At 66.0% G+C, this 186,358-nt stretch carries 167 protein-coding genes, 2 tRNA genes and 1 pseudogene (1 of these 170 cut by a window edge); 74 read left to right on the forward strand and 96 right to left on the reverse strand.

Annotation, left to right across the window (positions count from 1 at the left end; genetic code table 11):
* The 3 genes from E8L99_RS22830 to E8L99_RS22840 form a co-directional block, all read right to left on the reverse strand.
* Positions 1–307 carry the start of a hypothetical protein gene (locus tag E8L99_RS22830; protein WP_137101718.1) on the reverse strand. Its footprint begins 398 nt before the window's first position, so the window shows 307 of its 705 coding nt (coding positions 1–307); the start codon lies at positions 305–307; its stop codon lies off the left edge, out of view.
* A 98-nt stretch (positions 308–405) separates the two neighbouring features.
* Positions 406–1,002: a protein-S-isoprenylcysteine O-methyltransferase gene (locus E8L99_RS22835; protein ID WP_137101719.1), complete on the reverse strand. Its 597-nt coding sequence runs from the start codon at positions 1,000–1,002 to the stop codon at positions 406–408.
* Entirely contained in the window at positions 999–2,231 is a 1,233-nt protein-coding gene (locus tag E8L99_RS22840; protein ID WP_137101720.1) for a lipase family protein, read from the reverse strand. The genes E8L99_RS22835 and E8L99_RS22840 overlap by 4 nt, the downstream gene beginning before the upstream one ends.
* 184 nt (positions 2,232–2,415) lie before the next feature.
* On the opposite strand from E8L99_RS22840, the gene E8L99_RS22845 reads away from it, so the two are divergent.
* From E8L99_RS22845 to eutC, 5 genes are all read left to right on the forward strand, one after another.
* Positions 2,416–3,366, forward strand: coding sequence for a tripartite tricarboxylate transporter substrate-binding protein (locus E8L99_RS22845; RefSeq protein WP_315862560.1), 951 nt, complete (start codon positions 2,416–2,418; stop codon positions 3,364–3,366).
* Positions 3,367–3,493: 127 nt separating this feature from the next.
* Positions 3,494–3,793: a hypothetical protein gene (locus tag E8L99_RS22850; protein WP_137101721.1), complete on the forward strand. Its 300-nt coding sequence runs from the start codon at positions 3,494–3,496 to the stop codon at positions 3,791–3,793.
* Between the two features lie 67 nt (positions 3,794–3,860).
* Positions 3,861–4,325 carry a nickel-responsive transcriptional regulator NikR gene (nikR, locus tag E8L99_RS22855; RefSeq protein ID WP_137101722.1) on the forward strand — a complete coding sequence of 155 codons (465 nt, stop codon included), beginning with the start codon at positions 3,861–3,863 and terminating at the stop codon, positions 4,323–4,325.
* Between the two features lie 24 nt (positions 4,326–4,349).
* Positions 4,350–5,732, forward strand: a complete 1,383-nt coding sequence (locus E8L99_RS22860) for an ethanolamine ammonia-lyase subunit EutB (protein ID WP_137101723.1) — start codon at positions 4,350–4,352, stop codon at positions 5,730–5,732.
* An 8-nt stretch (positions 5,733–5,740) separates the two neighbouring features.
* Positions 5,741–6,505 (forward strand): ethanolamine ammonia-lyase subunit EutC, encoded by a 765-nt coding sequence (gene eutC / locus E8L99_RS22865; RefSeq protein ID WP_391527504.1) that lies wholly within the window; start codon positions 5,741–5,743, stop codon positions 6,503–6,505.
* Positions 6,506–6,529: 24 nt separating this feature from the next.
* Here eutC and E8L99_RS22870 read toward each other — a convergent pair whose 3' ends face one another.
* Positions 6,530–7,888 (reverse strand): globin-coupled sensor protein, encoded by a 1,359-nt coding sequence (locus E8L99_RS22870; RefSeq protein ID WP_215907033.1) that lies wholly within the window; start codon positions 7,886–7,888, stop codon positions 6,530–6,532.
* Between the two features lie 346 nt (positions 7,889–8,234).
* Here E8L99_RS22870 and E8L99_RS22875 point away from each other — a divergent pair, with 346 nt between their 5' ends.
* Complete coding sequence (locus tag E8L99_RS22875) at positions 8,235–8,675, forward strand: thiol-disulfide oxidoreductase DCC family protein (protein ID WP_215907034.1); 441 nt, start codon at positions 8,235–8,237, stop codon at positions 8,673–8,675.
* A gap of 7 nt (positions 8,676–8,682) precedes the next feature.
* Here E8L99_RS22875 and E8L99_RS22880 read toward each other — a convergent pair whose 3' ends face one another.
* The 3 genes from E8L99_RS22880 to hemN all read right to left on the reverse strand — a co-directional run bounded on the left by E8L99_RS22880 (position 8,683) and on the right by hemN (position 11,109).
* Positions 8,683–8,874: a CsbD family protein gene (locus E8L99_RS22880; protein WP_137101726.1), complete on the reverse strand. Its 192-nt coding sequence runs from the start codon at positions 8,872–8,874 to the stop codon at positions 8,683–8,685.
* Positions 8,875–8,989: 115 nt separating this feature from the next.
* The gene (locus E8L99_RS22885; RefSeq protein ID WP_137101727.1) at positions 8,990–9,712 is read right to left on the reverse strand and encodes a sulfite exporter TauE/SafE family protein; all 723 of its coding nucleotides are present in this window, start codon (positions 9,710–9,712) and stop codon (positions 8,990–8,992) included.
* An 11-nt stretch (positions 9,713–9,723) separates the two neighbouring features.
* Positions 9,724–11,109: an oxygen-independent coproporphyrinogen III oxidase gene (gene hemN / locus E8L99_RS22890; RefSeq protein WP_252511197.1), complete on the reverse strand. Its 1,386-nt coding sequence runs from the start codon at positions 11,107–11,109 to the stop codon at positions 9,724–9,726.
* Positions 11,110–11,334: 225 nt separating this feature from the next.
* On the opposite strand from hemN, the gene ccoN reads away from it, so the two are divergent.
* The 8 genes from ccoN to ccoS all read left to right on the forward strand — a co-directional run bounded on the left by ccoN (position 11,335) and on the right by ccoS (position 19,445).
* Entirely contained in the window at positions 11,335–12,984 is a 1,650-nt protein-coding gene (gene ccoN / locus E8L99_RS22895) for a cytochrome-c oxidase, cbb3-type subunit I (RefSeq protein WP_137101728.1), read from the forward strand.
* Between the two features lie 10 nt (positions 12,985–12,994).
* A complete protein-coding gene (gene ccoO / locus E8L99_RS22900; protein ID WP_137101729.1) occupies positions 12,995–13,741 on the forward strand; it encodes a cytochrome-c oxidase, cbb3-type subunit II in 747 nt (248 codons plus the stop codon).
* A gap of 19 nt (positions 13,742–13,760) precedes the next feature.
* Positions 13,761–13,913 carry a cbb3-type cytochrome oxidase subunit 3 gene (locus tag E8L99_RS22905; RefSeq protein ID WP_137101730.1) on the forward strand — a complete coding sequence of 51 codons (153 nt, stop codon included), beginning with the start codon at positions 13,761–13,763 and terminating at the stop codon, positions 13,911–13,913.
* A 2-nt stretch (positions 13,914–13,915) separates the two neighbouring features.
* Positions 13,916–14,794 carry a cytochrome-c oxidase, cbb3-type subunit III gene (gene ccoP, locus E8L99_RS22910; RefSeq protein ID WP_137101731.1) on the forward strand — a complete coding sequence of 293 codons (879 nt, stop codon included), beginning with the start codon at positions 13,916–13,918 and terminating at the stop codon, positions 14,792–14,794.
* Positions 14,795–14,966: 172 nt separating this feature from the next.
* Positions 14,967–16,430, forward strand: a complete 1,464-nt coding sequence (ccoG, locus tag E8L99_RS22915; RefSeq protein ID WP_137101732.1) for a cytochrome c oxidase accessory protein CcoG — start codon at positions 14,967–14,969, stop codon at positions 16,428–16,430.
* A 16-nt stretch (positions 16,431–16,446) separates the two neighbouring features.
* Entirely contained in the window at positions 16,447–16,968 is a 522-nt protein-coding gene (locus tag E8L99_RS22920; RefSeq protein WP_168201808.1) for a FixH family protein, read from the forward strand.
* Complete coding sequence (locus tag E8L99_RS22925; protein WP_391527460.1) at positions 16,965–19,223, forward strand: heavy metal translocating P-type ATPase; 2,259 nt, start codon at positions 16,965–16,967, stop codon at positions 19,221–19,223. The genes E8L99_RS22920 and E8L99_RS22925 overlap by 4 nt, the downstream gene beginning before the upstream one ends.
* Positions 19,224–19,445, forward strand: a complete 222-nt coding sequence (gene ccoS, locus E8L99_RS22930) for a cbb3-type cytochrome oxidase assembly protein CcoS (RefSeq protein WP_137101734.1) — start codon at positions 19,224–19,226, stop codon at positions 19,443–19,445. It begins immediately after the preceding gene.
* On the opposite strand, the gene E8L99_RS22935 is transcribed toward ccoS, so the two are convergent.
* Positions 19,382–19,858, reverse strand: coding sequence for a hypothetical protein (locus E8L99_RS22935; protein ID WP_137101735.1), 477 nt, complete (start codon positions 19,856–19,858; stop codon positions 19,382–19,384). The two genes, ccoS and E8L99_RS22935, sit on opposite strands and share 64 nt — an antisense overlap.
* A 142-nt stretch (positions 19,859–20,000) precedes the next feature.
* Here E8L99_RS22935 and E8L99_RS22940 point away from each other — a divergent pair, with 142 nt between their 5' ends.
* The 5 genes from E8L99_RS22940 (at position 20,001) to E8L99_RS22960 (ending at position 25,142) form a co-directional block, all read left to right on the forward strand.
* Positions 20,001–20,729, forward strand: a complete 729-nt coding sequence (locus E8L99_RS22940) for a Crp/Fnr family transcriptional regulator (protein ID WP_137101736.1) — start codon at positions 20,001–20,003, stop codon at positions 20,727–20,729.
* Positions 20,730–21,230: 501 nt separating this feature from the next.
* Positions 21,231–21,992 (forward strand): SDR family NAD(P)-dependent oxidoreductase, encoded by a 762-nt coding sequence (locus E8L99_RS22945; RefSeq protein ID WP_137101737.1) that lies wholly within the window; start codon positions 21,231–21,233, stop codon positions 21,990–21,992.
* Positions 21,989–23,182, forward strand: a complete 1,194-nt coding sequence (locus tag E8L99_RS22950; protein ID WP_137101738.1) for an acyl-CoA dehydrogenase family protein — start codon at positions 21,989–21,991, stop codon at positions 23,180–23,182. Before E8L99_RS22945 ends, E8L99_RS22950 begins: the two co-directional genes overlap by 4 nt.
* A gap of 23 nt (positions 23,183–23,205) precedes the next feature.
* Positions 23,206–24,366, forward strand: a complete 1,161-nt coding sequence (locus E8L99_RS22955; protein ID WP_137101739.1) for an acetyl-CoA C-acetyltransferase — start codon at positions 23,206–23,208, stop codon at positions 24,364–24,366.
* Positions 24,367–24,434: 68 nt separating this feature from the next.
* Entirely contained in the window at positions 24,435–25,142 is a 708-nt protein-coding gene (locus E8L99_RS22960; RefSeq protein ID WP_168201809.1) for a transglutaminase-like domain-containing protein, read from the forward strand.
* 12 nt (positions 25,143–25,154) lie between these two features.
* On the opposite strand, the gene E8L99_RS22965 is transcribed toward E8L99_RS22960, so the two are convergent.
* The 5 genes from E8L99_RS22965 to E8L99_RS22985 all read right to left on the reverse strand — a co-directional run bounded on the left by E8L99_RS22965 (position 25,155) and on the right by E8L99_RS22985 (position 29,941).
* Positions 25,155–25,799, reverse strand: a complete 645-nt coding sequence (locus E8L99_RS22965) for a nitroreductase (protein WP_137102251.1) — start codon at positions 25,797–25,799, stop codon at positions 25,155–25,157.
* 190 nt (positions 25,800–25,989) lie between these two features.
* Positions 25,990–26,952 (reverse strand): Bug family tripartite tricarboxylate transporter substrate binding protein, encoded by a 963-nt coding sequence (locus tag E8L99_RS22970; RefSeq protein WP_137101741.1) that lies wholly within the window; start codon positions 26,950–26,952, stop codon positions 25,990–25,992.
* A gap of 82 nt (positions 26,953–27,034) precedes the next feature.
* Positions 27,035–28,090, reverse strand: a complete 1,056-nt coding sequence (locus E8L99_RS22975; protein ID WP_137101742.1) for an Ldh family oxidoreductase — start codon at positions 28,088–28,090, stop codon at positions 27,035–27,037.
* A gap of 2 nt (positions 28,091–28,092) precedes the next feature.
* Positions 28,093–28,974, reverse strand: a complete 882-nt coding sequence (locus E8L99_RS22980) for an alpha/beta hydrolase (RefSeq protein WP_137101743.1) — start codon at positions 28,972–28,974, stop codon at positions 28,093–28,095.
* A gap of 64 nt (positions 28,975–29,038) precedes the next feature.
* Positions 29,039–29,941, reverse strand: coding sequence for a VOC family protein (locus E8L99_RS22985; protein ID WP_137101744.1), 903 nt, complete (start codon positions 29,939–29,941; stop codon positions 29,039–29,041).
* 393 nt (positions 29,942–30,334) lie between these two features.
* Between E8L99_RS22985 and E8L99_RS22990 the strand changes: the two genes are divergently transcribed.
* Positions 30,335–31,072: a GntR family transcriptional regulator gene (locus E8L99_RS22990; RefSeq protein ID WP_137101745.1), complete on the forward strand. Its 738-nt coding sequence runs from the start codon at positions 30,335–30,337 to the stop codon at positions 31,070–31,072.
* A 98-nt stretch (positions 31,073–31,170) separates the two neighbouring features.
* Here E8L99_RS22990 and E8L99_RS22995 read toward each other — a convergent pair whose 3' ends face one another.
* From E8L99_RS22995 to E8L99_RS23005, 3 genes are read right to left on the reverse strand one after another with little or no spacing between them, the layout of a single operon-like run.
* Complete coding sequence (locus tag E8L99_RS22995) at positions 31,171–33,126, reverse strand: MacB family efflux pump subunit (RefSeq protein ID WP_137101746.1); 1,956 nt, start codon at positions 33,124–33,126, stop codon at positions 31,171–31,173.
* Positions 33,127–33,128: 2 nt separating this feature from the next.
* A complete protein-coding gene (locus E8L99_RS23000) occupies positions 33,129–34,337 on the reverse strand; it encodes an efflux RND transporter periplasmic adaptor subunit (RefSeq protein ID WP_137101747.1) in 1,209 nt (402 codons plus the stop codon).
* 33 nt (positions 34,338–34,370) lie between these two features.
* Positions 34,371–35,855, reverse strand: a complete 1,485-nt coding sequence (locus E8L99_RS23005; protein ID WP_252511199.1) for an efflux transporter outer membrane subunit — start codon at positions 35,853–35,855, stop codon at positions 34,371–34,373.
* A gap of 174 nt (positions 35,856–36,029) precedes the next feature.
* Between E8L99_RS23005 and E8L99_RS23010 the strand changes: the two genes are divergently transcribed.
* Entirely contained in the window at positions 36,030–36,680 is a 651-nt protein-coding gene (locus E8L99_RS23010) for a TetR/AcrR family transcriptional regulator (RefSeq protein WP_137101749.1), read from the forward strand.
* 56 nt (positions 36,681–36,736) lie between these two features.
* Here the strand turns inward: E8L99_RS23010 and E8L99_RS23015 are convergent.
* Positions 36,737–36,812 (reverse strand) — tRNA-Glu (locus tag E8L99_RS23015).
* Between the two features lie 97 nt (positions 36,813–36,909).
* The gene (locus E8L99_RS23020) at positions 36,910–37,251 is read right to left on the reverse strand and encodes a DUF6476 family protein (protein ID WP_137101750.1); all 342 of its coding nucleotides are present in this window, start codon (positions 37,249–37,251) and stop codon (positions 36,910–36,912) included.
* A gap of 45 nt (positions 37,252–37,296) precedes the next feature.
* Here E8L99_RS23020 and E8L99_RS23025 point away from each other — a divergent pair, with 45 nt between their 5' ends.
* Both E8L99_RS23025 and rpoH read left to right on the forward strand, forming a co-directional pair.
* Positions 37,297–38,274: an RluA family pseudouridine synthase gene (locus E8L99_RS23025; RefSeq protein ID WP_137102252.1), complete on the forward strand. Its 978-nt coding sequence runs from the start codon at positions 37,297–37,299 to the stop codon at positions 38,272–38,274.
* Between the two features lie 296 nt (positions 38,275–38,570).
* Positions 38,571–39,470 (forward strand): RNA polymerase sigma factor RpoH, encoded by a 900-nt coding sequence (gene rpoH, locus E8L99_RS23030; protein ID WP_137101751.1) that lies wholly within the window; start codon positions 38,571–38,573, stop codon positions 39,468–39,470.
* Between the two features lie 92 nt (positions 39,471–39,562).
* Here the strand turns inward: rpoH and E8L99_RS23035 are convergent, their stop codons facing one another.
* The 3 genes from E8L99_RS23035 to E8L99_RS23045 form a co-directional block, all read right to left on the reverse strand.
* On the reverse strand, positions 39,563–41,245 hold the full coding sequence (locus E8L99_RS23035) for a hypothetical protein (RefSeq protein WP_137101752.1): 1,683 nt from the start codon (positions 41,243–41,245) through the stop codon (positions 39,563–39,565).
* Positions 41,246–41,275: 30 nt separating this feature from the next.
* Positions 41,276–42,562, reverse strand: coding sequence for an adenylosuccinate synthase (locus E8L99_RS23040; protein WP_137101753.1), 1,287 nt, complete (start codon positions 42,560–42,562; stop codon positions 41,276–41,278).
* Between the two features lie 143 nt (positions 42,563–42,705).
* A complete protein-coding gene (locus tag E8L99_RS23045) occupies positions 42,706–44,400 on the reverse strand; it encodes a mucoidy inhibitor MuiA family protein (protein WP_137101754.1) in 1,695 nt (564 codons plus the stop codon).
* 176 nt (positions 44,401–44,576) lie between these two features.
* Here E8L99_RS23045 and E8L99_RS23050 point away from each other — a divergent pair, with 176 nt between their 5' ends.
* Positions 44,577–45,467: a DMT family transporter gene (locus tag E8L99_RS23050; protein WP_137101755.1), complete on the forward strand. Its 891-nt coding sequence runs from the start codon at positions 44,577–44,579 to the stop codon at positions 45,465–45,467.
* Positions 45,468–45,665: 198 nt separating this feature from the next.
* Here E8L99_RS23050 and E8L99_RS23055 read toward each other — a convergent pair whose 3' ends face one another.
* From E8L99_RS23055 to E8L99_RS23095, 9 genes are all read right to left on the reverse strand, one after another.
* Positions 45,666–46,253, reverse strand: coding sequence for a hypothetical protein (locus E8L99_RS23055; protein WP_137101756.1), 588 nt, complete (start codon positions 46,251–46,253; stop codon positions 45,666–45,668).
* 270 nt (positions 46,254–46,523) lie between these two features.
* Positions 46,524–48,113, reverse strand: a complete 1,590-nt coding sequence (gene serA, locus E8L99_RS23060; protein WP_137101757.1) for a phosphoglycerate dehydrogenase — start codon at positions 48,111–48,113, stop codon at positions 46,524–46,526.
* A 126-nt stretch (positions 48,114–48,239) separates the two neighbouring features.
* On the reverse strand, positions 48,240–49,415 hold the full coding sequence (locus tag E8L99_RS23065; protein ID WP_137101758.1) for a phosphoserine transaminase: 1,176 nt from the start codon (positions 49,413–49,415) through the stop codon (positions 48,240–48,242).
* A 314-nt stretch (positions 49,416–49,729) separates the two neighbouring features.
* Positions 49,730–50,557 (reverse strand): outer membrane protein, encoded by an 828-nt coding sequence (locus E8L99_RS23070; RefSeq protein WP_137101759.1) that lies wholly within the window; start codon positions 50,555–50,557, stop codon positions 49,730–49,732.
* A 198-nt stretch (positions 50,558–50,755) separates the two neighbouring features.
* A complete protein-coding gene (locus E8L99_RS23075) occupies positions 50,756–51,571 on the reverse strand; it encodes an outer membrane protein (protein WP_137101760.1) in 816 nt (271 codons plus the stop codon).
* A gap of 571 nt (positions 51,572–52,142) precedes the next feature.
* On the reverse strand, positions 52,143–53,489 hold the full coding sequence (gene glmM, locus E8L99_RS23080) for a phosphoglucosamine mutase (protein ID WP_137101761.1): 1,347 nt from the start codon (positions 53,487–53,489) through the stop codon (positions 52,143–52,145).
* 186 nt (positions 53,490–53,675) lie between these two features.
* A complete protein-coding gene (locus E8L99_RS23085; protein ID WP_252511200.1) occupies positions 53,676–54,074 on the reverse strand; it encodes a helix-turn-helix domain-containing protein in 399 nt (132 codons plus the stop codon).
* A gap of 124 nt (positions 54,075–54,198) precedes the next feature.
* Entirely contained in the window at positions 54,199–54,339 is a 141-nt protein-coding gene (locus E8L99_RS24020) for a hypothetical protein (protein WP_252511201.1), read from the reverse strand.
* A gap of 598 nt (positions 54,340–54,937) precedes the next feature.
* Positions 54,938–55,177 carry a DUF3297 family protein gene (locus E8L99_RS23095; protein WP_137101762.1) on the reverse strand — a complete coding sequence of 80 codons (240 nt, stop codon included), beginning with the start codon at positions 55,175–55,177 and terminating at the stop codon, positions 54,938–54,940.
* Between the two features lie 235 nt (positions 55,178–55,412).
* On the opposite strand from E8L99_RS23095, the gene E8L99_RS23100 reads away from it, so the two are divergent.
* Together E8L99_RS23100 and E8L99_RS23105 are read left to right on the forward strand one after the other, a co-directional pair.
* Positions 55,413–56,588 carry a GGDEF domain-containing protein gene (locus E8L99_RS23100; protein WP_168201810.1) on the forward strand — a complete coding sequence of 392 codons (1,176 nt, stop codon included), beginning with the start codon at positions 55,413–55,415 and terminating at the stop codon, positions 56,586–56,588.
* A gap of 88 nt (positions 56,589–56,676) precedes the next feature.
* The gene (locus E8L99_RS23105; RefSeq protein ID WP_137101764.1) at positions 56,677–57,207 is read left to right on the forward strand and encodes a hypothetical protein; all 531 of its coding nucleotides are present in this window, start codon (positions 56,677–56,679) and stop codon (positions 57,205–57,207) included.
* A 10-nt stretch (positions 57,208–57,217) separates the two neighbouring features.
* Here the strand turns inward: E8L99_RS23105 and E8L99_RS23110 are convergent, their stop codons facing one another.
* Entirely contained in the window at positions 57,218–58,222 is a 1,005-nt protein-coding gene (locus E8L99_RS23110; protein ID WP_137101765.1) for an aldo/keto reductase, read from the reverse strand.
* A 194-nt stretch (positions 58,223–58,416) separates the two neighbouring features.
* Here E8L99_RS23110 and E8L99_RS23115 point away from each other — a divergent pair, with 194 nt between their 5' ends.
* Together E8L99_RS23115 and E8L99_RS23120 are read left to right on the forward strand one after the other, a co-directional pair.
* Positions 58,417–59,535, forward strand: coding sequence for a mandelate racemase/muconate lactonizing enzyme family protein (locus E8L99_RS23115; RefSeq protein WP_137101766.1), 1,119 nt, complete (start codon positions 58,417–58,419; stop codon positions 59,533–59,535).
* Between the two features lie 151 nt (positions 59,536–59,686).
* Complete coding sequence (locus tag E8L99_RS23120; protein ID WP_391527461.1) at positions 59,687–62,587, forward strand: EAL domain-containing protein; 2,901 nt, start codon at positions 59,687–59,689, stop codon at positions 62,585–62,587.
* 640 nt (positions 62,588–63,227) lie between these two features.
* On the opposite strand, the gene ftsH is transcribed toward E8L99_RS23120, so the two are convergent.
* The 4 genes from ftsH to pal all read right to left on the reverse strand — a co-directional run bounded on the left by ftsH (position 63,228) and on the right by pal (position 68,008).
* Complete coding sequence (gene ftsH / locus E8L99_RS23125) at positions 63,228–65,147, reverse strand: ATP-dependent zinc metalloprotease FtsH (protein WP_137101767.1); 1,920 nt, start codon at positions 65,145–65,147, stop codon at positions 63,228–63,230.
* A gap of 155 nt (positions 65,148–65,302) precedes the next feature.
* Positions 65,303–66,373, reverse strand: coding sequence for a tRNA lysidine(34) synthetase TilS (tilS, locus tag E8L99_RS23130; RefSeq protein ID WP_168201811.1), 1,071 nt, complete (start codon positions 66,371–66,373; stop codon positions 65,303–65,305).
* The gene (gene ybgF / locus E8L99_RS23135; RefSeq protein WP_137101769.1) at positions 66,360–67,379 is read right to left on the reverse strand and encodes a tol-pal system protein YbgF; all 1,020 of its coding nucleotides are present in this window, start codon (positions 67,377–67,379) and stop codon (positions 66,360–66,362) included. Before ybgF ends, tilS begins: the two co-directional genes overlap by 14 nt.
* Positions 67,380–67,507: 128 nt before the next feature.
* Entirely contained in the window at positions 67,508–68,008 is a 501-nt protein-coding gene (pal, locus tag E8L99_RS23140; RefSeq protein ID WP_391527506.1) for a peptidoglycan-associated lipoprotein Pal, read from the reverse strand.
* A 686-nt stretch (positions 68,009–68,694) separates the two neighbouring features.
* On the opposite strand from pal, the gene E8L99_RS23145 reads away from it, so the two are divergent.
* Positions 68,695–69,516 carry an alpha/beta fold hydrolase gene (locus tag E8L99_RS23145; RefSeq protein ID WP_137101771.1) on the forward strand — a complete coding sequence of 274 codons (822 nt, stop codon included), beginning with the start codon at positions 68,695–68,697 and terminating at the stop codon, positions 69,514–69,516.
* Here the strand turns inward: E8L99_RS23145 and E8L99_RS23150 are convergent.
* Positions 69,506–70,885, reverse strand: coding sequence for an MATE family efflux transporter (locus tag E8L99_RS23150; RefSeq protein ID WP_137101772.1), 1,380 nt, complete (start codon positions 70,883–70,885; stop codon positions 69,506–69,508). The genes E8L99_RS23145 and E8L99_RS23150 overlap by 11 nt on opposite strands.
* Before the next feature lie 96 nt (positions 70,886–70,981).
* Positions 70,982–71,431, reverse strand: a complete 450-nt coding sequence (locus tag E8L99_RS23155) for a MarR family winged helix-turn-helix transcriptional regulator (protein WP_137101773.1) — start codon at positions 71,429–71,431, stop codon at positions 70,982–70,984.
* Positions 71,432–71,555: 124 nt separating this feature from the next.
* On the opposite strand from E8L99_RS23155, the gene E8L99_RS23160 reads away from it, so the two are divergent.
* Positions 71,556–72,992 carry a hypothetical protein gene (locus tag E8L99_RS23160; protein WP_137101774.1) on the forward strand — a complete coding sequence of 479 codons (1,437 nt, stop codon included), beginning with the start codon at positions 71,556–71,558 and terminating at the stop codon, positions 72,990–72,992.
* A gap of 4 nt (positions 72,993–72,996) precedes the next feature.
* Here the strand turns inward: E8L99_RS23160 and tolB are convergent, their stop codons facing one another.
* The 7 genes from tolB to ruvB all read right to left on the reverse strand — a co-directional run bounded on the left by tolB (position 72,997) and on the right by ruvB (position 79,544).
* A complete protein-coding gene (tolB, locus tag E8L99_RS23165) occupies positions 72,997–74,316 on the reverse strand; it encodes a Tol-Pal system beta propeller repeat protein TolB (protein WP_137101775.1) in 1,320 nt (439 codons plus the stop codon).
* A gap of 60 nt (positions 74,317–74,376) precedes the next feature.
* Positions 74,377–75,585, reverse strand: coding sequence for a cell envelope integrity protein TolA (gene tolA, locus E8L99_RS23170; RefSeq protein WP_137101776.1), 1,209 nt, complete (start codon positions 75,583–75,585; stop codon positions 74,377–74,379).
* Positions 75,586–75,601: 16 nt separating this feature from the next.
* Entirely contained in the window at positions 75,602–76,048 is a 447-nt protein-coding gene (tolR, locus tag E8L99_RS23175; RefSeq protein WP_137101777.1) for a protein TolR, read from the reverse strand.
* A 13-nt stretch (positions 76,049–76,061) separates the two neighbouring features.
* A complete protein-coding gene (tolQ, locus tag E8L99_RS23180) occupies positions 76,062–76,799 on the reverse strand; it encodes a protein TolQ (protein WP_137101778.1) in 738 nt (245 codons plus the stop codon).
* 531 nt (positions 76,800–77,330) lie between these two features.
* On the reverse strand, positions 77,331–78,056 hold the full coding sequence (locus E8L99_RS23185; protein WP_137101779.1) for a sulfite exporter TauE/SafE family protein: 726 nt from the start codon (positions 78,054–78,056) through the stop codon (positions 77,331–77,333).
* A complete protein-coding gene (gene ybgC / locus E8L99_RS23190; RefSeq protein WP_137101780.1) occupies positions 78,056–78,508 on the reverse strand; it encodes a tol-pal system-associated acyl-CoA thioesterase in 453 nt (150 codons plus the stop codon). Before ybgC ends, E8L99_RS23185 begins: the two co-directional genes overlap by 1 nt.
* Complete coding sequence (ruvB, locus tag E8L99_RS23195) at positions 78,501–79,544, reverse strand: Holliday junction branch migration DNA helicase RuvB (RefSeq protein WP_137101781.1); 1,044 nt, start codon at positions 79,542–79,544, stop codon at positions 78,501–78,503. The genes ybgC and ruvB overlap by 8 nt, the downstream gene beginning before the upstream one ends.
* On the opposite strand from ruvB, the gene E8L99_RS23200 reads away from it, so the two are divergent.
* Together E8L99_RS23200 and E8L99_RS23205 are read left to right on the forward strand one after the other, a co-directional pair.
* On the forward strand, positions 79,525–79,872 hold the full coding sequence (locus E8L99_RS23200) for a BrnT family toxin (protein WP_252511202.1): 348 nt from the start codon (positions 79,525–79,527) through the stop codon (positions 79,870–79,872). The two genes, ruvB and E8L99_RS23200, sit on opposite strands and share 20 nt — an antisense overlap.
* Positions 79,850–80,092, forward strand: coding sequence for a BrnA antitoxin family protein (locus E8L99_RS23205; protein ID WP_252511203.1), 243 nt, complete (start codon positions 79,850–79,852; stop codon positions 80,090–80,092). The genes E8L99_RS23200 and E8L99_RS23205 overlap by 23 nt, the downstream gene beginning before the upstream one ends.
* 3 nt (positions 80,093–80,095) lie before the next feature.
* Here the strand turns inward: E8L99_RS23205 and ruvA are convergent, their stop codons facing one another.
* The 7 genes from ruvA to E8L99_RS23240 all read right to left on the reverse strand — a co-directional run bounded on the left by ruvA (position 80,096) and on the right by E8L99_RS23240 (position 85,575).
* The gene (gene ruvA, locus E8L99_RS23210) at positions 80,096–80,713 is read right to left on the reverse strand and encodes a Holliday junction branch migration protein RuvA (RefSeq protein WP_137101783.1); all 618 of its coding nucleotides are present in this window, start codon (positions 80,711–80,713) and stop codon (positions 80,096–80,098) included.
* A gap of 202 nt (positions 80,714–80,915) precedes the next feature.
* Positions 80,916–81,632: a DNA-3-methyladenine glycosylase I gene (locus E8L99_RS23215; RefSeq protein WP_137101784.1), complete on the reverse strand. Its 717-nt coding sequence runs from the start codon at positions 81,630–81,632 to the stop codon at positions 80,916–80,918.
* A gap of 150 nt (positions 81,633–81,782) precedes the next feature.
* Positions 81,783–82,286, reverse strand: coding sequence for a crossover junction endodeoxyribonuclease RuvC (ruvC, locus tag E8L99_RS23220; protein ID WP_137101785.1), 504 nt, complete (start codon positions 82,284–82,286; stop codon positions 81,783–81,785).
* 71 nt (positions 82,287–82,357) lie between these two features.
* Positions 82,358–82,597 carry a cysteine rich repeat-containing protein gene (locus E8L99_RS23225; RefSeq protein ID WP_137101786.1) on the reverse strand — a complete coding sequence of 80 codons (240 nt, stop codon included), beginning with the start codon at positions 82,595–82,597 and terminating at the stop codon, positions 82,358–82,360.
* A gap of 12 nt (positions 82,598–82,609) precedes the next feature.
* Positions 82,610–83,584, reverse strand: coding sequence for a small ribosomal subunit Rsm22 family protein (locus E8L99_RS23230; protein ID WP_137101787.1), 975 nt, complete (start codon positions 83,582–83,584; stop codon positions 82,610–82,612).
* Positions 83,581–84,372: an SDR family NAD(P)-dependent oxidoreductase gene (locus tag E8L99_RS23235; RefSeq protein ID WP_137101788.1), complete on the reverse strand. Its 792-nt coding sequence runs from the start codon at positions 84,370–84,372 to the stop codon at positions 83,581–83,583. Before E8L99_RS23235 ends, E8L99_RS23230 begins: the two co-directional genes overlap by 4 nt.
* A gap of 204 nt (positions 84,373–84,576) precedes the next feature.
* Complete coding sequence (locus E8L99_RS23240; RefSeq protein WP_137101789.1) at positions 84,577–85,575, reverse strand: NAD(P)H-quinone oxidoreductase; 999 nt, start codon at positions 85,573–85,575, stop codon at positions 84,577–84,579.
* A gap of 95 nt (positions 85,576–85,670) precedes the next feature.
* On the opposite strand from E8L99_RS23240, the gene E8L99_RS23245 reads away from it, so the two are divergent.
* The 4 genes from E8L99_RS23245 (at position 85,671) to E8L99_RS23260 (ending at position 89,509) form a co-directional block, all read left to right on the forward strand.
* On the forward strand, positions 85,671–85,859 hold the full coding sequence (locus tag E8L99_RS23245; RefSeq protein WP_137101790.1) for a DUF1192 domain-containing protein: 189 nt from the start codon (positions 85,671–85,673) through the stop codon (positions 85,857–85,859).
* A gap of 797 nt (positions 85,860–86,656) precedes the next feature.
* Complete coding sequence (rcdA, locus tag E8L99_RS23250; protein WP_137101791.1) at positions 86,657–87,181, forward strand: protease adaptor protein RcdA; 525 nt, start codon at positions 86,657–86,659, stop codon at positions 87,179–87,181.
* 132 nt (positions 87,182–87,313) lie between these two features.
* Positions 87,314–88,060: a YebC/PmpR family DNA-binding transcriptional regulator gene (locus tag E8L99_RS23255; RefSeq protein ID WP_137101792.1), complete on the forward strand. Its 747-nt coding sequence runs from the start codon at positions 87,314–87,316 to the stop codon at positions 88,058–88,060.
* Positions 88,061–88,417: 357 nt separating this feature from the next.
* Complete coding sequence (locus E8L99_RS23260; RefSeq protein ID WP_137101793.1) at positions 88,418–89,509, forward strand: RICIN domain-containing protein; 1,092 nt, start codon at positions 88,418–88,420, stop codon at positions 89,507–89,509.
* Positions 89,510–89,563: 54 nt separating this feature from the next.
* Here E8L99_RS23260 and E8L99_RS23265 read toward each other — a convergent pair whose 3' ends face one another.
* Entirely contained in the window at positions 89,564–90,322 is a 759-nt protein-coding gene (locus tag E8L99_RS23265) for a sulfite exporter TauE/SafE family protein (RefSeq protein ID WP_168201813.1), read from the reverse strand.
* Positions 90,323–90,500: 178 nt separating this feature from the next.
* Between E8L99_RS23265 and E8L99_RS23270 the strand changes: the two genes are divergently transcribed.
* Positions 90,501–91,394, forward strand: a complete 894-nt coding sequence (locus E8L99_RS23270) for a DMT family transporter (protein WP_137101795.1) — start codon at positions 90,501–90,503, stop codon at positions 91,392–91,394.
* Here the strand turns inward: E8L99_RS23270 and E8L99_RS23275 are convergent.
* Positions 91,381–92,466, reverse strand: a complete 1,086-nt coding sequence (locus tag E8L99_RS23275; protein WP_137101796.1) for a 5-(carboxyamino)imidazole ribonucleotide synthase — start codon at positions 92,464–92,466, stop codon at positions 91,381–91,383. The two genes, E8L99_RS23270 and E8L99_RS23275, sit on opposite strands and share 14 nt — an antisense overlap.
* Positions 92,459–92,965 (reverse strand): 5-(carboxyamino)imidazole ribonucleotide mutase, encoded by a 507-nt coding sequence (purE, locus tag E8L99_RS23280; protein ID WP_137101797.1) that lies wholly within the window; start codon positions 92,963–92,965, stop codon positions 92,459–92,461. Before purE ends, E8L99_RS23275 begins: the two co-directional genes overlap by 8 nt.
* A gap of 165 nt (positions 92,966–93,130) precedes the next feature.
* Between purE and E8L99_RS23285 the strand changes: the two genes are divergently transcribed.
* Positions 93,131–93,793, forward strand: coding sequence for a GGDEF domain-containing protein (locus E8L99_RS23285; RefSeq protein ID WP_137101798.1), 663 nt, complete (start codon positions 93,131–93,133; stop codon positions 93,791–93,793).
* On the opposite strand, the gene E8L99_RS23290 is transcribed toward E8L99_RS23285, so the two are convergent.
* Positions 93,783–93,995, reverse strand: coding sequence for a YdcH family protein (locus E8L99_RS23290; RefSeq protein ID WP_137101799.1), 213 nt, complete (start codon positions 93,993–93,995; stop codon positions 93,783–93,785). The genes E8L99_RS23285 and E8L99_RS23290 overlap by 11 nt on opposite strands.
* Before the next feature lie 260 nt (positions 93,996–94,255).
* On the opposite strand from E8L99_RS23290, the gene E8L99_RS23295 reads away from it, so the two are divergent.
* Complete coding sequence (locus E8L99_RS23295) at positions 94,256–94,438, forward strand: YdcH family protein (protein WP_137101800.1); 183 nt, start codon at positions 94,256–94,258, stop codon at positions 94,436–94,438.
* A 116-nt stretch (positions 94,439–94,554) separates the two neighbouring features.
* Here E8L99_RS23295 and E8L99_RS23300 read toward each other — a convergent pair whose 3' ends face one another.
* Both E8L99_RS23300 and E8L99_RS23305 read right to left on the reverse strand, forming a co-directional pair.
* Positions 94,555–95,109 (reverse strand): cytochrome b, encoded by a 555-nt coding sequence (locus E8L99_RS23300; RefSeq protein WP_137101801.1) that lies wholly within the window; start codon positions 95,107–95,109, stop codon positions 94,555–94,557.
* Complete coding sequence (locus tag E8L99_RS23305; protein WP_252511204.1) at positions 95,102–95,935, reverse strand: RibD family protein; 834 nt, start codon at positions 95,933–95,935, stop codon at positions 95,102–95,104. Before E8L99_RS23305 ends, E8L99_RS23300 begins: the two co-directional genes overlap by 8 nt.
* A gap of 101 nt (positions 95,936–96,036) precedes the next feature.
* Between E8L99_RS23305 and ribA the strand changes: the two genes are divergently transcribed.
* A complete protein-coding gene (ribA, locus tag E8L99_RS23310) occupies positions 96,037–97,122 on the forward strand; it encodes a GTP cyclohydrolase II RibA (protein WP_252511205.1) in 1,086 nt (361 codons plus the stop codon).
* Positions 97,123–97,230: 108 nt separating this feature from the next.
* Here the strand turns inward: ribA and E8L99_RS23315 are convergent, their stop codons facing one another.
* Positions 97,231–98,385, reverse strand: a complete 1,155-nt coding sequence (locus tag E8L99_RS23315; RefSeq protein ID WP_137101803.1) for a citrate synthase — start codon at positions 98,383–98,385, stop codon at positions 97,231–97,233.
* A gap of 90 nt (positions 98,386–98,475) precedes the next feature.
* Between E8L99_RS23315 and E8L99_RS23320 the strand changes: the two genes are divergently transcribed.
* From E8L99_RS23320 to E8L99_RS23330, 3 genes are all read left to right on the forward strand, one after another.
* The gene (locus E8L99_RS23320; protein WP_137101804.1) at positions 98,476–99,558 is read left to right on the forward strand and encodes a citrate synthase/methylcitrate synthase; all 1,083 of its coding nucleotides are present in this window, start codon (positions 98,476–98,478) and stop codon (positions 99,556–99,558) included.
* Positions 99,559–99,641: 83 nt separating this feature from the next.
* Positions 99,642–100,307, forward strand: coding sequence for a PAQR family membrane homeostasis protein TrhA (gene trhA / locus E8L99_RS23325; protein ID WP_137101805.1), 666 nt, complete (start codon positions 99,642–99,644; stop codon positions 100,305–100,307).
* Between the two features lie 322 nt (positions 100,308–100,629).
* Positions 100,630–102,885: a YfhO family protein gene (locus E8L99_RS23330; protein ID WP_137101806.1), complete on the forward strand. Its 2,256-nt coding sequence runs from the start codon at positions 100,630–100,632 to the stop codon at positions 102,883–102,885.
* A gap of 183 nt (positions 102,886–103,068) precedes the next feature.
* Here the strand turns inward: E8L99_RS23330 and E8L99_RS23335 are convergent, their stop codons facing one another.
* The 6 genes from E8L99_RS23335 to E8L99_RS23360 all read right to left on the reverse strand — a co-directional run bounded on the left by E8L99_RS23335 (position 103,069) and on the right by E8L99_RS23360 (position 108,609).
* Complete coding sequence (locus E8L99_RS23335) at positions 103,069–103,836, reverse strand: LamB/YcsF family protein (RefSeq protein ID WP_137101807.1); 768 nt, start codon at positions 103,834–103,836, stop codon at positions 103,069–103,071.
* A gap of 80 nt (positions 103,837–103,916) precedes the next feature.
* Positions 103,917–104,939 (reverse strand): 5-oxoprolinase subunit C family protein, encoded by a 1,023-nt coding sequence (locus E8L99_RS23340; RefSeq protein ID WP_137101808.1) that lies wholly within the window; start codon positions 104,937–104,939, stop codon positions 103,917–103,919.
* Positions 104,936–105,661: a 5-oxoprolinase subunit PxpB gene (gene pxpB / locus E8L99_RS23345; protein ID WP_137101809.1), complete on the reverse strand. Its 726-nt coding sequence runs from the start codon at positions 105,659–105,661 to the stop codon at positions 104,936–104,938. The genes E8L99_RS23340 and pxpB overlap by 4 nt, the downstream gene beginning before the upstream one ends.
* Before the next feature lie 9 nt (positions 105,662–105,670).
* Entirely contained in the window at positions 105,671–106,975 is a 1,305-nt protein-coding gene (locus E8L99_RS23350; RefSeq protein WP_137101810.1) for a TRAP transporter large permease, read from the reverse strand.
* A 40-nt stretch (positions 106,976–107,015) separates the two neighbouring features.
* Complete coding sequence (locus tag E8L99_RS23355) at positions 107,016–107,600, reverse strand: TRAP transporter small permease subunit (protein WP_137101811.1); 585 nt, start codon at positions 107,598–107,600, stop codon at positions 107,016–107,018.
* 16 nt (positions 107,601–107,616) lie between these two features.
* Positions 107,617–108,609: a TRAP transporter substrate-binding protein gene (locus E8L99_RS23360; RefSeq protein ID WP_137101812.1), complete on the reverse strand. Its 993-nt coding sequence runs from the start codon at positions 108,607–108,609 to the stop codon at positions 107,617–107,619.
* Positions 108,610–108,933: 324 nt separating this feature from the next.
* Between E8L99_RS23360 and E8L99_RS23365 the strand changes: the two genes are divergently transcribed.
* From E8L99_RS23365 to E8L99_RS23375, 3 genes are read left to right on the forward strand one after another with little or no spacing between them, the layout of a single operon-like run.
* On the forward strand, positions 108,934–109,449 hold the full coding sequence (locus tag E8L99_RS23365; protein WP_137101813.1) for a winged helix DNA-binding protein: 516 nt from the start codon (positions 108,934–108,936) through the stop codon (positions 109,447–109,449).
* Between the two features lie 57 nt (positions 109,450–109,506).
* The gene (locus E8L99_RS23370; RefSeq protein ID WP_137101814.1) at positions 109,507–109,695 is read left to right on the forward strand and encodes a type II toxin-antitoxin system HicA family toxin; all 189 of its coding nucleotides are present in this window, start codon (positions 109,507–109,509) and stop codon (positions 109,693–109,695) included.
* 5 nt (positions 109,696–109,700) lie between these two features.
* On the forward strand, positions 109,701–110,093 hold the full coding sequence (locus E8L99_RS23375) for a type II toxin-antitoxin system HicB family antitoxin (protein WP_137101815.1): 393 nt from the start codon (positions 109,701–109,703) through the stop codon (positions 110,091–110,093).
* Between the two features lie 18 nt (positions 110,094–110,111).
* Here the strand turns inward: E8L99_RS23375 and E8L99_RS23380 are convergent, their stop codons facing one another.
* Both E8L99_RS23380 and E8L99_RS23385 read right to left on the reverse strand, forming a co-directional pair.
* Complete coding sequence (locus tag E8L99_RS23380; RefSeq protein ID WP_137101816.1) at positions 110,112–111,752, reverse strand: hydantoinase B/oxoprolinase family protein; 1,641 nt, start codon at positions 111,750–111,752, stop codon at positions 110,112–110,114.
* A 17-nt stretch (positions 111,753–111,769) separates the two neighbouring features.
* Positions 111,770–113,851, reverse strand: a complete 2,082-nt coding sequence (locus E8L99_RS23385; protein WP_137101817.1) for a hydantoinase/oxoprolinase family protein — start codon at positions 113,849–113,851, stop codon at positions 111,770–111,772.
* Positions 113,852–114,192: 341 nt separating this feature from the next.
* Here E8L99_RS23385 and E8L99_RS23390 point away from each other — a divergent pair, with 341 nt between their 5' ends.
* A complete protein-coding gene (locus tag E8L99_RS23390) occupies positions 114,193–115,860 on the forward strand; it encodes an omptin family outer membrane protease (protein WP_168201815.1) in 1,668 nt (555 codons plus the stop codon).
* Positions 115,861–115,923: 63 nt separating this feature from the next.
* Positions 115,924–116,688 carry a creatininase family protein gene (locus E8L99_RS23395; protein WP_137101819.1) on the forward strand — a complete coding sequence of 255 codons (765 nt, stop codon included), beginning with the start codon at positions 115,924–115,926 and terminating at the stop codon, positions 116,686–116,688.
* A 408-nt stretch (positions 116,689–117,096) separates the two neighbouring features.
* Here E8L99_RS23395 and E8L99_RS23400 read toward each other — a convergent pair whose 3' ends face one another.
* The 4 genes from E8L99_RS23400 to E8L99_RS23415 all read right to left on the reverse strand — a co-directional run bounded on the left by E8L99_RS23400 (position 117,097) and on the right by E8L99_RS23415 (position 122,420).
* A complete protein-coding gene (locus tag E8L99_RS23400; protein WP_137101820.1) occupies positions 117,097–118,044 on the reverse strand; it encodes an acetamidase/formamidase family protein in 948 nt (315 codons plus the stop codon).
* Positions 118,045–118,066: 22 nt separating this feature from the next.
* Positions 118,067–120,514 (reverse strand): TRAP transporter permease, encoded by a 2,448-nt coding sequence (locus E8L99_RS23405; protein ID WP_137101821.1) that lies wholly within the window; start codon positions 120,512–120,514, stop codon positions 118,067–118,069.
* 161 nt (positions 120,515–120,675) lie between these two features.
* Positions 120,676–121,644 (reverse strand): TAXI family TRAP transporter solute-binding subunit, encoded by a 969-nt coding sequence (locus E8L99_RS23410; RefSeq protein WP_137101822.1) that lies wholly within the window; start codon positions 121,642–121,644, stop codon positions 120,676–120,678.
* A gap of 86 nt (positions 121,645–121,730) precedes the next feature.
* A complete protein-coding gene (locus tag E8L99_RS23415; protein ID WP_137101823.1) occupies positions 121,731–122,420 on the reverse strand; it encodes a DUF1045 domain-containing protein in 690 nt (229 codons plus the stop codon).
* 207 nt (positions 122,421–122,627) lie between these two features.
* Here E8L99_RS23415 and E8L99_RS23420 point away from each other — a divergent pair, with 207 nt between their 5' ends.
* The 4 genes from E8L99_RS23420 to E8L99_RS23435 all read left to right on the forward strand — a co-directional run bounded on the left by E8L99_RS23420 (position 122,628) and on the right by E8L99_RS23435 (position 125,738).
* Positions 122,628–123,401, forward strand: a complete 774-nt coding sequence (locus tag E8L99_RS23420; RefSeq protein WP_137101824.1) for a gamma-glutamyl-gamma-aminobutyrate hydrolase family protein — start codon at positions 122,628–122,630, stop codon at positions 123,399–123,401.
* A 121-nt stretch (positions 123,402–123,522) separates the two neighbouring features.
* Positions 123,523–123,807, forward strand: coding sequence for a hypothetical protein (locus tag E8L99_RS23425; RefSeq protein ID WP_137101825.1), 285 nt, complete (start codon positions 123,523–123,525; stop codon positions 123,805–123,807).
* Positions 123,808–123,911: 104 nt separating this feature from the next.
* Complete coding sequence (mnmA, locus tag E8L99_RS23430) at positions 123,912–125,081, forward strand: tRNA 2-thiouridine(34) synthase MnmA (protein WP_137101826.1); 1,170 nt, start codon at positions 123,912–123,914, stop codon at positions 125,079–125,081.
* 27 nt (positions 125,082–125,108) lie between these two features.
* Positions 125,109–125,738, forward strand: coding sequence for a class I SAM-dependent methyltransferase (locus tag E8L99_RS23435; protein WP_137101827.1), 630 nt, complete (start codon positions 125,109–125,111; stop codon positions 125,736–125,738).
* A gap of 3 nt (positions 125,739–125,741) precedes the next feature.
* On the opposite strand, the gene E8L99_RS23440 is transcribed toward E8L99_RS23435, so the two are convergent.
* The gene (locus E8L99_RS23440; RefSeq protein ID WP_137101828.1) at positions 125,742–126,092 is read right to left on the reverse strand and encodes a hypothetical protein; all 351 of its coding nucleotides are present in this window, start codon (positions 126,090–126,092) and stop codon (positions 125,742–125,744) included.
* Positions 126,093–126,319: 227 nt separating this feature from the next.
* Between E8L99_RS23440 and E8L99_RS23445 the strand changes: the two genes are divergently transcribed.
* Both E8L99_RS23445 and E8L99_RS23450 read left to right on the forward strand, forming a co-directional pair.
* A tRNA-Met gene (locus tag E8L99_RS23445) sits at positions 126,320–126,396 on the forward strand.
* 398 nt (positions 126,397–126,794) lie between these two features.
* Entirely contained in the window at positions 126,795–129,071 is a 2,277-nt protein-coding gene (locus tag E8L99_RS23450) for a sensor histidine kinase (RefSeq protein WP_137101829.1), read from the forward strand.
* Between the two features lie 186 nt (positions 129,072–129,257).
* Here E8L99_RS23450 and E8L99_RS23455 read toward each other — a convergent pair whose 3' ends face one another.
* From E8L99_RS23455 to E8L99_RS23465, 3 genes are all read right to left on the reverse strand, one after another.
* Complete coding sequence (locus E8L99_RS23455) at positions 129,258–130,970, reverse strand: tetratricopeptide repeat protein (RefSeq protein WP_137101830.1); 1,713 nt, start codon at positions 130,968–130,970, stop codon at positions 129,258–129,260.
* A 273-nt stretch (positions 130,971–131,243) separates the two neighbouring features.
* A complete protein-coding gene (locus E8L99_RS23460; RefSeq protein WP_137101831.1) occupies positions 131,244–131,519 on the reverse strand; it encodes a hypothetical protein in 276 nt (91 codons plus the stop codon).
* Positions 131,520–131,531: 12 nt separating this feature from the next.
* Positions 131,532–132,857 (reverse strand): hypothetical protein, encoded by a 1,326-nt coding sequence (locus tag E8L99_RS23465; protein WP_137101832.1) that lies wholly within the window; start codon positions 132,855–132,857, stop codon positions 131,532–131,534.
* Positions 132,858–133,966: 1,109 nt separating this feature from the next.
* Between E8L99_RS23465 and E8L99_RS23470 the strand changes: the two genes are divergently transcribed.
* Positions 133,967–134,413 carry a MarR family winged helix-turn-helix transcriptional regulator gene (locus E8L99_RS23470; protein ID WP_137101833.1) on the forward strand — a complete coding sequence of 149 codons (447 nt, stop codon included), beginning with the start codon at positions 133,967–133,969 and terminating at the stop codon, positions 134,411–134,413.
* 10 nt (positions 134,414–134,423) lie between these two features.
* On the opposite strand, the gene E8L99_RS23475 is transcribed toward E8L99_RS23470, so the two are convergent.
* Both E8L99_RS23475 and E8L99_RS23480 read right to left on the reverse strand, forming a co-directional pair.
* On the reverse strand, positions 134,424–134,813 hold the full coding sequence (locus tag E8L99_RS23475) for a response regulator (RefSeq protein WP_137101834.1): 390 nt from the start codon (positions 134,811–134,813) through the stop codon (positions 134,424–134,426).
* Positions 134,797–137,166 carry an ATP-binding protein gene (locus E8L99_RS23480; RefSeq protein WP_137101835.1) on the reverse strand — a complete coding sequence of 790 codons (2,370 nt, stop codon included), beginning with the start codon at positions 137,164–137,166 and terminating at the stop codon, positions 134,797–134,799. Before E8L99_RS23480 ends, E8L99_RS23475 begins: the two co-directional genes overlap by 17 nt.
* Positions 137,167–137,498: 332 nt before the next feature.
* On the opposite strand from E8L99_RS23480, the gene E8L99_RS23485 reads away from it, so the two are divergent.
* The 4 genes from E8L99_RS23485 to E8L99_RS23500 all read left to right on the forward strand — a co-directional run bounded on the left by E8L99_RS23485 (position 137,499) and on the right by E8L99_RS23500 (position 142,497).
* Complete coding sequence (locus E8L99_RS23485; protein WP_137101836.1) at positions 137,499–137,855, forward strand: hypothetical protein; 357 nt, start codon at positions 137,499–137,501, stop codon at positions 137,853–137,855.
* 466 nt (positions 137,856–138,321) lie between these two features.
* Positions 138,322–138,705, forward strand: a complete 384-nt coding sequence (locus E8L99_RS23490; RefSeq protein WP_137101837.1) for a hypothetical protein — start codon at positions 138,322–138,324, stop codon at positions 138,703–138,705.
* A gap of 338 nt (positions 138,706–139,043) precedes the next feature.
* Positions 139,044–140,939, forward strand: a complete 1,896-nt coding sequence (locus E8L99_RS23495) for a hypothetical protein (protein ID WP_137101838.1) — start codon at positions 139,044–139,046, stop codon at positions 140,937–140,939.
* Positions 140,940–141,087: 148 nt separating this feature from the next.
* Positions 141,088–142,497 (forward strand): hypothetical protein, encoded by a 1,410-nt coding sequence (locus E8L99_RS23500; RefSeq protein WP_137101839.1) that lies wholly within the window; start codon positions 141,088–141,090, stop codon positions 142,495–142,497.
* Between the two features lie 357 nt (positions 142,498–142,854).
* On the opposite strand, the gene E8L99_RS23895 is transcribed toward E8L99_RS23500, so the two are convergent.
* The 10 genes from E8L99_RS23895 to E8L99_RS23545 all read right to left on the reverse strand — a co-directional run bounded on the left by E8L99_RS23895 (position 142,855) and on the right by E8L99_RS23545 (position 157,893).
* Positions 142,855–143,022, reverse strand: a complete 168-nt coding sequence (locus E8L99_RS23895) for a hypothetical protein (protein ID WP_168201816.1) — start codon at positions 143,020–143,022, stop codon at positions 142,855–142,857.
* A 104-nt stretch (positions 143,023–143,126) separates the two neighbouring features.
* Positions 143,127–144,605 (reverse strand): methyl-accepting chemotaxis protein, encoded by a 1,479-nt coding sequence (locus E8L99_RS23505; RefSeq protein ID WP_168201817.1) that lies wholly within the window; start codon positions 144,603–144,605, stop codon positions 143,127–143,129.
* On the reverse strand, positions 144,602–144,895 hold the full coding sequence (locus tag E8L99_RS23510) for a hypothetical protein (protein ID WP_137101840.1): 294 nt from the start codon (positions 144,893–144,895) through the stop codon (positions 144,602–144,604). The genes E8L99_RS23505 and E8L99_RS23510 overlap by 4 nt, the downstream gene beginning before the upstream one ends.
* A 297-nt stretch (positions 144,896–145,192) precedes the next feature.
* Complete coding sequence (locus tag E8L99_RS23515) at positions 145,193–146,878, reverse strand: methyl-accepting chemotaxis protein (RefSeq protein ID WP_137101841.1); 1,686 nt, start codon at positions 146,876–146,878, stop codon at positions 145,193–145,195.
* Positions 146,879–147,050: 172 nt separating this feature from the next.
* Positions 147,051–147,326 carry a hypothetical protein gene (locus E8L99_RS23520; protein WP_137101842.1) on the reverse strand — a complete coding sequence of 92 codons (276 nt, stop codon included), beginning with the start codon at positions 147,324–147,326 and terminating at the stop codon, positions 147,051–147,053.
* Between the two features lie 219 nt (positions 147,327–147,545).
* On the reverse strand, positions 147,546–148,682 hold the full coding sequence (locus E8L99_RS23525) for a PAS domain-containing protein (protein ID WP_137101843.1): 1,137 nt from the start codon (positions 148,680–148,682) through the stop codon (positions 147,546–147,548).
* Positions 148,683–148,730: 48 nt separating this feature from the next.
* Positions 148,731–151,826, reverse strand: a complete 3,096-nt coding sequence (locus E8L99_RS23530; RefSeq protein ID WP_137101844.1) for an efflux RND transporter permease subunit — start codon at positions 151,824–151,826, stop codon at positions 148,731–148,733.
* A 4-nt stretch (positions 151,827–151,830) separates the two neighbouring features.
* Positions 151,831–154,950 (reverse strand): efflux RND transporter permease subunit, encoded by a 3,120-nt coding sequence (locus E8L99_RS23535; RefSeq protein ID WP_137101845.1) that lies wholly within the window; start codon positions 154,948–154,950, stop codon positions 151,831–151,833.
* 13 nt (positions 154,951–154,963) lie between these two features.
* Positions 154,964–156,427, reverse strand: a complete 1,464-nt coding sequence (locus E8L99_RS23540) for an efflux RND transporter periplasmic adaptor subunit (RefSeq protein WP_252511206.1) — start codon at positions 156,425–156,427, stop codon at positions 154,964–154,966.
* A complete protein-coding gene (locus E8L99_RS23545; protein WP_168201818.1) occupies positions 156,424–157,893 on the reverse strand; it encodes an efflux transporter outer membrane subunit in 1,470 nt (489 codons plus the stop codon). The genes E8L99_RS23540 and E8L99_RS23545 overlap by 4 nt, the downstream gene beginning before the upstream one ends.
* A 586-nt stretch (positions 157,894–158,479) precedes the next feature.
* On the opposite strand from E8L99_RS23545, the gene E8L99_RS23550 reads away from it, so the two are divergent.
* From E8L99_RS23550 to E8L99_RS23585, 8 genes are all read left to right on the forward strand, one after another.
* Positions 158,480–159,961 carry a methyl-accepting chemotaxis protein gene (locus E8L99_RS23550; protein ID WP_137101847.1) on the forward strand — a complete coding sequence of 494 codons (1,482 nt, stop codon included), beginning with the start codon at positions 158,480–158,482 and terminating at the stop codon, positions 159,959–159,961.
* A gap of 539 nt (positions 159,962–160,500) precedes the next feature.
* Entirely contained in the window at positions 160,501–160,752 is a 252-nt protein-coding gene (locus E8L99_RS23555) for an acyl carrier protein (RefSeq protein WP_137101848.1), read from the forward strand.
* A 4-nt stretch (positions 160,753–160,756) separates the two neighbouring features.
* A complete protein-coding gene (locus E8L99_RS23560) occupies positions 160,757–161,950 on the forward strand; it encodes an acyl-CoA dehydrogenase family protein (RefSeq protein ID WP_137101849.1) in 1,194 nt (397 codons plus the stop codon).
* Between the two features lie 21 nt (positions 161,951–161,971).
* Positions 161,972–162,880 (forward strand): amino acid--[acyl-carrier-protein] ligase, encoded by a 909-nt coding sequence (locus E8L99_RS23565; protein ID WP_137102259.1) that lies wholly within the window; start codon positions 161,972–161,974, stop codon positions 162,878–162,880.
* 2 nt (positions 162,881–162,882) lie between these two features.
* Positions 162,883–163,899 (forward strand): DUF1839 family protein, encoded by a 1,017-nt coding sequence (locus tag E8L99_RS23570; RefSeq protein ID WP_137101850.1) that lies wholly within the window; start codon positions 162,883–162,885, stop codon positions 163,897–163,899.
* Between the two features lie 7 nt (positions 163,900–163,906).
* A complete protein-coding gene (locus tag E8L99_RS23575; RefSeq protein WP_137101851.1) occupies positions 163,907–166,342 on the forward strand; it encodes a glycoside hydrolase family 2 protein in 2,436 nt (811 codons plus the stop codon).
* Positions 166,339–168,078: an alpha/beta fold hydrolase gene (locus tag E8L99_RS23580; RefSeq protein WP_137101852.1), complete on the forward strand. Its 1,740-nt coding sequence runs from the start codon at positions 166,339–166,341 to the stop codon at positions 168,076–168,078. Before E8L99_RS23575 ends, E8L99_RS23580 begins: the two co-directional genes overlap by 4 nt.
* Before the next feature lie 81 nt (positions 168,079–168,159).
* A complete protein-coding gene (locus E8L99_RS23585; protein ID WP_137101853.1) occupies positions 168,160–169,602 on the forward strand; it encodes an undecaprenyl-phosphate glucose phosphotransferase in 1,443 nt (480 codons plus the stop codon).
* A 207-nt stretch (positions 169,603–169,809) separates the two neighbouring features.
* On the opposite strand, the gene E8L99_RS23590 is transcribed toward E8L99_RS23585, so the two are convergent.
* The 3 genes from E8L99_RS23590 to E8L99_RS23600 are packed head-to-tail and all read right to left on the reverse strand — an operon-like array spanning position 169,810 to position 173,233.
* Positions 169,810–170,907: a glycosyltransferase gene (locus E8L99_RS23590; protein WP_137101854.1), complete on the reverse strand. Its 1,098-nt coding sequence runs from the start codon at positions 170,905–170,907 to the stop codon at positions 169,810–169,812.
* Positions 170,907–172,214, reverse strand: coding sequence for an O-antigen ligase family protein (locus tag E8L99_RS23595; RefSeq protein WP_137101855.1), 1,308 nt, complete (start codon positions 172,212–172,214; stop codon positions 170,907–170,909). Before E8L99_RS23595 ends, E8L99_RS23590 begins: the two co-directional genes overlap by 1 nt.
* Positions 172,211–173,233, reverse strand: coding sequence for a glycosyltransferase family 2 protein (locus tag E8L99_RS23600; protein WP_252511207.1), 1,023 nt, complete (start codon positions 173,231–173,233; stop codon positions 172,211–172,213). Before E8L99_RS23600 ends, E8L99_RS23595 begins: the two co-directional genes overlap by 4 nt.
* 196 nt (positions 173,234–173,429) lie before the next feature.
* Here E8L99_RS23600 and E8L99_RS23605 point away from each other — a divergent pair, with 196 nt between their 5' ends.
* The 4 genes from E8L99_RS23605 (at position 173,430) to E8L99_RS23620 (ending at position 177,910) form a co-directional block, all read left to right on the forward strand.
* The gene (locus E8L99_RS23605; protein WP_137101856.1) at positions 173,430–174,215 is read left to right on the forward strand and encodes a polysaccharide deacetylase family protein; all 786 of its coding nucleotides are present in this window, start codon (positions 173,430–173,432) and stop codon (positions 174,213–174,215) included.
* A 132-nt stretch (positions 174,216–174,347) separates the two neighbouring features.
* Positions 174,348–175,856: a GumC family protein gene (locus E8L99_RS23610; RefSeq protein WP_137101857.1), complete on the forward strand. Its 1,509-nt coding sequence runs from the start codon at positions 174,348–174,350 to the stop codon at positions 175,854–175,856.
* A 65-nt stretch (positions 175,857–175,921) separates the two neighbouring features.
* Positions 175,922–176,644, forward strand: coding sequence for a WecB/TagA/CpsF family glycosyltransferase (locus tag E8L99_RS23615; RefSeq protein WP_252511208.1), 723 nt, complete (start codon positions 175,922–175,924; stop codon positions 176,642–176,644).
* 75 nt (positions 176,645–176,719) lie between these two features.
* The gene (locus E8L99_RS23620) at positions 176,720–177,910 is read left to right on the forward strand and encodes a hypothetical protein (protein ID WP_137101859.1); all 1,191 of its coding nucleotides are present in this window, start codon (positions 176,720–176,722) and stop codon (positions 177,908–177,910) included.
* Positions 177,911–177,963: 53 nt separating this feature from the next.
* Here the strand turns inward: E8L99_RS23620 and E8L99_RS23625 are convergent, their stop codons facing one another.
* Together E8L99_RS23625 and E8L99_RS23630 are read right to left on the reverse strand one after the other, a co-directional pair.
* A complete protein-coding gene (locus tag E8L99_RS23625) occupies positions 177,964–179,400 on the reverse strand; it encodes a lipopolysaccharide biosynthesis protein (protein ID WP_137101860.1) in 1,437 nt (478 codons plus the stop codon).
* Complete coding sequence (locus tag E8L99_RS23630; protein ID WP_137101861.1) at positions 179,400–180,503, reverse strand: endo-1,4-beta-xylanase; 1,104 nt, start codon at positions 180,501–180,503, stop codon at positions 179,400–179,402. The genes E8L99_RS23625 and E8L99_RS23630 overlap by 1 nt, the downstream gene beginning before the upstream one ends.
* A 160-nt stretch (positions 180,504–180,663) precedes the next feature.
* Here E8L99_RS23630 and E8L99_RS23635 point away from each other — a divergent pair, with 160 nt between their 5' ends.
* Positions 180,664–181,638, forward strand: coding sequence for a quinone oxidoreductase family protein (locus E8L99_RS23635; RefSeq protein ID WP_137101862.1), 975 nt, complete (start codon positions 180,664–180,666; stop codon positions 181,636–181,638).
* A 43-nt stretch (positions 181,639–181,681) separates the two neighbouring features.
* On the opposite strand, the gene E8L99_RS23640 is transcribed toward E8L99_RS23635, so the two are convergent.
* The 3 genes from E8L99_RS23640 to E8L99_RS24110 all read right to left on the reverse strand — a co-directional run bounded on the left by E8L99_RS23640 (position 181,682) and on the right by E8L99_RS24110 (position 184,333).
* A complete protein-coding gene (locus E8L99_RS23640) occupies positions 181,682–183,154 on the reverse strand; it encodes a TMEM43 family protein (RefSeq protein WP_137101863.1) in 1,473 nt (490 codons plus the stop codon).
* Between the two features lie 119 nt (positions 183,155–183,273).
* Entirely contained in the window at positions 183,274–183,996 is a 723-nt protein-coding gene (locus E8L99_RS23645; RefSeq protein ID WP_137101864.1) for a response regulator, read from the reverse strand.
* Positions 183,997–184,000: 4 nt separating this feature from the next.
* On the reverse strand, positions 184,001–184,333 hold the full coding sequence (locus E8L99_RS24110) for a MarR family winged helix-turn-helix transcriptional regulator (RefSeq protein WP_315862561.1): 333 nt from the start codon (positions 184,331–184,333) through the stop codon (positions 184,001–184,003).
* A gap of 12 nt (positions 184,334–184,345) precedes the next feature.
* On the opposite strand from E8L99_RS24110, the gene E8L99_RS24115 reads away from it, so the two are divergent.
* On the forward strand, positions 184,346–184,654 hold the full coding sequence (locus E8L99_RS24115; RefSeq protein ID WP_315862562.1) for a hypothetical protein: 309 nt from the start codon (positions 184,346–184,348) through the stop codon (positions 184,652–184,654).
* 100 nt (positions 184,655–184,754) lie between these two features.
* Complete coding sequence (locus E8L99_RS23655) at positions 184,755–185,645, forward strand: branched-chain amino acid aminotransferase (RefSeq protein WP_137101866.1); 891 nt, start codon at positions 184,755–184,757, stop codon at positions 185,643–185,645.
* 23 nt (positions 185,646–185,668) lie between these two features.
* Here the strand turns inward: E8L99_RS23655 and E8L99_RS23660 are convergent, their stop codons facing one another.
* Entirely contained in the window at positions 185,669–186,025 is a 357-nt protein-coding gene (locus tag E8L99_RS23660; protein WP_137101867.1) for a tRNA-binding protein, read from the reverse strand.
* A 12-nt stretch (positions 186,026–186,037) separates the two neighbouring features.
* Positions 186,038–186,358 (reverse strand): annotated as a pseudogene (locus E8L99_RS23665) (hypothetical protein); the annotation flags it as partial.

The raw sequence follows: 186,358 nt of genomic DNA on the forward strand, positions 1-186,358 counted from the left end.
TCCGCGCATGGTCATCGTAGGGATGAACACTGGTGTTGTAGCCGAGTGCATTCAGCTTGACGGAGAGGTGGTCGACGCCTTCGGAAACGGTCTGGGCAAGCCCGCGCAACAGATAGACATGCGTCCCCTCGGTCGATGGCGTACGTCGTCCTCGACCCAGATCGGCCGCATCGGTGCGCAACGTGAAATCGCGCGCCGGGCTGGCCTGCTGGCGATCCGCACCGATGACGCCCGCCGCCTGGCAACCGCCCAGCGCCAAGACCATGGCGATCACGCAGCCTCGGCCAAACATCATGCGCTTACTCACACTGAAGATCCGCAGTGACCCCGTTTGCCCCGATTGCCGCGCAACCAGACCTGGCCACCGGGAACATCGGTGTCATCAAAGACAGACGTGCTTGCCAGTCAATGAACGAAGGGGATGATTCGCTTCGTTCGGTCAGCATATTCGGCATAGTGTTGCCCGAAGGCCTCGTGCATCATTCGTTCCTCGCGGGCGATGCGGAAGCAGTAGAGCGTTCCGAAACCGATCAGCCCGGCCGGCCCGACGATCAGGTTCTGCAGCAAGAGAAGCTGGGCCAGCCCCCACAGAAAGAACGCCGAATACATCGGGTGCCGAACCAGCCGATAGACGCCATGCGTGACCAGAGTATGGCCTTCGCGCAACTCGAGCGTCTGCGACCAGTTGCGTCCCAGCTGCCTGTGGGTCGCCAGGAACAGGGCAAGCGCCGCGACAAAAATGAGGGCTCCGAGCCAGGCGGCAGCTGGAGAAAAATCAAAATCGGCAAAACGCAGGAAACCAAGGCGACGCGTCAGACAATAGGCGATCGGGATCATCCCAAGCCCGGCAAGCGAAATCAGCAACAGCACGCGCTCCTGCCGGTCGACCGAACTGACCTCGATCTTGTTCTTCCGCTTGTTCCGTATCTCGTGGGGAATGCGGATGGCGCCCCACGCCACCACACCTGCCAGGAAGATCATCTCAGCAAGAAATCTCGTCATGACGCAGCCAACCCGGGTCGTGTGGAGTCCAAGCGCGCCGTCGCCCCCGCCAGCGAGCCATCCGCTCCGAGCGCTCCAGGGAGCTTCTCGCCGTCATGGACAATTGCAGCGAAGGGAAACGGGCCGCAGCAGATCATGTGGAAGTCGTAGCGATAGCGCTGCTCGTTGCCCATCACGTACTGACGGTGCACCCGCAACAGATTGCCGCGGAAGCGGCCCCAGGTCTCCGCCGACAGCATGCGCGACAGGCGGATACGCTGGCCGATAGGCTTGGTCTTCGTCGACAGGCCAAGCGTCTCGACCGTGTTGCGCTTGTAGAACGAGATGAAATCGACGTGGCTGTCGAACTCGGCCCAGGTGATGTCCTCGGCGTCGGCAACATCCTTGACGGAAGCCCGCAACCAGCCTGCCGCCGGATGGAGGGCGATCTTCAGCGTCGACGAACCGACGCCGGCAAGCCCGAGCCGAATACCGTGGCGACCCAGGTCAGGGTTGAGCCGGAGCGCCCGTGCCAGACTGTCAATCATCCAGGCAGCGCCCAGACTATGTGCGACGATCACCACCTCATCGACGTCGCCTGCAGCCACCCCCTCGGCGATCTCACGGGCAAAGGCTTCGGCTCTCGTGGCGATCGACGGCCGGGCTTCGCGGATCATGTCCCGCGCGAATATCCAGTCGTTCAGCATGTAGTCGATGTGGAAGCGGCGCCCAGGATACGCCATCAGCCCCATAAACACGGCAACGGCAATCGCGGGTTCGACAATAAGGGGGAAAGGCAGCCGCAACCATGACCACAGCGAAGCCCCCAGAATGGCAACCAGCGAGAACAATGCCAACAGCAGCGCGGGATAACCGGCAAACAGTGAATAGCGCCAATAGGTCTTGATGTAGCGCCAGAACGTCCCTGTGAAGAGAATGTCTGCGGCTGCACGGCCATAGAGTCCGAGCCGTTTCCAGATCGGCTGCGCGACATCCTCGGCGATCACGTCATCCCAGCAAAGCAGCCGGACATCGGTGTCGGTCTGCCAGTCAGGCCCCGCGACCGCTACGTGCCACGACGCGACCGGTCGGCTGGCGTCCCGCGTCATCGGCGATACAGTCGCGGCCAGGGACCAGGTTTTCTCGAAGCGGCGGATCTCGCGGTCGAAACGATGATGATGGGCCGCTGCGTCGAGCGGCTCATAGCCCGTCAGGAGATAGACGCGACGCTTTCTGATCGGAATCGACATGGACCTCGTGAGGGTTACAGGGACGGCGGTGATGCCACGTCACAGCCAAATCCGCCAGTCGCAACTCGGTTCATCTTGAGGACAAGACGCCATGCTTTGAACGATCGGCCGATATCCTCTCCCCGGGCGTGTCGGCTAGTCTCCCCAGCGCAGCCGCCTAGGGCCGCACCTCTACGGGAGCACCATGATGATCCGCGCGGCTGCAGCACTCGTCGTAGCGTGCCTGTCCCCAGCGGCATTCGCAGAGGAGTCCTATCCCGCGCGGCCGGTGACCATGGTCGTGCCTTTTGCCGCCGGCGGCACCTCGGACGTCATCGCGCGGGTGGTCGCCGAAGAACTCAGCCGCAATCTCGGCCAACGAGTCGTCACCGAGAATGTCGCCGGCGCGGGCGGCACCCTGGCCCTCAGTCGCGTGGCGCGAGCCGCGCCCGACGGCTACACGATCGCCATCGGCAATACCGGGACCAACGCTGCCGCCTATTCCATCTACACGGACCTGCGCTACGCTCCCGAAGCTTTCATCGCCGTGGGGCTGGTCGCCAAGACCTCGCCGCTTCTCGCCATCAGGCGCAATCACGAGGCGACTACGCTGACCGAATTCGTCACCTATGCGAAGGCCAATCCGGGTCGCGTGACGCTCGGCCACGCAGGGGTCGGCTCTTCCAATTACCTGATCTGCCGGAGCTTCGTGCGCGCGGCCGGCATCGACGTGACACTCGTCAGCTATCGTGGGGCGGCACCGGCGCTCTATGACCTGCTCGCCGGCCAGATCGACGGCGTCTGCGACGCGGCTACTTCGCTTGCGCCCAATGTCCAGTCCGGTGCGGTCAGGGCGCTGGCCGTCGCTGCCACGACGCGGCTCGCCAACCTGCCCGATGTCCCGACATCGGCGGAGGCTGGATTGTCCGCCTTCCAGGCCCAGGGGTGGAATGGCATCTTCGTGCCGGCTGGAACGCCGGCGAATATCGTCGACCGGTTGAACCGGGCAACCCGCGCCGCAGTCGCGAGCGAAGCGCTGCAGAAGCGCTTCGGTGAACTGGCATCGAACGTCCCGGGACCAGACGAGCTGGCGCCCGAGGCCCTCGCCCGGCTGGTGCCCGCCGAGATCGCCAAGTACAGGGCATTGCTGGACTAAGCCTGTCGCCCGCTTCGCAATTCGACCTCCGGCATCTGGCCGCGGCCGACAATCTTGGGCATAGTGCATCGGGAAGGTCGATCGTCCAGACCGCCGGACACAAGGCGACAGGGTGGAGCGGCAGCTGATGAACATCAGCGAGGATGGATCAGGTTCGGGCGGACCGGGCAGCACGCCCAAAGGGCCCAGCTGGCGGCGCGCGCACCCCCGTGACTCCGATCCGGAATTCCGCCGTGGCTTCAATGCCTGGGATGAGCGCGTGCGCATGCGGCAGAACATTGCCGCGGCGATTGCCGTGGTTCTGTTGGGGGTCGCCACCTACGTGGTGTTCGAAAATCTCCGTGTCACCACCCGCACGCTGGTCTGCATCGAAGCCGGACATCGCAATTGCATCCCGCTCGACATCAAGCGATCTGGCGACCGCTGAAACGCAACATTCGCATCCGGTAGCCAGACTGCGCTAGGCTCGCCGTACGGCAGGCCTGGAGGCGGACGTGCAGCGCATCACCATCAGCATCGACGATGCCCTCCTGGAGACAGTCGACCGGCTTGGCCGCCAGCGCGGCTACCAGAGCCGTTCGGAAGCCATGCGCGACATCGTCCGCGAGGCGGCGGTCGCCGACGGATCGGTGATGGCGGGCGACGCGCCTTGCATGGCGACCCTCACCTTTGTCTTCGAACACGAGACCCGAGACCTAGCGCGCCGGCTGACCCTTGCCCAGCACGATCACCACGAGCTCTCGGTCTCGACATTGCATGTCCATGTCGATCATCGCGATTGCCTGGAGGTCATGGTGCTCAGGGGAACGGTCTATCAGGTGAAGGCATTCGCCGATGCGGTGATCACCCAGCGCGGCGTCCGCCACGGCAGCCTCCATCTCATTCCGATTGATTCGGGAGAGGGGCACGGCCACCCGCATTTGCATGGCCATGGCGCCCATCAGCATCATCAAGGGTAATACAGGCAGGCAGAGCATCGCATCATGGGCTATCGCATATCGGTTGGAACGCGGACCTACAGCTTTGCGGACCTCAGGGATCTGATGGCGAAGGCTACCCCGCTCAGATCAGGCGACGTGCTAGCCGGAATTGCCGCCTCGACGGCCGAGGAGAATGTCGCGGCGAAGATGGCTCTCGCCGATGTGCCGCTGAAGACGTTCCTTACCGAAGCGCTGGTGCCCTACGAAGCCGATGAAGTGACGCGCCTCATCATGGACAGCCACGACGGCGCGGCTTTCGACAGCATCTCTCACCTGACCGTCGGGGACTTTCGCAACTGGCTTCTGTCCGACCAGGCTGATGCCGCAACCCTTGCCAGCATAGCGCCGGGCGTCACGCCGGAAATGGCCGCGGCGGTCTCCAAGGTCATGCGCAATCAAGACCTGATTCTGGTTGCGCGAAAGTGCCGGGTCGTCACCAGCTTTCGCAACACGATCGGGCTGCCGGGGACGATGGCGGTGCGGCTGCAGCCGAACCACCCGACCGATGATGCCAAGGGCATCATGGCCTCGACCATCGACGGCCTGCTCTACGGCACGGGCGATGCGGTGATCGGCATCAATCCGGCATCCGACAGTCTGCCGGTAATCGGCGACCTGCTGAAACTGCTCGACGAGCTCATCCAGCGCTTCGCGATTCCAACGCAAGCTTGCGTCCTGACACATGTCACGAGCTCGATCGCACTGATCGAGCGAGGCGCGCCCGTCGATCTGGTGTTCCAGTCGGTTGCCGGCACCGAGGCAGCCAATGCCTCGTTCGGCGTCGATCTCAAGGTGCTGCGCGAGGGCATGGATGCCGGCCGCTCGCTGAAGCGCGGAACGGTGGGCGACAATGTCATGTATTTCGAGACTGGCCAGGGGTCGGCTCTCTCGGCCAATGCTCATCATGGTGTCGATCAGCAGACGCTGGAGGCACGCGCCTACGCGGTTGCTCGCGCCTTCGAGCCCCTGCTCGTCAACACTGTGGTCGGCTTCATCGGTCCGGAATATCTTCATGACGGCAAGCAGATCACCCGCGCCGGCCTCGAGGACCATTTCTGCGGCAAGCTCATGGGCCTGCCTCTCGGTTGCGACATTTGCTACACCAACCACGCTGAGGCCGACCAGGACGACATGGATGGACTCCTGACGCTGCTCGCAGCAGCCGGCGTGACCTACATCATGGGCGTACCCGGCGCCGACGACGTCATGCTGAACTACCAGTCGACCTCGTTTCATGATCAGCTCTATGTCCGCGACCTCCTCGGGCTGAAGCGCGCGCCGGAATTCGAAGCCTGGCTCTTCACCCAAGGGGTCACCAGTGCTGACGGCAGGTTGAAACCCCAGTCTGGCACCCACCCCTTGCTCACTGCGGGGTCAGGCTCGTGACCAGTCCGATCAGCACCGATAGCTGGCGCAATCTCGGCGTGGCGACCCCTGCCCGCATCGCGTTGGGCCGGGCAGGCCCCGCACTACCAACGGCAGCAGTTCTCGAATTTGCGATGGCTCATGCAAGAGCCCGGGATGCCGTCCACGCGGTGCTGGACAGGCCGCGCCTGGACGCCGACATCGATGCTCTCGGCCTGGCATGCCTTCATGTCTGTTCAGCGGCCGCGTCTCGAGATGCTTATCTCGTCCGCCCGGATCTCGGTCGCCGTCTGGCGCCCGGCTCCCACGAGCATCTGGTGGCAAGGTTGGAGGGACCGGTCGATATCGCGCTGATCGTTGCTGACGGCCTGTCGGCGCATGCGGTGCAGAGCCACGCCCCGTCCATGCTCGGTCATCTGCTCCCCGCCTTTGCCCGCGAAGGCTGGAGCCACTCAGCCCTCATCGTCGCCCATCAGGGGCGGGTGGCTCTCGGCGACGAGATCGGCGAACTTTGCAAGGCCCGCATCACGGTCATGATGATTGGCGAAAGGCCAGGCCTGTCATCGCCGGACAGCCTCGGCCTCTACCTGACCTTCTCACCGCGTATCGGCCGGCATGATGGCGAGCGCAACTGCATCTCCAATGTCAGAGGCGGCGGCCTCGGCTATGAGGTCGCCGCCTTCAAGGCGGTATGGTTGATCCGGGAGGCACTCAGCCGGCAATTGACCGGCGTCGCGCTCAAGGATGAGAGCGACGCCCTGCTGCCCAGCCGTCCTGCCGACGTTCTGCCGTGAGAATGTTCATACGGCAGTCCGCAGTTACGCGGCCTTGATCGTCTCGAAGAACCGGTCGATCTCCCGCCGCAGAAGCGCGGACTGCTTGGACAACTCGTCAGCCGAGGTCAGGACGGCGGTTGATGTCGAAGCCGTTTCAGATGCCGCCTGACTGACACCGGAGATGTTGCTGGAGACCTCCTGCGTGCCGTGCGCGGCCTCCTGAACGTTGCGCGCGATCTCCTGCACGGCAGAATCTTGCTGTTCGACGGCGAGCGCGACGGCCGATGCGATACGGCTGATTTCCTCGATCGTCGATGCGATCTCCGTGATCGCCCCAACAGATTTCTGCGTCACTGTCTGGATCGCAACCACTTGCTGGCTGATGTCGTCGGTGGCCTGAGCCGTCTGGCTGGCAAGGCTCTTCACTTCGGAGGCCACCACCGCGAAGCCGCGTCCTGCCTCCCCGGCACGGGCCGCCTCGATCGTCGCGTTGAGCGCGAGCAGATTGGTCTGCGAGGCAATATTGGCGATCAGATTGATGACATCGCCGATCTTCTGCGCGGTCTCGGCCAGGCCATTGATGACAAACCGCGACTCGTTGGCCTGGGTGACAGCCTGGTTGGCAATCCGAGTGGATTGCTGCACCTGACGCCCAATCTCCTGGACCGAACTGGCCAGTTCCTCGGTCGCAGCAGCTACCGTCTGCACGTTGGAGGCCGATTCCTCAGACGCCGCCGCGACTGCAGTCGACTGCCGCGTCGTCTCCTCGGCATTGGCCGCGAGGCTGCCGGCTGTCGATTGCAACGAGCTTGCGGCATTGCCGACTGTCGCCAAAGACGTCGACATCATTCCATTGAAGTCCGCGATGGCGCTGGTCAGCTTGTCCTGACGCCTCTGCCGGTCGGCCAGCATCTCTTCCTGATAGACGGAAATGGCGATGTCCATGTCGATCATGACGGCAGAATTGACTGCGACCAGCACGGCCGAAAGCTTCGCCGGCCGCCACTTGTAGGTGCTGACCGCGAGCATGCTCAGGTGTGCCAGCACGAAATTGTAACCGCCGATATACCAACGAGGCTCCAGCCCGATCTTGTTGTGGATTCGCCCGATGGTGCGCACGCTTTGCATGTAGGCGTCATCAAATTTGCCGCCGAACAATCGTGCCCAATGGCTCGACTGGGCCGTCTTCAGGCGGGGCACATCGCTGCCGAGCATCTTGGCCAGTTGCTGCTCTGCCATGACATGGCGATAGAACGCCTCAAGGACCTCAGGCAGGCGGGGTTCGACAACCTTCCAGAACTCACGCAGATGCTCGCTCGTCGCGGCATCGATCCGCATGAATCGCATACGCGTCGTACGGTCGCCTTCACCGGTCTGGGCCTGCAAATGGTTGACTGTCACGGTCCCCTCCTCATCCGCTTAGGGATGTCGCTTGAGTGCTCAACCTCGGGGGCGGGCTGACGCTCTGGCAGCGTGGCTCATTGATTGAGGCCACACGTGTATTCACGCACCAAGGCTGATTCAGTTCGGTTAATTTTACGCTAACGATACAACTAATGGTTTATCTCTATATGACATTGCAAACCTGCAAAATGAGAGACTCGGTTGAGGACACGCTGCGCCGTGACCACCAGCGCAACCGCAAACAGCCAAGCTTCCGGTCAAAACCGGGCTGCACTATCCTGTGCGCATGACAAGGTCGCCCACGCCTCAACCACCTGTTGCAGATCGAGATGTCGATGCCCTCATGGTGTTTGACGGACTATGCGGCTTCTGCTCGGACTCGGTGCGGATGGTGTTGAAGATGGACGCCCGGGGCATCGTGTCCTTCACGCCGATCCAGTCGCCTTACGGGCGCCTTCTGTGCACACGCTACGGCCTCGACCCAGACGATCCCTCGACCTTCCTGTTCATCGATCGGGGCCGCCTGCATGTTGAAAGCAATGCGATCCTCGCACTGATGGCACGTATGCAGCGGCCTTGGAGATGGCTCGCCTATCTGTCAGTCGTTCCGCGATCCTGGCGCGATGCCGCCTACCGCACGATCGCGCGCAACCGCTATCGGCTGCGTGGCCGACTCGCCGCCTGCATGGTCCCCGATGCGGCTCTCCGTGCCAGGTTCATCGAGGCCATTCCGCCCGATCAAACGAAAAGGGCGGCCGCAGGGCCGCCCTCCTGTTCGATGTGATCGGCCCTCAGGCCTTGTCGACGACATCCTTGACCTTGTCCTTGGCCTTGCCGATCGCCTGTTGGGCCTCACCCTTCTTTTCCTGGGCGAGACCACGGACCTGCATCTCGGTATTGCCGATGGCCTTGCCGGCCGCCTGACGCACGTTACCGGCGGCCTCGTTGGCGATGCCCTTGGCCTTGTCGCTCATGCTACCCATGGCAGTGATCCTTCTCTCGAAGCTGCGGAATTGTTCAGCGAGAGACAAACGCGGGATCTCGAAAATGGTTTCACGATAATCGAAGCCACGACGCAGTCGCACCACGGCCGCGCGCTTAAAAGCGTGGCAGGCAGAGCATGGAATTGGAGCCGGTCAGGAACACCGAGGCGACCCCGAAGCCTGCGATCAGAAGCCCGATGACCACCATCGTCGAGGGGTTCTGCGCAAGGCCTCGGATCGAGACAAGCCCGAGCGCCGTCCCGATCACCGCAGGCAGAGTGCCCAGGCCAAAGCCCAGCATCAGGCTCATGCCGCCGGCTCCGGTACCTGTCAGCATCGCCGTCAGGAGTGCGCCATAGACCATCGCGCAGGGAAGAAAGCCCCAGAGCACGCCGGTGCCAACGGCAGCGGCGGTGCCGAACCCGGCATGGCGGCCCGACAGGGTCATGATCGTCGTGCCGATTGGTCCTGCGAGCCTGCTGAATACCATCGGGGCCGGTAGCAGTCCGGCGGTCGACAAACCGACCCAGATCAGCGTTGCCGCACTCGCCAGGTGGATCATCCGGAAGGCCGCTGCCTGATCAAATGCGGCCGCAAAGCCGGACCCGAACAGGCCAAGCACGCCACCAGCCGCGCAATAGGCGAGAATGCGGCCAGCCTGAGTGAGCAGCAGCGTTCTGGTCCGCTGCCGCGCGCTGCCGTCGGGATGGGCGGTGAACATCACGGCGGATGCGATGCAACCGCACATTCCGGCGCAGTGCAGGCTTGATGCAAAGCCCATCAGCATGCCGGCCACGACCAGCATTGGGGGCAAGAGGCCCGCTCCGATAATGTCCATGACGAGAGGCCTCAGACTGCTGCAGAGTGCCGGCCGGCCTTGGCGAGATGGGCGTCAAAGATCGACGCGACCACGCGCACGAACGGCTGGCCCGGCTCGAGCACCCTGATCTTGCGACCATCGCGGGAAACCAGACCCTCCCGCTCGAGCGGCTGCAGCCTTTCGAGATCATCATCGAACAGCGCCGGCGCGAAGCCGAACTGGTCAGCCGTTGCCGCGAGATCGGTCCCGAAGCCGCACATCAACTGCTCGATGACCGCCGCCCGCATGCGATCTTCCTGCGAAAGGGCGAGACCGCGCACTGTTGCCGGCAGACCCTGATCGATCGCCCGCTGATAGCCGGCAATATCGGGGGCGTTCTGCACATAGCCCTGAGGCAGCTTGCCGATCGCCGAGGCACCGAGCCCAATCAGGGCGTCGGCATCATCCACGCTGTAGCCTTGGAAGTTGCGCTTGAGGTGACCACCTTCGGCCGCCGACACCAGCGTATCGTCAGGCAAGGCGAAATGATCGAGCCCGATGGCCCGGTATCCCATCGCAACCAACGCCTGGCGTGCGGCCGAGGCCTGGCCGAACCGGCCGTTAGGATCGGCCAGAGCTTTGTCATCGATCAGCCGCTGGTGTGTCTTGAACCATGGCACGTGGGCATAGCCGAAGAGGGCGATCCGGTCAGGCCCAAGCTTTGTCGCCCGCACGATCGTGTCGAGAAGGTCTGCTTCGGACTGATGCGGCAGGCCATACATGAGGTCGAAGCTGATGGCATCGATGCCGGCGGACCGCAGATGATCGACAGCCGCAGCAACCGTCTCGTAAGGCTGGATCCGGCCGATCGCCGTCTGCACATGCGGATTGAGATCCTGCACGCCGAGGCTCGCCCGGTTGACGCCGATGCGGGCAAGGTCGCGCCCAAGCTCGCGCGTCACCTGCCGCGGATCGAGCTCGATCGCATGTTCCGCGCCTTCCGCCAGTCCGAAGCGCAACGCAATCCGTTCAACGACTGCGGCCAGGCCTTCCGACCGCAGCATTGTCGGTGTTCCACCGCCCCAGTGCAGATGGCGCACGCGTCGCGCCGTGGTCAGGCCGGCGATCAGATCGATCTCCGCGATCAGGCGGTCGCGATAGGCGTCGACGGGCTCATGCTTGCGCACCACCTTCGTGTGGCAACCGCAATAGGCGCACATCGCGGCGCAGAAGGGCACATGCAGGTAAAGTGAGAGTGTCGTGCACGGCGACAGTTGCGAGAGCCAGTTTCGGTAGGTCGCCGGATCGACGGCCGGGCCAAAATGCGGCGCCGTGGGATAAGAGGTGTAGCGAGGCACCATCTGCTCGGCGAGTTCGATACGAGCTGACGTCAGATCAGAAGGCGGAAGCTGGATGGTGTGGGTCAGTCGGGTCATGGGGGCGGACCGTTCGATGGGCGGCGAGGGTTCGCCACGTTGTCCACAAGGACACTCTCTCCGGCAGAACTCCGCGTTGATCAGGATCAAGTCAGCCCAGTCACCGACCACCAAATCGCGCCGGGTTGATTGAGATCAATGTGGCGAAATTCGGTCGTGCCAATGGTCCGGGATGATGCAGTCGGATTCCCGTCTGCGTCCCGAAACAGACGCGCGAGACCCGCGATGACACCTGCATCAGCCCAAAAATCACTCACCTTCACGGAGATCGGTTCCGCCCTTGCGTTCGCCGCGACAGCGCTCTTGTGCATCGTCGTCGCGGCGGGATCGGTCGATAGCGGTTACACCTTCCACGTGACGCTCGGAGCGATCGCCTCGATCGCTGCCGTCATCGCAATCTTCAACCGCTACATGGCGCGTCCTGCATCGATACCGCAGGAGATCGACGGCAAGCCCAACTACAATATGGAGCCGGTCAAGTTCGCCGTTGTGGCGGCCGTCTTCTGGGGCATCGCTGGCTTTACGGTCGGTCTTGTGATCGCAAGCCAACTTGCCTGGCCGGTGCTCAACCTCGATCTTCCCTGGACCAATTTCGGTCGTCTGCGTCCGTTGCACACCTCGGCAGTGATCTTCGCCTTCGGTGGCAACGTGTTGCTCGCGACCTCGTTCTACGTGGTCCAGAAGACCAGCCGAGCGCGCCTCGCAGGCGTGATCGCGCCGTGGTTCGTCATCCTCGGCTACAACTTCTTCATCCTCATCGCCGGCACCGGCTATCTGCTCGGTATCACGCAGGGCAAGGAATACGCCGAGCCCGAGTGGTATGCCGATCTCTTCCTGACCATCGTCTGGGTCACCTATCTCCTGGTGTTCCTGGCAACGCTCTGGAAGCGCAAGGAACCCCACATCTTCGTGGCGAACTGGTTCTACCTGGCCTTCATCGTGACGATCGCCGTGCTCCATCTCGGCAACAATGCCGCGATCCCGGTCTCGATCTACTCGCCGAAGAGCTACATCGTCTGGTCGGGCGTCCAGGACGCCATGTTCCAGTGGTGGTACGGCCATAACGCGGTCGGCTTCTTCCTGACCGCCGGCTTCCTCGCCATCATGTATTATTTCGTTCCGAAGCGCGCCGAGCGGCCGATCTATTCCTACCGGCTGTCGATCGTCCACTTCTGGGCCCTGATCTTCCTCTACATCTGGGCCGGCCCGCACCATCTGCACTACACCGCCCTGCCCGACTGGGCGCAGACGCTGGGCATGACCTTCTCCATCATGCTGTGGATGCCCTCGTGGGGCGGCATGATCAACGGCCTCATGACGCTCTCGGGCGCCTGGGACAAGCTCCGGACCGACCCCGTGCTCCGCCTCATGGTCGTGTCGCTTGCCTTCTACGGCATGTCGACCTTCGAGGGGCCGCTCATGTCGATCAAGGCGGTCAACTCGCTCTCGCACTACACGGACTGGACCATTGGCCACGTGCATTCCGGCGCGCTCGGCTGGGTCGCCTATGTCTCGTTCGGCGCGATCTACTGCCTCGTGCCGTGGCTGTGGAAGAAGAAGGAGCTCTACTCGCTCCGCCTGGTCGACTGGCACTTCTGGGTCTCGACCATCGGCATCGTCTTCTACATCTCGGCGATGTGGGTTGCCGGCATCATGCAGGGCCTGATGTGGCGCGCCTACACCGCGCTCGGCTTCCTCGAATATTCGTTCATCGAGACGGTCGACGCGATGCATCCATACTACGTGATCCGTGCTCTCGGCGGCGCCCTGTTCGTCGTCGGCTCGCTGATCATGGCCTACAACCTGATCATGACGGTGCGCCAGGGCGAGGCTGCTGAAGCCGAACCCATGCCCGCCCTCGTTCCGGCCGAGTGAGGAGGGAACTATGTCGCTCTGGAACAAACACGCCATCTTCGAGAAGAACTCGATCGTCCTTGTCCTCGGGATCATCGTGGTCGTCGCCATCGGCGGCCTGGTCGAGATCGCTCCCCTCTTCTATCTGAGGAGCACCATCGAGCGGGTCGAGGGCGTTCGCCCCTACACCCCGCTCGAACTGGCCGGCCGGGCGATCTACGTCCGCGAGGGCTGCTACAACTGCCACAGCCAGATGATCCGTCCGCTGCGCGACGAAGTGGAGCGCTACGGCCATTACTCGCTCGCGGCCGAGAGCATGTACGACAAGCCCTTCCAGTGGGGCTCCAAGCGCACAGGTCCGGACCTGGCGCGCGTCGGCGGCAAGTACTCCGACGAGTGGCATGTGGCGCATCTGTCGAACCCGCGTTCGATCGTGCCGCAGTCGATCATGCCGGGCTATCCCTTCCTGGCGACCGCTGAGGTGCGCCCCGAAACGGTCGCGGGCCATCTGCCCACGAACCGCGTCGGCGGCGTGCCCTACAGCGCCGACCAGATTGCCAAGGCGCTCGAGGACATGCGGACCCAGGTCAATCCTGAAAGCCCGAATGTCCAGGCCTTCCAGGCCCGCTATCCCGGCGCGACCGTCCGCAATTTCAGCGGCGGGACCAGTGCCGCGGCGGGCACGGTGAGCGAGATGGATGCCCTCGTGGCCTATCTCCAGGTGCTCGGGACGATGGTCGACTTCAAGACCTACGACGCCCGCGCCAACATCCGCTGAGTCAGGGGAGCAAAGCACGATGAGCACCTACACAAGCCTTGCGACCTTCGCCCAGACCATCGGACTTCTCTATTTCGTCGCGATGTTCCTCGGCATTGCCGCCTACGCGTTCTGGCCTCGCAACAAGACCCGTTTCGAGGACGCCGCCCACATCCCGCTGAGGGAGGAATGATCATGGCCGACCACAAACCCGAAATCGACGTCGCCACAGGCCGCTCGACCACCGGCCATGAATGGGACGGCATCAAGGAACTGAACTCGCCGCTGCCGAAATGGTGGGTCTACCTGTTCTACGCGACCATCGTCTGGTCGATCGGCTACTGGGTCGTGTACCCGGCCTGGCCGATGATCGCGAGCCACACCCGCGGCGTCATCGGCTATTCGTCCCGCATGGACGTCGCCGCCGATCTCGACGCGTTGCGGGCCCGCCGCACCCAGCGCGGTGCTGCCTTGGCGACCGCCCCGTTGGCCGACATCCAGCGCGATACCAACCTGCTCACCCTGGCTCTCGCCCAGGGCAAGGCCGCCTTCGGAGACAATTGCGCACCCTGCCATGGCCTCTCGGCCACCGGCTCGCGCGGCTATCCGAACCTCCGCGACGACGCATGGCTCTGGGGCGGCAAACTGGAGGACATCCACCAGACCATCCGCCACGGCATCCGCAATGCCGACGATCAGTCCCGTCAGGGGCCGATGCCGCCCTTCGGGGGCGCCGCCGGCATGCTGAAGCCGGCCGAGATCGTCCAGGTGGCGAACTTCGTCCGCACGCTCTCGGGCCAGGCGCCCCGCGCCGGTATCGATGTGGCCAAGGGCAAGGAGCTGTTCGCGGCCAATTGCACGGCCTGTCACGGAGATGAAGGCCGCGGAAACCGCGATCTCGGCGCGCCGAACCTGACCGGTCAGGTCTGGCTCTACGGCTCCGACGAGAAGACGATCATCGAGACCATCACCAATGGTCGCGGCGGTGTCATGCCGGGATGGGCCGGTCGCCTTGACGAGACGACAGTCAAGGCTCTGGCGATCTACGTTCACGCGCTCGGCGGCGGACAATAACGCAAGTCTCATCCGGGCAAGGAAGACTGGCGCGTACCGTGGCAGCGGTGCGCGCCTTTCTTTTTGGCCTGGCTGGGCAGCAGCCGTGGATTGAGACAGGTCAAGGCTGATGCCTCCTGGATGGCCGATGGTCCGACCCTGATCCTCCGCCATTTCCTCTAGGATTCCCCCGATGCGGGACGCTCCGAACCAATCGGCACCCTTCTCCGATCCGACCGAGGACGAGCCGCTCTACGAGAGCCGCCGCCAGATCTACCAGCAGAGCGTCTCCGGGCGACTCCGGACGATCAAATGGGCCGTCCTGTTCGTCTGCCTCGGCATCTACTATTTCCTGCCGTTCCTGCGTTGGTATCGCGGCCCCAACCTCCCGGACCAGGCGGTACTGGTCGATATCGCGCACAACCGCTTCTATTTCTTCTTCATCGAGATCTGGCCGCAGGAAATCTATTTCTTCACCGGCCTTCTGGTGCTCGCCGCCCTCATCCTGTTCCTGATGAACGCAGTCGCCGGCCGCGTCTGGTGCGGCTATCTGTGCCCGCAGACGGTCTGGACCGACCTGTTCATGACGGTGGAACGCTGGATCGAGGGTGAAAGGCGCGAACGCATCATCGCCGACAGCAAGCCGATGACGGCTGCCCTGTTCGCCCGCAAGACGCTGAAGCACTTCGTGTGGTTGATGATCGCCTGGTGGACTGGCGGCGCCTGGGTTCTCTACTTCGCCGACGCTCCGACCCTCGTGCGGGATCTCGCGACGCTACAGGCGCCCATGGTCGCCTATGTCTGGATCGGCATCCTCACCTTCACCACCTATGCCCTCGCCGGCCTGATGCGCGAGCAGGTCTGCCTCTACATGTGTCCCTGGCCGCGTATCCAGGCGGCACTGACGGACGAATATGCCCTGAACGTCACCTATCGCTATGATCGCGGCGAGCCCCGGATGTCAGTGAAGGCCGCCGCCAAGGCGCGCGAGTCGGCTGAGCCGGCAGGTGACTGCGTGGATTGCAAGCAATGCGTCGTCGTCTGCCCGACAGGCGTTGACATTCGCGACGGCTCGCAGCTCGGCTGCATCCAGTGCGGCCTTTGCATCGACGCGTGCAATTCCGTCATGTCCAAGGTCAATCGCCCGCTCGGCCTGATCGCCTATGACAACGAGGTCAACATTCACCGGCGTGCCGCCGGCGAGGAAGAGACCTATCCCGTGATCCGGCCTCGCACGCTGGTCTATGTCGGCCTGATCGCCGTCATCGGTGCCGTCATGCTCTACGGCCTGCTGACGCGAACCTTCACTGACCTCTCCGTTCTGCATGACCGCAATCCGCTCTTCGTGACGCTGTCAGACGGCTCCATCCGCAACAGCTATACCGTCCGCGTTTTGAACAAGCGGGCGCAGAACCGTCTCTTCGTGCTGGCCGTCGACGGGCCACCGCTGGCGACCGCCACGGCCGTCGGCGTCGCGCTCACCTCAGGCGACTGGCCAGTGATCGACATCGGTCCGGATGCGAGCCGTGAAGTGATCGTACACGTCACGGCGCCCCACGGCGCGCAGCTCCCGGCTTCCGGGCCTGTCACCTTCCGACTGACCGAGCTCGGTACCGGCGAACGGGTGAATGTCCGCGACCACTTCATTGCTCGATAGAACCAAGAGAAAAGCCATGGCCATCGCCTCCCCCGAGACGCCGCGTGAAGCCCGCCAGCCCCGCCCTCTGACAGGCCGCATGGTCTTCGCCATGTTCGTCGCCTTCTTCGGCGTCATCATTGCGGTCAATGGCACGATGATGACGCTTGCGATCGAGACCTTGCCCGGCACTGTCACCGACAGCTCCTACCGCTCCAGCCAGCGTTTCAACCAAAGCCTCGCAGAGGCTCGCGAGCGCGAAGCTCGCCGCTGGGCGGTCGACGCCAATGTCGCTCGTGATGGCTCTGGCACCGCTGCGGTGACGATCTCGCTCAGGGATGCCGAGGGCGCCCCCGTTGACCGGATCTCGGTTTCGGCCCGCCTGCTGCACCCGGTGACCCGCAGCAATGACCGCACATTCGATGTCGCGCGCACAGGCCCTGGCACCTATGTCGGCACGGCGGATCAGGCTCAGGCGGGAGCGCAGGATCTGGTCATTGAGGTCAAGCGCGAAGGCGAGACGATGTATCGTTCACGCAATCGAGTGCTCCTTCCATGACCATCGGCGTCACGATGGACCAAGTCGAAGCAAGTGCCCCCTCCCCGCCGACGCTTGCCGCCGTCGCGCCCGCCTCAGACCTGAGCATCTTCGTGCAGCCGCTTGGCGACGGCATCTCGCGCCTCGATCTCGCTGTCGACGGCATCACCTGCGCCGCCTGCATGCCGATCATCGAGACCGGGCTTGCCCGCGAAGCGGGCATCGTACAATCCCGAGTCAATCTGTCGAACCGCCGCCTCACCGTGGAATGGCGTGATGCGGAAACCAACCCGCAGCGGATCATCGACCGGCTCGCCAGGCTCGGCTTCCGCGCCTTCCCTTTCGACGCAGGTTCGGTCGAAACCGTCGAGGCGGGAGAGGCGCGCTTCATCCTCAAGTGCCTCGGCGTTGCCGGCTTCGCGATGATGAACATCATGCTGCTGTCGGTCTCGGTCTGGTCGGGCAACGTGACGGACATCACGCAGGAACAACGCGACTTCTTTCACTGGCTGTCGGCGCTCATAGCGGTGCCGGCCGTCGCCTATGCGGGCAGGCCGTTCTTCCGGTCGGCGCGCAGCGCCCTCGCGGCGCGCCAGCTCAACATGGATGTCCCGATCTCGCTCGGCGTGCTGCTGGCCGTCGGCATGTCGCTGGTCGAGACCGCGCAGCACGGCACCCACGCATACTTCGACAGCGCCGTCATGCTGCTCTTCTTCCTCTTGACCGGTCGCTACCTGGAGCAGCTGATGCGCCGCAAGACGCGCGCCGTTGCTGCCAATATCGCCGCACTGAAAGCCCATAGCGCGCTGAAGATCCTGGCCGATGGCACGCTTCGCCAGGTTCCCATCGCCGCGATCGTGGCCGGCGACCTTGTCCTGGTGCGCCCCGGGGAACGCGTCTCGGTCGACGGCGTCGTGACCGATGGCCATTCCGAGATCGATCAGAGCCTGATCACCGGCGAAACCGCGCCATTGCTGGCAGGGCCTGGCGATTCGGTCTTCGCCGGAACCCTCAACAGTTCGGGCACCCTGCGCGTCCGTGTGTCGGCCGCAGCGCGTGGCACGCTCCTGGACGAAGTGACCAACCTGCTCGACATCGCAGTCGAGTCGCGATCGGCCTATCGCCGCCTCGCCGACCGGGCCGCCCAGCTCTATTCGCCTGTCGTCCATGTCACGGCGCTTGCCACCTTCCTCGGCTGGCTGACCATCGGGCTCGCCTGGCAGCCGGCGCTGATCATTGCGATCACCGTGCTGATCATCACCTGCCCCTGCGCCCTCGGGCTCGCGATTCCCGCGGTGCAGGTCGTTGCTTCAGGGGCCCTGTTCAAGGCCAATGTCCTGCTCCAGTCCAGCGATGCCCTCGAGCGGCTGGCCGAGGTCGACACCATCATTTTCGACAAGACCGGCACGCTGACTCTGCCGGAGCCCGCCTTGCTTGGCGCAGCCCAGCTTGCGCCGGATATCCTGGAGCTGTCCGGCAGGCTGGCACTCGGCTCGCATCATCCCCTGGCAAAGGCGCTTGCGCTTGCGTCGAAGGCCGAGCTGCCCTTGGACGGCCTGATCGAAGAGCCGGGGCGTGGCGTCCGTGCCCTCATCGACGGCATTGAGGCCCGTCTCGGCAGTGCGACGTTCTGCGACACCGAGGCTGAGGCGGCAGACCTCGCCCGGCAATTCCCCGACGCATCGACCATCTCGTTCGCACATGGCGAACGCCGCCACGTCTTCGGATTGCGCCAATCGCTAAGGCCGGATGCTGTCGAGACAGTCGCAGCGCTCCGCAGGGCTGGCTTCGCCATCGAAATCCTGTCCGGCGATCGCAACGATGCCGTTGCGCCGATTGCCGAAATCCTCGGGATCGAACGCTCTGCCGGAGGGTTGAAGCCGGCGGAGAAGATCGCGCGGATCGAGACACTGAAAGCCCAGGGCCGAAAAGTCCTGATGGTCGGCGACGGGTTGAACGATGCGCCAGCCCTGGCGGGTGCCCACGTTTCCATCTCGCCGATCACGGCTGTTCATCTGGCCCAGGCCGCAGCCGACGCCGTCTTCCTCGGCGACCGGCTGGCCCCTGTCGCGGAGGCTCTGGCCATTGCGCGCAAGGCACGCCGCCTCATGGTCGGGAACCTCTGGCTTGCCGTTGCCTACAACGCGATCGCCGTACCGATTGCCATCCTCGGCTTCGTCACTCCTCTGATCGCCGCGCTCGCCATGTCCGGTTCGTCGGTCATTGTCACCGCCAACGCGCTTCGGGCGCGGCAAGCTGCACTGGAGGAGGTGTGAATGGACGTCCTGATCTTTCTCGTCCCGCTCGCTCTCGGCCTTGGGGGCCTCGGGCTCGCCGGCTTCCTGTGGTCCCTCAACAGCAATCAGTACGATGATCTGGAGGGCGCAGCCTGGCGCGCCATCATGGACGACGACACGATCCCGCCCTCGGCCCGTCAGGAGGCGCAGGTCAGCGGTTCGACCGCTTTGACAAAGCCGAGTGATTCCGGCCTGAAGTGATGGGATGCCAGGTCGTGATCGACCTGCGCCCATGAGGCGATGCGACGATCGGATATCCGGGCTCCGGTATCTTCGACAAGAATATGGCCGCAGCCCTCGCGGCGGGCGAGGTTGTCGACGTAATCCAGCAACACGTCGTGCGCGGTGCTCGCCGGCAGCTCCGCTTTCGAAAGATAGGATATCTCAAGCCTGCGGCCCGACCGCGGATCGGGAGCGATCCGGTAGAGGCATGCGGCGTGGGAATAGCCGCGCTGGTCGCTGACGACGATGCAGCCGGCGATCTTCCGCCTGCCGACGCCCAGCCGCACGAGATGGTCACGCCAGGCCGAGACCTCGATCTCGGGGTAGCAGAGGCGAACCAGCCCAAAGACGGCCATGGCTTCGTTCGCGTCGATGATGCGGGCGGTAAACATCGGGGATGCGGCTTCGCCATAATGCAAGGGTCAACTAAAGGATGGGATCGACCTCGCATGCCGTCCTTGTCATAGATCAAGCGGGTGGCCTTGCGCTGCCACTAGTATATTTCCAACCTCGTTCCCCAGCAGGGTCACTGCCATGACCGACATCGCCCTGGCGTCACCGCATTGCGCCCATCACGGCACCGGCAGCTATTGCGAAACGTGCAAAGTTCGCTCGCTGGCTGTCTGCGCGGCTCTGGACGAAGGCGAATTGAGCGAACTCGACGCGATCGTCCATCACGTCGACATCGCCGGAAAATCCACCTTCATCCATCAGGGCGACGAGGCTGAGTCCGTCTTCTCGGTGACCGAGGGTGTCGTCAGGCTCTACAAATTGCTGTCTGACGGGCGCCGTCAGATTATCGGGTTCGCCATGCCTGGCGACTTTCTGGGGCTGGCCTTGCAGAACCGCTATGGCTTCTCCGCCGATGCGGTCGACAATGTCGTGCTGTGCCGGTTTGATCGGCGCGACTTTGACCGATTGGTCAGCGCAAAGCCGCATTTCCTCAAGCGGCTGCACGAATTCGCCACCCATGAACTGGTCATCGCGCAGGAGCAGATGACGCTGATCGGTCGCCGCTCGGCCGAAGAACGGGTAGCAGCGTTCCTGGTCGCCATGCGCGAGCGCTGGACAAGGATTCGCGGCCCGTCAGTGACAATCCAGCTGCCCATGCAGCGCATCGATATGGCCGACTATCTTGGCCTCACAATCGAGACCGTGAGCCGGACACTGACCAAGCTCGCCCGTGACCGGGTGATCCTGATCGTGCCCGACGCCGTCCGCATTCTCGACGAAGCCCGCCTTCTCGGCATCGCCCGGGCCTGATCTCACCTGCCATCATTGGTAGTCTGGAGCCGCCTCCCGGCGCCCGGACACCTGTCCTGTTTTGCAGGCGGAAAGCCCGTAAAGCAGCCTTAGACGCGACCAGTTGATTGGGATCAATGCGGCAAGGAGGGCCTCGGGCGAAGGTCATCTGGTCATCGCATCGGGCTCCAACGATTCGGGGGAACGGTGGTGCCCGGGTTCCGGACAACTGCCGCAAGGCAGCGGTCCGGGACCGCGATGACCCTTCTTCCCCACGTCCGCAGGCACAGCCCGCGTTTCTCCATCAATCCCGGAAACAGCACATTGCCTGCAGCGGCATGCCGCCCCAAGGCGCAGCTGAACGCTTTCAAGTGATCGGCACTCATCGGCCTCCTCCCCATCGGCCAAGTGTCGGATTGACGGGCTCCAAGGCGATCACTACCCCTAAGTCGTTGTTTTTCAGTGGCGTTTCAGCGCCGCGGATCGGTTGCCTCCAACCACGCCGACAAGGGAAATCCGAGCATGAACGCCCATGGACTTGCCGCAATCGTGACCGGAGGCGCCTCCGGTCTTGGTGGCGCCACCGCATCCCGGCTGGCCAAGGCCGGCGCGAAGGTCACGATCTTTGACCTCAACGAGGCCCTGGGCGTCGAGAAGGCCAAGGAGATCGGCGGCCATTTCGTGAAGGTCAACGTGACCGACGAGGCCGCCGTCGATGCAGCCCTCGCCGAGGCCGAGGGCCTGCACGGCAAGGCCCGCATCTGCGTCAACTGCGCCGGCATCGGCCCGCCCGCCAAGGTGATCGCCCGCGACGGCTCGGCTCTCCCGCTGGCAGACTTCAACAAGATCATCCAGGTCAACCTGATCGGCACGTTCAACGTGCTGTCCAAGTTTGCTGCCCGCCTTCACACCGCCGACCCGATCGGCGAGGAGCGCGGCGTGATCGTCAACACGGCCTCGGTGGCCGCCTTCGACGGCCAGATCGGGCAGCCAGCCTACGCAGCTTCGAAGGGCGGCATCGTCGGCATGACCCTGCCGATCGCCCGCGAACTCGCCCGCTACGGCATCCGGGTGGTCACCATCGCGCCCGGCCTGTTCCTCACGCCCCTGATGGGATCACTGCCCAAGGAAGCCCAGGATTCGCTCGGCGCTCAGGTGCCCTTCCCGTCCCGCCTCGGCCACCCAGACGAATATGCCCACATGGTCGAAGCCATCGTCACCAATCCGATGCTCAACGGCGAAACCATCCGCCTTGATGGCGCAATCCGCATGACACCGAAATGAGGGCTTCGCATCACGAGCCAGCAGGTCCCTCAGAACGCGCGAAGGACATTGCTGCGAGGGTCGAAGCCTTTGTGCGCGACGTCATCGTGCCTTACGAGCGCGACCCGCGCTGCGGTTCCCATGGACCGTCCGAGGACCTCGTCCATGAAATGCGCGCCAAGGCGCGCGCGGCCGGCGTACTGACGCCGCATATCCTCGCCGGTGGCGATCATCTCACCCAGGTCGAGACGGCTTATGTGCTCCGCCATAGCGGTCTGTCGCCGCTCGGCCCGGTCGCGGTCAACACCGCCGCGCCTGACGAAGGCAACATGTACCTCCTCGGCAAGGTCGGCAGCGATGCCCAGAAGGAGCGCTTCCTGAAGCAATTGGTCGAGGGGCGCGCGCGCTCGGCGTTCTTTATGACCGAACCGGCGACCGATGGCGGCGCAGGGTCCGATCCCTCCATGATGAAGACGGTCTGCCGGCTCGACGGCAACCATTGGGTGATCAACGGCAAGAAGACCTTCATTACCGGCGCCGAAGGCGCCAAGGTCGGCATCGTCATGGCGAAGTCCGATGACGGCGCCTGCATGTTCCTCGTCGATCTGCCCGATCCGGCAATCCGCATCGACCGTGTCCTGAACACGATCGACAGTTCGATGCCCGGCGGCCACGCCGAAATCACCATCGACAACCTGCGCGTCCCCGCCGACCAGATGCTGGGCAACAGCGGCGAGGGCTTCAAATATGCCCAGATCCGACTGTCGCCCGCTCGTCTCTCGCATTGCATGCGCTGGCTTGGCGCCTGCACGCGGGCCAACGAGATCGCCACCGACTATGCCTGCCGCCGCGAGGCCTTCGGCCGGCTGCTGGTCGACCATGAGGGCGTCGGCTTCATGCTGGCCGAAAACCTGATCGACCTGAAACAGGCCGAACTGATGATCGACTGGTGCGCCAGCATCCTCGATTCCGGTTCGCTCGGCACTGCCGAGAGCTCCATGGCCAAGGTCGCCGTTTCGGAAGCGCTGATGCGCATTGCCGACCGCTGCGTCCAGGTGATGGGCGGCATGGGTGTCTCGGGCGACACGATCGTCGAACAAGTGTTCCGCGAAGTGCGGGCCTTCCGCATCTATGACGGCCCGACCGAAGTGCACAAATGGTCACTGGCCAAGAAGATCAAACGCGACTGGAAGAACGCAAGACCGGTCTGAACGGTCGAACAGGGAGAGTTCCGATGGCTGAAGCCTATATCGTCGATGCTGTCAGGACGGCTGGTGGCCGCCGTGGCGGCAAGCTTGCCGGCTGGCACCCGGCCAATCTCGGCGCCGAGGTGCTGAACGGCCTTCTCGACCGCACCGGCATCGATCCCGCAGCCATCGAGGACGTGATCGTCGGCTGCGTCACCCAGGGTGGCGAGCAGGCCTTCCATGTCGGTCGCAATATCGTGCTCGCATCGAAGCTGCCGCAGAGCGTGCCGGCCGTCACCATCGACCGCCAGTGCGGCTCCTCGCAGCAAGCGATCCAGTTTGCCGCTCAGGCCGTGATGTCCGGCACCCAGGACATCGTCATTGCCGCCGGCATCGAGAGCATGACCCGCGTGCCGATGGGCACCAATGTTTCGCTCTATGCCAAGGCCGGCATCGGCGAGGGCCCCTTCTCCCAGCGCATTCAGCAGCGCTTCGGCGTCCAGGGCTTCAGCCAGTTTACCGGCGCCGAGATGATCGCGAAGAAATACGGTTTCACCCGCGACGAGCTTGACGCCTTCGCACTGGAAAGCCACCGCCGCGCGGCCGCCGCAACCCACGCCAAGGCCTTCGCCAACGAGATTGTCGGCGTGGATGTCGACGGCCACATGCACCTCAGTGACGAGGGCATCCGCTATGACGCCACGATGGAGAGCATCGGCTCGGTCAAGACCCTGGTCGAGGGTGGCGTGATCACCGCTGCCAATGCCAGCCAGATCTGCGACGGCGCATCCGGCGTGCTGATCGCCAATGAGAAGGCCGTGCGCGAACACGGACTGAAGCCGCTCGCCCGCATCCACAACCTGACAGTGACCGCCGGCGATCCCGTGATCATGCTGGAAGAACCGCTGCCGGCCACCGACCGGGCGCTGAAGCGCGCCGGCATGAGCATCAACGACATCGATCTCTTCGAGGTGAACGAGGCCTTCGCGCCCGTGCCGCTCGCCTGGCTCCGCCATACCGGCGCCGACCCAGCGCGCCTCAACGTCAATGGTGGTGCGATCGCACTCGGCCATCCGCTGGGCGCGAGCGGCGCCAAACTGATGGCGACCCTCGTCCATGCCCTGCGGGCGCGCGGCAAGCGCTATGGCCTGCAGACCATGTGCGAAGGCGGCGGCATCGCCAATGTGACGATCGTCGAGGCGCTCTGACGTCTCCCATGCCAGGGCGGCGCAGTCTCGCGCCGCCGGTCACCATCGCCCAGGCGAGGAACCCGGACATGCTCCACATCCCCGCGGGCGAAGACCTCGGCATGTCACCGGACTACCTCTCGCCCGGGCGCTTCATCGATTCCGATCATCCGAGCATTCGCGCCTTCGCGGTGGAGGCCATCGGCCAGGCGACCACCGACCGCGACAAGGCCGTCGCGCTGTTCTATCGCGTCCGCGACGGCTGGCGGTATGACCCCTTCGACCTGAAGCTGACCCACGCACACCACACCGCGAGCCAGGTGCTGCAGGCCAACCACGGCTATTGCATCACCAAGGCCGTGCTGCTGGCTGCCCTCGCCCGCGCGGTTGGCATTCCCTCGGCCATCGGCCTCGCCGATGTCACCAACCACCTGTCCTCGGAAAAGCTCACCCGGCAGATGGGCGGCAGCAACCTGTTCGTCGATCATGGCTTTGCGCTGATGCGCATCGACGGCCAATGGGTGAAGGCGGCACCTGCCTTCAACATCGAACTGTGCAACCGCTTCGGCGTCGCACCGACCGAATTCGATGGCACAAGCGACGCCATCCTGCAGGAATTCGACGCTGGCGGCCGCAAGCACATGGAATATGTCCGCCATCACGGATCGTGGGCCGACCTGCCCTTCGACAAGATCGAACGCGACTTCCACGCCGCCTATCCGGACAGCCCGCTGATCGCCGACGCCTATTCGGCGGCCGAAACCCGCGCGGGTGCCGGCGACCCGTTCAACGGCTGAGCCACACGATCGTCAGTCCACGAAGTGGACGACCTCGTCCAGGCTCGCCCGCGCTGTCCGATAGCCGTTGACGGGCGCAGCCTCGTCGGCGAGGCCAAAAGCAATGCCGCAGACCACCCTGCGGTCATCGGCGATGCCGAAATGGGCGCGGATTGCATCCGAATAGACCGCGAGCGCAGCCTGCGCGATCGTCGCCACGCCCAGCGCACGGGCGGCCGTCATGAAATTCGAGACATAGGCGCCGCAATCGACGGCACCATAGGGACCCAGAGGCTCGTCGGCGGTGATGATCGCCGCATGCGGCGCGTCGAACAGCTCGTAATTGCGCAGACTCTGGCGCGCATAGGCCGCCTTGTCGCCGCGTACCACGCCGACTGCATCATAGAGCTGGAAACCGCAGGCCCGGCGCCGCTCCAGCGCGGCACCTCGATATTCCCGCGGGAACGGAAAGTCGCTAGCCGGCGGATCAGACCGCGAGGCCTTCTCAACCATCATCGCCCTGAAGCGCTCGACAGCTGGCCCACTGGCGATCACCACCTGCCAGGGCTGGGTGTTGTTCCAGGAGGCGGTCTTCTGCGCCACGCGCAGGATCGTCTCGATGGTCGGACGTGGCAGCGGCTCGGGCAGGAAGGCGCGGCAGCTGTGCCGCGCGGTCATGAGCCGATCAAGGACATCCAGATCTGTCTCGCGTGTCGAGGGCTGGTCCATGCTCTGATGATCTCGATTGATATGGCCCAACGCGTCGGGCCGACGGGCGCGAAGCCTCGCGGCCTATGCCCGTCTTGGCAATATCCCTCATTCGGCATCTAGCCAGCCACCGTCCGGAACGGCGAGCGGCAAGAGACGACTATTGCGCGACCATTCCCGCCTTGGCAGCAACGTCCTTCCAGAGTGCAATCTGTGCAGTGACCTTCCGCGTCATTTCCTCGGGCGTGCTGGCGCTCGGATAGCCGCCGAGCGAGGCAAGTCGCGCACGGACTTCCGTTGAATCAACAGCCTGCCGGATGGCCGCATTCAGACGGTCGAGCACCGGGCGCGGAATGTTCTGGGGGGCGGCGAAGCCGATCCAGGCCATCATTTCAAGGCCCGGCGAAACGCTCTCCGACAGTGTTGGTACGGCAGGGGTCGTTGCCCAACGGCGGGGCCCGGTCACGGCCAAGGCCCGCAGCTTGCCATCCTCGATGGACGACAGGACGGCGGCTCCAGGCGCGATGATGAAGTCGACGCTGCTGCCGAGCACTCCGGTGATCGCCCCTGAATCGCCGCGGTAGGGAACATGGACGAACTTCACGCCAAGCGTGCTCGACATCAATTCAAGGCCCATGTGGTGGCCGGTCCCCACACCGGCCGTTCCTGCGGTCAAGGTCCCCGGCTTGGCGCGCGCCTCCGCGACGAGATCCTGAATGGTCCGGAACCGGGAGGCTTCATTGACGACGATGAAGAAGGGGAAGTCCGTCACCATCGACAGGAACTGGAAGTCAGCCACCGGGTCGAAGTTCTGCGCCCGGATCAGGGCCGGCGAAATGGCGTGGGCTGTGGTCAGCAGGACGATCGTGTATCCGTCCGCGTCCGCCCGCGCGGTCGCCTGCGAGGCGATATTGCCGCCAGCGCCGGGACGCGGCTCGACGATGAGGCTCTGCCCCAGGATCTTCCGCATCTCCTCGGCCATGATCCGCGCGACGATGTCGGCATTGCCTCCCGCGGCAAAGCCGTGGAGCACCCGGATCGGGCGATTGGGAAAGTCATTGGCCGCAACGGGCGAGGCCAGCGCGCAGAGACCCGCCAGCAGGGCCACCAGGATCTTCGACATTGTTTCCTCCGAGGTCTGTTCTTGTTGTTCGTGGCATTCGCGACCTGCGTTGGGCAGATCGGGGCAAGAGACTGACGCTCGCTCAAGCCAGTTCGGCAGGCACTGCGGCTCCCAATGTGTTGGCAAGCGTCACGAGACGCGACGCAGTTCCGGCGGCCAAAGGAATGCCGGCGGCAAGGCGCCTGCGGCGCTCGCCATCACCGCGCTCACCGGGCAGCAGGACGGCTTCCGTCCCGGCCGCCGCCGGCAACGCCTTGATGGCGGCCGTGAGTTCGCTCACGCCCTTGGCAAACTGAGCCTCGGCTCCGAAGGCCGTCGGATCGAGCGCGACGACCACGCCATTCCCGCCGGGCTCCTTCGCTCCATTCAACGCAGCCGCGATCAAGGGATTGCCGACGAGAACGCTGGAGAGAACCTCGATCATCAGGGACAGGCCGGTCCCTTTCGGTCCGGCCATTGGCAGGACCGCTTTCACCTGCGCGGGATCGGTCGTTTCTCGTCCCTCGGCATCCACGGCCCAGCCGAGTGGGATCATTCGGCCAGCATCCTTGGCAGCCGTGATCTTGCCGGCGGCAACAGCCGCGGTCGACATGTCGAAGACGAGCGGATGGCTGGGATCGGCCGTTGGTGTTGCGATCGCCAGCGGATTGGTGGAGACGCCCTCGGCCTGAGACCCATGGTAGATCATCAACGGCTTCGACGCCGTCATCACCATGGCGACAAGGCCGCCGAGCGCGATCTTTTCTGCATAGAATCCGATCGCGCCGGCATGTGTGATGCGCTTGACGACGCACCAGCCGACACCATGATCACGGGCCTGCCCCATGGCCGCTTCTGTCGCGACATTCATCGCCACCGCGCCAGGGGCCTGGTCGGCATCCAGAACCGAGACGGCTCCGCGCCCGGCGACCTGCCGGACCTGCGCCTTCGGGTTGATCAGACCAAGCCCGACCATCTCGACATAGCGTGGAATGCGCAACACGCCGTGGGACTCCACGCCTCGCAGATTGGCCCAGACCAGCATGGCTGCTGTCTCGGCCGCATGATCCGGCGCAAAACCGCCAGCCGCCAGAAGATCGGCGGCGAACCGCTCCAGCGCATCAGCTGCAATTCGGCGCTGTCCACCGGGCGCTGCCATCATCAGGCTCCCAGCGGGCTCGGCAGATATTTATCGAGCCAGCCCTTGAGGATGGACTTGGTGCGCGGCGCATCCTGCGGCGACAGCGGGAAATGCGACGTACCGGTCACGAGCAACAATTCAGCCGGCTGGCCGGCCTTCTCGTACATGCGGATCGACTGCTCGGTCGGCGTGATCGTGTCGTTCGCGGTGTGGAAGAACAGGATGGGCCGGGGCGAGATGTCTGCGACAACGTCGTCGGCGCGGAAGTTGTACATGCTCCACGCGGTCTCGACCGGAATTTCCATGATCGCTTTGGGCGACAGATTCTTCCGCAGATGTTCGGGGATCGGGACCGCGTCGAAGCGCGAGATCCACATGCTCTGGCCGGTCTCGCGCTTGTGGCGCCGGCCCTGCTCCAGCAGGCCGGTGAATTTCGCCCAGGCCTCGGGCGTCGGGTGCTGGCCGCGGAACTTGCGCTCGCCGTCGCCCCAGCCGCAGGACGAGATGACACAGGCAAAGCGGCTGTCGATACCGGCGGCGTAGACGGCCACTGCAGCACCGAAACTGTGCCCCAGCACACCGATCCGTGCGGGATCAACCTCCTCGCGCGCCTGCAGAAAGGTCAGCGCGTTCTTGGCATCGGCGACCTGATCGAAACATCTGACCTGAGCGCGCTCGCCCTCGCTTTCGCCGCAGCAGCGGAAATCGAAACGCAGCGCGACATAGCCCATCTCTTCGAGCATACGCGCCTGGATCTCGGCATGGGATTCGTCCTTCGAACCGACGAAACCGTGCAGGACGATGAAGGCCGGCAGCCGCTGTCCGGCCTTGCGGCCTTCCGGAACGTGAAGCACGGCGGACAGCTTCAGGCCATCCGAGTGGAACGTGAGCTTTTCTTCCATGGCGAAATCCTCAGATGGGGCCTCATGGGCGCCCGGGAACTGGCGTGACCGTTTGGCGGCCGGCTCAGGCAACCGCTGCGAAGGGGAAATAGAACTCGCGCCATTCGGGCGGCGCGGGCGTTCCCCAGACATTCATGACGCGCACATTGCCGGGGCGGGCGAGATTGGTGATGACATTCGGCTCGAAATTGGCGTCATCGGCGACCAGCGCCATACCACTGGAACATTCCATCATCGCGCCGGCCGGATCGACGTAATAGGAATAGAGATTGTCGCCCGGACGATGGCGGCCGGGCCCCCAGAGCAGCTGCTTGTCGAAACGATCGAGCGTGTCACCAAGCCGGATGAACTGGCTGGTGTCCAGGAACTCGAAAGACACGTGGTGGAGGCCGACCTTGCCCTTCACCAGGCCAAGGATGTGGTGCTGGCGGTTGCCGCCGTACATCCAGCTGAGGCTGTCATTGGCCATCCGCTCGGACAGGCGAAGCCCGCCGATCGCTTCAAGCTGGGCGCGGGTTGCATTCGGGTCGGGCGTCAACAGGTTGATGTGATCCATCCGGTTCGCACCGACGCCATAGGTCGCATTGCGCCGCGAATAGATGCTGTCCCGGATCGGTGTGTGGATCTCGAAACGGAGCCCCTCCGGCGTGATGAAGGTGAAGCCGGCCGCCATGCAGTCGAGGCTAGGCTCACGGCTCACGACCTTGCAATTGACCGATGCAACGCGCGCCTCCGCGGCGCGGACATCGTCGGTGGTCAAGGCCTCCAGGCCGATCGTGTGGGCAGAGTTCTCGTCGGCATGGACGAGGACAAGTTCGGCGGCTCGTCCATTGGAGCTCAGCCAGGTCTGCCCGCTCCCCTCACGCGTCACCCGCAGGCCGAGGATCTGGGTCGCCTCGGTGACCACCGCATCGGCGACATTGGTATTGATCTTCATGTGCCCGATCGCATGAACCAGATGGGTCATGGCAGCGTCTCCCCCATATTTGTTGGCTGAGTCCTAGCTCACGCCCCGCCGCCAATCAATCCATTTTCGACTGAAGCATCGATTTTCGAAAATACGGACAATGGTGGCGGGCGATGGAAGCTCCGCCTCAATCTCCCCAGGCGAACGCCTTACCAGCGTACAACTCCTGACCTTTCACAGTCTGCAGGCACGAGTGGCTCGCATCCAAGGATTTTCGAAATTAGATCGGAATTGCGCTGCAGGTGCGAAGCTGCGATACAGGAGCCGGGCATTGTCGGCAATGCCCGCCGGAGCTTGGGGAACGGGGGACCGTTGGCGTGTCCTCCGCAACCTTCAATCCGAACTGGCAGTTCTGCCAGTGTGTGGATGCCGCAGGGCCGACGGAGCCTCTCGATGGCCGCCAAGACGGAACCGAAAGCAACTGAGGAAACGCGGGCGGGCGATGTGCTGCACCGCATGCGGCTCGACATCATCAGCTGCACCCTGAAGCCCGGGACCCGGCTGCGCTTCGAGGCCTTGAAGGAGCTCTATGCCGTCAGCTTCTCGACCCTGCGTGAGGCCCTGTCGCGGCTGGTGGCTGAAGGACTGGTGCTGAGCGAAGGGCAGCGAGGCTTCATGGTCGCGCCGCTCTATCTATCCGATCTGGAGGATCTGACCAATGTGCGGGTGCTCGTCGATCAGGAATGCATAAGCCGCTCGATCATTCATGGCGATGACGATTGGGAAGCCGAGATCATGGCGGCCTTCCACCGCATGGACCGCCTGAAGGAGCGGCTGGGCGACCACTATTTCCTGTCCGACGAATGGTCGGTTTTGCATGGCGGCTTTCATCGATCCCTGGTCAACGCCTGCCAGTCGCCGACCCTGCTCGATTTCCGGGACAAGCTGTTCCAGCGCGCGAACCGATATCAACGCATGTCGTGCCAGTTCCGGACGAAATGGCGGCCGAAGGACGTCGAACACCGCACGCTCATGGAAGCCATCATTGCCCGCGATGCGGTTGGCGCCCGGAGCCTGATCGAGCGCCATATGCGCGAGACGACCGAGAACGTCATTCAATATGCCGGCCAGTTCCTCAGTCCCGAACCGGTCGGGACATGGAAGGGCGGCCAGACTCTGGCAGCGGAATAGGCGCTCCAGACCGGGGCGTGACGGGTCAAGGGCTTCGCCTTGCCTTGGTCAGTTTCAGACCGAAAGGCACAAAGCGAGTGGGGCTCAACCGGGCTCTGTCACCGCGCCAGCGCGTCCACCGGATCTAGCTTTGCCGCGGATCGCGCCGGCAGGAAGCCGAAGGCAAGGCCAATCAGGCTCGAGAAGCCGAAGGCGAGCGCGACCAGGACAGGCGAGTAGATCAGGGAAAAGCCCGAGACCAGGGCATTGAACACAAGCCCGAAGCCTAGCGCCGCAGCGATTCCGAGAATGCCGCCGATCAGGGTGATCAGTACGGCCTCGATGAGAAACTGCTCAAGGATGTCGCCGGAACGCCCGCCGACAGCAAGCCGGACACCGATCTCGCGGGTTCGTTCAACCACCGAAACCAGCATGATATTCATCACGCCGATGCCGCCCACGATGAGGGAGATGACCGCGATGGCCGCGACGAGCAGGGTCAAGAGCTCGGTCGTCGATGTGATGGTTCGGCGAATGTCGTCGGTGTTCAGGATGAAGAAGTCCCGGCGCCCGTGCCGCTGATCGAGGATGCGGGTCGCGGAGACCAGCGCTTCGCTGGACGGCGTGGCGTCACCAACGCGCAGGAGGATGCTGCGCAACGACGAGTCGCCGAGGAAACGCGCCTGCACCGTGGTGTAGGGGAGATAGACCGTCAGGTTCTGGCTGGCGCCGAAGCCGCTTTGCTGCGCCCCCGTGACGCCGACAATGCGGCAGGGCACCTTGCCGATCAGGATGATGGTGCCGATCGGACGCTCCGTCCTGAGCGGGAACAGCGTCCGGAATGTGTTGTCGTCGATGACGACTTCCTGAGCGATCGAGCGCACGCTTTCGGCATCGAAGAAGCGTCCTTGCCGAATCTGCGTCCCCTTGACCGCGAAATAACGATCTCCCACGCCATTGACCATGACACTCGCCTCTGTCGAGCCCAGGCGGACAGTCGAGGATGTGGACACGGTTGGCGTGACATCGCCGGCGAACCGCTCCATCTGGAGCGCGCGAACATCATCCAGCACCAGCGTTTTGATCTTGCCGGACCGAACATCGCCGAAATCTGTCCCGGGGAAGATTTCCAGCGTGCTGGTGCCAAGGCTGCTGATATTGGCAAGCACGCTCCGGCTCGTGCCTTGCCCAAGCGCCACGACGCTGAGCACCGACGCGATGCCGATGATGATGCCGAGCATGGTCAGGAAACTGCGCATCCGGTGCGCGTTCATCGCGATCAGAGCCATCCGGGCGGCTTCCCGCAAGCCGCCCAGCCGACCGGCTAGGCCCCGACGGCCCGCCCCCGTCTCGTTGCGGCCGTTGACTGAGGGGGCGGCAGTTTCCGCACCCTGTCGGACGTCGCTCACAATGTCGCCGTCGCTGATTTCGATCACCCGACGGGCATGGGCCGCAACGCCAGCATCATGGGTGACGATGATCACCGTGTGCCCTTCGGCATTCAGCTCCTTCAGGATGTCCAGCACCTCGCTGCTGGTCTGCTTGTCGAGAGCCCCGGTCGGCTCGTCCGCCAGGATGACATCCGCACCGTTCATCAGCGAGCGCGCGATGGAGACACGCTGCTGCTGGCCGCCGGAGAGCTGGTTCGGTCGATGCATGAGCCGCGCGCCCATGCCCAGCCGCGACAGGAGGTCGGTTGCGCGCCGGTGTCTGGCGGCAGGTCCGCGGCCGCTGTAGATCGCAGGGATCTCGACATTGTCCAGCGCGGTCAGCTCTTCGAGCAGGTGGTATCGCTGGAAAATGAAGCCGAAATGGTCGCGGCGCAGATCGGCCCGCTCGTCAGGCGACATGTCGGCAGCGCTCCGCCCGGCCACGCTGTATTCGCCGCTGGTGGGCCGGTCGAGACACCCCAGAATGTTCATCAATGTCGACTTGCCCGAGCCGGACGCGCCGATGATCGCGACCATTTCGCCCGCCTCGATCGTCAGATTGATGTCCTTGAGCGCTGCGAACGTGTCCTCGCCGGTACGGAACTCGCGACGGATGTGCTTCAGAACGAGCAGGGGCTGGCCCACGATCACATGCCTCCCGGCGGAGGGGGAAGTCCGATACGGTTAGATGCCGCCCCAGTTCCAGCCCGGCGCCCGGTCACCACGCGCTCGCCTTCTGAGATGCCTGTCAGGATCTGAGCGGTGACCTTGTTGTCGATCCCGACTTTGACCCGACGTATCTCGACGCTGTTGGCTGCGCCGACCACCTGGACCTCGGCCATGCCGTCCGCCGTGCGTGCGGCGATCGCCGCAGACGGGATCGTGACGACGCCCTTCGCCTCGCGAAGCACAACAACGACCTGCGCCGTCATGTAGGTGCGCAAAACCCCATCATCATTTGGCACACGGAACTGGCCGTAATAGTAGATCGCCGAGGATGAACTGGACGTGCTGGAACTCGTGCTGGTCGATGTGGTGAAGCTGCTGTCGGTCTTCACCGATTCCGGAGCGGGATCGATCGTCTCGATACGCCCATCGAAGCGGCGTCCGGTATCGCCAAGGATGGTGAAATAGACCGGCATTCCCGGCTGCACCCTGACCACGTCGGCCTCGGAGATTTCAGCACGGACCTGCACGACCGACAGGTCGCCAAGCACGATCAGCGTCGGCGCTGACTGCACGGCGTTCACCGTCTGGCCCTCCTGCGTGACGATGGCGAGCACGGTTCCGTCGATGGGGGCGGTGATCCGCGTATATCCGAGGTTGACCCTCGCGGTATCGACATTGGCCTCTGCCTGGACGACCTGCGCATCCAGATTGGCGATCTGCGCCTTGAGCGTCTTCACCGAGGATTCCGCCGCTTCGAAATCGGCCCGTGACGTGGCGGTCTGGCTGAGCATGGCGCGCTGGCGTGCCAGGGTGAGCTCTGCATAGCTGAGGCTGACCGCCTTTTCCTCCCGTTGCGCCCGCACGCTCTGGAGCGAGGCCTCGGAGCTGCGCAGACTGTTCTGCTGCGAGGTGGAATCGATTTCGGCCACCAGGTCGCCCCGGGCGATCCGCTGGCCCGCGGTAACCGCCACCCGTGTGATCCGCCCGGAGACCTGGGCGCCGACGGCAACAAGCCGCACCGGCCTCACCGTGCCGCTGGCCAGCACGGTCTGTTCGACGTCGCCGATGATCGCTGCGGCGGTCACAAGCGTATCAGGCGCTGGATTGGCGTACCGGTGATATCCATAATAGCCGGCCCCGAGCAGGACGACGGCAAACACCAGCACGAGCACGCGTTTCACAACCATGATCTCCGCAGGGGACAAGGGGTCGAAGGTGGTTCAGGGTTGCGTGGCAAGCCGCGGCCCGGCGTCCTGGTCGACGATGGCGGGCCGGTCGGGATCGACCGGGCCGGACCAGCCGCCGCCAAGTGCCTTGCCCAGCGCCACGAACCGCGATGCCGCCACCACCCGGCTTTGCAGCAGATTGTCCTCGGCCTCGTAGAGAGACCGTTCGGCGTCGAGCACGTCGAGGAAGCTCGATGTGCCACCGCTGTAGCGCACGCGGGCGAGCCGCGCCGCTTCGCGGTAATTGCGCGTCGCGGTGCCGAGGCTTTGCATGCGCACGCGCTCCTGAGCGAGGCCGACCAGTGCGTTCTCGACATCTTCCAGCGCGGTCAGAACGGCGCTGTGGAAGGCCGAATAGGACTGATCGCGCAGGGCCTGCTGGACCTCGACCGCCGCACGCCGCCGCCCTGCGTCGAACACTGGAACCGACACGCTCGGGCCCAGCGACCAGATGAGCGAGGAAGCATTGCCGAGATCGCCGACGCGCACGCCGCTGGTGGCAAGATTGCCGGTGAACGACACCGACGGGTAGAGAGCTGCCTCCGCCTGGCCAATGCGGGCCGTGGCTTGCGCAAGCTGGCGCTCGGCCTTGCGCACATCCGGCCGGTTGCTGAGAACATCGGCCGGCAGACCGGCGGGCAGCGACCGGCGTGGCGCGGGAATGGCACTGCCGCGGCGCAGTTGGCCAGCCACTGCGCCCGGCGCCCGGCCGAGCAACACGCCGAGACGATGCGCGCTCTCGGTGAACGAGGTTTCGAGGGTCGGTACATTGGCCTCGGTGCTGGCAGCCAGCGCCACCGCCTTGGCAAGATCGACCGGCGATGACGCGCCGGCCTGAACCTTCGCACGGGTCAGTTCGGCGGTGGCCCGTTGGCTCGCGGCAGTGCGCCGCGCGAGCGAAGCGCGCGCCAGGTAGCCGCGCGCCTCGACGTAATTGCGGGCAACGTCGCCGACCAGCGTCAGCAATGTCGACCGCAGGTCCTCGTCCGCGGCTTCCCGGCCCCGGTCCGCCGCTTCCAGGCTGCGCCGGTTGGCACCGAACAGATCGAGCTCCCAACTGGTGTCAAGTCCAGCCTGATAAAGGTTGCTGGAGGTGTTCAGGCCGGTCCCCGACGCGCTGGTCCGGCTGTGAGTGGCGGATGCGGCTCCATCGACCGAGGGGGCGAGGGCAGCGGCTGTCTGGCGCCGCGTTGCACGGGCTTCGCGCACACGGGCCTTGGCCTGTTCCACATCCAGATTGCCGCGCACCGCATCGGCGATCAGCTGGTCCAGCACCGGATCGCCGAACCGCTTCCACCAACCGTCGATGGCCGCGGCACTGTTGGGTTGCGCGCGAGCCGCATGCTCGTAGCGGGCCGGCAGCGCGAGCGGCGGCGTGCGGTAGTCAGGCCCGACGGCGCATCCACCAAGCGTCAGCCCGGCAAGGGTCACAAGCACGCGGATCGACCACGGGCCGACGACGGCACCGGCGTCGCGCACTGCACTGGCAGGCGTGTTGCGTCCAGGGCTGAGCGGACCTCTGTGGGGGAACGGTGGGTTTCGCTGCAGAAACATTCTGAAACATTCGTAAACTCGATAGTTTCTTTAATCACGCAGCTCATATAGAGTCAATCTCGCGGGATCTTCTCCGTCGATCACATTCCGGTCAGTGCCATGGACGATAGCTTGGTTGCCCCTCCCCGACGCGGTCGCCCCAAGGCGTTGAGCGACGCCCATCAGCGCGACCGCGTGCTGACCGCCCTCCACCAGGTGCTGGCCGAGAAGGGCTATGCCGGCACAACGATGGACCTGGTCGCGACGACGGCTGGATTGTCCAAGAAGACGCTCTATGCCCTGTTCGACAGCAAGGAGCAGGTCTTCGGCGCACTCGTCGACCAGCACCGCACGAGCATTCTCGATCTGCCCCGCGCCGTCTCCGACCAGCCGCTTGCAGATGAGCTCGCCGCGATCTTTCGCCTGGATCTGGATCCCGCGCGGGCAAAGGCGCGGCATGCGATCCTCGAGGTGATGATCGCCGAGGCGCGGCGTCATCCGGAGCTTCGCGGGGTGCTCGACATCCACGGCCCCTTCGCGGCAGAGGCGCTTCTCAGCCAATGGCTGTCGCGCGAATGCCAACGCGGCCGCCTCGTCCTGGCGGATCCCGCCGACGCAGCGGCGATCCTGATGGGCATGATGTTTTCGGTGCTGGTGCCCAAGCCCTTCGAGACGGACATGCAGGCCTCGGAAGCCCTGCCCGCCCGGCGCGGACGGCTGGCGATCGACATTTTCCTGAACGGTACGGAGCGGCCTGCATCACGCCATTGACTGTCAGGCCGACAAAAGGCCTCGAGACAAGAACAATCAGCGATTTCAGGAAATTTTGGCGCTCCCTACCGGACTCGAACCGGTGTTTTCGCCGTGAGAGGGCGACGTCCTGGGCCGCTAGACGAAGGGAGCGCGGCCGCCTGTTACGGCGGAGCGCGCTTCATAAGCGCAAAGGCCCCGGCGGGTCAAGGATGCAGCCCGCCGTTCCGGCAACAATTGTCGGGGCGCGTCAGCGCCGCGGGACAGCAGGCCCACCCAGCACCAGCCGATGGGTTTCGCGCAACGTCTTCAGGTCATAGACGGTGACCGTGGTGACGCCGTTGTTCTCACTGGTGACCGTCAGCCTGTCGCCGGCAGCACTCGCCCCGATAACCCGACCGGCGGGGGGTTCCAATTGGCCAGTCACGGCCGGTCCCTGCATCGTGAACAGGCGGAACACGATGACGCCGATGACCGTCGCAACGCCCACCAGCATGATTCCAGCCGAAACTGCGGAGAACCTGCGCGCCTTGGCTACCACCTCCTGTGTCGCGGGGTCGTTGACATCGGCATCATTGGGCGTGTTGGTCATGGCATGGAATCGACAAGCGGGAGGAAGCTGGTGACGGGCGAGCAGATGACGGTCGTCGCGGGTGCGGACGATGCGCGCGAGCGGCTGGACAGGCTGCTGGCGCGCCATGTGCCGCAACTGTCCCGATCGCGGCTCAAGGCCCTGATCGAGAGCGGCAACGTCACTTTGGCCGGCCGGACCATGACGGATGCGAACCACAGGGTCAATCAAGGCGAGGAAATCGCCCTGACCCTGCCGGAGCCGGAGGATCCCCTGCCCCAGGGTGAGGCCATCCCCCTGACGGTTGTCTATGAGGACGAGGACCTGATCGTCATCGACAAGCCAGCCGGCCTGGTCGTCCATCCCGCCGCCGGCCATTGGACCGGCACATTGGTCAATGCGCTGATTGCCCATTGCGGCGACAGCCTCTCCGGCATCGGCGGCGTCAAGCGGCCAGGCATCGTCCACCGCCTCGACAAGGATACAACCGGCCTGATGGTGGTCGCCAAAACCGACCGGGCCCATGTGCTCCTGTCCCGGCAGTTCGCCGATCATGGTCGCACCGGCCCGCTTGAACGCGCCTATGTCGCCTTCGTCTGGGGCGAGCCGGCCCGCCCTTCTTTCACCATCAACCAGCCGCTCGACCGCGATCCCAAGGCGCGCGAGCGCATCGCCGTGCGCAAGGGCGGCCGTGAGGCGATCACCCACGTGACGACGGAGGCCCATTTTGGCGGCCTCGTCACCAAGGTGCGCTGCCGCCTCGAAACCGGCCGCACCCACCAGATCAGAGTCCATCTCGCCCATCTCGGCCATCCCCTGCTCGGCGACGAGACCTATGGCAAGGGCTTCAAGACCAAGACCGTCAAGCTGCCCGGGGATGCTCGCATCGCGCTGGAGACCCTGGGTCGACAGGCGCTGCACGCGGCGGTGCTCGGCTTCCAGCATCCGACGACCGGCAAGGACATGCATTTCGAGAGCGCCCTGCCCGCCGACCTGCAGCGGCTCGACGAAGCACTGCGGGATGCCCAGCAAGCGGCAATGTAACGGTCAGAGAGACCGTTTCGTAAGCTTCACGGGGATGTGCAGCGACGTGACAATCCGGTGAAGCAAAACGCGCATATAAGGAGATAGTTCCGGCGTGAATGACCAAGATTTAAGGTCAGAAGCGCATTGAAATGCGGTGAAAAGGGTGTTTCGCCACCCTTCCGCCACGGTTTGGCGTACATATATAGGGATATCGCGGCTGGCGATTGCAGCCGCGAAACAGCGGGATGCCCGGGCTTAAGGGCGGGCATTCCGGCGCTCGCCGGATGGTCCGGGGGCAGAAGAAGGAGGGCCTCATGGCTCGTGCCGCATCTCTACCTATCCTCTCCGCTGAAGCGGGTCTGTCGCGCTATCTCGACGAGATCCGCAAGTTCCCGATGCTGGAACCGCAGCAGGAATACATGCTCGCCAAGCGCTGGCGCGAGCACGGCGACGGCAAGGCCGCGCATCAGCTTGTCACCTCGCATCTGCGTCTCGTTGCCAAGATCGCCATGGGCTATCGCGGTTACGGTCTGCCGATCGGCGAAGTCGTGTCCGAAGGCAATGTCGGCCTGATGCAGGCCGTGAAGCGGTTCGAGCCCGACAAGGGCTTCCGTCTGGCCACCTACGCCATGTGGTGGATCAAGGCGTCGATTCAAGAGTACATCCTGCGCTCCTGGTCGCTCGTGAAAATGGGCACCACGGCCAATCAGAAGAAGCTGTTCTTCAATCTCCGCAAGGCCAAGAGTTCAATCTCGGCCCTTGAGGACGGCGACCTCCGGCCGGATCAGGTCAAGATTATCGCAACCAAGCTCGGCGTTCATGAGAAGGACGTCGTTGACATGAACCGGCGCCTGTCCGGCGATGCGTCGCTCAATGCGCCGCTGCGCGAGGATGGCGACGGCGAGTGGCAGGATTGGCTGGCTGACGATTCCGACAGCCAGGAGAGCGTCCTGGTGCAGTCGGAGGAGACCGACAACCGGCGTCAGGCACTGACCCGCGCTTTGACCGTGCTCAATGAGCGCGAGCGGATCATCTTCGAGGAACGCCGTCTGAAGGACGATCCGATCACGCTGGAGGAACTGGCCGAACGCTTCGGTGTGTCGCGCGAGCGCGTCCGCCAGATCGAGGTTCGCGCCTTCGAGAAGGTCCAGGACGCGGTGGTCAAGTCGATCCGCGAGATCGAGAAGCCGCCGGCTCAGCTCACCGTCCAGTAAGCCTGGAACACGGCCTTACGAACGACGAAGGGAGGCCTCTGGCCTCCCTTTCTGTTTGCGCTTTACGGGTGCCCGTATCAGCTGATATCGGCTCACTGGCCCCAGGCGGTCAGCGCTTCCTCGAAGGCGCGGTCACCCGCAACGCCCTTTTCCACCGTCAGGATCGCCCGCCGACCGCTGTCGTAGCGCACCGGAATGTCGAAGAACGGCCGGGTCTTCAGCGCAGTGATGTTGTTGTTCCGGTCCATGTCGAACGCTGACAGGCCGATGAAGAAGAACCCGTTGGTGACGCGCACCGCCTGACCGACCAGCGGCACGCCGCGAGCCTGCTCAGATACCTTCATCAGGATACCCGGCACTTCGGCCACGCCGCCGAACTCGAAGTCGCGGGGCAGCGCGAACAGCACCTCGATCGTGTGGCTCGCGGGAAGCGTCGTGTCGAGATTGCGCCGGATGGTGATGGTCACCGCCATACGTCGCTCGGGGATCGAGACCTCTCCGACCAGCGCCAGATCTGGCGGTTGACCCTGGCCGACGCTCACCGTCTGGGTGCGCCAGACGACCGACCCTTGCATCAGCGAGCCCGCCTGGTTGCCCGGCGTCTCCTCGAACAGGGCCGCGCGCTGGGCAACCGCCAGCGATCCGCCGGTCGGCGGCGCAGCAGGTGCGACAGGTGCCGCTGGAGCAGGTACGGCCGGAACAGGCGCCGGAGTTGGGGCAGGCTGCGCCACCTGCGGCGCAGGCGCAGGGACTGGCGCAGGGGCAGGCGCTGGCGTCGGATCGGCAGCAGGCTGCGCCGCCTGCGCGCTGGGCGCCGGATCGGGCACGCTCTGCGGAATGACCGGAACCGGCACTGGCGCCGGGTCGACCGGCACGATCTGGCGGGGAGCAGGCGCAACAGGCGCCGGGGCAGCCGGAGGAACAGGCGCGGGTGCCGACGCAACAGGCGCCGGTGCGGGAGCAACAGGTGCGGGGGCCGGCGCAACAGGTGCGGGCGCAGCATCGCCGCCAACCCGATCGGTGAGCTTCGGCCGGTCTGGATCAGCCGGTGGCACCGGCGCCGGGGCAGGCGCAGGTGTCGGCGGCACAACAGCCGGCCGCTGCGCGGTCAGCTGCGGCGGCAGGCGCTCGGGATGATAGGTCGCGACATACCAGCCGACGGCACCGGCGCCGCCAAGCAACACCAAAAGGGCGACCAGCGCGATCAGCCCGCCGCGACCCTTGCGTGCCTTCGGTTCGCCGTCCGGGGCCAGAACCGACACGCGCGGGCGAATGGGACCGGGTCCTGCCCCGCCGATCGGGCTGAAGATCGGCTCCGACCCGCCGGGACGACCGCTGTCGCCCATGCGCGGCTCGACGCGATCGGCGCTCTCGTGCGTCGGCGTCAGCTGATCCTGCGCCGCGCGTTTGGCGGACGCAGCCGCATCACCCAGCGTCTCGGCATCATGGGCAGCCTCGCTGACCTGGCGGGCACCACCGATCGAAATCGCTTCCGATCGCGGCGGCGTATGGCCAGGAACCTGCAGATTGACCAGTTCGCGCTCGAGCATGGCATCGAGGCTCTCGACGACATTTTCCGCCTCGATCTTGCGGACCGCATCCTCGAGCGCCAGGCGTTCGCGGGTGATGTGCTCCTCCGGGAGCGGCGGGTCCATATTGCGAAGCTGACCGATCAACGCGACGCGCGCACGCTCGTAAAGCGCTCGGCGCGCCTCGCCAGTGTTCTCCGTCAATGCCGCAACAGCACGGGAGATCAGGGGCGTGTAATCGGTCATCGATGCTTGAGCTCTCGGCTCCCTACTCTGTCACTCGAAAGGATTGCGGACCAGAATCGTATCGTCCCGCTCCGGGCTCGTCGATAGTAGCGCGACCGGGCAGCCGATCAATTCCTCAATCCGGCGGACATATTTGATCGCCTGGGCCGGCAGGTCGCTCCACGAGCGAGCGCCCATTGTGGTCGAATCCCAGCCCTCGATCGTCTCGTAGATCGGCGTGATCCGCTGCTGCGCGTCCTGGTTCGCCGGGAAGATCTCGATCCGCTTGCCGTCGAGCTCATAGCCGACACAGACCTTGATCTCCTTGAACACGTCGAGAATATCGAGCTTGGTCAGGGCGATGCCGTCGATGCCGTTGGTCTTCACCGCCTGGCGCACCAGCACGGCGTCGAACCAGCCGCAGCGCCTGCGACGGCCGGTGACGGTGCCGAACTCGCGGCCGCGATCACCCATGATCTGGCCGTTCTCGTCTTCCAGTTCGGTCGGGAACGGGCCGCCGCCCACCCGCGTCGTATAGGCCTTGGTGATGCCCAGCACGTAATTGATCGCGCCCGGCCCCATGCCCGAGCCGATCGCCGCCTGGCCCGACACGGTGTTGGACGAGGTGACAAAGGGATAGGTGCCGTGATCGATGTCGAGCAGCGTGCCCTGGGCGCCCTCGAACAGGATCCGCTTGCCGGCGCGCTTGGCGTCGTCGAGCAGGTCGAACACCGTCGTCACATAGGGCAGCACCTTGGGCGCCACGCCGGCGAGCTCGTCATAGATCGTCTGAGCGCTGATCTCGTCGAGCCTGAGGCCGCGGCGCAGCGCGTTGTGGTGAGCGAGCAACCGCTCGATCTTCGGCATCAGCGTGCCAAGATCGGTCAGATCGGTCATGCGGATGGCGCGGCGGCCAACCTTGTCCTCATAGGCAGGGCCGATGCCGCGACCGGTCGTGCCGATCTTGGTGCCCGCATTGGCCGATTCCCGGCTCTGGTCGAGCTCGCGATGCAGCGACAGGATAAGGCACGCATTGTCCGCGATGCGCAGCAGCTCCGGCGTCACCGCCACGCCCTGGGCGACGATCCGCTCGATCTCGGCGATCAGCGCATGGGGGTCGATCACCACGCCATTGCCGATCACCGACAGCTTGCCGCGCACGATCCCCGAGGGCAGCAGCGACAGTTTGTAGGTAACCCCGTCGATCACCAGCGTATGGCCGGCATTGTGCCCGCCCTGGAAGCGCACCACCGCGTCGGCCTGGTTCGACAGCCAGTCGACGATCTTGCCCTTGCCCTCGTCTCCCCACTGGGAGCCGACCACCACCACGTTTGCCATGGCCTTCGATCCTGACCTGTTCGTGGCAAGGAAAACCCCGACCGCGCGATCACCGCTTTCGGCCGGGGTCCTTGCAGTCTGCGGATAAAGGATCGCAGGCGGAGTGGCAAGAGCGAGCCCTGCCACACCAGTGGATCAGCTCCTCAGGAACGGCCGATCGGGCCGAGGATCTTCTCGGCCGGCCAGCGCAGCCGCCAGCCGTGGCGGATCTCGCTGGTGGCGCCAGGCGCGAGATCGAAGGCCCATTCCACGATGCCGCGCCGGCCGCGCACATCGCGGGTGGTCGGCTGGGTCAGGTTGGGCAGGGTCTCCACCTTGAGTTCCTGGTTCTCGGTCACCGGCACGCGGTCCTCGATGACGATTCGCCTCGGCGTCGAAGCACCATTGTGCACGCTGATTCGGAACTCGCGCTGGTCGACCCTTGACGAGCCCATCAGGCCAGCCGAGCCCTCCGTCTGACGGAACACACGATGCTCCACCTTGATCATGTCATCCGGTCCGAAGCCCAGCGTCAACGGTTCCTCGCGCGTTGCCGCCTTCAGCTGAGAGCGGCCCGCGAAGACGCCGTCGCGGTAGAGCGAGACCCGGCCGGGCATCAGCGGCACGTCATCGGCATGTTTGAACTGCGCCTCCAGGAAGGCGGTGGGATCGACACTCGGCACGGCGCGCGAGACCAGCTGCGGTTCGATCGCCATGGAACCGATGCGCAGGGCCCGCTCGGTTTCGCCGGAGGCAACCGTCGAGCGACCTGGAATGTGAAACACAGCCTGGAAGCCGCCGGCCTCGACGACCGCCTCGGCCTCGGTCACCGGCGCGGCCTGGGCGCGGCTCTCGTTCTGTTCGACCCGGCCCGCGATCGGCGCGGCCGGTGCCGGGACAGCCAATGACCGCGACGCTCCACCACTCACGCTGTCCTCCATCCGGTAGCGTGGCTCCTGCAAGCGCAGCACCATTGGCTGCAGTTGCGGCGCGGCGCCGCCGCGCGACACCCGCGCGGTCGAGACACCGAGCGTGACATTCTCCCATGCTTCGCCGGTCTCCTGGCGGATCTCGGCGCGGCGGACCAGTTCGAGCGCGGGCTTCGTGCCCGTGGTGGTGAGACGTGCGTCATAGACCGGCAGCCAGCGGGCATTGCGCACCGCATAGGTGACCGTGAGCTCGCCCTTGTAGGCAGCGCGTGCATCGATCGAGATGCGCGCCTCGAGCCGGCGAGGCGGCTGGGCCCGAAGCCCTGCATCCAGCACGGCGATCTCGCGATCGATCGCGCGCTGGCGCAAGGCGGCCGCGCGAATGGCAGTGTCGGCGGCATTGGTCTCCTCGACCACGGCTGCGAGCGCGAGGCGGGCTTCGGCGACGTTCAGGCCGCGCTCGCCGCCGGACAGGACACTGGACGAGACGAGGGCTTCCGCCGCGCGCTTTCGCAGACGTTCGGCGGCGATGCGGTCGTCCAGGCTCTGGCGCTCGTCGCGGAGCGCCTCCAGCTTCTGGACCCGCTCTGGGTCGGGGCGCTCGAAGGCACGCGGCTGGCGGGCATCGACCGAGCCGACGATCAGCGCCCCATCGCCGGCTCCCGCGATCCTGAGCGAGCCGGGATCGGCGGTCAGCGGGAGGTCGCCCAGCACCACGACATGCTCGCCGGCCGGAACATCGACCGCGAAACGACGGGTGACGCTGGCGCCGTCAGGAAACACGGTGACCTGATCGATCCGCGACGGCAGATCGAATTCCGCCGCGAAGGCGGGGCTCGTCATCAAGGCGAGCGCGGAGACCAGGGCAAGCCGTCGGCCAAGGCGACGGCGCGGCAAGAGGCGATGCTGAGCAGAGGCAGGGGAGATCATCGTCACGCTCCTGTGGATCAAGCCTCACACTTGCGTGAGGGAATGTGACCCCGCCACGGCGCCCTGACCGGGGAATGTGACCCACCGGCGGCGGAAGCATGGCGCTCCTGCTTGCACCCCCTGCCCCAATCGCCATCGCCTGCCTATAGTGCGCGCCCCTCCGAGGATTGCCTCCCATGCGCCGGCTCTACGACAATCCCTACCTCGTCCTTGCCGCCACCACGATGATCTGGGCGGGCAATGCGGTGGCAAGCCGGCTCGCCATCGGCCACATCTCGCCCATGCTGCTGGTGCAACTGCGCTGGGTTGGCACGCTGGCGATCATGGTGGTCGTGGCGGGTCACGCCTTCCGCGAGGAATGGCCGGCCATCCGCGCCAACATCCTCTGGCTGGTGATCATGGGGGTCATAGGCTTCACCGGCTTCAACGCGCTGTTCTACCTCTCCGCCAAATACACCACCGCCGTGAACATCGGCATCATCCAGGGCTCGATCCCGGTCATGGTTCTGATCGGCGCCTTCTTCGCCTATCGGACCGCTATCACCGGCCTGCAGGCGATCGGCATCGTGGTGACGCTCATCGGCATCGTGGTGCTGGCGACCCAGGGCCATCTCGAACTGCTGCTGCAGATGACCTTCAATTTCGGCGACCTGCTCATGCTGGCCGCCTGCCTCGGCTATGCGATCTACACGGTGGCTTTGCGAAACCGGCCGAAGATCTCGGCTCAGCCGTTCTTTCTCGGATTGTCGCTGGTCGCGCTGGCAAGCTCCCTGCCGCTCGCAAGCGCCGAATACGCCGCCGGACAGACGATCTGGCCCGACTGGCAGGCCCTGCTGATCATTGCCTATGTCGCGGTGTTCCCGGGCTTCGTCGCGCAATTGCTGTTCATGCGCGGCGTCGAGCTGATCGGGCCGGGCCGGGCCGGGCTCTGGGTCAATCTCGTGCCTGTCTGGACGGCCGTGCTGGGGCCCCTGATCCTCGGCGAGGTCTTCGCCTGGTATCACGCCCTCGCGCTGGTGCTGGTGCTCGGCGGTATTGCGGTGGCCGAGAGCGGCAAGCGGGCGTGACGGGGGCCTGACGGCACAGCTTACTCTCTGGCGGGCCCGATCGACCGGGCCGGTCCTCATCCCCTCCCACCGTCTTCGGGGGGGTAGGGGGGGTGTCAGGATAGAGCGCAAAGCCCCCAACCCAACCCTCCCCCCCACTTACGTGGCGGGAGGGGGCTATGGCCGCACCATAATGAAGGGATCGGGATGGCCTCCCAGTCAGCCCCTGCGGCCGCCAAGCCGTTCGATCAGCGACAGGATCAGCGCCATTCCGAGCCCGAACATCGCGCCGATCAACGCCGTGCGGCCGATCGCGCCGGCCGATCCTGCGCCAAACAGCGGCTGTCCGCGGATCAGCGGCAGCACCACCCAATTGACCATGGCCGGTCCCATGATGCCGAAGACCATGCCGAACAACACTTCCGGTCCGATCAGGATGAGCAGCGCCGCCAGCACCAGGCCGAAGGGCAGCGCCACTGCGACAGCCTTCAGGTCGCCGACAGCGCCCTGCAGCGCGCCCCACAGGATCAGGCCTGCGAACAGACCGAACACCATGCCGAACAACGAGCCCCGCGTGCCCCAGCCCTGACGGTCCCACAGAAGCACGAAGAGCATGCCCCACAATCCGCCCCAGAAGCACTGGTTGGCGATCTGCGGGATCCCCAGCGGCCCGACGGCGCCCATCTGGTAGATATTGCCGTTGATCAGCCCGAGCTGCGTCAGCCCATAGATGGTCGGCTGATGGAAGATCAGGACCGACAGCGCTCCCGCGATGAAGCCGAGCAGCAAGCGAACGATGACGAACATGGCGGGAGACCTTTGACGAGCCGGGAGGCCATCCTAAGCACGAGGGCGCCCGCGCCTGCAATGGCGCGGAACGCCGGATGCTGCTGGATCAGAAGCCGGTCCGCAGCCCGGCATCCTTCAGGTGGTCATGGCCGGGCCTGTCCCGGCCATCCACGACTTGAGTTCCGCTAGCCGGATAGTTGAAGTCGTGGATGCCCGGCACAAGGCCGGGCATGACGATCGGAGAGACAGTGTCGGTGCAGCCACCCCTCAGGCAGCCCCAGCGACGCCTCAGAAAGCCAGACGCCGTGCCCGCTTCACCTGTGCGATCTCGTGGATCTTGGCCAGCAGCTCATCCGAGACCCGCTCGTCCACAGCGACGAAGCAGATCGCGTCGCCGCCCGGCTTGTCGCGGCCGAGGTTGAAGGTCGCGATATTGACATTCGCCTCGCCGAGCAGCGAGCCGAACCGGCCGATGAAGCCCGGCTTGTCGTCGTTGCGGACATAGAGCATGTGGTCGGCGAACTCGGCATCCATGGCAATGCCGCGGATCTCGACGATGCGCGGCTTGCCATCGGCGAGCACCGTGCCGGCGGCGTGGCGCGGCATGTCCTCGGCTTCCACCGTGATCATGATGCGGCTTTCCAGATTGCCGCCCGGCGCCTCGCGCTTCACCTCGTCGACGACAATGCCCTTCTCGTTGGCGATGCCGACGGCATTGACCATGTTGATGTCCGACAGGAACGGCCGGAGCACGCCGGTGACGGCGGCAGCGGTGAGCGGGCGGACATTGAGATCGGCGACCTTGCCCTCGAACTCGATGCGAATGCCCTTGATCGGGGCTTCCGTCAGCTGGCCGAGGAACGAGCCGAGGCGCTCGGCAAGCGCCACGAAGGGCCGGAGCTTCGGGGCCTCTTCCGCCGAGATCGACGGGAAGTTCACCGCATTGGTGATGGCGCCCGACAGGAGATAGTCCGACATCTGCTCGGCCACCTGCAGGGCGACATTCTCCTGCGCTTCGGTGGTGGCTGCGCCGAGATGCGGCGTGCAGACGACGTTCGGATGACCGAACAGCGGGTTCTTGGTCGCCGGCTCCTCGGAGAACACGTCGAAGGCCGCGCCCGCAACCTGGCCGGAATCGAGCGCCTCGCGCAGCGCCACCTCGTCGACCAGTCCGCCGCGGGCGCAGTTGATGATGCGCACGCCCTTCTTGGTCTTGGCGATGGCCTCGCGGGACAGCACGTTTTTGGTCTGCGCGGTCATCGGCACATGCAGGGTGATGAAGTCGGCGCGGCGCAGCAGTTCGTCGAGCTCGACCTTCTCAACCCCGATCGACACGGCCCGCTCGGGCGACAGATAGGGATCGAAGGCCACGACCTTCATCTTCAGACCCAGCGCGCGGTCGGCAACGATCGAGCCGATATTGCCGCAGCCGATGACGCCGAGCGTCTTCGAGGTCAGCTCGACGCCCATATACTTGTTCTTCTCCCACAGGCCCGCCTGGGTGGTGCGGTCGGCATCGGGGATCTGGCGGGCGACCGAGAACATCATCGCGATCGCATGTTCGGCGGTGGTGATCGAGTTGCCGAACGGGGTGTTCATCACGATCACGCCCTTGGAGGTGGCGTTCGGAATGTCGACATTGTCGACGCCGATGCCGGCGCGGCCGATCACCTTGAGCCTGGTGGCATTTGCGAGGATCGCCGGCGTCACCTTGGTCGCCGAGCGGATGGCAAGGCCGTCATAGTCGCCGATGATGGCGGCGAGCTTGTCCTTGTCCTTGCCGAGGGCCGGCTGGAAATCGACGTCGATGCCGCGATCCTTGAAGATCTGGACGGCAGCGGGCGAGAGGGCGTCGGAGATGAGAACGCGAGGGGCCATGGGATAGCTCCGCAGGAACCCGCTCCCCTGTCGGGAGAGGGCGGCGCCGCAAGGCACCGGGAAAAGGGATGATGTGGGATGCTGGAAAGAAGCCCCCTCCCGTCGGGAGAGGGCTTGGGGCGGGCGTTACGCCGCCTTCTTCAGCTTGGCCTTCTCGGTCGCGAAGGCATAGGCGATCCAGGGCATCAGCGCCTTCAGATCACGCGCCTGCACGGTCGCGCCGCACCAGATGCGCAGGCCGGGAGGGGCATCGCGATAGTGGCCGAGATCGAGGCCTGCGCCCTCCTTCTCCAGCGTCGCGACGATGCCCTTGGCAAAGGCCGCCTGGGCGTCGGCCGGCAGTGCCGTCACGGCCGGGTCGGTGAACTTCAGGCACACCGAGGTGTTGGAGCGGGTCTTCGGCTTGACCGCCAGGAAGTCGATCCAGTCATTCTCTTTCACGAACTTGGCGATGACGCGGGTATTGGCATCCGCGCGCTTCACCAGCCCGTCGAGGCCGCCGACCTTCTGCGCCCACTTCAGCGCGTCGATATAGTCTTCGACGCACAACATGGACGGGGTGTTGATCGTCTCGCCCTCGAAGATGCCTTCGATCAGCTTGCCGCCCTTGGTCATGCGGAAGATCTTCGGCAGCGGCCAGGACGGCTTGTAGGTCTCCAGCCGTTCCACGGCGCGGGGGGAGAGGATCAGCATGCCGTGGGCCGCCTCGCCGCCGAGCACCTTCTGCCAGGAGAAGGTGACGACATCGAGCTTCGGCCAGTCCAGCCGCTGGGCAAACGCCGCGGATGTCGCGTCGCAGATCGTCAGACCCTCGCGGTCATCCGCGATCCAGCTCGCATCCGGCACGCGCACGCCAGACGTCGTGCCGTTCCAGGTGAACACCACATCGCGGGTCTTGGTGTCGATCTTCTTGAGGTTCGGCAGTTCGCCATAGGGCGCAGTGATGGTGCGCACATCGGTCAGCTTCAGCTGCTTCACCACGTCGGTGACCCAGCCCTCGCCGAAGCTCTCCCACGAGACCATGTCGACGCCGCGGGCGCCGAGCATCGACCACATGGCCATCTCGACCGCGCCGGTGTCGGAGGCCGGCACGATACCGATCCGGTAGCCGGCCGGCACCTGCAGCACCTCGCGGGTGAGGTCGATGGCAAGCTTCAGCTTCGCCTTGCCGATCTTGGCACGGTGAGACCGCCCGAGGGGCGCGTCAGCCAGAGCTTTGAGAGACCAGCCGGGGCGCTTGGCGCAGGGGCCGGACGAAAAGGTATTGGCGCGCGGGCGCGCAGTCGGGGCGGTTGTCGCCATTTGGATCTCCATCCTCACAGATGGGCGTACCCCGTTGGGGGGGTATGTCCCGCGGAGGGAGATATGCTTGGGCCCGAGTCCCGTCAAGGCGGCGAGGGTTTGTCCCTATGGGAAACGGCGCGGCGGCACGGCCAATCCCCGGCGCTGTCTCTCCGAACCTCATCCTGAGGTGCGAGCGACAGCGAGCCTCGAAGGAGCTCTTCTGAGGCGGCGGATGGGGGTCCTTCGAGGCACCCATCGCTGATGCTCCGGGTGCACCTCAGGATGAGGAATGGCAGGCTTTGCGTTCAGGCCTCGATGGCCTTCGTCCCGGCCTACTGCCCGAGCCCATCGCCGAACATGTAACGCAGGCCGAGCCGAACCTCATGGGCTGCCACCGTCGTGCGATAGGCACCACCGGCGGTGTCGGTGAAGCGCAGCGCGCCCATGTGCAGATAGCGATAGCCGAGGTCGAGCTTGGTCTGCGGCGTGACGTCGATGGTGAAGCCGGCCATGCCGGCCCAGGCGAGTGTCCATTTCGTCGTGCCGGCAAGCGTCGGGATCACGGTCGTCTCACCGAGCTGGGCGGCGGCAGCAACCGGCGTCGACGAATAGGAGCCGGCGGTCAGCCGCGCGACACCGATGCCGGCGCCGAGATAGGGCGTCACCGGCCCGAACGTGCCGAGATCGACATAGGCATTGACGAGGGCCGCCTGCGAGGCGACGCCGAAGCGTTCGGTGCGCACCGGCGACGGCAGCGGTCCGGCATAGGCCCAATTGCCTTCGGGCGGCGCCATGCCGCTGACACTGGCCGCCGAACGGATCTCGAGCGTCGTGTCGAGGCGGAACCAGCGATACTTGAAACCCAGGCCAAGCCCGCCACCGAAGGCGGTTCCACCCCGGGTGTCGCGAAGGCTGACCCACTGTCCCGGCGCGAAGTTGACCTGATCGAAGTAGCGCGCCGAGGGCCTGCGATAGAGGCTGGTGGTGAAGTCGCCGCGCACATACCAGCCGGACGAGAAGTCCTCGGCGAGCACGGGCGGCGCCAACGGGGCGGTCGGCGCCCGCACCACGATGTCTGCCGCGAGCGCGGCTGCCGGTGCCATCAGGCAGGCTGTCATTGCCGCAGCCGAGATCCGGCGAACCATCCTCAGGCGTGCCATCTGCCGATACCCTTTTACGCGTCATGCCATTGGGGCGGCGAACCGCACCCCTGTTCGCGAGGAGTGTGCCGCGCGCCGGTTAAGACCGGCTTAAGGTTAAGAATTAACTGTTTCGGGACCGGTCCTGCCCTTCAAACGGCAACGGCGCGGGCCTTGCGAGCCCGCGCCGTGACGTCAGCCGTGAAGGCGAAACTTGGCTCAGTAGCGAGCGACGACCGGCGTCGCGGCGACCGGCGGGGTCGAGAGATTGTAGCGCAGGCCGAGGCGGATATCGTGGGCGACCACGTCCTTGATCTCGTAGTTCTGCACGGCCGTGGTGCAGGTCGGGCACGGCGCGCCAGAGCGGAACGTGCCGAGGTTCAGGTAGCGGTAGCCGAGCTCGACCTTGGTCGAGGCTGAAACGTCCCAGGCCATGCCGGCCATGAGAGCCCAGGCGAAGTTGCCGGTGGAACCGCCATTGATCACGCCGGACGAGGCGCCGACGCCGACGACCACCCCGGTATCGAAGGTCGCGCCCATGCGGTTGTAGGCATAGCCGACACCGGCGCCGACATAGGGCGTGATGCCCCACCATTTGCCGAGATCGACATAGCCGTTCACCATGCCGACCAGCGACGACATGTTGCCGTTCAGCACGTTCTCGTAGGACTGGGCACCCACCAGGATGTCGCGGCCGGTGAAGCGGCCGCCCGAGCGGTATTCCAACGTCATGTCGGCGCGGAACCACGAGTTGAACGCGTAGCCGATGCCGGCGCCGAGGAACATGGTCGACGACAGCGAGTGCTGGTAGGTGGCGTTGGTGATGCCGAGCGGCGGGTTCGGATTGTACTGCCAGCGCTTGGCGGTCTGGGTGCCGAGGCCGATATCGCCGCGCAGGTACCAGCCGCCCTCGTCGACGGGAGCTTCGACGACCGGACCGCGGATCACGGGCGAGCCCATGTCGGCGGCATCCGCCGCCTGGGTGAAGGCGATCGCGGCGAAGCCGGCGAGCGCGAGAAGGGAAAGACGACGCATGGCGGTGTTCCTGACCTGAGCGGCCAGGTTCCATGGGGACAGGAACCAGCCGACGAGCCCAACCGTCGCAGCAAGTCCTTAAATCCGGCTTAACCCTAAGGATTAAGGTTATCGGCAGGTGAACGGCGGTCTGGCCTGTGGCTTTTGGGTCATGCCTTGCGCTTGGCCATGCACCCCACCCCAACCCTCCCCTCACGAGGGAAGGGGGAAGAGTGCGCCTGGCCTGACGGCCGCGCCGAGAGTTGGAACAGGCACCAGCGAGAGCGGAGATACCCCCGCCCCTCATCGAGGGGAGGGTTGGGGTGGGGTGATTGAAAGAGAGTTTCGGCCGGGGCTCTCCTCACCTCTCCCCGCAGGCGGGGAGAGGTCGACCGAGGCAACGCCGAGGTCGGGTGAGGGGCAGGTCAGGCCGGGAAGAGCAATCGCTCGAGAGAGACCATGGCATCGCCCCGCAGAACGATCTCGGAACGAGCCCCTCACCCGGCAGCAAGCGCTGCCGACCTCTCCCCGCAAGCGGGGAGAGGTGAGGAGAGCCAGCTACCAGGGCTCGCTGACCGCGCCCCCCTGCCCCTTACGCCGCGGCCTTGGTCACCGCATCGACGATCTGGTCGACCACAGTCTCTACCAGGTCTCGGTCGTCGCCTTCCGCCATCACGCGGATCACCGGCTCGGTGCCGGAGGGGCGGATGACCAGGCGGCCGTGATGGCCAAGCTTCTCCTTGGCGTCGTCGATCGCCGTCACCACGCCGGCATTCTCGAGCGGCTTGCCGCCCTTGAAGCGGACGTTCTTGAGGATCTGCGGCAGCGGCTCGAACCGGTGGCAGACCTCCGAGACCGGCTTGCCGCTCTTGATCACCACGGCCAGCACCTGCAAGGCCGCCACCAGCCCGTCGCCGGTGGTCGAATAGTCGGACAGGATGATGTGGCCGGACTGTTCGCCGCCGACATTGAAGCCATGCTCGCGCATGTGCTCCAGCACATAGCGGTCGCCGACCGGCGTGCGCGCCATGCCAAGGCCTAGGCCGCCGAGGAACCGCTCCAGGCCGAGATTGCTCATGACGGTGGCAACGATGCCCGGCGCCGACAGCCGCCCGTCATCGAGCCAGGACTGGGCGACGACTGCCATCAGTTGGTCGCCATCGACGACCTGGCCCTTCTCGTCGACGATCAGCACGCGGTCGGCATCGCCATCCAGCGCAATGCCGATATCGGCGCGCATCTCGCGCACCTTCTCCACCAGCGCCTGCGGATGGGTCGAGCCGCACTCGTCGTTGATGTTGAAGCCATCGGGCTTGTCGCCCATCGTGATGACCTCGGCGCCGAGCTCCCAGAGCGCGGCGGGCGCCACCTTGTAGCCGGCGCCATTAGCGCAATCGACCACGATGCGCAGGCCGCCGAGTTCCAGATGGCGCGGCAGGGTGCGCTTGGCGAATTCGATATAGCGGGCCGGCGCGTCATCGATGCGCTTGGCGCGGCCGAGTGCGCGCGATCCGGCCAGATGCTTGGTCAGATCCTGGTCGAGCAGCTTCTCGATATCGTGCTCCACCTCGTCGGACAGCTTGTAGCCGTCGGGCGCGAACAGCTTGATGCCGTTGTCGGGGAAGGCATTGTGGGAGGCCGAGATCATCACGCCGAGATCGGCGCGCATCGAGCGCGTCAGCATGGCGACCGACGGCGTCGGCAGCGGGCCGACCAGCAGCACGTCCATGCCGACCGAGGTGAAGCCGGCGACCATCGCATATTCGATCATGTAGCCGGACAGCCGCGTGTCCTTGCCGATCAGCACGCGGTGGCGGTGGTCACCGCGCTGGAAGGCGATGCCGGCGGCCTGGCCGACCTTCATCGCGAATTCGGGCGTCAGCGGCGTGGAATTGGCGCGGCCGCGAATGCCATCCGTGCCGAAATATTTGCGGGCCATGGCCTGCCTTTTCTTGTTCAGGGCCGCGTGTCCGGCGGCTTCGTCGAATCAAGGGCAATGATGCCTCTGGACGCGGCTTATACGCTCCTTTCGGCCATTCTGTCGCCTTGGGCGGCTTCAACATTGGTGAGCGTGTGTGACAGGCGGGGGGCGGCTTTCTTCGGGAAGGTCGATAGAAGCCGCGCATCATGCCGCGGGCGTGATCCAATCCACGGGGACGTCGAGAGCCTTGGCGAGCGCTGCCAGAGTCTCGTCTGTGCCACGGCGCGTCTTGTTCTCGAGGGCCGAGAGATAGGGCTGCTCAATGCCTGCGGCTTTCGCGAGCTCCACCTGTGTCAGCCCACGCCATTTGCGGATCGCGGTCAGAACACCCTTCCCCTTGAGAATGAGCGCGGAGACCTCGGCGGGGAGAACCATCCGCCCCTGGGCTGCAAACGCCGCCTTGCGGGCATCATAGACCGCGATGTCGTCGGCCATCTCCTCCGCCTCTGATGCCAGAGCCGCCAGGCGGTCGAACTCCGCACGAGACATGATCACCATCTCCTCGCCGCCAGGGGTCATGAAGGTGTGGATCGCCGGGCTCATGACATTCATCTCCTCAATTCCGCTGATAGGTCGTGGACGACCGGCGGCCGATATAGAAGGCAAGGACGGTCGCTCCGTCCTCGTCGAAGATCACCCGGTATTCCCCCACGCGGAGCCGGAAACCCTAGCGCCCGACGAGAGCTATGACATGGCCAGTCCCCTCGATGGCATAGCGCGACATCGCCATGTCGATCGCGATCTGGGCCGACGCCGGGAGGCCGTCGAAATCCTTGGCAGCGGCGGGAGAAAGGATGATCGTCTTCATGCGCCACATGCGTGTTCATATATCACAGCGATCAGCAATATCGCAATATTTTCGGTGATATTTGGGGCTGCTCGGCAGGTCTGTTCGCCCTCCCCCTACCCCCCAACGCCTTCATCCCCGCGCCTCCCGGCCGGGGTTTGCCCATCAAGGCCGCCTCGCGAAGGCGGCGCGGACCGGTCCGGCTCCGGCCGCGTCTGGCGGCAGGAACCGGTTTTTGAAACTGAGCCATTCACGTCCGTTGCCGGACCGGCCCGCGCGCGGCGTTTGAGGTCTGCTCCGCCTGCACCCCTGGAGGACTGCGCTTTCTATCCTCCACTACAGCGGCGCCCGCTCGGGACGCCGGGATGAGACGGCTTGAACCGCCGAACCAGGGATTGCGTTAGATCCCGAAGCCCGGCCACCGCTCCCCGGCCGGGCGCACGGACGCCCCGTGCGCTCCCTTCTCCGGCAGGAGACGGGAGAGATCATCGCACGGGTTCGGCGGATGGGCGGTCGGCTGATCGAACAATCGGCGGGGTTGCAGGCAAAACGCGAGACAGATCAGCGGTTTATCCCGTAGCCGGCGCCATGCCCCGGCCGCACTTGTCCCCGTCGGGCGTCAGGAATTCCGGAAATAGCGCTCGACCTGGCCGTTCAGCTTGAGCGTCAGGGGATTGCCCTTGCGGTCCTTGGCGACGCCAGCCGCAACCCGCACCCAGCCCTCGCTGACGCAATATTCCTCGACATTGGTCTTTTCCACGCCCTTGAAGCGGATTCCGACGTCCCGCGACAGCGCCGCCTCGTCATAGAACGGGCTGGACGGATCGGTGGACAGGCGGTCGGGAGGCGTGTCGGACATGGCGAAAACTCATCATCGCAAGAGATCGATGCGCTCCATACCCCCGCGCCACGCCGAAGGAAAGCCAGCGATTGCGGGGCAGCGTTCGAGCAATGCTCGCCTTATGACGCCAAGCCCTTCGATCTTAACCTCTGGTGAGGATGTTTCGGACAATTCTAGCGCGCCCACGGACGACCGGCCACAACGCAGTGGTCCTGAGTCGGCAGGGTCCGCCTGGGAAAGGGCCGCCTCGACAATGCCGTCGCTGCACGCACCGACACTGCTGCTCACCCTTGTGATGGTGGCGCTTGCGACCGGCGTGCTGCATCTGTTGTCGTCGCGCCAGAACCGTTCCGAGGTCTCGCTCGTCTATTGGGGCCTGTCCAACCTGATGGCCGCCCTGGCGCTGGGCCTGCTCGGCACGCGGCAGGTCTGGAACGACCGGCTCAGCATCGATGTCGCCAATGCGGCCCTCTACTTCAGCTTCATGCTGAGCTTTGCCGGCATGCGCCGCTTCTGCGGCAAGCCGGTCTGGTGGCCCCTGCTGCTCATCCCCTCGCTGGTCTGGCTGGCCTTGTGCCAGGGACCGGTCTTCTACGCCTCGATCGAGGCGCGCATGGCGGTCAATTCCACGTTCAGCGGCGCGATCTGGATGGCGACCGCCTACACGCTGTGGAGCTACCGCACCGAGCCGCTCGCATCGCGGGCGCCGACCTATTTCTGGATGGCGATTCACGCCGGCATCTTCATTCTGCGCGTGCCGCTGCTGCTCTATCTTGGCGTGCCCAAGGGCGTCGACCTGTTCACCAGCCCGCTCATGTCGCTGACCCTCATCGAGGGTCTGATCCACGTCACCATCATCTCGTTCCTGCAGATGTCGCTGACCAAGGACCGCGCGGAAAACCGCTACCGCCTGGCCGCCGAGACCGACATGCTGACCGGGCTCGCCAATCGCCGCGCCTTCTTCGACCAGGCAGAGGTGAAGCTCGCGGAAGCGCGCCGCACGCTCCGCCCGGCCTCCGTCCTGCTGATCGACGTCGACCGGTTCAAGGCAATCAACGACACCCATGGCCATGCCGGCGGCGACGCCGTCCTGGTGGCGCTCGCCCAGGCGATCTCCCAGCACCTGCGGCCGAACGAGGTGTTCGGACGCCTCGGCGGCGAGGAATTCGGCTGCCTCCTGCCGGAAACGCCGCTCGCCACCGCTTCCATCATTGCCGAGGGCCTGCGCGCCCGCATTGCCGGCCTCGAGATCCGCAACGGCGACGATGTGATCCGCGTCTCGGTCAGCATCGGCGTCTCGGCCACCACCAGCACGCCCGGCGGCCTCGACAGGCTGCTCGCCGAGGCCGATGCCGGCCTCTATCAGGCCAAGCGCGACGGACGCGACCGCGTGGTGACGGCGCCGGTGCAGTTGCTCAAGGCGGGTTGAGGGCTTGTCCGGGGCTTGACCCGGCAGCGCCGATCGCGGCGAACTCACGGCATGGCCTGTTCCGGCCGCCTGCCCCGCGGAGACCGCCATGCGCGCCAGAATGCCGGCCCACCTCCTCGCGCTTGCCGGCCTCTGGCTGATCGCGGCAAGCCCCGCGGCGCTCGCGCAAGCCAAGGGCAAGACCGGCGCCGAGACGCCGCCCCCGGCCGCCCCCTCCGCCACAAATGCCTCCATCACCGGCTCGTGGGTCGGCACCTATGTCTGCCTGCAGGGCCGCACCGGCCTGACGCTGACCATCGACGAGGCAAACCCCGACCGCGCGCGGGCGACCTTCCATTTCTATGCCGATGCCAGCAATCCAGCCGTCCCCTCCGGCTGTTTCAGCCAGACCGGCCGCTATGATCCGCAGACACGCCGCCTGACGCTCGCCGGCGGGCGCTGGATCGTCCGCCCGCGCAATTACGAGACCGTGGGGCTCACCGGCACGATGGACGCCACCGGCCAGGTTCTGTCGGGCAGGGTGACCCAGGCCGAGGGCTGCACGACGTTCCGGCTGGAGCGGAGACCGCATCCGGACAGCGCGCCAGCGGCGTGCGGGGTGAGTGCGGCTCTCCGCTAGAGCCTCATCCCTACCGCGCCACACGCCCCTCGATCGGGTACGCCGGATCGCTATAGCCCGGCGTCGACGGATGGCCCGTTGCCACCAGTTTATCCACCAGCGCCTCGTCGGCCTTGGTGAAGGCATATCCCGGCGCGCCGAGATAATCCTCGAACTGCGCCATGGTGCGCGGGCCGGCGATCGCCGCGGTCACCAGCTTGTTGTTCAGCACCCAGGCGGTGGCGAATTGGCCCGGCGTGATGCCGCGCTTCTCGGCATGGGCTTTCAGCTTCTGCGCGATGACGAGGGATTCCTTGCGCCATTCCGTCTGCATCATGCGCGTGTCGGCGCGGGCCGCGCGGGTGCCTTCCGGCGGCGGGGACTTCGGGTCGTACTTGCCCGACAGGATGCCGCGCGCCAGCGGCGAATAGGGCACCACGCCGAGGCCGTAGAAATCGCAGGCCGGCAGAACCTCCACCTCGGGCATGCGGTTCATGGCGTTGTAATAGGGCTGGCAGACCACCGGGCGGTCGATGCCGAGCCGGTCGGCGATGGCGCAGACTTCGGCGATGCGCCAGGCGCGGAAATTCGACACGCCCCAATGGCGGATCTTGCCTTGCCGGATGAGGTCGCCGAGCGCCGAGACGGTCTCGGCGAGCGATGTCGAATGGTCCTCCTTGTGGAGGTAATAGATGTCGATCACATCGGTGCCGAGGCGCTTCAGGCTGGCCTCCACCGCGCGGAACATGTAGCCGCGGCCAAGGCCGCGATCATTCGGGCCGGGGCCGGTGGGATTGCAGAGCTTGGTGGCGAGGATCCATTGCGAGCGGTCGGCCTTGATGGCGCGGCCCGTGATCTCCTCCGAGCGGCCCTCGGTATAGACATCCGCCGTGTCGATGAAATTGACGCCGGCATCCTTGGCCCGGCCGATGATCTTGACCGCGTCCTTCTCATTGGTCGGCCCGCCGAACATCATGGTGCCGAGGCAGATGGGCGAGACCTTCAGGCTCGAGCGGCCGAGATTGCGGGGCTGCATGGGACGTCTCCGGGGCGTGTCTTGGAGAGCCTGTCTTTGGGGCAGGCGAACGGGCGCGTAGAGAAGCCGACGGCGCGCCGTCCCGCAAGCGGCGATTGGGCATGGCCGCACCTGGGAGGCCGGATGGCCGCCTTGCCGCCTTGGGGCCTCCCGCGCCACAGTGCCCGCCCCGTCACCGGCAGCAGCAAGCCCCCATGGCCATCATTTCAGTCGAACCGTTCATCCTTCATGTGCCGGTGACCGGCTCCAGCATTTCCGATTCCACCCACACCCTGTCGCATTGGGGCGTGGTGGGCGCGCGGGTGCACACCGATGACGGCCTCGTCGGCACCGGCTTCACCGGCACCCATGCCGACCTCATGGGGGACCGGCTGATCACCCAGTGCATTGCCACGTCCTATGCGCCGCTGCTGATCGGCGAGGACGAGGCCGACATCACCCGGCTCTGGCAGAAGCTGGCGCGCCACCCGCCGGTGCAGTGGATCGGCCGGGCCGGCATCAGCCATATCGCGCTTGGTGCGCTCGACATCGCGCTGTGGGACATCAAGGCCAAGCGCGCGGGCCAACCCTTATGGAAGCTGCTCGGCGGCTCCACCTCGGACAGGCTGATGGCCTACAACACCGATATCGGCTGGCTGTCGATCCCCGACGACGAGCTGATCGCGGGCTCGCGCCGCGCCGTCGAGGAGGAAGGGTTCCGCGGCATCAAGGTGAAGGTCGGATCGGCCGACATGGCGCGCGACCTGAAGCGGCTTGCCGCCGTCCGCAAGGCGATCGGTCCCGGCCTGATGCTGGCCATCGACGGCAATGGCCGCTGGGACCTGCCGACCTGCATTCGCTTCTGCCGCGAGGCCGACGGGCTCGACATCTTCTGGTTCGAGGAGCCGCTCTGGTACGACGACATTGCAGGCCATGCGGCTCTCGCCCGGGCAAGCCGCATCCCCGTCGCGCTCGGCGAACAGCTCTACACGGCGGAGGCCTTTTCCGAGTTCATCGGCCGCGGCGCGGTGCATTACGTCCAGCCCGACGTCACGCGCCTTGCCGGCATCACCGAATATATCCGCGTCGCCGAGATCGCCCACGGCGCGCGACTGCCGGTGGTCGCCCATGCCGGCGACATGAGCCAGGTGCATGTCCACCTCGCCCACTGGCATCCGGCAAGCGCGATGCTGGAATATATCCCCTGGATCAAGGACTGTTTCGAGGAGCCGATCCGCGTGGTCGACGGCAATTTCGTCCGGCCCTCGCAACCGGGCGCCGGCACCAGCGTGATGCCCGAAAAGTTCGCCCAGTTCTCGAAAACACTGGGATAGACGGGGCTGCGACGCCGCCCGCCTTGCCACACCGCGTGAAGCGCGGCTAAGTCAGCCTGTAGATCAAGACTCAGGCCGGTGCCGCAATGGCGCCACAAGCGAGGCCCATGGCGTGACGCCTGTTCCATCCAAGCTGCGGACACGGCCTCACGTGCGGACCCCGCTCATCCCCCTGCGCTTCCTCATCCTGTGCTGCGTTGTCCTCGGCTCATTGGCCGGAGCGGCTATCCGGCCGGCCTTTGCGCTCGATCCGGTGGCGGTGACGCCGACCACGCCCGCGGTCAATCTCGGTCGCGCGGTGGAATTCGTCCAAGGCACGGGCGATGGTGGCGTGTCGGTGCCGACAGCCCCCGGCGCCGATGGCATCGTGCGCCGCATGGAAGTGCGCCACACGCGGCCGAATTCGAGCCCGGTCTGGGCGGTCTTCGCGCTCTCCAACGCCACCGACGAGCAGATCGACCGGCTGATCGTCGTGCCGCATTACCGGCTGATCCGCTCAGGCCTGATCTGGCCCGATCTTGGCTCCCAGCGCATCGTGGCGCTGACCCCCAGCCAGGGCTTCCGGCCCGAGCGCCAGTCGGCGGTCGACCAGGACGTGTTCCTGGTGACGCTCGATCCCGGCACCACCATCACCTTCGTCGCGGAACTGCGCGATCCGCGCCTGCCGCAGATCACGCTCTGGCAGCCCGACGCCTTCAAGGACCGCGAAAACTCGTTCACGCTCTATCGCGGCATCGTGCTGGGCATTGCCGGCCTGCTCGCGCTGTTCCTCACCATCCTGTTCGTGGTCAAGGGCTCGCTGATGTTCCCGGCGGCCGCCCTGCTCGCCTGGGCGGTGCTCGGCACGCTGGCGCTCGATTTCGGCTTCTGGACCCGGATCATGGTGCTGCCGCCGGAGGCGGTCAGATTCTGGCGCGCGACAGCGGAAGCGGTGCTCTCCGCCACGCTCATGATCTTCCTCTTCGCCTATCTCGACCTCAACCGCTGGCACGTGCGCTACACCGTGCTGATGGCGGTCTGGCTCGCCTTTGCCGGCGGTCTGGTGACGGTCGCCTGGTTCGATCCCTCGATCGCCGCCGGCATTGCCCGCATCGCCATCGGCATCGTCACCATCCTCGGCACCGTGATCCTCGTCTATCTCGCCTTCCTGCGCTACGACCGCGCCATCAACCTCGTGCCCACCTGGATCCTGTTCATGATCTGGGGCGGCGCGGCGCTGCTCATGGTCACCGGCCGGCTCAACAACGAGATCGCCTCGCCGGCGCTGCTTGGCGCGCTCGTCCTGCTGGTCATGCTGATCGGCTTCACGGTGATGCAGCACGCCTTTGCCGGCGGCGGCGTCGCCAAGGGCCTGGTCTCCGACACCGAGCGTAAGGCGCTGGCCCTGACCGGGGCCGGCGACATCATCTTCGACTGGGACGTGACCACCAACCGCATCTGGGTGAGCCCGGAGGCGGAGCAGCATCTGGGTCTGAAGCGCGGCGCGCTGGAAGGCGCCGCCACCCGGTTCATCGAGGCGCTGCACCCGAGCGACCGCGACCGCATCCGTTCCACCCTCGATACGGTGGTGGAACATCGCCGCGGCCGGCTGGTGGAAGAGTTCCGCATGCGCGCCGCCGACGGCCATTTCCTCTGGTTCGCGCTGCGCGCCCGGCCCGTGGTCGGCACCGATGGCGAGGTGGTCCGCCTCGTCGGCACGCTGGCCGACGTCACCGAATACAAGATCGCGGAAGAGCGCCTGCTGCACGACGCCGTGCACGACAATCTCACCGGCCTGCCGAACCGCGAGCTGTTCCTTGACCGCCTGGATGCCGCTCTGATGCAGGCGCGCACCGACGAGGCGCGCCGGCCGACCGTGCTGGTCTTCGACATCGACCGGTTCAAGCAGGTCAACGATTCCGTCGGCATCTCGGTCGGCGATTCCATCCTGCTCACCGTGTCGCGCAGGCTTGCCCGCCTCTTGAAACCGCAGGACACGCTCGCCCGGCTCAACGGCGACCAGTTCGGCATCATCCTGGTGTCGGAGCGCGCGCTCGACCGGATCACCGCCTTTGCCGAGACGATCCGCAAGACCCTGCGCGCGCCGATCACCTTCGGCGACCGCGAGATCTTCCTCACGGGATCGCTCGGCATCGCGCTTGGCGACGGCAGCCAGCAGAAGCGCGAAGACCTTCTGAAGGATGCCGAACTCGCCGCCTACTACGCCAAGCGCCTGGGCGGCGATCGCATCGAGGTGTTCAAACAGGCGCTGCGCGCTCAGAAGACCGATCGCCTCGCCATGGAGAGCGATCTGCGCCGTGCGCTCGAGCGCTCCGAGATCGCGCTGGTCTACCAGCCGGTGGTCCGGCTTGCCGACCGGACGCTCGCCGGGTTCGAGGCGCTGGTGCGCTGGGACCATCCCCGCCTCGGCCGCCTGCCGCCGGCCGAATTCATCGCCATTGCGGAGGAGACCGGCCTCATCGTCGAGCTCGGCCTGTTCGTGCTCGATCGCGCGGCACGCCAGCTCTACCAGTGGCAGCAGCTGATGCCGCTCGATCCGCCGCTGTTCACCGCGGTCAATGTCTCCTCGCGCCAGCTGCTGCGCCACGATCTCCTGCAGGACATCAAGGGCGTGCTGGCCCGCGCGCCGGTCGCCCGCGGCTCGCTCAAGATCGAACTCACCGAGAGCCTGGTGATGGAGAACCCGGAATATGCCGCGCAGATGCTCACCCGCATCCGCGAGCTCGGCGCCGGCCTGTCGCTGGACGATTTCGGCACGGGCTATTCCTCCCTCGCCTATCTTCAGCGCTTCCCCTTCGACACGATCAAGATCGACAAGAGCTTCGTGCGGGCGGATTCGCGCGGCATCAGGCCGGTCATGCTGCGCTCCATCATCGCGCTCGGCCATGATCTCGGCATGGACGTGGTGGCCGAGGGCGCCGAGATCGACGCCGATGCAGTGGAGCTCTACCAGCTCGGCTGCGACTTCGCGCAGGGCTATGCCTTCGGCGAGCCGATGACGCCGGAACAGGCGACCCGGCTGTTGAAGGACGCGACCGCCCAGGCGGCTTGAGGGCGGCTCTGCTGCCGGGTGTGGTGGGGGCGCTGGGGCAGCTCCATTCCGTCACCCCCGGCGAGCCGTGAAACGGCGAGGGAAGGGGGTCCAGAGATGTCTCCAGCCATCCGCAGCGTGGCCCCTGGATCCCCCTCCCTCGCTTCGCTCGCCGGGGATGACGGTTGGGACTGACGGGCCAGCCGATGTCTTGATGCTGAGCCTGTCCCCTCCCCTTGCAAAGGGGAGGGTTGGGGTGGGGTTGTGGCGCCAGCTCTCGAGTGAGGTCCCAGCGCCATCTCTCCGGGTGAACTTGCAGCGCCAGCCCTCCCGTCCTCATCCTGAGGTGCGAGGCGAAGCCGAGCCTCGAAGGATCTCTTTCTCTCTGCCCGCGGACACACGTCCTTCGAGGCTCGGTCGCGGGCTCCCTCGCACCTCAGGATGAGGTACGGCCAATCAGTGCAGCGGGGCCAACGGCGCGGATCGGATCAGCCGGACCCATGGCCCAAGGCCCAGGCGCGCCCTCTCCCCTCCCCTTGCAAAGGGGAGGATTGGGGTGGGGTTGTGGCAGCAGCTCTCAGGCTGGGCTGGGTTCCCCCCGCCCCAAAGAGAAAGGGGCCCGAAGGCCCCTTTCCATTTTCCCATTCGAGCAGGCCGAACCTCACGCCTGAGGCTGCGGCTCCAGCCCGTCATCATTGGCCGGACGGCGGCCCTTGCCGGCGGTCGGCACGGCCGATCCGCGGCCCTGGCCCCGGTCGGTCTCGGCCTCGCGCGCCGGCGGCTTGCCGATCAGCAGGTCCTTGATCTCGTCGCCGGTCAGCGTCTCGTATTCGAGCAGCGCCTCGGCCACCGTGATGAAGGCATCGTGGTTCTCGGTCAGGATCTGCTTGGCGGTGACATAGCCCTCATTGACCAGGCGCTGCACTTCGCTGTCGATCTTCTGAGCCGTGGACTCCGAGATGTTCTGCTGCTTGCCCATCGACATGCCCAGGAACACCTCTTCCTGGTTGTCGCCATAGGCCACCATGCCGAGCTCCTCGGAGAAGCCCATGCGGGTCACCATGGCGCGCGCCATCTTGGTTGCCTGGTCAATGTCGCCGACGGCGCCGGAGGTGACGTTCTCCTTGCCGAAGGTCAGCTCCTCGGCCACGCGCCCGCCCATGGCGACCGCGAGATGCGAGGTATATTCCTTGTACTTCATCGAGTAGCGGTCGCCCTCGGGCAGGAACTTGACCATGCCGAGCGCGCGGCCGCGCGGGATGATGGTTGCCTTGTGCACCGGCAGGCCGGCGGGCACCTTCAGGCCGACGATCGCGTGACCGGCCTCGTGATAGGCGGTCAGCTTCTTCTCTTCCTCCGACATCGCCATCGACCGGCGCTCAGCGCCCATCATGACCTTGTCCTTGGCGTCCTCGAGGTCGGCCATGGTCACCATGCGCTTGCTGCGCCGGGCGGCCAGCAGGGCACCCTCGTTGATCAGGTTCATCAGGTCCGCACCCGAGAAGCCGGGCGTGCCGCGGGCGATGATCTTGAGGTCGACATCGGGAGCCAGCGGCACCTTGCGGGCATGAACCTTGAGGATCTTCTCGCGGCCGTTGACGTCCGGGTTCGGCACGACGATCTGGCGATCGAAGCGGCCGGGACGCAGCAGGGCGGGATCCAGCACATCGGGGCGGTTGGTCGCCGCGATGATGATGATGCCCTCGTTCGGCTCGAAGCCGTCCATCTCGACCAGAAGCTGGTTCAGCGTCTGCTCGCGCTCGTCATTGCCGCCGCCGAGGCCAGCGCCGCGATGGCGGCCGACAGCGTCGATTTCGTCGATGAAGATGATGCAGGGCGCGTTCTTCTTGGCCTGCTCGAACATGTCACGCACGCGGCTCGCGCCGACGCCGACGAACATTTCGACGAAGTCCGAACCGGAAATGGTGAAGAACGGCACATTGGCCTCGCCCGCCACCGCCTTGGCGGTCAGCGTCTTACCCGTGCCGGGCGGACCGACCAGCAGGCAGCCGCGCGGGATGCGGCCGCCGAGCCGCTGGAACTTCTGCGGATCGCGCAGGAACTCCACGATCTCCTGCAGGTCCTGCTTGGCCTCGTCGATGCCGGCAACGTCCTCGAAGGTGACGCGGCCATGGGCCTCTGTCAGCAGCTTCGCCTTGGACTTGCCGAAGCCCATGGCCTTGCCGCCCGCGCCCTGGATCTGGCGCGACATGAAGATCCACAGGCCGATCAAGAGGATGACCGGGAACCACTGGGCGAGGAGCGCCACGAACCACGGAACCTGCTCGCCGGGCGGGCGGGCCTGGACCTGCACGCCCTTGTCGAACAGCTTCTGCGTCAGGCCGGGGAACGGCGGCGCATAGGTCTGGAAGGTCCGGCCATCAGTGAAGTGGCCATTGACCTCGGGGCCCTGGATCGTGACGTCGCGCACGCGGCCCGCATCAACCTCGGTGAGGAATTGCGAGAACGGCATGTCCGAAGCCCCTTGCCGCGTCTGCGGGCTCTGGAACAGCGTGAACAGCGCCAGCAGAAGCAGGACGATGATCACCCAGAGGGCGAGATTCCGGAAATTGGAGTTCATCGCGGTCTTTCTCCGGGGTCATGTCGCGCGGGCAACGCCGAAGTGGCGCGCCTCGTCCGTGCGGAAAACGGCAGGACCCGTATCTATGCGTAATGTAGGTTCGCTGTCCGACCTTGCCAAGGAGCGCGGCCTGCGAGATTGCGCTTCTCTTCGCGCTAACTGCCCGATGCGTCAATCGATCCTTGTGGCGGTGCGGCAATGCCGCCAGCGCGGCGCGGCGGTTCACGCGCGATGATCACCCGTCCCTCGGGTGTCACGCTGATCAAGGCGCCTCTGAGCGTCTCCCGATGGGCCATATGGCCGTCGATGGCCATCAGAATGGTGCCGGACAGCATTTCGATCGCGTCCAGCCGCTCGGCAATGGCGGGGTCGCCGGCTTCGGCCAGGGCGATCGACAGCAGCATCTGGATGGTCGCCAGCGGCTGATCGCGCCATTTGGTCGCATCGAAGACCTGCGCTCCCGGCACGATCGAGGCCATCCGGCTCGCCTCGGCAAGCGCCGAGGCCCCGTGGCGCAGCGCCTCGTCGACCATCCGCATGCGCCCGGCGAGGATCGCGAGGCGCTCGGCATCGAGCCCCTCGCCTTCCAGAGCTGCGAGCAGTTTCCGCATGCGCACCCGCGCAAACCGGTCGTCGGCATTGGAGGGATCGAGCACCGGCGTCAGGCCCTGGGCCTCGGCGGTGGCGGCCAGCCGCTCGCCGCGCTCCCACAGGAACGGCCGGACGATGACCACGCCGTCGCGCGGGCTTTCCGCCGCCATCGCCTTCAGCCCGAGCGGACCGGAGCCGCGGGTCAGCCGCATCATCACGGTCTCGGCCTGATCGGTGATCGTGTGGGCGGTCATCACGAGGCGGGCGCCGACGGTGCGGGCATGGTCGGCAAGCAGACTGTAGCGGGCGGCACGCGCCGCCTCTTGCAGGCCGGCCGATGGCTTGTCGCCGGTCCAGGCCAGCGTCGCAGCCTCTAGACCAAGCGCGGTGGCGGACTGCATCACGGCGGCGCATTCATCGGCGGACGCAGCGCGCAGCCCATGGTCGACGCTTGCGACATGAAGGACGGGTCCGGAGCCGAGAGCGGCGCGCCAGCGGGCGGCGGCGGCCATCATGCCCATCGAGTCAGGCCCGCCGGACACGGCGAGGACGAGGGCGGGCTCGGCGGAGAAGCGATCGAAAAGGTCGGAAAGCTCGGAATCGGCGAAAGGCGCGACCGGCTCAGCAGCTGGCACGGCGCTGCTCGTTGGCCACAGCCTGCTTGGTCTGCTGGCCGGCATTGGGAAATTTGCGGTTGAACTCGGCATAGGCGGCGCAGGCGGCCTCGCGCTCGCCGAGCGCGTTCAGCGACTGGCCGAGCCGGAGCAGGCTGGAGGGCGCGCGGGCGGAGCGCGGATAATCGGTCGAGACTTTCAGGAACTGCTCGGCGGCTTCGCGATACTGGCGGCGCAGATACATGGTCTCGCCGAGCTGATGGGTGGCGTCGCCCACCAGCCGGTCCCGCGGATGGGCCGCCAGGAATCCGCGCAGCGCGATTTCCGCCTGCTCGTATTCGCGCCGGTTCACCATGGCGGTCGCCTGATCATATTCCTGGCGCGGCGATGACGCGATGATCGGCTGCGTGCCGCTCGGTCCAAGCGTCGGCGGCTGAGCACCGCCACCGGCAGGTCCCCGCGGCTCGAGCGAGGGATCGGCGGCCACCTGGCCGGACAATTGGCCAAGATCGAGCGGCTGGGCAGCGCCCCCCGCTCCGCCCGGCTGGGCGCCACCGGCAACCCGCGGCGGGGCCGCATTGGCGCCGGGAATGCCGCCGAGATCGCGCGGCTGACCGGGCGCTGCCGGCTGGGCCGAGGGATCGAAGGCGTCGGAACGCCGGCCAGGCTGCTGCTGGGCGGGTGCGCCGCCCGGCTGGGCCGGACGGGCCTGGCCCGGACGGGCAGCCCCGCCGCGCTGGCTCTCAAGCTCGTTCAGCCGGAATTCGAGATCGGCCTGTGTGCGCCGCTGCTGGTCCTCCAGCTGGCGGATGCGGAACTGCGATTGCTCCAGCATGCCGTTCATCGACCGGATCTGCGCTTCCAGCCGCTGGATGCGATCGATCAGGTCGGCACCTGACTGCGCCTTCGCCGGCAGGCCCGCCGCCGCGAGCACGACGCCCGCCAGCACGATCGCCGCCGTCAGTTCGAACCGGATCCAGGCCTTCAATGCCCGACCGAACGTCATTGCCGCCCCCTTGTTGGTCATCTCAACTATCAAGCGTGGAGTTGGGCCAGATTTTGGCCGGCTTCAAGCAAAATACAGCACCGCCAAGCAAAAACGGCGCCCGGTTGACCGGGCGCCGCCTGATACGGGGCTATGCGGCCCGATCTCGATCAGGAGCCGGCGCCGCCCGACAGGACGGTGACCGCGCGGCGGTTCTGCGACCAGCACGAGATATTGTCGCAAACCGCCACCGGGCGCTCCTTGCCGTAGGAGATGGTGCGGATGCGCGCCGTCGACAGGCCGCGAGCGGCGAGATAGTCGCGCACCGTCTGGGCGCGGCGGGCGCCAAGCGCGATGTTGTATTCGCGGGTGCCGCGCTCGTCGGCATGACCTTCGACCGTGAACGAATAGCGGTTGTACTGCTGCAGCCAGGTCGCCTGCTTGTCGAGGGTCGCGCGCGCCGTGCCGGTGAGCTCCGACGAGTCGCTTTCGAAGAACACGCGGTCGCCGACATTGACGACGAAGTCCTGCGGGCTGCCGGGCGTTGCCGCCCCTGCGCCACCGGCGCCGCCGCCGGCAGTGTTGGCGGGATTTTGAGCACAGGCGCCGAGCGCCAGGCCCACCAGCATAAGGGCGGCAAACTTCATGTTGCGCCCAAGAGCCATGGACATCATTGGGGGTCTCCTTGACCAGAAACGTAGGCGTTCCTTTACCAGTCTGGGGGTTAAGCGAACCTTCCCTTCGGTCTTCGGCTTGTCCGCAACTTGGCGACGAAGCCTTGACACCTGGGGCAGTTCTCTTCAGCCAAACGACTGATAAAGCGGGACAATTCACAAACGGTCGGGCCGTGAGGCGCAAAATCCTCACCGCCCGACCATTCGTCGGGATGGTCAACTGCCGGTTAACAGGAGCCCCATCCCCATCGGTGCGGCCGTCTTGATGACCGTTTCGACCCCTACGGCATCGCGGCGGAGCGTGACCAGAAAGTGGCAGCCGGGTGGCCGCGCAATGAACATGCCCTGCCTGGTCAACCCTTTAGCTACCTGTTGCCGATGGGCAACAGTGCCGGCCCGCCGCTGCAAGGCCAGGGGCGGCTAGAGCGTTCTATTGGGAGCAGATGGCGGAGACTTCGACCCTGTCACCCCACCCCGACCCTCCCCTCAATGAGGGGAGGGAGTTGGATCGCGCCCAGAGGATAGAGCCCGCCCTGAGCGATGGCGCGGCGCTTCCCCCTCCCCTCGGCGAGGGGAGGGTCGGGGTGGGGTGAACCGCGCCATCCCGTCGGAACGCTGACTGTCGGACCGGCCGCCTCTCGTGTAACGTCAGCCCGTCGACGCACCGCCTGCCCCTTGTGCTCATGCCGCATCTGACGCTCACCAACGGCCGCAAGCTCTTCTACGCCGAGGCAGGCGCCGGCGATCCGCTGATTCTCGTGCACGGCTCGCCCGGCGAGCACCGCATGTGGGGCAAGGTGGTGGAGCATCTCAGCCCCCGCTTCCGTCTGCTCATGCCGGACCTGCCGGGCCATGCCTCTTCCGATCCCATGCCTGCCGGCGAGGATATCTCGACGCCAGCGACAGCCGAGGCTCTGGCCGAACTGGTCGATTTCGCCGGACAGCCGGTCTGGATGGCCGCCCATTCCTATGGCGGCAACATCACGCTCCACGCCGCCGTCCGGCGGCCGGGCCAGGTGCGCGGGCTCGCCCTGTTCGAGCCGGTCTTCTTCCAGGCCCTGAAGCTGGCCGGCGAGCAGGAGACCTATGAATCGGCAAGGCGCTTCTTCACCCTCTATGCCGACCGCGTGCTGGCCGGCCGGATCGAGGCTGTCGCCGACCTGATCGACTACTGGTTCGGCCCGGGCGGCTTTGCCCGCCTGCCGCAGGAGGTGAAGGACTATGTCCAGGCCGCCGCCCCCGGCGACACCCGCGACATTACGGCAGCCTTTTCCGATCCGATGACGAAAGAGGATCTGGCCGGCCTCGCCATCCCCGTGCTGATCGCGACCGGGGCTGCCAGCCCGCCGGTCGCCCCCGCCATCGCCAAGGCGCTGTCGCGGCTGCTGACCGATGTGCGCTCCTCTACGGTCGGCAGCGCGACCCACGGCCTGCTGGCAAGCCACCCGGTGGTGGTCGCCAAGCTGATCCAGATGGTGGCGAAACCGAAGGCGCCTAGCCCCTGACGCCGCCCCAGCGCGTTCGGGCGATCGCGTAGGCGGTCGCCAGCCCGTAGACCACCATCGACACACCGACGAGCGCGAACATCATCCATTGCGGCTGATCGGTCGCGACCAGCCACCAGCCGCCAAGCGCCACCGTGATCAGGCGCGCCGAACCGGCGAGCACCGGGCCCAGCACCCGTCCCGCACCCTGCGCCGCGAAATAGAGGCAGAGACCGAGCCCGTAGAAGCCGAAGGCCGGGCCGGCCCAGACGAGATAGCTGCGCGCCGATTCAATCACCGCGAGATCCGTCGTGAAGAGCCTTGCCCAGGCGGTCGGCATCAGCCAGCCGGCAAGGCCGATCGTGCCGGTGATCAGGAAGGCCATGAGCCCGCCAGTCCAGGCGGCGCGGCGTGCGCGATCCGCCTGACCCGCGCCGATCGCGGTGCCGACCATCGGCACCAGCGACACGCCGACCGCGAAGGTGAAGGGGATGAGCAGGAATTCGAGCCTTGAGCCGATGCCATAGCCGGCAAGCGCCGCCTCGCCGAAGCGCGCGACGAGGCGCGTCAGCACCAGCACGGTGAGCACCGACTGGAACGACGACAGACAGGCGAGCGCGCCGACCCGCAGGATGTCCATGAAATGGTCGGGCCGGAACCGCACGCCGGAGAAGGACAGCGCGATGCGGCTCTTGCCCGACATCAGATAGACGAAGAACCAGGCGGCGCCGGCGCCATAGGCGAGGACCTGCCCGAGCCCCAAGCCCAGCATGCCGAGACGCGGGAACGGCCCGAGCCCAAGCGACAGCGTGCCGCCGAGCACAACCTGCAAGGCGGCTACCGCCACCAGTGTGGTCGAGGGCAGCCGCATGTTGCCGGAGCCGCGCACGACGGAAGCGAGCAGGTTGCACAGCCAGACCGCGACAATGCCGGCAAACAGCGTGTTGGAGAGCAGCAGCGCCTGTTCGAGCGCCGCGCCCGCCCCGCCGAGCGCCACATAGATCTGTCGGCCGAACAGCAGGAACAAAGCCGACAGGCTGAGACCCGCGCCAACTGCGATCAGCACGGTGTGGACCGCCAGCGACCGCGCCCGCGCCTCGTCGCCAGCGCCGAGCGCCCGCGAAATCGCCGACGACACGCCGCCGCCCATGGCGCCGGCCGACATCATCTGCTGCAGCATCACCATCGGAAAGACCAGCGCCATGCCGGCGAGCGCCGGAATGCCGAGCAGGCCGACATAGACCGTCTCGGCCACCGCCACTGCGGCGGTCGCCACCATGGCCATCATGTTGGGAATGCTCAGCCGGATGATGGTCGGCAGGATCGGCCCGGCCAGCAGCGGATGGACCGGCTTGCCGGCAAAGGCGGGGGAGGCATTGGCTGCGGTCATGGCGTCATCCGGTGGGCGCGGCAGGCGGGAAAACGGCAGTGGGGTTCGGCTGCATATGCAGATAAGCGGAGGTGTCGGGGATGACCGGGGCGGCCATCAGGCGCTCAGGCGCGCAAGCGCCGTGTCGAGCGCGTCGGTGAGATCGGCGAGATGGACCGGCCCCAGCGCCGCGGCCACCTGGGCCTGCGCGCGCTCCCAGCCGGGCCGGGCCGCCCGCAGCGCCTGCCGGCCCTCCTCCGTCAGCGTCAGCCGGCGGGCGCGGCGATCGTTCGGATCGGGCGCCTGGGCGACCAGCCCGCGCCGCTCCAGCGGCTTCAGGCCGCGCGTCAGCGAGGTCGGGTCCATGACCATCCGCTCGGCGAGCTGGCCGATCGACACGCCGTCGAGACTGCGCAGCTGGGCGAGAATGCCGAACTGCGTGACGGTCAGGCCATAGGGCTCGATATGCTGGTCATAGATCTGCGACACCCGCCGCGCCGCCTTGCGGACGCGTGCGCAGGTGCAGGCGGACGGCGAGGCGATGAGGGGAAGCGCTGGATCGGGCATGGATGCAGATTGGCTGCATATGCAGCCTTCTGCAAGGAATGCCCCCTGCCCGCTGCTTGCATGGGTACCCGCTCAGCCGTAACCTCCAGTTCGGGCGACGGATCAATCGACAGGGCACACGACCATGCGTCTTGCCTTCCGCCTTCTGACCACGGTTCTGCTGTTCTGGCTCGCCACGGGCGCGGCGCGGGCGGCCGCGCCGGTTTGCCGCCACACGCCGGACATCGTCGCCACCGCCGAATTCCTGCTGGTCGATCCGAGGAGCGAGCAGCGCTTCTGGCGCGATCACTTCGGCAGCGACGCCGCTTTCCTGATGATCCGCCACGGCGATCTCTCTCCCGAACGTGGCAGACGGCTGATCGACGAGCTTGGCCGCCGCGCCAAGCCGCCGCAGCGCATCGAGGACTTGCGGCTGGCCTTCATGGACCCGGCCGAGCGGCTGGCCACACTGGGCGCAGGGCCGCCCAATGCGCCGGCGCCACCGGGCGGCCTGTCCGCCGCGCGCGCCTTCATCGTCGATGGCCAGGAAGACCAGCTGTTCCGCGAGCTGGCCCGCCGCGCGGCCCTGCCCGAGGTGACCGCCAATCTCGTCACCAGCTTCCAGGTGATGCTGGCCCGCGCCCTCGGCGATCTCGACGACGCCACCCGCACCCGCGCCGCCGGCAAGGCGGAAGCCCATGGCCTGTGGGCGCTCGCCCTCGATCTTGTGGCCCTCAACAGCGATCCCGGCGACTGGCTCGGCCTCCTCCGGCGCTCGCCGCTGAATCCGGCGACACCGGATCAGCTCGTCCAGCACTTCACGCCGCTCTGGCGCGGCCATGTCACGCTCCGCCCGAGGCCCTATTCGCTCGACAGCCTGCCGCCGGAGCTGCGCGCCGCAGCCAAGGTGCTCCAGGCGCGGCGGTCGCCGCAGACGGGCAGCATCGATGCGGTGACCGAGCTGGCGCGCGTGGCCCCGCGCACCCAGACCCTGCTGACCCTGCTGAACCAGACCGGCGAAGCCCGTCTGGGCTCCGAGGTGGCAGCGCCGTTGCTGGCAGCGATCCGCGCCGGGCGCATCGATCCGGCCGAAGACGACGACAAGCTGCGCGCGATGCTTTTCACCGGCGTGGCGCAGGTGCTGGGGCTCGCCACGGCGCGCGGCCAACTGGCCACGTTCAGGGGCTCGCCCGACGGCGACCCGAACGAAACCGCGCTGCTGGCTCTGGAGCGGGCGGTCGCGCGGGAAATGCTCGCAGGCTTCGTGCGCGGCGAGCAGCCGGCACCTCCCCGCCATCAGCTCCTGTCACCGGGCTTCGACTGGGATGGCTGGCTGGCCACGGCCACGGCGATCCGCGCCGGCCAGGCACCGGCCGAGAGCAATCGCGCCATCGCGGTCGAACTGCTGCAGGCAGCCGGCCGGCCTGCCGAAGCGCTCGGCGTGCTGCGCGCCATGGGACCGACCGACGAGGCGCGCCGACATGCTCATGTGATGTTGCTCGCGCTCGACCAGCGCTGCGCGAAGTTGCTCTCGCCGCCGCTGCCGCTCGGCCAGGTGATCTATCGGTTCGAGCCGCGCTGACGCCTCAGCCCAGCTTCGGGCCCCAGGCCGGATCCGACGCAAACGACGGCGTCGGCACGACGTTCTCGGCACGCGCGAAGATGTCGGACTGGTAGATCTTCGGGCCGCCGCCCTGGTCGCGGAAGAACATCACGAACAGGCCGTTCGGCGCAAAGGTCGGGCCCTCGTTGTGGAAGCCGGTGGTGAGGATGCGCTCGCCCGAACCATCCGGCTTGACCACGCCGATCGAGAAGCCCTCCGAGCTCTGCCGGGTGAAGGCGATGAGATCGCCGCGCGGCGACCAGACCGGCGTCGAATAACGGCCCTGGCCGAAGGAGATGCGGTTGGCGCCACCACCGCCCGCCCCCATCACATAGAGCTGCTGGGTGCCGCCGCGATCGCTCTCGAACACCATCTGCCGGCCGTCCGGCGAATAGGACGGGCCGGTATCGATGGCCGTGCCGTCGGTCAGCCGCACCGCGCTCTTGGAGCGCAGGTCCAGCGAATAGATCGACGACGAGGCGCCCTGCTGCAGCGACAGCACGATGCGCTGGCCATCCGGCGAGAAGCGCGGCGAGAAGGTCATGCCGGGGAAATTGCCGACCTGCTCGCGCTGGCCGGTCTCGATGTTCAACAGGAACACCCGGGGCTCACCGCCATTATAGGCCATGTAGGTGATGTCCTGGGACGACGGCGAGAAGCGCGGCGTCAGCACCAGGTCGCCGCCGCGGGTGAGGTAGCGCACATTGGCGCCGTCCTGATCCATGATGGCGAGACGCTTCTGCCGGCGATCCTTCGGGCCGGTCTCGTCGATGAACACCACGCGGGTGTCGAAATGGCCCTTCTCGCCGGTCACCCGCTCGAAGATCTGGTCCGACACGAGATGGCCGATGCGCCGCCAATTGGCTTCCTGGGTGGCAAATTGCTGGCCATGCAGCTGGGTGCCCTGGGCTACGTCCCACAGGCGGAACTCGACGCGCGAACGGCCATCGGCGCCACGCCCGGCACGGCCCGTGACGACGCCGGCGGCACCCGCCCGCTGGAACCGCGCGAAGGCCGGCGGCTGATCGGCATCCACCGGCTGGTCGCCATAGGACTGGCGATCGACGATGCGGAAGAAGCCCGAGCGGCGCAGATTGTTCTCGATCACGCCGGTGATGTTGCGGCCCATATCGCCCTCGCCGCCCAGATTGGGAATGGCGATGGGGAAGGGCTGCACCTGGCCGCGCCGGATATCGATCACCGGCGGCGAGCTCTGGGCGCGCGAGTAAGGCGCGAAAAGCGGAGTGCTGGCGATCGTGGCGCCAGCGGCGAGGACAGTGCGGCGGTTGAACATCTGGGTCATCATCGGTCTCGGCGGCTCGGACGGGGTCGCGCACTCATGTCTCAGAGGCATGACGACGTCTCAGCGCATCTCCTTCGGATCGAAATTCAGGACAACATCGCGCCACGTATCGTAGCGCTCGCGCGGCAGGCGCACGCCGCCTTCGGCCGAGCAGCGCATGACGGCGCGCACGGCGGAATTGGCCAGCACCTGGAAATTGCTGTCGCCGCGGGGGTTCTGCACCTCGGGGCGGGCGGACACGGTGCCATCGGGATTGAACGAAATGCGCAGGCGCACCGCCGGGCTGTCGCCCTCGCGCGCCGCGATCGGGATCTCCCAGCACCGTTCCACCCAGGCGCGGATGGCGTCGCTCTCGCGGCCTGAAATGCGCGCGGCGGCGCCGGTCGCCGTGCCGAGCGAGGCGGTGCGCATCGGCGCGGAGGCGCCCGTTGCTTCCGTCCGGCTCGCCTGGCGGCGGTCATTGGCCTGGGTCTGGCTGGTGTTCAGCCGGGCAGCGATGGAATTCGGATCGAAGGCGCGCGCATTGGCGCGCTCCTGGCGCTGCCGCTCGGCGCGTTCGGCGGTCTCGCGCTGTTCGCGCTCACGGCGTTCGCGGGCCTCGCGGACCTGACGCTCACGCTGCTCGCGTTCCTGCTTCTCGCGGGCTTCGCGCTGCTCGCGCTCCCGCTGTTCGGCCTGGCGCTGCTGCTCCTGGCGGCGTTGCTCGTCACGACGGCGCTGCTCGGCCTGGCGCTGCTCAGCCTGGCGCTGCTGCTCTTCCTCGCGCTTCTTCTGCGCCTGGATCTCCGCCTCACGGGCGGCCAGATCCTCGCGCACCTCCTGCGCCGACGGGGTCGGACGGGGCTGCGGCTGGGGCGGGGTCGGCGGCGGCGGCTGGACGGCTGCGACCTGGGCCGGGCGCGGGGCTGGCGGCGGCGGTTCGGCAGCCTCCGGCGCCGGCTGGGGCACCGGCGGACGCGGGGTCGGCGGCGGCGGCAATTGCACGTTCTGCACGCGCTCGCGGGCAACCGGCGTATTCGGATCGTCGGGCGTCGGGCGCTCGTCGGGGGTCTGGCGGTCGACCACGCGCTGCGGCGTCGGCGTCTGCTGGCCCCGGCGTTCGCCGCGGGTCGACTGGGCCGGCTCGTCGGACACGATCTCCACCGGCACGCTCTCGCCCTCCTCGGGCTTGGGCGTCGATGTCAAAAAGCCGAACAGGGCCGCGGCGACGAGCATCAGATGCGCGCCGACCGAGATCCCGTAACCGACCTTTTGCGGATGGAGAGCCACTGCCTCAGCCTGCCTTTCAGCGCGCGGCGCGTTCGGTCGCGACCAGCGCGACCTTGGTGAAGCCGCCGCCCTTCAGCTGCGACAGCACGTCCATGATGGCCTGGTAATTGGCGGCGGCATCGCCACGCACGAAGATGCGTTCCTCTGCGCCGTTCTGCGCGGTGGCGCGCACGCGCTCGACCAGCTGGGCTGAATCGACCTTGTCCTCACCGACATAGATCTCGCCGTTCTGCCTGACGGAGACCGTGATCGGCGGCTTGTCCTGCTGGGCCGCACGGGCGGACGCCTGCGGCAGGTCGATCGGCACCGACACGGTCATCAGCGGTGCTGCCACCATGAAGATGATCATCAGCACCAGCATCACGTCGACCATCGGCGTGATGTTGATCTCGTTCATGACGAAGGCGCGCCTGCGCCTGCGGCCTGAGCCGCGGCCACCGCCGCCTGCGAGTTGTGCTCCCATGACCGGTCCGTCCTCAGGCTGCGCGCTGGTCGTAGGAAGCCGGCCCGCCCTGCTGGTCGATCTGACGCGACAGGATGGCGGCGAATTCGTCGGCAAAGCCCTCGAGGCGGTTGGCGATCTTGTTCACCTCGCCGGCGAGCTTGTTGTAGGCGATGGTGGCGGGGATCGCGGCAACCAGGCCGATGGCGGTGGCAAACAGCGCTTCCGCGATGCCCGGCGCGACAACGGCCAGCGACGTGTTCTTGGAAATGGCGATCGCCTGGAAGGCGGTCATGATGCCCCAGACCGTGCCGAACAGGCCGATGAACGGGCCGGCGGAGGCAACGGTCGCCAGCACCATCAGGCGGGCTTCGAGGCGTTCCACCTCGCGCTGGATGGTGACATTCATCACCCGGTCGATGCGCTGCTGCAGGCCGGCGAACGAGCGCGCCGCCGTCTCATGGCTGCGCTTCCATTCGCGCATGGCGGCAACGAACAGGGCGGCCATGGCGGTCGTCGGCCGCTGGGCCAGCGTCCGGTAGAGTTCTTCCAGGCTCTGGCCCGACCAGAAGACCTGCTCGAAGCGGTCCATCTGGTTGCGCGTGCGCCGGTACATGATGATCTTTTCGACGATGATCGCCCAGACCCAGATCGACGAGGCGATCAGGCCGAGCATCACGGCTTTCACCACCCAATGCGCCTGCATGAACAGGTTCCAGAGCGAGGCGTCGTGGGCGGCGAGGGCTGTCTGCGCTGCATCAGCGGGGTTCATGAGCGGCGATCCTTGTTCGGCACGGGTCCGGCTTCGAGGTCGCAGAACAATTCCCGCCACGGCTGAAGACCCACGGACGGCAGGCGCGATCCCTGATCTTTTGCGCCCAATCGTCCCCTGAAGGGTCGAAATGCCCGTTGAATGTGTCTTGACCGTGGCGCGGAACGTGCATCCGCGTGGTGTCCTACCAAGCCATCATTGAGGTTAATGACGGGTTAGGACTGCACTGCAACATAAAAATGCGTGAGATGCAGGGTTGGCATGGCCGGCGGGTGGGGAATTGCCGACACGCCGCTGCCGGTCCCCTCGCGGAGTTTACCCGCAACCACACTGACGTCACCCCCGGCGAGATGCCGAAGGCGTCGAGGGAAGGGGGTCCAGGGGGCGCTCGTCACACTCTCGCAACCCCGTGGATGGAACGGACCTGGTGGCCCCTGGATCCCCTTCCCTCGCTTCGCTCGCCGGGGATGACGGATGTGCGGGCGGAGCAGTCGAGCGGAGCAGCGGATACTTCCCTAACCTGACCGCCTCTCACCCCCGGATCAGCAGCATCAGCGCGCCGAGCGTCGCGATCGTCAGCATGCCCCAGCGCATGCGCTGCCGGTCGATATGGCGCACGATCAGCGGCGCCAGCCAGTAGCCGATAAGCAGTCCCGGCATCAGCACCCCTGCCCGCGCCACATCGATCCAGCCGAACCGCCCGGCCACCACATGCATGGCGATCATGATCGCATAGGCAATGATCCAGTAGAGCGCGAGGGTTGCGCGGATCTTGGCGGGGTCCTCGCCGGCATAGACGATCCCGATTAGCGGCCCGTGGATGCCCGACATGCCGCCCATCACGCCGGACACGATGCTGGCGCCGGCAATGTCGCGCGGCTGGACCTTCAGCCTGAGGCCCGACAGGGCAAGCCCGACCGCGATCAGGATCATCGCGCCGAACACGCGCGGCAGGTGAACGGGATCGATCCAGACCAGCGCGACGACACCGACCGCCGTGCCGAGCACCAGCCCGAAGGCGCCCCAGCCGATCTCGACCCGGGAGATCAGATGGCCGTTGCCATGGATCATCAGCGGCATGAGCACGAAGGCGCAGCAGACCGCCGGCCCCGGCACCAGCGTCGGCGAGACCAGGGCGAGCAGCGGTATCATCACCAGCGACAGGCCGAGGCCGAGCCCCATCTGCACGAGGGTGGCGAGCGTCATGATGGCGGTGATGGCGGCAAGCTCGCCCGGGCCGAAGCCGAGAAGGGTCATCAGGCAGACGGCGTCATGACGCGGCGGAGCGAGTCCGGAATGCGCATGGGACGGGCACCGGCCACAAAGGCGACGCGCACCTTGGCTTCCACCAGCACTTCGTCGCCGCGCTTCACCTTCTGTTCGAGGTTGAGGGTGGCGCCCTTCACCTCCAGCGTGCGGGTCTCGATAGTCAGAATATCGTCGATCCGGGCGGGGCGCAGGAACTCGATCCCCATCGAGCGCACGACGAAGGCGAAACCGGCCCCGGCCTCTTCCTTCGCCTTGTCGAACAGGTCGCCCTGGGCAACGCCCAATAGGCGCAGGAAATCGGTGCGCCCGCGCTCCATGAAGCGCAGATAGCTCGCGTGATAGACGACGCCGGAAAAGTCCGTGTCCTCGTAATAGACGCGGACGGTCAGATGATGCGTCTCGGCCTCGATATGGCCGGCGAGCGGACGGGGCTCACTCATCCTCGTCGCCCTTGAACAGATGGAATTGCGCGCCCTCGCGGCTGGGTTCGGCGAGGCCCAGATGCTTGAACGCATTGGAGGTCAGAAGCCGCCCGCGCGGCGTGCGCTGCAGAAGGCCCTGCTGGATCAGATAGGGCTCGATGATCTCCTCGATGGCATCGCGCGGCTCCGACAGCGCCGCCGCCATGGTCTCGATGCCGACCGGGCCGCCGCCATAGTTCAGCGCGATGGCCTTCAGATAGCGCCGGTCCATGGCGTCGAGGCCGGCCTCGTCCACCTCCAGCCGGGTCAGCGCCTCGTCGGCGATCTGGCGGGTGATCGTGTCGCTATCCCGATAGACCGCGAAATCGCGGACACGGCGGAGCAGACGGCCGGCAATGCGCGGTGTGCCGCGCGCGCGCCGGGCAATCTCGTTCGCACCATCCGGCGCCATGCCGATGCCGATGACGCGGGCGCCGCGGGTGACGATATATTCGAGCTCGGCGACCGTATAGAATTGCAGGCGGATCGGGATGCCGAACCGGTCGCGCAGCGGCGTGGTGAGCAGGCCCGCACGGGTGGTTGCGCCAACCAGCGTGAACTTGGCGAGATCGATCTTCACCGAGCGCGCCGCCGGTCCCTCGCCAATGATCAGGTCGAGCTGGAAATCCTCCATGGCGGGATAGAGGATTTCCTCCACCGCCGGATTGAGCCGGTGGATCTCGTCGATGAACAGCACATCGCGGTCTTCGAGATTGGTCAGCTGCGCGGCGAGATCGCCGGCCTTGGCGATGACCGGGCCCGAGGTCGAGCGGAAATTGACGCCGAGCTCCTTGGCGAGGATCTGCGCCAGCGTCGTCTTGCCAAGGCCGGGCGGGCCGACGAACAGCACATGGTCCAGCGCCTCGCCGCGGGTCTTGGCAGCCGAGATGAACACTTCGAGATTGGAGCGCGCCTGCGCCTGGCCGATGAATTCGGTCAGCCGCTGCGGACGCAGATGGGTATCCACGTCATCGTCGCGGCGGTCGGGATTGAGGATGCGGCGGGGCTCGGTCATCAATGATTCGCTTGAACGCTCAAATTATTGTATATACGTTTATCCGTCGGTGGACATCTCATACGACGAGAACAAGCGCCAGCGAACCCTCGACGAGCGGGGACTCGATTTCGCGGATGCTATTCTGGTTTTCGATGATGTCCATTTCGATGTCCCCGACGAGCGCATGGACTATGGCGAGCCGAGGATAGCGACTTTCGGAACCCTGCGCGGCCGGATGGTCACGCTGGTCTGGACACCCCGCGGCGCAACCCGCCGCATCATCTCAATGAGACATGCCAATGACCGGGAAAGAGCCCGTTTCGGTGAGCACCTGGGTCGACCCTGACGACGCCCCGGAATGGACCGACGAGATGTTCGAGGCGGCCGATCTCTATCACGGCGAGACGCTGATCCGCCGTGGCCGGCCGAAGAAGCCCAAGCCCAAGGTGCCGGTATCGATCCGCCTGTCGCCGGAGGTGTTGGACGCCTTCAAGGCCGATGGAGCGGGATGGCAGACCCGCATCGACGAGGCGCTGAAGGACTGGCTGGCCAAGAAAGTGGCGTGAGCGTCAGGAGCTCAGTTCCTTCAACCCCAGCCGGATCAGCTGCTGGGTATTGGCCCCCTCGCCGGCCTTCTGCGCCGCGGCATGCACGGCGGCGGCGGCCTGCGGCTGGCCATAGCCGAGATTGGTGAGCGCCGAGATCGCATCCTGGATCGGGCCCGGCGCGCGCTTCTCGTCGACATCGCCGGCAAGCTTCGACAGCATCGGATCGATGTCGGTGAAGCCCGGCGCCTTGTCCTTCAGTTCGGTGACGATGCGCTCGGCAACCTTCGGCCCGACGCCATTGGCGCGTCCGATCGCCGCCTTGTCGCGCAGCGCAATGGCATTGGCGAGGTCGGACGCCTTCAGCGCCGAGAGCACGGACAGCGCCACCTTCGCGCCCACCCCCTGCACGCCGAGCAGCAGGCGGAACCATTCGCGCTCCAGGTCATTGGCGAAGCCGAAGAGCCGGATCATGTCCTCGCGCACCATGGTCTCGATGGAGAGCACAGCCGCCTCGCCCGCCGCCGGCAGCGCCTGCAAGGTGCGCGACGAGCAATGGACGACATAGCCGACGCCATGCACGTCGACGATGACCCAGTCCGGGCCGTAGCTGTCGATCACACCCTTGAGCTTGCCGATCATGCCAAGACCCTATCCCCTCGATGCCGAAAGCCCGCTCTTGCCTCATCCTGAGGTGCGAGGGAGCCTATGCGACCGAGCCTCGAAGGATCGCGCGGGTCAGCGAACGATCCTTCGAGGCTCGGCGTTCCGCCTCGCACCTCAGGATGAGGAACGGAGGGGACCGGCCATCAGATGATCATAGGAGATTCGCGGTCCCTGAGCCTCACTCCTCGCCCATGGCGGCGAGGAGCCGCTCCGGCTCATAGTTCTCACCCACCGACATCGCCAGGATCCGCGAGATATGGACGCGCGGCAGGCCGGTCTCGGCGGCATAGGCGTTGACCGCGCCTTGCACCTTCGCGAGGTCGCCCTTCGAGGTCGGATCGGCCGCGACATCGAGGCCGGCATCGCGCAGCGCCGCGACCATGTCGCCCGAGGTGACGAAGCCGTCGAAGCCAACGAAGCGCAGGAAATATTGGCCTGTCTTGCCGCCGAGCCGCGAGCCCCGCTTGCCCATGAGCGTGGTGAGCCCGATCTGGTCGTCGACGGGCCAGCGGCTGAGGAATTGCCCGAAGGAGCCGTGTTCGGCGGCGATGTCGGCGACGAAGGCCGCGTTCTCGCGCACCGACTTGATCTTCTGCGGATTGCGCACGATGCGGCTGTCGCGCGACAGGTCGTGCCAGAACTCGTCCGGCTGGAACAGCAGCGGCTTCGGCTCGAAACCGAGAAAGGCCTCCTCGAAACCCGGCCATTTCGCGTCGATCACCCGCCAGACGAAGCCTGCCGAGAACACGCGCCTGGCCATCTCGGCGAGGAAGCGCGAATCCGGAATGTCGGCGAGCGCGGCCTGCGGCCGGATCTCGGGCAAGAGCGTGGCGAGCACGGCCTCGCCGCCTTTGCGCTTGGCAGCGCGTGCGCGAATGGTGGCGAAGGGTGTCATGGGTCCCTCTCGTTACACGTCAGACCGCGTTCAAGCGTCATGGCAGGCCTCGTGCCTGCCATCCACGTCTTGGCGTCGGAAAAGGTCAAGGCGTGGATGCCCGGCACATGGCCGGGCATGACGATCTGACAGGAGCAACCGGGCCGAGCCTCACGCCTTCGGAATCCGCGCCCCCGGTCCCCGGTGATGGGCATGGGTCACCGCGATCGCCAGCGCGTCGGTCGCGTCTTCGGTCTTGGGATCGGCCTTGGGCAGCAGGATGCCGATCATCATGGCGATCTGGTTCTTGTCGGCATGGCCCGCGCCGACGATCGATTTCTTGACCTTGTTCGGCTCGTATTCGCCGACCGGCAGGCCGGCCAGCGCCGGCACGACCATGGCGATGCCGCGCGCCTGGCCGAGCTTCAGCGTCGAGATCGGGTCCTTGTTGACGAAGGTGAACTCCACCGCCGCCTCATCCGGCGACCAGGTGCGGATCACGTCCTCGATGCCGCGATGGAGCGTCGCGAGCCGCACCGCAAGCTCCGCCTTGTCGGCCGAGGTGATCGTGCCGCAGGCGACGAAGGCCAGCCGGTTGCCGGTGACGTCGATGACGCCCCAGCCGGTGCGGCGCAGCCCCGGATCGAGGCCCAGAATGCGAATCGTCTCGGACATGGGGGCAGTTGTAGCGCAGTCGGCGAGTGTTCGGCTCGCGCCGGTCTCTGCCGACAGCCCATCGCAGCCAGTCAGCGAAACCCCGCCTCGCGGATCGTCGTGACGCATCCGGAGGCCAGCCGGTTCTGGTTGGCGCGCAGGCAGGCGTTGACGCGGGTCGAATCGCGCCCGGCATCCGGGCAATGGCGGTCGAGATCGGGCTTGCAGGCGCGATAGATCTGCACCTTCTGGCTGAACGAGAGATTGGGCTCCTGGGCGAGCGCCGCGGGCGCGATCAGAGCGAGGCCGGCGATCAGAATGAGACGGGTCATGTCGGGGGCTCCTCAGGTCTCGGTCGGGAAAGCGTCGCCCCAGCCGGTATGGCGGGTCAGTCGCGAGAGGGATTTGTCGCGCACCGGCACGCTGCGATCAACCAGGCCGTCGACCGTGCAGAGCCGGAAGGTGGTTTCCGGCTTGCTGGCTTTCGGCGGGCGCAGCACGCGAGCCTCGGCAGGATGGATCGCGATGCCGGGGCCTGCCACCGCGACATAGGCATAGCGCTCGTCCTCAAAGGGTACGTCGGCGCCCTTGGCAGCCTTGTGCGCCTTCAGCCGCGGCAGGCGGGCGGAGAAATGGCACCAGTCGGGGGCGGCGAGCGGGCACGAGCCGTCATGGGGGCAAGGCGCGATGATGCGCGCTCCGGCCGTGATCAACGCCGCGCGGGCTGACGCGACCACCGCAAAGCCCTGAGGCGTGCCAGGCTCGACGATCACGGTGAGCCCGGTGGACGCCCGGTAGAGCCGGAGCGCTGCGGCTCCCACCTCGGCCGCGGGCAGTTCGTTCAGCGCATAGCCGGCGACGACGAGATCGGCGCTGCCCGCCTCGCCAAGCGAGCGGTCGAGGGATGCCTTGGTGAACCGCGCCTGCGCCAGCACCGGCGCCTGCCCTGCGAGGGTCCGGGCAAGGCCGATCATGCCGTCATGGGCATCGACCAGCGTCGCGGCTTCGATCCCGTCGAACGTGTCGAGCGCCGCCCAGCTCGCCGTGCCGGGTCCGCAGCCGGCATCGATCAGGCTCGCCGGCGCGAACGCTGTGCGCTCCGCCACCTCGTCGAGCACGGCACGGATCGCGGCATAGGTCGCGGGCATGCGCGCCACCGCATAGGCGGCGAGGTCGACGGGTTGGGCCAGCCTGGTGCCACGGCCCGACCGGTAATCGGCTGAGAGCTTCGTCGCGGCCTCGGCCAGCGCCCGGCCGGGATGGCCGGCGGCCAGCGCCTCGATGGCGGATCGGAGCGCTGCCGGCAGCTCGCCGCTCAATCGGCCACCGGGACCGTGTAATTGAGGCCGAGACGGCCACCATCGGCATAGATGGTCTGGCCCGTCACATAGCTCGCCGCGTCGGAGGCGAGGAACACGGCGACCTTGGCGATCTCGTCCGGCTCGCCGAGGCGGCGCAGCGGCGTGCGCGAGAACAGGCGGTGGCGGGCGGTCTTGTCGGTGTTGACGCTTGCCAGCATTTCGGTGGCGATCGAGCCGGGGCCGATGGCATTGACTCGGATGCCCCATTCGGAGAGGCCGAGCGCCATCACATTGGTCAACTGGCTGACGCCACCCTTCGACACGCAATAGGGGATCTGGTTGACGATCGCGAGGCGCGCGTTGACCGAGCTCATGTTGACGATGGCGCCTGGCGTCTTGCCGGCCTTGACCTGCTCGACCATGACCTTGGCGACCGCCTGGCCGACCAGGAACGAGCCCTTCAGGTTGACCCGCAGCACCTTGTCGAAATCGGCCTCGGCGAGATCGAGGAATTCGGCCGAATGCACGATGCCGGCATTGTTGATGAGAATGTCGATCTCGCCGGTGAAGGCCTTTTTCGCACCCTCGACCAGCTTTGCGACCGAGGCGGCATCGCCGACATCGGCGGCGATGAACACGGCCTTGCCGGATTTCGCCAGTTCGGCGGCGGTCGCCTTGCCGGCGTCCTCCATGATGTCGGAGATGACCACGCTCGCGCCCTCGGCGACGAAGCGCTCGGCAATCGCCTTGCCGATGCCGCGCGCGGCGCCCGTGATGATCGCAACCTTGCCGTCGAGCGTGCCCATGTCGGTCCCCGTGCCTGATGATGGTGGGTTCTAGACCAGAATCGATGGGAGCGGGAAGGGCGGGTGCGGATGAGCAGCGATCCTTCGAGGCTCGGGCTTTCAGCCCTCGCACCTCAGGATGAGGTAAGGAGAGATCGTGCCTATCCGTTCCTCATCCTGAGGTGCGAGCGTGAGCGAGCCTCGAAGGACCTCTTCCCTATCCCCTCACACCGTCAGCACGATCTTGCCGATATGCGCATTGGTCTCCATCCGCGCATGGGCCTTGGAGGCCTCGGCCAGCGGATAGGTCGAATCCATCACCACCTTGACCTGGCCAGCCTCCAGCAGCGGCCAGACCTTGGCCTTGAGAGCCTCGGCCAGCGCCGCCTTGAAGGCGAGATCGCGGATGCGCAGGGTCGAGCCGGTGAAGGTGATGCGCTTCAGCATGAGCCAGCGCAGGTCCACCTTCACCTCCGAACCATGCAGGAAGGCGATCTGGACGATGCGGCCATCGGCGGCCACGCAGGCGAGGTTCTTCTGGACATAGTCGCCGCCGACCATGTCGAGGATGAGGTCGACGCCCTTCTTGCCCGTCGCATCCGCCACCGCCTGCACATAGTCGGTCGTACGGTAGTTGATCGCGATATCGGCGCCCAGCGCCTTGGCCGCCGCGCATTTCTCATCCGAACCGGCGGTGGTCAGCACGGTCGCGCCGAAGGCCTTGGCAAGCTGGATGGCGGTGACGCCGATGCCCGATGTGCCGCCATGGATCAGGATGGTCTCGCCGGCCTTCAGGCCGCCGCGGTCGAACACATTGGACCACACCGTGAAGAAGGTCTCCGGCACGCCGGCGGCCTCCGCCATGGAGAGGCCCTTCGGCACGGGCAGCGCATTGGTCTCGTCGACCACGGCATATTCGGCATAGCCGCCGCCGGCCACCAGCGCGCAGACCTTGTCGCCAATGGCGAAGCGCGATGCGCCAGCGCCGAGCGCCACCACTTCGCCGGAAAATTCGAGGCCCGGAATGTCGGACGCGCCCTTCGGCGGCGGATAGCCGCCGGCGCGCTGCAGAACGTCGGGCCGGTTGACCCCGGCCGCGGCGATCCTCACCAGGATCTCGCCTTTGCCCGGCTGGGGCATGGGCCGCGTCTCGGGAACAAGCGCCTCGGGGCCGCCGGGAACCGGAATGGCGATGGCGGTCATGGTGGGGGGAAGCGCGGTCATGGCAATGGTCCGGGTTTCGGGCGTCGGGGGCTTCGGTGTAACCTCGGCGCGGAGGCGGCGCCAGTCCGCCGGATGCGCCAGAGGAGTGATGCGCCATGGATGAGGACCTGCGGCCGCGCCCGAAACCGCCCGCCCATGTGATCGGCCAGGATCTGGCGGCGCTGTCGATCCACGAGTTGAAGGAGCGGGTCGAGGTGCTGAAGGACGAGATCGTCCGGCTCGAGGCGGCGGTGCAGTCGAAATCGGCGAGCAAGAACGCGGCCGACAGCGTGTTCAAGTTCTGAAGGGGCGTTCCAGTGTAGCAGGCCCGCCAACAGGGCCGAAATCGTCCTTGCTGGGCGCGCTCCAGCTCCCCTCCCCCCGCTTGCGGCGGGGAAGGGCATGGGGGTGGGGGGAAGAGTGCGCTGTTTCCGGGGAAGCCCCCCACCCTAACCCTCCCCGCCACTTCGTGGGGGGAGGGTATTGAGTGCGCTTTCGGAACCCCGGTGCAGAAGTGTGAACCACTTTCCAACACACCGGCCGCTGCTCACTGCAACTCCATGTGCCCCTCACCTGCCGTAACGTTAGAATCACGTCATCGCGCTGCGCCAGCCGTGGTTAACGCAGAGTTAACCTTTCCAGATTATCACTGGATACGTTCGGCTTTGCCGGACGCGAGTGGGTCCTGTCCACTTGTTTGACGCCTCCCTGTTAAATCGACTTCAGGGCCGCCTTCGGGCGGCCCTTTTTTCTTGGGGACAAGGGTCGCTCCGAGGCGATGGGAGGCACCCAGGAGGCGACGCCCCGCCTGTCCCTCCCCGGCACCGGGCATTCACCGATCATTAACCCTCAAGGGGTTTCCACAGGGGGTGTCCCGATTTGCAGGTCCCGTCCCGGCGCGATGTCGCTTATGACGGCTGACCCTTCGATTTCCCTCGTCGACCCCGTCCGGACAGCCCAACTGTGCCAGAACGGCACGGAAACGGCTTGGCACCCGGCTTGCTGGTTCAAGGCCAGGCCCTGCGTTTACCTTCGCTTAAGCATTGTCTTTACAGCGAGGGCCAACGTCGGCAGTGATTTGATCCTCAGGAGTTTCCGCGTCATGTCGAACGAACCCGTGCTGTCCGCCGCCGCCCCCACCTTCGCCTTCGGTGCTAGGCTTGCGGCATCGCCGGCCTTCAAGGAGCTGTTCCGCGATGGCATGGGACTGGTGGAAGAGACCGCGGCCTATCTCGACGGCGCAGGCCGCGAGGAGAGCAAGGGGCTGGAGCGCGGCGCGGCGCTGGCCTATGCCACCGAGAGCATGCGTCTGACCACCCGCCTGATGCAGCTGGCCTCCTGGCTCCTCCTGCAGCGCGCCGTCAACGAGGGCGAGCTGACCCAGGAACAGGCCGCCCAGGAAAAGTCGAAGGTCCGGCTGTCGTCGGTCGGCGCACCGACGCCCAGCGCAACGCTCGTCGAACTGCCGCAGTCGCTGCAGGATCTGGTCGCCAAGGCGATGCGGCTGCAGGAGCGCGTGGTTCACATGGACCGCCTGCTGTTCGGCTCGCTGGAAGCCCCGCTCGAGCAGGCAAGCCCCCTCGCCGGCCAGATGGACCGCCTGGCGGCCGCCTTCGGACGCCGCTGAACGGCCTCCCTTTATTTCAGGCGAGCCCCCGCCTATAAGACCGCCGACTTGCAAGCCGGTCTCGCGCGGCGCTTGATCCCAAGCGCTGCCAAGGCGGCTGTTGAACGCCAAGAGGCGCGACGAGGGGCGGACATGGCCGGACATTCACAGTTCAAGAACATCATGCATCGCAAGGGCCGCCAGGATGCGGTCCGCTCGAAGCTGTTTGGCAAGCTGTCGCGGGAAATCACCGTCGCGGCCAAGATGGGCCAGCCGGATCCGGCCTTCAATCCGCGCCTGCGTGCCGCCATTCTCGCCGCCCGCGCCGAGAACATGACCAAGGACACGATCGAGCGCGCCATCAAGAAGGCGGCCGGTGGTGATGCCGAAAACTACGAAGAGATCCGCTACGAGGGCTATGGTCCGGGCGGCGTTGCCGTCATCGTCGAGGCGCTGACCGACAACCGCAACCGCACCGCCTCCGAAGTCCGCTCCTATTTCACCAAGTCCGGCGGCAATCTCGGCGAAACCGGCTCGGTCGCCTTCATGTTCGACCGCGTCGGCGTGGTGGAATTCGATGCCGGAAAGGCCTCGGCCGATGCCATGCTGGATGCGGCCATCGAGGCCGGCGCCGATGATGTCCAGTCGTCCGAGAGCGGCCACGAGGTGACCATGTCGGTGGAAGCGCTGGCGGAGGTCTCCAAGGCGCTCGAAGCCAAGTTCGGCGAGCCGCGCAAGTCGGCGCTGACATGGAAGCCGCAGAACGCCATCGCGGTCGACGACGAGACCGGCGAGAAGCTCATGCGCCTGATGGACAATCTCCACGACAATGACGACGTGCAGAATGTCTTCTCCAATTTCGAGCTGTCGGACGCCCTCGTCGCCAAGATGAGCGCCTGATCCAGGCTGACAATTCAGGACTGCGGACGGCCGATCACTGGACCCGTCGCTGCGCCAGCGCGCGCGGGGCAGTCGGCCTGCGCGTGCCGCACGAGGGCATTCGGACTTTCCCCAAGTGTTGCCGTCACACCGTCGAACGCCCGGTCCGCCGGAAAGCACCTTCCGCGTGCAACGCGCGAGCTTTGCCGACTATAGATTGCCTTTCCAGTGCCACGGTTACGCAATCATCCGGCTGACTCGCCGCCAGTAACGCGATATCCCGTCTTTTGTTTCATGCGCCGTTCATCGCGGTGCTGGAATAGTTAACAGGACCTGAGCGCCCACGGGAAACATGGTGGGCCGGGTGGAGGGGTTTCTATGTTGAAGACGGTTGCATCGGCGACAATCGCCGTTCTGGCATTGACGGGCGCAGCGCTCGCACAATCGGCACCCGGCAATGCCGTGGTCTTTGCCGTCTTCGAGAATCCGGAACCGCAGCACGGCTGCATCGTCTCCGAGCGCGACCGCGACGGCGGTTATGACAAGCTGGTCATCGGCCGCTGCGACAGCCCGGCCGCATTGTTCGTCTTCGACGAGCGCGCGAAGCGCATCCGGCCGGCCAATCGTCCCAGTCTCTGCATGGGCGACACGACCGGTGCGGGCGACGCGCCTTTCGATGCCATCGCGCGGGATTGCGCTCCCAATGGCCTCGGCCAGTTCTACACCTACAACCGCGGCTCGAAGCGCATCGTCGCCCTGACCGAGGACAACCGCGAAGAGCGCGACGGCTTCTGCCTCTACGTGGGCCCGCAGCGCAACCGCCGCGAGCCGATCTATGCCGAGCCGTGCAACAGCCGCCGGCTGCGGACCGCGCAGATCAACTTCTTCATCACGCCGGCCAACGCCATCGCGCGTGGGCCCTCCGCCATGCCGGCGCCGTCGATGCCTTCGCCGGCTATGGGCGCGCCGGGCATGCCGAGGTCGGGCATGGGCGCTCCGGGTATGGGCGCGCCTGGCGGCGCCATGCCAGCGCAGGGGCCGGCCGGGCTCATGCGCTCGCCATGGGGCCGGTCTGGCTCCTGGACGATCGATTCCTCCCGCACCCAGTCGGGCTTCAGCGCCTGCCGCGCGGTTGGCATGAGCAATAGCGGCGAGATCCGCGTCGGCCTCAACGCCCAGCTCGACATGACCATGTCGGTGCCCGCCGACGCCGCCATGGCGCCTCCCGGCACCCGCGCCAGCGTGACGCTGCGCGCCGGCAGCGACCGCGAGAGCGTGCCCGGATCGGTCAATGCCGAGGGACGCCTCGGCTTCACCGTCCCGCCGCCGGTCGCCCGCACCATGGTCGAGCGCCCCTTGCGCGAGATGTTCGTCGAAGCGCCCGATGGCATGTCGTCGGTGCCGATGGCCGGCTTCCGCGCGCTCTGGGACGAGCTGAACGCCTGCGTCAGTGCCCAGGGACAGCGCTGACCTCTGAACGAACCTGCGAGAGGCCGGGCGGGCAACCGTCCGGCCTCTTCGCGTCTAGCGCAGGAGCCTGTCGAACAAGGGCAGGCTCGTGACGGCCGCCGTCGCGATCACGCCGAAGGCGAAGGGCCGGAAGAGCCGGGGATCGGCCCGGCCGAACAGCATCGAGCCCAGCCCGATGCCGATCGCATAGGGGCCGACGGTGAAGGCGGAGAGGCGGAAGACCTCGGCGGTAAACAGGCCGTTCGCCCAGATCAGTGTCCCGGAAATCACCGATGCCGGGATGAAGAAGGCGACCGTTGAGCCGCGCACCGCCTCGTTGCGCGAGGGACCGGCGAGCCAGAACAGCGACAGGATCATGCCGCCGAGGCTTGCGACCCCCGATATCAGGCCCGAGGTCAGTCCGGTGGCGATCGTCACGGGCAGGTTGGGCGAGGCCTCGATCCGCTTGATCGACAGGAGCAGGGTGAGCACGGTCGCGATCGACAGCGAGGTCACCCAGCGGATCGGCGTCGGATCGGCGGTAACGAGGATGTACATGCCGATCGGCAGGCCGACGACATAGCCGATGAACAGCGGTCCGATCTCGCCCCAGCGGGCATAGCGCCAGGACGAGCGCACCATGCCGAGCTGAAGCGCGAAATCGACCAGCCACATGATGCCGATGGCGGTGGTCGGCCCGAGATAGGCGCCGGCCACCGGCATGAAGATCATGGCCGAGCCGAAGCCCGTATAGCCGCGCACCACGCCGGCCATCAGGGCTGCGACGAGAAGCGGAACGGGCGGGGGTGCCCCGAGGCTGGCAAGAAATTCCATGGTTCTTCGCCAATAGAGACAAATGTTCCGGCGAGAAAGGTGTGGCTTGCGAGGGCTGGTCTGCTCTCGCACTGCGGGATGAAGAGGGCTTTGCGGCTGGCAGCACTGCCCTGCACGCCCTCGACCTTGACCGCGTCCGCCACGCCCTGCGAAAGCTTGAGGCTCGCAAGGAAACGCCATGTTCGCTCTGCCAGGCCTGTGGGCCATCTTCACCGTGGTCGCGGCCGCCGCCCAGACCGCCCGCAACGCCATGCAGCGCAACCTGATCGCCACGCTCGGCACGATCGGCGCCACCCATGTGCGCTTCCTCTACGGCTTTCCCTTCGCGCTGATCTTCCTCGGCATCGTCAATGCGGCGGTGCCCGGCGCGGCGCCGAAGATCCACGGCAGCTTTCTCCTCTGGACTACCTTCGGCGCCATCGCCCAGATCGGCGCAACCGCCCTGATGCTGGCGGCGATGAAGGAGCGCTCCTTCGTCGTCACCACCGCCTATATGAAGACCGAGCCGGTGCTGGTGGCGCTCGTCGGCGTCTTCGTGCTGGGCGACCATCTTGCCGCCACCGCCTGGGTGGCGATCATCATCGCCACCGCCGGCATCGTGCTGATGTCGTGGAAGCCGGGCGCCGAAATGGCGGTCAGGCCGGCGATCCTCGGCATTGCCTCGGCAGCCCTGTTCGGGCTGGCCGCGGTGGGTTTTCGCGGCGCGATCCGCTCGCTCGAGGCCGAGAGCTTCATCACGGCGGCCACCACCACGCTCGCCTGGGGCCTCGGCATCCAGACGCTGATCCTGACCACCTATCTCCTGGTCACCGACCGCGCCGGGCTGATGGCGATCTTCCGCGCCTGGCGACCGTCCATCGGCGCGGGGTTCCTGGGGGCCTTCGCCTCGCAGTTCTGGTTCCTCGCCTTCGCGCTGGAAACGGTCGCCAAGGTGCGCACGCTGGCGCTCATCGAGGTTCTGTTCGCAGGCCTCGTCTCGGGCGCCATCATCAAGCAGGCGACGAGCCCGCGCGACGCCGCCGGTATCGTGCTGATCGTCATCGGCGTCGGCGTTCTGGTCAGCCTGGGCTGAGCGGCAACAGCCGCGTCACATGGCCCATCTTGCGGCCCTCGCGCTGGTCGCGCTTGCCGTAGAGATGCAGCACCGCGCCCTCTTCCGCCGCGATGTCGCTCCAGGCTTCCACGTCCGCGCCGATCAGGTTCTGCATGACGGCGTCCGAATGGCGCTTCGTCGAGCCGAGCGGCAGGCCGGCGACCGCGCGCATGTGGTTCTCGAACTGCGAGCAATGGCAGGCGGCTTCCGTCCAATGGCCGGAATTGTGCACGCGCGGCGCCATCTCGTTGACCATCAGCCGGCCATCGGCGGTGACGAACAGCTCCACCGCAAGAACGCCGACATAGTCGAGCTTCTCGGCCAGCGTCTCGCCCATGCGGGCGGCTTCGGCGGCAAGCTCGGGCGTGATCCGGGCCGGCACGGTGGATGTGCGCAGGATGCCGCCGGAATGGACGTTCTCGACTGGATCGTAATGGCGGATCTCGCCATCGGCGCCGCGCACCACGATGACCGAGATTTCGCGCACGAAGGGCACGAAGGCCTCGAGGATCGCCGGCTGGCGGCCGATGGATGAGAAGGCCGAGGCGGCATCGTCGCCCTCGCGGATCACCGCCTGGCCCTTGCCGTCATAGCCGAAGCGGCGGGTCTTCAGCACGGCCGGGCGGCCGAGCCGCGCCAGCGCGCGCTCCAGCCCGTCCAGATCGTCGACGGGCGCGAAATCCGGCACGGAAAGCCCGCAATCCCGGGCGAAGGTCTTCTCGATCACCCGGTCCTGCGACACGGCCAGCGCCCGCGGACCCGGCCTGACGATCAGCCGGCTCGACAGGAAGCGCGCCGCCTTGTCGGGCACGTTCTCGAATTCATAGGTGACGATGTCGACATCCTCGGCGAAGCGCGCCAGCGCCACTTCGTCGGAATAGTCCGCCTGGGTCACCCGGCGCACCACGTCGAAGGCCGGGCTTTCCGGCTCCGGCGCGAGGACCTGGCAGCGCAGGCCAAGCCGCGCCCCCGCCATGGCCAGCATGCGGCCCAATTGGCCGCCACCGAGAATGCCGACGATCGGCTGAGGACCCGCCGAACGCTCAGACATCGCTGGGACGCTCGGCGATCGCCGCGGTCTGCTTGGCACGGTAGGCGTCGAGACGGGTGGCCAGCGCCTCGTCGGTCAGCGCCAGGACGGCGGCGGCCAGCAGGCCGGCATTGATCGCGCCGGGCTTGCCGATGGCCAGCGTACCGACCGGAATGCCGCCGGGCATCTGGACAATGGAATGCAGGCTGTCGACGCCGGACAGCGCCTTGCTCTCCACCGGCACGCCGAACACAGGCAGCGGTGTCAGCGCGGCGGTCATGCCCGGCAGGTGGGCAGCGCCGCCGGCACCCGCGATGATGATCTTGAAGCCGCGCGCCTTGGCCGATTTGGCGAAGTCCCAGAGGCGGTCGGGGGTGCGATGGGCCGAGACGATCAACGCCTCGTGGCCAATTCCCAGCGCCTCCAGCGTCTCCGCTGCATGGCGCATGGTGGCCCAGTCGGACTGGGACCCCATGATGATGGCGACCGGTACGGTTCCGCCCGCTGCACGATCCGGCATGCGACGCCCCCTCAAGGCCGCTCGACGTGAGAGCGGCGGCGCGAAAGAAGCGGCGGACAATACGCAGCCGCCCCCCTTGCGGCAAGGCCGGGCGGAGCGAACTTTCGTTTACCTGGACTTAACCATAACCAGTGAAGGCTATCGGGTCAGGAGCTGTCCCCCGCAATGACCAAATCCGCGGAAATCCTTCCCTTCGCACCGGCCGCCGCCCGCTCGCGCCGCGCCCGTGCGGCGAGCAGTGCGGCGTTGAACCAGGACGCCATGCAGCGCCAACTCGTCAGCGAGATCGAACGGCTGAGCCGCGAGCTCGAGGATTCCCGGCTGATCATGCGCGAGATGGAAGCGCGCGCCGAAACCGATGCCCTCTGCGACGTGCTGAATCGCCGCGGCTTCGAGCGCGAATTGACCCGCGCTCTGAAGCATGTCGAGCGCTATGGCGGCACGATCGGCCTGGCCATGATCGACCTCGACAATTTCAAGCCGGTCAATGACATCCACGGCCATGCAGCCGGCGATGCCGTGCTGCGCATGGTCTCAGCCACCCTGATCTCGGAAGTCCGTGCCTCCGACCGCGTCGCGCGGCTTGGCGGCGACGAGTTCGCCGTCATCCTCTGGAACATCGACAAAACCCATGCATCCGCAAAGGCTTGGGCGCTGGAAGCGGCGATCGCCGCGGCATCGGTGGAGGCCAGCGGCGAACACCTGTCGATCGGTGCGTCCTGCGGCATCGCGATCGCGCAGAAGGGCGAGAGCGTGGATGCTGTGATCGCCCAGGCCGACGCCGCCATGTATGCGCGCAAGCTGGAGCGGCGCGCCGTCAGGCGATGATGTCGGGGGTCATCAGATCCTCGAGATAGGAAATGCGGTCGCGCAGCGCGAGCTTGCGCTTCTTCAGCCGCTGCAGCTGCAGGCGATCGGCCACAACGAGGTTGGCGAGCGCCTCGATCGCCGTGTCGAGGTCGCGATGCTCCTGCCTCAACCGTTCCAGTTCGAGCGAGAAGTCCCGCTCTTCGTCCTCGGTCAAGGGCATCTGCACACCAGGCTCATCGGAATCGGCGCCGCCGCATTTCGCACAAGTGAGACTATCGCCCCGGCCACCGCCGAGGGCAAGAACCAAGCCTCGATGTCGCAGATCGGACAGCCCGAATTTCACCCATTCCGGCTGTGACTCGTAACACTCCGTGACTTTACTTCCGCAGGGACGGGCGCACACTCATCAATGTCCGAAGCGTTCGGGCCTAGTCCGAACGGTGATCGGCGCGTCCCATTCTCGTGAACGAGGAGCAATGGATGAGCATGCAATCCCACCTGATGGAACTGGAACGGCGTCACCAGGCGCTGGACCGACAACTGGCCGATGTTGTTCAGCGGCCGTCGTCCGATGATCGCGAAATCTCCGAACTGAAGCGACGGAAACTGGTCCTGAAGGATGAAATCACGCGGCTGAAGTCTGCCGCACCGAGTGTGCACTGAAGGATGAGCCACCGGATCATGGTCGCGCACGGCGCGGCCGAGCTGCCTTAGCGAACCGCCGGAGACCCAGAAGGTCTCCGGCGGTTTCGTTTTATCCGGGGTCTGACCTCAAACGATCAGGACAACCACATCCGGCGGAACACGCCGTCGCGCTTGATCACGAGATGCATCATCGCGCCGCCGATATGGGCGAAGACCAGAAGCGTCATCAGGCCGGCCATGCCGAAATGCACCTTGTAGATCGCACTGCAGGTGGCCTCGGCGCCCGAGAAGGGCAATGTGACCGGCACGGTCCAGAACAGTTTCACCGGCCCGTAGCACATCGAGGTCGCGAGCCAGCCGGCGAACGGAACCGCGAAAATGAGGATGTAGAGCAGGTGGTGGACCGACGAGGAGGCGATCCGCTCGATCGTCGTCAAGGTTGGGACCGGCGCCGGCACGCCCTTGATCAGGCGCACGACCACCCGCAGCGCCGCCAGCAGGAAGATGATGATGCCGAAGGACTTGTGCCATTCGTAGAGGCTGTCCTTCAGCGCCGGATTGGCGGCCGGATTGGGCGGATAGGGTATGTTGGTCATGTAGATGCCAACCGGCACCATGGCGATGATCAGAAGCGCCATGACCCAGTGGATGATGCGATGCGGCGTCGAATAGACGGTCGGGTCAGACATGCTCGCTCTCTCCGCTCACGGCCAGCCGGAGATCGCAGTCGAACAGCACGTCGCCATCGGCGAGCAGATGAACCCGCGTCACCGGACGCAGCGCATCGTCGACGACGGCGATCGGCGGCAGTTCGATGCCCGGTACGCCCGAACCGATGATCATCGGCGCAACCAGAACATGCAAGCGGTCGACGGCGCCATGCTGGAGAAAGATCGAGATCGTCCGGGCGCCGCCCTCGATCAGCAGGCGCCGGTAGCCGGCGGCAAACAGCGTCTCGACGATGGAACGCGGGCAGAGGCCGCCATCGGCGGCGGTTGCGACCAGGATTTCCTGCACGCCCGGCGGCACCGGCCGGCTCGTCGCGCGCAGCACGATCCGCGCGACCCCGTCATCGACCAGGCATTTCGCGTCCTGGGGCAGCCGGCCATTGGCATCGATGATCACGCGCGCGGGACTGCGACCTTTCACTCGGCGAACCGTCAATTGCGGATCGTCGGCAACCACCGTCCCCACCCCCACCACGACCGCGTCGACATGGGCGCGCAGCCGATGCAGGTGCTCCAGCGCGGCGAAACGGTTGATGTAGCGGGAATGGCCGCTGAGCGTCGCGATCCGGCCGTCCAGGGATTGGCCAAGCTGGGCCACCACGAATGGCCGGTCGGTTGGCGCCGCTGCGATCGCCGCGAAGGCTGCCTCGCAAGGCTGATCCGATCCCCCCTCGCTTCCGTAACTGTCGCTGTGTAACATCGGCGTCAGGTCCGTTCCGGCAGCAGGATGTGGCACGGGAGCCCCCAGGATCGGATCTTGAGCGCCGTTGGCGCGCTTGATCGTCATGCGGAAGCTCCTATCTGTGGCTGTCCCCGGTGAATGCCGGACCCAGGCGTGAAAGCACTTCTATGGCGGATGTCACCGGGTTTCCAGAGTTTCAGTCCGGCATGAGCCTGACCAGCGTCGAACGTGCGGTCTCCGAGTTCCGCGCAGCCCGCCCGGTTCTCGTCCTGTGCCGCGACACCGCGGTGCTGGTCGCCGGCGTCGAAGGGCTCGAAGCGCCGCTCGCGGCTGCTCTCTCTCATGCCGCGATCGCCACGCCAAGGCTGGTCCTGCCGGCCGCGCGCCTGCGCCGGCTTGGCCTGGAGCGCACCACACCAGGCAGCGTTGCCTTGCCGACCATCGACCTCAAGCGGATCGAGCAGCTCGCCCTGCAGATCGAGGCCAAGGTCGATGCGCCCGTCGCGCCCGTCGTCCCGCTCGACGAGACGGCGCTCGAACTCGCCCGCATCGCACTGACCGTGCCGGCCGTGCTGGTGGTGCCGGTCAATCCGGCCGACCCGGCGCTTGGCTTCATCGAGCGGGTGCAGGCGGTTGATGTCGCGTCTTTCCGCAGCCAGGCGGCGAAGCACCTGCGCATTGTCGGCCGTGCCCCGGTGCCGCTGGAAGGCGCGCCGGAGACCGAGTTCGTCGTGTTTCGCGGCGGCGAGGGTCTGCGCGACCAGGTGGCGATCATGATCGGCAAACCCGACGTGAGCGCGCCGGTTCCCGTCCGCCTCCATTCGGCCTGCCTGACGGGAGACCTGTTCGGCTCGCTGAAATGTGATTGCGGCGACCAGCTGCGCGACACGGTCGAGTGGATGGCCAAGAACGGCGGCGGAATCCTGCTCTATCTCGACCAGGAAGGCCGCGGCAACGGCATCGCCAACAAGATGCGCGCCTACAAGCTGCAGTCTCAAGGCTGGGACACCTATGACGCCGACGAGGTGCTCGGCTTCGATCTCGACCAGCGCCGCTTCGACTTCGCCGCCGAGATGCTGAAGCAGCTCGGCATCACCAATGTCGACATCATGACCAACAATCCGGTCAAGATCGCCGCCATGCGCGAGGCCGGACTGCATGTCGTCTCCGAGCGCCGCGTCATCGGCCGCCCGACCCGCGAGAATGTCCGCTATCTCGCCTCCAAGCGCGAGCGCGCCGGCCATTTCATCGATACCGACGCGCTGGTCGCGAGGTTGACCGCCGGCGAGTGATGGGCGGTCGCAGCCAGCGCGATCCTCACCTCTCCCCCTCGGGGAGAGGTGAACCATGGACCCGGCCATCCCTCCGAGCCATTTGGCTGATGGGCCTCCTCGGCTCAGTCACGCCTCCACCGGCGGCCCGACATAGTGCCCGCGTGGGCGGATCAGCGAGCCCTGCGCGCCCTGTTCCATGGCATGGGCAAGCCAGCCGACCACCCGCCCCATCGAGAACAGCTGGAACGCCGTGCCGCCCGGCAGGCCGAACCGCTCGGCCAGCGCCACCAGCGCGAAATCGACATTGGGCGCGATCCCCGTGGCCGCCACCACGGCGGCCATGAGGTCGCGGTGGATATCCGGCAGGCCGAACCGTTCGATCAGGGCTGCCGCCCGCGGGTCGCCGTCCGGATAGAGCGGATGGCCGAAACCCGGCACGCGCCGGCCGGTTGTGAGATAGGGCTCGATCACCCGCGCCACCGAGAGGCGGCGGGCATCTTCCGCCAGTGCTTCGACATTCGCCGTGGCATAGCCGTGGAGCGGCCCCTGCAGGGTCGAGAAACCGGCCAGCACGCAGGCCGCCAGCGGCGCACCGGTGGAGGCCGCCACCCTAGTGGCGAAGGCCGAGGCATTGAGCTCGTGCTCGGCCTGCAGCACCAGCGCCCAGCGCACGAAGTCCGCGGCATCGCCCGAAAGCGACCAGGCCTCAGCCACCCGCTGGTGCAACGCGACGCCTGAGGTCGACGGCACCTGATAGGCCGCCGCAAGCCGCGCAACCAGCGCGGCCCCTTCCGCCCTCAAAACCTCGGGCCTCCGGCCAAGGCTCGGCGGTGCTTCGGCAGCGGCCAGCGCCAGCGTCGAGAAGGCGCGCACCTGCACCGACCGGCTGTCGGCGGCGGCAAGGCCCGCATCGGCCAGGAAGACGACCGGCCCGGGCGCTTCCCAGAGCAGCGCCGCCACCTCCTCCAGACTGGCCGAGGCGGCAAGCGTCACCGCATCCCGGCCGCGATAGAACAGGCGGCCATGGGCCACCGTCGAAATGCCGGTCTCGATGATCGGTTCGCCCCAGGCAATGGCGCTGGCGGCGATCGCCTGGGGGCGCTTTCCGCGCGCCCGCCGCCCGACCAGGCCTGCAATGTCGTCGGCGGAATATTGGCTCCGGCGCGGATCGGCCTCGTCGGGCCGCGTGCCCACCCGGCCCCGGCTGACATAGGCGTAGAGCGTCTGCGGCCTGACCTTCAGCCGGTGCAAAGCCTCTTCCCGCGTGATCCAGCCGGCCATGGGGCTCTCTTATATTGATTCAGTTGATCAAGATTGATTCATCGTGAGCCGCAGTCATATCAGAAGGCGGAACACGAAGGGAGACCCGCCATGAGCAATGGACTGGACGATGTGATCGCCGCCGAAACCGTGCTGTCGGACGTCAACGGCCTGGAGGGCCGCCTGACCATCCGCGGGCATTCGGTGGCGGAGCTTGCCGGGCGCACCCGCTTCGAGGATCTGGTGGCGCTGCTGTTCGACGGCTTCTTCGAGAATGCGCCGGATGCGGCGGCGGTCGCGAAGGGCCTCGCCCAGGCGCGCGCCGAGATCTTCCAGCGGCTGGTGGCAGCGGGCCTCGATGCCGAGGGCTCGATCTATGACGCCATGCGCGCCGGCACCGCCCGCATCGCCGATGGCGACGACCTCGCGACCGCCTATCGCCTGCTGGCAGCCCCCGCCGTGCTGACGCCGGCGCTGATCCGGGTGAAGCGCGGGCTTGAACCCGTGGCGCCCCTGCCCGGCCTCGGCCATGCCGCCGATATCATCCGCATGCTGCAGGGCGCGGAGAAGGCCGACCTCGCGGCGGCCCTCGACACCTATCTGGTGACGGTCTCCGACCACGGCCTCAACGCCTCGACCTTCGCCACCCGGGTCGTCGCCTCGACGCGCGCGGGCCTCATGTCGGCGGTGCTGGCCGGGCTCGGCGCGCTCAAAGGTCCGCTCCATGGCGGTGCGCCCGGCCCGGTCATCGAGATGCTCGACGCAATCGGCGAGGTTGCCCAGGCCCGCCCCTGGCTGTCGGGGGCGGTGAAGCGCGGCGACCGGCTGATGGGCTTCGGCCACCGCATCTACAAGGTGCGCGATCCCCGCGCCGACGCGCTGAAGGCCGCCGTCCGCAAGCTCGCCGCCAAGGGCACCGGCGATGGCCGCATCGCCTTCGCCGAAGCGGTCGAACAGGCAGCGCTCGACGTGCTGCGCACCGAGAAGCCCGGCCGCTCGCTCGACACCAATGTCGAATTCTACACGGCCCTGCTGCTGGAGGCGCTGGGCTTCCCGCCCGAGGCCTTCACCTGCGTCTTCGCCATGGGCCGCACCGCCGGCTGGATCGCGCACGCCCGCGAACAGCTCGCCTCCGGCCGGCTGATCCGGCCGCAATCGGTCTATGTCGGTCCGAAGCCGGAGCTCGCCGCCTGACCCTTGACGTAAGGTCTGCGCTGGTCATGCTTGATCCATCATTTGCCGTCACACTGGCGCGGGAATGAGGGAGCAGGATCTCCATGACGACGCATGACGGCCGGCCGCATGGTATGAACTGGCGCTATGATCGCGCCGAACTGATTGCCGACGGCACTGTGCACATCCTCGGCGCCGTGGCGGCTGTTGCCGCCGCCACCGCCATGATCGTGATCGCGACCATTCGCGCCGAGGCCAGCATCATCGCCTCGGTGGCGATCTATGCGGCGTCCCTGGTGCTCGGTATCGGCATTTCCGCCGCCTACAACATGTGGCCGGTGTCGCGCACCAAGTGGCTGCTCCGGCGCTTCGACCATGCGGCGATCTATTTCCTGATCGCCGGCACCTATACGCCGTTCATGATCCATGCCGGCTCGACGCTGACCTACATGGTTCTCGGCTTTGTCTGGACCGTCGCCATTGTCGGCGCGGCTGTGAAGCTGCTGGCACCCGGCCGCTATGACGGTCTCGCCGTCGGCCTCTATCTGGGTCTCAGCTGGAGCGGCATCCTGGTCGCCCACGAGGTGTTCCACGTCATCTCGCTCTCCTCCGCCATCATGCTGGTGGTCGGCGGGCTGATCTATTCCGGCGGTGTCGTGTTCCATCTCTGGCAGAGCCTGAGGTTCCAGAACGCCATCTGGCACGCCTTCGTGCTGGTGGCGGCTGGCTTCCAGTATGGCGCCGTGTTCGGTGGAGTGGTTCTGGCGTGAGGCCGAGTAGCGGCCGGTCTTGTCTCTGTTCAAGCATCGGCCCCTCCTTTCCTCATCCTGAGGTGCGAGATCGCGCAGCGAGCGAGCCTCGAAGGACCAATCTCCGCCAGCGGTCACGTTAAAAGGGTCCTTCGAGGCTCGGCTCCGCCTCGCTCCTCAGGATGAGGTACGGAGAGGGAGCCCCCGTCCGGTCAGGGCGCCCGTCCCCTTCCCATCTCCACCAATCCTCCGTTCATTCCCGGCACAAACTCCGATCTTTTTCATTCATTCTGCCGCAACGCCGAACCGGCTATGGTGACCGCCTTCGGCAACCCGGCGCGCCATGTCAGCATCCCCTCCCCGTTCGTTTCCGCTCACTGTCACGCTCGGCCTCTTCGCCGTCGCCTGGTTCGTGCTGGCCGGCCCCTGGCTGATCGGCAGCGTCACCATCCCCTGGGATGCCAAGGCGCATTGGTACCCACATCTGGGCTTTGCCGCCCGCGCCATCCATTCCGCCGCCGGTTTCGCCTGGACGCCGAACATCTTTGCAGGATCGCCGGAAATTGCCGATCCGCAATCCGTCCTGTTCTCGCTGCCGCTGCTGGCGCTGGCGCTGTTCAACGGCCAGCCATCGCTCACCGCCATGGACTGGGCGACCTATCTCATGCTGTTCGCCGGCGGCGCCGGCTGCATCCTGATCTTCCGTGATCGCGGCTGGCACTGGGGGGGCGGACTGGTCGCGGCCATTGCCTTTGCCTTCGGGGCCTCCGCCGCCTGGCGCGTGCAGCATCTGAGCCAGGTCTTCTCGCTCTGCTGGTTCCCCATCGTCTGGTGGCTGCTCACCCGCGCGCTGGACCGCTCGTCGCTTCGCTATGGCCTGGCCGCAGGCCTGGCCGCAGGCCTCATGATGCTGGGACGCGACCAGGTGGCGCTGATCCTCGCCTATATCCTGGCTGGCGCCGTGCTGAACCACTGGCTCACCGCCGAGGATCGTGGGCTCGCCTTCCGCCGGAGCCTCAAGCCGCTGATCGCGGCAGCCCTGGTCGGCGCGGTCATCGTGACGCTGCCCGTCGTCATGTCGGCGCTGTGGGGCGCGCAGTCGAACCGCATCGTCATCGACATGGAGGGCGCGGGCCGCGGCTCGCTGCACCCGGCCCATCTCCTCACCTGGGTGATCGGCAACATCTATGGCGCCGCCGGCCCCCTCGCCAACCATTGGGGGCCGCCGAGCCCGACCTGGGGCGATACCGGCCTGTTCCTCGCCCGCAACATGGGCGTGCTCTATTCCGGCGCGATCCCGCTGTTCCTGGTGCTCGCGGCGCTCCGCTCAGGCGCAGCCTTCGATCGCGAGATCCGCTTCGTCACGATCGCGCTGGCGGCAGCCCTCGTCTTCACGCTCGGCCGCTACACACCGGCGCTGCATCTCTTCTGGTACCTGCCGGGCATCGACCTGTTCCGCCGCCCGGCCGATGGCACCTTCATCATCGGCGGGCTGTTCGCCCTTCTTGCCGGCTATGCCGCCCACCGGCTGATCACCCGCACCCTCGATACCGACTGGATCGTCGAGACCGGTCTCGTCTTCCTGATGGTGATCATTGCGATCATGCTGATCATGATCAAGGAAGCGCCGATCTCGGCCTGGACAGCGGTGATCACTGGCGTGGTCACGCTGGTCCTGTCGCTGGGCCTCCTGTCGACCGCGCGGCACATCAAGTCGGTACTGCTGTCGTTGGCGCTGGCGGCGGTCCTCGTCCAGGACCTCGCCTTCACCAATGGGCCGAGCGAATCCACCGCTCTGCCCCTCGCGAGCTATGAGGTGCTGACGCCCCAGAGCCGCAACGCGACGCTCGCCGCGATCCGCCCGCGCATTGTCCAGAACGAAACACGCCGCGACCGGGTCGAACTCCTCGGCCTCGGCTACCAATGGCAGAACGCCGCCATGGTCCACGGCCTCGACGACGTGCTGGGCTTCAATCCCGTCCGCTCGGGCGCCTATGCTAATCTGGTCGGCGCCGAGGACATCGCGGCCCTGCCGGGCCAGCGGCGCTTTCCGCCGGGCTTCCCGTCCTACCGCTCGGTGCTGGCCGACATTCTCGGCCTGCGCTTCGTGGTGACCGGGGTGCCCGTGGCCGAGATCGACAAGGCGCTGCCGCCCGGCGCGCTGACTCTCGTGCAGCAGACCGACGAGGCCTTCATCTACGAGAATGTCAGGGCTATGCCGCGCGTCTGGATCGCCCGCGTCGCCGAGCAGACACCGCCGAATCTCGCGACCTCAGGCTACCGGCTCGATCTCGACCCCGCGACCGTCGTGCAGCTGGAAGGTGCCTTGCCGCCGCCGCGCGAGACGGGCGGCACCGCGCGGATCGTCAGCTATGGCAATACGGCCGTGGAGATCGAAACCGAGACCGTCTCGGGCGGCGTTCTGGTTCTCGCCGATGCCTGGCATCCCTGGTGGCGCGCCAGCGTCAATAACGCAGAGACACCGATCCGCCGCGCCTATGGCCTGGTCCGCGCCGTGGAAGTGCCGGCCGGCAAGGCGAGTGTGAGGTTCACATTCGAGCCGGTGCGCGGAGCGCTTGCGCAGGTTCTGGGGCGCTGAGGATTAGGTCTGTGGGCGAGGAGAAGAGGTCCTTCGAGGCTCGCTAACGCTCGCACCTCAGGATGAGGAAAGGAAAGATCCCGCTCGCGCACTCGCGTCGTCGGGCTCGCTCTCTCCACCCTCATCCTGAGGTGCGAGCGAAGCGAGCCTCGAAGGATCCCTTTCCCTCCTGAAGAGGCAGGCTCACGCCACCTTGAACGGCTTCACCGTCACGCCGGCCTTTTCCAGCGTGTCGCGCACCGTGCGCGCCATGGCCACCGCTGCCGGGTTATCCCCATGCACGCAGATCGTGTCGATCTTCACCTTGATGATCTTGCCGGAGGTGGAAACGATCGCACCATCCTCCACCATGCGCAGCACGCGCTCAGCCGCCATCGGAGCGTCATGGATGACCGCGCCGGGCTTGGAGCGCGAGGTCAGCTGGCCATTGTCCTCATAGGTGCGGTCGGCGAAGACTTCCAGGGCCTGCGGCAGGCCGAGCTTCTCGGCGGCTCGCTCGGTGGCGAGCCCCGGCATGGTCACATAGACCAGCGCCGGGTCGATCGCCTTGATCGCGCGGCCAACCGCCAGCGCCATCTCGTCGTCGTCATTGCACATGTTGCCGAGCGCGCCATGGGTCTTCACATGGGTGACCTTGTGGCCGGCCAGCGCTGCGCAGGCCTGCATGGCGCCGATCTGATAGGCCATCTGCTTTTCCAGATCGCTCATGCTGTCGCCGCGGATCACCCGGCGGCCGAAGCCCCAGAGATCGCCAAAGCCCGGATGGGCGCCGATCGACACGCCCTTGGCCTTCGCGATCTCGGCGGTGCGGTGCATGATGATGGGATCGCCGGCATGCCAGCCGCAGGCGATGTTGGCCGAGGACACGATGTCGAGCATCGCGGCATCGTCGCCCATCTTCCAGGGCCCGAAACCCTCGCCCATGTCGGAATTCAGATCGACCGATGCCATGGCATGCCTCCCCTCAAAAGCATTTTCAAGCGAAGTGGATACCGGTTCGCGTGAAGAAAATGCGTCACAACAACGAGACTCTACAGGATTGCCTCTTCAGCCTGGGCGCTGACCCAGCCATCGACCAGATTGAGCGACAGGAGCCGCCCGGAATCGAGGCCGCCGCCGACGGGCTGGAGGCCGGCCTTGACGGCCTGGAGCATGGCAGCCTGCTCGCGCGCGGCCTGGATCGCCTCGTCGCGGCCAACCACCATGAAGCGCACCTCGCTGCCCGGCCGCTGCTGAACGAAGCGCGGCAGGTCGGCCGAGATCAGGGTGGCAATCTTCGGATAGCCGCCGGTCGTGCCGCAATCGGCGAGCAGCACGATCGGCTCGCCCGAACCCGGCACCTGGATCGCGCCGGTCGGAATGCCGTCGGAGACGATGTTGAAGCCCTTGGCGTGTTCGACGGCAGGGCCGCTCAGCCGGTAGCCCATGCGGTCGGCCTGGGCGGAGATCGTGTAGGCCTGACTGGTCAGCGTGGCGATGCCGGCCTCGGTGAAGTAATCGTCCTGCGGCCCCAGAACGACACGATAGGCGCCGGCATGGACCTTGGGCGCAACGGTCGCCATGAGATCCGGGCCGACCGGCCCGCCGAGCACATGCAGCGTCTGCCCCGCCTTGACCGGCCCGCGCTCGACGCCGCCGAGGCCTGCGCGCAGATGGAACGACTGGCTGCCGAGATCGGGCTTCAGGTCGAAGCCGCCGGCCACCGCCAGCACCATGAACGTGCCGAGCCGCGCGGGCGCAATCGATATGACCTGGCCGGCCTTGACGGTGACGGAGGTCAGCGGCGCCACCGGCTCGCCATCGATCTTCATCTCCGCCATGGCGCCGGCCAGCGCCACCCGGATATCGCCGCCCTCGACCTCGAACTGGCCGCCGAACACCGCGAACTCGATGGCCCCCGTGCCCGGTTCATTGCCCACCAGCATGTTGGCCACCGCCAGCGCGACGCGGTCCATGGCACCGGCGGGACCGACGCCATAGCGGCGGTAGCCGAACCGGCCACCGTCCTGGATGGAAGTTCCGGCGCCGCAATCCCTGACTGTCAGCGCGGTCATGGCGAGATGATCTCCGCCACCGGTTCGCCGGCCGCGGCTTGCGCGTCCAATGCATCCCAGCGCGAGGCGTCGATCGGCTGGAACACCACCTCCTCGCCGGCGCCAACCAGAAAGACCGGGTCGCGGTCGGGCATGAAATTGCGCACCGGTGTGCGGCCGAGCAGATGCCAGCCCGACGGCGCCTCCACGGACGCAAACAGCGCCTGGATGCCGCCGATCGACACCGAACCTGCCGGTGTCTTCAGCCGCGGATCGACCCGGCGCGGCAAGGCGATCGTTTGATCGGCATTGGAGAGATAGGCAAAGCCCGGCAGGAAGCCGAGCATGGCGACCGGGTAGATCCGCTCGGAATGGCGGCGGATCACCTCGTTGGGGGTCAGACCGTGCTTGGCCGCGACATCCTCGAGATCGATGCCGAACTCGCCGCCATAGACCACCGGAATGCGCCAGCGTTTGCGCTTGGCCGAGGCCTGTTCAAGCCCCGCCAGCACCTGCAGCACCCGCGCCTCGAACCCCGCCATGTCGATGGTGAGCGGATCGACCTGCACCATCACCGAGCGATAGGTCGGCAAGGTTTCCACGACGCCTGGAATGGCGGCATCCGCCAGCGCCTGATCGAAGGCGAGGCAGAGCGCGTTCACCTCGTCGTCGATCTCGGTGCCGAATTCCACCGTGACGGCGGTGTCGCCGCACGGCAGGAATTTGGGGCGGATGGTGGGCATGGACCGTCCTTAGCCGGCAAGCAGGTTTGGCATGAACATCACGATGCCCGGGAACAGGACCAGCGCCATGGTGAACAGGATCATGATGATCAGATAGGGCATCGTCACCTTGGCGAGATAGGAGAGACTGTCCCCGGTAATGCCCTGGATGACGAACAGGTTGAACCCGACCGGCGGCGTGATCTGCGCCATTTCCACCACCAGCACGATGAACACGCCGAACCAGATCGGGTCGAACCCCGCCTGCTTGATGATCGGCAGTGCGATCGGCAGCGTCATGACGATCATCGAGAAGCCGTCGAGGAAGCAGCCGAGGATCAGGTAGAACACGATAAGGGCGATCATCAGCTGGAACGGCGACAGGCCGAGGCTCTGGACGAAAGCCGCCGCCTTGGCGGGAATGCCGAGGAAGGCTGCCGCCGAGCCGAGGATCGAGGCACCGAGCAGGATCATCGCGATCATCGAGCAGGTCACGACCGAACCGATGGCGATCTCGCGTGCCGCAGCCCGGTCAAGTGACCCCTGGACAAAGGCGACGATGGCGGCGCCCAGCACACCGACGGCGGCGGCTTCCGACGGCGTCGCGATGCCGCCATACATGGAGCCGAGCACGCAGGCGATGAGGAAGATGGCCGGTGCCAGGTCCTTCAGCGCCGCGAACCGCTCGCCCCACGACACCTTGCTCAGCTCGCGCTCCGAGGCGGGCACCAGGTCCTTGCGGATCGTGGTGTGGATCATCACCCAGGCCATGAAGCAGCCGGCGAGCAGGAAGCCCGGAATGAAGCCGGCGGTGAACAGCTTGAGGATGGAGACATCCGCCAGCACGCCGTAGATGATCATGATGTTGGAGGGCGGGATGAGGAAGCCGAGCGTTCCGGCGCCGGCCAGCGAGCCGATGGCGATGTCGCGCGAGTAGCCGCGCTTCAGCAATTCCGAGAGCGAGATCCGGCCGACCACCTGGGTGGTGGCGGCCGACGAGCCGGAAATCGCCGCGAAGATCGTGCAACCCACCACATTGACGTGGAGCAGACGGCCAGGCAGCAGGCCGGCCCAGGGCGCCAGCCCCTTGAACAGCGACTTCGACAGATGGGTGCGGAACAGGAGCTCGCCCATCAGGATGAACAGCGGCAGCGACAGCAGTTCCTGGGTGGTCAGGATGTTCCAGGAATATTGCGGAATGAGCCGGTGCAGCGGGATATCGCGAAACAGGAACAGCAGAACCGTGCCGGTAACGCCAAGGGTGAGGCCGATCCACAGGCCGCCGGCGAGCAGCCCGAACAGGATCGCGAACATGACTAGGACTTCGACGGCCATCGAGGCCTCCGCAAACAGGAGATAAAGGACTGGATGGCTGCTATTCGACCGGGTTTGACGCCCGCATGGTCGGATCTTCCAGCGGCAGGTCGTAAACGGCGCGGATCGCCCGGCCGAGGAACTGCAGCGACAGCAGGGCCATGCCGAAGGTGACGACCACCATGGGCGGCCAGACTGCGGTACCCGAGGAAATCGAGACCTGCCCCCGCGAGTAGGACGCCCAGGTGAACATCGTCATGGCGACCGAGAGGTAGCCCATGGCGAGGAAGGCCAGCGTGGACGAGAAGACCTCGACCACGCGCTTGAACAGCGGGCCGAAATTGTTGAGCAGCAGCGTCACGCGGATATGGCCGCCACCGCGCAGCGTCATGGCGGCGCCGAAGGTGAAGGCGGCCGCCATGAGATAGGACGAATATTCCCAGGCATTGGGCACCGTGCCGGGCCCGATGCCGAGGAAATTCGAGGCTGCCCGAGCAATGATTTCGGACAGCATGAGCAGGGTCAGCGCCAGCAGACAGCCGGCGCCGATCCAGCCGTCCAGACGGCCGAGGCCGTCGATGGCCTGGAGGAAAGGCCGGATACCCGCCGGCGCCCCGGCATTGAGATCAAGATGCGGGGACGCCATCGGTTTCAGTTCCTTCTCAGGCGCGCTTGACTTCGGCGAGGTAGGCGTCGATCGCCGGCTTGGCCGCCGGGACGCGCTTGACGAAATCCTGCACCGCAGAAGCCGTCTTCTGGCGCATGTCGGCCATCATCGGCGCCGGAATGTCGACCACTTCCATGCCACCCTGCTTCAGGCGCGCAAGGCTGTCGGCATCGGCCTTGATCGAGGAAGCCCAGAACTCCGGCTCCAGCTTCTTGGCAACGCCTTCGATGGCGGTGCGCTGGGCAGGCGTCAGCTTGTTCCAGGTGTCGAGGTTCACATTGACCATCTGGCACGACCAGACGTGATTGGTCGGGTAGATGAACTTCAGGAACTCCCAGAACTTGCCGTCGACGCCAGAGACGGCCGAGGTCGACACGCCCTGCACCGCGCCAGAGGCGAGCGCCGGGATGGTTTCACCCCAGGGAATGACCACGCCGGTCAGGCCGAGCGCATTGACCATGTCCTGTGCGCCGCGATCCGGGCAGCGGACCTTCACGCCGGCAAGGCCGGCAAGCGTGTCAGCCTTCTTGTTGAGGTGGAGGTACTGCGTCGGCCAGGGAACCATGTAGAGGTTCTTCTGGTTGTTGCGCATGACCGTCGCCTCGAAGACCGGGCGGATATACTTGTGATAGATGCGGAGCTCGTCGATCGAGCCAACGAGGAACGGAACGCCCTCGGCGCCCAGCACCGGCTCGTCGCCGATCTGCTGGATGTTCAGAACGTCAGCGATCGGCACGAGGCCGTCACGCACGGCGCGCAGGTGCTCCGGGCCCTTGAAGCCGAGCTGGCCGCCGCCCTTGACCGTGATGTTCACCGCGCCGTTCGTGGCGGCCTTGACCTCGGCTGCGAAGCGATTGGCGTTGACCGTGTGGAAATTGGCGTCCGGCCAGACGGTGGAAAGGTCCCAGCTGACGGCCTGGGCGCGGGCGAGAGACGGCGCGGCGAGCGTTGCGGCACCGGCCAAGAGAATCTGACGGCGATCGATCATCTGTGTGGACTCCTGTTCCCTGAACTCTGGAATTCCCGCCGTTTGCCGGCGTTGAGGCTTGCGCCCTTGGGGCGTGATTGGACTGCCCTTTCCCGCCAATGACAAGACCCTCGGTTGCATTGCGGTGCACGACGGCACGCAGGCTTTCGCGGGGCTTGGCGCTCGGGGTGGACGATCATGTCGGCGGACTTGGAGATTATCGGAGAGATTCCTCTTGTCAACATAACGTCAACAAAATGTCGCTGTTTTGTCGACTTGATTTCACGAACAAGTCGAGGCTGAATGTTCGGCCCGCCTCCGCCGCACTCTTCTCCGGAGACCGCCATGACGCCGCGTCCCCTCGGGCCTATCGTTTCGTCCGCCCATCTGGCTGCCGGAGAGATGCCGGCCCTGTCCGAGTTCGAGTTCGGCATGATGATGGTGAGCCACGCCTTCCACCGCTGGACGGTGCGCTGCGCGGCGGCGGCCGGCGCGCCCGGTCTCTCCGCGCTGGAGAACATGATCCTGCACACGGTCTATCATCGCGGCCGGCCGAAGCGGCTGGCCGACATCGCGCTGGTGCTCAATGTGGAAGACACCCACCTCGTCACCTATGCGGTGAAGAAGCTGGAAGCTGCCGGCTTGGTGAAGGGCGAGAAGATCGGCAAGGAAAAGGCGGTCTCGATCACCAAGAAAGGCGCCGATATCTGCGCCCGCTACCACGAGATCCGCGAGGCCCTGCTGATCCAGGCGGTGAAGGCCTTCGGCACCGAGCCCGGCGTCCTGTCGAAGATCGCTACCGAGATGCGGGCGCTGTCCGGGCTTTATGATCAGGCGGCGCGGTCGGCGGCGAGCTTGTGATCCCCAAGTGTGTATTCATACACTTGTAGGCTGACGCTATCGTGTGTATAAATGTGCATGCGCAGTCGCGAGGTGATCGCCCGGCTGGAGGTTGATGGCTGGGTCAAAGTCGCCCAGGCTGGCAGCCATGTTCAGTTCAAGCATCCCGCGCGACCGGGCCGTGTGACGGTCCCCCACCCGAAGACCGATCTCCCGCTCGGCACGCTGCGCAGCATCGAGAAGCAGTCGGGACTGAAGCTGAGATAATGGCCATGCGCAATTATGTCGCCCTGATCCACAAGGACCCGGAGAGCGATTTCGGCGTCTCGTTTCCCGATTTTCCGGGCTGCGTCTCGGCCGGCGCCACCCTCGACGAGGCTCGCGACGGCGCGGCCGAAGCGCTGGCGCTCCACATCGACGGCATGATCGCGGATGGTGACGCCATTCCGCTGCCGTCCTCGCTCGACGTCATCATGGCCGATCCGGAAAACCGCGACGGCGTCGCGATTCTCGTGGCTGCCCCGGCGCGCGCGACGCGCAGCGTGCGCTTCAACGTCACCATGCCGGAAGACGTGCTGGGCGACATCGACCGCTATGCCGAGGCCAATGGCTTCACGCGTTCAGGCTTCCTCGCGGCAGCGGCCAAGAAGGTGATGGCCGCCTGAGGCGAACCCCAGGCCCCCTCACCCGCCGTAAGCCTTGGCGCCCTTCTTCGACACCAACCCCTCGGCCAGATCCTTCTCGATCAGCGCCTTGTCGCGGGTCTTCGGGTCGCCGATGCCGCCGCCGCCGGGGGTCATCACGATCAGCCGGTCATCGGGCGGAATGAGCTGGAAGCCCTTGCCCTTCAGCACCTGGCCGGACTTCAGCGACACCGCGCCTGCCCCGCCATTGTGACCGCCGTCGCGACCCCGCGGCGGATGGTCGATGCGGTCATAGGCGGCGAGCAGATCGAACGGCTTGCCGATGCGGCTGCCCACCTCGATCACCTGACCGAGGCCACCGCGCGTCTTGCCGGCCCCGCCGGAATCCTCGCGGAATTCCTTGCGCCAGAAGATCAGCGGCGTGATCGATTCCGCGATCTCTACCGGCGTGCCCTTGACGCCTGAGGGATAGGCGGTGGCCGAGAGGCCATCCTTCATCGGGCGCGCGCCGGTGCCGCCGTTCGAAGTGACCGCCATCATGAACCCGTAATTGCCCAGGCCCGCCTCGTCGGTCTCGCCGCGCACGTTCAGGTTCCACAGGCATGAGGTGCCCTCGGCCGGAACGCGCTCGGGGATCGCCTGGCGCAGCGCGCCGAACACCACGTCCGGCAGCATCTGCCCGATGATGTGGCGCGACGCCACGGGCTTGGGTTTAAGCGCATTGACGATCGTGTTCTCCGGCGCCGACACCGTCAGCGGCCCGAGCGACCCGGCATTGTTCGGAATGTCCTTACCGACCACGCAGGCCAGACCGAACACCGTATAGGCGGTCGTATAGGCCAGCGGCACGTTGATGCCGCGCTTCGAGGCCGGTCCCGTGCCGGAATAATCGACGTGGATGCCCTTCTTGGAGACATCCACCGTGCAGGTCAGCGTGACGGGCTCGTCATAGCCGTCCACCGTCATGCTGTTCGACCAGCGGCCCTGGGGCAGCCGGGCGATCTCGGCCATCACCGCCTCACGCGAGCGGGTGAGGATGTGCTTCGACAGGACATCGAGATTGTCGAGATTGAACTCGGTCATCATCTCGGACAGGCGCTCGCAGCCGACATCGTTACAGGCGGCGAGTGAATAGACGTCGCCCTCGGTGTCGATCGGCAGGCGCGTGTTCGCCCGGATCATCGCCATCAGCGTGTGGTTGAGCTTGCCGCGGTCCGCGAGCTGGAGCAGCGGGATATAGAGCCCTTCCATGAACACGTCGGTACCATCCGGCCCGAAGCCGATGCCGCCGATATCCATGAGATGGCTGGTGCAGGAGAACAGGCCGACAAGCTTGCCCTTGTGGAAAGCCGGCGTGGTCAGGACGAAATCGTTGAGATGGCCCGTGCCCATCCACGGGTCGTTGGTGATGTAGATGTCACCCTTCTTCATCGTCTCCACCGGGAACTCCCGGATGAAGTGCTTGACGCTCTCGGCCATGGAATTGACGTGGCCGGGCGTGCCGGTCACGGCCTGGGCCAGCATGTTGCCCTCCCGGTCGAACACGCCGGCGGAGAGATCGCCCGCCTCGCGGACGATCGGCGAGAAGGCGGTGCGCAGCAGCACCTGCGCCTGCTCTTCCACCACCGCGATCAGGCGGTTCCACATGACCTGAAGGTCGATATCGCTGAGCTTTGCCATATTGTCGCTCCTTCTGGTCACTTCTTGGCGGTCAGGACCAGGCCGAAGCCTGCATCGACATGGGCATCGAACGTGCCGGTCACGAAGGTCGAGGTGCCGGCCTCCACGATGATCGCGGGACCGGAGACCACGGCGCCCGGGGTCATCTCGGTGCGGTCATACATCGGCACCTTCACAACCTTGCCCGCCTTGGCGTCGAAGACCGGCCGCATCTCGATCGGCTTCGGACCCGCCTTGCGGCGCGGCGTCTTCAGAACCGGCGGCCTGGCCGTGTCGGTGGTCACCAGCAGAGCCCAGGACAGGACCTCGATCGCGGCGCCGGGAATGTGGCGGGCGAACAGCTGGCGATAGCCCGTCTCGAACCGGTCGCGCATCTGCGCCACGTCCTTGGCGGTCAGCGCGCGGTTTGGCAGCGACACCGCGATCTCGTGGCCCTGGCCGGAATAGCGCATGAAGGCGGTGCGCGTTTCGGTCAGCTTGCGGTTGCCCGCGGCCGCCTTGGCGAGACCCGTCGCCTCCCCGCTCATGCCCGACAGCAGACGGTTGGCTTCGGCGAGCTCAAACTTGTCGAGCCGCATGTATTTCGAGTGGACCAGTTCATAGGCCGCCGGCGCGCGCAGGAAGCCGATGGCCGAGCCGACGCCCGCATCGGCGGGGATCAGCAGACGCTTGATGCCGAGCTTCTCGGCAAGGCGCGCGGCGTGAAGCGGCGCAGCGCCACCGAAGGCCACCATCGTGTGCTCCGACACGATCACGCCGCGCTCCACCGAATGGACGCGGGCCGCATTGGCCATGTTCTCGTCGACGATCTCGGCGACGCCATGGGCCGCCATGTCGGTCTTGAGCGACAGGGGCTTGCCGACCGCGGCGTCGAGCGCCGTGCCGGCCTTGGCCGGATAGAGCGTGATCGCGCCACCGGCGAAACGGGCCGGATCGATCTTGCCCAGCGCCACATCGGCATCGGTGACGGTCGGGTTCGCGCCGCCACGGCCATAGCAGGCCGGCCCCGGCACGGAGGCGGCCGAATCCGGGCCGACCGTGATGCGCTTCAGGGCATCGACCCGGGCGATCGAGCCACCGCCGGCGCCGATCTCGACCATCTCGATGACCGGGATGCGGACCGGCAGGCCCGAGCCCTTCATGAAGCGCGACTGGCGGTCCACCTCAAAGGTGCGCGCCTTGTAGGGCGTCGCGTCGTGGATGAGGCAGATCTTGGCGGTCGTGCCGCCCATGTCGAAGGAGAGCACCTTCTTCTCGTCGCGCTCGGCGGCGACATAGGCGGCGAGGATCGCGCCGCCGGCCGGACCGGACTCGACGAGACGGATCGGGAAGCGCGCGGCGGTCTCGAGCGTGGCCAGCGACCCGCCGGACGTCATCAGATGGATCGGCTTGGTATAGCCCTCGGCCGCGAAGCGCTCTTTCAGGCGGCCGAGATAACCCGCCATCAGCGGCTGGACATAGGCATTGGCGATGGCCGTGGAGGTGCGCTCATATTCGCGCATTTCCGGGCAGACTTCGCTGGACAGCGTGATGCTGACGCCCGGCAGTTCCTCGGCCAGAACCTCGCCGGCACGGCGCTCGTGCACGCCATTGGCATAGGAATGGATGAAGGCAACGGCGACCGCCTCGACGCGCTCCTTCTTCAGAACCTTCGCGATGGCGCGCAGCGCCGCCTCGTCGAGCGGCACCCAGACCTTGCCCATCACGTCGATGCGCTCCGGCACGGTGTAGCGGAGCTGGCGCGGCACCAGCTGGCGCGGCTTGTCGATGAACACGTCGTACTGGTCGTAGCGGCCCTCGTCGGCGATCTCGATCACATCGCGGAAGCCGTCGGTGGCGATCAGGGCGGTCTTGGCGCCCTTGCGCTCGATCACCGCATTGGTGGCAAGCGTCGTGCCATGGACGAACACGTCGAGATCGGCGAAGGCGAGGCCCGCCTCGCCCAGCACCTGCCGCGTCCCGTCCACCACCGCCTCTTCCGGGGCGGATGGCGTGGTCAGCACCTTGGTGGTGAAGCGCTGCTCGCCGCGTTCGACCACGATGTCGGTGAAGGTTCCGCCAATATCGGTGGCAAGGCGGATCGTCTCGGACTTCTTCATGCGCGACACTCGTTCGGACCGGGGCTCGGGCGACTGTGTCACGCACCGGGCACCGAGGCCACAGCACAGCAGACATTCGCGCGAGACCGCCAGCGAAATGGCTGAAATCGGCTTGGTCGCGACCATCGCGTGGCCCAAAATTCATGTCAACAATTCATCGACGTTTTGTCGTCGTTTTGTAATTTCGCATTACGGGACGGCGCGCGGCGCATAGGTCACAGGCGCCTGCATGGCAGCAGATCTGGCTATCCACAGGATTCTCTGGAGGGCTGAATTGTGATGCCGGACAGCCCGTGAAATCACTGCCGCGCCGGCCGGGAAATCGGCCGTGGAGCATGAACATGGCATTGACGTTACGTAAGAAATCCAGCGCGCGGCACAGCGCATTGGCCCTCGCGACCCTGGCCGGCGGCCTGGTTCTCGCCCATCCCGCCACAGCCCAGCAGACCAATCGCGAATGGCGCGGCACCCTCGACGGGCTGACCGTCGATCTCTCCACCGGCCTGCTCAACGGTCACGGCCGGGAATATGTCCTCAACCCGGACGGCTCGTCCGTCAGCATGCTGCGCTGGAACATGCGCAATGTCCTGATGTTCAACGCGGCCATTGCCTATCGTCCAGCGGACTGGCTGAAGCTCGAGATGCGCGGCTCGACCAACTTCACCGGCATGTCGCATATGGACGATTACGACTGGAACATTCCGGGCTGCCCGGCCTCGCCCACCGGCACCTATTGCGAATCGAACCACCCCGACACGGTCCTGCGCAACGCCATCCTGTTCGACAGTTTTGCCGCCGCGCGCTTCCTGACCCTCGGCCCGGTGCAGCTGAGCGCGGTCGCCGGCTACAAGTTCGACTTCTATCGCTGGCAGGGCTCGGGCGGCACGTCCAACTATGCCCCCTTCCCGCCCGGCAGCGGCATTTCCTATGACCAGACCTGGCGCGCGCCCTATCTCGGCCTCGCGATGGAGGCAGAGCATGGCCCCTGGTCGCTCCGTGGCCGCCTGATCGGCTCGGTCTGGGCGCTCGGCACCGGCCGCGACCTCCATCACCTCAGGTCGACCCTGTTCACCGACCGCCTCGGTCCCGGCCAGATGATGGCCGCCGAGATCGGGCTCGGCTACCAGATCCGCCCCGGCATGACGCTCACCGCCGACTACCGCTACCAGGCCTGGCGGATCGCCCAGGGGCCAGCCGACTCGCAGGCCCTCGGCGGCGCGCTGACCAGCTTCCCGGGCAAGGGCGGCGGCGGCAGCAACACCTCGCACATGGTGTCGCTCGGCCTGCGCATCCGTCCGGGCGAAGCCGTCCGAATGGCGCAGGGCGCGCCGACCGCACCGGTGTCGCTGGCTGGCTTCCATGCCGGCGTCGATATCGGAGCCGCCTGGCAGAATGCCGGCTGGACGACCAATTCCATGGGCGGCACGCCGGGACGGCTGGTCCCCGAAACCGCCGCAGCCCGGCTTGGTTCGGGCGCTCCGCGCGTCGGCTTCTTCGCAGGCTACGGCCGCCAGGTCGGCGCCTGGATCGTCGGCGCGGAAGCCGATATCGGCCTGGCCAATGCCAACCGGACGATCGTCGGCGTGCCGGGAGCCCTCGATGCAACCGCCATCGTCTCGGCAACCGACGGCGTCCGCATGACCAGGCTCTGGGACGCCAGCCTGCGCGCTCGGTTCGGCTACGAGGTGAAGCCCGGCCTTGCGCTCTACGCCACGGGCGGCCTCGCCATGGCGGCCAGCCAGCTGCGCGTCGGCTGCAACAATGGCGCAAGCTGCGTCGGCGGCACCAGCCTCGACCAGAGCGTGACGTCGACCCGCCTCGGCTGGACCCTCGGCGCGGGCGCCGAGGCGGCTCTCGCCGGTCCCTGGTTCGCACGGGCGGAATATCGCTATTCGGCCTATGCTGCGGTGAACCCGACCTTCTTCGCCACCGTCCCGGCCGACACGATCAGGTCGACCGTGTCACTGAATGACCATCGCGCCAGCGTGGCGCTCGGCTATCGTTACTGACCATCGCGCCGCCGGTTGCCGTTTCGGTGCCGGCGGCGCCTCGACCGCCTGAGGGAGGACAGCATGCCCACCATTGTCGAATGGTCGAAGCTCACCGCGCCCGAACTCAACGCGCTGGCCGGCGCCGATGCGACGGTCGTCCTGCCGGTCGCCTCGACTGAGCAGCACGGCCCCCATCTCGGCACTGGCGTCGACGCGATCCTCTGCGGCACGGTGTGCCGGCTCGCCGCCGAGAAGGCGTCAGCCCAGCGCGCCGTCGTCGTGGCGCCGACGCTCTGGGTCGGCATGGCCGAGCACCACATGGAGCATGGCGGCACCTTCACGCTGGATATCCCGACCTATCGGGCGGTGCTGCTGTGCCTCATCCAGTCGGTGAAGCGCCACGGCTTCACCCGCGTGCTGATCGTCAACGGCCATGGCGGCAACATGACCGCGCTCAACGCCTTCCTGCCGGATCTCTCCCGCGAGACCGGGCTGGCGGTGGCAGCCACGACCTATTTCGAGCTCGCCCAGCCGGCGTTTGCGCCGCTGCTGGAAGACCAGACCGGCGTGCTGCATGCCTGCGAGGCTGAGACCTCGATGATGATGGTGGCCGCCCCCGACGCGGTGCGCGCGGACAAGTTCGCCGAGGCCTATGGCCCGCAATTTTCCGATCCCCGCGCCGTGCTGGCGCCACCCGTGCAGCGCTTCCGCTCGTTCAAGGGCCTGACGCCCTCGGGGGTGCTCGGCGATGCAAGGCGGGCGACCAGGGCCAAGGGCGAGGCGCTTCAGGCCGCGGCGGTGGATGCGTTGGCCGAGGTTCTGGTGGCCGGCACGCCCTGGGGGTGAGCGACGCAACGAGCAGGGAACAACGCCCCCTCCCAATCAGCTCATCCGTCACCCCCGGCGAGCCCGCAGGGCGAGGGAAGGGGGCCCAGGAATCACCGAATCGCGCAAGAAGGATTCAAGTCTGGATCCCCTTCCCTCGCTTCGCTCGCCGGGGATGACGAGTGAGTATAGCCAACCAGAACGCGCTGCTCCGGTCAGCTATATGGGTCCTTCGAGGCTCGGCCAAAGCTTCGAGAGAACGCGAGATGCGTTCGCATCTCACTATGGCCTCGCACCTCAGGATGAGGGTGCAGAGAGCTGAGCCCAGGTTTCAACCGACCAGCGAGAGGGACCTATCCCTACCTCATCCTGAGGTGCGAGCGGAGCGAGCCTCGAAGGACCTTGTTCTAGGCGAAGGCCCCCCTCCCCTCAGCGGATCTTCTTCAGCCACTTCTTGTCGAGCACGACGTGAATGCCCTTGTTGCCGTTGACCACCTGGGTCACGCGCAGGTCGGCCACCAGCGACATCAGCGCATAGGCCTCGTCCCGGTCGAGGCCGGATTTCTCGACAACGAGATCGATCATCGAGCGCAGCGCGATCTGCACGGCGGCATCGAGATCGGGATCGAAGGCCATGGTGATGACCTCCGTCGGCGTTTCCGCCATCGGCCAGACGAGGCTCATGTCGTCGCGCACGGTGAGCTTGAACGTGCCGATCAGCCCGGTCTCGATCGCCGTGATGCAGACCTCGCCGTCGCCCTGCGCGCCATGGGCGTCACCCACCGAGAAATTGGCGCCGTCGACAAAGACCGGCAGATAAAGCGTCGTGCCGGCCACGAGCTCCTTGTTGTCGAGATTGCCGCCATTGCGGCGCGGCGGCAGCGTGTTGACCCGGCCCCATTCCTTCGGCGGCGCCACCGCCATCACGCCGAAGAACGGCCGGTCGAGCGGGATCTCGTGGCCCCAGGGCATGGTGGCGATCTTGCTTGCCCGGTCGATGCGCGAATGGAACAGGCGGAGTGCCTTCACATCATCCGGCAGCGCGCCGGCAAGCGGCCTGACAAGCGTGTAGCCCCAGTCATAGTGCAGATCGATCGCCTCGATATCGACCTGCAGCACGCTGCCCGCTTTCGCGCCTTCGACCGCCACCGGCCCGGTGCAGATATGGCCCGGCAGGGTCGGCCCGCCGAACTTCGCATGGATCGCCGGAAGCGCCGGCGGAATGCCCCAGCTTGCATCGGGCAATTGGTCTGGGGCCGCGGAGACCGTCGAAATGGTCACCCGTTCGCCGGACTTCACCGTCAGGCGGGGCGCAAGGGTCGCGTCGAAATAGCCCCAATGGGCATTGTCGGCGGAGGCGTCGAGGCGATGGGTCATGATCTCAAGGGTCCCAGATCGGTCAGGCGGGTGTCGGGGCTTCGGTCCGCTTCACCCGGAGCCAATGCAAGATCAGGCCCAGACCGAGGAAGACGAGACCTGCCGCGTCGGCATAGGTGTTGGTGGCGAGCAGCAGGCCGCCACCGATGAAGCAGAGCACGCGCTCGACCCAATTGGCCTGGGCCAGCGCATAGCCGGTGAACATGACGCAGAGCCCGACCAGCGCGAGACAGCCGGTGACGGTCGCCCAGATCACCGAGGCCCAGGCGAGCACGGTGGTTGGCGCGCCATAGGTGATGGCGCCGGCCGCATTGACGCCATTCGGTACCAGCATGAGCAGTTCCGCGCCCTGCGGCGTCAGGCAGAACATGAACGGCACGATGAAGGCCGGCAGCGTGTATTTCCACGCCTGCATCGTCGTCTTGAACGGATCGCCGCCGGTGATGGCGGAGGCCGCGAAGGGCGCGAGCGCTGTCGGCGGCGACACGTCGGCGAGCACCGCATAGTAGAACATGAACATGTGGGCGGCTGGCGGCGGCACACCGACCTTGACCAGTGCCGGCACCAGCATGACCGCGGCAATGATGTAGCTCGCGGTCACCGGCACAGAGAGGCCGAGGACCCACATCGCCAGCGCCGCCATCAGGAGGATCAGGAACACGTTGGATCCGCCGGCCGAGATGATGATGCCGGAAATGGTCAGGCCAAGTCCGGTGAGATTGACCACCGACACGATGACGCCGGCACAGGCGCAGGTCGCCACGATGCCGAGCGTCGAGCGCGTGCCGTCCATCAGGGCGTCGACCATGCCGGTGCCGCCAGCCGGCGCCGCCTGCCCCGCACGATTGGCCAGAATGCTCTGGATGCCCGACACGATCACAGCAGCCGTCATGCCCCAGAAGCACGCCACAGAGACGCGGCTGTCGAACAGCTCATGCAGGCCGAATGCACGCGGTATGTCGCTCATGCCGAAGAGCCAGGCAGCGACCGCCGCCACGCAACCCACGGCAAAGCCGGGGCGGGTGACCAGCTGATTGTCCCGATTGGCCATGGACAGCACGAAGGCCACCACGATCGACCAGTAGACCGCCATGAACGACGAGAAGCCGAGCACGAGGAACACGGCGATCGCGCCAAGCGAGAGGAAATGATAGCCGCCGGCCTTGGTCAGTGCCCACAGCGAGGCGTCGGACGTGCGCACAGACTTGACGTTCATCCGGCGGGAATCCGCTTCCGTCATCAGCCAGCAGGAGACGTAATAGAGGATGGTCGGGATCGTCGCGTAGACCAGGATCTGCAGGTAATCGACGTCCAGAAACTCCGCGATGATGAAGGCAGCAGCACCAAGCGTCGGCGGTGACAGCGTTGCCCCGATACCGGCCGCCGACAGCATGCCGCCGGCCACTTCCGGCGAATAGCCAGAGCGCTTGAGCATCGGCCAGGCGAGCGAGGAGACCGTCACCGTCGTGGCCACGCCTGATCCGGAGACCGTGCCAAGCAGAAAACCGGACGCCACCACCGCACGGCCGGGCGCCGAGGGCGAGGCATTCTTGCCGAACAGCGCGAAGGCCCAGTCGATGAAGAACTTGCCGGCGCCGCCGCGATCGAGCACCGCGCCATAGATCGTGAACAGGATGATGAAGGTGGCAGCCACATCCAGCGGCGTCGTGAAGACGCCTTCGAGTGTCAGCAGGTTCTGGCCGATGATGCGGTTCGGCGTGAAGCCGCGATGTTCGAAGACATCCGGGATGAGCCAGCCGGACCCGGCATAGCAATAGATCAGGAAGACCGCCGCAATGGCCGGCAGCACCCAGCCGACGGTGCGCCTGGTCGCCTCCATTACCAGCACGATCAGCACAAGGCCGAGCACCAGTTCCTCTGGCGAGGGCCGCATCGCGCGGTTTTTGTAGAGCTCGATATTGGTCGAGATGTAGAAGGCGACATAGAGGCCGACCGCCGCGAAGATCCAGTCGGCCGGCTGGTAGCGCGCGAGCGTCTTGTTGCTGATCAGGAAGGGATAGGCAGCGAAACAGGCGACCACCACCAGCCCCAGCACATAGGCGCCGGTCGACCGGCCATAGATGGCGAATTGCGGGTTCGGGTGGTGCAGCAGGTAGAGGATCAGCGCGATCGACAGGCCGGCGAACAGGAGTTCGTCGAAACGCGGGCGCCGCGCCTCGGGGCGCCCGTCCTTGGCCGTCCTGGTCAGGGGGAAAAGGATGAACACCAGCGCCAGGCACACCGCCAGGAAGGTCGACCGGTAGACCGTGGTGTTGATGGCGAACTGCGTCCAGTAGAGCGCATAGGCGCCGACGAACAGCGACACCGCACCGGTGAGCCAGCCGAGCCAGCCGGTGACGCGCCTGGCCGGACCGCCTTCGGAATCGGCCGACAGCGCCTCGATCTCCTCGGCCGTCAGTTGGCGTTCCGCCGTCTGGGCCTGACTGCCTGCCGTTGCCTGCGCTGCCATGGACGTCCCCTCGAAACCCTGCAGGACGGGCCCATCTGACGGAGCCTCTTGTCCCTTTCACCCCGCGCCGGCCGTGACCTGCCGCGGGCAAACAAACAGCCGGCACGGTCCCCCGCGCCGGCTGGTCCTGAATAGCAGCCCGGCCGCGCCGGACCAGTCCGTTACATTGCGACGCCGCGCGCCTTGTAGAAGGCCTCCGCCGCCGGATGGAAGGCGACGGCGGTCTTGGTGGCGGCGCTCTGCAGGTTGAGCTTGCGCGCCTCCGGATGGATCGCCTGCATGTCGGTCAGGTTGTTGAAGATGCCTTCCAGCATCATCGTCACCAGTGCGGCCGGCGCCTTGCCGTCGACGACCATCACATTGGCAACGCCCACGCCCGAAACAGGCTGGGTCTGGCCGGCATAGGAATTCGGCGGCATCACCGAGGAGCGGTAGAGACCCGGATATTTCCGGTCGAGGGCGACCAGTTCCTTGTCCGAATTGAGCAGCTTCATCGGCGTGCGGCCGCCCTGGGCGAGGTCGCGCACCGCCGCGGTCGGCACGCCACCGCCCCAGAAGAAGCCGGCGATCTTGCCGTCGGCGAGCGCATTGGCGCATTCGGCAACGCCCAGATTGTCGCGCGTGATATCGGTCTTCGGATTGAGGCCGGCGGCCTCCAGCATGCGGTCAGCCCAGCCCTCGGTGGAGGATCCGGCCGAGCCGACGCCGATGCGCTTGCCCTTCATGTCGGCGATCGAATTGAGCGACGGCTGGCCGACCACGTGCATGACGTTGTCATAGAGCACGGCCACGACCTTCACGTCGCGCTTGCCGCCTTGGGTGTAGGCCGCAACGCCGTTCAGCGCATCGACCACCGAATCGAGCGTGGAGAAGCCGAGATCGGCATCGCCCGAGGTGACGAGGTTGATGTTGTCGACCGAACCGCCGGTGACCTGAGCGGTGACCTGGGTGTTCGGCAGCTTCTCGGTGAGCACGCGGGCAAGACCGCCGCCATAGACGAAATAGACGCCGCCGGTGCCGCCGGTGGCAACCGTGAGACGGCGACGTGACTGGGCGAGAGCCGGGCTGCCAAGGGTGGCGAGGCCGGCGCCAGCGATGAGCGCGGTGCGGCGGGTGATGAAACCGGACATGAACTGTTCCTCCTGAGAAAACCACGCCGGCTTCACACCGGGCTTTTCCCGACTATAGCCGAGTTATCGCCGCCGATAAGGGGGCATCACCCCTCGAACGGAAAACGCGCCAGGATCGTGAATTGCCGGTCGCGCGCCTCCTGCCGGAACAGCACCAGCGCATCGACGCGAAACGGCGCGGCGATCGGGCGGTAGCGCGCGGCGAGTGCCGCGGCGACGGGCGCGCGCCGCTCTTCCGGCAGCGAGCCGGTCAGCGTCATGTGGTAGCGGAAATCGTCGAACACATAGGGATAGCCCCATTGATCGAGTTGGGCGATCTGCCGCTCGGTGAGCGGGCTCTTCAGCCGCCGCGCCCGGTCGGCCTCCGAGGTCGGCGCACGGAACCCGTCGAAGACCCGAACGCAATCATCAGCCAAAGCGTGGAGATCATCCGACCGTTCGGCCGGCACCAGCGCGACGAAGGACTTCAGCGACACGACCTCGAGCGCCTTGACCGTGAAGGCCGGCCGGCGCTCGGCAAACAGCATGGCGGCTTCCATCAGATCCGCCTCGCCGAAGCCATCTGCCAGCGCGAAGGGCGCCTTCAGCGTGCCGTGAAAGCCATAGCGACGGGGATCATCCGTGAGCGCCGCCCAGTCTGGCGCGTCGAAGGGGGCACCCGATGGAAAGGCCAGGGCCCGCGCAGTGGCGGCGTCATAGCCGATCGTGTCGCTGCCGAAGCTCCAGAGCGGATCGTCGGGCGGCGGGGCGGCATAGAGGGCGTAGCGAACGGTCATGGCGCATGGCCTTAGCCGATCGACGATGACATCGCCAAGTCGGGGGTCAAGTCGAGGCCAAGTCGCGCCCGGCTTCCACGCCCTACACCCGGCTCTTGCAGGGACAGTCATGCCGAATTGCGCCATTGCATTGCGACGCAACACGATCAGAATGCTACAAAATGACCGGCGGAGAGAATATCCGCCCCTTCGATGTGGAGTGATGCAATGGCAAGGCCCGTTGTCGGCGTGATCGGCAATGCGCACATGGTCGAGAACCGCTTCTCGGCCCAGCTGGTCGGCGAGCGCAACATGCGCGCTGTTGCCGATGTCGCAGGCGCCCTGCCGCTGATGTTCGCCGGCTCGCCCGAGATCACCGATGTGGGCGCCCTGCTCGATGTCGTCGACGGCATCCTGCTCACCGGCGCCCGCGCCAATGTCCACCCTTCCCGCTTCAACACCGAGCCGCACCCGGCCCACGAACCCTATGATCCCGAGCGCGACTGCGTGGCGCTGGCGCTCTGCGAGGCTTGCGTCGAGCGCGGCATTCCGATCTTCGGCATCTGCCGCGGCTTCCAGGAGATGAACGTCGCATTCGGCGGCTCGCTCCACCCGGAGATCCGCGAGCTTCCCGGCCGGATGAACCACCGCATGCCGCGCCTGCCGACCGGCGAGATCCATCCCGATCCCCAGGTGGTCTTCGCCGACCGCCACGATGTCAGCCTGGTGCCGAATGGCACTTTTGCCCGCCTGTTCGGCCGCGACACGATCCGCGTCAATTCGCTACACGGCCAGGGCATCCTGGAGCCGGGCAGCCGCGTCGTCATCGAGGGCATTGCCGAGGACGGCACGGCGGAGGCGATCCGCATCGCGGAGGCCCCCTCCTTCGCGCTCGGCGTCCAGTGGCACGCGGAATATGACCCGCACTGCAATCCGGTGAACCGCGCCCTGTTCGAGGCCTTCGGCCAGGCGCTGAAGACAAGGGCGAAGGTGGCGGCTTAGAGGGCATACCAATCGCCGGGCGCGCGGCCGGACGCACGCTGGCCCGACCTGTCGCAATGCCCCCGACCGCGCCCAGCCGATAAGTCCTTTGCATGGGTGAGACTCAGATCGAGGCCATCAGATGAACCAGGACAGCACCGGCCCAGCCAAGGGCCGACGCATGAGCGGCAGGCTGAAGCTGATCCTGGCCGTGCCGGTCGCCGCCGCCGGCTACTTCATCGGCACATCGCTCTTTGCCCACCCGGCTCTCGGCGATGGCACCCGCTGGCTCATCGGTGCCGCCACGGCCGGTATCCTGCTGCTTGGCCTGTTTGGCCGCATCCAGGGCAATGGCGATGCTGATGGACCGGTCGACGGCGGAGGCGGCGACGGCGGAGGCGATGGCGGCGGAGGCGGCGGCGACTGATGCGCCACACGCGAAATGGTGCCGGCTTCGCCTGACCCTTTCGCCCTTTGCGGCCCGCCCGCTTGGCCCTATATAGCGTTGCACCCTGAGGGACCCCGCCGCCGATGCTGAACAGCCTCGACATCGCCAAGCCGCCGCACGCGACACGCGTGGTGGTTGCCATGTCGGGTGGCGTGGATTCCTCCGTCGTCGCAGCGCTGATGGCGGAAGAGGGCTATGACGTCATCGGCGTGACGCTGCAGCTCTACGACCATGGCGCGGCAATCCACCGCAAGGGCGCCTGCTGCGCCGGCCAGGACATCAACGACGCGCGCCGCGTCGCCGAGCGGCTGGGCATTCCCCATTACGTGCTCGACTACGAGGAGCGGTTCAAGGCCGCCGTCATCGACCGCTTCGCCCAGTCCTATGCCGATGGCGAGACGCCGATCCCCTGCGTCGACTGCAACCGCCATGTGAAATTCGCCGATCTCCTGCAGACCGCGCGCGACCTCGGCGCTGATGTTCTGGCCACCGGCCATTATGTCGCGAGCGGCGCGCTCGCCGACGGCCGCCGCGCGATGTACCGCCCGGTCGATGCCGACCGCGACCAGAGCTATTTCCTGTTCGCCACCACGCCCGACCAGCTCGACCTGCTGCGCTTTCCGCTCGGCCGCATGACCAAGCCGGAAGTGCGCGAGCATGCCCGCCGCTTCGATCTCTCGGTCGCCGACAAGGCCGACAGCCAGGACATCTGCTTCGTGCCCTCGGGCAAGTACACGGCCATCGTCGAGAAGCTGAAGCCGGAAGCCGCAGAGTCGGGCGACATCGTCCATGTCGACGGCCGCGTGCTTGGCCGCCATGACGGCATCATGCGCTTCACCATCGGCCAGCGCCGCGGCATCGGCGTTGCCGCCCGCGAGCCGCTCTATGTCGTCGGCCTCGACGCCGCCACCCGCCAGGTGGTGGTCGGCCCGAAGGAGGCGCTCGCCACCCGTGCCATCGGCCTGCGCGATCTCAACTGGCTCGGCGACCGGCCGCTCCAGCCCGGCGAGACGCTCGACTGTTTCGCCAAGGTGCGCTCCACCCGCCCGCCCAAGGCGGCGATCCTGCGCGCCACCGCGGACGGCGCCGAGATCGAGCTGCTCGACGGCGAGGACGGCGTTGCGCCCGGCCAGGCCTGCGTGCTCTATGACGCTGCGGAAGGGTCGTCGCGCGTCCTTGGCGGCGGCTTCATCCGCCGCCTTCCCGACACCACCCGGCTTGCCCCCGCAAGCGCCCTCCACGCCGCGTTCTGACGCGCGCCGTTCAGCGGATCTTGGTCAATGGCAGCAGCCGAGCTTGATACCCAGTCGATCCAGAAGGCCTATGCCCGCTGGGCGCCGATCTATGACGCGCTCTTCGGGTCGATCACCACCACCGGCCGGCGCGCGGCAGCGGCTGCCGCCACCAAGGTCGGCGGGCGCGTGCTGGAAGTCGGCGTCGGCACCGGCATCGCGCTGCCCGATTATGGCCAGAACTGCCGGGTGATCGGTCTCGATCTCTCCTTCGACATGCTGAAAATCGCCCGCAAACGCGTCGACGATGGTCTGCCCCATGTCGAGGGCATCCTGCAGATGGATGCCGGCCGCCTCGCCTTCCCCGATGCCGCCTTCGACTGCGTGGTGGCCATGTACCTCATCACCGTCGTGCCCGACCCGGAAGGCGTGATGCGCGAGCTCAACCGCGTCTGCAAGCCGGGCGGCGAAGTGATCCTGGTCAACCATTTCGCCGCCGAGAGCGGCATCCGCGCCTGGGTTGAGAAGGCTGCCGCCCCCTTCGGCGACAAGCTCGGCTGGCACCCGGACTTCCCGTTCTCCCGCGTCATGGGCGAGGCCGACCTCACCATGGTGGAGAAGCGACCGGCCGGCTTCGGCGGGCTGTTCACGCTGGTGCGGTTCAAGAAGGCCGGCTGAACTCTATCGGCGCTGCGGGCGCCGCTGCAGCCACAGGAGATAGGCGACCACATCCTGCTTCTCGTTTTCGAACAGCCGGAAGGTTGTCATCGGGAAATGGTCCTCGTGCAGGAAGCGGGAGAAATAGGCCTCGTCCCGCCCCGGCAGCCGCACGATCGTCTCATAGGCCGGCGCCATGCCCTGGCGCGGGGGCTGCCCGGCCCTGAGATGGCAGAGACGGCACCATTCATCGACCACGCGGCGGCCGCGCAGGGCTGACGAGCCCGCCTCCTGGGCGCCGGCCTCCGTCCAGGGCAACAGGGCCAGCAACATCAGAAGCGGCATCGCCGCCCATCCCGCCCGCATGCGTGTCATGGCCCGTTCCCGATTGATCAGGCCCTGAACCTAGACGGGACAGCCGCGCGGCGGCTTGCGCCCGGTCAAAATGAGGACGCCCCGCGCGACGGAAAGCCTCACGCCCGCGACGGGAGCTGCGGTCGCTTGCCGGATAGACACCATCAGCGCAGTCTTTGCCTTGACACTGCTTCCGCTCAAACCTTATATCCGCGCTCTCCGAACCGGTCCGCCGGACGGACCCCTGTGGCGGGGTAGCTCAGTTGGTGAGAGCGCAGGATTCATAACCCTGAGGTCGGCAGTTCAATTCTGCCTCCCGCTACCATTCTTTTGGCTAGCTCTTTTTCCATCAAAGCCGAGATGTGGCTCTTGATTTCGATAAGGGGCGGCTTGTGCGGCAAGCCCGACCTTGAGACCACGCGAGAGATCAACTCGCGCAGTGCAACTCCTCCTCCTTGTTCGGTAAACTGCAGGTCCCTCAGATCAACGGCCAGATGCTCGCACGATTGAGGGCGAGCAAGAGCTGGAGCACCGACAACGACGGCATTTGATGCATTCAGCTCGGCGCGAATTCTGTCTCTGGCGTCCTGGAGCTCATCGGCCGTCGACTTGATCGATTGACGCAGTGCCTGGCCCTCAGCGGGTCGGTTGCCTCATTCCAGAGTTGGCTCACAGAGCAGTTTTCTGATTTGATCACGCCGACCCAAGCTCGATGGCTACCTGATGAAGATCGATTTCTGGAAACGGCGACTGGCTATCGCACTTGCCAGCCTCCTGGGATTGGCAGCGACTTTGGTCGCAGATCCCGCACGCGCCCGGTCCAGCGCCTTCGTCGGTCCAAATGCAGACTTCGCGATCGATATCGCGGGCCAATGGACGATCGAGGACATGGCCGGACCGGAAGGAGCCACTCGCTTCATCCGTGCCGACGGTGTGAGAGCCGCAAACTATGGTGCAGCGCATGGCCCGCAGGCCGCGATGTGGTTGCGCGTGGTGGTGCCGACCGACCTCACCACAGCGGGCGGTGTCGTCGTTCTGACTGTCCGGGAATCGCGAATTCGCACATTGGAGGTCTATCGGCACCAGGCCGGCGGTTTCGACACGCAAACCTGGCGCCTGGGAGTACCCTTGGACACGGCCCGGCTTGCCACTCGCTACCCTTCGATCGCCTTGCCAGAAAGCGCGAAGGGCGAAACCATTTTCATTCGCTTCCATACGCCATCATCGATGCGGGCATCAGTATGGCTGCAGAATGAGACCAGCTATTTGAAGACATATGTCTTCGAAATGATGTTTTTCGGCGTTCTATTCGGCGTCCTGCTTGCCCTGCTCATCTATTTTACGTCCGCAGCAGTTGCAAGCAGAGACCCGACGACAGGCGCCCTGGCCTTTCTTGTATTGTGTTTCGGATGCCACATCATCGGCGACCAGGCATTTTTCGAAACATTCATCGTGCCAGGAGCCGTAAATGCTTCGAGGATATTGTCAATCACTGCGACTGCATTCATCTATGCGATTTCTCTCTACTATGCACTGCAGTCGCTGCGCGCGCGAGAGAACTTCCCGACATTTGGACGTGCCTTACACTATTGCGTCTGGTTCTTGGCCGCATTTGCTATTGCCGTCGCTGTTGAAACGACAGCTGGCGGGGTCATGCTTCGTCGGCTCAGCCCAATCGTCGGGCTTTTCACCATCAGCACGGTCCTTGGGTTGGTGCTTGCCACCGCAACAAGACAGCCTCGGCGTGCAATCGACTACATCTTGTGTTGGGGACCGGCCATGGCGACAGGTGTTGCCCGACTGATCCCTGACGTCGTGCCCCATGACGGATTCAATCCAGTCCTCATCAATCTTCTCTACCCGGCCTTTGCGTTGTCTCTGCTGCTTGCCGGCATTTCGGCCGCAGGCGACATCAGACGCCGAGAACGCGCGCTCACCTCGGCAGCAGCCGAGAACGCCGAGCGCTTGAGGGCCTTTGCCGAAAGCGCCTCCGACAGCTTCTGGGAAACGAACGGTGCGGGTCAGATCGTCTTCGCGTCTGGACCTGCCTCGTCCATAGCCGGCCTGGCGGTCGGAAAATCGGTTCATTCGGTGCTCGAGGCAGATCCCGGTGTCCACCTGAAGCCCGGGCAGGCCGTGTCGAGGGCACCTTTGCAGCGCGACGATGGCCATTCTGGCCATCGACACCTCCGCCTCTCGGCAGTGCCCATCGCGGGCGGCGGATGGCGCGGGATCGTCTCTGACGTCACGGATGAAGTAGCGGAAGCCGAGCGCAGCAGCCGGCAAAGCCGAATGGCGGCCATTGGCCAGATGGCCGGCGGCGTTGCCCATGAGATCAACAATCTCCTTCATCCGGTCATCAATCTAACCCGTCGCACGAGCGAGTCCTTTGGAGAAGATGACGAGCGGCGACGCTGGCTGGATGTTGTGCGGACCTCCGGAATGCGCGCCGCCGAAATCGTGGCCGCTCTCCTCACCTCGGTGCGTCCGATCCCCGACGACGGCCGCCGCGCGCCACTCGGCGATGCGCTCAAAGAGATCGCGGAGGAAGTGCGCGCGCTGGTTCCAGGCTCCACTCGCCTGGAGACGCGCTTCGAGCTGCAGGGAGGCCCGGTCGTTCCTGTAACCGAGGTTTTTCAGGTTGTGGCCAATCTGGTGATCAACGCGGTCCATGCCACCCGCGGCGGATCGGTTGTCCTGACCTATGGCCCAGCTGGAAACATCGCCGGCGAGTGTCTTGAACTGACCGTGGAAGATGACGGCATAGGGATGGACCAGACAACATTGCGCCGAGCGTCGGAGCCCTTCTTTTCAACAAAGCCCCAGGGAGAAGGCACCGGCCTGGGGCTCTCCATTGTCCAAGGCATTGCCTCCCAATGGGGAGGTGAACTCAAGATCACGTCCGCTTTGGGAAAGGGGACCCGGGTCACGATTTCCCTGCCGCTCTCATTGCACAACGCGCCTGGCGAGCAAGTCACGAGACAGAGGTCCGTCGGGTGATGCGGATCGAGAAGGGCGCGCAACGCGCCCCATGACCCCTTGGGCAGACCGCCCGGCCGGCACTGGCCGACAGGTGCGACCAGGATTGCTGGCACAGGCAGCGAACTCAGTCAGCCCGACCAGTGCCAGAGATCGGCGCAGCCATCTCTGCACCTGACCACACGTGCCGGTTCTCGGCTGCTCCGCCTACCAGGGCAATGTGATCGGTGCGGCGCAGCAGGCGCGCGGCGCGCTGTTCGGCGAAAAATTGGCCAGGATGAAGCCGATCGAAGTGCCTGCGGAGCTGAAGGCTTCCTCGCTTACGGTGAATGCCAGTTCGTACCGGCGCCCCTCGCCAAAGTACTCCGCGACCACCATCCGCAGCCGGGGCCGATTGCCCATCGGAGATGTCATGGTGGCCACATAGAGATGGACCGGCCCTGCCGGGAGCACAACGAGGGACCTTTGCTCCAGGCTGAAGTCGCGAAATGCGGACCGATCGGCTGTTGCGACCTGGGCTGCCGGGCTTCGAGCGGCGGATTGGGCGCTGGCACCGGGGGCCGATGGCGCGACCTTGAGCGACACCTGGAACAGCGCACCGGGATGATCGAGAAAGAGCTCTGACCCGGCATCCGCCGTCTGATTGAATTCAGCCGGGTATGAGACGGTGAAGGGCTTGTCGCGCATCAGTCCACGGACCGTCTCAATCCCAGTCGATGGCGCATGGGAGGGGGTTGAGGGAGCGCTCCCCTGAGCCAACTGCCTGAGATTGGGCTGGCCCGATTGGACCGGAGCTGACGCCGCCAATTGGGCGCGCGCCTTGTCTCGGCCTTCCGCTGCCGCCCGGTTGTCAGGCTCGACCGCTAGAGCCGCCTCGAAATCCTCGGCAGCCCGGCGGTGATCATTGCGCTCAGCGCGCAGACGGGCCCGCTCGACGAGGGCCTCGGCAAAGCGCGGCTCTGCCTGCATGGTTCGGTCCAGCTCGGCCAAGGCGCGATCCCCATCGCGTTGGCGCAGAAAGACGCGCGCCCGCTCAAGGCGCGCCCAGATGTTGTTGTCGATCGCAAGGGCCCGGTCGAGGGCGGAATGGGCATCCGCAAAGCGCTCGAGTTGGCTCAGAACACGCCCACGATTGACGTGTGCGACGGAGTAGCCAGGTTCGCGCGCGATCGCGCGGTCATAATCCTCCAGGGCGGCACGCAGGTTGCCTGAACGCTCCTGGGCGTGGCCCCGGTTGTTGACTGCAATCGCATAATTGTTGGCCTCGTCGGGGTGGACGAGAACGGCGTTGCAACCAGCGATCTGGCGCTGGGCATCACCGTCGTCAGCGCAATCTTCACGCAACTGCGCATAGCTTCTCTGAGGCACGGCCGCTGCCTGCACGGCGCCCTGGATCACCCGTTGCCCACGCGCGAGGAGGGCTGGCCCGTTGTTCAAGGGCGCGAGCAAGACGAGCGTACGGGTGCGCTGTTCGTCTTGAACGGCATAGAGAACCACCTGGACCGCCTGAACTTGCCCACCGTCGCAACGCAGATCAAAGGCTCCGCGCTTGCCGTCTGGCGAAGCTCCCATGGCAATGGGGCGATGGTTGCAGAACCGGTCCGGCCGGGTCAGCCCACGCATGAACTCGGTGGCGGTTCGGTCCGGCGACAGCGGTGGTGTCTGATCTATCCAGATCAGCCGGAAAGCCGGCAGGGCCGATTCCTGTGTACGGGCCAGGAGAAGACCGGCGGCTCCACCGGGGGCAAGGGTGACCCCTTCAAGTCCGGCGCCCAGGGCCCTTTGGGTGAAGTCGATCAGCGGACAATTGGACGTATCAGTGCAGCCTGGCAAAGGCTCCCCGGGACGGCTGGGCGCTTGCGCAGAGACAACAGCCGGAATCGCGATGGCCAATATCGTCGTGAGAACGCGGGCAATCATGGATGCCTCTCCTGGACGTGACCCAATGATGCGCAATGGGCGCCTAAACCCGGAGACGTATCGGCCGTCTTGAGCCGCCGCGCATCCATCGCAGCCCCCCGTCCAGACTGCGAAAAGGCATCGACCCACGCCGACCGACGAGCTGCGCCGTCACGATAAGCGCCAACTCCAGAGGCGCCGGGTTCGGCCTGCCAATGTTGTCAGAGAGCCCGGGGCATGGTTGCGCAATGCCCCCGCTCCGCTTCAACAGCGGCGGAGCGGCCGCGGCAGGCGTCAGGGGTGAACGACGTCGATCTCGTAGAACGCGCGAAGATTGCGCAGCGTCGGATCGCGGCTCGACTGATCCTGGCTCGGGAGAACCGGCAGAATGAAGTAGGACAGTCGGGACTGACCGCGAACATTTGCGATGGTGCGGGCCGCAATTGCGAGGGCTGGGTTGACACAGGTTCCCTCTCGCGTCCGACCCTCGGGGCACACGGTCTGCGCCGAAGCGGCGGTTGGAACGGCAAGCAGCGCGGACACGATGGCAATCTTTGCAAGGCGGTTCATGGCTCTACTCGCTTAGAAGGTGATGTTGCCGCCAAGCGACAGCGTCCAGCCTGTGAAGGAAAGGGCGGGAATGGAAGTGCCCGGAATGATGCCACCGAAGTCGATATCGGGCCTGCTGGCCTGATTGACCCAGAAATGTTCGGCGCGAACGGTGATCGCCGAGTTCGGCGCAACCTGATAGCGGGCAGATCCTCCGAGCGCCAATTTGGTCTTCGCAGGAATGAACTGGAAGGCGGTCGGCACATAAGCGTTGGAGTCACGGTGGAACCAGCTGCCGAACATCCCCAATGTCCATTGCGGAGTGATCCGCCACGCATGGTCAAGGCGAAGGCGCAAGGCATTGCTGTTGGAGTTGAAAGCCTCGCGCTGGAACTGATTGACGGCAAGGATGAAATTCGCATTCGAGCGCGTGTGATTGAATGCGGTGGTGAACGTCGTCACGTGCTCCGGGTTCCACGTGTAGGCCGCGGTACCGGTCAGAGCGAAGGCGTCACCCTGAATGACAGCCAAGCCGCCGTCGATCCGCGTGGCGCTCGTATAGGTGTAGGTCACGGCCGCACGAAGCAGCAGGGCCCCCATGATATGGGCCAGCTGGGCGGTACCCGACGTCGATGCGCCCGGTTCAATGCGGGTGTCGAGCCCACCGAAAATGTCAGTGGGATCGCGGGTAAAGGCGCCGCGGTGCGTGTGGCTGACGCTCACGGTTGCCAATGAATTCTGGCCGATCGGTATGTTACCGCCCAGAGTGGCTCCCAAATTGAAGCCCTCACCAAATGTGGGAACTTCGACCAGATCCGGGTCGGACCGGGCGAAGGCCTGGGTACCGGCGAGGTTGGCCCTTCCGGTCGGCAGATTGGCGTTGAGCGCGAGGAAGGGCTGGAAGCCCGGCGTTCCAAGCCAGGTCGCAGTCGCCGAGACGACCGTATCTGTCATCGTCGAGACATGGCCGACCAGACCACCGCCTGCATTCTGGCGGGCGTCGACGTAGCCGGTTCGGGCGAGCAATTCCAGCTTCACGTCCGAACCGACCAGGCCGGTCGCGGCGAAAGCAAGCGGCACATAGAATTGCGAGCCGCGGGCCGGAGTTCCCAAAGCAAAATTGTTGGGAAAGCCGCGCGGACCGCTCCAGCTCGTGTAGCGGGCTTCACTGTCGAAGACCAACGTCCAGCCAGACGAAACCGTGACCGACGATGCCGGCGGGATGGCCACATCAGCAGCTGCCGCCGGCGTGGCCAAGGCGACCAGGCTCGCAATAACTGCACCCAAGGTCCCCGCCAAGACCGGGAATGCCGCCGGTCGGGCGGTCCGATTCACGTTCACACTTGTATTCTTGAGCATTGGTGTCACTTCGGCGGCGGTGCTGACTTGAGATGGCGGATGGTGCTGCGGTGGAATGAGCGCCTTTGCTGCGGCTTCAGCGCCTCAGAGGGCCACGTGCCCCCAAGCCATTGTCCGATATCAACCCGCCGCCCCTGTCCGAAATCAGAGCGTTCCGGTTGTTGCTCATCAGGGCATTCGGTGGCGGGGTGATCGTGCGCGGAGGGGGGCTTCCAATGGATGTTCTGACCGGCTGCAACGTCGTGCGCGCCGTCTGCGGCGCGACATAACCAGGCGCTCCGGGCATGCGGCGCGGATTGTTGTCCCAAGGGGCACAGCCTGAAACAAACATGTTCACGTAGCCACCGCACCCTGCGGCGAAGCTCTTCTCGGCCGACAATGTCAGCGTCGCCGCCAACAATGCGCACAATGATACTGCACGATGCATGATGTTGCCCCCACCGATCGATGTCGCCAGAAGTGCGGATGCCGCCGGCGCAATCGCGGCGGCACCCACCTCGGACGCGTATTCGCGCGTGCCTTAGCGACGATTGCCAGAGAACCCAGCACTGTCGTTGCCGATCAGGCCAGGATTGCGATTTCCAGGGCTCAGCAATCCTGGATTGCGGTTCCCGGGGCTCAACAGGGTTGAGCCATCATTACCAATCAACCGCGAAGGCGGCTGAACGATTCGTGTCGGCGGCTGAACGATTCGTGTCGGCGGCTGAACGATTCGTGTCGGCGGCAAACCGACGGGAGGGGATGGACGCGGAGCAACGTAACCCGGCGCACCAGGCATCCGGCGGGGATTGTTATCCCAAGGAGCACAGCCGGAGACCCAGACGTTCACGTAGCCGCCGCAGCCCGCAGCCTGGGCAGGTGACGATACGAAAAGGGCACTTCCTGCCGTAAGGGCAGTAACAAAGAATGAAACGCTGGCTGCTGCTCGCATCGTGACTCTCCAGACATGAACAAAACTGAACAATTTCTAAAATTGCTCAGTGAGCATGTCAAGTGTCGTTTACCTCCTGCGGCGGCCTCTCAGTGACAGAGGAGGCTGTCTTGTGCATTGTCGCAAACTGAGAGAAGCCGCATGATTCGGCGGTGGGATATCGCGAACTTCAAACACCATGGCGCCAAAATCGATCAGAACTGACGTATTAGCGCGTCTCTTCGAGCAATCGACCCGTGCGCTGCACTCGTCCGGCCATAGCCACGGCCTGTTCCCCGCTCAATGGACCGCGCTGCGCTATTTCTCGACAGCCGATCGCCCACAATGCACGGCGATGAGCCTTGCTCGCTTTCAGGGAATGGCGTTCGGCCCAGTGTCCCGTACTGTCCGGACGCTCATCTCCAAGGGCTTGCTGCGCAAGGCCGGCTCCGCCGGAAAGGGACGAGCCGAACTTCTCGAGGTCTCGGACGAAGGTCGGTTGATTCTGGAGCAGGATCCGCTGGTGAGCGTGGTCGATGCACTGGCGATGTCGGATGACGCCGAGCGTGAAGCCCTTGCAAAGGCTCTGGAGCGCGTCTTGATGGCCCTTCAGTCGAAAGTCGGGCCAGATCTCGAAGCGGAATGACGCGTCCGAGCTAATGCGGTTGCTTGGCTACAATTGCGTCGATCGTCTGGATGAGAAGGTCTTCGTCGAAGGGTTTCACGAAGACACGCTCGGCGCCCCAAACCTCGGCGAGGGAGCCTGCGGTTTCTATCGTTAGGCGCGGACCACCTCCTGTCATGGCCAGGATGGGGAGATCGCGATTGCTTTCTCGTATCATTTTGATCAGCTTGAGACCGTCGATGTCTGCCATCCAGATGTCAGTCACGGCGACAGCGAACCTCTTGTGGGCAAGCGCCGCAAGCGCATCGCTTCCCGAGCCTACACATGTCGGCGCATAGCCCGCGGCGGAAAGCGCCTCGAACAGTGATGCACGCACCGCTTCAACATCATCGACGACCAGAATCTCAGCCTTGATTGACATGGGCGGTTTCCGTGTTGCGCAGAGTGACACTGGGAATGACGACGGTTATGCGGGTTCCGACACCAGGTTCCGACTGGATATCGATTGCCGCGTTCCAGGATCGGGCAATGCCGTAGACAATAGGCAGGCCAAGTCCGGTGCCTTGGCCCGGCTTCTTGGTGGTAAAGAACGGTTCCATCGCGCGAAGGCGCGTATTCTCGTCCATGCCCTCACCATCATCCTCGACCGAGAGTGTGAACCCTACGGCAGCCGAGCCGGTAAACCGAACATCGATCCGACCACCACCTCGAGTAGCATAAATTGAATTTGCGACAAGATTGGCCAAAACTTGGAATGCCTCGTTGGCATCGACCAAAGGGCCAGGTTCCGCATAATTTTCGAAGCTGAGAATAACCTGCTCCGGAAGCATGGTGCGCAGATTGCGAATAGCGGCCGACAAGGCCTTGTCCAAATGCGCCCTGGAATCGCCAGGCGTGGGTCTCACGCTTGTGAGCAACCCGGCCACGATCGCCGTTGCCCGAGCTCCCGAATCCGAGACGATATCCAGCAGCCGCCTTCGTTCATCATTCACCGGGATTGCCCGCGCAACGCGCCGCGAGAGGTTGACGATGGGGTGAAGCAGATTGTTGATCTCGTGAGCGACGCCGCCCGCCAATTGGCCGATAGCCGCCATCTTGCGTTGCTGAGCCACTCGCTCTTCGGCCGCGACTTCCTCAGTCATGTCCGAAACGATACCGCAAAGACCAAGTGAACCGGCCACCGGTCGAGCGCGAAAGCGGATCAAACGATAGTCCAGACGGCCTGGATCAAGGCGCAGGGTCGTAGAGGCGCGAAACTCGGCCCGATTGGAGAGGCTGGCAGCCAGCGCAGCTCTCGCGTCGGAATCGCCCCCTGATTGCTCATGGGCAAGAAGATCGCCAAGCCGAACGCCGGGGACCAGACCGATTCTTGTGCAGGTCGGGCCGGAGGCGAAGGTGACGACGCCAGACGCATCGCATTCCCAAAAGCTGTCAGATGCACTTTCGGCAAAAGTCCGCAACCGATTGGCGCCATCCTCGGCAGCACGGCGCGCCGCACGTTCGCGGCTCTGAAGGTCAATTGCATTGGCAATTCCCGACAACAGCAGAGAAGTGCAGGACGCAAAGTAGGTAATATTGATGGCGGTAGGATCCGCTCCAATGGAGGGGATGATATCGTGAAGCATCCTGAGCACTGCGCCCATAAACGTCGGACTCCAGCAAATCAGAAAGACCAATGCACGGCGAGGCTCCCTTGGAACCGCAGTGGCGACGAGGAAGAAGTAGCAAACGATGGCGCACATTCCGATTGGCGCCACAAACTGACGGAAAGACTGAGCCTCGACGACAACCGAAATCATCGCGGCAATCGACGTCAGGAACATTGCCCCGGCGGCCCATCCCACCAGTCGAGCGACGCGCGGATAGTGTCGGCTTGTCCGTAGAAAGAGAGGCGCATAGACCAGCATCGTACCGAAGATCAGGAACGTTCCGCCCAGAGACATCAGGCGCGCCGCCACGAGAGCTCCGGGCGCGATGATCGAGCCGACAAATGCCTGGTCGCCCAGGACGTAGCAGAGGTAGCTCAGAACCAGCGTGGCCAGAACGGCGGACACAGGATCTCGGGCAGCCAACGCCGCTGAAGCCAGATATATGGTCAAGCCCGCCAGCATGCCGAAAGCGATCCCGAACAGCAGGTTCTCAAAGGCGTAGCTGCTCAGGAAATCGAAATCGCTATGCAGCCACAACGATGCCCGCATCGATGAGGGGGTCTGAAAACGCACATAAATGGTTTTCCCGGCGATCTCTTTGCCCGGGACGATGATCACGGGATAGCGCGTAGCGAGATCCGTGGTTGGCGATCCCGCTCCAATGCGCCACTCCAGAGAGTGCCATCCCTCGCCCGTCGGGATATAGACAGTCATCGTCCGGGCGCGCGGTTCGCGCAACGCCAAGGCCTGGTCACCAGTCCGGTCGTTGACGATGGATGGCACGACCAGCCGGAGCCAAACAGCCGCAGACCCGGTTGGAGACGGACCGTAATTTGCCGCGTTTCTGCCATCGGCCCTGACGAACGCATCTGCATCGCGAGACGCCTCGCCAATGGTCATCTGCCCTGTTGGGTCAATCAGATGATCTGCCAGCGGCCCCACAAATCGCCGGTATTCGGACCCATTGGCCTGTGTGGCGAACGCCATTGCGACAAGTGCGAACAGGAGCGCCGCAAAACCATCGCAAACAGATCGACGCCAGGCCGGACGCCGGGCTCTCCTGCGGCCGCGCTGGCCAGATAATCCAGGCAAACGGCCTGCCCAGCCTTCAATCGACAGAACCATCTCCTCTCGCCGCGAACGCAGTCATCGAGAGTGAAGCACCAAACATGGGAATCACCAAGTGAATTGCTCACTGGTCCCTTTATGGTGCGACGTCCTGAGAAGTGGTGCCACCGTTCTGGTTGTGGTCCGTCCTGAGTTCGCCCCATCGGCTTGGATGGCCCTCTCACGCGGCTGAGCAGCGGAGGCAGAATCCCCCTGCAAGGTGCGGAGCGCCTGATGCCGGAGCGGATGAGACCCGAAGACCAGCCTGCGAAGTTGCAGTCGCCCGCGTTCTTTCCCTTGCGTTAGTCATTCTTATATGGCTCACTGAGCATTATAAGAAGGAGATTCCCATGAGAGCTGCAGTTGTGATTGCCGGACTTTGCGCAGGGTTGGCCGTTTCGATGACCGCCTCGCCTGCGAGCGCAGCGGGTTGCGGAGGCTATGTGAACGTCTGGGTTTCCGGCTGCGCGCCTTGGGACAACAATCCCCGCCGTATGCCGGGCGCTCCAGGCTACGCGCCTCCCCGCGCAACGCCTCCCCGCATAGCAACTCCGGTTTTTGCACCGCCGCAGCAGCGCATCGTCCAGCCAGGGGTCGGCAACAGGTTCATTTCGGACCAGGGCGGCGGCCTGATCAGCAACAACCGCGGTGGGCTCATCAGCAACAACCGCGGCGGCGTGGTCTCCAACGGCGGCCCCTGGCGCTGAAAAGACTGAAAGGTAAGACCATGAAACTGATAGCGGCCTCGGCCCTCCTTGGTATCGTCATGCTTTCCGCAACTGCATCCCGGCCTGCTGAGGCGGCGGGTTGCGGCGGTTATGTCAATGTTTGGGTTTCCGGTTGTGCGCCCTGGGACAACAATCCCCGCCGCATGCCGGGCGCTCCAGGCTACGCCGCGCCGCGCACATCGGCTCCAACGTTTGCCCCGCAGCAACCTCGCATCGTTGTTCAGCCGACGACAGGCAACAGGTTCATCAGCACAAACGGGGGCAATCTGATCAGCAACAATCGCGGCAGAATCGTCTCCGACCACGGCGGTGGAATGGTTTCGAACGCCTCGGGCACCTTGCGCCGATGATGGAGCCTCATCGGGGCCTGGCACTGACCATGCTGGGCCTCGGCATCCTGGTCTGCGTTCCATCTCCCGCACGGGCCGAGACACCCGCGGCGTGCATGCGCTCACTCGACAGAACATTCGAGCAGCTGGACCGATTCAACGCCAATACCAACGCCTTGACTCTCCGCTTCACGCCAGCCACGGCCGAGCAGCTCAGAGCCATGTCGGAATCGGAAAGACGCACCTACTTCAACAATTTCAGAGCGTTGTGCCGATCGGGGAGATCGGCCATTCCAATCTTGAACCGCATTGCGGCACGGGTGCGCTCCCCGGCTTGCAGAGCTGGCTTGACGGCTGAAGCTGCGGCGGCAGGTCAAACCTACGAAGTTCAGCTTGCTTCGATAGCCGAAGCCGAGCAGCGGTTCCGGGAACGCATCGCCAGGCTCGACGCATCTTGTCGGGACGCAATGGCTGCAATTCGCAGAATCACGCGCCTCTGAAGAGTGAATCACGCTGTCGGGACGACGTCACCAGGCATTTGTTGGCGATTTTTGAGTTTTGCCAACGCAGCTAGATGCTTACGGCACCGGGAACATACGCAAGTAGAACGCGTCCTTAGTTCTAGAACTCGAACTGATCTGCCACTGAAGTGTCATCCAGAGGCGGTTAGCGCCTCGGCCGTTGCGTCTCAGCAAGGTCGTATCGGCCCATCGGAGCGCTCGCCTCCGGGAATTGGAATCATGCCCAGAGGCGGCCGGGAATCCCACGAGCCTGTTGATCGGCTTTTGCTCTGGTCCAGACCGTTTCGAAGCATCCGTCGACCTTCCATCACGTTAGCTTGCGTGAATTCGCGCTCGGAGAGTTAGGCATGCGACTGCCCCCGTTCGTTCTCGCCCTCTTGGTCGCGGCCGCCCCGGCTTTCGCGCAGGTGCCCTCCTTCGACCCGCCGACGCTGCCGCAAAACTGCGCGTCGGGTACCGAACCCTGTCCGATGCTCGACTTCACGCGCCAGGCGCTTGCGCCGGCCCTTGACGGTGTCGTCCTGTCGATCGTGCGCGGGCAGCCGGCGCTGTTCAGCGCAACGAGCCGGGATCCTGCCTTGCCGTCATTCGTGCTCACCTGGTTTGAGGAACCGAGGCCCATGCCAGCCTCGCAGATCGTCGAAGGCTTCCTGCAGGCGATCCGGCGGCCCGGCGAGACCTGCGCTCACCGGCCGCACGGCCAGCCGACGGCAGTGGGGCTGATGTTCGTCCTGAGCTGCCGGGTCACGGCGACAGGCGTGGGCCGGCAGCTGTTCTTCTTCATCGCAAGCGGACGTCAGAGAGCCGGCGGGTTCGCGATCATGGGATCGGTCGACCAAAGCAAGGCCCTGATCGCCCGCGGCGAGCGGATGGCCCAGGCGCTGACCCAGGTCGCGCTCCGGGTTCAGGGCGGCGGCGGGCAGCCGGTTCAGCCACAGGTCGCACCACCAGTACCGCAGGCTCAGGCCGCCCCGCCGGCAACCGTTGTGCCGCCACGGCCGCAGCAGGCGCAGGCGCCCTCTTTCGACCCACCGCCGCTGCCGCCACTCTGCACGGCCGGCACCGAGCCCTGCCCTTTGCTCGACTTCACGCGCCGGGCGCTGGCGCCCGCCCTGAATGGCGTGACTCTCGTCATCGTCCCCGGACAGGTCGCGCTGTTCGATGCGACGACCACCGATCCGGCCCTGCCGGACTTCAGTCTGGTCTGGTTCGAGCAATCTCCGCCGATCGCGCCCAACCTGGTGCTTACCCAGACAACCAACGCCATCCGTCAGCCTGGCGAGTTCTGCGTGGACCGGCCTCACGGCCAGCCGAACGCGATCGGACAGATGTTCGTCATGAGCTGCGCGACCGTCACGTCCGGCGCGGGAAGCCAGTTGTTCTTCTTCATCGCGGGCGGCCAGCAGCGAACCGGCGGATTTACGTTGCTTGGGACACTCGCCAACGGCCCGGCTCTGATTGCTCGCGGCGAGCGGATGGTCCAGGCGCTGACCCAGGTCGCGCTTCAGGGTCAGGGCGGCGGCGGGCAGCCGGTTCAGCCCCAGGTCACCCCGCCAAGGCCACAGCAGACGCAGGCCGGCGGGCAGGTCCCGAATACCGGACGCTTCACGGGCCAGCCGGCGGCTGCCCCGATCGCTCAGGCAACGCCTCAGACTCCGCCCAATGCGCGGCCCGCGGCGCCAGCCGCATCCGCCAGCCCGCCCCCCGAGGTGCGGATCCAGACTGTGCGCGGGTTGATGCGCGACAAGCCCTTCAGCCTTTCCTATCCGGACGAGTTCCAGCAGAAGGGTTCCGGATCTGAGCTGTTTCTCGACCATTCGAGGGCGCTGTTTCAGGTTTCGCTGAAGATCGCGCCGGCCGCTGCCGGCGCCAGCGCTCAGGCAGCGGCGCGCGGTCCCGCCGCCCAGGTCGCAGCAGCCGACAGGGCGGCCTTTGCCGATTTCAGCCTTGAACACCGCTCCCTGGTGATACTGCCGGCAGGCCCGACGCACATCTATGTCGCGACGATGACATCGCCGATGGGCGACCGGCCGCGGCTGCGCATGGTGGTCGCCGAACTGTTCAGCGAGGGCCGACGCTATGAACTGGCCTTCACCACGGGCGAGGATGTCTTTGCGACAGCGGGCAACGCGATCGGCTTCATGCTGGCCAATTTCGCCCCGACCAATGCGCCTCGCACCTGTTGCGCCGAGCCTGTGTCGCTGCCGTGGTAGCGGCCAGGGGGACCATCTGTCCGCCGCTGGACCGGAGCTTTCGCCGACGGCACCTAAAGGCCCGGCCTTCACGCCTGGATGCTGTCATCCAGAGCCCTTAGGGCTCGTACCCAAATCATGGTCGATGCTTGAAGCGGCAGGAGAATCCATGCGCAAACTCTTCTTTTGGCTGGCAATGTTCATCCTGGCAGGCCCCGCCGCCGCACAAGGATCCGGCAAGCTGACGCCATTGCCCGGTGGCCCCGCCTTGCTTGATTGGGTGCGCAGCACCCTGGCCGAGGCGCTCGACGGCGTGACCCAGATCGAGCCGGGGCGCAGTCCTAGCGTGTTCATCGCCCGTACCGGAAGCCCCGACCTGCCGGTGTTCAATATCAGCGTGGTGGAGCAGATGCCGTCGGAGGCACCTGAAACCATGACGAAGGGATTCATCAGCTCCTTCCGCGCCTCCTGCGGCCCGCTCCGCTTGCGCGGCCACTTGTCTGAGAATGAGCTCTACTTCGAACACCTCTCCATCGAGTGCCCGGGCATCACCGCGTCCGGACTGTACCTCTGGATCTTGGCCTACAAGGATAGCGATCGGACACAGCTGATAGCGCTCAGTGGCAGTCTCGCCGCGACCGCGGCAATCAACGCCCGTGGCGAGAAGTTGGCGGCAGCACTCGGTCTCCGGATTTATCCCACCTCTCGCAGCCTGACCGAAGCCGTGGCGGTAGCCCAGGCCTTCTTTGGCACTCCCGACGACTATGAGCTGTCCGCTTTCACTTCGCTCGGAGGTGGGCGAGGCCGTCTCCGGGTCAAAGAAATGATCCTGACTGGCAAACCCGGCGCCTGGGAAGTGAATGCGCCGTCCTGCTCTGCCATCCGCGTGCGAGAAATCGAGGATGGTCCTCCGACCAGCGTGAGTTCGGACAGCACGATCGACCTACAGCGACTTGCCGCTCTGGTGAAGCGGCAAGGTCCCGATCTGATCACTAGCGCGGGAGCCTATGGGACGCGCACTATCCTCGCCTCGTCACCCAGACCGGTGACCAGTCCCCTTGCTCTCGAAAGCGGCAGCCTGTCTCCTGCTTCAGCCAACTATGCACAACTGGATTCGCTCCTTGTCGCATGGGAGCGCTTCTGCGCGTCGGCAACTCCGGTTAAGGCTGAAGCAACGCAAGCGCCGGCCGGCTCATCGACGGCCACGGCCTCCGCAGCCTCCATGTCTCAGCCCGCGCCGGCAGCACCCGCGCCGTCGCAGGTTGCGCAGGCGGCGCCCGGTCAGCCCGGTGCCGCACCCCAGCGTGCCTGCGACCGGGAGGGATCGCGCACCAACATCGCGCGTGGCCGCACATCCGGCGTCATCGACGAGCCGTCTAGCGACGCACGCGGCCCGTTCTTGAGTGTCGATGCCGCATGGTGGCGGTCGGTGTCCCAGTCGTTCCGCCAGGACATGGCCGATATCGTCCACTGCGCCTCAGGACGCTGGGGCACGCCGCTCGCACTGCGCATTCTCGACCGGACGACCCGCGCCGAGATCGGCATCTTCGCCGCCGGCAATTACAGAGCAGCGCCTTGATGCAATCTGGATGGCATTGGGACCACCAAAGGCTCACACCCTACTGATGCAGGAACGCCCATAATGGCCGAAGGCACCAAGCGCTTGATCATCATGCCAACAATTGGAGAGCGATTGCAGATATTACCGAAGCCGCCTCAGGTTCTCAAAATTCGTTGGAATATCAAATTCTTGCAGTAGGCCATCAAAGGAGGAACATCCTCCCGCTACCATTCTAACCTCCAACTTTTGGCCTACGAGGGCCTCACAGTCTGGTTGGGATATCAAACTCAATTAGTTGGCGGTTTGCGCAACAACGCCCTCCCGCTACCATTTCAAATACCACAATCCGCATGCGCCGAACGTGGGCGCAGGTTCTCAGCCGTCGTTTGCGGCGTTGAGCTTCTTCGGATCGATCGCGGGCTCCGGGGGAACGGCGCGCCCGTTGCCGGTCGCCATCTCCTTCTTTTCCCGCTCGGTCGGGCGGACCGGCGGCACGGCGCCGTCATCGCGCGGCACGGGCGCAGTCTGGTCGGGATCATCCATGGCGCGGGGTCCTCGTGGGATTCACGTGGACCATGCGGCGCACAGCCAGAAGTTCCGGGCGCGACCCGCATGGTCGCGCCCCGATGTGACGGGCGACATGGCCCTCAGGCGGCGACCTTGCCGAGGAAGGCCTCGATCTCGCCGCCAAGCTCGGCGGCAGATGCCTCCACACGCACAGCCGTATCAGTCATTGCGGTGGCGGAGCGCTCATTCACAGACATGGTGACGGAGATGTCGCGCACGGAGGCCTCGATCCCTTCGGCAAGGCTTGCCGCCTGATCGATGCTGCGGGTGATCTCGGCCGTTGCCGCGTTCTGCTCCTCGATGGCCGCAGCCAGCGCCGCGGTGTTCTGATCGATCTCGCCCATCCGGCGCGCAATGCCGGCAATGGCGCCAACCGCATTCTGGGTCAGGCCCTGAACCGAACTGATCTGGTCACTGATCTCCTCCGTCGCCTTGGAGGTCTGGACGGCAAGCGACTTCACCTCCGACGCAACCACCGCGAAGCCGCGGCCAGCCTCGCCGGCGCGTGCCGCCTCGATGGTCGCATTGAGGGCGAGCAGATTGGTCTGCTCGGCAATGGTCTGGATGAGGGCGACGACGGCGCCGATCTTCTCGGCGGCGGCTGCGAGATCCGCGATATTGCCGTTGGTCGTCTCGGCATCCTGCGCCGCGGTCCGCACGATCGCTGCGGTCTCGCCGACCTTGGTGGCAAATTCCGAGATCGAACCCGACAACTGACCCGTGGCGGCAGCGACCGCGCTGATATTGCTCACCGCGAGACGCGAAGCTTCCGCCGCCTCCTCGGTCGTGCGCACGGTGCCGGCGGTCGAGGCCCGCACCGAACTGGAGGTGCCGCCGAGTTCCGCCATGCTGGAGCGTACGCCCGACAGGAGACCGGCGACACGGCCCTTGAAGCCGGCAATGGCGGTCTCGACGTCCTTCTGGCGACGCGCCTGGTCCTCGGCTGCCCGGCGCTCCTTGTCGGCGCCGGCTGCGATCTCGACCTGGGCGAGGCCAGCGGTCGCGACTGCCTCGTCCGACACCCCGAATGCCGTGGCAAGGCTGTGGCAGAGCCAGGACAGAGCCGCGGCCTGGGCGACAAGGATCACCGCATGAATCACGACGCGGCCGAAGTCGCCGCCATCGGGGAAGACCGCGATGGGGTAGAGCATGTTGAGGCCGAGATGATGGACCGCGACGACTGCCGTATAGGCCACCACCGCCCTCCAGCAGCACCACAGCGCCAGGACCGCGAGGCCCGCGAAGAAGGCCATGTGCATGTCCATCTGGTAGCTGGACCGCTCCAGCGCGAGAACGAGGACAGCCACAAGGCCCGCACCCGTCACCGCGGAGGCGAGGCGCGCGCCAAGGTCGATGCGTCCCTTGCCGAGAGCCAGAAGTCCAAGCCCGGCGCCGCCGATCGCCAGCGCGCTCACCAGCAGCGGGGAACCAGCGCTCCTGAGATTGACGACGGCGATGATCACCAGCGCCAGCCCTGCGATCACCAGCCGCATCACCTTGGAAACGGTGCCGCGCAGCACATCGAGCGTCGAATGCGGGGACATGGAGAGACTGGTCATCGGCGCAACTCCGCGGCGAACGAGAAGAGAGGAGACAGGCAGGCCGTCAAGGTGGCGGCATCAAGGACGAGGAGCGCACCTTCGCCATAGAGCCGCGTCACGAAATCAGGTTCGGTCGACCGGGCGACCACGATGCGGTGGGTACGGCCAGGAGCGATCAGGTCGCCCTGGGCACGGGCCGCGATGGTGGCGGCGCCACCGCGATCGGCCGACCAGGCGATGACGGCGACGGGCTGCCCCGACCGCGGCGCCAGCACGGCGGCAGCCGGCGCGACCAGACCAAAGGTCATCGCGAGCACGACAAGGGCACGATGCCTAATGGACGTTGCGGGCCTGTGGTTCGCGGTCATGCGATCAGTAGCCAGCCAAATGGAAAACAATTGGTGAATGACTCTACGGCACTTGGCGCAAAGGAATGCTCGTTCCCGACGATGATGCGAGGCCATGACCGACCGGAGAGCCCTCGGCTTGATTCATGACGTAAGACAATCCGCCATCATCTGCGGTTTCCTTTGCGGTATCGACAGCCGACGCAAAAAGGCCGCCCTGCGGCGGCCTCCTTGCGGCATTGGAATGGAGGGGCTGCGTCAGGCGGCCCGCACCGTCGCCAGGAAGGCATCGACCTGCGACTTGAGCAGGCTGCCCTGCGAGGAGAGTTCCTGCGCCGCCGACAGCACCTGCGCCGAAGCCGAGCCGGTATCGACGGCGCCGCGGTTGACCTCCGTGATGCTGGACGCGACCTCCGCCGTGCCCTTGGCGGCCTCCTGGACATTGCGGGCGATCTCCTGGGTCGCAGCGCCCTGCTCCTCGACCGCCGCCGCGATTGCGGTGGCGATATCCGACACTTCCACGATGGTCTGGCCGATCGCCTTGATCGAACCGGCTGCCTCGCGCGTCGCGGCCTGCATCGAGTTGATCTGCGCGGTGATAGCTTCTGTCGCCTTGGCGGTCTGGCCGGCGAGCTGCTTGACCTCCGATGCCACCACAGCGAAGCCCTTGCCGGCTTCGCCTGCGCGCGCCGCCTCGATCGTGGCGTTGAGCGCCAAAAGGTTGGTCTGCTCGGCAACGGCGGTGATCAGCTTGACCACCTCGCCAATGCGGCCGGCGGCATCCAGCAGCGCGGTCACCTGCACATCGGTTTCCCGGGCCTGGCGCACGGCGTCCTGGGCCTTGTGGCTGGAGGCCTGCACCTGACGGCCGATCTCGTCGACCGAGGAGGTCATCTCGTCGGTAGCGGCAGCAACCGACTGGACATTGCTGGAGGCCTCTTCCGAGGCTGACGCCACGAAGCCCGCCATCTGCTGGGTGTTGTCGGCCGTGTGGGTCAGCGTGTTGGCGGCGGCCTCCAGTTCGGTGGATGCCGAGGTCACGGTGCTGATCACTTCGCCCACAGAGCGTTCGAACTCGGCCACGGCAGAGGCCACCACATTGGCCCGACGCTCCTTGGTCGCGCGCTCCCGATCCTGTTCGGCGGCGTTGCGGCGGTTCTCAGCGAGGTTTTCCTTGAAGGTTTCCAGCGCACCGGCCAGCTTGCCGATCTCGTCGGCCTGGCCGAGTGAGGGCACCGCGACATCGGTGTCGCCACCGGCGACCTTCAGCATGGCCGAGGTCATCGCGTTCAAGGGCCGGGTGACGAACGAGAGGACGATGTAGGCAACCAGGCCGATGCTGAGCACAGCAAAAACGAGGGCGATCAGCATGCTCAACCTGGCCTGGGCATAGGACTCGGCGGCCGCCCGGCGGCCATCCGCCATGCGGGCCTCGTTGCGCTGCTCATAGGAGCGAAAGACCGCCCTGACCTGCTCGATCGCCGGCGCGACCGTGTAGGCCAGCTTGCCGGATGTATCGTAATCACCGCTCCGGGCGATCGTCTTGATCTTCTGATGTTCGGCCTCATAGACCGCCACCAGCTGCCGGATCTTGTCCATCTCGGCGCGGCCTGTCTCTCCCAAGGCCGCCCGCTGCAGCTGGTCGACCCGGTTCATCAGCCGGCGGTGCTCGTCGACGGCACCCTTCTCGAAGGCTTCGCGGTCAGACAGCGGCATCTCGATCGGCAGGAATTCGACATTGCGCGCATAGGCCATGAGATTGGCCGTGGCCCGGCCGGCACTGAACACCCGGACGTTCGCCTCTTCGATCTTGATGATCGCGTTGTTCATGGCGTTGAATTCGTAGAGAGCGAGACCGCCGACCGTCAGCATGGTCATGACCAGCAGGCCGATGGCCGAGAAGATCTTGGGGGCAATGGCGAGGTTACGAAACGAGCGGATCATGCCAGCCTTCTTGCGAGTTGCGGAACGATGTGAAGGGCAACCGCAGGCGGGGTCATGCGGCTTTGATTTGTGATAATTGTACGTGAATTTTACGTATTTTTGCCTGATGAGGCCGAGACGAGCGCCAAGGCTCGAATTGGATCTCGCCCTGCTGCGTGAAGAATCTGCGTGATCAGGCGAGCTCTGTCAGGGGCGCGTCGTCCTCGACCGGCGGCAGATCCTTCTGAACCTCACGCAGGAACTTGATGTTGGCCTCGAACAGCCGGATCGTGGCGGTGCCGACATCGATCATCATGGCGTTGCGCACGGCGGGATCGAAGCCGCAAGCATGGAGGCGCGCCTGCTGCGCCTGGATGTCCGACAGGAGCCGGGTGAAGCCGTTGAGGATGGCGTGCGTGCCATCTTCCTCCGGGGCTTTGATGACAGCCGGAAACGAAATCACGTTCATCGAGGCCCCCTGGCAGATGTGAGCAGGGGGGAACCACTGGCTCCGTCACGCCCTACTGACGCTGGGGAATGTGACGGTTTACCAGAAAGATTTCGTCAATCAAAAATTCATCTGTGTCACAGGGAAGACAGGCACAGCGCGGGCAAATTTCGCGCGCCGAGAAGGCTATTGAAGATCACAATCACAAAATTTGCGCGATCCGGCGGGCCGGCGAGGATCTCAAGCGCGGAATTTGCGCGCCTTCTTGGTCACGGCAACACTGGCGTCCGGCATTGCCACGAAGGCAGCCCCACCTGATTCAACCGCCGTCCTGACGGATGTCCAGGCCGCATCGCTCGAATCCAGCTGACGGGCTTCCTCCATCCGCCTCACCACCGCCGGTGTGACGCCGGCGCGGGAAGCCAGTTCGCGAACCGACCAATTGAGCAGGCCGCGCGCGGCCCTCAGGTGGTCGCCTCCGATCAACGTGGCAGAACTGGCTGCGCTGACCGGCCCATCAAGCTGGTCGTCGAGTTCGTGGACATCGACGCAGGCGCCGACCCAGCGCTTCACACTGCCATCCGCGTTCAGCACCGGGGCGCCACGCGCGATAAACCAGCGGTACTCGCCGGACCGCAAGAGCAGCCGGTGGCGGACCACATAGGCCTCGCGCCGGTCCTGCGCGAGACGCCAGACTTTTGCAGTGCCGGGCCTGTCGTCAGGATGGATCGCATTGAGCCAGCCATCGGCCGCGCTTTCATGGAGCTGTTGCCCCGTGAGTTCAGACCAGAGCGGCAGGTCTGCCTTGGGCTCACCGTCAGAAATGCTCCAGAACACACAGTGGATCGCATGAGCCAGTTCCGTCTGGTGGCGGATGGCCTCGCCCGCCCGCTCCTGCGCGAGACGCGCCGCAGAAATGTCGAAGACCATATGCACGAGATCCAGCGGCTGGCCGGCATCGTCGTGTTTCAACTCGTAGGTGATGCGGACCCAGCGCAGCAGGCCGTCAGGCCGGATGATCCGGAACTCGCCATGCACGGCCAACTGGCCGGACGGCCCGACGGGGGCCAACTGGGTGCGGAACTGCCCGCGATCGCCCGGGTGAACGAGCGGCTCGATATCCTCAATGCTGCGCAAACCGGCCCCGTCGCGCAGCACGAGCAGGTCCAGAAGCCCCCGCGAGCAGGCAATCGAACCGTTGCGCAGGTCTTCCCAGGCGACGCCGAAACGCCCGACGCGCTCGATCACGCCGAGCAGGCCAAGGTGGATCATCACCTCAACTTCGGAAGGGATTGCGGCAAGCACGGCACGACTCACAAAAATGTTATCTGACCCTACGTCATAATGACAAACGATTGCAATTTCTCCCGCGCCCACGCGTGTAACAGGTTGTATTCAGTTCACCGAGCCTGGGAATCCGCAGCCTCATTCGGCCGGCGCGACCAAGGCTCCGGCCTTGCGCCGGGCGAAGCGCCGGCTGACCCGCTCGAGCAGAAGATAGAGCGCCGGTGTCGTGTAGAGGGTGAGCACCTGCGACACGACGAGGCCGCCGATGATGGTGATGCCGAGCGGTTGGCGCAGTGCCGCGCCCGGTCCCGAGCCGAAGGCCAGCGGCACGGCCCCGAGCATGGCGGCGAGCGTCGTCATCAGGATCGGCCGGAAGCGCTCGCGGCAGGCCTCCACGATCGCCTCGCGCGGATCCAGGCCACGGTCGCGCATCGCCTCGATGGCGAAATCGACCAGCATGATGCCGTTCTTCTTCACGATACCGATCAGCAGGATCATGCCGATCATCGCGATCATCGACAGTTCCATGCCAGCGCCCCACAGCGCCAGCAGGGCGCCAAGCCCTGCCGAGGGCAGCGTCGACAGGATGGTCAGCGGGTGGATCAGGCTCTCGTAGAGCACGCCCAGCACGATGTAGATCACCAGGAGCGCCGTGATGATCAGCAACCCCTGCCCGCCCGAATTGTCGGAGAAATCCTTGGCGTCGCCGGCAAAGCCGGTGCGCAGCGTGCGTGGCGCGCGCAGGTTGTCGATGGCGATGCGGATGGCCCGCGAGGTCTCGTCGATGCTGGCGCCGTCTTCCAGGTTGTAGGTGATCGTCACCGCGGGAAAGGGTCCCTGGTGATTCACCACCAATGGTTGCACGCGCGTCTGCGAGCTGACGACGGCCGAGATCGGGATCTGCGCGCCATTGGCGCCGGGCACATAGAGCCGCCCGATGTCGCTGGGCGAGCGGGCGAAGCGCGGCTCGACCTCCAGGATCACCTTGTACTGGTTGCGCGGGCCGTAGATCGTCGAGATCTGGCGCTGTGAAAAGGCGCTGGCGAGCGCGGCGTCGATGGCGGTGATGGACACGCCGAGCCGCCGGGCCGCCACCCGGTCGATGGTGAGGTTGGCCTGCAGGCCACCGCGCTCCTGGTCGGTGGTCACGTCGATGACGCCGGGCACCGCCCTCACCGCTTCCACCATGGGCTGCACCCAGGCCTGCAATTCCTCGTAATCGGCATTCCACAGCGTGAACTGGTACTGCGACTTGCCCTGCCGGCCGCCGACGCGCAGGTCCTGGGCCGGCACCATGAACACCCGCATGCCCGGAATATTGGACAATTGGCGTCGCAACCGCCCGATCACCTGGAACGAGGTCATCTGCCGCTCGGCAAAGGGTTTGAGCGAGATGAACAGTCGGCCATTGTTGACCGAGCCCCAGCCGGAGCCGCCAACCGAGGACGACGCGCCGGCAACCGCCGGATCCGCCGCAATGATCGCATTCACCCGCGTCTGCAATTCCACCATGGCGGGAAACGAGATGTCCGGCGCGGCTTCCGTCCAGGCCACGACCAGGCCGGTATCGTCCTGCGGGAAATAGCCCTTGGGCAGTTTCTGGAACAGGAACACCGTGCCGGCGACCGTCAGGACAAGGACGAGACTGGTCAGCCCCGGGCGGTTGAGGGCGGGCTTCAGCGAGCGCAGATAGGCGCGCATCAGGCCGTCGAGCACCGCGTCGATGGCGCGGCCGATGAAGGTCGGGCCCTTCGCCGGCCGAGCCCGCATGCGCGCCATGATCGCCGGTGTCACGGTGAGCGACACCAGCGCCGAAAAGGCGATGGCGAAGACCATGGTCCAGGCGAATTCGGCAAAGAACCGGCCGATCACGCCGGGCATGAACAGAAGCGGGATGAAGGCCGCCACCAGCGAGATGGAGATCGACATGACCGTGAAGCCGATCTGCTTGGCACCCGCCAGCGCCGCGGCCTCCGGCGGCATGCCCATCGCCACGTGGCGGTCGACGTTCTCGATCATCACGATGGCGTCGTCGACCACGAAGCCGACCGCCACGATGATCGCCATCAACGACAGGATATCGATGGAGAATTTCGCCATCCACATCAGCACGAAGGCGCCGGCCAGCGACAAGGGCACGGTGACGCCGGCCGCGATCGTCGCGCCGACGCGCCGCATGAAGACCAGCACCACCACCATGACCAGCACGATGGAGATCAGCAGCGTGCGGTAGAGCTCCTCGACACTGGCGCGGATCGTGGTGGAGCGGTCGTTGAGGATCGACACCGCGATGCCCGCCGGCATCCAGCGTTCCAGCTGCGGCAGCAACGCCTTCACCCGGTCGACCGTCTCGATCACATTGGCATTGGCCTGTTTGGTGATCAGGATCTGCACCGAGGGCTTGCTGTTGTACCAGCCGGCGGCGCGGCTGTTGCGCGTCGAATTGCGCACATCGGCAATGGCGCCGAGCCGGATCACGTCGCCATTGGACGCGCGCAGCACCAGCGCGCGGTAATCCTCGACGCGGGTCAGCTGGTCGTTGACCGCCAGCGTATTGGACGTCCGCTCGCCCTCCAGCGCGCCGACCGGAGCCAGCGTGTTGGCATTGACCACCGCGGTGCGCACCGCATCGATGCCGAGGCCGACCGAGGCCAGCAGGCCGGGATCGACGCGGATGCGGATCGCCGGCTGTTCGGCGCCGGTGACGGTCGCCTCGGCGACGCCATCGATCTGCGAGATCCGCTGGGCGAGCACGCTGTCGGCGACGTCATAGAGCGCGCTGGTGGTCAGCGTTTCCGAGGTCAGCGCCAGGATCAGGATCGGCGCCGCCGAGGGATTGAACTTGCGGAAGGTCGGCAGCGTCGGCAGGTCGGAGGGCATGTCGCTCGCCGCAGCGTTCAGCGCCGCCTGCACGTCGCGCGCCGCGCTGTCGATGTTCCGCGTGAGATCGAACTGCACGATGATCGAGGTCGAGCCGAGTGAACTCGACGAGGTGATCTCGGTGACGCCGGCGATTTCGCCGAGCCGCCGCTCCAGCGGCGCGGCCACGGTCGCCGCCATGATCGCCGGATCGGCGCCGGGCCTGGAGGCCGAGACCCGGATGGTCGGCATGTCGACCGTCGGCAGGCTGGATACCGGCAGGAAGACATAGGCGACGAAGCCCGCCATCAGGAGGCCGAGCGCCAGCAGGCTGGTCGCGACGGGCCTCAGGATGAACGGGGTCGAGAAGCTCATCGCCTCATTCCCCCGGCTTCGGCACAGCCGCCACCGGACCATGTCCGGTCTTGCGGCGCAGCCACAGGCGCAGGCGCTCCAGCTCCAGATAGACCACCGGCGTGGTGTAGAGCGTGAGCAACTGGCTGAGCAGCAGGCCGCCGATGATGGTGACGCCCAGCGGAATGCGCAGCTCCGATCCCGTGCCATGGTGCAGCGCCAGCGGCAGCGCGCCGAACAGGGCGGCGAGCGTCGTCATCATGATCGGGCGGAAGCGCAGCACGCAGGCCTCGATGATCGCCGCCTTGGGGTCGAGCCCGCGCTCGCGCTCGGCATCGAGCGCGAAGTCGATCATCATGATCGCGTTCTTCTTCACGATGCCCATCAGCAGCACGATGCCGATGAGGGCCACCAGCGACAGGTCCTGCCCGGTCAGCTTGAGCGCCAGCAGCGCGCCGATGCCGGCTGACGGCAATGTCGATAGAATGGTGATCGGGTGGATGTAGCTCTCGTAGAGCACGCCCAGCACGATATAGATCACCACCACGGCGGCGAGGATCAGCCAGGGCTGACCGGCGAGCGAGCGGGCGAATTCCTGCGCCTCGCCGGCGAAGGCGCCCGACACCGAATCCGGCACGCCCAGTTCGGTCCGGATCATGGAAATCGCCGCGACCGCATCGCCGAGCGACGTACCGCTGGCCAGATCGAAGCTCAGCGTGACGGACGGGAACTGCTCCTGGTTCTGCAGGATCAGCGGCGCCGTGCCGCGTTCGACACGGGCAACCGACATGAGCGGGATCGGCTGGGTCACCGATGTCGCCGGATTGACCGCCGGGACATAGAGCTTCGACAGCGAGGCCGGATCCATCGCCTGGCGCGGCTCGGCCTCCAGGATCACGCGATACTGGTTGGTCTGGGCATAGATGGTCGAAATCTGCCGCTGGCCATAGGCATCATAGAGCGTGTCGTCGATCGCCTGGATCGACACGCCGAGCCGTGAGGCCGCCTCGCGGTCGATGCGGATATTGACCCGGCCGCCACCCTCCTGGATTTCCGCGGAGACATTGCGGAAGCCGGGCTCGGTCTCCACCCGCTCGGCAAGCCTGGTCGCCCACAGCACCACATCCGGCCGCGAGGCGCCGACCAGCGTGTATTGGAAAGCCGCCCGGCTCTGGGTCGTGCCGATCTGGATGTCGGAGACCGCACGGACAATCACCACGAGACCCGTGAGCTTGTCGACGGCGATCGCCTGCAGCCGCTCGGCGATTTCGCCCGCCGTCTCGGCGCGGTCGTCGCGCGGGCGGAGCACGATCTGCATCCGCGCCATGTTGGTGGTGGGATTGGAGGCGGCAGCGCCCGCGACCGACACCACGCCGGCGACCTGCGGATCGGCGCGGAACAGGCTCGAGGCCTCCTCTTGCAGACGCCTCAGCTCTGGGAACGAGGTGGTCGGTCCGGCCTGGAGGGTCGCGGTCAGCACCCCGGTATCCTGCGGCGGCAGGAAGCCCTTGGGCATGACGACATAGAACCAGATGGTGATCGCAAGCGTCGCCAGCGTCACCATGAGCGTCATGACCGGCCATTCCACCACCCGGGCGACCGAGCGGCCATAGGCGAGCACCAGCCGCTCGCTCCAGGTCACCTTGCGCTCGCCCTTGGGCTCGGGCGCGGCCTTCAGGAGCCTCGAACACATCATCGGGCTGAGCGTCAGCGACACCACCGCCGAGGCAATCACCGCAATCGTCAGGGTCAGCGCGAATTCGCGGAACATCCGTCCGACCAGGCCGCTCATGAACAGGAGCGGGATGAACACCGCCACCAGCGACACCGTTAGCGAGACGATGGTGAAGCCGATCTCCTTGGAGCCCTTCAGCGCCGCCTCGAAGGGACCCTCGCCCTTCTCCATGCGCCGCACGATGTTCTCGATGATGACGATGGCATCGTCGACCACGAAGCCTGTGCCGATGGTCAGCGCCATCAGCGACAGGTTGTCGAGCGAGAAGCCCGCCAGATACATCACCGCGAAGGTGACGATGAGCGAGAGCGGCAGCGCGACGCCCGCGACAATGGTCGCCCGCCAGGATCTCAGGAACACCAGCACCACCAGCACGACGAGACCGACGCTGAGGGCGAGCGTGAACTGCACGTCGCGGATAGACGCCTTGATCGTGCCGGTTCGGTCGGTGACGACGGTCAGCACCGCGCCGCTCGGCAGGGCGCGTTCCAGCCGCGGCAGTTCCGCCATGATCCGTTCGACGGTCTTCACGACATTGGCGCCGGGCTGCCGCTGGATATCCATGACGATGGCGGGCCGGCCCTGGTACCAGGCGCCGACGCGCGCATTCTCAAGCCCGTCGACCACATTGGCGACATCCGCCAGCAGGACCGGAGCGTTGTTGCGATAGGAGATGATGACCGTCTTGTAGGCCTCCGCCGCGGTCACCTGGTCGTTGGCAGCAATTGTGAAGGACTGGCGCGCACCATCGAGCGAGCCTTTGGGTCCCGCCACATTGGCTGCGACGATCGCCGCGCGCACATCTTCCAGGCTGATGCGATAGGCGGCGAGCCGGTCGAGATCGACCTGGATGCGCACGGCGGGCTTCAGATTGCCGGCGACCGACACGCGGCCGACGCCGGAAATCTCGGCCAGCCGCTGCGCCAGCAGCGTATCGGCAATATCGGCCAGACGTTCCAGCGGCACGGTCGGCGAGGTGATGGCCAGCGTGATGATCGGCGCATCCGCCGGGTTCACCTTGGCATAGGTCGGGGGATAGGGCAGGCCGCGCGGCAGCGCCGAACCCGCCGCATTGATCGCCGATTGCACGTCCTGGGCGGCCGCGTCGATGTCACGGTCGAGATCGAACTGCAGCGTCACCTGCGACAGGCCGAGCGAGCTCGACGAGGTCATCATGGCCAGCGCCGGGATCAGGCCGAGCTGGCGCTCCAGCGGTGCGGTCACCAGCGCCGCGATCGTGTCAGGGCTGGCGCCGGGCAGCTGGGTCGTCACCTGGATGGTCGGGAACTCGACCTGCGGCAGCGACGAGACCGGCAGCCGGAGATAGCCGAGGACGCCCGCCAGCACCAAAGCCAGGGCCAGCAGCGAGGTCGCGATCGGCCGGTGGATGAAGGGCGCCGAGACGTTCATGACCGGCCCCGGCTCACGGCGAGGCGGCGGGCGGTGAACCACCCGCCGGCGGCGTGCCAGGCGGTGCGCCGCCACGCGGGCCCCTGCCCTCGCCACCCGGACGTCCTTCGCCTGGGCCGCCTCCACCCGCTCCACGCCGGCCTTCGCCGGGGGGACGCTGGCGGGGCGCGCCGGCTGCCGGAGCATCAGTCGCGGTTCCTGGCTGGGCTTCGGCTGGCGCATCGCCGAGCGCGGTCGCCGCACCCGGCGGCCGGCCCCGTGGCGGGGCCGAGGCAGGATCGGCGACGCGCACCCGCGCGCCATCGGACAATCGGGCAAAACCGGTGGTGACCACGCGGTCCGCCGGACCGACGCCGGTGATGACGGCCAGGCCTTCGGCTTCGCGGGCGATCTGGATCGGACGGACGCCGACCGTTGTCTCGTCCTTCAGCACATAGAGGAACGGCCCCTGCGGCCCGCGCTGCACCGCCTCGCCCGGCACCGTGGTGACACCGGCAAGCGTGTCCACCTCCAGCTTGATCGAGACATATTGGCCCGGCCACAGATGGGCGGGATCGTTGCGGAACGACGCCTTGAGCTTCACCGTGCCGGTGGTCTGGTCGATCTGGTTGTCGATCACGTCGAGAACGCCGGTGTCCTGCACCTGGCCGTTTTCCGTGCTGATGATCTCGACCTTGGGCTTGCCTCGCGCCATCGCCGCGATGACCGCGCGCAATTGCTGCTGCGGCACGCTGAAGGCCACCGCGATCGGGTCGACCTGCGCCACCACGACAAGTCCGGTGGTCGAGCTCGACTGGATGACATTGCCCTCGTCCACCAGACGCAGGCCGGTGCGGCCGTCGATCGGCGAGACGATGGTGGTATAGGCGAGGACCGCCCGGGCATTGTCGATCGCCGCCTGGTCGAGCGCGACCTGCGCCTCGTACTGCGCGACCAGCGCGCGCTGGGTATCGGCCTGCTGCTTGGAGCCGGAATTGTCGTTGGCGAGGCGGATATAGCGGGCAAGATCGAGCCGGGCATTGGCCAGCACCGCCTCGTCCTGCGCCTTCTTCGCCACCACCTGGTCGAGTTGGGCCTGGTAGACGGTCGGATCGATCCGGCCGAGCACGTCGCCGGCCTTGACCATCTGCCCTTCGCGGAAATTGACCGAGATGAGCCGGCCATCGGCCTGCGGGCGGACTGTCACGGTGCGCAAGGCGGTGACTGTTCCAACGGCATCGATATAGACCGGCACGTCGACCACGCGCGGCGCCTGGACGATGACCGAGGGCGGGGGATCGCCCATGCCGCCGCCACGCCGTCCGCCGGGGCCGCCGCGGGGCGGTCCGCCAGTGCCACCCGGACCAGCCTGCTGCTGGCCACCGATGAACGGCACGTCATAGCCAAAGGGCAGTTTGCCGGTCTGCGAATAGGTATAGCCGCTCCAGCCAGCGCCGCCGGCGATCAGCAGAAGGACGAAGGCGGTCGAGCGCTTCATGGCGTCGGTCTCAGGGCGGGCTCTCCGGCAGGAGTCACTTCGGTAAGTGGCGTCTCCGGCGTCCATCCGCCACCAAGGGCCTGGAACAGCGCGACGGAGGCCTGGGCGCGCGCATAGCGTGCCTGGACCAGCGCATCTTCGGAATTGAACAATGTCGTCTGTGTGTTCAACAGGGTCACGATATCGACAACGCCTTCCCTGAGGCGGCCGTCGACGATCGAGAAGGCGCGCCTGGCGGCCATGGTTGCCTGTGTCTGGAAGCGCACCTGCTCGGAGGTCCGGCGCGTCGCCTCCAGCGCGTTGGAGACGTCCGACAGCGCCGTCAGCACAGCCTTGCGATAGACCTGAAGCGCCTCGTCAAACAGGCCGCGCTGCAGCTCGAGATTGCCGCGCAGCGTGCCGGGATCAAAGATCGGTTGCGTCAGGCTCCCCGCCAGCGAATAGAGCGCCGAGTCCGGCCTGAACAGGATCGCCAGCGCGTTGCTCTGGAAACCGCCCTGTCCGGTGAGGCTGATCGAGGGATAGAAGGCCGCCCTCGCCGCAACGATGTTGGCATCCAGCGCGGCCAGCCGGATCTCGGCTTCCTTCACGTCGGGCCGGCGCAGCAGCAGGTCGGACGGCAGGCCCGGCCGGATCACCGGCAGGGCGAGGGCCGCGATCGAGCCGCCGCCGGCGGCGAAATCCTGCGGCACGGTGCCGGTCAGCACGGCCAGCGCATTGCGCGCCGAGGTGATCTGCGTGCGCAGGCCGGGGATGGCCGCGCGCAGACCGGCGGCCAGCGCCTCCTGCTGGGCGACCTCGAGATCGGATGTGGTGCCGGCCGCCGTGCGGGCGCGGATCGCCCTCAGCACACGCTCGGCGGTGGCAGCGCTGCGCTCGGCGATGGCGACCCGGTCCTGCGCCGTGATCAACTGGAAATAGGTCGTGGCGACCGTCGCGCTGGCGATCAGCGCCACATAATCCTTGTCGACGCGGGTCGCCTGAGCGGTCGCCTGCACGCCCTCCAGCAGAGCGCGGTTCCGCCCGAACAGGTCGAGCACATAGGTGGTCGACAGGGTCGTGGAGAACGAGCTCGATTCCGAGCCGGAAAAGCCCGAGCGCGACCGGCTGCCGCTGGCGCCGCCGTTCAGGGTCGGCAGGAGGGCCGCCCGCGAGGTCAGGATCTGCGCCTCGGCCTGACGGATGCGGGCCACCGCCGCGGCGATATCGAGATTGTCGGCGAGCGCCTTTTCCACCAGCCGCGACAGTTCCGGCCGGCGATAGGCGCGCCACCAATGCGGGCCGATATTGGAGGGTGCGGGAGCCGCCTCCAGATAGCGCGGCGGCATGGCAAAGCCGAGTTCGCGGCTTGGCTGGCTGCCGGTGCAAGCCGACAGGACCAGACAGCCCAAGCCGACAAGCGCCGCGCGCCGGCTGGCGGTCCTCGCGGCGCCGCGCCTGGCGCGGTCATGTCTGAAATCCGGCATCATCTGCGTTCTGGAGTCACACCAAGCCCGGAGCAAGGCGGTGTCCCCTGCGTCCCGATGTCAGTGCATCATATAAAGGGTCGGTCACGCTATGCCGACAGGACAGGTGGTCTAGGCCGCGGATTTAATCAAATCATCTGTTGATCAGTCCCATGGCAGGCGGCCCGGCGCCGCGGAATAACATCTGGGCCCTGTAAGATCGGATAGGACCGCCGCCCGGTCTGGGGCGTCCCGGCTCGGCACATATCGCGTCGGGAAAATGCAACCTATGGGCGATCCATTTGTATAGATCATTCAAACATTGAATGACGCTGACTGATGGCGATTTTTCTATTAGATAATATTGGTTAATATTTCGATTGTATCAATTTTTGTATGAGACGATTTTGAATATCGAAACAATAATACTTAAATAACGCGAATGAAGAAGCATGATTTATGTGAATTAAGGACGTTAAGTCATAGATAACACATCGCCGCCTATAACATTCCCTAGCGTTAGGCGCCGTCACGCGGGATGGCCCCGTCGTTTCAGATCCCCTGCCCCGCTTCGCATCTGTGCCGCCGCCCCCGAAGGAGCACCCGCATGTTCGCATTCCAGTCCAAGGCGACGCTCGAAACGGAGGCCAAGCTGGCGGCCCTGGATCGGGTCCAGGCGGTCATCGAGTTCAAGCTGGACGGCACGATCCTTACGGCCAACCAGAACTTCCTGTCGACGCTGGGCTACGAACTGGCGGAGATCGTGGGCAAGCACCATTCCCTGTTCGTCGAGTCCGGTCACAAGGACAGCGCCGAGTATCGCGCCCTGTGGACGGGGCTCCGGGCTGGCGAGTTCAAGGCCGGCCAGTTCCTGCGCATCGGCAAGGGCGGCAAGGAGGTCTGGATCGAGGCCTCCTACAACCCGATCCTCGGACCTGACGGCAAGCCGGTGAAGGTCGTCAAATTCGCCACCGACATCACCGCGCGCAAGCAGGTGGAGATGGATCAGGCCGGCCAGATCGCCGCGATCAACACGTCGCAGGCGGTGATTGCCTTCAATCTCGACGGCACGATCCTCGATGCCAACGCCAATTTCCTGGCCGCTCTCGGCTATCGCCTTGACGAGATCAAGGGCCAGCATCACCGCATGTTCGTCGATCCGGCCTATCGCGCCAGCAGCGACTATGCCGATTTCTGGGCGCGCCTGCGCCGCGGTGAATACCAGGCCGCCAAGTACAAGCGGTTCGGCAAGGGCGGCAAGGAGATCTGGATCGAGGCCTCCTACAATCCGATTCTCGACGCCAAGGGCCGCCCCTACAAGATCGTGAAGTTCGCCACCGACATCACCGCGCAGGAGCGTCTGCTCAGCAATCTGCGCGAGATGATCGACCGGAATTTCGGCGAGATCGACCAGGCGGTCCAGCGCTCCGCCAGCCAGTCCGGCGAGGCGGCGAGCCGCGCCCAGGCTACCAACGACAGCGTCCAGGCCATGGCTGCCGCCTCGGAGGAACTCGCGGCCTCGGTCGGCGACATCTCGCAGAGCATGGCCGCCTCGCGCAATGCGACGGACGAGGCCTTCGACCAGGTCAATGCCGCCAGCGGCTTCACCTCGCGGCTCTCCAACGCAGCCACCGCCATGGGCGGCATTGTCGGCCTGATCAACACCATTGCCGGCCAGATCAACCTGCTGGCTCTCAATGCGACCATCGAATCCGCGCGTGCCGGCGAGGCCGGCCGCGGCTTCGCGGTGGTGGCCCAGGAGGTCAAGAACCTGGCCAACCAGGCGGCCAAGGCCACCGAGCAGATTGGCCAGGAGATCAATGGCGTTCAGTCGATCTCGGGCGATGTCGTGCGCGCCCTCGATTCCATCCGCCACTCGGTCGAGACCGTGCGCGACAATGTCATTGCCAGCGCCGCGGCGGTCGAGGAGCAGAGCGCGGTCACACAGAACATGTCCGCCACCATGCAGGACGCCGCCAGTTCGGTGGCGACCATTTCCGAGAACATGACCGGCATTTCGGCAGCGGTGACCCAGGTCAATCAGGCGGTCTCGACAACCCGCGAGGCCGCGCGCGTTCTGGTGCGCTGATCTTCATCCTTCATTAACCATGAAAGCCAAGCCGCCACATCGGCTTGCCCGGCCTTTTGCCTGTCCCGTTCGGGGCCGTGGGACAGTCCCGCTTGTCCCATCCTCGGACACGATGCGGCCAGGCCGGCTCCCGTAAACCAATCGTTTACTACTTGCAGGACTGCAGCCCGCATCGCGAACTTGTCCGTTTTTCGCGAAAATTGTCCATTTCTCGCCATTTGGCGGCAGAAAACGTACAATTTTTCGAAGATTTCCGCTGGTACCCCGTGACCTGCGCTGGCCGGCGAAGACATGAATGCCCGGCGTCTCAACAAACTGGCAAGCAGCCTGCATCCATATCGGCAAGTCCAATGGAGACACGCCTGTCGTTTCGCCACGGGACTGTTTCAGTGAAGCAATGTGAGCCAGCAAAAGGTCGCATCGTGCCGCTGGGGCAACTCAAGTAACCATTGCGTCAACAGATCGTTGCCGAACTGGTTCAAACACAGGTACGTCTTCCCCCGGGAACGGGGGATGAGCTCGAAAGGGAGCCGTCCGCCATGAAGGCCAAGATTCGCGAGATCGTCGCCAAGACGGTCGAACTGCCAGGCGGCATCGACCGTCTGACCGATACGTCCGATCTCTACGAGGCGGGCATGACCTCCTTCGGTTCGGTCCAGCTCATGCTGGCGCTGGAAGAGGCTTTCGACGTCGAGTTTCCCGAGCGGATGCTCAACCGTAAACTGTTCTCCTCGCTCGCGACCATCTCGGCCGCCCTTGAGGAACTGGCTCCTGCCGGCGCCGAGGGCTGATCCGATGCTTGACACCAGCCGCACCTCCACCGGCCCGGCCGCCACCTCATTCGCCATGCGGATGAACGCGGTCGCGGCTGTCGCCGAGAAGCATGCCGACAGCGTCGACAAGGCCGGGCGCTTCCCCGCCGAGGCGATGGCAGCGCTCCGCGAGGCGCGGCTGCTGGGCATCATGATCCCCCGCGAGCATGGCGGCGAAGGCGCAACCTTCGGCGAGATCGCCGAGCTCTGCACCCAGCTCGGCCGCGCCTGCTCGTCCGCCGGCATGGTCTTCGCCATGCATCAGATCAAGGTCTCGAGCCTCGTCCATCATGGCGAGGACAGCGCCTGGCACGTCTCCTTCATGCGCCGCGTCGCAGAACAGCAGCTGCTGCTGGGCTCCGCCACCACCGAAGGCGGCATTGGCGGCGACCTCCGCAATTCCATCTGCTCGATCGTTCCCGACGGCGACCATGTCACGCTGGAGAAGGACGCGACCGTCATCTCCTATGGCCTCGACGCCGACGCGATCCTGGCAACCGCCCGCCGCGCACCGGATGCCGCCTCGTCCGACCAGGTGATGGTCGTCATCGAGAAGGGCCAGGCCGGCCTCGACCAGACCTCGGTCTGGGACACGCTTGGCATGCGCGGCACCTGCTCGCACGGCTTCAAGCTGAAGGCCCGCGTGCCCGCTGAACAGGTCTTCCCCCGTCCCTTCGCCGAGATCGCCGCGCAGTCCATGCTGGCAAGCTCGCATCTGTTCTGGGCGGGTCTGTGGTTCGGCATTGCCGGCGGTGCACTCGCCAAGGCCCAGGCCTCGGTCAAGGCTGCTGCACGCCGCACGCCGAACGCCCTGCCGCCTGGCGCGACCCGCCTTGCCGCGGCAGCCGCCGAACTCTCCGCGCTCAAGGCGCTCGTCCGTGACGGCATCGCCCGCTTCGAGGCGGCCCGCCACCACGAGGAAGACCTCAACACGATGGGCTTCGCCGTCGCCATGAACGCGGTGAAGGTGCAGGCCTCTCAGAAGGCCGTCGCCATCGTCCAGGAAGCGCTGACCATTACCGGCATCCTTGGCTTCAAGAATGACACGCCCTTCTCGGTCGGACGCCAGCTGCGCGACATCCTGTCGGCGCCGCTGATGATCGCCAATGACCGCGTGATCGCAAACACCTCGACCATGCTGCTGATGTCGCGGCTCGATACCGACCTGGAGGGTTGACCCATGCTGGACAAGACCGCCGTGCCTTCGACCACCACCTTCCTCGACGAACTGTTCGACAAGGGCCTTCTCATCGATACCGGCGTTGATGGCCTCTACGGCCGCTCAGGCCTGTTCGAGGAGATCGGCGACCGCTTCCAGGCGCTGGTCACCCGTTACGGTGCCGAAGACGAGCCGGAAGTCGTGCGCTTTCCCCCGGCCATGAGCCGCCAGGTCTTCGAGAAATCCGGCTACATGAAGAGCTTCCCCCAGCTCGCCGGCACCGTGCACTGCTTCTGCGGCAGCCCGGCAGACCATGTCAGCCTCCTGCAGACCATCGAAGCCAAGGGTGACTGGACCGAGGGCCAGAAGGCGAGCGAGATCGTGCTCACGCCGGCCGCCTGCTATCCGCTCTATCCGACCGCTGCCAAGCGCGGCCAGCTGCCGGCCGACGGCCTGCTCTTCGACCTCATGTCCTATTGCTTCCGCCACGAGCCCTCCAAGGACCCGGCGCGCCAGCAGATGTTCCGCATGCGCGAATTCGTCCGCATGGGCACCCCCGACCAGGTCACCGAGTTCCGCGCCAAGTGGCTGGAGCGCGGCCAGGCACTGATCGGCGAGCTCGGCCTGCCCTTGAAGCTCGACGTCGCCAACGACCCGTTCTTCGGCCGCACCGGCAAGATGCTGGCGGTCAACCAGCGCGACCAGCGTCTGAAGTTCGAGCTCCTGATCGCGATCGAGAGCGAAGAGAACCCGACGGCCTGCCTGTCGTTCAACTATCACCAGGACCATTTCGGCAAGACCTTCGAGCTGGAAAGCTCGGACGGCGAAGTGGCTCACACCGCCTGCGTCGGCTTCGGCCACGAGCGGGTGATCCTGGCCCTGTTGAAGCATCACGGCACCGACGTGAAGACCTGGCCGCAATCGGTGCGCAAGGCGCTGTGGGGCTGATCATGACGGCGGTGTTCCCCGGCCTCGCGGAGGCGACCTATCCGCGCCACCAGCTGCACGGCACCGAGCGTGCCTGGCCGGAGACCAACTGCCACACCGATCTCTTCATCGAGATCCTGTCGACGCTCGGCCGCGAACCCGCGGCCGGTCTCGGCATGACGGTCGCCCAGGATTTCGAGGGCGACCAGTTCACCTTCTTCAAGATGTCGGCGGCCGATCTTGAGACCTTGTTCGGCATCGAGGTGCTGGAACTGTCGATCTACCGGCCGCTGGTCGACCATATCGAGGAACAGGTGGCCCGCGGGCGGCTTGTCCTCGTCGAGGTCGATGCGCACTTCCTCGCCGACACGGCAGGCGTGACCTACAAGACCGGCCATTCCAAGACGACGATCGGCATCAACCGCTTCGAGAGAGACGGTGCGAAACTCGGCTATTTCCACAATGCCGGCTATTTCGACGCCGAGGGCGCCGATGTCGAGGCCATGCTCGGTTTCGGTTCGGTGCCGACGCCGGTGCTCCCGCCCTATGTCGAGTTCATCAAGGTGGTTAGCCCCGGCCTCACCGGCCAGGCGCTGACCGACGCGGTCGTCGCGCGCCTCAAGGGCCATCTCGCCCGGCGGCCCGACGCCAATCCGGTGGATGCCTATCGCGCCGCGATCCAGCGCCATCTCGACTGGCTCGGCAGCGAGCCCCCGGCCTCGTTCCACCCCTATGCCTTCAACACCGCTCGTCAGTTCGGTGCCAATATCGCGCTGCTCGGCGATCATCTCGCCTGGATCGCCGGTCGCACCAGCTTGCCGCTCGACCGGGCGATCGCGCTCTGTGCCGAGATGACGGCCTCGGCCAAGACCTTCCAGTTCCTGCTGGCCCGCGCGCTCGCCCGCAAGCGCTTCGACGCGCTGGATGCCTCGCTCGATTCCATGGCGCGTGCCTATGACGAGGCCATGGCGTCGATCGCTTCTGCCCTCGGAATGGCCCGTGCCGAACCGGCGGTGCCTCTCCTCCGCCAGGCATCCTGAGATCGCGATGGCTGAGGTTCGGGCAATCGGCGGCGAGCCGGCGACGGTGCTCGACAGCGGCTGGATGGCCGCCCTCGGCCCGCCCGGCATCGTCCCCTCGCCCGCAGCAGCAGCCGGCCTCGACTGGCGCGCAGCCCCCGTGCCCGGCACGGCGGCCGAGGTCTTCCCCGAAGCTGTGGACCTCCTCGAAACCTCCGATATCTGGTATCGTTGCGCGGTCGAGGCGACCGGCCCACAGACGCTCATTCTGGAGGGTCTCGCGACGCTGGCCGAGGTTTGTGTCGACGGCGAGAGCGTGCTGTCGTCCCGGTCGATGTTCCTCAGCCATCAGGTGGATTTCGAGGCCCGGGGACAGACGGAGATCTCTCTCCTGTTCCGGGAAACCTCCGGCTTTCTGGAGCACGCCAAGGGTCCCCGCGCCCGCTGGCGGCCCATGATGATCACGCCGGGAACGCTCCGTTTCCTGCGCCGGACGCCGCTTGGCAGCATGCCGGGATGGGCGCCGACCACGCCGATCGTCGGTCCGTGGAAGCCGGTCACGCTCGTCGCGCGTTCGGCCCCGTTCCGGGTCCGGAACCTGCGCCTGATCCCCCGGCTGGACGGCACGACCGGTCGTCTCGACGTGGCGCTCACGCTCGATCAAGCCTTTGATGGGACAGCAACAATCAGCTGTGCAGGCATGAGCACGCCGCTGGTCGCGACCGGACCTGCGACGCTTGCGGCGACACTCGCCATCGAGAGCGTCTCCGCCTGGTGGCCGCACACTCATGGCGAGCCGGTCCTGCACGGCGTCACCGTTCGTCTGGGGACCCACGAGATCGATTGCGGCCGCGTCGGCTTCCGCTCGATTGCGATCGACCGGGGCGATGACGGCAAGGGTTTCGCCTTGAAGATCAATGGCCTGCCGGTCTTCTGTCGGGGCGCATCCTGGATGCCGCCGAAGCCGACGGCGCCCGGCTCGGCCGATCCCCGCCCCTTGCTTGAGCTCGCTCGCGACGCCGGCATGAACATGCTCCGCCTGTCGGGCACCATGACGCCGGAGTCCCAAGCCTTCCACGATGCCTGCGACGAGATGGGCATCCTCGTCTGGCACGACCTGCCCTTCGCCAATTTCGACTATCCCTTTGCCGATCCTGCCTTTTCGGCGCTGTGCGAGCGGGAAGTCCGCGGCCTGCTCAACCGCCTCCAGGCCTCGCCTTCGCTCGCCGTGGTCTGCGGCGGCAGCGAGATTGCCCAGCAGGCGACCATGCTCGGCCTGACGCCGGCCCAGGCCGCCATGCCGTTCTTCGACGAGACGGTCCCCGCGTTGGTTGCGGATCTCGCGCCGCAGGCTGTCCACGTGGTACACTCTCCGTCTGGCGGCCCTCTGCCCTTCCTGACCAACGAGGGCGTCACACATTATTTCGGCGTCGGCGCCTATCGCCGCCCGATCGAGGATGCCCGCCGCTCCGACGTGCGGTTCGCTTCCGAATGCCTCGCCTTCGCCAATCCGCCGTCCCCGGCAAGGCTGCGCGCGGCAAGGACCGCTGACCCCACTTGTCCCCGTTGGAAGGCCAGCATCCCGCGCGACCTCGGCGCCGACTGGGACTTCGAGGACGTGCGCGACCACTATGTCGGGACGCTCTACGGCGCCGATCCCGAGGCGCTGCGCGCGAGCGATCCGGACCGCTATCTGGCGCTCGGCCGCGCCGCTGCCAGCGAGCTCATGGAAGCCGTCCTTGCCGAATGGCGGCGCGCCGGCTCGCGCTGCGGCGGCGGGTTGGTCTGGTTTCTCAACGACATGGCCGAAGGCGCCGGCTGGGGTGTCATCGATGACCGGGGCCAGCCCAAGGCGCCGTGGTTTGCGCTGCGCCGCGCCTTCCAGCCGGTCCATCTCGGCCTGACCGACGAGGGACTGAACGGTCTCGGCATCCACATCACCAACGAGACCAGCTCGGCGCTTACCCTCAAGCTCACACTGGCGAGCTACGGGGACAGTCCGCACCCCCTGGCGAAGGCCGAGGCCGACATCGCCGTGGCCCCAAGGTCGTCGCAAAGCCTGTCCAGCGCCGCGCTGATCGGCCGGTTCTTCGACATCACCCACGCCTACCGCTTCGGCGCGCGCGCCCATGAGGCGACGCTGGCGCGCCTGATCGATCCCGAAACCGGTGCGATCGTCGCCGAGGCGAGCCATGTCCTGGCAGGCTGCGCCGCAAGGCCTGCCACTGGCTCGCTCAGTGTCGAGGTCGCAGGAACCGTCGAGACCCCGGCGCTCCGCATTGCCGCCGAGCGGTTCGCCCGTTTCGTCACCATCGACGACCTGACCCTGCAGCCCTCGGACCAGGGCTTCTGCCTGGCCCCCGGCGAGACCCGCCTGATCTCCCTTGTCGGCGCTCCGGGGCTTGCGCCGAGCGGCGCCGTCGAGGCGCTGAACGCCGCGCCCGTCCGCTATGGTGCCGCATGACCCCGATCATCTTCGACGGCATCCTGGGAAAGATCGACAATCCGCCCGAGGGCATCCCGCCATCCGGTCTCGGCGTGGTCATCGTGCCCCCCCACGGCATCGAGGCGCTGGCCTCAACCAAAAGCCTTCGCCTGCTCGCTGAAACCCTCAACCGGGTCGGCCATGCGACCTTGCGCTACGATCTGCCGGGCACCGGGGACTCGCTCGGCAGCGATCTCGATCCGGGACGGGTCGCCGCCTGGCTTGCCTCCATTCCCCAGGCTGCCAGCCAATTGCAGCAGGCAACCGGCGTCAGTGGCATCGTCGTCGCCGGTCTGAGGTTCGGCGCGCTGCTGGCAGCGAGTGCCGCAAGCGAGGTTGCGGATCTGGCAGGCCTTGTCCTGATCGATCCGATCACCCGTGGCCGCATCTACACGCGCGAACTCGCCATGACGGCGCGGGCGGTGGCGGAAGGCGCCAGGCTCGACCCGGATGCGACCTCCACCGAAGCCGGCCTGCTGATCGGCGGCTTGCTGACCACGCGCGAAACCCTTGACGATCTCAAGGCGCTCGACCTGTCGAAACTGACCATTCCCGCCCCCGCCCTGATCCTGCACCGCCCCGGCGCGCAGGATGCGGCAAGCCTGGCCGCGACCGGGATCGACGCCGAGCCGGTCGATGGATTGGATGCGATCGGCCTCAGCCCGACCATGGCGGTCACTCCGCATGCGGCCTTCGGGCGCGCCACCACCTGGCTCGCGAGGCTCCCCAGTCGCCCGCTCCGGCCAGCCGCCGCCCCTGCCCCGGCCGTTCTCGAAGGCACTGGCTTCGTCGAGGAGCCGATCACCTTCGGCCCCGCGGGCCAATTGTTCGGCGTGCTCTGCCGGCCTTCCTCGCTTGCCACAGGCGAGGTCCTGCTGATCCTCAATGCCGGCCGCAACCCGCATATCGGCTGGGCCCGCTCCACCGTCGCCATGGCCCGCAGGCTGGCCGCCGAAGGCACGGCCTCCTTCCGCTTCGACCTCCGCGGCATCGGCGACAGCCCGGATCGTCCCGGCGCGGAAGACGATCTCGAGGACCTGCTCTATGTTCCCGATCATGCCGGTGAGGTGGCTGCAGCCATCGACGCCATGGCAGAGCGCGGCTTTGGCCAACCGGCCATTCTCGGCGCCTGCAGTGGCGCCTATCTCGCCTTTCGGACCGCCGCGAACGACCCGCGCATCGCCGGCCTCGTCATTGTCAACATCCAGCGCTTCGTCTGGCGCTCCGGCGAGACGGTCGCCGAGGCGATCGCGTCGAGCTATGCCGCCGCCTCGAGCTATGTCGCGAAGGTCTGGGAGCCGCGCGCCTGGCTCCGGCTATTCACCGGTCAGCGCAACCCCTTGCCGATCGCGGCCGAATTCGCACGGCGAGCCTGGGCGCGGCTCGGCCGGATTCGTCCATCCGCCGAGACGCGCGAGGCCCGCGCCCTGATGGCCAAGGTCGTGGCGCGCGGCATTCCCGTCGACATGGTCTTCAGCGAGGACGATGCCGGTCTGTCGGAACTCGCCCGCCATTTCGGCGCGCGCGGACGTGCCCTCGGCGGAGCGCGCGCCGTCCGGCTGCACTTCATCCCGAATGCGGACCACGACCTCACGCCCGCTGAGGCGCGCGAGGCCCTGTTCAGCGTGACGAGCGAAGCCGCGCAGCAATTGAAGGCCATCGGCGACGGAGGAACCAATCCCCCTCGGCACGGCATTCGCATTGGTGAAGCTTAGAATGAACCCGTGTCCCGTTTCGAGACGACCCACAGGGATCGTCCGCGATGCTGGACGCAGAACTGAGCTGAGAGCTTCGCCATGACCCTGAAGGATCTTGACCTTCCGATCGGCGCCATAGAGCGGCGCAGCCGTGGCGGTTATGCTTGGATGCGGCTCGCGCTGAAGGCCGTAACCGCCACACTCGACTGGGTGGTGGTGGCCGCGGGTTCCTATGCCGTCTCGGCGATCTACAACCGCCTCTCGGCAGGCGACTGGTGGTCCTCTTCGGCGCAGACCAATCTGGCCCTGCTGCTCGCCAGCCTGTTCGTCCTGCTCAATGCGGTGCGCGGCCAGTATCAGGTCGGCAACTATATCGGCGTGCGCGGCAAGATCGGCCCTACGCTGACCTTGTGGACGGCAACCTTCATCACCTTGATCGCCTTCGCCTTCGCCACCAAGACGACCGATGTCTTCTCCCGCTTCGGCGTCATGGCGAGCTTCGTCATCGGTCTCCCCCTGGTGTTGCTGACGCGCGCGGCCGCCAGCCGCCTGCTGACGGTCGGCTCCAAGATCGGCATCATTCCGGCCCGCCGCGTGATGCTGGTCGGCCGCGAGGCCGATGTGACCGCCTTCGCCATGCGCTATCAGCCCTGGAATGCCGGCATGCACATCGCCGGAACTGGCCTCCTCTCGGAGACCGATCGTCATCCCAGCCGTACCGACATCGCCCGCATCGTCACCCAGGCGCGTGACATGCAGCTCGACGACGTCCTGATCATCGTGCCGTGGTCCGAGACCACAACCATCGATCTGCTGATCGACGGCTTCATGCGGGCACCTGTCACCATCCATCTCGGTCCGGAGCGCATCTTCGACCGCTTCGACGAGATCCGCATCGCCAAGGCCGGTGGCATTGCCAGCCTGCAGCTCGGCCGCCCGCCGCTGACCGCCGGCGAGATCATGCTGAAGCGCATGATGGACCTTGTTCTCGCATCCTTCGGCCTGTTCGTGCTGACCCCGGTGCTGCTGATGGTGGCGCTTGCGGTCAAGCTCGACAGCCCCGGCCCCGTCCTGTTTCGCCAGCGCCGCCACGGCTTCAACCAGCGCGCGTTCTGGATCGTCAAGTTCCGCACCATGACCGTGCAGGACGACGGCGACGTGATCCGCCAGGCCACCAAGAACGACCAGCGCATCACCCGCGTTGGCCGCATCCTGCGCCGCCTCAACATCGACGAGCTGCCGCAGCTGATCAACGTGCTTGCAGGGCAGATGTCGCTTGTCGGCCCGCGTCCCCACGCGCTGGCCCATGACCGGGAGTTCGACGACCGGATCGCCCTCTATGCGCGCCGCCACAACGTGAAGCCCGGCATTACCGGCTGGGCCCAGGTGCACGGCCTGCGCGGCGAGACCGACACCGAGGACAAGATGAAGGCCCGCGTCGAGCACGACCTCTACTACATCGACAACTGGTCGCTGCTGCTCGACATCGAGATCATCTTCCGTACGATCTTCTCGCGGAAGGCCTATGCCAACGCCGTGTGAGGCCCCTGAGCCTTTCCGTCGCAAAACGAGATATGCCCGACCACCCGGCCGCATCACAGCGCCGCGGTGGTCGGATCGCTTTGAGGGCGGCCAATGGTCTGGCCGGTCGGCGAGCATGCGTGGGCAGCAGACAGCCAGGAACCGCAGCAGAATGGACGTATGGATGGTGGGACAGGCTGGACTTAGCCGTGACGGCCAAGGCCGCCTCTAGGACTTGGCGGGCCTTGCGAGAACCGCATCGACCGAGGCCAGCACGTCGTTCCAGGCGGCTGTGATATCCACACCCGAAGCGACAGCGGGAGCGGGAGCGGCCGCGGCGGCCATGATCGCGTCCGTCAGTGCATCCGCATCGGCATCGGTTGGAACCAGCCTGAGCCGGCCCTCATCGATCAGGCGGCGATAGGTCGGGTGATGAGCAAAGGCGTCGGCCTCGGCGGGGGCATTGACGACCACCGGCCGTCCCGACATGGCGCAGGCGAGCACGCTGCCTCGCCGTGCGGTCAGTCCTTCGGCAAAGGCATAGACGAAGACGTCGACTTCCTCGAACAGCCGGAAGATCTCGGCATCGGTCTCGACATAGCCGGTGACCAGCACGTCGTCCTCAAGGCCGAGCGCGGCAACGCGGGCGCGGAAATCCTCCTCAACCTGGTCGATGCCCTTCACGAACGAGCCAATGAAGGCAACGAAGACCGGCTGCCCCCTGGCCTTCAGGCGGGCGGCGACCTCCAGCACGATGGCCGACTGCTTCTTCGGATAGATCGAGCCGAAATGGCCGAGCACCAGCCGGCCCTTGGCCCGTTCACCGGCAAGCCGTGAGGCAAGCGCAGTGGGCGGCAGCAAGGCCGGACGCACGAGATTGGGCGGGATTGGCACGATACCGCGCCGGCACGTCGCGAGCCTCGCGACCGGGCTTCCGGCAAACTGCCGCGCCACTTCCGGCGAAGAGAACAGGATCTCGGTCGCCAGCGGCACCAGCGGTGCATAGGTCGCCCGCCGTTTCCAGTCGAGATCGGCCCATTCGTGCAGCACAAGCACGACAGCGCGGCCGGCAAGGCGCGCGGTCGCGGCAGCGGCGACCGGCTCGGCGAGCCGCTTCTTCCAGGCCACCACCGGCAGGTTGATGACCAGGACATCCCGGTCGTTCAGGGCTGTGCCCAGCGCCGGCAGGTTCCAGCCGAGCACGTGGGTCATGGCGCGATCGCCGGCGGTCTCGGCAAGCCTGCGTGCGAAAGCCTCCACGCCACAGAGGGCGCGGGCATCGGACACGAGCACCGTCAGTCGCGACGGCGGGGACGTTGGCAGCATCAGGCTCGCACTCCGGGGAATCGGGCGACATAGCGCAGGCCGAACACCGCGAACAGGAACGTGATCCAGATGGAATCGACACGCGTGAACAGGAAGCTCTCCATCACCGATAGGTAGATGCCGAACAGCCAGATCTGGAGCAGCATCATGGTGAGGGCGGGATCGGCCCCTTGCGAGCCCGCGCGAGTGAAATCGCGGAACGGCTGGACCACCATGACCAGCACGACCAGGATCAATCCGGGAATTCCGAGATTGAGGGCTGCCTCGATATAGCCGTTGTGAGCATGAGCGGCGCTGCCCGCCCAGTTCTCCAGATCTTCCGAACCGAACTTGGTCGATTCCAATGTCCAGAAGGCGCCATAGCCATAGCCGGTCAGCGGCCGCTGGGCGATGTGATCGAAGGCCATGACCCAGATATCCGAACGGCCTGTGAAGGTGGCATCGACAGGCAGGGCGCGGACGATGCTGGCCAAGGTGTCATTGAGCACCGTGCCCGGACCAAGGACCAGCAATGTCACCAGCGGCGCGGCAACAAGGAGGGCGCGCAGCACATTCGACCGGACCACCGTGACCAGGCCAGAGATGATGAGGGTCACGACCAGAAGCATCAAGGCGCTCTTGGCGCCTGCAAACACCACGAACAGCGCGGAGAGAACGGCAATCGCGATCCCGGCGGCCTTGTAGCCGATGCGAGCACCATGGATGCCCATGAACACGCCCATGGCGAAGATCGCGCCGGCATTGTTCTTGTGGCTGAACACGCCGCGCCAGTCGCCCGCCAGCTTGTCCTCCATCACATCGGTCGCCTGATGGATGGCATTCATCGGCAAGAGCGCGACGCCCAGATAGGACAGGGCCAGCAGGCCGCCCATGGCGATCAGCAACAGAAGGCCCAATTGCCGGCGGCCATTGGGGAGCAGGAACAGGGACGCGGTGATGGCCGCGACGAAGCCGAAAAGCACGAAGCGCTTGAGTGACGACGAGAAATCCTGCGAGGTCACCACCGTCACCAGCAGCCAGGCCCCAAGAGCCAGCGTGAACGGGGTCACCAGGGCCAGGAGAATGCGGGCCTGGGTGGCGAAGACCAATCCGACGCTCGCCACCGCGATCAGGCCGAAGGCGAAATAGGTCAGCCCCTCGCGCCCGCTGGCGAGTTCCAGCATCTCCGTATCGCCAAGGTTCGCGAAAGGATCGAGCGTCACCCAGACAAGGGCGAGCGCCGCGACGAACAGGGCAGGCCGCGCCACTGCGATCAGATCATCGAGGTCGCTGCCTGGCAGACGACGGGTCTCTGCATCAAGGCTCATGAGGGCTTGTCCTGGCCATATTGATGCGGTTCGGAACCGAATGCCGAAGACACCCGCCCGAAGGCAATCACGATCGGATGGATTGCGATCAGCAGGTGGCCGGACGTGACGAACGACCGGATCGCCCGGAGCGGCGAAATGGCGAGAATGGCCATGTCCTTGGCGATAACCTTTGCCCGCCCGGCCGCGCCGGCCACGCCCTTCATGTCGAGGGCCCGGTTGATGGCGCCAATCCGCATGCCGCGCTTGATCACCCAGTTCCGGCTGGTCCGGTCCTCGGGGACCGTTTCAATCACCAGGGCCTCCTGGTTCCAGAATGAGCGGAACCCCGCGCTATGGGCACGCTGGAAGAAATCCGTATCGCCGCCTCCCAGCAGATTGAACCGGCTGTCGAAGGCAGGCTCACCGAGCCGCTCGAAGACTGCGCGCCGGATCAGACAATTGCCGCTGCCATAGATCCGCTCCACGGGGCCGGTCTGGCCGAAGGCCGGATGAAACACCGGGTGCCGACTGATCGCAGCGGCAGGCTCTGTCCGGAAGCGCGGGATGACCGGACCGCCGACGATGTCGGCCCCGGACATTTCGGCGGCAGCGACCATGCTGGCGAGCCAGCTGGGGGTTGCCGTCTCGTCGTCGTCGATCATGAGAAAGAACTGGGCATTGGGAAAGGCCGCCAATGCGGTCGAAAACCCGGCATTGATGGCACTGACATTGCCGGGAGCGGGTTCAACCTCGGCAATGCCGGCAAGCAGGCCAGCTTCGAGGACCTGCCGGGCCACGGTCAACCCTGCCTGGCCGCCAACATCGTTCTCGACGACCAGAATGGCGAAGCCGGCATGCCCCACCTGCCCGGACAGTGAATCCAGGGTCTCGCGGAGCATGGCCGGCCGTCGATAGGTCGGCACAACGACGACGGTCCGCACGGCCGCCACATCCAGCCCGGGGCTGGCGGCGGCATATCCGGGACGCGGCGTCTCACGGCGAGACAAGGGCATCGTCTGGGTCTCAATCTGGGCCAAGGGCGAGGCTCCAACGGGTTCGCGGCAAGTCATGCCCACCAGAACAGCAAGAGTCTTGCCGCGATTTCGAGCTTAGCCGCGTTGGCCTTACCCTTGCGTAACAAATCGTACCGACATCCAATGACGAGCTGGGCAATCCCGGTTCGGCACGAAATAGCAGGAGCGCTGCCATGCCCACACTCCCCCGAGCCCGCCAATGACCGAGATTGGATTGGACGCCGTGCCGCCGGCGTCCGAAGCGAACATCAACCGCTTCAGCTTCAACCACACGATTGCGCGCAGGCTGCCATTCAGGACGGTTCCCATCCGGCTCGACCGGCCGATCCTGTCGATATCGTTCGATGACTTCCCGGTTTCGGCCTATGAGCTCGGCGCCACTCTTCTCGAAGAGCGCGGCGTCCGTGGCACCTATTACGCCTGCACCGGCCAGCTGGGCTCAACCACAGACCTCTGGACAGTCGTGCCGCCCGATGCGGTCGTCGACCTGCATCAGCGCGGTCATGAGATCGGACTTCATAGCCACGGCCACGCCAAGGTCCATGACCTGAGCCCCGCCGCGTTCAGGGCCGATCTCGCCGCCAACCGCGCGGCACTGCGCCGGCTCCTTCCGGGCACGTCCCATGAAACCTTCGCCTATCCCTATGGCTATTCCGGCATCCGACAGAAGCTTCTGCTCGGCAAGCTCGCGCGGGCAAGTCGGTCCGTCCAGCCTGGCATCAACACGGGAAAGCTCGACCTCGACTTCATCAAGGCCACCGAATTGATCGACTGCGCCCAGTCGGCAGCGTCTATCGGCCACCTGCTGGATCAGGCCTGCAGCCAGAACGGCTGGCTCGTGTTCCTGTCCCATGATGTGGCCGACAGCCCCACGCGCTACGGCTGCTCCCCGGCATTGCTGGCAGCAACGATCGAGCAAGCGCAGAAGCGCGACATGGCGATCCTCACCATCGCCCAGGCGCTCGACGAGATTGGCGCCCCCTGATCCCGGTGGCCGGCCGCACCGCATCGTGTGGCCCTCCACTTGCGATGTGACCTTCAGGCTCTCAGCAGCGTCCCGAACCGGCACAGATATGGCCAGGTTCGGTGCGCAGCGGGACAGGAAAGGCTCGATGCCATGTACGAACATGTGACACAGGATGCGGAACGGTCCGATCGCCGCCCCCCCCGCCCGGCCCCCGTCGCCGAGCGTCAAGGCGGTCTCGACATCGTCGGGACATTGGCGCGGCGCTGGGTGCTGATCGCCGCGCTTGGGGTCGCAGGTGCGGCCGGTGCCTATGCGGCGTCCCGGCTGATCGCACCGCGCTTCATGTCGACGGCCCAGATCTTCATCGACCCGCGCGGCCTTCAGGTGCTCGACAACGAGCTGACACCGAGGCAGCAGGACTCCAGTACCGCGATCAACTTCGTCGAGAGCCAGGCGAGGATCGTGACGTCGCAGAGCGTGCTGGCCCGTGTCGTCGACAGCGAGCGCCTGACCCAGGATCCGGAATTCGTCGGCGGCGATGCCTCCTGGGCAAGCCGGTTGCTCGGCAATCTCGGACTGCGGGGCGCGCCGGTCGAGGAAAGCCTGGAGGTCCGCGAACGGCTGGCCTTCACCGCGCTCTACGACCGCGTCATCGTCCGCCGCCCGGAACGCACCTTCATCATCGAGGTGACGGCCCGGGCGAACAATGCCGACAAGGCTGCGCGCCTGGCAAACGCCGTCGCCAACGCCTACATCGAATCCCAGACGTCGGCCCGCGCGGAAGCCGCCCGCCGCGCCACGCTGTCGCTCACCAATCGCCTCGATGAGCTGCGCGAGCGTGTGAAGGTGTCCGAGGAAAGGGCCGAGGACTTCCGTCGCCGCAACGGCCTGGTCGGAACGCGCACACAGCTCGTCAGCGAACAGCAGCTGACCGACGCCAACACCCAGCTTGGCCAGGCCCAGGCCCGTATCGCCGAGGCCCAGGCTCGCGCCGACCAGATCCTCCAGGCGCTTCGCCCCGGCGGCCAGGCCAATGCGCTGCCCGAGGCGGTGGCCTCTGCGACCATTGCGGCCCTTCGCGGCCAGCAGGCCGAAGCCCGGCGCCGTCTTGCCGATGCCTCGACCGAATTCGGTTCGCGTCATCCGACCGTGCGCAATGCCCAGGCCCAGGTCAGCGATCTCGAACGCGCGATCAACGAGGAGCTTGGCCGCATCGCCGCCTCCGCCCGCGCCGATCTTCAGCGCGCCAAGGCCAGCGAAGCAGCGCAGCGCCGCACTGTCGAGGAACTGACCGGACAGGCATCCAATGCCAGCCAGGCTTTCGTCCAGTTGCGCGAATTGCAGCGAGAGGTCGACGTCAACCGCAATCTGCTCAACGCCTTCCTTTCCCGCTCGCGTGAGACCAGCGAACTGGAGCGGGTCGACACGTCGAACGCCCGGATCGTCACGGTCGCACAGCCGCCTCGTGACCGGACATTCCCGCCGCGCGGCGTGGTCATGGCGGCAGCCGGCTTCGCACTGGGCAGCGGCCTCGGCATCGCCCTGGTTCTGGCCTTCGCCCTGCTCGGTGGTGGCGGAGGTCTTGGTGCCGCGTCGGTCGTGCCGGTTGCCAACCGGCCGGCTCCCCGGCAGGCTCCTCCACTCGCCCGCCTGGTCTGACGGACGCAAAGACGATGGGCTTCGACACTGAATTTCGCGCTGTTCCGACCGTCACGATCGGAGGCATGCCGATCACGGTCCTTGGCCGTTCAGCAGCCGCTGATCTGATGATCCGGGCGGCGCGGGAACATCCCCGTGGCGGTCGACCACTTTACCTGACCTCCGCCAATGGCGAGGTTCTGGCCCGCGTCGCGGCGGAGCCAGAGCTGGCGAGCCTGGTGCTGGGCGCCGACCAGATCGTCGCGGACGGACAACCGCTTGTCCTCGCATCGCGCCTGTTCTGCCGCGAGGCCCTGCCTGAACGCGTGGCGACCACCGACCTGTTCCACGACGTCGCTGAGCGCGCCGTACCAGCCGGCATCAGCTTCTACCTGTTCGGCGCGACGGAAGAGGAGAACGCCCGGGCGCTCGCCAATGTGCGCCGGCTCTACCCTGACCTTGTCATTGCCGGCTCGTGCCATGGCTTCCTCAAGGGCGAGGCGCTTGAGGCAAAGCTCGCCGAGATCGATGCCCTGAAGCCTGACATTCTCTGGCTTGCCATGGGCGTGCCGCACGAACAGCGCTTCGTCCGCGACCATGGCGGCAAGCTCCCCAACATTGGCGTGATCAAGACCTCCGGCGGCCTGTTCAACTTCCTCTCCGGGACCAACCGGCGGGCGCCGCAATGGATGCAGCGCGCCTCGCTCGAATGGCTCTATCGCATCTGGCTCGAACCGCGCCGCCTGTTCTGGCGCTATCTCGTCACCAATCCGAAAGCCCTTTACCTGATGGTGACGCGTTCGGCTTGACCTGTGGCAGACCGACGTTTGATTTCAGGGATCTCGGCTCACCATGGTTTGGCGATTCAGCAAGGGAGACCGATCTTGAGCCTTTCCGCCGCGCGCGTCGAGGTCATGCGCCTCCGTCCAACCTTGCTGCCCGATTTCACCACCACGCGACGCCAGCCGACGCGACCCGTTGAGGCGCGGGACGGCAACTTCGACGCCAAGTTCGATTCCGAGACATTGTTCTATGACTGCTTCATCGGGATCCGCGGCCGGATCGTGCTGGTCGGCCCGCCCTTCCTGAACCTCAAGGACGCCCTTCAGGCCGCCACCATCGTGGCCAACCCGTCCGGCCACGCCTGCAGCTTTGAACTGCGCGAACTCGATCGCCATGGTCAGCTTCATGTCGATGCCCCGGAGGGCACGCGCAGCCTGGTCATCACCTCAGCGCTGGGCGACGTGACGATCGACGTCCAACCGAGCGAAGTCGATATCTTCGCCGGCCGGCGTGTGATGTTCACCCAGTCGCGCAACAATGATCTCCGTTGGATCCAGGATTGGGTCCGCTTCTCGCGCGATATCCACGGCGCCGACGCGGTTCTCATCTACGACAATGGCTCGACCCGCTACACGCCGCAGGATCTGGCCGACGCCATCGGCACTCTCGACGGCATCGCCGCAGTCCGCGTCGTCGACTGGCCGTTCAAGTTCGGTCCGCAGGGCATAGACGCCCGGCGCTACTGGGATTCCGATTTCGGCCAGCACGGTGTTTGGGAACATGCCCGCCGCAGGCTGCTGGAAGCCGCGGCGAGCGTTCAAGGATCCGATGTCGACGAGTTGGTCCTGACGACCAACGGCCGGAGCCTGTTCGACATTGCCGAAACCTCCGCGACGGGGGTGTTGCGCTACGAGGGCCGCTGGGTCATCGGCCTGGAGGGACGCGAGCCTCCGCCGGCGCGCCCGGGACGGCGGCACATCGACTATACGGTCGTGCGCAAGGAGCGTCTCGAGACGCGGTTTGGCGTTGTGAAGGTCGACGCCGACCGGTGCCCGCCGAAATGGACCCTGGTGCCCCATCGGATCAAAGACCGGCAGCAGTGGAAGATCCATTCCATCGGCGGTCATCTCGGTTCGCGGCTGGTGACACGCGAGGTCTCCTATCGCCACTTTCGCGAGATCAGCGACAGCTGGAAATATGAGCGGATGGGCAGGGAGGCATTCGACCCCGCCCGCCATGAGGACGATGCCGAGATGCAGGCCCTGGTCCAGCGCGTCAACTGGGATCGCTGACTGCGATCCTTGCAACTACTCCCCTTGCGCCCTGCCCCGGCAAAGCGGTCAGTTCAGTCCGCTGGAGCAGCGTGGTTTCTTGAGCGCAGGCGCTTGAGCAGGATCGAGCGGATATCGGCGACATCCAGCACCAGCACGGCCACTCCATAGGCGCCGATCCCGGTCAGCACGCTGACGATGAAACCGAATATGCTGTTGGATGGGTCGCTCCACTCGATCAAGGCGGTCGGCACCGCCATGGCGGTCACCGCCACGACGACCTTCAGGATCGGTTCCCAGGCGAAGGGAAGCGGGTGGGCTTGCCGGGACAGGAAGAAGCCGGCGGCGACACCCACCGCTTCGGCGAGCACCAGCGACATGGCAGCCCCCTTCAGGCCGAACGGGCCGACCAGAAAGACCATCGCGACCACGTTGACGACGAGGGATGCCGCCCCATGGAACACCATTAGCATGGGCTTCTTGGCAAGGTGGAAGCTGACCTGGACGAACTGCATCGAGATCGTCTGGAACAGCCAGGCGAAGACCAGGATCGGAATGAGACCGGCGGCGGTATCCCGGAATTCGGGGCCGAGGATCAGAGCCGCGAGATGCGGCGCGACCAGGGCGAGGCCAACGACGGCGGGGAGCACGACGGCGAGCAGCAATTCGCCGCTCTTCGTCAGATGCCGGTCGACCGCGGCCGGGCCATCTTCCGCAAGCGAGCGGATCGCCATCGGCACCACAGCGGACGCGACCGACAGGGCCGGAAAGGTGATGATCTGCCGGGTTAGGTCGGCGGCCGCGCCATAGACACCGGCGGCATGGTCGCCGAGCAGATAGGCAACCAGCAGTCGGTCGAGCGCGGAGTGCAGCGCGAAGACGCCACCCGAAAGCGCCATCGGCACCCCGAAGCGCATCATCTGGCGGAACGCCTCGCGGTCGAACGGCTTGATCGGACCCCGCCAGACCGCTGGCGAGAAGCACAGCGCCGACATCAGATAGCCGCCAGCGACGCCGGCAATCAGGCCGAAGCCCCCGAAGCCGGCATGGACGAAGGCCAGAGACAACCCGATGGCAATGACCGCCCGGAAAATCGTGGCGCGCATGTAGGAACCGGCCTGCAGACGGGCCCGCAGGATCTCCTGTCCCAGTTCGAACAAGCCGAGAGCCAGTGCCAGCGTGATGGCGACAGCCGCGCGCTCGAACGGAATGCCTGCGATAAAGACCGTTATGGCCAGCGCCACCGGCGTTGTTGCAACGGACACGCCATAGGCCGCAAGAGCGGTCAGCCGGATATCGGTCGCCTCACCCTCGGACTCGAAACGCAGGATCGAGAGGCGCACCCAGGTGAACAGCAGCGCCGACACGATTCCCGCCAGGCCCATGCCGACGACATAGACGCCGTATTCGGCCGGGCTCAGCATGCGCGTGAACAGGATCACCGCGAGGAAGCCGAGCGCCGCCGAGGTTCCGTGCGCGACCATGTAGGTGGATGTCTGGCGGAGCAGCATCAGCGCGGGTCCTTGGCGAAATGCTCGATCACCCGCATCAGTAGCTTCGGCTGATAGGCCTCGTCGAATGGCAACGGCCGATTGGCGAGACCGTCCGTCCGTTTGAACCAGAGCGGCACCCACGTGTACTTGTCGGTGATGCCCCAGGTGAGAATGGCCTTCGGACGGGCAACCGTCTGGATCGCCTGCAGGAAGTCATAGGCGCGCGCCGCCGCCATGGCATCGCGCAGATCCGGCGGGCCTGGCAGCTTGTTATCAATGACGTCGAGCTCGGTCACCAGCACGTCAAGACCCATGGAACGGATCTCGGCGATGAAGGCCGACAGCCCGTCGCGATCGATCGCCACTTCGCCGCGCAGGTGGCCCTGCAGCCCGATCGCATGGAGCGGCGTGTTGCGCAGCTTGAGATCGCGGATCAGCCGCAGGAAGGCCTCGCGCTTGCGGCGGAACCGGTCACCGACATATTCGATGTCATATTCGTTCATCACCAGCTGAGCCTGCGGATCGATCCGCGCGGCGGTACGCAGCGCCAGCGCGATATGCGCTTCGCCCATGCGCTGCTGCCAGATGCTCGGGCGGATGTCGGACCGGCTCGCCGGATCGTCCGGAATCGGCTCGTTGATCACATCCCAGCTCTTGATGCGCCCGCGATAGCGTCCCATCACCGTCTCGATATGGCCTACCAGTTCGCGCTCGGCCTCGGTGCTCGAACCGATCGTCTTGGTCCACTCCGGCATCGCGCCATACCAGACCAGCGTGTGACCACGCATCTCCATGCCATTCTGGCGCGCAAACGCCATGTGCCGGTCCGGCTGGTCGAAGACGAAGCTCTCCCGTGTCGGGCGGATGTCCGCCCATTTCAGGCCACCCTCGCCGACGATCTGGCGGCAATGGGCGATCAGCGCCGAGCGGTAGGCGGGCTCGTTCTGGAACGGCCAGTCCCGGATTGCCGCGCCGAACGGAATCGCCCAATCGGCCGAGCGCGGGCGGTCTGAGGCCGCAGCCGGCGACGTCAGCAGCGTCCCCAATGGAGACGACGCGCCGATGGCAAGGCCAAAGGCGGTCTTCAAACTGGTCAGCAACGTATCGCGGCGGGACAGCATGGCATTCCTCCGGGCTCCCCCACGCAACTCCTATACCGGATCCGGGCGACGGGCGCCGGATGAGGTGACGCACCCGTCGCGCTCGACGAAGCCACGGAAATTGCTCTACAAAGATCGACTAACCAAATTCTGACAGGCCAGACGCAGGCAAGAGGGGCACATGGCAAAGGCGATCCGTATCCACAAACCGGGCGGACCGGAGGCGATGGTCCATGAAGACGTCGCGATGAAGCCCCCGGGCCCGGGCGAGGCCTATATCCGCCAGACCGCCATTGGCGTGAACTTCATCGACATCTACCAGCGCTCCGGCATCTACCAATTGCCAAGCCTGCCGCACGGCATCGGAATGGAGGCGGCGGGCGTGGTCGAGTCGGTCGGCCCAGGTGTCACCGAGGTCAAGGCCGGCGATCGCGTCGCCTATGCCGGTGGGCCGCCCGGCGCCTATGCCGAGAAGCGCATGATTCCCGCGGCGACGCTGGTCAAGCTGCCGAAGGCGATCGACGACAAGACCGCAGCCTGCATCATGCTGCAGGGAATGACGGCCCGCTATCTCCTCAAGGAAACCTATCAGGTGAAGAAGGGCGACTACGTTCTTGTTCACGCCGCCGCCGGCGGCATGGGCCTGATCCTCTGCCAATGGGCGAAGGCGCTGGGCGCCATCGTCATCGGCACGACCTCGACGGAGGAGAAAGCCAAGCTCGCGGCGAAGAACGGCTGCAAGTTCCCAATTCTCTACACATCGGAGGATTTCGTCGCCCGCGTGAAAGAGATCACCGGCGGCAAGGGCGTGCAGGTCGTCTATGATGGCGTCGGCAAGGACACGTTCCTGAAGTCGCTGGAATGCCTGGCCTCGCGCGGACATCTGGTTCTGTTCGGCGCGGCCTCCGGCGCGCCCGACCCGATCTCGCCGAGCGCCTTGCAGCCGAAATCAGCTTCGCTGACCCGCCCGACGCTGTTCCACTATGTGGCAACGCGGAAGGACCTCCTCGCCAACGCGAAGGACGTGTTCGAGGTCGTCAGCGACGGTACGGTGAAGATCCAGAAGCCCAAGGAATATGCGCTGAAGGATGTCGCCAAGGCCCACCAGGACCTGAACGGGCGCAAGACCACTGGCTCGATCATCCTGATCCCCTGAACTGAAAACGGCGCCGGTTCGCCCGGCGCCGATCTCATGTCGATCAGCCGTTGGACCTGGGGCCGATCCCTGGCGGCACGTTGAGGAATGACGACCCACCGGACGGCGCGGGCTGACCCGGCGCTGGGTAGCCCTGCTGAGGCGGCGGCGACTGGGGATAGCCCTGCGGCGCATAGCCCTGTGCCGGATAGCCCTGGCCCTGCGCGGGATAGGGCTGCGGCGGATAACCCTGCGGCGGATAGGGCTGCGCCATCTGCGGCATCCCCGCTGCAGCGAAGGCTGGAGCAGGCTGCGGGGCGCCGCCGGCCGCGCGACGGCGTTCGGCCAGCACCTTCAAGCCATAGGCTGCGGCAACGCCAGCGACGATCAGGCCGATCGACATCACCGGCCGGTGCCAGAACCACGCGATCGCGACCGTCGGCAGATAGACGACGAAGGTCAGTGCGAAGGCGATCAGGCCGGCGCCGGCTGCCATAGCACTGCCGAGGATCGGAATGATGTCAGCGAGGATCACGAAGGGCCGGAGCACCAGGAAGAAGCCGATGAACATCACGAGGAAGGCCACACCGCGCAGGATCCAGGTGAGGATGCGGTTGGCTTCCTGCGCATGGGCGAACAGTTCCTGCGAGGTCTTGATGCCGGTCTCGGCCAGGAAGACCTGCCGTTCGTTGGCGGCGATATAGGGCCCGAAACCGCGGCCAACCTGACGGCCGACAATGCTGACCGGCCCCTCGGGCAGGATCATGTAGGTGATCCTGAGATCGCCGATCTGGGCATTCTGCGCATCGTCACCGACATAGACACTGCCGTCGGAAATCCGCGCCCGGTTGTTGAAGCGCTGGTTGAAGGGTCCCAACGCCTGCTGCGTCAGGTCGAAGCGGCGCTGGGCACCGCTGCCGAACAGGCCGATGACCCGCTCGTCCGCCGTGAAGCCGCCGATGGTTGCGTCAGGCGAGGTCTGGGTGCGCCCGGTCAGCGGCATGCGCGGATTGCGGTGGCTGTCGGCCTGGCGGAAGCGTGAGGAATCGATCGGACGGTCCGACCAAACCCGCTCATAGGAATAGGTGGTGGTGCGCGTCTGTGAGCCACCGACATTGCTGCGGCTCTCGGTCTTCTGTTCCTCTTTCCACTGGAACATCTCGACCCGGCGTTCGATGCGCACCGCCTGGGTCCGGACCTGGAAATCCTCGTCGCCGACCTGCGACCGCGACCTGAGGTCGCCTGTCGTGAAGATCAGCTTGCCCTCATTGGCGGGATTGACCTGCGCCGAGGGGACGGTGACCGTCACCGAAGCCCCCTCATTGAGCGCGCGGGTGGTGCCGATGGCTCGGCCCTCGTTCCAGAAAATGCCCCAGACCGTGGCTGCAACCAGTCCCAGGCCGATCAGGATGCCGACCAGCGACTGCATCAGCCGTTGGAAGAAGCCGACATGTTCCGTCGTGCTGTCACCATCGACGCCGTCGGAAACACTGTCCGAGGACGTGTTCGACCAGCCGCCATCCGAGTCCATGCTCATGGAATTCCCCCGTAATCCACATAGGATGGACGACTAAGCCGCCCTTCTGTTTCAGGCCTGCGTCATGGGGCAAATGGGGTGTTTCTCCGCTCCCCGTCACGCCGCCCGGGGGCCCCGGTTCAAGGGGCCGAAATCAGCCGGTAGCCGATGCCCCGCACGGTCTGCAGATGCGTCGGATTGGCGGGATCGACCTCGATCTTCCGCCTGAGCCGATTGACCTGCACATCGACGGTGCGCTCGTTGATATCACCGCCGGGTGCTGCGAGATCGTAGCGCGGCACGGTCTCACCGGGCTTCACCGAGAGGACCCGCAGCATGTCCTTCTCGCGATCGGTCAGCCGGATCAGTTCGTCACCGCGCTTCAGCTCCAGCCGGCCGATGTGGAAATGGAAGTCGCCGAAACGCACCGATTCCACCGCCGGCTGCTGAACCGGCATGGCGCGCCGCAGAATGCCGCCAATCCGCAGGATCAGTTCGCGCGGCTCGAACGGCTTCGGCAGATAGTCGTCTGCGCCGATCTCAAGCCCGGTGATGCGATCGGAAGGCTCCGAGCGCGCAGTCAGCATCAGGATCGGCACCTCGGCCGCCTGTTCCGTCTTGCCGGCCCGAATGGCGCGGGCGAGGTCGAAGCCCGTCTCGCCAGGCATCATGACGTCGAGGATCAGAAGGTCGAAGGTCAGGCCATTGAGCCGTCCCCTGGCCGCCTTGGCATGTTCCGCGGTGGTCACCCGGTAGCCGTTATTGGTCAGGAAGCGCGCCAGCGTCTGCCGGATCACCCGGTCATCATCGACCACCAGCAGGTGAGGCGCCTCGTCGGAGGGCATCTTGGCCGCCACGCTCATCGCGTCATCGCTCCTTGCCCTTCTGCCCCAGCAGGTCAGCCTGGGTGATCAGACGGGTTACGCCCTCGCGCTCGTCGGGATTGATCATCGCGAACAGGAAGCGGGTGACCATGTCGCGCGAGGCTCCCGACACCTGCAGCGCCCGTGCAAAGCGATCAGCCTGGAGCCGGGACAGTTCCAGCGCCAAGGCCTTGCCCTTCTCGGTAACGGTCAGCAGCCGCTGCCGCCGGTCAACCTGGCCCTCGCGCTGCAGGATGAACCCCTGCTCGACCAGCTCGCGCAGCACCCGCGCCAGGCTCTGCTTGGTGATCTTGAGAATGTCGAGCAGGTCTGCCACGCGAATTTCGGGATGCCGGTCGACAAAGTACAAAACCCGATGGTGCGCGCGCCCGAACTGGAACCTTTCGAGCACGTGATCGGGGTCGCCGACGAAGTCGCGATAGGCGAAAAAGAGCAGCTCTATCAAATCGTAAGCAGGCTCCCGCGGGCCCGCCTCGCTTGCCGCCCGCTCCAAACCGCCGGATGGCCGGCGCTGGGCCGGCGAGACATTTATGTCAGCCATGTTGACATATTCGATGCCGATTGTTACTCATTTGCCCGCATTCACGAAACGATCGTACCGAAACGGCCTTATTGCCGTGCCGAGAATCGCCTCTGACGGCGTCTCTCACGACCTTCAGGTTAACCGGACACGATCCGCTTCGCAAAACGGTGCCCGCGGCCCTTGTGGACCCGGCATCATCGAGGAGGAGAAGACCATGACCCTGATCCCGTTCCACGACCGCGACGGCTTCATCTGGATGGACGGCAAGATGGTTCCCTGGCGCGAGGCGCAGGTCCATGTCCTCACCCATGCCCTGCATTACGGCTCGGCCGTGTTCGAGGGCGAGCGCGCCTATGGCGGCACGATCTACAAGTCGACCGAGCATTCGGCCCGCCTGCGTCGTTCGGCTGAATATCTGGATTTCGAGGTTCCCTTCACCGTCGCCGAGCTCGATGCTGCCAAGGCCGCCGTGCTGAAGGCCAATGGCCAGACCGACGCCTATGTCCGCCCGGTTGCCTGGCGCGGTTCGGAGATGATGGGCGTGTCGGCCCAGCACAACAAGATCCATGTTGCCATCGCGACCTGGGAATGGCCGAGCTATTTCGATCCCGCGACCAAGATGAAGGGCATCAAGCTCGACATCGCCGAATATCGCCGCCCCGATCCCGCAACCGCGCCCTCGGCCTCGAAGGCCGCCGGCCTCTACATGATCTGCACCATCTCCAAGCACAAGGCCGAGCGGAAGGGCTATGCCGACGCGCTGATGCTGGATTGGCAGGGCCGCGTTGCCGAGTGCACCGGCGCCAATGTCTTCTTCATCAAGGATGGCAAGATCCACACCCCGATCGCCGACTGCTTCCTCGATGGCATCACCCGCCAGTCGGTCATCGCGGTCTGCAAGACGCTCGGCTTCGAGGTCGTCGAGCGGCGCATCCTCCCCGAGGAACTGTCGACCTTCAACGAGTGCTTCATCACCGGCACGGCGGCGGAAGTGACCCCGGTTGGCGAGATCGGCCCCTATTCCTACACCCCCGGCAACATGTCGAAGGTGATCATGGAGAGCTATTCGGCCGAAGTGATGCCGAAATCGGCCAAGGCTGCCTGATCGCCAAAAACGCGGCCTGATCGTCAGAACAGGCGACCGCCGAGCGGGATCTCCCGCTCGGGCTGGAGGAGGACGACGGCGCCCTCCTCGTCGGGGACGCCCAGCGTCAGAACTTCCGACATGAATTTGCCGATCTGTCGCGGCGGGAAATTCACCACAGCCAGAACCTGCCGGCCAATGAGCTGGTCCGGCTGATAATATTTGGTGATCTGGGCCGAGGACTTCTTCCGGCCGATCTCCGGGCCGAAATCGATCACCAGCTTGATCGCCGGCTTGCGCGCCTCCGGATAGGGTTCGGCCTCGACAATCCGCCCGACGCGGATGTCCACCTTCAGGAAATCATCGAAGCCGATCGGCCCCGGCCTGTCATCGCCCTGCATGCCGAGCTCCGTTCAGACCGGCGTGACGTTGGGGTCGCGCAGGTCATCGCCCCGCCAGCCGCCTTCGTTCCGGCTGCTGTCCCGGTCGCGCCAACGGTCGCGCGGCCAGCTGGAGCGGCAGAACATGCGGGGAGCCGACATCAACGCCCTGAGTGGCGCGGCAAGGCGCTCAGCCTCGCGCAGCATCGTCGCAGCACGGCCGGCACGTGCCAGCTCTTCGTCGAGCTTGCGCATGGTGCGAGCCAGCGCCGGATCCTCGTCATCCAGCCAGACCTTGATCACCTTGGCGAAGGTCGCGGCCATGCCCTGCGCCTTCAGGCCCCCGGTCGGTCC

The sequence above is a fragment of the Phreatobacter aquaticus genome (assembly GCF_005160265.1).
Classification (GTDB): domain Bacteria; phylum Pseudomonadota; class Alphaproteobacteria; order Rhizobiales; family Phreatobacteraceae; genus Phreatobacter; species Phreatobacter aquaticus.

Excerpts from the sequence above, each read along its gene's own strand:
- E8L99_RS22835 (WP_137101719.1), bottom strand. The coding sequence starts at position 1,002 with ATGACGAGATTTCTTGCTGAGATGATCTTCCTGGCAGGTGTGGTGGCG.
- E8L99_RS22840 (WP_137101720.1), bottom strand. The coding sequence starts at position 2,231 with ATGTCGATTCCGATCAGAAAGCGTCGCGTCTATCTCCTGACGGGCTAT.
- E8L99_RS22845 (WP_315862560.1), top strand. The coding sequence starts at position 2,416 with ATGATGATCCGCGCGGCTGCAGCACTCGTCGTAGCGTGCCTGTCCCCA.
- E8L99_RS22850 (WP_137101721.1), top strand. The coding sequence starts at position 3,494 with ATGAACATCAGCGAGGATGGATCAGGTTCGGGCGGACCGGGCAGCACG.
- E8L99_RS22860 (WP_137101723.1), top strand. The coding sequence starts at position 4,350 with ATGGGCTATCGCATATCGGTTGGAACGCGGACCTACAGCTTTGCGGAC.
- E8L99_RS22875 (WP_215907034.1), top strand. The coding sequence starts at position 8,235 with ATGGTGTTTGACGGACTATGCGGCTTCTGCTCGGACTCGGTGCGGATG.
- E8L99_RS22880 (WP_137101726.1), bottom strand. The coding sequence starts at position 8,874 with ATGGGTAGCATGAGCGACAAGGCCAAGGGCATCGCCAACGAGGCCGCC.
- E8L99_RS22885 (WP_137101727.1), bottom strand. The coding sequence starts at position 9,712 with ATGGACATTATCGGAGCGGGCCTCTTGCCCCCAATGCTGGTCGTGGCC.
- hemN (WP_252511197.1), bottom strand. The coding sequence starts at position 11,109 with ATGACCCGACTGACCCACACCATCCAGCTTCCGCCTTCTGATCTGACG.
- ccoN (WP_137101728.1), top strand. The coding sequence starts at position 11,335 with ATGACACCTGCATCAGCCCAAAAATCACTCACCTTCACGGAGATCGGT.
- ccoO (WP_137101729.1), top strand. The coding sequence starts at position 12,995 with ATGTCGCTCTGGAACAAACACGCCATCTTCGAGAAGAACTCGATCGTC.
- E8L99_RS22905 (WP_137101730.1), top strand. The coding sequence starts at position 13,761 with ATGAGCACCTACACAAGCCTTGCGACCTTCGCCCAGACCATCGGACTT.
- ccoP (WP_137101731.1), top strand. The coding sequence starts at position 13,916 with ATGGCCGACCACAAACCCGAAATCGACGTCGCCACAGGCCGCTCGACC.
- ccoG (WP_137101732.1), top strand. The coding sequence starts at position 14,967 with ATGCGGGACGCTCCGAACCAATCGGCACCCTTCTCCGATCCGACCGAG.
- E8L99_RS22920 (WP_168201808.1), top strand. The coding sequence starts at position 16,447 with ATGGCCATCGCCTCCCCCGAGACGCCGCGTGAAGCCCGCCAGCCCCGC.
- E8L99_RS22925 (WP_391527460.1), top strand. The coding sequence starts at position 16,965 with ATGACCATCGGCGTCACGATGGACCAAGTCGAAGCAAGTGCCCCCTCC.
- ccoS (WP_137101734.1), top strand. The coding sequence starts at position 19,224 with ATGGACGTCCTGATCTTTCTCGTCCCGCTCGCTCTCGGCCTTGGGGGC.
- E8L99_RS22935 (WP_137101735.1), bottom strand. The coding sequence starts at position 19,858 with ATGTTTACCGCCCGCATCATCGACGCGAACGAAGCCATGGCCGTCTTT.
- E8L99_RS22940 (WP_137101736.1), top strand. The coding sequence starts at position 20,001 with ATGACCGACATCGCCCTGGCGTCACCGCATTGCGCCCATCACGGCACC.
- E8L99_RS22945 (WP_137101737.1), top strand. The coding sequence starts at position 21,231 with ATGAACGCCCATGGACTTGCCGCAATCGTGACCGGAGGCGCCTCCGGT.
- E8L99_RS22950 (WP_137101738.1), top strand. The coding sequence starts at position 21,989 with ATGAGGGCTTCGCATCACGAGCCAGCAGGTCCCTCAGAACGCGCGAAG.
- E8L99_RS22955 (WP_137101739.1), top strand. The coding sequence starts at position 23,206 with ATGGCTGAAGCCTATATCGTCGATGCTGTCAGGACGGCTGGTGGCCGC.
- E8L99_RS22960 (WP_168201809.1), top strand. The coding sequence starts at position 24,435 with ATGCTCCACATCCCCGCGGGCGAAGACCTCGGCATGTCACCGGACTAC.
- E8L99_RS22965 (WP_137102251.1), bottom strand. The coding sequence starts at position 25,799 with ATGACCGCGCGGCACAGCTGCCGCGCCTTCCTGCCCGAGCCGCTGCCA.
- E8L99_RS22970 (WP_137101741.1), bottom strand. The coding sequence starts at position 26,952 with ATGTCGAAGATCCTGGTGGCCCTGCTGGCGGGTCTCTGCGCGCTGGCC.
- E8L99_RS22975 (WP_137101742.1), bottom strand. The coding sequence starts at position 28,090 with ATGGCAGCGCCCGGTGGACAGCGCCGAATTGCAGCTGATGCGCTGGAG.
- E8L99_RS22980 (WP_137101743.1), bottom strand. The coding sequence starts at position 28,974 with ATGGAAGAAAAGCTCACGTTCCACTCGGATGGCCTGAAGCTGTCCGCC.
- E8L99_RS22985 (WP_137101744.1), bottom strand. The coding sequence starts at position 29,941 with ATGACCCATCTGGTTCATGCGATCGGGCACATGAAGATCAATACCAAT.
- E8L99_RS22990 (WP_137101745.1), top strand. The coding sequence starts at position 30,335 with ATGGCCGCCAAGACGGAACCGAAAGCAACTGAGGAAACGCGGGCGGGC.
- E8L99_RS23000 (WP_137101747.1), bottom strand. The coding sequence starts at position 34,337 with ATGGTTGTGAAACGCGTGCTCGTGCTGGTGTTTGCCGTCGTCCTGCTC.
- E8L99_RS23010 (WP_137101749.1), top strand. The coding sequence starts at position 36,030 with ATGGACGATAGCTTGGTTGCCCCTCCCCGACGCGGTCGCCCCAAGGCG.
- E8L99_RS23020 (WP_137101750.1), bottom strand. The coding sequence starts at position 37,251 with ATGACCAACACGCCCAATGATGCCGATGTCAACGACCCCGCGACACAG.
- E8L99_RS23025 (WP_137102252.1), top strand. The coding sequence starts at position 37,297 with ATGACGGTCGTCGCGGGTGCGGACGATGCGCGCGAGCGGCTGGACAGG.
- rpoH (WP_137101751.1), top strand. The coding sequence starts at position 38,571 with ATGGCTCGTGCCGCATCTCTACCTATCCTCTCCGCTGAAGCGGGTCTG.
- E8L99_RS23035 (WP_137101752.1), bottom strand. The coding sequence starts at position 41,245 with ATGACCGATTACACGCCCCTGATCTCCCGTGCTGTTGCGGCATTGACG.
- E8L99_RS23040 (WP_137101753.1), bottom strand. The coding sequence starts at position 42,562 with ATGGCAAACGTGGTGGTGGTCGGCTCCCAGTGGGGAGACGAGGGCAAG.
- E8L99_RS23045 (WP_137101754.1), bottom strand. The coding sequence starts at position 44,400 with ATGATCTCCCCTGCCTCTGCTCAGCATCGCCTCTTGCCGCGCCGTCGC.
- E8L99_RS23050 (WP_137101755.1), top strand. The coding sequence starts at position 44,577 with ATGCGCCGGCTCTACGACAATCCCTACCTCGTCCTTGCCGCCACCACG.
- E8L99_RS23055 (WP_137101756.1), bottom strand. The coding sequence starts at position 46,253 with ATGTTCGTCATCGTTCGCTTGCTGCTCGGCTTCATCGCGGGAGCGCTG.
- serA (WP_137101757.1), bottom strand. The coding sequence starts at position 48,113 with ATGGCCCCTCGCGTTCTCATCTCCGACGCCCTCTCGCCCGCTGCCGTC.
- E8L99_RS23065 (WP_137101758.1), bottom strand. The coding sequence starts at position 49,415 with ATGGCGACAACCGCCCCGACTGCGCGCCCGCGCGCCAATACCTTTTCG.
- E8L99_RS23070 (WP_137101759.1), bottom strand. The coding sequence starts at position 50,557 with ATGGCACGCCTGAGGATGGTTCGCCGGATCTCGGCTGCGGCAATGACA.
- E8L99_RS23075 (WP_137101760.1), bottom strand. The coding sequence starts at position 51,571 with ATGCGTCGTCTTTCCCTTCTCGCGCTCGCCGGCTTCGCCGCGATCGCC.
- glmM (WP_137101761.1), bottom strand. The coding sequence starts at position 53,489 with ATGGCCCGCAAATATTTCGGCACGGATGGCATTCGCGGCCGCGCCAAT.
- E8L99_RS23085 (WP_252511200.1), bottom strand. The coding sequence starts at position 54,074 with ATGAGCCCGGCGATCCACACCTTCATGACCCCTGGCGGCGAGGAGATG.
- E8L99_RS24020 (WP_252511201.1), bottom strand. The coding sequence starts at position 54,339 with ATGAAGACGATCATCCTTTCTCCCGCCGCTGCCAAGGATTTCGACGGC.
- E8L99_RS23095 (WP_137101762.1), bottom strand. The coding sequence starts at position 55,177 with ATGTCCGACACGCCTCCCGACCGCCTGTCCACCGATCCGTCCAGCCCG.
- E8L99_RS23100 (WP_168201810.1), top strand. The coding sequence starts at position 55,413 with ATGCCGTCGCTGCACGCACCGACACTGCTGCTCACCCTTGTGATGGTG.
- E8L99_RS23105 (WP_137101764.1), top strand. The coding sequence starts at position 56,677 with ATGCGCGCCAGAATGCCGGCCCACCTCCTCGCGCTTGCCGGCCTCTGG.
- E8L99_RS23110 (WP_137101765.1), bottom strand. The coding sequence starts at position 58,222 with ATGCAGCCCCGCAATCTCGGCCGCTCGAGCCTGAAGGTCTCGCCCATC.
- E8L99_RS23115 (WP_137101766.1), top strand. The coding sequence starts at position 58,417 with ATGGCCATCATTTCAGTCGAACCGTTCATCCTTCATGTGCCGGTGACC.
- ftsH (WP_137101767.1), bottom strand. The coding sequence starts at position 65,147 with ATGAACTCCAATTTCCGGAATCTCGCCCTCTGGGTGATCATCGTCCTG.
- ybgF (WP_137101769.1), bottom strand. The coding sequence starts at position 67,379 with ATGACCAACAAGGGGGCGGCAATGACGTTCGGTCGGGCATTGAAGGCC.
- pal (WP_391527506.1), bottom strand. The coding sequence starts at position 68,008 with ATGTCCATGGCTCTTGGGCGCAACATGAAGTTTGCCGCCCTTATGCTG.
- E8L99_RS23145 (WP_137101771.1), top strand. The coding sequence starts at position 68,695 with ATGCCGCATCTGACGCTCACCAACGGCCGCAAGCTCTTCTACGCCGAG.
- E8L99_RS23150 (WP_137101772.1), bottom strand. The coding sequence starts at position 70,885 with ATGACCGCAGCCAATGCCTCCCCCGCCTTTGCCGGCAAGCCGGTCCAT.
- E8L99_RS23155 (WP_137101773.1), bottom strand. The coding sequence starts at position 71,431 with ATGCCCGATCCAGCGCTTCCCCTCATCGCCTCGCCGTCCGCCTGCACC.
- E8L99_RS23160 (WP_137101774.1), top strand. The coding sequence starts at position 71,556 with ATGCGTCTTGCCTTCCGCCTTCTGACCACGGTTCTGCTGTTCTGGCTC.
- tolB (WP_137101775.1), bottom strand. The coding sequence starts at position 74,316 with ATGACCCAGATGTTCAACCGCCGCACTGTCCTCGCCGCTGGCGCCACG.
- tolR (WP_137101777.1), bottom strand. The coding sequence starts at position 76,048 with ATGGGAGCACAACTCGCAGGCGGCGGTGGCCGCGGCTCAGGCCGCAGG.
- tolQ (WP_137101778.1), bottom strand. The coding sequence starts at position 76,799 with ATGAACCCCGCTGATGCAGCGCAGACAGCCCTCGCCGCCCACGACGCC.
- E8L99_RS23185 (WP_137101779.1), bottom strand. The coding sequence starts at position 78,056 with ATGACCCTTCTCGGCTTCGGCCCGGGCGAGCTTGCCGCCATCACCGCC.
- ybgC (WP_137101780.1), bottom strand. The coding sequence starts at position 78,508 with ATGAGTGAGCCCCGTCCGCTCGCCGGCCATATCGAGGCCGAGACGCAT.
- E8L99_RS23200 (WP_252511202.1), top strand. The coding sequence starts at position 79,525 with ATGCGGCGGGGCTCGGTCATCAATGATTCGCTTGAACGCTCAAATTAT.
- ruvB (WP_137101781.1), bottom strand. The coding sequence starts at position 79,544 with ATGACCGAGCCCCGCCGCATCCTCAATCCCGACCGCCGCGACGATGAC.
- ruvA (WP_137101783.1), bottom strand. The coding sequence starts at position 80,713 with ATGATCGGCAAGCTCAAGGGTGTGATCGACAGCTACGGCCCGGACTGG.
- E8L99_RS23215 (WP_137101784.1), bottom strand. The coding sequence starts at position 81,632 with ATGACACCCTTCGCCACCATTCGCGCACGCGCTGCCAAGCGCAAAGGC.
- ruvC (WP_137101785.1), bottom strand. The coding sequence starts at position 82,286 with ATGTCCGAGACGATTCGCATTCTGGGCCTCGATCCGGGGCTGCGCCGC.
- E8L99_RS23225 (WP_137101786.1), bottom strand. The coding sequence starts at position 82,597 with ATGACCCGTCTCATTCTGATCGCCGGCCTCGCTCTGATCGCGCCCGCG.
- E8L99_RS23235 (WP_137101788.1), bottom strand. The coding sequence starts at position 84,372 with ATGGGCACGCTCGACGGCAAGGTTGCGATCATCACGGGCGCCGCGCGC.
- E8L99_RS23240 (WP_137101789.1), bottom strand. The coding sequence starts at position 85,575 with ATGACCGCGCTTCCCCCCACCATGACCGCCATCGCCATTCCGGTTCCC.
- E8L99_RS23245 (WP_137101790.1), top strand. The coding sequence starts at position 85,671 with ATGGATGAGGACCTGCGGCCGCGCCCGAAACCGCCCGCCCATGTGATC.
- rcdA (WP_137101791.1), top strand. The coding sequence starts at position 86,657 with ATGTCGAACGAACCCGTGCTGTCCGCCGCCGCCCCCACCTTCGCCTTC.
- E8L99_RS23255 (WP_137101792.1), top strand. The coding sequence starts at position 87,314 with ATGGCCGGACATTCACAGTTCAAGAACATCATGCATCGCAAGGGCCGC.
- E8L99_RS23260 (WP_137101793.1), top strand. The coding sequence starts at position 88,418 with ATGTTGAAGACGGTTGCATCGGCGACAATCGCCGTTCTGGCATTGACG.
- E8L99_RS23265 (WP_168201813.1), bottom strand. The coding sequence starts at position 90,322 with ATGGAATTTCTTGCCAGCCTCGGGGCACCCCCGCCCGTTCCGCTTCTC.
- E8L99_RS23270 (WP_137101795.1), top strand. The coding sequence starts at position 90,501 with ATGTTCGCTCTGCCAGGCCTGTGGGCCATCTTCACCGTGGTCGCGGCC.
- E8L99_RS23275 (WP_137101796.1), bottom strand. The coding sequence starts at position 92,466 with ATGTCTGAGCGTTCGGCGGGTCCTCAGCCGATCGTCGGCATTCTCGGT.
- purE (WP_137101797.1), bottom strand. The coding sequence starts at position 92,965 with ATGCCGGATCGTGCAGCGGGCGGAACCGTACCGGTCGCCATCATCATG.
- E8L99_RS23285 (WP_137101798.1), top strand. The coding sequence starts at position 93,131 with ATGACCAAATCCGCGGAAATCCTTCCCTTCGCACCGGCCGCCGCCCGC.
- E8L99_RS23290 (WP_137101799.1), bottom strand. The coding sequence starts at position 93,995 with ATGCCCTTGACCGAGGACGAAGAGCGGGACTTCTCGCTCGAACTGGAA.
- E8L99_RS23295 (WP_137101800.1), top strand. The coding sequence starts at position 94,256 with ATGAGCATGCAATCCCACCTGATGGAACTGGAACGGCGTCACCAGGCG.
- E8L99_RS23300 (WP_137101801.1), bottom strand. The coding sequence starts at position 95,109 with ATGTCTGACCCGACCGTCTATTCGACGCCGCATCGCATCATCCACTGG.
- E8L99_RS23305 (WP_252511204.1), bottom strand. The coding sequence starts at position 95,935 with ATGACGATCAAGCGCGCCAACGGCGCTCAAGATCCGATCCTGGGGGCT.
- ribA (WP_252511205.1), top strand. The coding sequence starts at position 96,037 with ATGAGCCTGACCAGCGTCGAACGTGCGGTCTCCGAGTTCCGCGCAGCC.
- E8L99_RS23315 (WP_137101803.1), bottom strand. The coding sequence starts at position 98,385 with ATGGCCGGCTGGATCACGCGGGAAGAGGCTTTGCACCGGCTGAAGGTC.
- E8L99_RS23320 (WP_137101804.1), top strand. The coding sequence starts at position 98,476 with ATGAGCAATGGACTGGACGATGTGATCGCCGCCGAAACCGTGCTGTCG.
- trhA (WP_137101805.1), top strand. The coding sequence starts at position 99,642 with ATGACGACGCATGACGGCCGGCCGCATGGTATGAACTGGCGCTATGAT.
- E8L99_RS23330 (WP_137101806.1), top strand. The coding sequence starts at position 100,630 with ATGTCAGCATCCCCTCCCCGTTCGTTTCCGCTCACTGTCACGCTCGGC.
- E8L99_RS23335 (WP_137101807.1), bottom strand. The coding sequence starts at position 103,836 with ATGGCATCGGTCGATCTGAATTCCGACATGGGCGAGGGTTTCGGGCCC.
- E8L99_RS23340 (WP_137101808.1), bottom strand. The coding sequence starts at position 104,939 with ATGACCGCGCTGACAGTCAGGGATTGCGGCGCCGGAACTTCCATCCAG.
- pxpB (WP_137101809.1), bottom strand. The coding sequence starts at position 105,661 with ATGCCCACCATCCGCCCCAAATTCCTGCCGTGCGGCGACACCGCCGTC.
- E8L99_RS23350 (WP_137101810.1), bottom strand. The coding sequence starts at position 106,975 with ATGGCCGTCGAAGTCCTAGTCATGTTCGCGATCCTGTTCGGGCTGCTC.
- E8L99_RS23355 (WP_137101811.1), bottom strand. The coding sequence starts at position 107,600 with ATGGCGTCCCCGCATCTTGATCTCAATGCCGGGGCGCCGGCGGGTATC.
- E8L99_RS23360 (WP_137101812.1), bottom strand. The coding sequence starts at position 108,609 with ATGATCGATCGCCGTCAGATTCTCTTGGCCGGTGCCGCAACGCTCGCC.
- E8L99_RS23365 (WP_137101813.1), top strand. The coding sequence starts at position 108,934 with ATGACGCCGCGTCCCCTCGGGCCTATCGTTTCGTCCGCCCATCTGGCT.
- E8L99_RS23370 (WP_137101814.1), top strand. The coding sequence starts at position 109,507 with ATGCGCAGTCGCGAGGTGATCGCCCGGCTGGAGGTTGATGGCTGGGTC.
- E8L99_RS23375 (WP_137101815.1), top strand. The coding sequence starts at position 109,701 with ATGCGCAATTATGTCGCCCTGATCCACAAGGACCCGGAGAGCGATTTC.
- E8L99_RS23380 (WP_137101816.1), bottom strand. The coding sequence starts at position 111,752 with ATGGCAAAGCTCAGCGATATCGACCTTCAGGTCATGTGGAACCGCCTG.
- E8L99_RS23385 (WP_137101817.1), bottom strand. The coding sequence starts at position 113,851 with ATGAAGAAGTCCGAGACGATCCGCCTTGCCACCGATATTGGCGGAACC.
- E8L99_RS23390 (WP_168201815.1), top strand. The coding sequence starts at position 114,193 with ATGGCATTGACGTTACGTAAGAAATCCAGCGCGCGGCACAGCGCATTG.
- E8L99_RS23395 (WP_137101819.1), top strand. The coding sequence starts at position 115,924 with ATGCCCACCATTGTCGAATGGTCGAAGCTCACCGCGCCCGAACTCAAC.
- E8L99_RS23400 (WP_137101820.1), bottom strand. The coding sequence starts at position 118,044 with ATGACCCATCGCCTCGACGCCTCCGCCGACAATGCCCATTGGGGCTAT.
- E8L99_RS23405 (WP_137101821.1), bottom strand. The coding sequence starts at position 120,514 with ATGGCAGCGCAGGCAACGGCAGGCAGTCAGGCCCAGACGGCGGAACGC.
- E8L99_RS23410 (WP_137101822.1), bottom strand. The coding sequence starts at position 121,644 with ATGTCCGGTTTCATCACCCGCCGCACCGCGCTCATCGCTGGCGCCGGC.
- E8L99_RS23415 (WP_137101823.1), bottom strand. The coding sequence starts at position 122,420 with ATGACCGTTCGCTACGCCCTCTATGCCGCCCCGCCGCCCGACGATCCG.
- E8L99_RS23420 (WP_137101824.1), top strand. The coding sequence starts at position 122,628 with ATGGCAAGGCCCGTTGTCGGCGTGATCGGCAATGCGCACATGGTCGAG.
- E8L99_RS23425 (WP_137101825.1), top strand. The coding sequence starts at position 123,523 with ATGAACCAGGACAGCACCGGCCCAGCCAAGGGCCGACGCATGAGCGGC.
- mnmA (WP_137101826.1), top strand. The coding sequence starts at position 123,912 with ATGCTGAACAGCCTCGACATCGCCAAGCCGCCGCACGCGACACGCGTG.
- E8L99_RS23435 (WP_137101827.1), top strand. The coding sequence starts at position 125,109 with ATGGCAGCAGCCGAGCTTGATACCCAGTCGATCCAGAAGGCCTATGCC.
- E8L99_RS23440 (WP_137101828.1), bottom strand. The coding sequence starts at position 126,092 with ATGACACGCATGCGGGCGGGATGGGCGGCGATGCCGCTTCTGATGTTG.
- E8L99_RS23450 (WP_137101829.1), top strand. The coding sequence starts at position 126,795 with ATGAAGATCGATTTCTGGAAACGGCGACTGGCTATCGCACTTGCCAGC.
- E8L99_RS23455 (WP_137101830.1), bottom strand. The coding sequence starts at position 130,970 with ATGATTGCCCGCGTTCTCACGACGATATTGGCCATCGCGATTCCGGCT.
- E8L99_RS23460 (WP_137101831.1), bottom strand. The coding sequence starts at position 131,519 with ATGAACCGCCTTGCAAAGATTGCCATCGTGTCCGCGCTGCTTGCCGTT.
- E8L99_RS23465 (WP_137101832.1), bottom strand. The coding sequence starts at position 132,857 with ATGCTCAAGAATACAAGTGTGAACGTGAATCGGACCGCCCGACCGGCG.
- E8L99_RS23470 (WP_137101833.1), top strand. The coding sequence starts at position 133,967 with ATGGCGCCAAAATCGATCAGAACTGACGTATTAGCGCGTCTCTTCGAG.
- E8L99_RS23475 (WP_137101834.1), bottom strand. The coding sequence starts at position 134,813 with ATGTCAATCAAGGCTGAGATTCTGGTCGTCGATGATGTTGAAGCGGTG.
- E8L99_RS23480 (WP_137101835.1), bottom strand. The coding sequence starts at position 137,166 with ATGGTTCTGTCGATTGAAGGCTGGGCAGGCCGTTTGCCTGGATTATCT.
- E8L99_RS23485 (WP_137101836.1), top strand. The coding sequence starts at position 137,499 with ATGAGAGCTGCAGTTGTGATTGCCGGACTTTGCGCAGGGTTGGCCGTT.
- E8L99_RS23490 (WP_137101837.1), top strand. The coding sequence starts at position 138,322 with ATGCGCTCACTCGACAGAACATTCGAGCAGCTGGACCGATTCAACGCC.
- E8L99_RS23500 (WP_137101839.1), top strand. The coding sequence starts at position 141,088 with ATGCGCAAACTCTTCTTTTGGCTGGCAATGTTCATCCTGGCAGGCCCC.
- E8L99_RS23895 (WP_168201816.1), bottom strand. The coding sequence starts at position 143,022 with ATGGATGATCCCGACCAGACTGCGCCCGTGCCGCGCGATGACGGCGCC.
- E8L99_RS23505 (WP_168201817.1), bottom strand. The coding sequence starts at position 144,605 with ATGACCAGTCTCTCCATGTCCCCGCATTCGACGCTCGATGTGCTGCGC.
- E8L99_RS23510 (WP_137101840.1), bottom strand. The coding sequence starts at position 144,895 with ATGACCTTTGGTCTGGTCGCGCCGGCTGCCGCCGTGCTGGCGCCGCGG.
- E8L99_RS23515 (WP_137101841.1), bottom strand. The coding sequence starts at position 146,878 with ATGATCCGCTCGTTTCGTAACCTCGCCATTGCCCCCAAGATCTTCTCG.
- E8L99_RS23520 (WP_137101842.1), bottom strand. The coding sequence starts at position 147,326 with ATGAACGTGATTTCGTTTCCGGCTGTCATCAAAGCCCCGGAGGAAGAT.
- E8L99_RS23530 (WP_137101844.1), bottom strand. The coding sequence starts at position 151,826 with ATGAGCTTCTCGACCCCGTTCATCCTGAGGCCCGTCGCGACCAGCCTG.
- E8L99_RS23535 (WP_137101845.1), bottom strand. The coding sequence starts at position 154,950 with ATGAACGTCTCGGCGCCCTTCATCCACCGGCCGATCGCGACCTCGCTG.
- E8L99_RS23540 (WP_252511206.1), bottom strand. The coding sequence starts at position 156,427 with ATGAAGCGCTCGACCGCCTTCGTCCTTCTGCTGATCGCCGGCGGCGCT.
- E8L99_RS23545 (WP_168201818.1), bottom strand. The coding sequence starts at position 157,893 with ATGCCGGATTTCAGACATGACCGCGCCAGGCGCGGCGCCGCGAGGACC.
- E8L99_RS23550 (WP_137101847.1), top strand. The coding sequence starts at position 158,480 with ATGTTCGCATTCCAGTCCAAGGCGACGCTCGAAACGGAGGCCAAGCTG.
- E8L99_RS23555 (WP_137101848.1), top strand. The coding sequence starts at position 160,501 with ATGAAGGCCAAGATTCGCGAGATCGTCGCCAAGACGGTCGAACTGCCA.
- E8L99_RS23560 (WP_137101849.1), top strand. The coding sequence starts at position 160,757 with ATGCTTGACACCAGCCGCACCTCCACCGGCCCGGCCGCCACCTCATTC.
- E8L99_RS23570 (WP_137101850.1), top strand. The coding sequence starts at position 162,883 with ATGACGGCGGTGTTCCCCGGCCTCGCGGAGGCGACCTATCCGCGCCAC.
- E8L99_RS23575 (WP_137101851.1), top strand. The coding sequence starts at position 163,907 with ATGGCTGAGGTTCGGGCAATCGGCGGCGAGCCGGCGACGGTGCTCGAC.
- E8L99_RS23580 (WP_137101852.1), top strand. The coding sequence starts at position 166,339 with ATGACCCCGATCATCTTCGACGGCATCCTGGGAAAGATCGACAATCCG.
- E8L99_RS23585 (WP_137101853.1), top strand. The coding sequence starts at position 168,160 with ATGACCCTGAAGGATCTTGACCTTCCGATCGGCGCCATAGAGCGGCGC.
- E8L99_RS23590 (WP_137101854.1), bottom strand. The coding sequence starts at position 170,907 with ATGCTGCCAACGTCCCCGCCGTCGCGACTGACGGTGCTCGTGTCCGAT.
- E8L99_RS23595 (WP_137101855.1), bottom strand. The coding sequence starts at position 172,214 with ATGAGCCTTGATGCAGAGACCCGTCGTCTGCCAGGCAGCGACCTCGAT.
- E8L99_RS23605 (WP_137101856.1), top strand. The coding sequence starts at position 173,430 with ATGACCGAGATTGGATTGGACGCCGTGCCGCCGGCGTCCGAAGCGAAC.
- E8L99_RS23610 (WP_137101857.1), top strand. The coding sequence starts at position 174,348 with ATGTACGAACATGTGACACAGGATGCGGAACGGTCCGATCGCCGCCCC.
- E8L99_RS23615 (WP_252511208.1), top strand. The coding sequence starts at position 175,922 with ATGCCGATCACGGTCCTTGGCCGTTCAGCAGCCGCTGATCTGATGATC.
- E8L99_RS23625 (WP_137101860.1), bottom strand. The coding sequence starts at position 179,400 with ATGCTGCTCCGCCAGACATCCACCTACATGGTCGCGCACGGAACCTCG.
- E8L99_RS23630 (WP_137101861.1), bottom strand. The coding sequence starts at position 180,503 with ATGCTGTCCCGCCGCGATACGTTGCTGACCAGTTTGAAGACCGCCTTT.
- E8L99_RS23635 (WP_137101862.1), top strand. The coding sequence starts at position 180,664 with ATGGCAAAGGCGATCCGTATCCACAAACCGGGCGGACCGGAGGCGATG.
- E8L99_RS23640 (WP_137101863.1), bottom strand. The coding sequence starts at position 183,154 with ATGAGCATGGACTCGGATGGCGGCTGGTCGAACACGTCCTCGGACAGT.
- E8L99_RS23645 (WP_137101864.1), bottom strand. The coding sequence starts at position 183,996 with ATGAGCGTGGCGGCCAAGATGCCCTCCGACGAGGCGCCTCACCTGCTG.
- E8L99_RS24115 (WP_315862562.1), top strand. The coding sequence starts at position 184,346 with ATGCCGGTCGACAAAGTACAAAACCCGATGGTGCGCGCGCCCGAACTG.
- E8L99_RS23655 (WP_137101866.1), top strand. The coding sequence starts at position 184,755 with ATGACCCTGATCCCGTTCCACGACCGCGACGGCTTCATCTGGATGGAC.
- E8L99_RS23660 (WP_137101867.1), bottom strand. The coding sequence starts at position 186,025 with ATGCAGGGCGATGACAGGCCGGGGCCGATCGGCTTCGATGATTTCCTG.